The following is a 225,169-nucleotide window of genomic DNA, read 5'->3' as shown; positions in this document are numbered from 1 at the left end:
GTGATCCTGTCCGCAGCGATGTGGTCCGACTCGGGCGCGCAGGAGTGGTTCCCCTTCGTCCCTGGCCATGGTGCCTCGGAGCTCTGTACGGCGTGTTCAGGGAGAGCTGATGGGCGCCGCCGTCCTCTCATGCGTCTCCCGCCTGGCAGTGCAGGGGCGCTGCCAGGCGGGAGGCAGAGAGGTGGGGTGTCTGTCAGGTGTTGAGGGGGGACCAGGACCAGGTGCCGCCAAGCCTGACGTAGAGGCGTTTGTTGGTGGTGTCGACGGCGAGGGTTCCGTCTGCGGGGGGACGGGTGAAGGAGGCGTCGCTGACGGGGCCGGCGATCAGGCGCAGCGGGGGGTTGGGGTTGGTTCTTGGCGGGAATGCTGCCCTGGGCCTGGACCCCGACGTCGCCGTAGGAGTTCTCCACGCGGAAGTCGCCGGTGCTGGTCGCGTACCAGATGTGGGCGCCGGTGGGGGCAGTGCCGTACAGGCCTACGACGTTGCTCAGGACCGCGGTCGAGCCGGGGCCCGAGTAGAGCTCCACACCGGAGCTGACGGTGGCGACGGAGCCGTTGGCGATCAGGACGTCCTGCAGGGAGCTGGCTCGGGGCGCCCAGTTGATGATGGTCTGCGCCTTGGGGGTGTAGTCCTGGGCGAACTTGCCCGCGAAGGCGTAGATGTTACGGGCGTGGATGTGCTTGCACGAGGCGTCCACCTTGATGTGGGGTCCGCCCTGCATGTACGAACTCTCGAACTTGCAGTCCGTGATGTAGATGCCGTTGGGGTTCTGGCCCTTCACGACGCCTTCGGTGATCCACAGGGCGCCGGTTCCGAAGCCTTCCAGGCGGCAGCCGGTGAAGTGGATCTGGTTGTTGTTGTCCTCGCTGTAGCCCCAGCCGCTGGTGGCCGAGGCATTGCGCAGCCAGATATTGGGGTGGGCCTTGCTGTCGGCGGGGCCGGTGGATTTTTCGATGACGAGGTTGTAGAAGCGGGAGTCCCAGAACTCCACCGCGTCGATGCATATGTCGTAGTTGCTCGTCATGAAGACGTCGCGGAAGTAGCAGTTGTTGGCGTAGTACAGCTCAAGGAGTACACCGGTGCGGCCGTTGCCGTCGAAGCCGAGGTCCTGGATCGAGCAGTACCGGCGGTGCTTCTCGCCCTTGGAGTCGGTCCGGATGCCCGCTATGCGCAGGACGAGGCCCGGCGCTCCCTTCACCAGCGTCGCGGCCTTGCTGCCGGCGCCGACCAGGCGTACCCCGTCGCCGGTGATCGTCAGAGCGGGGCCGGTGGCCGTGGGCTTGACGATGTACCGGCCGGTGGGGAAGTAGACGGTTCCGCCTTTGACTGCCGCAGCATCGATGGCCGCCTGGATGGCCGCGGTGTCGTCTCCCGCGCTGTTCCCCACCGCGCCGTAGTCCTTGACGTTGAACCAGTCCAAGGGAGTGTCACCTTCGGCCGCAACGGCGGGGCTCGCGCTCATCCCGAGGGCGACGCCGGACAGTCCGGTGGCGGCTCCGGCGAACATGGCTCTGCGGCGCGAGATATCAGCACTCTTACTCAACGTGACGGCCCTTCGATGCGTTGTTCCCCCCGCGTGGCGGACGTCCGCCACGTCCGGGCCGGGAGTCACCACCACACGCGAACGATGGAAAGCGGATCGTAGCGATCAAGGAGACGCCCATCAAGAGGAGCCTGTGCCGGTGCGGGCGGGAGAGGGCGGGTGATGCGCTGGTCGACGACCCACATGAGGTCGTCCCGCCTGCTGCTTGGCCGATATCGAGGTCGAGCTCTTCGGCGAGTTCGCGGGCGAGGGCCGCTTCGAGATCCTCGCCGTGCTCGACGTTGCCGCCGGGCGGGGTGTAGTGGATGGAGCCGGGGCGATCGCGGCGGATGAGGGCGACGTCTTCGCCGCAGAACACCAGGCCCCCACCCTGATCCTGATCCGGCGGAACGGGACCGCGATGGTGGCTTCGGGTGTGCTGGTCAGGTCGGACAGTATCCAAGTCCGTGATCGACACACCCATATGACGTGGCGTCGGGCAGCCCAGCTCGTGTCGTCACGACTCGTCGCCGTGGAGGGCACGACCACGCCGAGCGGTCCGTCAACCGCCTCGGGAGACTCCGTACGGCAGGCGAGATCGGCTATCGGCGGGGGAGGCGGTGGCGGCGCTGTCGCCCAATGGCGAGCCGGGCACCGGTGCCCGAGGTGCCGAAGCACCGGGGCCAGGCGTACGGCCTCGGCTCCCACCGGCCCCCGCACATCGGCGGTGGACAGGGCCGGTGGGGCTCGGCGTCAGACCAGGGCGTCCTTCTTGACGGCGTCCACGAAGACGCCCCACGAGGCGGCCCGGAAAAGGAAAGTGCCGCCCTCACGGTCCTTGGAATCCCGCACGGCCATCACCGCCCCGCCCAACCGCGCACCCTCGACGCACTCGCCGCCCTGGCCGTTGCTGTAACTCGACGTGAACCAGTCGGCCCCGGTCAGCACGGCGTTGACGTTCATGAATCAATGCTCCTTGATCGCTTTGCTAATCATGCTGAGCGGCTGCTGTTCCGGCGATACGGTCTGGCCCGGCCGGGCCAGACGTCAGATCAGGGCGTCCTTCTTGACGGCGTCCACGAAGACGCCCCATGAGGCGGCCCGGAAAAGGAAAGTGCCGCCCTCACGGTCCTTGGAATCCCGCACGGCCATCACCGCCCCGCCCAACCGCGCACCCTCGACGCACTCGCCGCCCTGGTCGTTGCTGTAACTCGACGTGAACCAGTCGGCCCCGGTCAGCACGGCGTTGACGTTCATGAATCAATGCTCCTTGATCGCTTTGCTAATCATGCTGAGCGGCTGCTGTTCCGGCGATACGGTCTGGCCCGGCCGGGCCAGACGTCAGATCAGGGCGTCCTTCTTGACGGCGTCGACGAAGACGCCCCACGAGGCGGCCCGGAAAAGGAAAGTGCCGCCCTCACGGTCCTTGGAATCCCGCACGGCCATCACCACCCCGCCCAACCGCGCACCCTCGACGCACGCACCGCCCTGGTCGTTGCTGTAACTCGACGTGAACCATTCGGCCCCGGTCAGCACGGCGTTGACGTTCATGAATCAATGCTCCTTGATCGCTTTGCTAATCATGCTGAGGGACTCCTGTTTCCCCACAGCGAGAATCTGGAGGTCCGTGAACGCCTCCTCGTACACCCGCACGCTCCCCGGTCGCCTGGTGACGGACGCCCCGCCCAGGTTCTCCAGGTAGACGATCGGTTGCGCGTCCGCGAGGCGGAGCAAGGTGAAGGCGCCGTTCATGCCCGCATGCGCTCCGGCCTTGAAGGGCACGATCTGGAGGGTCACGGAGGGGTGAGACACCATTTCCGCCAAGTGCTCAAGCTGCGCCCGCATCACAGCCGCCCCTCCGACCTGCCGGTACAGCACGGCTTCATTGATGATCGACGCGGACTTGAGTGGAAGAGTGTCCCGGCGCACGGCTTCTTGTCGCGTCATACGGACCGCGACGACACGGTCGATCTCGTCGGGCGACAGGCCCTCGTGGGCTCGCTCATGGATGGCCCGGACGTACTCCTCGGTCTGCAGCAGCCCCGGAACGAACTCGGCCTGGTAGTCGTGCAGAGCATCGGCGGTCGCTTCGAGAGCGAGAAACGCCTTGAAGCTCGGAGGGATGGCCGGCCTGTACTCGGGCGACTGCCACCAGTCCTTCTTCGTCTTGGTCACCGCCGCATAACCGACCAGCACGGCCCGCGTCTCGTGGTCGGCCCCGTAGATCTCGCAGAGGGCCATGACGTCGGCGGGCTCGACCACCGCGTTGTCCCCCTGCTCCAGCCGCGTCAGCTTGGAAGGGCTGCACAACAAGGTGCGGACCACCTGCGTGGACGTGAGGTTCGCTCCCTGCCGCAGTCGCCGGAGCTCACGGCCTAACTGGAGGCGACAGAGGGCAGGAGTCGCAGCCTCTGCGTCCGTGATCATTTTCGGCCTCCCAGTACGTGTAACCCAGTGTGACGGAGTATGTCCCGCTCCCGCAAGGACGCTTCTGCTCTCCCGCAGAAGGCCCCGCCCGAAGTCGCCAACGCACCATTTCTGCACGGCACTTCACGTGAAAACTCGCTCGCAGAATCACGTCGGGGCGCTTCCAACGGTACTGGCTGCGATGCCACGATTACTACCAGTTGCTCATGGAGCGCGCGACGCAGTCGCGGAGCGCGAACCTCCAACTCGTGCGCACCCCCATGCCTTTGAAGGCCAGGAGCCCTCTCATGCCAGAAGTCACGGAAAGCCGACCGTCGAAGCCGCCCACGGAGAACGCCGTCCCGAGCGGGCCCGAACTGCCGCTCGACACCGAAGAAGCGGACCGGGCGGCGGACGGAGCCCTCGGCCTCAAGCTCGGGACGACCACCCGCACGGAGATCGACGACTACACGCGGCTGATCAGGGGGCAGGTCGCCCTCTTCGCCGCGGCCGTACGGGACGGCGGAGGTGTCGAGGCGCGCGGTTCGTGGCTGGAGGCCGATCAGTTGCTCGGCAACGGGCCCGCCGACGGCTGCCTCGTGTTCGCCGCCTGGTCGTACGTCCGCGACCTGGCCCGGCTGTTGCGCAGGCTCGTGGCCGAGCACCGCAAGCACCTGGCGGGCGACGGCGCAGCGCTTCCCGTCCGCACGCCCATGGCCTCGCTGAACAGGACCGCCCCCGACCGCCAGGCGCCCATGGTGCCGGTCGGCCCTATCGCCCAGGGGCCCGCCGTTCCGGCTTCCGACAGAAACGACCCGTAGTGCTGCTGCAATGCACCGCCGTGACTCCGCTCCCCGCCGGCGAAGCGCTCGTCGCCCTCCTCGGCATGCGAGGAGGGCCCGACGATGCGGTCGACCACCTCGCGGACATGGACTTCGTCCTCTGTGAGTTGGGCGAACACACCGACGAGACCGAGCACACCGCACACCTGTGGACCGCTGAGACGCAGCCTCCCCGTGGTCTGTGGTTCCTGTGGACCGGGAACGACGGCGGCCTCCGCGTCCATCACCGGTTCACCACCCTCCCCCTGTGCCCCGCCAGGCTCCACCACGTCAGGGAGGGCTACCGGCAGTGGTGCAGCCTCTTCGACGGCCACCCCGGCAACCACAGCTTCCACGTGAGGGACCCGCTCCAGGACCTGCTCCATGAGCGGACACAGCGCGAGGCCCGGCGGCGCACCTCCAGGGACGACCCGTCCGGCGGCGACCACGACGATCCCTGAGCGTGCAGACAATCGCGCCGATCACTTCCCGGTGATCCCGTGACCGGCCATCCCGCCGCGGTGTCCGCCCCGGGAACAACGGCTCGATGCGCCCCCTCCGCGTCAGCCGCCGCCACACGCGAACAACGTCCGGCGGCGGGGGCCGGAACGGCATGCACCACTCTCAGCCGGCCTGCCCGGTGCGGAGCCGCCGTACGTCCACCACGAGCGCGTGCACCGCGCCGAGGGAGGCCAGGGCTCCGAACACGAGCCACAGGACCGAGGCCCCGGAGCGGTACTCCCGAATGCCGAGAACAAGCAACAGGATGCCGGCGAAGACACCGAAGACCGAGATCAGAGCACTGATGCGATGAGTCGTCACACGTACATCCTCAACGACAACCTCGGCCGACGGAAGTGATCCGGACGAAGCGGCCGGGCAACCCAGCAGGAGACACCGTGGCCCTGGAGTCGGGCGCCGCGTAGGCCGGGGCCGGATCTGGACGGCCGCGCTCCGCAGGAGCCCCCGGCCCCCGGGCCGAGGCCGTGGCGGTCGCGCGGCCCGGCCGGGCCGGTCAGCCCCGGATCACGTCCCGCAGCGCCGTGTTCAGTTCGAGGACGTTCACGCGGGGCTCGCCCATGAAGCCCAGCAGGCGGCCGGTGGTGTGGTCCTCGACCAGGCGCTCGACCTGCCGGACGCCGAGGCCGTTGCGCTCGGCCACCCGGTGGACCTGGAGTGCGGCGTACGCGGGTGAGATGTGCGGGTCCAGGCCGGAGCCGGACGACGTGACGGCGTCGGGCGGGACGGCGGACGGCCGGACCTCGTACGTGGCGGTGGAGTTGTCCTTCACCACGGCGGCCTTCGCGTCCCTCACCCATCCGATCAGCTCCTCGTTGTCGCCGGAGCGGTTGGTCGCGCCCGAGAGGATCAGCGCGTACCGGGTGTTGACGCTGTTGGTCCCGAGGCCGTGGGAGGGACGCGGCTGGAACCACCGCAGGTCCGGAGCGGGCGATTCCTCTCCCTTCTCCGGCGGGAGGTCGTAGCGCTGGCCGATGAGGGACGAGCCCACGACCTGCCCGCTCGCGTCCTTGGTCTCCGAGCCGTCGGCCCGGTCGCGGAACAGCGTCCGGGCGACGCCGGTCACGGCGAGCGGGTAGATCACCCCGCACACGAGGGTGAGGGCGAGCAAGGCACGCAGGCCCGCCCCGAGGACGCGCGCGGTGCTGCTGACGGAGGTGTTGGTCATGGCGGATCAGCCGATTCCGGGGATGAGGGAGAGGAGCAGGTCGATGAGCTTGATGCCGATGAACGGGGCGACGATGCCGCCGAGTCCGTAGATGCCGAGGTTGCGACGGAGCATCCGGTCGGCGCTCGAAGGCCGGTAGCGGACGCCCTTCAGGGCAAGGGGGACCAGTGCGACGATGACGAGGGCGTTGAAGATGACCGCCGACAGGATCGCGGACTCGGGTGAGGTGAGCCCCATGACGTCGAGCCGCCCCAGCGACGGGTACGCCACCGCGAACATGGCGGGGATGACCGCGAAGTACTTCGCCACGTCGTTGGCGAGCGAGAACGTCGTCAACGCACCTCGGGTGATCAGGAGTTGCTTGCCGATCTCGACGATCTCGATCAGCTTGGTGGGGTCGGAGTCGAGGTCCACCATGTTCCCGGCCTCCTTGGCGGCCGAGGTCCCGGTGTTCATCGCCACGCCGACGTCCGCCTGGGCCAGCGCGGGTGCGTCGTTGGTGCCGTCGCCGGTCATCGCGACGAGCCTGCCGCCGGCCTGTTCCCGCTTGATGAGGGCCATCTTGTCCTCGGGGGTCGCCTCCGCCAGGAAGTCGTCGACGCCCGCCTCCTCGGCGATCGCCCTCGCGGTCAGCGGGTTGTCACCCGTGATCATCACCGTACGGATGCCCATGCGGCGCAGCTCGCCGAACCGTTCCCGCAGGCCCTCCTTCACCACGTCCTTGAGGTGGATGACGCCGAGGACCCGCGCGCCGTCGCCGTCCGCCGCGGCCACCAGCAGCGGGGTGCCGCCCGCCTGGGCGATGCGGTCCGCGGCCTCCCCCACGTCGTCGGGGACGCGGCCCCCTCGGTCCTTCACCCAGGCCACCACGGAGCCGGACGCGCCCTTGCGGACCGCGCGCCCGTCCAGGTCGACGCCCGACATCCGGGTCTGCGCGGTGAACGCCACCCAGGCGGCGCCCGCCGACTCCTCCGGGTCCCGTTCCCGCAGCCCGTACTCCTTCTGGGCCAGCACGACGATCGACCGGCCCTCGGGCGTCTCGTCGGCGAGCGAGGAGAGCTGGGCGGCGTCCGCGAGTTCGGCCACCGCCACCCCGTCGACAGGGACGAACTCGGCCGCCTGCCGGTTGCCGAGGGTGATGGTGCCGGTCTTGTCGAGGAGGAGGGTCGAGACGTCGCCCGCGGCCTCGACCGCGCGCCCGGACAGGGCGAGCACGTTGCGCTGGACGAGGCGGTCCATGCCCGCGATGCCGATCGCGGACAGCAGCGCGCCGATCGTGGTGGGGATCAGGCACACCAGCAGCGCGGTGAGCACGATCATCGAGGTCTGGTCGTCGGCCCCCGCGTAGATCGCGAAGGGCTTCAGGCTGACGACGGCGAGCAGGAAGACGATCGTGAGGGACGCCAGGAGGATGTTCAGGGCGATCTCGTTGGGCGTCTTCTGCCGGGAGGCGCCCTCCACCAGGCCGATCATGCGGTCGATGAAGGTCTCGCCCGGTTTCGTGGTGATCCTGATGACGATCCGGTCGGACAGCACCTTCGTCCCACCGGTCACCGCGCTGCGGTCGCCGCCGGACTCGCGGATGACCGGGGCGGATTCGCCGGTGATCGCGGACTCGTCGACGGAGGCGACGCCTTCGACCACGTCCCCGTCGCCGGGGATGACGTCACCGGCCTCGCAGACCACCAGGTCGCCGACGCGCAGGTCCGTTCCGGCGACCTGCTCCTCGGCGCGGTCCCCGGTACGGGTCCGCGGACGGGATTCCGGCGCGGCGCCACCGAGGACGCGGCGGGCGACGGTGTCGGTCCTGGCCTTGCGCAGCGTGTCGGCCTGGGCCTTGCCGCGTCCCTCCGCGACCGCCTCCGCCAGGTTGGCGAAGACCGTGGTCAGCCAGAGCCAGGCGGTGATCGCCCAGCCGAACCGGTCGGTCGGGTCGGTGAGCGCGAGCGCGGTGGTGACGACGGAGCCGATCAGGACGACGAACATCACCGGTGACGCGATCATCACGCGCGGGTCGAGCTTGCGCAGCGCGTCCGGGAACGACTTCACGAGCTGTCGCGGATCGAACAGTCCGCTGCCGGCCCTGGTGGAGTCCCCGGTGCCGCCGGCCGGCGGCAGGCCGCCGCCGGGTGCGCGGGTGGGGGTGGGGGTGGCGGTGCTCATGAGGCGAGCCCTTCGGCGAGCGGACCCAGCGCCAGGGCCGGGAAGTAGGTGAGTCCGGTGATGATGAGGATCGTGCCGCCGAGCAGTCCCGCGTAGAGGGGTTTGTCGGTGCGCAGCGTGCCCGCGGTCACGGGCACCGGGCGTTGCCCGGCGAGCGAGCCGGCCAGGGCGAGGACGAACGCCATCGGCAGGAACCGGCCGAGCAGCATCGCCATGCCGAGGGTGGTGTTGAACCACTGCGTGTCGGCGTTCAGCCCGGCGAAGGCGGAGCCGTTGTTGTTGGCGGCCGAGGTGTAGGCGTACAGGATCTCGGAGAAGCCGTGCGCGCCGGAGTTGGTCATCGAGTCGGCGGGGGTGGGCAGGGCCATGGCGGCGGCGGTGAAGCCGAGGACGAGCGCCGGGGTGACGAGGAGGTAGCAGGCGGCGAGTTTGATCTGCCGGGTGCCGATCTTCTTGCCGAGGTATTCGGGGGTGCGGCCGACCATCAGCCCGGCGATGAACACGGCGATGACCGCCATGATCAGCATGCCGTAGAGGCCGGAGCCGACGCCTCCGGGGGCGATTTCGCCGAGCTGCATGCCCAGCATCGTGATACCGCCGCCGAACCCCGTGTACGAGGAGTGGAAGGAATTCACCGCGCCGGTCGAGGTGAGGGTGGTCGCCACGGCGAAGAGCGACGATCCGGCGATGCCGAAGCGGCTCTCCTTGCCTTCCATCGCCCCGCCCGCGATCTCGAACGCGGGCCCTCGGTGGGCGAATTCGGTCCACATCATCAGCGCCGTGAAACCGAGCCAGATGACGGCCATCACGCCGAGGATCGCGTATCCCTGCTTGAGCGAACCGACCATCCGGCCGAAGGTCCGCGTCAACGCGAACGGAATCAGCAGAATGAGGAAGATCTCGAACAGGTTGGAGAGGGGGTTCGGATTCTCGAAGGGGTGGGCGGAGTTGGCGTTGAAATAGCCGCCGCCGTTGGTGCCCAGTTGCTTGATGGCCTCCTGAGAGGCGACCGCGCCGCCGTTCCATTCCTGCGTCCCGCCGTCGAACTGCCCGACGGAGTGGATTCCGGAGAAGTTCTGGATCACCCCGCAGGCGACCAGGACGACCGCGCCGATCACCGCGATGGGCAGCAGGACGCGTACGGTGCCGCGCACCAGATCGGCCCAGAAGTTGCCGAGTTCACCGGTACGGGAGCGGGCGAAGCCCCGTACGAGTGCCACCGCGACGGCCATGCCGACGGCGGCGGACAGGAAGTTCTGCACGGCCAGACCGCCGGTCTGCACGACGTGGCCCATGGCCTGTTCGCCGGAATAGGACTGCCAGTTGGTGTTGGCGACGAACGACGCGGCGGTGTTGAACGCCTGGTCCGGGTCGATGGAGGAGAAACCGAGAGAGCCGGGCAGCGAACCCTGTACCCGCTGCATCAGGTAGAGCAGGAGCACGCTCACCGCGGAGAAGGCGAGTACGGCGCGGAGATAGGCGGGCCAGCGCATCTCGGCGGCGGGATCGGCGCCGATGACGCGGTATATCCACGTCTCCGGCCGGTAATGCCGGTCGGAGGAGTAGACGCGGGCCAGGTGGTCGCCCAGCGGGCGGTAGGACAGGGCGAGCGCGGCCATCAGGGCGACGAGTTGGAGCAGGCCGGCGAGTTGGGGACTCATGTCCGTTCTCAGAACCTCTCCGGGAAGAGGAGGGCCAGGACGAGATATCCGAGCAGGGAAACGGCGACGACGAGCCCGATGACGTTCTCCACGGTCATGACGTGGTCACCCCACGGGCGACGAGAGCCACCAGCGCGAATATCGCGATCGTGGTGGCGACGAAGGCCAGATCGGCCATCGCGAACTCCTGGTGGATGCGAGGAAGGGAATCGGCCGTTGGGCCGACACGAGCAAACCTCGGCTTCCCCCGGAGGCTGAGCCGCCTTGACGGGGTCCATACGAACAGGGCGCCACCCTTGACGCCGGACTGACGCCGCTCTGACGCCGCTCTGACGCAGAGTCGGTGCCGCCGCACGGCGAGGCGGACGACGGGCCCCGCCGCACGGCTCCTTACGGCTTCAGCCCCCGTGGGCGCGCCTCGTCCCGGCCGCGCGTACCCGGGCCCGGTCGGCGCGCCTCAGGCCCGTCCGCGTACCTCAGCCCCGTGGGCGCGCCTCAGCTCCGGCCGCGCGAGCCCCGTCGGCGCGCCTCGGCTCCGGCCGCGCACCTCGGCCCCGGAGGCCGGATCCAGCCCGCCCGCCGGTCTCAGCCCCGTCCGCGTGCCCGGCGGGACATCACCGCGCGCAGGACCCGGCGGCCCTCCGTGGACAGGTCCAGCGCCTTGCGGAGGCCCGCCCCGCCGGCCGTCGTGCCGGATGTCTCCGCGAGGATCTCCAGAATGCGGGCCTGTCGGGCCAGCTCCCCCGCCACCAGGGGGCCCACAGGGGCCGGTTCACCGTTGCGGGCCGCCTTGAGCAGGTGCTCCTCGTCCGCCGGCGCGTCCCGGTCCGGAGCGTCGAACCGGCCGTGGACGCGGAGGACGACCAGCGAGCAGGCGTCGGCCCACTCCCGCAGCACGGGAGCGGCGAAGTCGGAGGGGGCGGCGGCCAGCATGGCTCGTACGAGCGTGGCGGGGTCGTCGGCGCCGGTGGTTTCCCCCGACACGCGCCCGGAGACGTCCGTGTCGGCGGTTTCCCCCGACGCGCGCCCGGAGACGTCCCCCGACGCACCCCCGGAGGCGTTGCCCAGCTCCGTCCGCACCGCCGTGAGCCGATTGGCCCAATCCCGCCCGTCCTCGCAGCCGGCCCAGAGCGGGCGCAGTGGCTCGGCCCCGACCCCCGCGAGCAGCGGCAGGCACCGGTCCAGGCAGGCCACCGCGGCGGCGGCCAGGGCGCGCTCGTCGGCTCGTTCGATCAGTTCCAGCAGACTCATCGACGTCTCCCTCGGTCTACCGGGTACTGCGCCGAATGGCCGAAAAGCGTCACTGCGGAGTGGGTGTCGCTCCACTGCGCGGGCCGCTGCCCGCCGACGGCGGGAGGGGGGCGTCCGAGGCCGCCGGGGCGGAGGCCCCGGAGCATGCGGCCCGTTCGACCTGCATCCGGGTGACGGCGCGGACGAAGAGGACGGCGAGGACGGCGGCGACGATGTCCAGCGCGTCGGAGGCCGCCACCAGACCTGCGGCCCGCACGATCTCCTCGGGCTCCTCGGCCCTCTCCCACATCCGCTCGGTGACGCGGGCGGCGAGCAGGCCGGCGACCCACGCACCCCACCAGAGGGTGAGCGGGGTCCTGGGCACCGTGCGCCACCCGGCGTCCGGCCCGGTCCGCGCACCGGCCTCCCACACCCCGCGCGCGACACGGTAGGGGAGCCAGAAGTTGGCGACCGGGACGAACCAGCCGCCCACCGCCCAGCCGGGGCCCATCCGCTGCACCCCGGCGTCGAAGACCTCGGCGTTCCGGCGGGTCCGGTGGAACCAGACGATGAAGACGACGGCCGTGGCCAGCAGCGCCGCGCCCTGGGCGACGGCGGCGGCGCCGTACAGCCGCTCGGCGGCCCGGCCCGCGCTGCCGTGGACGTCCGGGGAGCCGTCCGTGGCCAGGCGGTCCCAGAGGCCGCGCACGCGCAGTCCGGTGCCGATGGCGAACGCGTCGGCGGCGATGACCACCCCGAGGAGCACGGTCACGGCCCGCGCGAGGCCGACGGGCGAGCGCGGCCACGTGCCCACGCCCCATCCCCCCGGTCCGGTCGCCGGCCCGCCGGGCGGCGGGGGCCGGGTGTCCGAGCAGAAGGTGCACAGGCCGTCGTCGGTGACGGCCGTTCTGATACGGCAACGGATGCAGAGCACGGAGCAGTCCCCCCGGACGCGATGCGGGGTGCACGGTCGCGTGCCCTTCGCGGGAACGCGGCCGACGACACGGCGCAGCCCGGCGGTCGCCGGGCTGTCGGCCTCGCATCCTCGCAGGTGGGCGGGGAGAGGAACAGTGCGTTACGGGGCGGCCAAGTCTGCGCGACAGCCGGGGCGGGACGGGCGGGGGCGACCGCACCCCGCACGTCCACCACCCCCGACCCCCTCCCCCGGATCTCCACCAAAAGCCGCACAGATGAACAGATCACATGGGCTATTTTCGGTCAGGTCTAAACCACTGCCTCATCGTGCAGCGGTCCACCACGAACCGAAGGATCTTCACTGGTAGGGCACATTCTCAACGCAATGTGCGGTCCAGTCCCCCGCGCTCCGCATCTCCGGAGTGCGGACCCTCCCGGCAGTACTCCTGCGACACCCCGGCGACCTGTGCGGACATGTCCGTAAGTGAGCCAACCACGAGCGACCTTCTTCTGCCGTTATCACTCCGCGTGTAGACATGGCCGAGGCGGCCCCGACCCACCTGAGAGGCCGCCTCAGCCATGTTCTGGAGGAATTTTCAGCCATGTCCAGACCCACTCGCCGCCAGGCCCTCGGGGCCGCCACCGGTGCGGCCGCGAGCATCGCGCTCGTCGGCATGGTCTCCACGTCCACGGGCACCGTGTCGGCCGCGCCCAGGGACAAGAAGGCTCCCGCTCCGGGCGCCGCCGCAGGGCCCGCGCCCTTCGACGAGGTCTTCCAGGGGCGCCGCATCCAGGGCGCGCCCGCCGAGGCGCACGCCCACGCCCATGCCCACGCCGGGCACAGCGCCGTCTACCGGGTGTCGATCGACGGCCGCGACCTCCATGTGATGCAGCACGGAAAGAGCGGCTGGAGCAGCGCGATCAACCACTACGAGAGGTTCGCGACCCCGCTCGACGCCGCGCGCACCGCGGTCATCTCCCTCAAGGGCGCCTCCGTCGTCCCGTTCGACCCCACCGCCTGAGCCGGGAGCACCGACCATGACCGTACGCAAGAACCAGGCGAACCTCACGGCCTCCGAGAAGAAGGCCTTCGTCGACGCCGTCCTCGGGATGAAGCGCAAGGGCGTGTACGACGAGTTCGTCTCCACCCACCGCACCCGGTTCTCGATAGACATGAACACCGGCGTCTACGTGGCCCATTTCGGCCCGTCGTTCCTCCCCTGGCACCGCAAGTTCCTCATCGACTTCGAGCTCGAACTCCAGAAGTTCGACCCCTCGGTGTCGATCCCCTACTGGGACTGGACCACCGACAACACCGTCGCCTCCTCCCTCTGGGCGCCGGACTTCCTCGGTGGCACCGGCCGCCCCCTGGACGACCAGGTGATGGACGGCCCCTTCGCCTTCTCCACCGGCAACTGGAAGATCAGCGTCCAGGTCGACAGCCGCGAGTTCCTCGCCCGCAACCTCGGCTACCGCGTCTCCACGCTCCCGACGAAATCCGAGGTCGACTCCGCCCTCGCCATCCCCGTCTACGACTCCGCCCCGTTCCGCGACGGTTCGGCCGGTTTCCGCGCCACGCTGGAGGGCTCGTCCGGGTACATGAGCATGCACAACCGCGTGCACACCTGGGTCTGGGGCCAGATGGAGTCCAGCGTCTCCCCGAACGACCCGGTGTTCTGGCTGCACCACGCGTTCGTCGACAAGCTCTGGGCCGACTGGCAGGCGCTCCATCCGACCAGCGCCAAGTACCTCCCCGCCGGGGGCACGGCCGATGTGATCGACCTGAACGAGACCATGCCGCCGTTCCCCGCCACGACCCCCGCGGACATGCTGGACCACACCCCGTTCTACACCTACGCCTGACCGCTCGGCGGAAACGGTGCGCCGCCCCCGCCGTCACGTGACGGCGGGGGCGGCGGTTCGTCCGGCCCCGGGCCGGGGCCGCCGGTGTCACCCCGTGCTGCCGGTCCGCTTCGCCCGTTCCTGGAACTGCCCCCAGCTCAGCGAAGGCTTCCGCGGGTCCCACAGCTTCTGCGAGGTGGCCACCAGCGGCATCTCGATACCGTCGGCCACCTGCTCGGTGGTCTGGGCGTTCGCCAGGTCGCCCCAGACGGCGAACCGGCCGCCGAGGATCTGCTTCGAGTAGCGCTCGGCCACCGGCTCGGTGCCGCGCAGGACCAGCGGGGTCCACTGCTCGTAGATCCGCTTGCCGGTCGGGTAGGTGAAGTCGTTGGGCTCCCCGAGCACGTAGTAGAGGAACTCGTCGTTGAGGTTCAGCATCTTGTAGCCCGCGGCCAGGTACTCCTGCGGCGGGCGGGCCCCGATCTCCTTGCCTGTCCAGTACTCGATCTCGATGTTCTCGTCGGCCTTGACCTTCGTGCCCCGGAAGAGGCCGTCGTTCCACGCCTTGGCGGTCCGGCCCTTCGGGACGACGACGTCCGCGCGGTCGTTCAGCCAGCCGGTCGCCAGGTCCTCGATGGTGGCCCCGGAGCCGTACTTCTTCTCCGCAGCCCGCTGGAGCTGCGGGTAGGAGGCGGCCGGGTTCCGGACGGTCAGCGCCTGGTACTCGTCCGCGCCCAGGTGCCAGAAGCGGCCCGGAAAGAGTTCGGTGTACTCGTCGAGCAGTTCGTCGATGAGCTCGGCCGCGCCCGGTTCGGAGATGTCGATGGCCCCCTTCGACGGGACGCCCGCCGTGTTGCGCAGCTGGAGGTCGGGGTGGGCGGCCAGGACCGCGCCGAGGTGTCCGGGCGAGTCGATCTCGGGGACGACCTCGATGTGCCGGCTGTTGGCGAGGCCGACGATGCGGCGGACCTCGTCCTGGGTGAGGGCCTCGTCGGCGACCACCTCGGGGTGGGACTTCGACTCGATCCGGAACGCCTGGTCGTCGGAGAAGTGCAGGCCGAGCTGGTTGAGCTTGAGGTCGCCCATCTCGCGTATGCGGTCCTCGATCCACTCCGCGCTGTAGTGCTTGCGCGCGATGTCGAGGTTGAGCCCGCGCTGCGGCCGGTCCGGCCGGTCGTTGACGACGCCCTCGGGGACCGTGCCGTCCGCTTTCAGGGACTGCTTGAGCGTACGGGTGCCGTAGAAGACGCCCGACTCGTCGGGCCCGGTGATCCGCACCTTCCGGTCGCGCACGGTGAGCGTGTACGACTCGGCGGGGCCCGCTTTCGTGTCGCCGAGGGCCAGCTCGACGTCGCCCGCCTTCGCCGGCTCGGCGCCCCGGTAGCGGATCTTCAGCTCCTCGGCGAGCAGCCGCGCCTCGTCGGCGAGCACCTGGCTGCCCCGGGCGATGACGACACCGCTGCCCTTGCCGGGCTGCCAGCCGGGCCCGCGGGCCGCGGTGTGCTCGCGTACGGCGGGGATCGTGCTCGGCGTGCTGGACATCGGGTAGCTGCGGGAGGGCGACGGGGCGGCGGCCTCGGCGGAGGTGCCGGACGGCGACGCCGTATCGCCGGACGGACCACTGCCGGAGCCTTCCGGCCAGACGACGACGGTGAGGACGACGGCGGCCGCGGCCGTGACGGCCGCGCCGGTGACGAGGGCACCACGCGAGGGCGACATCGGAAGGATTCCTCCATTGTGGGGGTACTTGCAGCGGAAAAGAGTGAAGAAAAGAGGAAAGAGGTGAGCTGGGTGCAAGATTGGCATTTTTGTCCGGGACTCGCCCACCGAAGAGATCAGTGATGCGCTCAGGCCCCGGAGCGGCGCAGGTCACGCGTCCATCACCCGTTCCGAAACTCTCCCGTTCGGGTGATTCCTCTGTGACCTGCCGGGCGTCTCCCGGCCGATCTCGCTAGCGTTGCGGCACATTCGTCCCTCGCCCCGCCCCCTCCGCAGCACGCACTCCCGCCCCCGCGCAACGCCCTCCCCGCCCACGGAACGCGGCCCCACCCTCACCGAGGGCGCTCGCGCCCTCACGGATCACCTCCCCTCCGGGGGAACTCACTCCCCCGCCGGGCAACCTCGCCGCACCCGGGCCTGTCTTTCCAGGACGGAGGGTCCCTTGCGGGGCCACGGAGTCCCTGACGTCGTTCATCACGAGGAGCCCACGCTGTCCAGGTCCAGCGAGTCCCCCGCCGGCCTGCCGAAGCGATCCACGCCCGCGGCCGACCGGTCGGCCGTTCCCGTGCAGCCGCGCCGTCCGGCGCCGGGCGACAGCCCGGAACCGGAGCACGCCGGTGCGCCGCCGGCCGGTCATGCCGTCGGTCTGGCGCATTTCAACAGCCTCCCCTTCGCCGCGGCCGAGGCGGCCTTCCTGGAGTGCTGCGGCAGCCTGCGGTGGGCCCACCGCATGGCCGCCCATCGCCCCTACCCCGATCTCGACGCCCTACTGGCCGCGTCCGACGAGGCGGGCTACGACCTCGCGCCCGGCGACATCGCGGAGGCCCTGGCGGCCGAGCCGGCGCCCTGCCTGCACCACGACGCGCCCCGCGCCGCCCACCTGGCGCTGCGGGCCGCGCACGCGGCGTACGAGAGCCGGTTCGGCCACGCCTTCGTCATCTGCCTGGACTCCCACGCCCCCTCCCACCACGTGGACCAGGTACTGGCCGGGATCAGGGTCCGGCTGGCGCACGAGGTGGACGAGGAGCGGGCCGTGACCGCCGAGGAGCTGCGCCGACTCGCCCGGAGCCGGATCGTGGAGATGGTCGCCTCGGACCCGGCGCACTGAGAGCGGCGGGTCCACGGCCGCCGCCGGTCCCGCCCCCGGAACAGCCGCGCCGGGGCCCGCGGGACGTGCCGCGCTCTAGCCCGTACGTGCCTGTTTGCCTGCCGGATTGATCACACCGGAGGCCCCGGCGCGAACGAACCGACCATGCGTCGCTACGATGGCCGGGGCCGGTGGACCGTACCCGGCCGGGTCAGACCGACAGTCAAGCCGGCCGACCCCAATCCCCGCTCCCGGAGGGTTCTTCCGTGCCGGCTGGAACGCTGTACCGCGGCCGGGAAGGCATGTGGTCCTGGGTGGCTCATCGAGTCACCGGTGTCCTCATTTTCTTCTTCCTGTTCGTACATGTCCTGGACACCGCACTCGTCCGTGTGTCCCCCGAGGCGTACGACGACGTCGTTGCCACCTACAAGACGTGGCCCGTCGCGTTCCTCGAATACGGCCTGGTGGCCGCGATTCTCTTCCACGCGCTGAACGGTCTGCGGATCATCGCCGTGGACTTCTGGGCCAAGGGCCCGCGCCTCCAGAAGCAGATGCTCTGGACCGTGGTGGGCATCTGGATCGTGCTGATGGTCGGGGCCCTGTACCCCGTCCTCGGTCACGCCGTACGCGACGTCTTCGGGAGCTGAGGCCCATGTCCAGCGAGACTTCTTCCGCAGCCGCGATCGGCGACGTCGAGGGCGTGAGCCTCTACGACGTCGACCACCCGGCCCCGGTGATCGAGCCCCCGCGCAAGCGCACGGGCAAGACCCCCAAGGCTTCGCGCGGCAACTTCGAGATGTACGCCTGGCTCTTCATGCGCCTGTCGGGCATCGTCCTGGTCGTCCTCGTCATCGGCCACCTGCTGATCCAGCTGGTGCTCGACGGCGGCGTCTCCAAGATCGGCTTCGCCTTCGTGGCGGGCCGCTGGGCCTCGCCGTTCTGGCAGGTCTGGGACCTGCTGATGCTGTGGCTCGCCATGCTCCACGGCGCCAACGGCCTCCGTACGGTCATCAACGACTACGCCGAACGGGACAACACCCGCTTCTGGCTGAAGATGCTCCTGTACACCGCCACGGTGTTCACCGTCCTGCTGGGCACGCTGGTGATCTTCACCTTCGACCCGAACATCCGCTAGGCGCCGGGACAGAGGGACCAGAGGAAAACCATGCAGATCCACAAGTACGACACCGTCATCGTCGGCGCCGGCGGCGCCGGCATGCGCGCGGCCATCGAGGCCACCAAGCGCAGCCGTACCGCCGTGCTGACGAAGCTCTACCCCACCCGGTCCCACACGGGCGCGGCGCAGGGCGGCATGGCCGCAGCGCTCGCCAACGTGGAGGAGGACAACTGGGAGTGGCACACCTTCGACACGGTCAAGGGCGGTGACTACCTGGTCGACCAGGACGCCGCCGAGATCCTGGCGAAGGAAGCCATCGACGCCGTCCTCGACCTGGAGAAGATGGGCCTGCCGTTCAACCGGACGCCCGAGGGCCGCATCGACCAGCGCCGTTTCGGCGGTCACACCCGCAGCCACGGCGAGGCCCCGGTCCGCCGGTCCTGCTACGCCGCCGACCGCACCGGTCACATGATCCTCCAGACGCTGTACCAGAACTGCGTCAAGGAGGGCGTGGAGTTCTTCAACGAGTTCTACGTCCTGGACCAGCTCATCACCGAGGTCGACGGGGTCAAGAAGTCCGCGGGCGTCGTCGCGTACGAGCTGGCGACCGGCGAGATCCACGTCTTCCAGGCGAAGTCGGTCATCTACGCCTCCGGCGGCACCGGCAAGTTCTTCAAGGTGACGTCGAACGCCCACACCCTGACCGGTGACGGCCAGGCCGCCTGCTACCGGCGCGGCCTGCCGCTGGAGGACATGGAGTTCTTCCAGTTCCACCCGACGGGCATCTGGCGCATGGGCATCCTGCTGACGGAGGGCGCCCGCGGTGAGGGCGGCATCCTCCGCAACAAGGACGGCGAGCGCTTCATGGAGAAGTACGCGCCGGTCATGAAGGACCTCGCGTCCCGTGACGTCGTCTCACGCTCCATCTACACCGAGATCCGCGAGGGCCGCGGCTGCGGTCCGGCCGGCGACCACGTGTACCTGGACCTGACGCACCTGCCGCCGGAGCAGCTGGACGCCAAGCTGCCCGACATCACCGAGTTCGCGCGGACGTACCTCGGCATCGAGCCCTACACGGACCCGATCCCGATCCAGCCGACCGCGCACTACGCCATGGGCGGCATCCCGACCAACGTCGAGGGCGAGGTGCTGGCCGACAACACCACCGTCGTCCCCGGCCTGTACGCCGCCGGCGAGGTCGCCTGCGTCTCGGTGCACGGCGCCAACCGTCTGGGCACCAACTCGCTGCTCGACATCAACGTCTTCGGCAAGCGCTCCGGCATCGCGGCCGCCGAGTACGCGCAGAAGCACGACTTCGTCGAGCTGCCCGAGAACCCGGCCCAGCTCGTCGCCGACCAGGTGGAGCGGCTGCGCAACTCCACCGGCACCGAGCGCGTCGCGGCGCTGCGCCTGGAGCTCCAGGAGTGCATGGACGCCAACGTGATGGTGTTCCGCACCGAGCAGACGATCAAGACGGCGGTCGCCAAGATCGCCGAGCTGCGCGAGCGGTACCTGAACGTGTCCATCCAGGACAAGGGCAAGCGGTTCAACACCGACCTGCTGGAGGCCATCGAGCTGGGCAACCTGCTCGACCTGGCCGAGGTCATGGCGGTCTCCGCGCTCGCCCGCAAGGAGTCCCGCGGCGGTCACTACCGCGAGGACTTCCCGAACCGCGACGACGTCAACTTCATGCGCCACACCATGGCGTACCGCGAGGTGGCCGCCGACGGCGCCGAGTCGATCCGGCTCGACTACAAGCCGGTCGTGACGACCCGCTACCAGCCGATGGAGCGTAAGTACTGATGGCTACCCCGACCCTGGACAAGACCGACAAGGCCGAGGCCGGTTTCGCCGACTCGCCGTTCATCACCGCCACGTTCCGCATCCGCCGCTTCAACCCCGAGGTGTCGGACCAGGTCGAGTGGCAGGACTTCCAGATCGAGATCGACCCGAAGGAGCGTGTGCTCGACGCCCTTCACAAGATCAAGTGGGAGCTGGACGGCACCCTGACGTTCCGCCGTTCCTGCGCCCACGGCATCTGCGGTTCCGACGCGATGCGGATCAACGGCAAGAACAGGCTCGCCTGCAAGACGCTGATCAAGGACATCAACCCGGACAAGCCGATCACGGTCGAGGCCATCAAGGGCCTCACGGTCCTCAAGGACCTCGTGGTCGACATGGACCCGTTCTTCCAGGCGTACCGCGACGTCATGCCCTTCCTCGTCACCAAGGGGAACGAGCCGACCCGCGAGCGCCTGCAGTCCGCGGAGGACCGCGAGCGGTTCGACGACACCACCAAGTGCATCCTGTGCGCCGCGTGCACGTCCTCGTGCCCGGTGTTCTGGAACGACGGCCAGTACTTCGGCCCGGCGGCGATCGTCAACGCGCACCGATTCATCTTCGACTCGCGCGACGAGGCCGGCGAGCAGCGGCTGGAGATCCTCAACGACCGTGACGGCGTGTGGCGTTGCCGCACCACGTTCAACTGCACGGACGCCTGCCCGCGCGGCATCGAGGTCACCAAGGCGATCCAGGAGGTGAAGCGCGCGCTCATCACGCGTCGCTTCTGACCCTCCCGTAACACCGCTCACGTCGACCGGCCCCGCCCCCGCAGCTCGCCGCTGCCGGGGGCGGGGTCTGTTGCTGCACGGGGCCCGCGCGGGCGGTACGGTTCAGCGGAGCTGAAGACCGAAGAAAGAGAACGGGGATACGCGTGAGCGAGCCGAATCCGTCCGCGGGCGACGGGTACACCTGGGGTCCTCCCCAGCAGCCGGGCCACCAGCCCACCGTCGCGGACGGCCAGGCGTACGGCTATCCGGCCCCGGGCGCCGCTCCGGCCTACGGCTATCCGCAGGCGCTGCCGGAGTCCGCGGTCCAGCCCGGCCCCGGTTACGGGTACCCCCAGCACACCCCGCCCGCCCAGCCGACGATGCCCGGCCAGTACCTCCCGGTGCCGCAGGGGATGCCGGGCCAGGGCGGCGTCCCGGTGCTGTCGATCGGCGACATCACCGTCATGAACGACGCGATCGTCACCCCGTCCGGGTCGATGCCGCTCAAGGGCGCGGTCTGGACGGCCACGGACATGTCGCGCACCGAGGAGAAGATCCCGGCGCACGCGGTCGTGCTGGCGATCATCTTCGCCCTGTTCTGCCTGATCGGCCTGCTGTTCCTGCTGATGAAGGAGAAGCGGACCACCGGCTTCATCCAGGTCACCGTCACCAGCGGCGGCCGGCACCACTCCACGATGATCCCGGCCATGGGCCCGCACACCTTCCCCGCGGTGATGGGCCAGCTCAACTACGCCCGCTCCATGAGCGCCTGAGCCGTCCGGGCCCGTCCGCGGCGCGCTCCGGGCGGGCCGCCGGCGCCCGGCACCCTCCGGACGACCCTTGTAGCCCCCTTCTTGAACATGTTCAAGAAGGGGGCTACAGTCATGACCACGAAGCCTTTTGAACATGTTCAAGAGAGGGTGGGGCATGGATCTCACTGTGGTCGCGTACGTCGTCTACCTGCTCGTCAGCGTGGCTCTCACCGTCTGGGTCGCCCGTACCCTCAGCCGGAACGGGCGGGTCTTCCTCGCCGATGTGCTGCACGGGAACGAGAAGCTCGCCGAGGCCGTCAACCACCTGCTGGTGGTCGGCTTCTACCTGGTCAACCTCGGATTCGTCACGCTCTACCTCAAGAACGCCGACGGGGTGACCGACGCCCGCGAGCTGTTCGAGGCGCTCTCGGTGAAACTGGGCGTGGTTCTGCTGGTGCTCGGCGTGATGCACCTGGGCAACGTGTGGGTGCTGAGCCGGATCCGCCGCCGCAGCGCGCTGGAGCGCGAGCAGACCCCGCCGGTGCCGCCGCAGGGCTGGACTCCGCCGGGCGCCCCGGGCCCGTGGGCCGCCCCCGCGACCGGGCGGTGAGCCCGGTGACCGAGGCCCCGCCCCCGGCGTCGCCGGGCCCGGCTCCGTACCCCGGTCGGCCCGGCCCCGTCCGCCGGCTCACCGTGCTCCACGACGAGCGGTGCCCGCTCTGCGTCCACCTGGGGGGCTGGCTCCAGCGGCAGCGGCAGCTCGTCCCGCTCGACCTCGTCCCGGCCGGGTCGGCCCGGGCGCGGCGGCGGTTCCCGGAACTGGACCACGCGGCGACGCTCCGGGAGATCACCGTGGTCGGCGACGCGGGGCAGGTCTACCGGGAGGCCGCCGCCTGGATCGTCTGCCTGTGGGCGCTGGCGAAGTACCGCTCGCGCGCCCACTGGCTGACCACCCCGGCCGGCCGGCCCTTCGTCAGAGGCACCGTGCTGGCGGCCGCGCGCTACCGCTCGATGGCCGTGCCGCCCTGCGCCCCCGGAAGCACCGCGTGCGCCACCCCGCCGGGCTGGGCATGGAGCCCCCGATAACCTTGGGTCCGTGGTGAAGGAAGAGAAGAACGTGCAGGAGAACAAGCCGGCCAGGGCCGGGAAGAGCGAGCAGACCCGCACGCTGATTCTCGAAACGGCGCTCCGACTGTTCGCGGAGCGGGGATACGACCGGACGACCATGCGGGCCATCGCCCAGGAGGCGGGCGTCTCGGTCGGCAACGCCTACTACTACTTCGCCTCGAAGGAACACCTGGTCCAGGGCTTCTACGACCGGATCGCCGACGAGCACGCGACGGCGGTGCGGCCGGTGCTGGAGGGCGACGGGGACCTGACCGTACGCATCAGGGGCGTGCTGCTCGGCTGGCTGGACGTGGCGGAGCCGTACCACCGCTTCGCCGCCCAGTTCTTCAAGAACGCGGCCGACCCGGACAGCCCGCTCTCCCCGTTCTCCGGGGAGTCGTCCGCCGCGCGGGACGCGGCGATCTCCATCCACGAGCGGTGCATCGCCGGGGCCGACGTCACGAGCGATCCGCAACTGGCTCCGCTGCTGCCGCAGTTGATGTGGCTGATGCAGATGGGACTGGTGCTCTACTGGGTGTACGACCGCAGCGAGGGCGCCGAGCGCAGCCGCCGGCTGGTCGAGCGCACCGCGCCGATCGCCGCGCGAGCCATCGCGCTCTCCCGGTTCCGGGTGCTGCGCCCGCTGGTGCGGCAGGTCCACGGGCTGCTGGTGGAATTCCTTCCGGGTACGGCGACGGCCGGGGCGCAGGGCCCCGGCCGTCCCGCTGACTGACCCGGTCAGATCCAGCTGAGCTCCCACAGGCGCCAGGTGCCGGTGCCGTCGGAGAGGTACTGGGAGCCGGCGACGTCGGCCTTGGCGACGACGTAGTCCTTCTTCTGCCACAGCGGCAGCAGGGGGACGTCCTCGACGACCAGCGACTGCAGTTCCTTGAAGTCGCCGGAGGTGCGGCTGCGGTCGCTGAACTGCTGCGTGGCGGCGATCAGCTGGTCCATCTTCTTGCTGGAGTAGCCGCTGTGGAGGGCGTTCCCGGTGCCGACGAGCGGCTGGCTGAAGGTGTCGGGGTCGGGGAAGTCGGGGAACCAGCCGACGGTGTACATGTCGTACTTACCGGCGGCGTACTCCTTCTGGTACTTCGTCCACTCCACGGCCTTGGTGGTGACCTTGAAGAGGCCGTCCTTCTCCATCTGCCGGCGCAGCTCGGCGGTCTCCTTGGTGTACATGTCGCCCTCGCGGTAGGCGAAGAACACGGGGACCGGCGTCCGGACCCCGGCCTGCTCCAGGAGTCGCGCGGCGCGCTTGGGGTCGGAGGTGGGGTAGGTGTCGAAGAAGGGGGTGCTGTGCCCGATGTAGCCGGTGGGGATCAGCGAGTACAGCGGGTCCACGGTGCCCTGGTAGACGTTCCGCACCAGGGGGCCGCGGTCGAGGAGCGCGGCGACGGCCTGGCGGACCCTCGTGTCCTGGAAGGGCGAGCCCTTGCGGAGGTTGAAGACGACGTTGCGGATCTCGGCGCTGGCCGCCTCGGTCACCCGCAGGTCCGGGTCGTTCTGGTTCAGCTCGGCGAGCGTCTCGGAGGGGAGCTGGCGGTGGGCGATGTCCACGTCGCCGGCGTCCCACGACCTCTGGAGTGCCTCGGAGGTCTTGAAGTAGCGGACGTCGACCGCCTCGCCGGTCTTCTTGAGCGCGCCCCTGTACTTGAGGTTCGGCACCAGCTCGGCGCTCTTGTTGGGCTCGTACGACTTCAGGACGTACGGGCCGGAGCCGTCCGCCTGGCTGCCCTTGCGGAGCTTGTCCGCGGGGTACAGGGTCGGATCGACGATCGACCCGGCGCCGGTGGCGATCTTCTGCGGGAAGGTCGCGTCCCGCCCGGAGAGGTTGAACGTGATCGTCCGGCCCTCGGTCGTGACCGTGTCGAGCGTGGGGAAGAGACCCACGGGGCCGACGTCGGAGTTGATCTTGAAGATCCGGTCGAAGGAGTACTTGACGTCCTTGGCGGTGATCTTGCGACCGTTGGAGAAGGCCAGGTCGTCACGGAGCTTGCACTGGTACGTCTGGAGCTTCTGCCCGACGAACCCGCAGCTCTCGGCGGCGTCCGGCTCCGGCGTGACGGCGTTGGGCTTGAAGGTCATCAGCGACTGGTAGATGCTGCTGTAGATCGCCCAGGAGCCCGCGTCGTAGGCGCCGGCCGGGTCGAGCGTGGTGACGACGTCCGATGTCCCGACCGTGATCGGATCGGTCTTCCCCTCCCCGGACGGGAGCAGTTGCCAGGCACCGACGCCCGCTATGACCAATACCGCGAGAATCGCGAGAATCCGTACCCGGACCGACCGCATTGCCGTGCTCTCCCTTGCCAACCCCACCTCGGCGGTGGCGTCTCGGACGCGCACATCGCCGCATGTTCGGGCTTACCCAATCACACGATTTTCACATCTGGAAGAGTAAATGGGGCGCTCACAGCCTTTTGTTGGACACGATCGGGAAACTCTGTCCGAAAAGGCTGTTTCCTGCCTTCCACCTGCGGATATATGTAGCTGACGGTGACTCTGCGGTGTGGATTTCATGACGATCGGCCCGGAGGCCCCGAACCGTCACACCCGCAACGTCGCTACGCCTGAAGGGAAGCGAGCCGGACGACGGTGATGTCGGACGGGGCGCCCACCCGGACCGGCGGCCCCCAGGCACCCGCACCGCGCGAGACGAACAGCTGCGTGTCGCCGTACCGTTCGAGGCCGGCGACGGTCGGGTTGGCCAGCTCGGCGAGGACGTTGCCGGGCCAGAGCTGTCCTCCGTGGGTGTGACCGGAGAGCTGGAGGTCGACGCCGTGCTCGACGGCGTCGTGGATGACGACGGGCTGGTGCGCCATGAGGACGGCGGCGCGCCCCCGGTCCCGGTCGCCCAGCGCGCGGACGAAGTCGGGCCCCTGCCCCTCGGTCTCGCCCGCGATGTCGTTGACGCCGGCGAGGTCGAAGCCGTCGATCTCCACCCGTGCGTTCTCCAGCGGGACCAGGCCCAGTTCACGGACGTGATCGACCCACTGCGCCGCGCCGGAGAAGTACTCGTGGTTGCCGGTGACGAAGTAGCTGCCGTGCCGGGCCCGCAGGGCGGCCAGCGGTTCGGCGGCGGAGCCGAGGTCGGCGACGGACCCGTCGACGAGGTCCCCGACGACGGCGACGAGGTCCGGCGAGGTCGCGTTGATCGTGTCGACGATCCGGCGGGTGTGGGCACGGCCGAGGATCGGGCCGATGTGGATGTCGCTGACCACGGCGATCCGGAAGCCGTGGGCCGCGCGGGGCAGTCGGGCCAGCGGCACGGTGATCCGCTTGACGCTCGGCCCGCGCAGCACGCCGTACGCGCCGTACCCGACCGTGGCGAGCCCGGCGGCGGCCGCCGCGCCGCCGACGACCCGCGAGACGAAGAGGCGACGGGAGGGGCCGGGGCCGGGAAGGGGGACGGCCGGCCCCGCGCCGGGTTCCGCTTCCGGTTCCGCGACCGGCTCCGGTGCTGCCTGCACCACCGGGTCATCGGACTGGGGGGCGGTGGACGCGGGGACGTCCGGAGAGGTGTCGGCGGGGGCGCCCGGAGAGGCGTCGACGGAGGAGTTCGCAGAGGTGTCGGTGGAGACGTCCGCCGAGGTGGAGCCACCGGCCGAGCGGGACGGCACCAGTTCCCCGGTCCGGGGGCGGGGCGCGCCCGGCGCCTCGGCGGGCGTTCCTGCCCCGGCGGCGGGGGCCGTCCCGGAAACCGATGCGGTCGTTCCGGAAACCGATGCGGGGGTCGTTCCGGAAGCCGTTCCGCTTCGGGCCGAGCCCGTCCTCGCGTCGCGCCGGGCGAGGACCCGCAGCAGGACCGGGCGGACGGCCTCGCCCACGAACAGCGCCAGGGTCAGGTAGAGCAGGCAGGCCAGCCACAGGAAGCCCGGCCAGGCCAGCACCTGCTGGAGCAGGAAGGGGGCGCCCACCCGGCCGGAGGCCATGGCGCCGACGCTCAGGAGGGGCAGGACGAACGCCGCGACCGTGCCCACCCGGCGCAGTGTGCTGCCCGGCGCGGTGGTGTCACCGACGAAGCGCCGCCACAGGTACCGGTGCACGGCGCCGAGCAGCGCCAGCACCACGAGCGCCACCAGAGCGAAGACCACTGCTGCCATCCGAGCTTCCCCACGTTCCCGTCGTCATGCGCGCTTGACGCGCGAAGCCCGGACTCCGCGCAACCCGATCACGCCGACGGCCGTCCCCAGAAGAAAGGACGTGATGGCGAGCAGCAGGTGCACCCAGAAGTAGCCGGTCGGATCGCCCGCGTCGTCGAAGGCGAGGCCGCTTCCGTCCTGCCACAGATTTTTGACGAAAGTGATCCAGATGAACCAGCTCCACACCCCGAACGCGAGCAGGAACCAGGACACGCGGCGGCTGAGCTTCATGGGTCCAGTATCGCCGCCGCCGTCCGGCGACCCGCTCCGGGGTGGTGTCCGGACAGGGCCGTCCTGGCGTTCCCTGCGGCGGGTCAGCCGATCCGGGTCCGCATCCACGCCTCCGCCCTGTACGTTTCCGACCGTGCCTGCTCTGAAAAAGATCGTCCTCACGATCACATCCGCCGCTTTGTTGTCCTGTTTCGTCCTCAGTCCTGCTGCGGCAGCCGACAAGGACAAGAGCGACGACAAACAGCCCAAGCCGCCGAGCACGATGTCGAGCCTCGGCGGCGAGCAGCTCGGCAAGGCCGGCACCCAGGTCAATCTGGGGCCGGGCGCGCCGGTGCTGCCCAAGAAGCTGAGCGGACGGTCCTGGATCGTCGCGGACGCGGAGAGCGGGGACGTCCTCGCGGCGCACAACTCCCACTGGCGGCTGCCGCCCGCCTCCACGCTGAAGATGCTCTTCGCGGACACCGTCCTGCCGGCGCTCCAGCCCACCACCCTGACCCACAAGGTCTCGGAGAGCGAGCTGGCCGGGGTCGGTGAGGGCAGCAGCCTCGTCGGGATCAAGGAGGGCCACACCTACACGGTCCACGACCTGTGGCTGGGGGTGTTCCTGCGGTCGGGGAACGACGCGGTGCACGTCCTGTCGGAGATGTACGGCGGCGTCCAGAAGACGGTGGACGCGATGCAGGCGCACGCCGAGGAGCTCCAGGCCCTGGACACCGTGGTGGTCTCGCCGGACGGCTACGACGCGCCGCGCCAGGTCTCCAGCGCCTACGACCTGACGCTCATCGCCCGCAGCGGACTCCAGAAGAAGGACTTCCGCGAGTACGCGGCGACCGCGTCCGCCGACTTCCCCGGCGAGAAGAAGAAGGGCAAGAAGCGCGATTCCTTCGAGATCCAGAACACCAACCGGCTGATCACCGGGGACATCGGTGTGGACCCGTACCAGGGCATCGCGGGCGTCAAGAACGGCTACACCACCCACGCGGGCAACACCTTCACCGGCGTCGCGGAGCGCAACGGCAAGGTCCTGCTGGTCACGGTGATGAACCCGTCGGCGGAGGAGAGCCACGCCGTCTACAAGGAGGCCGCGCACCTGCTGGACTGGGGCTTCGCCGCCAGCGGCAAGGTGACCCCGGTCGGCCAGCTGGTGCCGCCGAAGTCCGTGGACACCGGCACCGGTTCCTCGACCGGCGGCAAGGGCGCGGCGCCCGCGGCCGGCACGGACCAGGGGCCGGGCGGCCGGGCGGAGGCCACGCACGCGTCGGCCTCGAACGGTTCCAGCGGGGTCGGGACCGCACTCGGGATCATCGGCGGTCTGCTGGCGGTCCTGGCCGCCGGGGTGTTCCTGGTCAACCGCCGCTGGCCGCTGACGGGGCGGGCCCGCCGCGCGGAGGCGGAGAGCCCGGAAACGGCGGAGAAGCCGGAGAAGGCGGGCAGGGCGGGGGCGCACGACGGCGAGGGCGGCGAGGCCGGGGCGGAGAGCGCGGGGGCGGCCACCTCGGCCGCCCCCGGCGACAAGTCCTGAGGACGTGCCCGGCGGCTCCGGAGGCCGCGCACCCTTCCTCGGCCCCGACCGGCCCCACGGGGTGATCAGAGGCGGGTGGAGCCGCCGCCGGAGGACTCGGCGGCGGCTCGCTCCGTGCCGGGCCCGCCGGGCTCCTCCTCCGCCTCCTCCTGCCCCACGCCTTCCTCCTCCTTGCTGCGGGTGGCCGTCCAGGCGGCGCAGAACAGCAGCAGCTTCGCCGCGAAGTTGATCCAGAGGAGCAGGGCGATCGGCACGCCGAACGCGCCGTACATGCTCTTGCTCGCGACGCCCTTCATGTAACTGCCGAGCAGCAGCTTGAGCAGTTCGAAACCGACCGCCCCGAGCAGGGCCGCGACCATCAGCCGCCGCTTCGGCGGCTCCACGCCCGGCAGCAGCGACAGCAGGTAGAGCAGCAGCAGGAAGCCGGCGGCGACCGCGACCACCAGCGCGGCCACCCGCAGCAGGACGCCGCCGGCCCCGTGCTCGGGGATGCCGATGAGATCGGCGGTCCAGCCGACCGCCGTCGTGCCGACGGTGGAGACCGCCAGGGTGACCAGGGCCGCGCCGCCGAGGCCGACCAGCAGCATCGCGTCCTTCACCTTGGCGACGACGGGGTTGGCGTCCTGGACGTCGTCCAGCTCCCAGACCGCCCGCAGGCACTCCCGCAGCGAGCCGACCCAGCCGACCCCGGTGAACAGCAGCAGGGCGCCGGCCACCAGACCGATCGTGCCCGCGTTGGCGATCAGCCCGTCGATGCCCAACTGGTCGGAGATGCCGGGCACCTGGTCGGCCAGCTCGTCCTTGATGGTGTCGATCTGCCGGTCGCTCAGGAGGGCGGCCGCGATCGCCGCGCCGACGGCGATCAGCGGGAAGAGCGCCAGGAAGCTGATGAAGGTGATCGCCGCCGCGAGCCTGGTCCAGTGGACCCGGTCGAGCCGCTCGTAGGAACGCCACGCGTGCGTCTCCATCAACCGGACCGCCAGGGGACCGATCACCGGGAGTTTCTTGAGCCAGTCCATGGCCTCACGCCTACCCTTCCGGGCCCGGAACACCAGCGGCCCGCCCCGGACTCTCCCGGACACGTCCGGCGGATATCCGCCACGCTCCGCTGACACACCCTCCGTCACCCGTTCCGGTGAGTGAATTCACCAATGCCGCAAAGGGGATTTCCTGGACGATACGGTCACCACCATGTCCGTCGACACGGTGTCCTTGACCGGCTGGGGCCGCACCGCCCCGACGACCGCCGTGCGGTTCCGCCCCCGTACGTACGAGGAGGCGGCCGCCGTCGTCCGCGGGCGCGGGCCACGGGGCGTCATCGCGCGGGGGCTGGGGCGGTCGCCCGGGGACGCGGCGCAGAACGCGGGCGGCTCGGTGCTCGATCTGACGGGCCTGGCCCGGATCGGCGGTGTCGACCCGGCCGCCGGGGTGGTGCGCTGCGACGCGGGGGTGAGCCTCGAACGGCTGCTGCGGGTGCTGCTGCCGCAGGGCTGGCTCCCGCCGGTCGTGCCCGCGACCGGCAGGCTGACGGTCGGCGGGGCGATCGCCTCCGACCTCCCCGGCCTCGACCACCGGCGGTCGGGGTCGTTCGCCCGGCAGGTGAGCGCCCTGGAGCTGCTGACCGCCGACGGCGAGGTGCGTACGGTGCTGCCGGGCACCGCCCTCTTCGACGCGACCGCGGGGGGCCTGGGGCTGACCGGGGTGATCCTGGGCGCCACGCTCCGGCTGCGGCGCGTCACCACGGGGCTGATGTCGGTCTCCACCGAGCGCGCCGGGGACCTGGACGAGGTGCTGGCCCGCTTCACGGCGGGCGGGGACGGGTTGCCGTACGCCTCCGCGTGGATCGACCTGATGGCCCGCGGCCGGGCGACGGGGCGCGGCATTCTCACCCGCGGGGAGCACGCGCCCCCTCATGTGCGCCCGGCGCACGCGGGGCGCACTCGGCGGTTTCCGCGCTCCGGAACGCCGTGGGGACGGCCCTCCTCCCCCGGCCTGCTCTCCGGCCTTCTCTCCGGTCTCCCACCGCTGCCGGACGGGCTGCTCGGACCGGGCCCGGCCGCCCTGTACAACGAGGTCCGCTATCGGGGCGCCCCCCGCGCGCGGGCCGGTGAGCTGCGCCCGGTGACCGCCTTCCTCCACACCGCCGACGCCTTCCCGGAGGCGAACCCGCTGTACGGCCGGGGCGGTACGGTGCGCTACCGGTTCACCGTCGGGGACGGCCAGGAGGAGACCCTGCACCGGGCGGTGCGCCGGATCGCCGCCCGGCGCAGTCCCGCCGTGCGGGCCGTGCTGGAACGGTTCGGGGCGGCGGACCCCGGCCTCCTGTCGTTCGCCGCGCCCGGCTGGTCCCTGGCCCTGGACCTTCCCGCCGCCCTGCCCGGCCTGGCCCGCTTCCTGGACGGCGTGGACGAGGAGGTGGCCGCCGCCGGGGGCCGGGTCTGCCTGGCGAAGGACTCCCGGATGCGACCGGAGACGGCGGCCGCGATGTACCCGAGGCTGGCGGAGTTCCGGGAGCTGCGGGCCCGGCTGGACCCGACGGGGGCGTTCCGCTCCGATCTCTCGCGCCGCCTCGGGCTGTGAACCGCTTCTTCCGCCCGCGTTTCCCTCTCCCTCTCTGACCAGGAGCTTTCCGTGAAGGATGCCTTCGGCGCCCCGCAGTCCCTGCTCGTCCTCGGCGGCACCTCCGAGATCGCCCTGGCCACCGCCCGCCGGCTGATCGCCCTGCGCACCCGCCGGGTCTGGCTGGCCGGGCGCCCCTCGCCGGCCCTGGAGTCGGCCGCCGCCGAGCTGCGGGGCCGGGGCGCGGACGTGCGGACCGTCGATTTCGACGCGCTGGACTCCGCCTCCCACGAGGTGGCCCTCGGAAAGGTCTTCGCGGAGGGCGACATCGACGTGGTGCTGATGGCGTTCGGGGTCCTCGGCGATCAGGCGCGGGACGAGGAGGAGCCGATGGCGGCGGTCCGCGTCGCCCAGACCAACTACACGGGGGCGGTCTCCGCCGGGCTGGTGTGCGCCGGCGCACTCCAGGCGCAGGGACACGGGTCGCTGGTGGTGCTGTCCTCGGTGGCCGGGGAGCGCGCCCGGCGCGCGGACTTCATCTACGGCTCCAGCAAGGCGGGGCTCGACGCGTTCGCCCAGGGGCTCGGGGACGCCCTCCAGGGGACCGGGGTGCAGGTGCTGGTCGTCCGGCCGGGCTTCGTCCGGACGCGGCACACGGCGGGGCGGCCGGAGCAGCCGTTCGCTACGGGCCCGGAGGAGGTCGCGGAGGCGGTCGTCACGGGGCTGCGGCGGCGCTCGGAGACCGTGTGGGTGCCCGGCTCGCTGCGGGTGGTGATGGCCGCGCTGCGGCACGTCCCGCGCCCGCTCTTCCGCCGGCTGCCGGTCTGAGCCGCCGGTCCGGCCCGCTGCCCCGCGCCACCGGCCCGAGCAGCCCGCCGACGCGGGCCGCCGGGCACGGTCCGGGCCGCCGGGCACGGTCCGGGCTCCGGGCTCCGGGCTCCGGGCTCCGGGAAAGAGTCCTGCCGGCCGCTCAGGGCCGCAGCGACGGGGCCGAGGACGGTGCCTCGATCGTGCAGCCGCCCTGGGCGGGTACGGCGGGCGCTCCGCCGCCTCCGCCGAACGGGAAGTCGCGGAGCTTGCGCCAGACGGCGTCCGGGCCCTGCTCGTACAGCGCGAAGGAACCGCAGGTCCAGGCCGCCTCGTAGTCGGCGAGCTCCTCGTAGGCGCGGTCCATGGCCTCCTCGGAGATGCCGTGGGCCACGGTGACGTGCGGGTGGTACGGGAACTGGAGCTCGCGCACCAGCGGCCCCGACGCGTCCCGCACCCGCTTCTGGAGCCAGGAGCAGGCCGAGGCCCCCGCGACGACCTGGACGAAGACGACCGGCGACAGCGGGCGGAAGGTGCCGGTGCCGGAGAGCCGCATCGGGAACGGGCGGCCGGCCGTGGCGATCGTGTCGAGGTGCGCCTCGATCGCCGGCAGGTCCGCCGCGTCCGCCTCCGTCGGCGGGAGCAGGGTGACGTGGGTGGGAATGCCGTAGGCGGCAGGGTCCCCGAAGCTCGCGCGGCGTTCCTGGAGCAGGCTGCCGTAGGGCTCCGGGACCGCGATCGAAACGCCGAGCGTTACGGTCCCCACGTCGTTCTCCTCCATCGTCGACGGTCGCTTTTCGGTCATGCCGTGCGGGCCGGGCGTCCGGCCCGCACGTTCCGCCGCAAGTGTGTCCCCTGCGGCCGTGATCTCGCCAGGGTCCTTGGACTCAGTGCTTGGCGGGCAGGAAGCCCATCCGGTCGTACGTCTGTGCCAGCGTCTCGGCGGCGACGGCCCTGGCCTTCTCCGCTCCCTTGGCCAGGATCGAGTCCAGCGTCTCCGGATCGTCCAGATATTCCTGGGTGCGGGCCCGGAAGGGAGTGACGAATTCCACCATGGCCTCGGCCACGTCGGTCTTCAGCGCGCCGTAGCCCTTGCCCTCGTACCTGCGTTCCAGGTCCTCGACCGGGCTGCCCGAGAGGGTGGAGAGGATGGTGAGCAGGTTGGAGACGCCCGGCTTCTTCTCGGCGTCGAACCGGATCACCGTGTCGGTGTCGGTGACCGCGCTCTTCACCTTCTTGGCGGTGACCTTCGGGTCGTCGAGGAGGTTGATGAGGCCCTTCGGCGTGGAGGCCGACTTGCTCATCTTCACCGCCGGGTCCTGGAGGTCGAAGATCTTCGCCGTCTCCTTGAGGATGTACGGCGCGGGGACGGTGAACGTCTGTCCGTACCGTCCGTTGAAACGGTCGGCGAGGTCGCGGGTCAGTTCGATGTGCTGGCGCTGGTCCTCGCCCACCGGGACCTGGTTCGCCTGGTAGAGCAGGATGTCCGCGACCTGGAGCACCGGGTAGGTGAAGAGGCCGACGGTGGCCCGGTCGGCGCCCTGCTTGGCGGACTTGTCCTTGAACTGCGTCATGCGCGACGCCTCGCCGAAGCCGGTGAGGCAGTTCATCACCCAGCCGAGCTGCGCGTGCTCGGGCACGTGGCTCTGGACGAAGAGCGTGCAGCGGTCCGGGTCCAGCCCGGCCGCGAGCAGCTGCGCCACGGCGAGCCGGGTGTTGGCCCGCAGCTCGGCGGGGTCCTGCGGGACCGTGATCGCGTGCAGGTCCACGACCATGTAGAAGGCGTCGTGGCTCTCCTGCAGCGCCACCCACTGGCGCACCGCGCCCAGGTAGTTGCCGAGGTGGAACGAGCCCGCGGTGGGCTGGATGCCGGAGAGCACGCGCGGGCGGACGGCCGCACCGGTGCGGCCCGGCTGCGGCTGGTCGGTGGGGAGGTCGGAGGCCATGGCCCCATTGTCTCAGGTGCGGGGGCGATCTCCGGCAGCCGGTGCGGGCGGAGCGGGCGCGCAGGCGCGGGAGCCCGGAGCACGGGAGCGCACGCCTGAGACGAACCGCACATTCCGTCCGCCCGCGTACGACGGCGGGCGCGCCGCGCCGGAGAGGTTTCCGGGCGCGTGATTCGACCGACGATAGACAGTGGGCACCACCCCGGCCCCCCGCCGCACGACGAACGGAGATCCCGTGTCGACCACGGAAACCGCCATCGCCTCCGCCGAGGCCCACAGTGCGCACAACTACCACCCGCTGCCGGTCGTCGTGGCCTCCGCCGAGGGCGCCTGGATGACCGACGTCGAGGGCCGCCGCTACCTCGACATGCTCGCCGGATACTCCGCGCTCAATTTCGGCCACGGCAACCGCCGTCTCATCGACGCGGCCAAGGCCCAGCTGGACCGCGTCACGCTGACGTCCCGCGCCTTCTTCCACGACCGGTTCGCCGACTTCTGCACGGAGCTGGCGGCGCTGTGCGGCATGGAGACGGTGCTGCCGATGAACACCGGGGCGGAGGCCGTGGAGACCGCGGTGAAGACCGCCCGCAAGTGGGGCTACCGGGTCAAGGGCGTACCGGACGGCATGGCCAAGATCATCGTGGCCTCGGACAACTTCCACGGCCGTACGACGACGATCGTCAGCTTCTCCACCGATCCGGAGGCGCGGGCCGACTTCGGTCCGTACACGCCCGGCTTCGAGATCGTGCCGTACGGGGATCTCACCGCGATGCGGGAGGCGATGACCGAGAACACCGTCGCGGTGCTGATCGAGCCGATCCAGGGCGAGGCGGGGGTGCTGGTGCCGCCGGCCGGCTATCTGCCCGGCGTGCGGGAGCTGACCCGCGAGCGGAACGTGCTGTTCATCGCGGACGAGATCCAGTCGGGTCTGGGGCGGACCGGGAAGACGTTCGCGCTGGACCACGAGGGCGTGGTGCCGGACATGTACGTGCTCGGCAAGGCGCTCGGCGGCGGGGTGGTGCCCGTCTCCGCCGTGGTCTCGTCGGCGGACGTGCTCGGCGTGTTCCGGCCCGGCGAGCACGGTTCGACGTTCGGGGGGAACCCGCTGGCCTGCGCGGTGGCGCTGGAGGTGATCGCGATGCTGCGGACCGGGGAGTACCAGGCGCACGCCGCCGAGCTGGGCGACCATCTGCACCGGGAGCTGGGCCTGTTGACGGGTGGCGGCGCGGTGGAGGCGGTGCGCGGCCGGGGGCTGTGGGCGGGGGTGGACATCGCTCCCGCGCTGGGAACGGGCCGGGAGATCTCGGAGAAGCTGATGGGGCGGGGCGTGCTGGTGAAGGACACCCACGGCTCGACGATCCGGATCGCGCCGCCGCTGGTGATCTCCAAGGAGGACCTGGACTGGGGCCTGGACCGGCTCCGGGCGGTGCTGGGGGCCTGACCCCGGTCACGGGTACGGGGCCCGCCGTCGCCGGTTCCCGTACCCGTATCCGTATCCGAGCGATTCCCCGTGCCTCAGAGGATGACGTGGGGCAGGAAGCGGGCGTACTCGTCCGTGACCGGGCCGGCCGACTCCCGGATGCCGAGGCCGGCCGCCTCGTTCTCGACGACCCACGCGCCGAGTACCACCCGGTTGCCGTCCACGTCGGGCAACGGGGCCAACTCCTGGTAGCAGCACGGCTCGTCGCGCAGGACGGGCGGGGAGCCGGGTCCGTGCAGATCGACCCCGGCGCCCTCCCGGCCGAGCAGCGGCTTGGACACGTACCCCGCTCCGTCCGGTCCGGCCAGCTCGCGCGGGCCGTCGAGGTAGGCGGGCAGCAGGTTCGGGTGGTCCGGATACAGCTCCCACAGGACCGCCAGCAGCGCCTTGTTGGAGAGGAGCATCTTCCAGGCGGGCTCGATCCAGCAGGTGGTGCCGGAACCGCCGCCGTTGTCCAGGGTGTCCAGCACCTGCGGTCCGAAGCGGTCCGTGGCCAGCCACTCCCAGGGGTAGAGCTTGAAGCAGCTGCGGATGAACCGCAGCCGGTCGTCGACGAACCGGCCCGAGAGCCGGTCCCAGCCGATCTCCTCGACGGAGAGCGCGTGCGTCTCCAGACCGGCCTGGTCGGCGGTCTCGCGCAGGTACGCGACCGTCATCAGGTCCTCGCCGAGCTCGTCGCCGTCGGAGTGGACGAAGTGCAGCGGGCCGGGCGGCAGCAGGGGCGCCTGCCGCTTCCAGGCGTCGACCAGCCGCTCGTGCAGGGAGTTCCACTGGTCGGCGCCGGGGAACCGGTCCTCCATCCAGAACCACTGCGCGCTCGCCGCCTCCACGAGCGAGGTCGGGGTGTCGGCGTTGTACTCCAGCATCTTCGCCGGGCCGCTCCCGTCGTACCGCAGATCGAACCGCCCGTACACGGAGGGCAGTTCGGCGCGGCGGCGCCAGGACTCGGTGATCAGGGCGGCCAGGCGCGGGTCGGTGATGCCGAGGTCGGCGAAGCGGTCCCGCTCGACAATGTGCGCTGCGGCGGCCAGGCACATCGTGTGCAGTTCCTCGACGACCTCCTCCAGCGCCTCGACCTCGGGCAGCGAGAAGACGTAGTAGGCGCTCTCGTCCCAGTACGGGCGCAGTGAATCGTCCGGGTAGCGGGTGAGCGGGTAGACGACCCCCTGCGACTCGACGGTCTCCTGCCAGCCGGGGCGCGGCTCGATCGTGCGGCGCTCCATCTCCCTCAGCCCCCGCCGGACTTGGAGCAGCCGAAGCCGCCGCGGTCCACCGCGGACTTGTCGAAGCTGCCGCCCTGCACCTTGCCGTCGCCGCCCTTGTTGCCGCCGTAGTAGTACGAACCGCTGCCGCCGCTGCGGCATGCGGAGCTGGGCAGGGTCTTCTGGGTGGTGCGGTCGGCGCAGCGCCTGTCCGGCTCCGAGCCGCAGGACGTGATCGTCAGGGCGAGCAGCCCCATGCCGCCGAGCACGACGGTGCTCGACCTCAGCCTTCGTCCGGCCATGTTCGGTTCTCCCCCGTGGTACGTGGTACATGGTTCGGGCCCGGCGCTCCTGGCTCGACCGGACCGGTTGTCAGACTAGTTCGACGTACGACCGGCTCGAAACCCGCGTTCTGGTGGGAGACCTACGGCAGCACCCGGCACAGGGCGTCCAGCGCGCCCGCCCAGGCGCTCTCCGACGGTGAGCCGTAGCCGATCACCAGGGCGTCGCGGCCCGCCGGGGCGTCCGGGTGGCGGTAGCGGGCGAGCCCCTCCAGCGCCAGGCCCTGGAAGGCCGCCGCCTGGATCACCGAACGCTCGGAGCCCGCCGGGAGTTCGAGGACCGCGTGGAGTCCGGCCGCGATCCCGCCGACCCGTACGCCCGGCGCGCGGTCGGCGAGCGCCGCGACGAGCTGGTCGCGCCGGCGGCGGTAGCGCAGCCGCATGGACCGCACATGGCGGTCGTACGCCCCCGAGGCGATGAACTCCGCGAGGGTGAGCTGGTCGGGGGTGCCGGTCGTCCGGTCGGCCGCGCCCTTCGCCGCCACCACCTCCGCCACCAGGCTCCGGGGCAGCACCATCCAGCCGAGCCGCAGCCCCGGCGCCAGCGACTTGCTGGCGGTGCCGAGGTGGACGACGCGTTCCGGATCGAGGCCCTGGAGCGCCCCCACCGGCTGCCGGTCGTACCGGAACTCGCCGTCGTAGTCGTCCTCCAGGATCAGCCCGCCGGTGGCCCGCGCCCAGTCGACGGCGTCGGCCCGCCGGTCCGGGTGCAGCGGTACGCCGGTGGGGAACTGGTGCGCCGGGGTGAGCAGGACCGCCCCGGCGCCGCGCAGGGCGCCCAGCTCGCCGGTCCGGGAGCCGTGCTCGTCCAGCGGCAGGCACGGGATGCGCAGACCGGCGTCGGTGAGCAGCTTCGTATGGAGGTCGAGGCCGTACGACTCGACGGCGACCTCCCGGACCCGGCGCGCGCGCAGCACCCGGCCCAGCAGCGCCAGCCCGTGCGCGAAGCCGGCGCAGACCACGATGCGCTCCGGGTCGGCGTACACCCCGCGCGCCCGCGCCAGGTACTCGGCCAGCACGGTGCGCAGTTCCACGCGGCCCTGCGGGTCACCGTAGCCGAAGGCGTCGTCGGGGGCGGCGGTGAGCGCCTTGCGGGCGGCCCGGAACCAGGCGGTGCGGGGGAAGCCGGACAGGTCGGGGGTGCCGGGCTTCAGGTCGTACCAGGCCCCGGACCGTACCGGCCGGGCGGGGACCGCCGCCGGGTCCGTGCGGCGCGGCGCGGACCGCGGGGCGACCCGGGTCCCCGAGCCCTGGCGGGCGGTGAGCCAGCCCTCGGCGACCAGTTCGGCGTAGGCGTCGGCCACCGTGTTGCGGGCGACTCCCAGGTCGGCGGCGAGCACGCGGGAGGACGGCAGCCGGGTGCCGGGGGCCAGGCGGCCGGTGCGCACCGCTTCCCGCAGCGCCTCCATCAGCCCGCTGCGCAGCCCCCGGCCGACCGGTTCCAGATGCAGGTCCGCGCCGAAAGTGGCCCAGGAATCCGTCATGCCGATGGACCATACCGGGGGGCCATCGAGGCCGTAGCGTCGTCCTCATGACCTCATCGCACACCCACCACCGCACCCCGGCCGACCTCGCCCCCGAGGAGCCGCAGCGGATCTCCGTCTCCCAGCTCCTCCCCGACGTCTACAAGGCGATGGTCCGGCTGGACATCGCCGCCCGCCAGGGGCTCGACCCCGTCCTGGTGGAGCTGGTGAAGATCCGGGCCTCGCAGCTCAACCAGTGCGCGTTCTGCCTGGACATGCACAGCAAGGACGCGCTCGCGGCGGGTGAGTCCGCCGAGCGGATCATCCAGCTCAGCGCCTGGCGGGAGTCGCGGCACTTCTACACCGGGAAGGAGCTGGCGGCGCTCGCGCTCACCGAGGCGGTCACCGTCCTCACGGACGGCTTCGTCCCGGACGAGGTGTACGCGGAGGCCGCCGAGCACTTCGAGGAGACCGAGCTGGCCCAGCTGATCGCGGCGATCACCGTGATCAACGCCTGGAACCGCTTCGGCGTCACCGGCCGGCTGACGCCGGGCCACTACACGCCGGGCGACTTCACGAGCTGACGGCTCCCGCGCCTGTCCGGCGTGGCCCTGCGGCCCGGCTCTGCGGAAGGAGCCGGGTCCGAAAGAGCGCGGGTCAGGCGGGGGAAGGGGCCGTCGTCCCGGTCTCCCGGCGCTGCTCCTCGTCGTTCCCGCGCACTCCGCCGCCCCCGGCCATCGTTCGGCCTCCCGGCAGGGCGGCCGGTGCCTCGGCCACCGCGACGCCGGACGCCGGGCTCCCGGTGAGGGCCCCGGCGGCGGCCAGGGCCCGCCGAGCAGGGCCGGCCGGCCCTGCTCGGCGGCTCCCGCCGTCTCGATCTCGTCCGCCACCGAGACCGGTTCCGCGTCGAGTATCTCCGTGGTGTCGGAGGCGGTGGACCGGGCGAGATCGGCGCGCAGTTCCCTTACGGCGCGCAGCAGTTCGGCCCAGGTCCGGGCGGCGGGGGCGGTGTGCTGGTGCTGGGTGACGGTGTTGTGGTCGCCTACGGGGAAGGCGCTGCCGGTCACCGAGCCGATGTGCGCGGTGCGCGGCGGGAACGGAGACGCCCCCGGCGGCGGATGCTGCCGGGGGCGCTCGGGGTGCCGCGTGCGCGGGTGCCGTGGCGATGACGGCTACGGCTCGGACGCGGCGGCCGGCCGGATGAGGCGGTGGATCAGATGAGGCCGAGTTCGCGGACCGCGTCGCGCTCCTCGGTGAGCTCCTTGGCCGAGGCGTCGATGCGCGCACGGGAGAACTCGTTGATGTCCAGGCCCTGGACGATCTCGTACGTACCGTTCTTCGTGGTGACCGGGAAGGAGGAGATGATGCCCTCCGGGACGCCGTAGGAGCCGTCCGACGGGATGCCCATCGAGGTCCAGTCGCCGGCGGCGGTGCCGTTGACCCAGGTGTGGACGTGGTCGATGGCGGCGTTGGCGGCGGAGGCGGCCGAGGACGCGCCACGGGCCTCGATGATCGCGGCGCCGCGCTTGGCGACGGTCGGGATGAAGGTGTCGGCCAGCCACGCCTCGTCGTCGATCAGCTCGGCCGCGTTCTTGCCGGCGATCTCCGCGTGGAAGATGTCCGGGTACTGGGTGGCCGAGTGGTTGCCCCAGATCGTCAGCTTCTTGATGTCGGAGACGGCGGCGCCGGTCTTGGCGGCCAGCTGCGAGATCGCGCGGTTGTGGTCCAGGCGGGTCATCGCGGTGAAGCGCTCGGCCGGTACGTCCGGGGCGGCGGCCTGCGCGATGAGCGCGTTGGTGTTGGCCGGGTTGCCGACGACGAGGACCTTGATGTCGTCCGCGGCGTTGTCGTTGATGGCCTTGCCCTGCGGCTTGAAGATGCCGCCGTTGGCGGCGAGCAGGTCGCCGCGCTCCATGCCCTTGGTGCGCGGGCGGGCGCCGACGAGGAGGGCGACGTTCGCACCGGCGAAGCCGACGTTCGGGTCGTCGGTGATCTCGATGCCCTTGAGCAGCGGGAAGGCGCAGTCGTCGAGCTCCATCGCGGTGCCCTCGGCGGCCTTGACGCCCTGCGGGATCTCCAGGAGGCGCAGGTTGACCGGCACGTCCGGGCCGAGCAGGTGGCCGGAGGCGATGCGGAAGAGCAGCGCGTAGCCGATCTGGCCGGCTGCGCCGGTCACGGTGACATTCACGGGAGTGCGGGTCATGGCGGTCTCCGTTTAGACAGCTGGCGGTGGGGGTCCCGGCCCCTGGTGCCGGACCCTGGTGCTGGACTCCCTCCGCGCCCCGACGAATCTTGACGTGAAGAGATATCCGGCGGCCAGGCTATCGGACCGGGGCGCACCGGGCCGCCCGCCCCCCTGTGGCACCGCGCACAACCGGTCACGCACCGCACGCGCTGTAGGCCCGGCGCACCTCGTTACGCGCCGCACGCGCCGTTCGCGCCGGGCACTCCGTCACGCGCCGCTCACGCGGGTACGCACCGCACATCCCGTACGGCGGTACGGGCCGCGCCCCGTACCGAGGCCGTGGGCCGCGCGCCCCGTGGCTACGGGACCGCGTGGCGCCGCACGGACGAACGTCGGCGTGCCCGACCCCGCCCCGGCGGGTCACCGTCCCGGATCGGTGCAGCCCTCCGTGCCGGAGGTGAGCGTCGCGCACGCCTTCGCGTCGGACGGCTTCTTCACCGCGATCATCGGCGTGTACGCGTCCGTGTCCCCCATGACCTCACCGTCCTGCGCGCCCTTGCCCGCGGTGATCTGCACGGTGTCACCGATCGCCGCCTCGGTGAGCCGGGCCCAGGCGGCGGAGCACACCTTGCTGTAGCGGACCTCGATCTTGCCGCCGCCGACCACGGCGGTGGCCACCGTGCGGGCGAACTCGCCGCCGCAGCCCATCTTTTCCGGGTCCTGCCCGGCGCAGTCCGCGCCGCTGCACTCGACGCCCACGGGCCGCTCGGGGGCGGCCGCGCTGGGGGTCTTCGACGGGGGCGGGGTGGCCTTGGCCGCGTCGTCGCCGCCCGGCGCGAGCAGGACCGCGCCGACCACGACGATCAGGGCGCCGACCGCGCCGACGACCAGCATGGGGCCCTTGCGGCGGGCACCGCCCGCGGCCTTCCGGCCCCTCCGGGAGGACGCCTCCGGCCTCGCTCGGCGGGCTCCCCGCTCGCCGCCGCGCTGCTGAGGCACGGACGGCGGGCGCGCCGGGTCGTGGCCGCCGTGGGCGTCGGGCGCGGGGAAGCCGTAGGCGTCGGCCCCGCGGCCGTCCGGCCGGTGGGCCGCGTCAGCGGGGTGGCCGACTGCGGAGGACCGGCCGGTCCGGCCGGAGCGGCCGCCCGTGGGAGCACCGGGAGCGGTCGTGCCGTGGTGGTCGAGCGCGGCCCGGGCCTGCGAGATCCGGATGGTCTCCATCGTCATGTCGTGACGCATCTCGGCCCGGCTCCAGGCCCGCTCCGCCAGCTCCCACATGGTCATGAGGTGGTGCTGCGGGGCGTCCGTCACCTCGGCGAGGGCCACGACGGCCCCGCGCGGGGCGAGCAGCCGCCCGTTGAGGTACCGCTCCCAGGACGTCTTGCTGTAACCGGTGCTGTCGGCCACCGCGTTGATGTTGAGCCCGCTGCGGTCGACGAGCCGGCGCAGCTGGCTGGTGAACTCCCTGATCTGCGGATCGAGCTCTTCGGGCAGAGCCTTCCAACGAGGCATGGTCTTTTCCCTTCCCCCCTCGTGTCCCCCCGGACGTGCTTGCTGTACCCCGCCGCGGCCGGCCTCCGCCCGCGCGGCCCCGGTCCGTCCGCTGCCCGGTTGTCCGGGACCGGCGGCGGACCACCCACGAGGATGCGCCGAACCAGGGTGTCAGTTCCTGACGAGGGGGCGCACAGAAGCATGCGGGAAGGGGAGCGTATCGCCACGCGCCGCGAACCCCGCGCCGGTCACCACCCGGTCACCGCTCCGCCGCTCGGTGCCGCTCCGTGCGCCGTGTCGGTGCGCCGTGCCAGTCTGCCATCGTTGCGCAACGATCACACCGTGCCGGAATGGTCACTTCCGTGCCACAGGCCACAGGGAGCGCTTGCTCCGGCCTTTCATGTCCATGACGCTGGAATCGGGACGGGGCACGGCAGCCCGTCCCGGCGTGTACCGGGGCTTCTTCCCCGGTCGCCCCGTTTCCGTCGTGGTGCCCGTCCCTCCTCGGGGGTAGGGACGGGCACCACGATCGACGCCTCGGGGCGGCCCGGCGGTGTGACGGCACCGCCTAGCGGATCGTGAAGCGGACCACGTCCTCCACGATCGGGACGTCCAGCCACGGGCCGGGCTGTGCGACCAGCGCGAGCAGCACGATCGCCGTGCCCATCAGCCCGTACGTGACCAGGTCGGTGAAGCGGGAACGCACCGCCAGCATCCCGACCGAGGGCACCGTCCAGCGCAGCACGGCGCCGGTGATCAGCGCGCAGCCGATGAGGACGGTCCCCACGCGGAACGCCTCCGCGAACGGGTCCAGCGCCACGATCAGCAGGCCCAGCCCCGCCGCGCCGAGCACGGTGAGCAGCGGCCACTGCCGGGCCGGGGCGGGCGCGTCGCCGGGCGCGGCCCGGCCGCCGCCCTCGGGCCGGGCGGTGTCCCGCGTGAACCGGGGGAACCGCCGAGACCGGGGCCGGGGGCCCGCGGCCGCCTCCTCGGCGGACCCGGCCGCGTCCTGCCCGTCCTGCCGGCCCGGCTCGTCCTGCCCGCCCGGTCCGTCCGCCGCCCGGCCCGCCGGGGCGGGGTCGGCCGGACTCGTACCAGCACCCATGGGGTCCCCCTCCGTGATCCGGCCGTCAGCCCGCGGCGGCGGTGTCGACGGCGTCGGCGGCGGCGCGCTCGGCCGCCTCGACCACGTTGACCAGCAGCTGGGCGCGCGTCATCGGGCCGACGCCGCCGGGGTTCGGGGCGACCCAGGCGGCCACCTCGCGGACCCCCGGATGCACGTCCCCGACGATCTTGCCGTTCTCGTCCCGGCTGACGCCGACGTCGAGGACGGCCGCGCCCGGCTTCACGTCCTCCGGCTTGATCAGGTGCTGGACCCCGGCGGCGGCGACGATGATGTCGGCCTGCCGAAGATGGGCGGAGAGGTCCCGCGTGCCGGTGTGGCACTGGGTGACCGTGGCGTTCTCCGTCCTACGGGTCAGCAGCAGCGGGATCGACCGGCCGATGGTGACACCGCGTCCGACGACCACGACGTGCGCCCCGTCGATCTCCACGCCGTGCGCGCGCAGCAGCTGGACGACGCCCTGCGGGGTGCAGGGCAGCGGGCCGGTCTCGTTGAGGACGAGACGGCCGAGGCTCATCGGGTGCAGTCCGTCGGCGTCCTTCGCCGGGTCCATCAGCTCCAGGATCCGGTTGGTGTCGATGCCCTTGGGCAGCGGCAGCTGGACGATGTAACCGGTGCACTCGGGGTTGGCGTTCAGCTCCCGGACGACGTCCTCGATCTCCTCCTGGGTGGCGGTGTCGGGGAGTTCGCGCTGGATGGAGCCGATGCCGACCTCGGCGCAGTCGCGGTGCTTGCCGTTGACGTACCACCGGCTGCCCGGGTCGTCCCCGACGAGCAGGGTTCCGAGGCCGGGGGTGATCCCCCGGGCCTTGAGGGCCGCCACACGGACGGTCAGATCGGACTTGATCGCGGCAGCGGTGGCCTTGCCATCGAGAATCTGGGCAGTCATGGCCCCCATCCTCGCGGATGACCCCGCCCGCGTACCAATTGCCGGTGCCGCCCCGTACCGGACGTTGCACTTGCACAACGTCCGGGGCCCTGGACTGGACAAACATATGTTCCGCTTATAACGATGAGGGTCGCGGTTGTACGGGGGGCGGGCCGCCGATCGATGTCCTTCCTCCGTGTGGCCATCTCGTCCCCACACGTCTGTTGAAGGAACACCCCTTATGAGCTTCGGCGACCCGAACAACCCGTACGGGCAGCAGCCCGGCCAGCCGCCCCAGGGCCCGCCGCAGGGACAGCCCGGTTACGGCTACCCCCAGCAGGCTCCGCAGGGTGTCCCGCCGCAGGGCTACGGCTATCCGCAGCAGCAGCCCGGTTACCCGCAGCAGCCGGGCCAGCCGTACGGCGGCGGCTACCCGCAGCAGCCCGGCTACGGCGGCGGCATGCCGGAGCTGGCGCACTGGGGCCTGCGCGCGGGCGGGCTCATCATCGACGGGCTCATCGTCTCCGTCCCGTACCTCGCCTTCGCCGGCATCGGCGCCGCCCTGGGCGACTCGGCCGGTGCCACGCTCGCCCTGCTCGGCTTCCTGGCGATGATCGGTCTCACCATCTGGCAGCTGTACCAGGAGGGCACCACCGGCCAGACGATCGGCAAGAAGGCCGTGGGCATCCGCCTGCTGCGCGAGGCCGACGGCCGTCCGCTCGGCTTCGGCATGGCCTTCGTGCGCCGCCTGGCCCACTTCCTGGACAGCATCGCCTGCTACATCGGCTGGCTGTGGCCGCTGTGGGACCAGAAGAAGCAGACGTTCGCGGACAAGGTCTGCTCGTCGGTCGTCGTCAAGGCCAACTGACGCTCCGCAGCACCGCACCGTACGAAGGCCGCGCCCGTTCACCGGGGGCGGCCTTCGCGCGTACGGGCCGCAGGCCGCGGTCAGTCGCTCCGTACGCCCGGAATCTCCGCCGGCTCCGGCGTCGTCCGCTCCATCACCACGAAGCTGCCGCCCCGGTGCTTGAGCCGGTAACGCGCCTCGGGGTGCAGTTGTTCGGCGTACGCCACCGGGTCCTGGATCGGGCGGGACCAGCCGAAGTCCAGGTTGATGGCGACGATGTCGGGCGCCGTGCCGGGGGCTCCGCCGATCCAGTAGACGGTGCGGTCGGAGGTGAGGTGGGCCATCAGCGTGATGTCCGTCTCGACCCGCGCTCCGACCGGGACGGCGTCGAGCGCCGCCCGCGCCGCCCGGCTGCGGACGTCGTCGGTGCGGTAGGTCTCCGGGCGCAGCAGGTCGCGCAGCGGCAGGTGCTGGGTCATCGCGACGGCGATCGCGGCCGCGACGGGCACGGCGACCTTCGCGTACGAGGCGAGCCAGGGCCGCTGCGAGTCGCGGCTGCGGCGGACGCCGTCGGCCAGCGCGAGGAAGAGCACCGGCATGAGGATCGCGCTGTAGTGCCAGACCATGCCCCAGTGGTTGCTGTCCTGGGAGAGCAGCCGCCAGCCGAGGGTGGGGACGATCAGCAGCGTCAGCGGGGAACGCAGTGCCATGAACGCGGTGATGCCGAGCAGGAAGACCAGCATCTCGACCTTGACGGAGGAGTTGAGGACGCCGAGGACGGAGTCCAGCATCGAGACGTCCTGCTCGCCGTTCTTGTCGATCTTCTGCCAGTAGTCGTAACGGCCGGCGCTGCTGGCGGCCGGGATGAGGACCGTGAGCGTGACGACGAAGGCGGTGACCCCGAACACGGCGAGCAACGCGCCCTGGAGGCGGCGGCCGTGCACGAAGAGCAGGAAGCCGACGACGGCGACGGTCGCGCCGAGGTCCTCCTTCACCAGGACCAGCGGGAGCGACCAGAGCAGGGCGGCCGTGTACCGCTCCAGGAGCAGGGCCCGGCAGACGAGGGCGAGCAGCGGCACGGCGAAGGCGATCTCGTGGAAGTCGGCCTTGACCGCTTCCTGGATGCCCCAGGAGAGCCCGTACGCGACGGTGACGCAGAGGCCGGAGCGCCCGCCGAGGAGCTGCTGGGCGGTGCGGCCGACGACGGCCGCGCCGAGCGCGAAGAGCGCGGCCTGGGCGAGGAGCAGGGCCGCGGCGGACGGCCAGATCCAGTACAGCGGGGCCAGCAGCGCCACGATCGGGGAGAAGTGGTCGCCGAGGATCAGATAGCCGGGGCCCTTGATGTCGACGACCGGGGCGTCGAACGCGGCGTACGCCCGCACCTCCTGCTCGAAGATCCCGAGATCCCAGGAGGGCGAGCCGAAGCGGGCCCACTGGAAGTACGCGTAGAGGAAGTAGAGCGTGCAGAGGATCGCGGCGGCGACGAGGTACGGACGCCACGAAACGTGCTCGGGGGCGGTCTCCGCCGTGCTCGGCGCGTCGCCCGCCGGGCGGCTGTCCGGCCCCGGCCCCTGGGCGGGCAGGCGGCCCGGCTCCGACCGGTCCGTTCCACTCTTGTTCAGCTCAAGCACGGTGACTGCCCCCGCTAGGGATTGCTACGGCCGTGTCATTAGAACAGAGCGGGGGGCGGGCCCCGTACGACGGAGACGGCGGCGGCCGCACCCCGCTGCGGGGTGCGGCCGCCGGGCGGCGCCGGAGCGATCAGTGGAAGAAGTGGCGGGTGCCCGTGAAGTACATGGTCACCCCGGCCTTCCGCGCGGCCTCGACGACCAGCTCGTCGCGGACGGAGCCGCCGGGCTGGACGACGGCCCTGACGCCGGCGGCCGTGAGGATCTCCAGGCCGTCCGGGAACGGGAAGAACGCGTCGGAGGCGGCGTACGAGCCGGCGGCCCGCTCCTCGCCCGCCCGCTCGACGGCGAGCTTCGCGGAGTCGACCCGGTTGACCTGACCCATGCCGACGCCGACCGACGCGCCGTCCTTGGCGAGGAGGATCGCGTTGGACTTGACCGCGCGGCACGCCTTCCAGGCGAAGGCCAGCTCGCGCAGCTGGTCCTCGGGGAGCGCGTCGCCGGTGGCGAGCGTCCAGTTCGCCGGGTCGTCGCCCTCGGCCTGGAGTCGGTCGGCGGCCTGGAGCAGCGCGCCGCCGTCGATCGGCTTGACCTCGAACGCCGCGGCCGGGGCGTCGGGGGCGCGCAGGACGCGGATGTTCTTCTTGCGGGCCAGCACCTCGACCGCGCCGTCCTCGTAGGCCGGGGCGACGATGACCTCGGTGAAGATCTCCGCGACCTGTTCGGCCAGTTCGACGGTCACCGGGCGGTTGACGGCGATGACTCCGCCGAACGCGGAGAGCGGGTCGCAGGCGTGGGCCTTGCGGTGGGCCTCCGCGACGTCGGCGCCGACCGCGATGCCGCACGGGTTGGCGTGCTTGATGATCGCCACGCACGGTTCGGCGTGGTCGTAGGCAGCGCGGCGGGCGGCGTCGGTGTCCGTGTAGTTGTTGTAGGACATCTCCTTGCCGTGCAGCTGCTCGGCCTCCGCGAGGCCGCCGTCGCCGGAGGTGTAGAGCGCGGCGGGCTGGTGCGGGTTCTCGCCGTAGCGCAGGACGTTCTTGCGGGCGAAGGTGTCGCCCAGGAACTCCGGGAGGCCCGAGTCGTCGGCGGCCGCGTAGTCGTCGGCGAACCAGGAGGCGACGGCCACGTCGTAGGCGGCGGTGTGCTGGAACGCCTCGGCGGCGAGCCGCTTGCGGGCGGTGAGGTCGAAGCCGCCGGCCTTGACCGCGGCCAGGACGTCCGCGTACCGCTCGGGGCTGGTGACGACGGCGACGGAGGGGTGGTTCTTGGCGGCGGCGCGGACCATCGAGGGGCCGCCGATGTCGATCTGCTCGACGCACTCGTCGTCGGAGGCGCCCGAGGCGACGGTCGCCTTGAAGGGGTAGAGGTTCACCACGACCAGGTCGAAGGGCTCGACGCCCAGTTCGGCCAGCTGGTCGCGGTGGGCGTCCAGCCGCAGGTCGGCGAGGATGCCGGCGTGGACGCGGGGGTGCAGCGTCTTGACCCGGCCGTCCAGGCACTCCGGGAAGCCGGTCAGCTCCTCGACCTTGGTGACCGGGACGCCGGCGGCGGCGATCCTCCCGGCGGTGGAGCCGGTGGAGACGAGTTCGACGCCCGCCTCGTGCAGACCGCGGGCGAGGTCTTCGAGCCCCGTCTTGTCGTAGACGCTGACCAGGGCGCGGCGGATGGGCTTATTCACCGACATGACCGAGATGAACCTTTCGTCCCTCAATGCGATGGCCGTCACGGGCGATCCGCCCCACGGCCTCGACGAGCAGCGAGCGCTCGACTTCCTTGATGCGTTCATGGAGGGCGGCTTCGCCCTCCGGGGTGTCCTCCTCGGTCACCTCGACCACGCCCTGCGCGATGATCGGACCGGTGTCGACGCCGTCGTCGACGAAGTGGACGGTGCAGCCCGTGACCTTGACGCCGTACGCGAGCGCGTCGCGCACCCCGTGGGCGCCGGGGAAGCTGGGCAGCAGGGCGGGGTGGGTGTTGACGGTCCGCCCGCCGAAGGCGGCGAGGAACGCCGGGCCCACGATCTTCATGAACCCCGCGGAGACCACGAGATCCGGCCGGTGCTCGGCGACCAGCGCGGTGAGCGCCTGGTCCCACGCGGCACGCGACGCGTGGTCCTTGACCTTGCACACGAAGGTGGGGATTCCGGCCCGTTCGGCGCGCTCCACACCGCCGGTCCCGTCCCGGTCCGCGCCGACCGCGACGATCCGCGCCCCGTACGCCGGGTCGTCGCCGATGGCGTCCAGGAGCGCCTGGAGGTTCGTACCGGAGCCGGAGACCAGCACGACCAGGCGGGCAGGAGGGGCGGAGGGGGGCGGGGAGGCCACGTCGGGGCCCTTTCTCACGTGATGACCGCGCGCTGACGCAGGTGGCGGGGGTACGGGGACGCTCTTTGTAGGGTCGTACGAGAGAATCGCTTCGCCCGATACGGGGAACCCTACGAACGGGCCGACCGCCAGCAACGATACCGGCACACCCGACAGCCCCCACGGGACGGGGGCGTGACCGGGAGGTAGCGTCAGGGGACAGCGAACCGTCCAGCGGGCGGACGAACCGTTCCGCATCCGGACGAACCGTCCGGCGGGCGCACATGACGAGATGGGGAAGACGTTCACCACATGCCGGACCGACGCCGTCGCACCGCCTTCCGCCTTCCCCGGCCCGAGCGGCCCGCTCCGCTGATGCGGGAGCGCTCTTCCTCCTCGCCGGACTCTTCCTCCTCGCCGGACTCCTCCTCTCCGGGCTCGTCCGGCCCGTCCTCCGGCGAGGGCCCGCAGAACGCGCGGGGCCCGCAGGACCCGCAGAGTCCGCAGAGTCCGCAGGAGGACAACCCGTTCGCACCGCCGCCCGCCGGCCGGCCCGACCAGCCGTGGCAGCCGCGCCGCCCCTACGCGTCGAGCGGCGCGGACGGCGCGGGCGGGAGCGAGGACTCCGCGGGGAACGGCTCCGGCGGCCACGGCTCCTCGGCAGGCAGTCCGTGGGGCAGCCGGTGGAGCGACAAGCAGCCCGGCCGGGGCAGCGGCGGCTTCGGCGGACGCCCCGGAGGGAACGGCTCCGGCGGACCCGGCGGCAAGGGCGGGAACGACCGCGGCGGTCCGGGCGCACTGCGCTGGGACCCCAAGGACCCCGCGCAGCGACGCGCCCGCTACGCGGTGCTCGGCGGCATGTGGGCCTTCTTCTTCGCCCTCTTCGACTTCCCGGAGATCGCCCTCCTGCTCGGCGCGCTGGCGACGTACTGGGCGATCAGCGCGCTGCGCACCCCGCTGAGGAACGCCTCCGGGGGAGGTGGCACGGGCACGGCCGACTCCGCTTCCGCCGCCGGAAGCGCGAGCGGGGACGGTACGGGGGCGGCGGGCGGCTCCGGTGCCGGCTCCGCGCCCGCCGGGCAGTCCGCCGAGCCGCGGGGCGTCGCCGCCAGGCAGCAGACCACGGCGGCCGTCAGCGGCCTGGTCACCGCTCTGCTGGCGCTCCTCATCGTGGCGACGACGTTCACCGTGCAGCTCGTCTACAGCGACTACTACACCTGCGTGAACGACGCCCTGACCAAGTCCGGCGCGGTGGCCTGCAACGATCAGTTGCCGAAGCCGCTGGAGCCGTTCTTCGGCGTCAAGGAGTAGTCCCCGCCCCGCCCTCCCCCGCCCCGCCGTCGTCCGCCTCCCCGGCGGGACGGTCCGTGGGCGCAGCGGAACGGTGGGCGGGCCCGTCGACGGGGCGGTCCGCGGAACGTCCCGCAAGGCGGGCCGCCGGCCCGTCCGGGGCGGGAGCGGCGGGGAAGTCGGCCATCAGCCCGCCGGACCCCCGCTTCAGAGAGGCCCACCGGGTCTCCCGCGCGTCCTCCTCGTGCCACGGGTCGGTCGGCAGGAAGTCGTACGGCTCGAAGCCCGCGCCGCCCTGCCGCGCCGCTGTTCCGGACGGCCCGCCGGAGCCCGCCTCGGGGGGCCTGCCGGGGGCCGGCACCGAGGAGGCGGCCGGACGCGCCGGACCGCCCGGCCCGGCCTCGGCGGAGCCGCCCTTCGCCCTGCCCCGCCCGCGCCACGGCGTCCACCGGCGGCGCGAACGCCCGACGCCTCCCGCCCCCTCCCCCGCCGCCGCACCCGCGAACCCGGTCGCGTCCTCACCCTCGACCCCGTGCGGGTCCCGCCGGTGCGCGGCCTCATCCCCGGCCGCCGGGGCCACCGGCGCTTCCGGTACGTCCCTGCGCCAGGCCCAGCCCGGAGTACGCAGCCGCCACAGGCGCAGCAGCAGAGCCGCCGGTACGCCGATGACGGCCGTCCAGGCGAGGGCCGCCGGCCCGGTCAGCCACCACACCGGGCCGAAAGCGCTCAGCTCCCCCGTGCCGAGCGGCCCCCCGGCCAACGCCGTGAGCAGCGCCGTTCCCGCGCCGCACCCGAGCGCGGCGAGCAGGGTCACGCGCGCCGTCTCGCGCGGTCCCCACGCCTGTGCGCGGGGCGCGTCCACCGGCGCGGCCCTGCGTACGGTGAACCAGGCGACCGCCAGCGCGGCCATCACCGGGACCGCGGCGGCCACCCAGTTCGGCCAGCCCCCCGGCCCCGGCTCCGGCACGGCCGCCAGCAGGGGGAAGCGGGGGGCCGCCGGGGTGCCGCCGAAACCGAGCGGTGTCGCAGTGGCTCCCGTACCGACCGCGAACCCGGGCCCGAGCCCGTACGCCGCTCCCCAGAGCGCGGCGTTCGGCACGAGCGCGGCGGCCAGCAGGAGGACGGCGAACCGCCCCGACCAGTCGCCCGCGAGCCCGAGGAACGCGTCCTGGGCCGCCGCCGCGTTCCGCCCGAGCGCCACGGCGACCAGCAGTGCCCCGCCACCGAGCAGCACCGCCAGGCCCACCGCCGCCGACCGGCACGCCGCCTCGGCCCGGTCCCGGAACAGCGTCCGTGCGGCGGCTTCCTGGAGGGCCAGGGGCGACCAGGACGGCAGAGGCCCGAGCGGCCGTCCGGCCGCCGTCCACACACCGGCCGCCGCCGCACCGGCCACCACCAGCACCACCGGGAACACCAGCGTGTCCGGGTCCGCGCGCAGCGCTCCGCCGCGCGCGTAGGCCGCCGCGCCCGCGACGACCAGCAGGTATCCGGCGGTCACCGCGCCGAACGCGCCCGCGCGCGACAGTCTGGACCGCCCCTCCTCCGGCTCCGCCGCATCGCGCGCCGCGCGGTGCGCCAGCCAGACCGGCCCCACCACGAGCAGCAGCGGCACCACGCCCACGGGGGCCGGAACGCCGCTCAGGGTGTCGGGGCGCACGACTCCGGCACCGTGCGCGAGCAGCCAGACCCCGGCGGCCACGCGCCATGCCCCGCCCGGTCCGCTGTCCGGGTGGGGGGAGCTGATCCAGACCACCGTGACCAGGACCGCCAGCGCCCCGAGGCCGAGTCCGGCGGCGACGGCTCCCCGTACCAGGGCGGAGGCCAGGGCCAGGGTGCGGTTCCGATCGGCCGTCACCAGCGGGCCGCGCTGCGTCATGTGGGTCACGCGGCCCATGCTGCCAACGACACGCGCTCAATGCGCGTAACGCGCGAAACAGCCTCTGTGTCGCTCAATATACGTTTATGTACTTTTTCTCCGCGTGCGATGGGGCCGGGGGTCGTCCATGACCCGGAGCACGACCGACGAGGGCGCCGCGGAGCCGCTGCCCTCGCCCAAGGAGCGTCGCCGGCTGCGCGAGACGAAAGCGCTGAGCGAGGAGCAGGTGGCGGCGGCCGTGGGGGTCACGCGCGCCACCGTGCGCTCCTGGGAGACGGGGCGCACGAGCCCGCGCGGCCGCAAGCGCGCGCTGTACGCCAAGATCATCGCCCCGGAGCCGGAGCCGGAGCCGGAGCCGAAGCCGAAGCCAGAGCCGGAGCCGGTGAAGGTGGCTGCGCCGGGGACGAAGGCGGCGGTGAAGACAGAGGCGGTGAAGACGGCGGCACCCCCGAAGCCGGTGACGGGGCCGGTCGCGGAGCCTCCCGTAGCGGCCCCGAAGCGGGGGGTGGGGCGCGGGGCGGAGCCTCCCCCGGAGGCCCCGAAGCCGGTGGCGGGACGTGTGGCGGCCCCCGGAGCCGTGAAAGCGAAGGCAACGGCTCCGGTCACGGCTGCGGCTCCGGCGGAAGAGGCGGCGGGGGCGGGCCCGGCCGCGGCGGCTCAGGCGGAAGCGGGGGCGGAGGCGGAGGAGAGCGCCGCCCCCGAGCCCCCCGACGCGCGGGACTTCGCGCCGGCCGACGCGTTCGACGAGCTGTACGCCCGGACCGCCCCCGGCCTCGTCCGGCAGACCTATCTCCTGACCCGACGCCGCGCGCTGGCCCGCGAGTCCGTGGAGCGCGCCTTCCAACTAGCCTGGCACCGCTGGCCCGAGGTGGCCGTCGACCGTGACCCGGCCGGCTGGGTGCGGGCCGCCGCGTACGAGTACGCGCTGTCCCCCTGGCACCGGATGCGCCGCGCGCACCGGTACACCGACGCCCCGCCCACGGAGCCGGTCGGGCGGGCGTTGTCCGACGCGCTGCTCGACCTGCCTCCGGCCTACCGGCGCACACTGCTCCTGTACGACGGGGTCGGCCTGGACCTTCCGGAGACCGCAGCCGAGACCGAGGCCAGCACCCCGGCTGCGGCGGGCCGCCTGATGACGGCCCGAGCCGCCCTCGCCGAGCGGCTTCCGGAGCTGGCCGGGGCGGGGTCGCCCGCCGAGCAGTCGGCCCTGCTGCACGACCGCCTCGGCGGTCTCGCCCGCGCCGAGGACGTCCCCGTACCGCGACCGGCCGACGCCGTGCGCGCCGGGGGAGAGAACAGAGCCAGGCTGTGGACCAGGGCCGCCGTCGCGGGCGTCGCGCTGCTCATGCTCGTGACCGGGCTCACCCTGCACACCGCGCCCACCCACTACGAGCAGCCGATCGCCCCCGCCGAACGGGTCGGGGGCGTACCGCCGCGCGGTGGCCCGCAGCAGCTCACCCCCCAGGACCTGGAGCTCCAGAAGTCGCTGCGCGAGCAGATGGCGCACGGGCCGGAGAGGCTGGTTCCGGAGCCTCGCTGAGCCGGGCGGCCGACGTACGCGAACGGCGCGGGCCCGCACCCCTGGAGGAAGGGGTGCGGGCCCGCGCCGTTCGAGCACGCCCGGGAACCGGGCCCGGGCTCAGGCGCCGAGGATCTCGCGCGCGAGCTTGGCGGTCTCGGTCGGCGTCTTGCCGACCTTGACGCCGGCGGCCTCGAGGGCCTCCTTCTTCGCCTGGGCGGTGCCCGAGGAGCCGGAGACGATGGCGCCGGCGTGGCCCATGGTCTTGCCCTCCGGGGCGGTGAAGCCCGCGACGTAGCCGACGACCGGCTTGGTGACGTTCGCCTTGATGAAGTCGGCGGCACGCTCCTCGGCGTCGCCGCCGATCTCGCCGATCATCACGATGAGGTCGGTCTCCGGGTCCGCCTCGAACGCCGCGAGGGCGTCGATGTGCGTGGTGCCGATGACCGGGTCGCCACCGATGCCGACGGCGGAGGAGAAGCCGATGTCACGCAGCTCGTACATCATCTGGTAGGTCAGCGTGCCGGACTTGGACACGAGACCGATGCGGCCGGGCTTGGTGATGTCGCCCGGAATGATGCCGGCGTTGGACTGGCCCGGCGTGATGAGACCGGGGCAGTTCGGGCCGATGATCCGGGTCTTGTTGCCCTTCTCGTTGGCGTACGCCCAGAAGGCGGCCGAGTCGTGAACGGCGATGCCCTCGGTGATGACGACCGCGAGCGGGATCTCGGCGTCGATCGCCTCGACGACGGCGGCCTTCGAGAAGGCCGGCGGGACGAAGAGGACGGACACGTTCGCGCCGGTCTTCTCCATCGCCTCCTTGACGGAGCCGAAGACCGGGACCTCGGTGCCGTCGAAGTCGACGGACGTACCGGCCTTGCGGGGGTTCACACCGCCGACGATGTTGGTGCCGTCGCCCAGCATGAGCTTGGTGTGCTTCATGCCCGTGGCGCCGGTCATCCCCTGGACGATGACCTTGCTGTCCTTGGTGAGGAAGATTGCCATGGTGTTGGAGTCCCTCGTCCCTTACTTCGCAGCCGCGGCGAGCTCGGCGGCCTTGTCGGCCGCGCCGTCCATGGTGTCCACGCGCTGAACGAGCGGGTGGTTGGCGTCGGAGAGGATCTTGCGACCCAGCTCCGCGTTGTTGCCGTCGAGACGCACGACCAGCGGCTTCTCGACCTTCTCGCCCTTGGACTCCAGGAGCGCGAGCGCCTGCACGATGCCGTTGGCGACCTCGTCACAGGCGGTGATGCCGCCGAAGACGTTGACGAAGACGGACTTGACGTCCGGGTCGCCGAGGATGATCTCCAGGCCGTTCGCCATGACCTCGGCGGAGGCGCCGCCACCGATGTCGAGGAAGTTGGCGGGCTTCACGTTGCCGTGGTTCTCACCGGCGTACGCGACGACGTCCAGGGTCGACATGACCAGGCCGGCGCCGTTGCCGATGATGCCGACCTCGCCGTCCAGCTTGACGTAGTTGAGGTTCTTGGCCTTGGCGGCAGCCTCGAGCGGGTCGGCTGCGTCCTTGTCCTCGAGGGCCTCGTGGTCCGGCTGACGGAAGTCGGCGTTCTCGTCGAGCGAGACCTTGCCGTCCAGCGCCAGGATGCGACCGTCCTTGGTCTTCACCAGCGGGTTGACCTCGACGAGGAGGGCGTCCTCGGCGACGAAGGTGTCCCACAGGGTCACCATGGCCTCGGCGACGCCCTCGGCCACGTCGGCCGGGAACTTCGCCAGGGCCACGATCTCGCGGGCCTTGGCGATGTCCACGCCGGAGTTGGAGTCGACCGGGACCTTCGCGAGGGCCTCGGGGGTCTTCTCCGCGACCTCCTCGATGTCCATGCCGCCCTGCACCGAGGCCATGGCCAGGAAGGTGCGGTTGGTGCGGTCGAGGAGGTACGAGACGTAGTACTCCGCCTCGATCTCCGGGGACAGCTCGGCGATCATCACCTTGTGGACCGTGTGGCCCTTGATGTCCATGCCGAGGATGTCGGTCGCCCGGGCGACCGCCTCGTCGGGGTCGGCCGCCAGCTTGACGCCGCCGGCCTTGCCGCGGCCGCCGACCTTCACCTGCGCCTTGACGACAGACTTGCCGCCCAGCTTCTCGGTCGCCTCGCGGGCTGCCTCAGGCGTGTCGATGACTTCACCGGCCAGCACCGGTACACCGTGCTTGGCGAAGAGGTCCCTCGCCTGGTACTCGAACAGGTCCACGCGCGTCCGTCCCTTTTAGTGGTATCGCGGTTCGTTCTTCTGCGTGGGCGTGCCGCGAAGGGCATCGTGACTGCTCTGTCACCAGGAAGGCGCACACGGTGTCCGAATACGCGGCATGTCCATCCGGCAGGTTATCCCCGTGCCCCGTGTGACCCTAAATCGCAGATCCCACCTGAGCGGTGATAACGGTCACAGAGGGTGTCGGACGGACGCGCCGCGAGGGCGGACCACGGCGCGGATTCCGGCTCCCCCGGACGCCGCCCGGACGCCTCGGCCCGGCGGCGTCCGGGCGGCGACGATCCCGTCGTGAGGCGCCCGCGAAGTCGTGAGGCACCTAGGAAAGGGTGTCCCGGTCCGGTAGGGGCAGGGGCCGCTTCTCGATCGCGGCGGCCATGACGTCCGGAAAAAGGTCCGGCGTACAGGCGAAGGCGGGCGTGCCGAGTGCGCCGAGCGCCGCGGCGTGCTCATGGTCGTACGCGGGCGTGCCCTCATCGGAGAGGGCCAGCAGCGTCACGAACTGCACGCCGGACGCCTTCATCGCGGCGACCCGCTTCAGCATCTGGTCGCGGATGCCTCCCTCGTAGAGATCGCTGATGAGGACGACGACGGTGTCGGCGGGCCGGGTGATTCGGGACTGGCAGTAGGCGAGCGCCCGGTTGATGTCGGTGCCGCCGCCGAGCTGGGTGCCGAAGAGGACGTCGACCGGGTCGTCGAGCTGGTCCGTGAGGTCGACGACCGCCGTGTCGAAGACGACGAGCCGGGTCGAGAGGGTGCGCATGGAGGCGAGCACCGCGCCGAAGACCGAGGCGTGGACGACCGAGGCGGCCATCGAGCCCGACTGGTCGATGCACAGGATGATGTCCTTCTTCACTGACCGGGCGGCACGGCCGTGGCCGATGAGGCGTTCCGGTACGACCGTGCCCGTCGCCGCCGCGCCGTCCCGGCCCGGAACGGTCAGGTAGTTCTTGAGGTTGGCCCGGATGGTGCGGTCCCAGTCGATGGCGCGGTGGCCCGGCCGGCTGATCCGCGCCGAACGGTCGAGGGCCCCGGACAGGGTGGCCCTGGTACGGCTCTCCCACCGCTTCTCCAGCTCCTCGACGACCTTCCGGACGACGGCGCGCGCGGTTTCCCTGGTCGTCTCCGGCATCGCCTTGCCGAGGGAGAGCAGGGTGCCGACGAGGTGGACGTCCGGTTCGACCGCCTCCAGCATCTCCGGCTCCAGGAGCAGGGCCGCCAGGCCGAGCCGGTCGATCGCGTCGCGCTGCATCACCTGGACGACGGAACCGGGGAAGTACGTCCGGATGTCACCGAGCCAGCGGGCCACGGAGGGCGCCGACGCGCCGAGTCCCGCCGCCCGGCCGCCGGAGCCCCGGCCGCCGGGCTTCGTGTCGGCGCCCCCGCCGTACAGCGCGTTCAACGCACCGTCCATCGCCGCGTCCTGGCCGGTGAGGGTGCGCCCCGTGCTCTCGGCGCTGTCCGCGCCGAGCACCATGCGCCACCGCCGCAGCCGTTCGGCGTCGGTCCCGCCCGGGGCCCGGGCCGCGGCCGCCGGGTGGGCCGTGGGGGTCGGCCGGGTCGTGGCCGTCCGCCGGACCGTCGGCGTCGGCCTGGTCGTGGGCATCGGTGGTTCCATCGTCTCCCCCGTCGGGTCGGTCGGGTCCGGGTACGCCCTCGTGGTCGTCGTCATCGCACCGCCTCCACGGGTTCGGCCGGGTGGCCGAGCAGCAGGCGCAGCACCGGTTCCACCGCGTCGGCCCTGGCCCGGTCGAGGCCGGGTCCGTAGCCTCCGGTGGGGCGGCCGGCGCCGTCCCGCCGGGCGCCCTCGGGGACGGGCCCGCGCCGGACCAGCTCGCCCAGGGTGCGCCGTACGCCCGGTTCGTACGCGGAGAACGTGCGGCGCAGCAGCGGCAGGACGTCCGTGAACCGGTCGGCCGGGATGCCGGCCAGCCAGGCGTCGACGAGGGCGAGCAGCCGCTCGTCGTGGACCAGCAGCATGCCGCCGCCCGACGCTCCGCCGACGAACCCCTCGACCCAGGCGGCGGCGTCTGCGGGCGGGGTGCCGGGGGAGAGGGCCCGGCCCATCAGCCGGCCGGCCTCGTCCTCCGCCAGCCTTCCCTCGTCCAGGAGCAGCCGGGCGGCCCGGCCCCGGATGACCCCGGCGACCGTGTCGCGGGCCGCCAGCTTGTGCAGCACGGCGTCCCAGCGCTCCCGGAGTCCCGCGACGGGGGCCGCGCCGGCCGCCAGCAGCCCGATCGCGCCGTGCACGGCCTCCACCCGGCGGCGCAGCGCCTCGGCCCCGTCCGCGTCGAGGCCGGCGCAGGCGGGCGGCAGGCCGACGCAGATCCGCTCGGCGATTCCGGCGGCGACCTCCGCGAGCGCCGCCGTGTCGGTGGAGCGCACATCTCCGTACCGCAGGGAGCGGGCCAGGGCGGGCAGCGCGTCCGCGAGGTGGCCGACGTCCGCGTCGAGCGCGGCCCGGTCGGCGAGGGCCTGCATCACGACGGGCAGCGCGTCGGGCAGATCAGCCAGGAGGCAGTGTTCGGCGAGGGCGGTGACGTCGGCCAGCGCTGTCGCCGCCCCGGCCCGGGACTCGGCCTTCGCGGTGGCGGCGGTGAGGACGGTGGTGCCCCACACGCCCGCCTCCGCGACCCGGACGGACAGCTCCGGTTCCCAGCTCAGCCGCCAGCTCTCCCGGAAGGTGCCGGTGCCGCCCCGCCCGGCGACCGGGTCGCCCCAGGGGACGTCGAGGAGGCGCAGCCGGTGCAGGAGGCGGCTGCGCGCGGCGTCGTTCTCCTTGCGCAGGTCGAGGTCGAGATCGCGTTCCGACGCCTCCGGCTTGAGCCTCAGCGTGCGCGCGCTGCGGGTCAGGTCCCGTTGCAGCGGGACGGCCGGGGCGGAGTCCGGGACCTCCCCGAGGGCGTCGCCGACGATCAGCCGGTCCCGGACGAGGGCGAGAGGGACATCGGACCCCTCGCACATGACGGCCCGCACGGCGTCGGTGGTCTCCCCCAGCCCGGCCAGCGGCCGTCCCCGGAGGGCGGCGAGGGTCTCCGCGAGCCGGACGGCCTCGATGACGTGGGCGGTGGAGACGGGCCGGTCCTCCTCGCGCAGCAGTCCGGCGACCTTGGTCATCCAGCGCTCGACCGGCCGGTCCGCGGCCGCGAAGAGGTGCCCGTACCAGCCGGGCGCGTCGATCCCGGCCCCGTAACCGCTGTGCCGGGCGAGGCGGCGGTGGGTCCACGGCACCCAGGTCAGGTCCGTCCTGACCTTGGGGAGTCCCTTCAGCAGGGCGCGGTCGGCGGCGAGGGTGGTGCGGGCGGCGAGGGCGGGCACGTGCCAGGCGCCGCAGACGACGGCGACGGCGTCCCCGAACTCCTTGCGTGCGGTACGCAGGTGGATCCGCATGTACGCCTCGCGCACGGCGTCGTGGGGCTGCCCGCCGTCGCCGTACGCCTCGCGGAGAGCGCTCATGGCCTCCTCCAGCGCGGCGAACGGCGCGAGCGCGCCGCTCGGGTCGCTCCCGTCCGCCGCTCCTCCGTCGTGACCGGGGGCGGAGCGGTTGCCGGAGCCGTTGCCGCCGACCGGGGAGCGGTGTTCGACGACGTCTTCCCACCAGCGCTCGGGATCGTCGTACCCGGCGGTCTCGGCGAGCACCCGGATCGGGTCCACGACCGGTGTGACCTCGTCCTCGGGCGACTCCCCCGGTGCCGGGCCGTCCTCGGCTCCGGGTGCGGGGGCCCGGGGCGCGGGCGCCGTGAGCGCGAGGGAGTTCGCGGCGGGGAGGTCGATGAAACGGACCGGGACCTCGTGGTCGAGGGCCCAGCGGATGGCCACCCACTCGGGCGAGAACGCGGCCATCGGCCAGAAGGAGGCGCGCCCCGGATCGTCCACGGCGTGCGCGAGGAGGGCGACGGGCGGCCGCATCGCCGGGTCGGCGGCCAGGGGCAGCAGCGCGTCGCCCTCGGGCGGCCCCTCGATGAGGACGGCGGCGGGGCGGGCCGCCGCGAGCGCGGCGAGGACCGCTCGGGCCGAGCCGGGACCGTGGTGCCGCACCCCCAGGAGCCACGGCCCGGCGGGGACCGCGGACGCGGCCGGTCCGGCGGGCGGGACGGACGCGGCCGGTCCGGCGAACGAGGCGGACGTGGCCGGTCCTGCGGGCGTCGTCATGCGGATACCTCGCGGCAGGCGCGGTAGAAGTCCTTCCAGCCGTCCCGCTCGCGGACCACCGTCTCCAGGTACTCCTGCCAGACCACCCGGTCCGCCGCCGGGTCCCGGACGACCGCGCCGAGGATGCCGGCCGCGACGTCGCCGGGGCGCAGCACGCCGTCGCCGAAGTGGGCGGCGAGTGCGAGGCCGCTCGTGACGACGGAGATCGCCTCGGCGGTGGAGAGCGTGCCGGAGGGGGACTTGAGCTTGGTGCGCCCGTCGGCGGTCATCCCGTCGCGCAGCTCGCGGAAGACCGTCACCACGCGGCGGATCTCGGCCAGGCCCTCCGGCGCGGCCGGGAGGTCGAGCGCCCGGCCGATCTGGTCGACGCGCCGGGACACGATGCCGACCTCGTCGTCCGGCGTCGCGGGCAGGGGCAGCACGACGGTGTTGAACCGGCGGCGCAGCGCGCTGGACAGCTCGTTGACGCCCCGGTCCCGGTCGTTGGCCGTGGCGATGAGGTTGAACCCCCGGACGGCCTGCACCTCCTGGCCCAGCTCGGGGACGGGGAGGGTCTTCTCGGACAGGATCGTGATCAGGGAGTCCTGCACGTCGGCGGGGATACGGGTCAGCTCCTCGACCCGTGCCGTCATGCCCTCGGACATGGCCCGCATCAGCGGACTGGGCACCAGGGCGTCGCGGCTGGGGCCGTGGGCGAGGAGCTGCGCGTAGTTCCACCCGTAGCGGACGGCTTCCTCGGGGGTCCCCGCGGTGCCCTGCACGAGCAGCGTCGAGTCACCGCTGACGGCGGCGGCGAGGTGCTCGGACACCCAGGTCTTGGCCGTGCCGGGGACGCCGAGCAGGAGCAGCGCCCGGTCGGTGGCGAGCGTGGTCACGGCCACCTCGATCAGCCGGCGCGGACCCACGTACTTGGGGGTGATCACCGTCCCGTCCGGCAGGACCCCGCCCTGCAGATAGGTGGCGACGGCCCACGGCGACATCCGCCAACGAGCGGGCCTGGGGCGGTCGTCGGCAGCCACGAGCGCCGTGAGCTCGTCGGCGAACGCGTCCTCGGCGTGCGGACGCAGCACCGCCGCCCCGGCCTCCGGCGCGGCGCTCGCGGTGGCCTCGGCGCTCGCGGCGGTCCCGGTCGCGGCCCCCGGCGCGGCCGAGGCGGTCGGGTTGGTCGGGGTGGTCGGGGTGGTTGCGGGCACGGTCATGGATCCCCCTCCAGATCGGTCGACCCGATGTGGTTCCACCGTGCACCATGGCACTGACAACGGGCCCAGACCGCAGGTCGGAGCCCGTTCACCTCCACCGGGAACCGTCCAGGACGGTCCGGTCGAGCCCGCTGATCCGGTCGGCCCGGACGGTTCGGACGGTCCGGCCCCGCCCGGACAGGACGGACGCCCCGGTCGGGGCCGGACCGCCGGGTCAGCCCACGATCGGCGACACGGCGACGCAGCCGCCCGCCGAGAGGACGCCCTCCCCCTTCGCCTCCTTGATCACCTTGCCCTTGTAGGTGATGGTGCAGGCGATGTCGGTGCCGCCCGCGTCCACGGCCAGCGGCATGACGGCGGGCGGCATGATGCCGCGCAGCTTGACGGTCTTCTTCCACGGCAGCTTCGGCGCCTCGACGGTCTCCAGCTCGGGCTCCATGGCCTCGCCGCCGCCCCCGTGGTACGAGATCTCGTCGACGCTCGTGCCGGTGACCTCGTACGTCACCTCGTAGGTCTCGTCCACGGTCTCGTCGACCGCCTTGTTGACCGCCTTGTCCACCGACTCGGCCGAACAGGCGCCGAGTCCGAGCACGAGGACGGAGACCGCGAGGGCGCGGGTGACACGGGTGGTGCGGTTCATCTGGGATCCCCCCTGGATCGGTCCGCCCGGATCCGTTCCGTAGGCGGAGACCGCAGAGAAACGCACCGGGGGAGCGAAGTCAAATCGCCCGCGGGGAGAGCCTTCGCAGGTGGGAGGGGATTGTCAGTGCCGCCCCCTACCGTCGGGGACATGCAGCTATCTCACGGGGGAGAGACCTCGCCCACCGGCGGACCGGTGGCGCGCTGGTCGGTGGATCAGGTGCTGGCCCTGGCGCCTGACGCGGCATCACGCACGGCGGGTACGCGGCTCGGCGCGGCCGGCCCCTGGTCCGGCACGGGCTGCGACGGGACGGGGGCGGTGTGGGGCCTGTGCGAGGGGAGCGGGAACACGCCGTACCGGACGGTGGTCGATCTCACCGGCCCGGCGTACCACTGCACGTGCCCCAGCCGGAAGTTCCCGTGCAAGCACGCCTTGGGGCTGTTGCTGCTGCGGGCGTCGGACGAGGCCGCGTTCCGGCGGGGGGAGGTGGCCGACTGGGCGGCGGCGTGGATCGAGGGCCGGCGCACCCGCACGGCGGAGAGGGGCCGGTCCTCGGGGGGCGCCGGCACCACGCGGGGCCCGGCCGATCCCGCCGCCGCCAGGAAGCGGGCGGAGCGCCGCGCCGAGCGCGTCACGGACGGGGCGCGGGAGTTGGAGCAGCGCCTGTCCGACCTGCTGCGCGGCGGCCTCGCCGCGACCGAACGCTCGGGTTACGGCCTGTGGGAGGAGACCGCCGCCCGCATGGTCGACGCCCAGGCTCCCGGTCTCGCCGCCCGCGTGCGGGAGTTGGGAGCGATCACCGGGTCCGGCCCCGGCTGGCCGGTCCGGCTGCTGGAGGAGTGCGGCCTGCTCCATCTGCTGGACACGGCCTGGCTCGGCCGGGAGCGGCTGCCGGAGCCGCTGGCCGCCACCGTGCGGACGAGAGTGGGGCTCCCCGTGTCCGCCGAAGGCCCTCCGGTCCGGGACCACTGGTCGATCCTCGCGCAGTACGACATCCCGGACGGCAAGATCGTCGCCCGGCGGATCTGGCTGTACGGGCGGGAATCGGGCCGCACCGCCCTGCTGCTCTCGTTCGGCGCGGCAGGGCGTCCCCCGGCGTACGCGCTGCCGGTGGGCACGGCGATCGACGCCGAGCTGACGCCGTATCCGGGTGGCGGGCAGCTCCGCGCGGAGCTGGGCGAGCAGTTCGGGGCGGTGGCCCCGGCCGCTCCCCCGCCGGGGATCGCCCCGGCGGACGCACCCGCGGTCTACGGGCACGCCCTGCGGGAGGACCCCTGGCTGGACGCCTGCCCGGTCACCCTGCGCGACGTCATACCCGTGCCGTCCAGGGACGGTTGGCAGATGGCGGACGCCCACGCCGATACCGCGCTGCCGATCGCCCCGGCGGCGCTGTCCCGGCCGGGGCTGTGGAAGCTCGTCGCCCTGTCCGGAGGCGGGCCCGTCACGGTGTTCGGCGAGGTCGGCCACCGGGGCTTCGACCCGTTCGCGGCCTGGGAACCGGGCGAGCCGGAGGAGGGGAAGGAGAGGCCCGCCGCAGTCGGGCCGGTGGTCCAGCTGATCTGACCCGGCGCGGCGGCCGAGGCCGCCGCCCCCACCCGTGCGGCACCCGCCGGGACCCGGCATCCGATTCCGGCACACGTCAGCCCCGGTCCACCCGCACGCCAGACCCTCGACCTCCGTTCCGGCCCACGGCATCCGGCCCGGCCCGCCAACCTGTTCGCCGCCTCCGTCCGCTGATCCTCCGACATCCGCACATCCCTGCCACGGGAGGGGAAAGATGCCTCGCGCGACCAGCCCCGCAGTCACCGACACCACCGCTGACACCACCGGCACCACCACGGCCGCCCCCGGACCGGTGCCCGTCCCCACCTCCGATTCCGGCCACAACTCCGGACCCTGCCCCGGTCCCGGTCCCGGTCCCGATACTGTCGGTCCGCTTCCCTGGGAGGAGTTGGTCACCTCGGCGCTCCTGGGCACCGACCGCCGTCCTCCGGCGGCTCGCCGCGGCGGCACCGTACCGGCCGATGCTCCGGCGGCCCTGCTGGACGCCGTCGCGCTGCACACCGTGCGGCGGCGGGCCGGTCTGCGGCCCACCGTGCCGCAGACCCGGCCCGATCCCGCCCCCGCGGACCCGCGCCCCGTGCTTCCCGAGGCCGCGCGACACCGTCTGGCCCATCTGCTGGCCGACCGGGACGCGCCCTCGGCCGGCGGGCGGCGCGGCACCGCGCCGCCGATCTCACGGAGCTGATACCGCAGTGGCTGACCACTGCCAACCGGATGGGCTTCCGTGCCCCGGCGGCGCTGCTGCCGCCGCTGCTGGACGCCGCCCGCGCGCGTACGGACCTGCGCCCGCAGGCACTCGCGTTCGCCGGGCCGCGCGGGCTGTGGCTGGCCGGCCTCAACCCCGACTGGAAGTTCGCCCTGCGCGGCTCGTCGGGCGGCGGACGCCACCCCGACCTCAGGGACCCGGACGCGGTGGCGCGGCAGTGGGAGGAGGGGCTGTTCGCGGAGCGGGTCGCGCTGCTCGACGCCGTACGGGCGCGGGACCCGGCCGCCGGGCTCGCCCTGCTCGCCACCACCTGGGCGACCGAACGGGCCGAGGACCGGCTGATGTTCCTGGACTCCCTGCGGTCGGGGCTCGGGAGCGCCGACGAACCGTTCCTGGAACAGGCCCTGGCCGACCGCAGCCGCAACGTCCGCGCCACCGCCGCCGAGCTGCTGTCAGCCCTGCCGTCGTCGGCGCTCGCCGGACGGATGGCGGCCCGCGCGCTGTCCTGCGTCCATCCGGACCGTACGGGGGACACCGCGTCCATCGCCGTGGAGGCCCCGCACGAGTGCGACGCGGGCATGCAGCGCGACGGGGTCGCCGCGGTCCCGCCGACCGGCAGGGGTGAACGATCGTGGTGGCTCGGCCAGTTGGTGGAGGCGACCCCGCTCGGCGTATGGGAGGAGCGGTTCGGCGGGCGTCCCGCCGAGGAGATCGTGGCCCTGCCCGTCGCGGACGACTGGGCCGGTGAGCTGCACGCCGCGTGGTGCCGGGCGGCGGTACGGCAGCGGAACCCGCGGTGGTCCCGCGCCCTGCTGGGGCACGCCTCGGCTCCCCCGGCGAGCAGCCCCGGAACGGCCTCGATCGCCGAGCGGTCGAAGCTCCTCGCAATTTTGGACGAGCACGAACGCGCCTGCTGGGTGGCCGCGTTCATCGCCGCGCACGGCCTCTCGGAGGCGTTCCAGCTGCTCGGGGTGTGCACGGTCCCCTGGGCCGGACCGCTCGGGCGTGCCGTGGTCGACGCGCTCGACATCGCGCGGGACGCCGGGAGTTATCCGTGGAGCTTCAGCGGGGTGATGGGCCTCGCCGAACGCTGTCTGGACCCGGCGGAGGCCGACCGGCTGGAGGTCCTGACGGCCAGGCAGGACGAGGGTGAGGGAGCGTCACCGGGAGCGGGCGGCTACTGGTCGGAAGCCTTCCAGCGGCTGGTCTCCACCCTCCGCCTGCGCGCCACGATGGAGGCGGAGCTGCTGACGAGGTGACGGAGGGCAGGCCGGGGACACGGGCCGGGGGACGCGGGCCGGAGGGACGCGGGCCGGAGGGACGCGGGCTCTTCCCCACGCCCCGGCCCCGCTCCCCGTCCTCGCCCTCACCCTCGCGCGATCGGCGGACCTGCCGCGCCGGCCCGGCTCAGGTCTGGGCGGTCTGGCGGACGTTGGCGTTGACCCAGGTGACGATCTCGGTCGTCGTCGCCCCCGGCGTGAACAGCTCGGCGACGCCCAGTTCCTTCAGCGGGGCGATGTCGTCCTCCGGGATGATCCCGCCGCCGAAGACCTTGATGTCCTCCGCCTCACGGGCCTTCAGCAGCTCGATCACCTTGGCGAACAGCGTGTTGTGCGCCCCGGAGAGGATGGAGAGGCCGATGGCGTCGGCATCCTCCTGGATCGCCGTGTCGACGATCTGCTCGGGCGTCTGGTGGAGCCCCGTGTAGATCACCTCCATGCCCGCGTCCCGCAACGCCCGCGCGATGACTTTGGCCCCGCGGTCGTGGCCGTCGAGCCCCGGCTTGGCCACCACCACACGGATCGGACCGGTCACACCCATCACTGCCTCCACCTGGTCTCCCGCGCCTGAAGGGACGGGGATGTGAACGAACGTTATCCACAGCATCTCGCAAGGCGCAGTTTCGCGGCAGGCGGGGAGGGGGAAATCACACGTGGGACATGTTCGCCAGGCGTCGTCCCCCGCATCACGCGACCCTCCGGCCGCGCGGGGGCAGGCAGGGGACATCCCCGCGGGAGCCGCTACGAGGACGCCGTACCACCGCGCCGCCAGCCGCACGGCACGGCGGTACGGCCCCGTCGCCGCCCGGGTCCCCCCACCGGCCGGCGGACCTCGCACCGGCACCCACGGCTGTACGGGAGGGGCCGCCACTCCCCCGTACCGCCCGCCTGCACCAGGAGGTCGGCCGTGAAGCTCCCCCCACCCCTCTCCCCCGGCTCCCTCCCCTTACCGCTGCGTCTCCCCCGGCCGTCGTCCGCGCTGCTCGCCGCCACCGCCCTGGAGCTGACCGTCCTCGCCGGTCATCTGCTCGCCTATCCCTTCGGCCTCACCCCCGAGCGCCCCGAGGTCCCGGAGGTCCCCGAGCGCCCCGAACACCCTCGTCAGCACGAGGACGGCCCCCACACGACCACGGCCCTGCCGGTCACCACCACCGCCGCGCCGCCCGTCGTCCTGCTGCACGGCTTCCTCGACAACCGCTCCGTCTTCCTCGTCCTGCGCCGCGCCCTGACCCGGCACGGCGCCCCCCGGCCGACGTCGCTCAACTACTCGCCGCTGACCCGCGACGTCCGCGCCGCCGCCGCCGTGCTCGGCCGCCAGGTGGAGGCCGTCTGCACGCGCACCGGGCACGACCGGGTCGACATCGTCGGACACAGCCTCGGCGGCCTGATCGCCCGGTACTACGTCCAACGGCTGGGCGGGGACCACCGGGTGCGCACCCTGGTCACGCTCGGCACACCGCACGGCGGCACCGCCGTCGCCCCCGGAGCGGGACTTCACCCCATCGTGCGGCAGATGCGCGGCGGGTCCTCCGTGATCGAGGAGCTGCGCCGCCCCGCCCCCGGCTGCCGGACCCGGTTCGTCAGCTTCTGGGCCGAGTTGGACCAGGTGATGGTGCCCGCCGGGACGGCGTGCGTCGACCACCCCGATCTCGACGCGGTGAACGTGCGCGTCACCGGCATCGGGCACCTCGCCCTGCCCGTGCACCCGGCGGTCGCCGCCGCGGTCCGTGGGGCTCTCGAGGCACGGGAGCCGGGGGAGGACGACGTTCCGGTGACCGGGGCGACCTCTGCGGCCTGAAATAGAACACCCGTCGAACGTAGGACCAAGGCTGCGTCTGCCGTCCTCCAAAAGACGCTCGATTGCCCGTTTCCTGCGGACGTAAAACCTGTCGAAGATTGTCGTCCTCACATACCGCCGGGTACAGTCGCGGCCACTGCTTCCCCCTGGGGCACCCATGACCGGGACCCAGAACAGTCCTGCTGCCGAGGCGAGAGAGAAGTTGGTGAACGACCAGCACCCCCCCGCCGGGCATGTCGGGTACGACGGCCGATCGACCGGCAGCTTCGACACCGACCCGCTCTTCGGTTCCCTCTCCGGGGACCCGCAAACCGGCTACGCCGCGGACCGGTCCGCGGCCGGTGACGGCGCCTACGGCGCCGGTTACGCCACCACCTACGCGACCGGGCAGCCCGACCACAGCGGCCCGTACGACGCCTCCGCCTGGAACACCGGCGCCCAGCAGACGCTCACCTACGACGACGGCTACGCGGCCCCGGCCCCGCAGGTCCCGCAGCAGTGGGACCCCACCGGTAACTGGCAGCAGACCGCCGACCAGGACCCGACCGGCTCGTGGCCGACCGCCGAGACCGGCGCGTTCCCCACCACCGGCTGCACGGACGCCTCGTACGGCACGGACGCCTCGTACGGCACGGATTCCGCGTATCCCTCGGAGGCGTACGGCGCCGGGGCCTACGGGGCGGACGCCTACGACACCGGCACGTACCCGGCCGACACGGCCTACGCGACCGGCGGCGCGTACGGGACGGACGCCTACGACACCGGGGCGTACCCGGCCGGCGCGTACGGCACGGCGGCCGTCGCCGCCGACACCGGCACGTACGCCACCACCGCCTTCGCCACCGGCACGTTCGCGCCGGGCGCTCAGGACACCGGCACGTACGACACCGGCGTGTACACCGCCTACGGCACGACCGCGTACGACACCGGCGCCTACGACGCGACCGCCTGGAACTCCGGCGCCACGCCCGAGAGCACCGCGTACGAACCCGAACTGACGTCGGACCCTGCGTACGAACAGCGGTCGGCCGACGGGACGACGCCCGAGGGCCCGGCCGAGCCGGATCGTACGACCGACGACTCCGGGACCGACCTGTCCTCCACCGCCGGGTTCGCCGTCCTCGCGGAGGAGGACGCACCGGACGCCGAGCACGCGTTCACGCCGGACGCCGCGCCGGAGCCGGACGCCGGGGACGGCCTCCCCGCCCCGCACTCCCCGAACCGCACCGGCGTGCGCACCCCCGCCCCGCGCAGCCGCGCTCGCCGCCGCAGCCCCGCCAAGCGTTCCGCGCTGCTGACCGTCGCGGTGCCCTCCGCCTGCGTGATGAGCGTCGCCGGCATCGCGGCCGCCTCGGTCGGCGGGCTGCCCGGCGACGACAAGCCGGAGGAGAAGACCGCGTCGATGGCGATCGCGGACCCCACCTCGGCCGAGGTGGTCGCCGCGAACAGCCGCCTGGACAGCCAGCTGGAGCAGCTCTCCGAGGGCAGCGACGACTTCCGCGAGCGCGCGAGCCGCACCCAGGAGCGCATCGACCTGCGCGAGCGGCAGGCGGCGGAGAAGAAGAAGCGCGAGGAGGAGGCGGCCCGCCGCGAGGCGCTGCGCCCCAAGTTCGTCCTCCCGGTCAAGCAGCACGGGCTGAGCGCCTACTACGGCCAGGCGGGCATCAACTGGATGTCCGCGCACACGGGCATCGACTTCCCCGTCTCGTACGGCACTCCGGTCATGGCCGCCACCGACGGCACCGTGCAGACCCGGTGGAACAGCGCGTACGGGAACATGGCGATCGTGACCGCGGCCGACGGCACGGAGACCTGGTACTGCCACCTCAGCAGCACCCGGATCCGTTCGGGCCCGGTGAAGGCCGGTGACGTCATCGGATACGCGGGCGACTCGGGCAACTCCACCGGCGCGCATCTGCACTTCGAGGTCCGGCCCGGCGGCGGCGCGTCGATCGACCCGCTGGTGTGGCTGCGCGGCAAGGGCCTCAACCCGACCTGACGGGCGCGGCCGGAACAGTACGTGGACGGAGGGGGAGGGCCGAGGCCCTCCCCCTCCGTCCGTTCCCGGCCTACAGCTTCTCGACCGGCGCGTACCGCAGGAGCAGCTTCTTCGGGCGCTCGTCGCCGAAGTCGACCGTCGCCTTGGCCTGGTCGCCGTGGCCCTCGACGGCCGTCACCGTGCCCAGGCCGAACTGGTCGTGCGTGACCCGGTCCCCGACCGCCAGGGCGACCGTGGGCTTCTCCGCCCCGCGCCGGGTGGCGAAGCCCGAGGGGCCGGAGCGGGAGCGCGAGGAGGAGAGCGAGGACGTGATGCCGGAGGTGGGTCCGGCGGGGGCCGCCATCGGCCCCTTGCGCCGCCAGTCCAGGTGCTGTTCCGGGATCTCCTCCAGGAACCGCGAGGGCGGGTTGTACGAGGGCTGGCCCCAGGCGCTGCGCATGGCGGCGCGGGTCAGGTAGAGCCGTTCGCGGGCGCGGGTGATGCCGACGTAGGCGAGGCGGCGCTCCTCCTCCAGCTCCTTGGTCTGGCCGAGGGCCCGCATGTGCGGGAAGACGCCGTCCTCCAGACCGGTGAGGAAGACGACCGGGAACTCCAGGCCCTTCGCGGTGTGCAGCGTCATCAGCGTGATGACGCCGGAGCCGTCCTCGTCCTCGTCGGGGATCTGGTCGGAGTCCGCGACGAGGGCGACCTTCTCCAGGAACTCCGCGAGGGTGCCCGCGCCTTCCTCGTCGCCGCGCTCCTGCTCGAACTCCAGGGCGACGGCGGCGAGTTCCTGGAGGTTCTCGATGCGCGTCTCGTCCTGGGGGTCGGTGGAGGACTGGAGCTCCGCCAGATAGCCCGTGCGCTCCAGGACGGCTTCCAGCACGACGGCGGGCCCGGCGCCGGACTCGACGATCGTGCGCAGCTCCTCCATCAGCGTGTTGAAGCGCTTGACGGCGTTGGACGAGCGGGCGGCCATGCCGTACGCCTCGTCCACCCGGCGCAGGGCCTGCGGGAAGGAGATCTTCTCGCGCATCGACAGGGCGTCGATCATGGCCTCCGCGCGGTCCCCGATGCCGCGCTTGGGGACGTTGAGGATGCGGCGGAGCGGGACGGTGTCCTCCGGGTTGGCGAGGACGCGCAGGTAGGCCAGGACGTCCCGGACCTCCTTGCGCTCGTAGAAGCGCACGCCGCCGACGACCTTGTAGGGCAGGCCGACACGGATGAGGATCTCCTCGAAGACACGCGACTGGGCGTTGGTGCGGTAGAAGACCGCGACGTCGCCCGCCTTGGCGTCGCCCGCGTCGGTGAGCCGGTCGATCTCGTCCGCGACGAACTGGGCCTCGTCGTGCTCGGTGTCCGCGACGTACCCGGTGATGCGGGCGCCGGAGCCGGCGTTGGTCCAGAGGTTCTTGGGGCGGCGGCTCTCGTTGCGCTCGATGACGGCGTTGGCGGCGGAGAGGATCGTCTGCGTGGAGCGGTAGTTCTGCTCCAGCAGGATCGTCGTGGCGCTCGGGTAGTCCTCCTCGAACTGGAGGATGTTGCGGATGGTCGCGCCCCGGAAGGCGTAGATCGACTGGTCCGCGTCACCGACCACGCACAGCTCGGCGGGGGCGTCGTGCTCCCCGGCCGGGCCGACCAGCTCCCGTACCAGCGTGTACTGGGCGTGGTTCGTGTCCTGGTACTCGTCGACGAGAACGTGGCGGAAGCGGCGGCGGTAGTGCTCCGCGACGTCCGGGAACGCCTGGAGGAGGTGGACCGTCGTCATGATGATGTCGTCGAAGTCCAGGGCGTTCGCCTCGCGCAGGCGGGCCTGGTAGAGCGCGTACGCCTGGGCGAGGGTCTTCTCGAAACCGTCCGCCGCCTGCCCGGCGAAGGTCTCCTCGTCGATGAGCTCGTTCTTGAGGTTGGAGACCTTGGCGGTGAAGGACTTCGGCGGGTAGCGCTTGGGGTCCAGGTCCAGATCGCGGCAGACCAGGGCCATCAGGCGCTTGGAGTCGGCGGCGTCGTAGATCGAGAACGATGAGGTGAAGCCGAGCTTCTTCGACTCGCGGCGCAGGATGCGGACGCACGCGCTGTGGAAGGTCATGACCCACATCGCGTTGGCGCGCGGGCCGACGAGCTGCTCGACGCGCTCCTTCATCTCGCCGGCGGCCTTGTTGGTGAAGGTGATGGCGAGGATCTGACCGGGGTGGGTGCCGCGCTCGGCCAGCAGGTGGGCGATGCGGTGGGTGAGCACCCGGGTCTTGCCGGAGCCGGCCCCGGCGACGATGAGCAGCGGGGACCCGGCGTGCACGACGGCGGCGCGCTGCTCGGTGTTCAGCCCGTCGAGCAGCGCGGCGGAGTCGATCGCCGGGCGCGGGTGGCCGTCCCGGTAATAGCCGTCCCGCGGCGGCGGGGGCGCGTCGTGGACGCCCTCGAAGAGTCCCTCCGGCACCGCTTCGGGCGCGTGGTCCTCGGGGGGCGGCGGGGGGCCGTCCTCCGCGGGCTGGAGGCCGGTCAGGAAACTGTCGTCAAAGAGGCTGCTCATCGCCATCCGAGTCTAGGCGGACGCACCGACAACCTTCCGCCGAAGCCGCCGAGCGGACGTCCGGGACCGGACGCACGGAGAGCGGACGCGCACGTTCCGTGAGGGAGTGCCCGGTGGGAGGGGGTGCGGGACCTCCGTTCCGGGCAGGTCACGAAAATGTATCGGGCATATCGCTCATCGTCCTTCCCAGCGGCGGGGCGCTTTGGCTAGCGTGCTCGCTCAGGTGATCCGTACCTCCCTGGGGCGAACCGCGCCCGACGGCCACCTCTGCCGAATCCGTTCTGCCGACCCGGCCGTCCGGAACCGGGGACCCACACGCAGAACCGGGGTGAATCGGTCCGTGCCCTCGCATGCGGACCGTAGGACAGCCTTCCGTTCCGTCCGAACCCGACAGCTAACCCGGTAGGCGGTCCACGGAAGGAGATGCCGGTCTTGGCATCGCATCGCAAGCCGCGTACGAAGGTGCGCACCACCCCCGCCGTCGGGCTGACGACGGCCGCGCTGGCCTCCGTGACGCTGCTCTCCACGCAGAGCGCCACGGCCGCCCCCGCCGAGCCGAAGCCCGCGATCGAGGAGGTCCGGAAGAAGGTCGACGCCCTGTACCGGCAGGCGGGTGCCGCGACCCAGGAGTACAACCGGGCCAAGGCCGCCTCCGGGACGCAGCAGAAGAAGGTCGACGCGCTGCTCTCCGACGTGGCGAAGCGGACCGAGAAGATCAACGAGGCCCGCCGGGCGCTGGGGTCCTACGCGGCGGCCCAGTACCGCAGCGGCGGCATCGCGCCCACGGCGACGTTCTTCCTGGCGGACGACCCGCAGGGGTACTTCGACCAGAGCCGGCTGATGGACCGGGCGACGGAGCGGCAGCAGAAGGCCGTGAGCGAGTTCCGTACGCAGCAGGCGTCGGCGGCGAAGAAGCGCGCGGAGGCGGTGAAGAGCCTGGAGACCCTCACCGAGACGCAGGCCACGCTCGCCTCCAGCAAGAAGGCCGTGCAGAGCAAGCTCACTGAGGCGCGCGGCCTGCTGTCCCGGCTGACGGCCGAGGAGAAGGCGCGGCTGGCGGAGCTGGAGCGCAAGAAGGAGGCCGAGGCCAGGGAGAAGGCGGCGCGGCTGGCCGCCCGGCAGGCCGCCGAGGCGAAGGAGCGGGCCGCGGCCGAGGAGAAGGCCCGCGAGGAGGCCGCGGAGGAGTCCGGCGGCACCTCGGGCGGCGGCACGGGTACGGGGACCGGCTCCGGTTCCGGCACGGGCAGCGGCTACGCCGCCAAGGCGGAGAAGGTGCTGGCCTTCGCCCGCGCCCAGATCGGGAAGCCGTACGTATGGGGGGCGACCGGCCCGTCGTCGTACGACTGCTCGGGGCTGACGCAGGCGGCCTGGCGGGAGGCGGGGGTGACGCTGCCCCGGACCACCTGGGACCAGGTCGAGTTCGGCACCCGCGTGGCCACGGCCGATCTGCAACCGGGTGACCTGGTCTTCTTCTACGACGACATCAGCCACGTCGGGATCTACAAGGGCGAGGGGATGATGATCCACGCTCCGAAGCCGGGTGCGAACGTGCGCGAGGAGTCGATCTACTCCATGCCGATCTACGGGAGCGTGCGGCCCGCGTGACACCGGGGCGGGGGCGGTCCGTGACCGGCCGCCCCCGGCGTGTCGCGTCCGGTCTCAGGTCCGGACCGCGTCCGGTCTCAGGTCCGGACCGTGGCGAGTCTCAGGTCCAGACCGTGGCGAGGAAGATGTTGACCACGGTCAGCCCGCCGACCGCCATGAACGCGCCCTTGTCCACCTTCTCCTCGTCGCGCTTGACGTAGACCAGGGCGAGGATCACGACCAGCAGTGCCAGCTTGATGCCGATCTTGACGTTGTTGACGGCCTGGTCGTCGGCCTGGTTGAGGCCGACCAGGGCGATGCCGGTGATCAGCATGGTCAGCGCACCGTGGAGCATCGCGGGGGTGAACCGGGCGGTCCCGGCGCCCACGGCCTTCATCTGGGTCAGGAAGCCGCCCAGCAGGGAGGCGATGCCGATGATGTGGAGGGCGACGACAACGTTGATGAGTACGTCCATGGCTCCGGAGCCTAGCCATGGCCAAAGTTTTACCTTGCAGTGGGGCAAGCCTTCCTTGCGCACTTCCTCCGCTATCGACCGGCTTGACCCGGTACGGGGTCACATCGGCGATCATCGGCGAGCGGCGAAACGTCACTTCAGGGCAATAGCTGTCATGGCACCTCTTTTCCCTGCGCCGGGATTAGCGTCCTTCCCGGACCCGCCGCTCCCCGGCGGGCAGCCGAGAGGAAGGATGCCGCCCCCGTGGCAGCGCACCGCAGGTCAGCCCATCGAAAACCCAAGCAGCGCCCCCTCACCGGCTCTGCTGCCCGCACCGCCGCCACCCTGGCGCTCGCCGGGGCCGCCACCGCCGGCTCGGTCACGCCTGCGGGCGCGGCCCCCGCCGAACCGGCCCCCACCGCCTCCCAGGTCCGGGCGAAGGTGGACCGGCTGTACCACGACGCCGAGGTCGCCACGGAGCGGTACAACGGGGCGAAGGAGAAGGCGGACGCCGCCACCCGCGCCGTGGACGCCCTGGCCGACGAGGCGGCCCGCCGCACCGGCCGCCTCAACACCGCCCGGCACGCCCTGGGATCGCTGGCCACCGCGCAGTACCGCTCCGGCACCCTCGCCCCGGCCCTGCAACTGGCGCTCTCCTCCGACCCCGACGCCTACCTGGAACGCGCCTCCTCCCTCGACCGGGCGGGCGTCCGGCAGAACGGGCTGCTGCGGAGCATCAAGCGGCAGGTCTCCCAGATCACCCGGGTCAAGGCCCGCGCCGACCGGGAGAGCGAGCGCCTGGCCGCCCGCCGTGCCGAACTGCGTGAGCACCGCACCGCGATCCGCACCAAACTGGCCGACGCCCGGAAGCTGCTGGACACCCTGACCGCCGAGCAGCGCGCCGCCTACGAACGCTCCGCCGACGCCCGGCACGGCGGCGGCCCCGCCCACGCCGACCGTTCCGCCGACCGCGGCGGCCCGGTCGCCGCCCCGAACTCCCGTGCGGGGCAGGCCATCGCCTTCGCACACGGCGCGATCGGCAAACCGTACGTCTGGGGCGCGACCGGCCCGAACGCCTTCGACTGCTCCGGCCTGACCCAGGCGGCATGGAAGGCGGCCGGCGTCAGCCTGCCGCGCACCACCTACACCCAGATCAACGCCGGGCAGCGCGTCCCGCGCTCCCAACTGGCCCCCGGCGACCTGGTCTTCTTCTACTCCGGGATCAGCCATGTCGGCCTCTACATCGGCGGCGGCCAGATGATCCACGCCCCGCGCCCCGGAGCGCCGGTCCGGATCGCGCCCGTCGATGACATGCCTTTCGCGGGAGCGACCCGCGTGGCATAGTCCGCCGCGCAGGTCCCGACCTCCCGCCGAAGGAACTCCCGTATGATGCCGGCGAACGCCGTCCAGGACTACGCCCGTGCGCTCGCGCTGCGCTCCCCGTCCTCCTACCGGGTGGGCCCGTTCACCGTCCGGCACGACCCCGGATGGGAGCTGAAGTACGCCAACTACGCCATCCCCGACCGGGGCGCGGAACCCACGGTGGACGACGTGGCGGCGCTGGTCGACGCGTTCGGAAAGCACGGGCGGCTCCCCCGCCTGGAGTTCCTGCCGGCCTGGGCCCCGGCCGTCGAACCGGCCCTGCTGGCCGCCGGCTTCACCGTGGAGAACCGGGCCCCGCTGCTCGCCTGCGCCCCTGACGACCTCCGGACGCCGAACCCGGTCGACGGCCTCCGCATCGCCACGCCGGTCACCGGGGCGGAGTTCACCGACGCCGCCCGCGTCCAGCACCAGGGCTTCGGCGGTGAGGGCGAGCCCGAAGCCGGTATGGCCCAGTGGCTGCGCGACGCGGCCGCCGGGGACGGGGTGGCCGCCCTGGCCGTCCTCGACGGCGCGCCCGCCGGGGCCGGGGGCTGCTCGCCCGCGATCGACGGGCTGAGCGAACTGGCCGGGCTCGCCGTCGCCGCCCGCTTCCGCCGCCGGGGCATCGGGGCGGCGCTCTCCGCCTGGCTGACGCAACGGGCCTTCGACCAGGGCTGCCGGACGGTCTGGCTGGAACCGGGCGGCCCGGACGTCGAACGCGTCTACGCGGGCATCGGCTACCGCCGGATCGGGGAGAAGCTCAACATCTCGCTGGTCCCGGAGCCGGGGCCCGCCTGAGCCCCGGAGCCGGTCGCGGGCCCACCTCGGACTCCGGAACGGAGCGCGGGCCCACCTCGGACTCCGGAACGGAGCGCGGGCCCGCCGGAGACCGCGTCCGGCGCGCCCGGCTCAGACCAGCCGGCGGGCCGTCGCCCAACGCGTCAGCTCGTGCCGGTTGGAGAGCTGGAGCTTCCTCAGCACCGCCGAGACGTGCGACTCGACCGTCTTCACCGAGATGAACAGCTGCTTGGCGATCTCCTTGTACGCGTAGCCGCGCGCGATCAGCCGCAGCACCTCGCGCTCGCGCTGGGTGAGGCGGTCCAGGTCCTCGTCGACCGGCGGGGCGTCCGTGGAGGCGAAGGCGTCCAGCACGAACCCGGCCAGGCGGGGCGAGAAGACCGCGTCGCCCTCCTGGACCCGGAAGATCGAGTCGACCAGGTCGGTGCCGGTGATCGTCTTGGTGACATAGCCGCGTGCCCCGCCCCGGATGACGCCGATGACGTCCTCGGCCGCATCCGACACGGAGAGCGCGAGGAAGCGGACCGGGTCCTCGACCGTGCCCATCAGCGGGGCGCAGCGGCGCAGCACCTCGACGCCGCCACCGCCCGGCAGATGGACGTCGAGGAGGACGACCTCGGGGCGGGTCGCCGTGATGACGGTGACCGCCTGGTCGACGTCGGCGGCCTCGCCGACCACCTCGACGCCGGTCTCCTCGGTGCGGCCGATCTCCGCCTGCACCCCGGTGCGGAACATCCGGTGGTCGTCGACGAGCACGACCCGTACCCGTCGCTCCGGGCCCCCGGTGGCTTCGGTGTTCTCGGTCATTCGCTCGCCCTCTCCATCTCCAGCTCGACCTCGGTGCCCCCGCCGGGCACCGAACGCAGCCGGGCGGTCCCGCCGTTGCGCTGCATCCGGCCGATGATTGATTCTCGTACGCCCATGCGGTCGGCGGGAACCTCGTCCAGGTCGAAACCCGGACCCCGGTCCCGTACGGACACGAAGACCGTGCGCCCCTCGACCTCCGCGAAGACCTGCACCGCCCCGCCCTCGCCACCGTACTTGGCGGCGTTGACCATCGCCTCGCGCGCGGCCTGGAGCTGGGCGGCCAGCTTCTCGTCGAGGGGGCAGTCCCCGACCACGACGACCTCCAGGGGCACGCCGTGCTTGTCCTCGACCTCGGCGGCCGCCCGCTTGACCGCCTCGGCCAGGGTCGCCGGCTCCTCGTCCTCGTCCTTGCCGGTTCCCTCCGGGTTGTAGAGCCAGTTGCGCAGTTCGCGCTCCTGGGCGCGGGCGAGGCGCCGGACCTCGCCGCCGTCGTCGGCGTTGCGCTGGATCAGGGTGAGGGTGTGCAGAACCGAGTCGTGGACATGGGCGGCGACCTCGGCCCGCTCCTGGGCGCGGATGCGCATCAGGCGCTCCTCGGAGAGGTCCTGGGTCATCCGGACCAGATAGGGGCCGGCGAGCAGGAAGATGCCGGTCAGCACGGCGATGGCGGCGGTGAGCAGATTGCCGAGCTGGGCGGCCGAGCCGCGGACGACGAGGAAGACCGCGAGTCCGAGGCCGACCAGGGCGACCCCGGCGAGCCCGCGGGCCAGGTGGAGCAGCTTGCGGTTGCGGCCGACCTCCATCCAGCGGGCACGGCGGGCGTTGTCCGCCTGTCGCCAGACCAGCACGGAGCCCGCGCCGATCAGGAGGGTGGGCCAGATGTAGCGGCCGGTCTCGCCGCCCATGTCGACGTTGACGAAGTACGCGACGGCCCCGACCGCCAGGGCGACCAGTGCGAAGACCTGCCCCTTGTCCGGCTTGCGGAGCTTGCGGCGGCCTTCCGGGGAGGTCTCGAACACGGAGCGGGTCGGCTCGACGCCGCCGACGCCCAGCGGGACGACGATCCAGAACACCGCGTAGAGCAGGGCGCCGAGGCCGTCGGTGACGAACAGGCCGAGAAAGACGAGCCGCACCCAGGCGACCGGCAGCCCGAGGTGTCCGGCGAGCCCGCGCGCGACGCCGCCGAGCAGCCGTCCGTCGGCGCTGCGGTAGAGCTTGCGCGGCGCGGCGTCCTCCGGGTCGGCGGCGAGGGAGCTGGCGGCTCGGGCGGTGGCGGCTGGCATACCCCGATCGTCACACGCGCGGGCTCGGGGCGGCATCAGGGACGGCCCCCGAAGTGACCCTGATGCTGTCCCCCGCACCCGGCCTGACGGCAGCCCCCGTGCCCTCTCGTCCGGCGCGTGCGCCCGCCTGTTCTCTCGTCCGGCGCGTGCGCCCCGCCGCACTGTCCTCCGACGCGTGCGCCCGGCGGCCCCGCGTCCGGCGCCCCGTCCGATGCCCACGCGCCCAGCCCGTCCGGCGTGTTCGCCTCGGCCTCCCGGCCCGCGGTTCCGGCCCCTCAGGGGCGCGGGCGGGCAATATCAGGGACCGTCCAGGGTCGGAGAGGGTCCCGGCGGCCGGTCCGGCCCGTCACCATGGAGGCATGACCGCTCCCTCCGACGCCGCTCCCGGCGCCGCGCCCCCCGAAGCGCCGAAGCCGACGCTGCGGCGCACCCCGCGCCAGAAGGTCGTCGCCGGGGTGTGCGGCGGGCTGGGACGGTACTGCGACGTGGACCCGGTGATCTTCCGGATCGTGCTCGGCGTCCTGTCGGTGACCGGGGGGATCGGCCTGATCTTCTACGGATTCGCCTGGCTGCTGCTGCCCGCCGAGGGCGAGGACCAGAACGAGGCGCGCAAGCTGCTGTCGGGCCGGGTCGACGGGGCGGCGCTGGTGGCCCTGCTGCTGGCGCTGATCGGCTGCGGGCTCTTCCTCTCGATGCTGCACAACCGGGGCATGCTGTCGTTCGCCGCGCTGCTGGCGGTGGCCGTCGTCGGCTTCTTCGTGTGGACGCGGTCCCCCGGGTCGTCGGCGGCCGAGGACCCGGCGGCCCCGCCCGGAGCCCCTGCCGCCCCCGGCGGCCCCGCGCACACCGGGGGGCTCGGCGCCCCCCCGGAGGTGAAGGCTCCGCCGACACCGGGCAGTCCGTCGTGGTGGCGGGACCCCATCGTCAAGGACGGCACGACCGGGCCGGGGAGCTCGGGCTATCTGTGGGGTCCGCCGGACACGGACGCCGGGGCTGCGCACGCCGGACTGAAGGCGGGACGGCCCAGCCCCGACGCCCCCTTCCGGACGCCGCAGTCGTCGTCCGTTCCGCGCGGACCGCGCTCCATCGGCGGCCCGGTCTTCCTGGCGGCGCTGGTGGCGGCCGGTCTGGGCACCGGGCTGAGCTGGGACCGGCAGCCGCTGGGCACCGCCCTGCAGATCGGTCTGGCCGCCGCCCTCGCCGTCTTCGGGCTCGGTCTGCTGATCGCCTCGGTGCTGGGGCGGACCGGCTTCGGCACGGTCTTCATGGCGATGGTCACGGCAGGTCTGCTGGCGGGCGCTTCGGCGCTGCCGAAGGACATCGACACCTCGTGGGGCCGGCGGGACTGGCGGCCGACCTCGGTGAGCGCGGTGCGACAGCACTACGAGTTGAGCACGGGCGACGCGCGGCTGGACCTGTCCGGGTTGAAGGTCCCGAAGGGCGAGACCGTGCGTACCGGTCTCGATGTGGCGGCGGGCCGGGCGGCCGTGGTCGTCCCGGAGAACGTCACGGTGAAGGTCCGGACCGAGGCGCGTCTCGGGGAGGTCCGGCTGGAGGACGGGCCGCGGCTCCGGCTGCGGACCGGTGACGGCAGGGCGACCGACCGCACGCTGCCGCCGCCGCGCGGCGCACGACCGGCCGGAACGATCGAGCTGACGGTGGAAGTGGGCATCGGACAGGTGGAGGTCAGCCGTGCCGCGTCATGAGTTCCGGCCCGGCCGCGCGGTGGCGGGCCTGGTGATGCTGGGTCTGGCCGGTGGCTACGCGGCCGACGCCGCAGGGGCCTGGGACGCCCCGTGGACGTTCTTCCTGCCGCTGTTCCTCGGCGGGCTCTGGCTGGCCGCGGCGGTGACCTGGATCGCCTACAGGGTCCGGCGCCGGCGTGAGGCGAGGAAGGCGTCGGCGGAGAACACGGTCGCGCCCGCCAGCACCAGCGGCAGCCACGCCATCAGATAGGGCAGGTCGTTGCCGTAGTAGTACGGGGTGGCCTGCCAGCTCACCGTCAGCCAGAGGCTCAGCGAGATCAGCGCGCCGCCGGCCGCCGCCGTCCGGGCCCAGAGGCCGACGAGGGTGCCGAGACCGACGAGGAGTTCGCCGACCGCGATGGCGTAACCGAAACCCTCGGGGCTCTTGAGCGCCAGATCGACGAGGGCGGGGATCGCGGAGGAGTCCCGCACCCCGCGCATCAGCTCGCCGATGGACCCGGTGCCGTCCGCGGCCAGGAAGGCGCTGTCGGTGAGCTTGTCGAGCCCCGCGTAGACGAAGGTGACGCCGAGGAAGATCCGCAACGGCAGCAGGGCGTACGTCGCCGCCCGCTCCTTCAGCGTCCTGCGCTCACCCAGACCGTACGATCCGCCGCCGTAACCGTTCATCGCCACCGCCCTGCTTCCCGAAGTCCCGTCGTCCCGACCATACGTACGCCCTCCGGGGCATCGCTCACCAGGGGCCGGACACGATCGGCCCATGGGCACGACGAACGGAGGCCGGCCGGGGCAGGACGGGGCACGACCGCAGAAGCCGTCCGGCGGGCGGGCGGCCGCGACCGGGCGGCGGCCGCGGTCAGTCGGTGACGTCGATCGGGACGCGCTCCGTCTCCACCCCGGCGGCGGTGATGACCTGGACGTCCACGGTGCCCGGCTCGACCTCGACCGGAACGGGCACGGTGAGGACGGTGTCGGTCGGGTTGGCGAAACCTCCGGCGACCGGGACCAGCGGGACGTGGACGTGGACGGTCCCTATCCGGACGACGAGCCGGGCCAGCCGGTCGGGGGTGCCCGCGCCGGGCGGTACGAAGCCCGCGCCCCGGATCTCGATGTCGTCGCCGGTCCGGATCGGGGCGTCCAGGTCCCCGGCCTCCCGCGCCCGTACGACGGAGAGCACGACCGGCCGGCCGCCCTCCGCGTACTTCCCGGCGAAGTAGGTCGCCGCCGAGACCGCGACCAGCAGCGCGAGCCCCCACGGCAGATCCGGCACCTGCTCCGGGCGGCGGGCCAGGCGGACCGCGGCGAAGAGCACGGCGACGGCGCTGACCAGCACGTACTGCACATCGGTGAACGACCCGCGCCCGGAGTCGTCGGTGAGCAGGTCGGCGGCGCGGGGCCGGTCCGCGCGCAGCTTCTGGAGCCGGCGGCCCAGCACCCGTACGGTCACCACGCGGCGCACCACGACGGCGACCGCGCACACCAGCGCCAGCACGGCCACGACCCCGGCGGAGCGCACGAGGTCGAGGCCCTCGATCAACGCGTCCCGCTCGTCCGGGTCCGAGGCCCCGGCCAGTTGGAGGGCGAGGACGAGGACGGCGAAGACGACGAGCAGCACCCAGGCGGCGGCGACCGTCCGGGAGGTGGAGAGCCGGTTGTCCTCACCGATCAGCGGGGCGAGGAGGCCGCCCCGGCCGCGGTGGTGACGGGCGGCGGCGGTGAGCGGGACGGCCGTGAGCAGGGCGGCGAGGAGCGCGGCGGTGCGCGCGGTGGACCAGCCGGCCCCGACCGCGGTGACGCAGGTCCCGACGAGGAGCGCCCCGACCGCGCCCCAGACGGTGAACAGGGTGGCCCGCCACACCTGGTGGAGCCAGGCGTCCCCGGCCTCCCGCGCCCGCTCGGCGACGGTGCGGGCGGACCCGGTCAGCTCGTCGGAGACCCACTGCCGGGACGCGGAGGGCGACTGGGCGACCCCTGCGGGCAGCCCGTTGCCGGCCGCCAGCTCGTCGCGCTTGGCCAGGAACGCGGCGACCGCGCGCCGATGCCCGCGCCGCGCCCCGTGCGGGCAGTCGCCGCACGTACAGCCGCCACCGTGCGTGCCGTTCGCCTGTGCTTCGTCCAACGCCACGGAGGATTACGCCCTTTCCCGCCCCGTACAGCCAACTCACCTGCGATATCAGTGAATTGTGCCGTACCGGGCAGGTCGGCAGTGCATCGGGGCGGGCCGGGGGCGGGTGTCGTCAAAACGTTCGACTGATCCGCTGCCACAGGGGCTGGTAGTTGATCCAGGCCACCAGGTCGCTGCCGAGCTGGTCACGGGTGGTGAGGGCGTCCTGGTGCGAGATCAGCACGGGTTTCCCGGCGGCCCGCGCCAGCAGCTGCACCTGGCAGGCGCGCTCCAGGGTGAGGAACCACCAGGCTGCCGCGTCCACCGAGTCCCCGACGGTCAGCAGCCCGTGGTTCCGCAGGATCATCGCCTTGTGCGGCCCGAGCACGGCGGCGAGGCGACGCCCCTCCTCCTCGTCCACGATCACGCCCGTGTACGCGTCGTACAGCGCGTGGTCCTCGTAGAAGGCGCAGGACTCCTGGGTGATCGGCTCGATCGGCTCCCCCAGCGCGGCCAGCGCCCGGCCGTGCGTGGAGTGGGTGTGCGCGACGGCCACGGCGTCCGGGCGGGCCCGGTGCACCGCCGCGTGCACGGCGAACGCGGCCTGGTTGACGTGGAAACGGCCCCGGACCACCTGCCCGCCGCCGTTGACGAGGATCAGGTCCTGCGGCGCGATGTCGGCGAAGGGGGCGCCGAACGGGTTGACCCAGAAGCAGTCGGCCAGCTCGGGGTCGCGGACGGTGATGTGCCCGGAGACCCCGTCCTCGTACCCGAGCTGTCCGAACAGCCGCAGTGCGCCCGCCAGCCGCTCCCTGCGGTACGCGCGTTCCTCGTCCGGCGAGGCGTGCACGGGCGGCATCGTGAAGTGGAGCTGTTCGACGGGGATCGGGGCGGGGGCGGGCACGGCGACGTGCTCGGACATGGCGGCTCCTCGTCTTCACGGGACGTACGACCGGAAATTACCGCCGGGCGGGGGACGGTGAAAAGGGGCGCCGTCGCACGGGGTCAGGTGGAGAGCACCAGACGCCGTCGCACGGGGTCAGGTGGAGAGCACCAGATAGGCGAGGGTGAAGGAGGAGCGGTAGCCGCCGTAGTAGCCGGTGCGGCGGGCGTCCACCTCGGCCGTCACCTCGGCGTGCAGCGGGTGGTCCGGGTGCTCCAGGGCCCAGCGCTGGCCGCGTCCGATCGGGCCCTCGGACTCGAAGAGGTCCCATTCGCGTTCGTCCGCGACGGTGACCTGGAGCGCGCGCAGCCCGACGGACTCCGCCAGCCGGATCAGCTCCAGCAGCGAGCCGTAGTCCCCCGGCGCGGCCCCGAGGCCCGCCAGCGCGGCGGGGGTCGGCTCCCGCTGCCAGACGCCCTCTCCGAACAGCACCCGTCCGCCGGGCCGTACGGCGGCGGCGAGCGCGGCGAGCGCGTTCCCGGTCGACTCACGGGCCGTTTCGCCGGGCCAGGCGTGCGAGGAGCCGATGGAGACGGCGAGGTCGTAACCGCCCTCGGCCCACTCGGCGGCGGGCGTCTCGTGGAACCGCACCCGCTCGGCGAATCCCCGCTCCTGTGCGAGCCGCCGTCCGCGCGCCACGGCGGCCGGGTCGGTCTCGACGCCGTCCCCGGCGGACCCGGGCGCGGCCTCCACGAGCCGCATCAGCAGCTCGCCCCAGCCGGAGCCGAGATCGACGATCCGGCCGCCGGGGGCGGGGTCGCAGGCGGCGATCAGCCGCGCGGCGTGCTCCTCGGAGAGCGGGGTGTTCCAGACCAGGCGGTCGTTGCCGGCGGCGGACAGGAGGGCACGGACTTCTTCGGCGGACATGGTGCAGGAGCCTGGCACGGAGGCGGGGGCGGTGCCAGTGGATTAGGGACGGCCCCGGCGGTAGATGTCGCCGAGGTCCACATCGATCGGGAAGGGAACGGACAGACGCATCTTCTGGTGGTGGATGCCGGTGGGCGTGTCCGGCCTGATGCTCATCTCCCGGTCGACATCCAGATCCGCGGGGACGTGGGCGAGGAGGGCGGATTCCAGGAGCCACATGGCTCGCGTGGGGAACTTCCGCTGCGGACTCATGCGATACGCCGATGCCGCCGCTCAAACGAATGAGCGACGGCATCGGCGTTGACCCGAAGAGCCTCGGAGCGCAGGCGGAGGCGCTCAGGGCGCGGGAGGGGTCACTCCCACTCGATCGTCCCCGGCGGCTTGCTCGTCACGTCGAGCACGACGCGGTTGACGTCCGCGACCTCGTTGGTGATGCGGGTGGAGATCTTGGCCAGCGTCTCGTAGGGCAGGCGCGACCAGTCGGCCGTCATGGCGTCCTCGGAGGAGACCGGGCGCAGCACGATCGGGTGGCCGTAGGTGCGGCCGTCGCCCTGGACGCCGACCGAGCGGACGTCCGCGAGGAGGACCACCGGGCACTGCCAGATGTCGCGGTCCAGGCCGGCCGCCGTCAGCTCCTCGCGGGCGATGGCGTCGGCCTCGCGGAGCAGGTCCAGGCGCTCCTTGGTGACCTCGCCGACGATGCGGATGCCGAGGCCGGGTCCGGGGAACGGCTGGCGCTGGACGATCTCCTCGGGGAGGCCCAGCTCCTGGCCGACCATGCGGACCTCGTCCTTGAACAGCTGGCGCAGCGGCTCGACGAGCTGGAACTCGATGTCGTCGGGGAGACCGCCGACGTTGTGGTGGGACTTGATGTTGGCGGTGCCGGTGCCGCCACCGGACTCCACCACGTCCGGGTAGAGCGTGCCCTGGACGAGGAAGGCGACCTCGGGGCCCTCCTCCTGGAGGATCTCCAGCTGGGCCTGCTCGAAGACGCGGATGAACTCGCGGCCGATGATCTTCCGCTTCTGCTCCGGGTCGGAGACCCCGGCCAGGGCGTCGAGGAAGCGCTTCTCCGCGTCGACCACCTTCAGCTTCGCGCCGGTCGCGGCGACGAAGTCCTTCTCGACCTGCTCGGTCTCGCCCTTGCGCATCAGTCCGTGGTCGACGTAGACGCAGGTCAGCTGGGAGCCGATGGCCTTCTGGACGAGGGCCGCGGCGACCGCGGAGTCCACGCCGCCGGAGAGGCCGCAGATGGCGCGCTTGTCGCCGACCTGCTCGCGGATGAGGGCGACCTGCTCCTCGACCACGTTGGTGGTGGTCCAGTTCGGCTCGATGCCCGCGCCGCGGTAGAGGAAGTGCTCCAGGACCTGCTGGCCGTGGGTCGAGTGCATGACCTCCGGGTGGTACTGGACGCCGTACAGCTTCTTCTCGTCGTTCTCGAAGGCGGCGACCGGGACCACGTCGGTGGAGGCGGTGACCGTGAAACCCTCGGGCGCCGCCGAGCAGGCGTCGCCGTGCGACATCCACACCGGCTGCTCGGTGGGCGTGCCCTCGAAGAGCGTCGAGCCCGCCTTCGTGACGTGCAGCGGGGTACGGCCGTACTCGCGGGCCCCGTTGTCGTCGACCGTGCCGCCGAGCACGGTGGCCATCAGCTGGAAGCCGTAGCACATGCCGAAGACCGGGACGCCGGCCTCGAACAGCGAGCGGTCCAGGGACGGCGCGCCCTCCGCGTACACCGACGAGGGGCCGCCGGAGAGGATGATCGCGCGGGGGTTCCTGGCCAGCATCTCCGCCACCGGCATGGTGGACGGGACGATCTCGCTGTAGACCCGGGCCTCACGGACGCGGCGGGCGATGAGCTGGGCGTACTGCGCGCCGAAGTCGACGACGAGGACCACGTCGGCCGTGGCGTCGGGGGCGGCGGGGGGTGCTGCTGGCACGGGGCGGCCTTCCGGCGGTGGTGAAGGGGGGGGTCGGTTCCTCCGATTCTACCGGCCGCGCGTGAACCCTCCGCCGGACCGGTGGTCCCGTTCCACCGCCGCGCAGCCACCCTCCGCCGGACCGGCGGTCCCGCGCCCGGCCGGGGAGCGTCTCATGATGCGGGCCGCGTTTTGCCGGGCCCGGCGGCGCGGGGCCATACTGGGCCCCATGCGTCAGCACACGACCTTCGTCTTTACCTATGGCATCCGGCCCGCCGGCTGCCATGGTCGTGCTGCTTGAGCAACTGACGAGCACCCTTCCAGGCGCCCCGGGCCGACAGGTCCGGGGCGTTCTGCGTGTCCGGGCCCGTTCGCCCCGGAGGCCGCCGCCGACCGTCGGCCCACCGACCCACCGGGAGACACCTCATGAGCAGCAGCACCACCACCGCCGTCACCCCCGCCGAGCTGACCGGCGCCCACACCGACGAGGCCGCCGCCCTGATCGGAGGGGCGCGGGAGCGCATCGACGCCCTCGACGACCGGATCATCGGCCTCGTCCAGGAACGGATGGCCGTGTCGGCGGTGATCCAGGAGGCGCGGATCACCTCGGGCGGCCGCCGCGTCAACCTCTCGCGCGAGACCGCCGTGCTCGCGCACTACCGGGACGCGCTGGGCCGGCCGGGCACCGCGCTGGCGATGACGCTCCTGGAGCTGTGCCGCGGCCGGGTGTGAGGGCCTGTCCCGCGTTCCTCCCGCACCGGGACCCCCGCGCGGCCTCGTGCGGGCCCCCGCCGGGCCTCACCCCAGGGGCCCGGCGGGGCTCTCGCCGGGCGCTCGCCGGGCCCCTCCGGGGGGAACGGTTCTCCGCTTGGCGGGCGGGGGGCGTAACTGCGTTCGGGAGCCATCTCACCCGTACGGCGCGTGACCGGGAGCGCGGTGCCTTCGTTGTTCCCGGTGTCCGTGCCAACCAGGGGCGGCGTCGATAGGAAGAACCACGCGTGGCTCCGCCGGGACGTGTGACGTACTGCAGGTGCGTCGTGGGACCACATCCCGGCGTATGTGACCGGTCCGCAGGGGACAGCAGCCCGGTCACCCCCTGTGCGGCCGATTCCGGGGACGCCCGGGATCGGCCGCATCGGAACGTCTCCGGGCGGAGGTCCGCTCCCTCCTCCGCCACCGCCCTCGGGGCCCGCCGCCGGCCCCTGCCTCCGCCGCTCTTCCGGTCCGGAGTCGGCCGAGGCTCCGGTCCGCCCCCCCCTTCCGGTCCCTCCCTTTCCGGTCCGATGCGGGCCGATACGGGCCGATGCTCGCGGGCATCCCCGGACGCAGCGGACTGTCAGGCGTGCCGGCCGGCTCGTCGTCGTGCCGCCGCCACCAGCGTCAGGCCCGTCACCAGCGACACCGCCGCCGCACCCGAGACGGTCAGGGCGACCGATCCCGTCGAGGCGAGGCCGCCCCCGGTGCCGGAGCCGCCCGCCGCGCTGCCGCCCGAGGTGCTGGACGTCGGGGGTCCGGAGGCCGTGGGCGGGCCCCCGCCCGGGCTCGGGGCCGGCGGAGTGGACGGACCGCCCGGTCCGCCGCCGCCCGTGCCGCCGGAGCCGGAGCCGCCGCCCTCGGGGTTGAGAACGAGCCTCGCGGTGTTGTTCGCGGGGGCCGGGTCGAACGGAAGCGCCGGATTCCCCGGCGAGGCGCCCCGGACGGTGATCTCGCCCTCCGCCCCGGCCAGGACCTCGTCGATCCGCAGCTCGAACGACAGGTCCAGGCCCTCGCCGTCGCGCACGGTCGTCGAGGTCGGGCAGAGGTAGCGCGGCGCGGGGCCCGTCCGGTCCTCGCGGTACCCGCCGTCCGCCGTCACCGCGCGGCAGCGGTCCGGCTTCGCCACGACCGACGCGCCGCGGGGCACCGTGACGTCGACGACGGCGACGTTCTCGCCGGAGCGGAGGCGGCCGATCCACGCCGGGCCCTCGTTGCGGAACCCGAGGGCGGCCGTGACGGTGGAGCCGCGCGCCCCGGACACCCGGTCGCCGTACGCGGCGAAGTCGGCCGTGTTCTCCGTACGGAAGTCGGCCTCGCGCTGGTTGTCGTGCGGGGTGAGGTCGGTGTTCCGGACGGCCGCGCGCTTCTTCGCGTCCCGCACCGGGACCGCCTTCAGCACGTCGCCGTCACCGTGTTCCCCGTGGGCTGCGGGACCGGCGGCGGCGCCCTCCTCGACGCGGTAGAGAAAGGTGTCGTGGAAGGCGCGGTCGGTGGCTTCGATGGTCAGCGGGGTCGCCAGGGTGTACGTCGCACCCGCCTCGAACGCGCCCTCCACGGAGCAGCGCGCCGTGGTCCAGCCGAAGTCCGGCAGGTCCGGGTCGTCCTCGGAGTAGCGGCAGTTGGCGTAGCGCTGCGGAATGTCCAGGCCGCGGGTGTACCGCAGGGTGAGCAGCACGCCGTCGGCGTCCCTGGTGCCGCGGTTGGCGAAGGTGATCGGCGCCTGCTGGCGGTCGCCCGGCGTCAGCTCCGTACGGAACGGCAGCTCCTCCATCACGAGGTCGGGGCCGCCGACCGTGACCCGTGTGGTGAACGGTGTGAAGGCGGCGCCCTCCGCCTCGCCGGTCACCGTGATCGTGCCGCTGTCACCGGCCTCGCTGCCGGTGGCGGCCGTGACGAGGAGGTCGGCGGCGGGCTGCGCCCCCGGCCGGACGCCCCGGCCCGCGCAGACCGCCGTCGCCCCGGTGACCTCGCACTCCGGTCCCGTACCGCCGGCGAACGCCACCTCGGCGACACCCGCGACACCGCTGAGGTCGAAGGTGAGCGTGAACGCCCCCTCGAAGCCGCTCCCCTCCCCGGTGGACGGGTCGTCGAGGGTGATCCCGACCGTGGACGGCTCCGGCCGGCCGTCGGCGCGATAGGGGTGCAGGCCGGTCTCCGGGGGGCCGCCGAGCGTGAACACCGGGAGGCCGGCGGCGTGCGCGGGAGCCGTCGCCCCGGCGAACGGGGCCACGGCCAGCAGGCCTGCGGCGGCGAGGGAGCCCGCCGCGCGGTGCAGCGCGGCCCTCGGGGACAGACGTGTCATCGAAACCTCTGGTACTCGGCGGGGACCTGCTGCCGGGCAGCGGCTGTGCGGCAGCCGCGGTGACGACGGCAGGGGACGCGGTACGGGTTCGACCGCGAGGCTCCCCGAACGGTTGCCCGGAGGAAGATCACGGATCGGGCACGGACCACGGACCGGGGACGGGGTCCTGCCCCGGCCCCCGGCCGGGCACGCGCCTGCGACCGGCCGGGCTCACGGATTGGGCACGGGGGTGTTCCCGACGCCCTTCACGTCCTTCCCGGCCTCCGCCGTCCCCTTCGGCGGCACCACCGGGATGCCCAGGAACGGCAGCTTCAGCGCACCGAACGCCTCCTTCGGTACGACGGGCGTACGCGGGGCGACGGGGGCGAGCCGCTCGTACGCCTCCCCCTGCTCCGGGCGCGGGTCCGCCTCGCCCTTGTTGGGCCAGAGGGACATCGCGCGCTCGGCCTGGGCGGTGATCGTCAGCGAGGGGTTGACGCCGAGGTTGGCGGAGATGGCGGAGCCGTCGACCACGCTGATGCCGGGGTGGCCGTAGAGGCGGTGGTACGGGTCGATGACGCCCTCCTCCGCGCTCGCGCCGATCGGGCAGCCGCCGAGGAAGTGGGCGGTGAGCGGGGTGCCCATCAGCTCACCGATGTTGGACCCGGCGAAGCCGTTGATCTCCTCGGCGAGCAGGGTGGCGCTGCGGGTGGCGTCCGGGATCTGGACCGGGTTGGGCGCGCCGTGGCCCTGGCGGGCGGTGAGCAGGCCCTTCCCGATGCCGCCCGGTTTGCGGTACGTGGTCAGGGAGTTGTCGAGCGACTGCATGACGAGCCCGATGATGGTGCGCTCGGACCAGCGGCGGTTGGAGAGCGAACGGACCGCGAGGGTGGGGTGCTTGGCCATGTTGCCGAGCCAGCCGAGGACCCGGCGGCCGCCGTAGGGCACCTGGAGGATCGTCAGCGAGCCCATGGCGTTGGAGCCCTTGCCGTAGCGGACGGGTTCGATGTGGGTGTTCTCGTCGGGGTGGATCGAGGAGGTGATCGCTACGCCACGGGTGAAGTCCGCCTTGGCGATGCCGTGCTTCTTGCGGTACCGGCGGTCGCTGGTCTGCGCGCCCACCAGGCCCTCGGAGTTGGTCCGGGTCAGCTCGCCGAGCTTCGCGGAGATCCCGGGCAGCAGTCCCCGGTCCTTCATGGTGTGCAGCAGGGTCTGGGTGCCGTACGTTCCGGCGGCGATGACGACCTTGCGGGCGCGCAGCTTGGTGGGCCTGGCCCTGCGGCGGCGGTCGGTGGGGACGGTCAGGACGCGGTAGCCGCCCCGCGCGTCGTCGGTGACCGCGACGACGGAGGTCATCGGGTGGATGACCGCTCCGGCCTGCTCCGCGAGGTGGAGGTAGTTCTCGTTCAGCGTGTTCTTCGCACCGTGGCGGCAGCCCGTCATGCACTCGCCGCACTCGGTGCAGGCCGTGCGGTCGGGGCCCGCGCCGCCGAAGTACGGGTCGGGGACGGTGTCGCCGGCCTTGGCCTTCGCGGTTCCGTCGGCGTCCTTGCCGTCACCGAAGAAGACGCCGACCGGGGTCAGGTGGAAGGTGTCCCCGACGCCCATGGTCTCCGCGACGGCCTTGAGGTGGACGTCGGAGGGGGTCACCGTCGGGTTGAGGCGGACCCCCAGCATCCGGCGGGCCTGGTCGTAGTACGGCTTGAGCTCGTCCTGCCAGTCGGTGATCGAGGCCCACTGGCGGTCCTCGAAGAACGGGGCGGGCGGCACGTACAGGGTGTTGGCGTAGTTGAGCGATCCGCCGCCGACGCCGGCCCCGGCGAGCACCATGACGTTGCCGAGGAGGTGGATGCGCTGGAGGCCGAAGAGGCCGAGGGCGGGGGCCCAGAGGTAGTTCTTGATGTCCCAGGAGTTCTTGGGGAGCGTGTCGCGGGTGAAGCGGCGGCCCGCCTCCAGGACGCCGACGCGGTAGCCCTTCTCGGTCAGCCGGAGGGCCGTCACCGCGCCGCCGAAGCCCGAACCGACGACCAGCACGTCGTAGTCGTACGCGGCGTCGTCGTCGGCCGGGACATGGATCACGGCCTGCTTCTGGGCAGGGCTGACCTGGGACATGGCACTCCTCGGAACGGAATCGGTACGAAAAGGGCGGACGGTGCGGCGGCCGGGGGCGGGCCCGGCACCCCGGGAAGGGCCGGCCGGGGCTCGCCACGACGCCGGGAAGCGGCCGGGGCCGCCGCGCCCCCGGAGGCGCGGCGGGCTCCGGGATCAGCGCAGTCGGAACGCCTTCATCGCCTTGAGGCTGCGGGTCATGAACGCGGCGTACTTCTCGTCGTCCATCCCGAAGGCGGGCGCGAGCGGGATCAGCCGCTGCTGGGCGACGGTCTGGGCCTCGGTGTACTTGAGGATGCCCTCGGAGCCGTGCCGCCTGCCGAGGCCGGAGTCCTTCATGCCGCCCATCGGGGACTGGACGCTGCCGTAGGCGGGGGCGTACCCCTCGTTGATGTTGACGGTGCCGGTGCGCAGCCGGGCGGCGACCTCGTGGCCGCGCCGGGAGTCGGTGGTCCAGACGCTGGAGTTGAGTCCGTACGGGGTGGCGTTGGCCAGCTCGATCACCTCGTCCTCGTCGCTGAAGCGGTAGATCGAGACGACCGGCCCGAAGGTCTCCTCGGTGCAGACGGCCATCGGGGCCTCCACCCCGTCGAGGATGGTGGGCTCGTAGAACAGCGGGCCGATGTCGGGGCGGGCGACGCCGCCGGCGACGAGGGTCGCGCCCTTCTCGACGGCCTCCTCGACATGCCGGGCGACCGTCTCCAGCTGGCGTTCGCCGACGAGCGAGCCCATGTCGGCCCCGTACGCGAGGGAGCTGCCGAGCCGCATGGCGCGGGTCCGGGCGGCGAACCGGCGTACGAAGTCGTCGGCGACCGACTCGTGGACGTACAGCCGCTCGATGGAGATGCAGAGCTGTCCGGCGGAGGAGAAGCAGGCGCGGACGGCCCCGGCGGCGGCCTTCTCCACGTCGGCGTCCTCCAGGACGAGCATGGCGTTCTTGCCGCCGAGCTCCAGGGAGACGCCGACCAGCCGGGAGGCGGCGCCGACGGCGACCTCGCGGCCGGTACGGGTGGAGCCGGTGAAGGATACGTAGTCGGCGCGGCTGACGACCTCGGGGCCGACGACCGGACCCTCGCCGAGGACGATCTGGAAGACCTCGGCGGGCAGCCCGGCCTCGATCAGCAGGTCACGGGCCCACAGGGCGGTGAGCGCGGTCTCCGTGTCCGGCTTCATCACGACGGCGTTGCCGGAGACGAACGCGGGCAGCGCGTCGCCCACGGACAGCTCCAGCGGGTAGTTCCAGGGGGCGATCTGGCCGACGACCCCGCGCGGCTGGCGCAGTTCGGTGACCTTGGTGAGGGTCGGGACGACACCCGTGTGGCGGCGGGGCTTGAGGTAGGCGGCGGCCCTGCGCCCGTAGTGGCGGGCGGCGACGGCGACGGCCTGCACCTCCTCGTGGGCGTGCAGGCGGGCCTTGCCGGTCTCCAGCTGGATGAGGTCGAGTACCTCGGACTGGCGGCTGAGGACGAGGTCGTGGAAGCGCAGAAGGATCGCGGCCCGCTGCCGCACGGGGACGGCGGCCCAGACGGGCTGGGCGGCACGGGCCCGGTCGAAGGCGGTGGCGACGTCCTCGGGGGTGGACTCGGGCAGGTCGGCCAGCTTCTCCCCGGTGAACGGGGTGTGGTTGGCCGTACGGCCCGACCCGACGACACCGCGGGTCAGCTGGGCGATCACCTCGGGGGTGACCACGTCGGCGGCCGTGCGCACGCCGGCGGGGGCGACCGCCACGGGGTTCGTACCGAGAGGGGCGTCAGGGGCCTGCGAGTCCGTCATGAGGCCGAGAGTATGTCCAGCCGGAGCCTTTGGGTACCCGTGGGTAACAGTTTTTCACAGGACCCGCCACCGCCGCCCGACACCCCTCTCGACCGAGCCAGTGATCGCTGGCGACATAACCGCTGATCAGTGGCGTCGCGCGCCGACCGCCGGGCAGCGGTCGGCGCGCGACGCTCAGGAGCCGTGAATTTTCAGCCCGTCGACGACCTCGTCGAAGATCGCGTCGCCGTCCTTCGCCGCCTGCCCCTTCGCGGGCATCCGCACCCGCACGTGCCAGTAGGGGTCGCTCTTCTTCTCGCCGGGGATCAGCAGCTCCCGGAAGCGGTGGCGGAGCGGGTCGTCGTCGGACGAGTCGTACGGGACGTACACGGTGTCCATCTCGATCGCCTTCCGCCCCTGGTGCGTGGTTTCCTCGGTGGTGACGGAGGCTTCCTTCATCTGCGTGGAGTCCGCCCCGCCCTTCTCGTAGTAGGTCTTGCGGGCCACCGGGTCGGCTCCGGGGTTGTCGTCCATGTCGTCGGGGTCGTTCTTCGGTGCGCGGTGCCAGAAGTCGATCTCGAAGACGCCGCTGGGGTCCGTGTACCAGACCACTTCGCCGCTGTCGTCCTGGACCCGCTTGTACTCCTCCGGCACCGCCACGTCCGCCGACAGGACCTCGTTCTCCGGCCGGACCTGCCAGCCCTCCGGCGGCCCGTCGCCCGCGAACGGGTTCAGCAGGATCAGCAGGAGCGCGACCACCACGGCGAGCGCCCCGCCGCCGAGGGCGAACTGCGCGGGACGGTTGCGGTGCAGCACCGGCGGCACCCACTTGCCGCCGCCCGCGACCGCGGTGGGAGCCGCGTACGGGGAGGTGGCCGGGGCGGGGGCCACGAGCTGCTGGAGCGTCCGGCGGACCTCGGCGGCCGGCGGGCGCGCGGCGGGGTCCTTGCGGAGCAGCTGCATCACGAGCGTGCCGAACGCGCCGGTGCCGCGGGCGGGCGTCTGCGGTTCGGCGGACAGCACGGCCTGGAGGGTGGCCGGGGTGTGCGAGCGGCGGTACGGGGACATGCCCTCGACCGCCGCGTACAGCACGACGCCCAGCGACCACAGGTCCGACTCCGGTCCGGGGCGCTGCCCGAGGACCCGTTCCGGGGAGATGTACTCGGGCGAGCCGATGAACGCGCCGGTCTCGGTGAGCCGCTGCTCGCCCTCGACCTGGGCGATCCCGAAGTCGGTGAGGACGACCCGGTCGCCGGTGCCGAGCATGACGTTGTCCGGCTTGACGTCCCGGTGCAGGATGCCCATCGCGTGGGCGGCCGTCAGCGCGTCGAGGACCGCGAGGCCGATCCTGGCCGCCTCGCGGGCGTCCAGAGTGCCTTCCTGGAGGCGGTCGCCGAGCGACGGCCCGCGCACCAGCTCCATGACGATCCACGGCTTACCGTCCTCGATCACCACGTCGTGGACGGTGACGACGGAGGGGTGGTCGATCCGCGCGGCGGTCCGCGCCTCGCGCCGCATGCGCTCGTACACGGTGGAGTGCTCGCGCTCGCCCAGGTGCTCCGGTACGCGCGGCTCCTTGACGGCGACCTCGCGGTCGACGACCTCGTCGTGCGCCCGCCACACGGTGCCCATGCCGCCGTGCCCGAGCCGGGCGAGCAGCCGGTAGCGCCCGCCGATCAGCCGGTTCGCCGCGCTGTCCGGGGCACTCGCCGCGACGGTCGGGGAGGGAATGTGCGCCGGGGGCGCGGAGTGCGGTGCGCCGAATCCGCCCGGAGCGTGCGGCGGCTGGAGTCCGTAGCTGGTGGGCTCGTCGGCCCGTCCCCCGTGATCTGTCATGCGCACCATCCTGGATCACCGGCCGGGTCCGGCACCACCGGGTACGGCCGGCAGGTGCGAAGCCGTGACCGTACAGCAACCCCGGCACGGCGTCGGCGGCCGGGCCGCCGCGCTGCCGCCGGCCGGCGTGGCGCGACGCGGGATCACCGCCGGGTCGCGCGGGGCGGGATCACCGCCGGGCTTCGGGGGCCCGCCAACTGCGCAGCATGACGTCGAACTTCGCGCGGCTGACCTCCCAGCCGTCCTGCGGAGCGGTCAGATACAGGGCGTACTCGGGGCCGCCGGGCCCGCCGTAGTACATCTGGTCGATGCCGTGCCGGGGCCCCGCGTGATCCTTGGTCTCGTTCCAGGTGAACTCCCAGAGCGCGCCGGGGCGGTCGCGGAAGGTGTTCTCCTCCATCCCGATCCGCTGGTAGCCCGGCAGCCGCTCGGAGAGCTGCTCCTCCATGCTCTGCATGTGCAGATACGGGTGGTCGAAGTCCGGGTCCGGATCGACGCTGATGCGGATGCGGTGGGCCCCGCCGTCCGGGGTGTAGTCGATCTGGCCGTCCTGGACCTGCCGCGTCCAGCCGTCGGGCACGAGCAGGCTGAAGCCCGCCGGGTCGTCCACCCGGTGCCAGCCCTCGGGTATCTCCGGTGTCCCCTGCGCGGGGGCGGTCCCTTCCGGGGTGGTGCCGGGGGCGGACGGCGGACCGCTCGCGGCGGTGCCGCCGGGGGTGCCGGGGGTGCCGGGGCTGCCCGGCCCTTCCCCGTACTTCATGGCGATCAGCCCGGCCCCGCCACCGAGGACGGCCGCGGCGACGACCACGACGAGCACCGTCCGCCAGCGGGAGCCGGACCGCCGGGTCGCCGGGGGCGGGACGGGGCCGGTGACCGGGGACGTCCGCTCCGGGCCGGGGGCGTCGGGCTGCGCGGTCGCCGCGGACGTCGCTCCCGGCAGCCGGGCGGTGGCCCCGTCGGAGCCGGGCGGGTCGGCCGGGGCGTCGGCGGTGTGCGGGCCGGCCGGGGCCGCGGAGCCGTGCGGGCCCCGGTAGCCGTAGCGGGACTCCTCCGGGTAGCGCTGGGTGGGCACGTGCGCCTGCGCGGACCGGGGCTCGCGGCCCTCCATGGCGTCCAGCAGCATCTGCTCGGTCTGCGCGGCGGTGGGCCGCTCGTCCGGGTCCTTGCGGAGCAGGGCGGTGATCACGGGGCCGAGCGGACCGGCGTTGACCGGAGCGGGCGGCTCCTCGGTGACGACGGCCTGCATGGTGGAGATCGGGGACGTGCGCCGGAACGGGGAGGTCCCCTCGACCGCCGTGTACAGCGTGGCGCCCAGCGACCAGAGGTCGGAGGCCGGTCCGGGATCGCCGCCGCGTACCCGTTCCGGGGCCAGGTAGTCGATGGAGCCGACCAGTTCCCCGGTCCGGGTGATGGTGGAGTCGCCCTCGATCGCGGCGATCCCGAAGTCGGTGAGGAGCACCTGTCCGTCGCGGGCCAGCAGGACGTTGCCCGGCTTGACGTCGCGGTGCAGCACCCCGGCGCTGTGGGCGGCGCGCAGGGCGCTCAGCACGTGCAGTCCGATGCGGGCCGCCTCGCGCGGGGCGACCTCGCCGCTCTCCTTGGCGGCGTCGGCGAGCGAGGGCCCGTCGACGTACTGCATGACGATCCAGGGGCGTTGGTCGTACTCGATCACGTCGTGGACGGTGACGACTCCGGGGTGCGTGATGCGCGCCGCCGCCCGCGCCTCCTTCTGGGTCCGCGCGTGCAGGACGAGCCGGTCCGCCTCGGCGACGTACAGCCCGGCGGTCAACTCCTTGACGGCGACCGTGCGGTGCAGCACCTCGTCATGGGCCCGCCAGACCTTGCCCATACCGCCCCGGCCGAGCACGTCGCCCAGCCGGTAGCGCCCCGCCAGCACCGGTCCCGCGTCCGTGCCCTGTGATCGATCCACGTGAAGCCCCCGCCCCGTTCCTCGAATGGCCACATTACGGAGGCGGGACGCGCGGGCGGAACGGGGGATCGCTCACGAGACCGCACTGTGATGGTTGTCGCTGTCGCACAACCCCCGTGCCGCGCCGGCTGCGGTGACGTGAGGTCAGCCGGTGACCCGGTAGGAGGCGACGGCCTGTTCGTAGACCGCGGTGACCTTGTCCCGGTCGTTCACGGGGCCGATGACCTGGATGACGTGGTAACGGCCGTCGACGATCATCGCCAGGTTCCGGACGTACACCTCGCGCCCGCTGTTCTCCTGCCAGGTGAACTGCCCCTCGGCCATGGCCTGCCGCCCGACGTCCACCCGGCGCACCCCGGACGAGGAGGACCAGCTGGAGTCCCGGAACGGCTGGAGCTCGGGCTCCTTGTCCCGCTGGTAGTCCAGCGGATCGCCGCCACCCGACGTCACCGTGTCCCGGCCGGGCACGACGAGCAGGGTGAACCCGTCGCTCCCGTACCGGATCTGACGGTCCGCGTTGGCGGGGCTGCGCTGCCAGTCCTTCGGCACGCCGATCTCGAAGCCCTCCGCGTCCTTGCGGAGCGCATAGCCGGCGGGCAGCGCGACGGCCGACCCGCTCGTCTGCGGCTGCTGCGAGCCGGTGTCGGCGGAGCCGTCCCCGGATGCGGACGGGCGGGGCCCGCCCGAGGCGGCCGGCGGGGCGGCGGAGCCGGAGGGGGCGGGCGCACCGCCGTCCTCGGAGGCGTCCTGCTTCGGCAGGAACATCACGGCGTACGCGACGGCCGCAGCCATCAGCAGCAGGATCAGGACGAGCAGCAGTCGGCCCAGGTTGCGCGGGGACGACGACCGCTCGCCCCGGCGCGGCGGCTCCCGCAGCACCCGTGGCCCCTTGGGCGTACGCGGCGCGCGGGCCGGACGCTCCTCCTCCCAGGTGCCCACGGTCATGGGCGCGGACCGGTCGGGCGGCGGCAGCGACTCCTGGCGGTCGATGCGGTCGAACTCCTGAGCGGGCGCGCGGCGCTTGCCCTGGCGGTGCCGCCCATGGGCCGCGCCGCCGCCGAACCGGCCCCGGCGCCGGCGGACCAGTTCGCCACGGCGGCGGACGACGGGGAGCCGGGTGGCGTCCAGTGCGGGCAGCGGTACGACGTCGGCGCCCGCCTCCGGCTCGGGCGCGGAGCGCACCAGGGAGCGGAGCCAGCCGCTCAGCTCCTCGACGTCCGGCCGCTCGGTGGGGTCCTGGCGCAGCAGCGACTCGACGACGGGCCGCAGCGGACCGCACTCCTCCGCGAAGGCGGGCGGCTCGCCGCACACCATCTGGACCAGTTCGGCCGCGTTCTCCTCGGGGTAGGGGGCGTGGCCCTGGACGGCCCGGTAGAGCAGCGCGCCGAGCGCCCACAGGTCGGTGGAGGGCCCGATCGGCGGCGCGAGCTGCCAGTTCTCGTGGACCGGGCCCGCCTGCTCGGGAGCCCAGCGCTCGGTGACGGCCCCGACGACGGCTATCCGCGCCTGGCGGGCCCGTTCGGCGGCGAGAGGGGTGGCGGGACCCCGGTGGACGGCGGGTTCACGGCCGCCCACGACGGCGTCCTCCCGGTCGCGGTGGGCGTTCCGCCCGGCCGGGACGGGGACGGTGCGGGGCGGCTCCTTCGGGATGTGACCCGGCAGTCCGGGCCGCCGGGAGTCGGCGCGCAGCGCGTCCTCGCCCGAGCCGCCGGCCGGGACGGGCCGCCCGGCGCCGGGGCCGTCGTCCCAGGTCCCGGCGAGGTGGACGCGCCGGCCGGGCGGCCGGGGGCCCTCTCCGTCGTCCTCGTCCTCATCGTCGTCGTAGGACTCCTCGACGGGGCTGCCCCAGGGAGCGGACAGCGGCCGGGGGGCCACGGGGGCGTCGGAGGCGGAAGCGCCGGGGGCGGGACGGCGCTGAAGGGGGAGGACATCGGGGGCGGGGCCGGAGTCGGGCGTGGGGCCGGTGCCTTCGCCGGTGTCCACACCGGAGCCGGGGCCCTCGCCGGAGCCGGGGCGGGCGCCGACGCCCGGGCCGGTCCGTGCGGCGGCCGGGGTTCCCGGCGCGTCCGGGGCGCCCGGCGCGGCGGAACGCGCTCCGCGCCCCTGCGGGTGCGGGGTCTTCGTCAGGTCGGCCGGGGCAGCCGGATCGGCCGGGGCGCGGTCGGCCTCCGACCGGTCCTCGGCGACCCGGGCGGCGGCGCGCGCGCCCGCGCGGTAGGCGGCGATGGCTCCGGCGCGGGCGGCCCGCAGCTGGGCGGCGCTCGACGCACCCGGCTCGGCCGGCGGCACGGCGGTGTACGGGACGGCGGGCGCGGCGGGGCGCGGAACGATCTGCTGCCCGGCGTCCGGCGGTGAGGAGCGGCGGGGCTCCCCGGCGTCGTACGCCTCCGAGGCGGCCCCTGGCTGGGGACCCGGCGCGGGCGCGGGCGCGGCGTCCCGGTCCGACGGCTCTGCACCCGGCGGCAGCCCGTACCGGTCGCCCTCCCCCTCGTCGCGGCCGTACCCCTGATGGTCCCGGTCGTCACCGCGCGGCGCGTACCCGTGCGGCAGCGGCGGAACCGGGAGCCCTCCGCTCACCCGGCCGTCACGGCCCTCACCGCGGCCGTGCCCGGCATACCCGGCGGACCCCCGAACGTCCTCGTCGTCCAGAACGTCGGCGTACCGCGCGCCCCCGCCGTCCGCGTAGTCCGGAGCGTCCTCGTATCCCTGAGCGTCCTCGTACTCCCGGACGTCCTCGACGCCCTCGTACGGCGCATGGCCCTCGGGCGCGCCGCTCCTGCCCGGCGGGAGCGAACGGGCGTCGTCGGACTCCCCCGGCGGGGCGGGCTCGGGGGCCGGGATGCCGTACGTCGTCGGGTCGTCCACCGGATCGGCGTCCGGGAGGGGCGCGGGGGCGTAGCCGCAGAGCGCTTCCTCGGCGGCGCCCACCGCGAGGCCGGTGAGCATGACGCGGCCGTCGTCGCAGACCAGGACCGTGCGCACGGTGATGTTGCGGTGGGTCCAGCCGTGGGCGTGCAGCACGCGCAGGGCGGTGAGCACGTCGGAGCCGATCTCCGCGGCCCGGTAGGGGTTGAGGGGGCGCTCGGCGAGGAGGGCGGCGAGCGGGCGGGCCGCGACGAGCTCGCTCACGATCCACAGCGAACCCGCCTCGGCGAACACGTCGTAGACCTGGTCGAGCCGGGGGTGGTCGGGCACCTGGGCGGCGGCCTGCGCGGCCTCGATGGCCCGCCGGACGGCGGGGTCCGTACTGCGGCGGACCGCCCGCCCGGCGGCACGCCCGGATGCCGAGGGCCGGCCGTCCTCGTCGAGCACCTCGGCGTCCACGACCTCCGGCAACGGCACCTGGCGGACCAGGACTTCCTGCCCGCTGTACGTGTCGAACGCCCGCGTCTCCGCCAGTTCGTACCCGTCGGACGGGGGCAGCGGAAGGCGGTAACGGTCGGCGAGCACCCGACCCGCGTAGTCGTCCACGTCGCCTCCCCAGAGCGCGCTGTTCCCCCGGCCGGCACAGCCGTACGTATCCGTCGGTCACGGCCGGGGCGGCGGGTGGCTGACCCACCGCACCGGCTGCGTACGGTCCCCCGCCTCTTACGATACGTGGCAACGCGGGCGGACGGGCCGGGTCGCGCCAACCCGGCCCGAACAAACGTCTGCCCGCCGCCCCTTCAGGGCGGTCAGCCGGTCAGCCGGTGGGGGCGAACGTGCCGAACGCCGTGTCGCGGAGCGTCGTGCACTCCTTGCCGTCCCACTCGTCGATCTTGCAGCTGATCATGATCGAGTAGCCGCGCTTGGCGTCCACCTTGAAGCCGCGGTTGAGCACCCGGACCCGGACGCCGTTGTGGCTGCGCTCGAACGTCCAGTCCGCGACGGTCGGATAGCCGTTGTACTCGACCTTCTTTATGCTGCCGTGCTTGTAGCCGTCGCTGAGGACCTTGGCGCTGCCGACCGCCCCGCGCCAGGCGGCCGCCGCGTCGTCCCTGGGCGAGCTGTTGAAGTCGATCTGGACACGGGGGAAGCTGCCCTGCCGGACGTTGTAGATGCCGCCGGAGTTGCTGCCCGCGATGCCGGTGCGCCTGAAGTCCGCGGGCATCGCCATGGTGAAGTGGAACCGGCTGTCGGTGACCTCCTTGTAGCCCGCGGGCAGGGTGCCGTCCTGGCCCGGCCCCTTCCCCTTCCCGCCGTCGGGGTCGCCGGTCTTCGGGTCGTCGGAGGCGTCGCCCGACGGATCGGCGGAGGCCCGGCCGTCGTCCTTGCCCTGGCCCTCCTTCTGCCCGTCGCCCTTCTCCCCTGCCGAACCGCCGCCCGTGTCAGCGCCCTTGCCGCCGGCGCCGTCCGTCGAGGCTCCGGCCGACGCGGCGGTGTCGCCCTTGCCGCCCTCGTCCGCGCGGCCGCCGCCCAGGGCGAGCGCGAGGACGGCGCCGAGGATGGCGAGGGCGACCACGGCCGCGATGATCACGAGGGTGCGGCGGGGCACCACGTCGGTGATCGAGGCGCGGGTGGAGGCAGGGCCGTACGGCGGGCGCTGTCCCGGTACGGACGGGCTCGCCGCGGCTGTGGACGCGGCGGAGGAGGCCGCCGCCTTCTTCGCCGTCGCCGGGCCGGACGCCGTGGCCGTCGCGGACTTCGCACCGGTGGCGGAAGCCGCGGGCGGCGTCGGAGGCTTGGGCGGAACGGCGGGCGAGCCGGTGGCGGCGGCCGGGGTCCCGCCGGACGCCGCGGCGGCTCCCGCCGCGACCGCCGGGGTCTTCGCGTTGCGCACGGAGCGCAGGGCTCCGCGCAGCCGGTCGCGCGTCCCCTCGCCGGTCTCGCCGGCTCCGGTGGCCTGCTTCGGCGCCTTCGCCGCCTTGGGCTTCGGCGTCCGCTTCACGAGGGGGTCGGCGGCGGGGGCCGGCGGGACGGCCATGATCCGGGTCGAGTCCGCCGGGTCCTGCGCGGTGGTGTCGGGGGCGTTGATGACGGCGTTGAGCAGCGCCCGCGCCCCGGCGTCGTCGAGCCGCTGCTCGGGGTCCCGCTCCAGCAGCCCGTAGATGACCTCGGTGAGCGGACCGGCGTTCTTCGGCGGGTCGAGCGGCTCGGTCATCACGGCCGTCAGGGTGGCGATGGCCGACCCCTTGTCGTACGGCGGGCAGCCCTCGACGCTCGCGTACAGCAGGCCGCCGAGCGACCACAGGTCGGCGGGTGGGCCGGGCTTGTGGCCGCGCGCCCGCTCCGGCGAGATGTAGGAGGGGGCGCCGACGAGCATGCCGGTCGAGGTGACCGAGGGGTCGCCCTCGACCTGGGCGATGCCGAAGTCGGTGAGCACGACGCGCCCGTCCTCGGCGATCAGCACGTTGGACGGCTTCACGTCGCGGTGCAGGATGCCCTCGCGGTGCGCGGAGCGCAGCACGTCGAGGATGGCGAGCCCGACCTCGGCGGCGCGCTTCGGCGACAGCGTGCCGTCCTCGCGGATCGCCTCGGCGAGCGACTTGCCCTCGATCAGCTCCATGACGATCCACGGGCGGTCGTCCTCGTCGACCACGTCGTAGACGGTCACCGCGCTGTTGTTGCGGATGCGCGCGATCGCCTTGGCCTCGCGCAGGGTGCGCGTGATCAGGCGGCGCTTCTCGTCCTCGTCGATCGCCGAGGGGAACCGCAGCTCCTTCACCGCGACCGTGCGGCCGAGCGTCTCGTCGTCGGCGCGCCAGACCGTCCCCATGCCGCCCCGGCCGAGCACCTCACCGAGCCGGTAGCGCCCCGCGAGGAGACGACCGTCCTTGTCCCGTTGGGGCTCCCGTGCCTGCTCCGCCTCCGACATGCGTCCCCTCTGCGATCAACCCGCCCTGGCAGAGCGTTCATTGTCCCTCACGCCGGGACCGGTCCTGGTGCCGGGTCCGGGGTCCGCCGCGACGCGGCCCCACGAGGGAATCCCCCACAGCCTGCTACCAACCGGGCCTCCCCGTCCAGGCCGGGCCGGGCCGATGCCTCCGCTTCACCGGTCCGGTGAAGCGGGGGCGGTCCGGGGCCGACGCCCCGGTGAATCCCAACTGACCGACGGTCACCGGCCGGTGACCACCCGTCCGGCGGACGGCCGGCCGTCCGACCGCCCGCGCCCTCACGTCCGGGCCGGCCCGCCCTACCGGCGGCGGCACCCGTCCGGATCACGCCGTCCGACCGCCCACGGCCTCACGTCCGGGTCGCCCGCCCGCCGCCGGGGGCCTCGCGTGCGGATCAGCCGTTCCCGACCACCGACGGCCTCGCGTCCGGGTCAGCCCGGCGCGATGTCCGGTGCGCCGAGCCGGGCCGCGTCCGCCGTGAGGTCGTCCGGCTGCCGCTGCGATTCGCGCTCGGCCTCCACCCGCTTCTCGTAGTGCTCGACCTCCCGGTCGATCCGCTCCTGGTCCCAGCCCAGCACCGGGGCCATCAGCTCCGCGCAGAGGCGGGCGCTGCGGGTGCCCCGGTCGAAGGTCTCGATGGAGATCCGGGTGCGCCGGGTCAGCACGTCGTCGAGGTGGCGGGCCCCTTCGTGGGAGGCCGCGTAGACGATCTCGGCGCGCAGGTAGTCGTCGGCCGCGGGCAGCGGTTCGCCCAGGGCGGGGTCCGCGAGAATCAGTTCCAGAATCTGCTCGGTCATTGAGCCGTACCGGTTGAGCAGATGCTCCACGCGGGCGACGTGGAGCCCGGTCCGGTCCGCGATCCGGGCGCGCGCGTTCCACAGGGCCCGGTACCCCTCGGCGCCGACGAGCGGGGTGTCCTCGGTGACGCAGGCGGCGACCCGCTGGTCGAGGCCGTGCACCGCCTCGTCCACCGCGTCCTTGGCCATGACCCGGTATGTCGTGTACTTGCCGCCCGCCACGACGACCAGGCCGGGGGCCGGGTGGGCCACCGTGTGCTCGCGGGACAGCTTGCTGGTGGCGTCCGACTCGCCGGCCAGCAGCGGCCGCAGCCCGGCATAGACGCCCTCGACGTCGTCCCTGGTCAGCGGGGTGTTGAGGACGGTGTTGACGTGCTCCAGGAGATAGTCGATATCGGCGCTGGAGGCGGCCGGATGGGCCTTGTCCAGGTCCCAGTCGGTGTCCGTGGTGCCGATGATCCAGTGGCGGCCCCAGGGGATGACGAAGAGGACGGACTTCTCGGTGCGCAGGATGAGACCGGTCGAGGAGTGGATGCGGTCCTTGGGGACGACCAGGTGGATGCCCTTGGAGGCGCGGACGTGGAACAGTCCGCGCTCCCCGATGAGCCCCTGGGTGTCGTCGGTCCACACGCCGGTGGCGTTGACCACCTGCTTGGCCCGGATCTCGTACTCCCGGCCGCCCTCGGCGTCCCGTACGAGCGCGCCCACGACCCGCTCGCCCTCCCGCAGGAAGCCCGTGACCCGCGCCCGGTTCGCCACGTGGGCCCCGTAGGAGGCGGCGGTGCGCACCAGCTCGGTGACGAAGCGGGCGTCGTCCATCTGGGCGTCGTAGTACTGGAGGGCGCCGACCAGGGCGTCCTTGCGCAGGGCGGGGGCCACCTGGAGGGCGCGCTTGCGGGAGAGGTGGCGGTGGACGGGCAGTCCGCGCCCGTGGCCGGAGGAGACCGACATCGCGTCGTACAGCGCGACGCCGGAGCCGGCGTAGAGCCGCTCCCAGCCCTTGTGCTGCAAGGGGTAGAGGAAGGGCACGGGCTTCACCAGGTGCGGGGCGAGCCGCTCCAGGAGAAGGCCGCGCTCCTTGAGGGCCTCGCGGACCAGGGCGAAGTCGAGCATCTCCAGATAGCGCAGGCCGCCGTGGATCAGCTTGCTCGACCTGCTGGAGGTGCCGGACGCCCAGTCGCGCGCCTCGACCAGCCCGGTCGTCAGCCCTCTGGTGGCGGCGTCCAGCGCCGTGCCCGCGCCGACCACGCCCGCCCCCACGACCAGCACGTCCAGTTCGCGCGCGGCCATGGCGGCGAGCGCTTCGACGCGCTCGACGGGTCCCAGTGTCGCTGTCCTCACTGCTGCCTCCCGGTGGATCGGGGTGGTCGGACACGGGAGTGCCACCCGGCCGAGGGGCCGGCCGCCGTGTCCACCCCTCGATTCTGTCCGCGCTCCGCGACTTCAGCCACCGCCTGTGGACAACACCCCGACGACAGGAAGCCCCTAATGCGACATATAGGTCATATTTACGCCTAGTCTGACATAGCGCTGTCCACAGCAGTTGCGATCTTCGTACTCCGCCGTTACGGGGGCTCCTCCTATGCCAGCAGACCTCGCCGTCATCGGACTCGGTCACCTCGGCCTGCCCCTCGCCCAGGCCGCCGTGACCGCAGGAATCGACACCGTCGGCTACGACCCCGATCCCCGCCCCTACGCGGAGCTGCGGGCGGGCCGCACGCCCGTGGAGGGCACCCTCACCGCGTCCGAGGTCCGCCGCATGCTCTCCGGCGGCTTCCGGCCCACCACCGACGCCGCCGAACTGGGCCGGGTCCGCACCGCCGTGATCTGCTCCCCCACCCCGCTCGGCCCCGACCGCACCCTCGACCTCACCGCCCTCGGCGACGCCGCCCGCGCGCTCGCGGCCCGGCTGCGCCCGCACACCACCGTGCTGCTGGAGTCCGCCGTTCCGCCCGGCACCACCGAGACCTTCCTGCGCCCGCTGCTCGAAGAGGGCTCCGGGCTCGTCGCCGGACGCGACTTCCACCTCGCCTGCTCCCCCGGCCGGCTCGACCCCGGCAACCGCACCCACACCCTGGCCAACACGCCCAAGGTCATCGGCGGCCTCACCTCCGCCTGCACCGAGTCGGCAGCCGCCTTCTACGGGCGGCTCACCGACAAGGTCGTCCGGGCGCGGGGGCCGCGCGAGGCGGAGATGACGAAGGTGCTGGAAACCAACTTCCGGCACGTCAACATCGCACTGGTCAACGAGATGGCGGTGCTCTGCCACGACCTCGGCGTGGACCTCTGGGACGTCATCCGGTGCGCCGAGACCAAACCGTTCGGCTTCCAGCCCTTCCGTCCGGGACCCGGCGTCGGCGGCCATGGCGTCCCGGTGGACCCGGGCAGCCTGCCCAGCAGCCCCCGCCCCGGACACCCGCTGCGGATGGTCTCGCTGGCGCAGGAGATCAACGACCGCATGCCCAGCTACGTCATCCGGCGCTGCGCCACCCTCCTGAACGAGCACGGCAAGTCCGTCCGGGGCGCGCGCGTCCTGCTGCTCGGCGTCACCTACAAGCCGGACTCCGCCGACCAGGAGGCCGCGCCGGCCCGCGAGATCGCCACCCGGCTGATGGACATGGGCGCGCAGATCGGCTACCACGACCCGCACGTCCTGGACTGGCGGGTGCGCGAACGCCCCGTCCCGCGCGCCGACTCGCTGTACGAGGCGGCCGCCGCGGCCGACCTGACCGTCCTGCTCCAGCAGCACCGCACCTACGACCTCCAGGGCCTCGCGGTGAAGGCCCAACTCCTCCTGGACACCAGGGGCGCAACCCCCGCGGGGGCCGCCCACCGGCTGTAGCCGCTCCCTCGGCGCGCACCTCCCTCCCGGCGGCTGACGGGCCGTCCGCCCGGCCGTTACGGTCCGCCCACCGAGACGTGACGGGCCGTCGAAAGATAGTCAGTGACCGGATCAAGGGGGTGCTGCTACTCTGCGGCGTCACAGAGCGCACACACGTGCGATCCCGCACTCGCGTGCGCCGTCGTCCCAGGGGGAGCCCCACCGTGAGTCAGCCCGTGCAGCCGCCGAACCAGCCCCAGCAGCCCTACGGTCAGCCGGTCGACGGCAACCCGTACGCGGGCGGTCCGGGTCAGGGCGCCCCCTCCGCACCGACCGGCAACCCGTACGGCCAGCAGCCCGCGGCCCCGACCGGCAACCCGTTCGCGGGCCAGCAGCCCGGCCAGGGGGCCCCGTTCGGCGGCGCGCCGTTCACCCCGCCGCCCCCGGCCCGCGACAACCTTCTGCTCGGCATCGGCGTCGCGTTCGGCGTGGCGATCCTGGCGGGCATCCTGTACGGCGTGATCGCGGGCTCCATCGAGCGCGAGGTCGGCTACGCGGCGGTCGGCGTCGGCTTCCTGGTCGGATTCGCGGCGAGCAAGGTCGGCGGGTCCAACCCGGCGATCGTCGCCGCCTCGGCCGTCTTCTCGGTCGGCGCGGTCTACCTCGGCCAGCTCGTCGGCATCTCGATGGTCCTCGCCGACCTGGCGCAGATCCCGTTCTCCGAGGTCGTCGGCGACCACTTCGACACCGTGACGAAGGCGTGGTCGGAAGAGGCCGACTTCATGACGTACCTCTTCCTCGCCCTCGGCGCGATCGCCGCCGTCGGTGGCGCGAAGAAGGCCGGCTGACACCGGCGGCAGCACGGCGAAGGGCCCGGACCGATCCCCTCGGGGACGGTCCGGGCCCTTCGCGCACGTACGGGTGGTACGGGACGGGTCAGCGGCTGTGCTGCGAGTCCGCCACCGTCACCTCGACGCGCTGGAACTCCTTGAGGTCGCTGTAGCCGGTGGTGGCCATCGCGCGGCGCAGGGCGCCGAAGATGTTCATCGAGCCGTCCGGGGAGTGCGAGGGGCCGGTGAGGACCTCCTCCGTCGTCCCGACCGAGCCGAGGTCCACCAGCTTGCCGCGCGGCACGTCCTCGTGGACGGCCTCCATGCCCCAGTGACGGCCACGGCCCGGCGCGTCGGTGGCGCGGGCCAGCGGGGAGCCCATCATCACGGCGTCCGCACCGCAGGCGATGGCCTTCGGCAGGTCGCCGGACCAGCCGACGCCGCCGTCCGCGATGACGTGCACGTACCGGCCGCCGGACTCGTCCATGTAGTCGCGGCGGGCGCCGGCCACGTCCGCGACGGCGGTGGCCATCGGGACCTGGATGCCGAAGACGTTGCGCGTGGTGTGCGCCGCGCCGCCACCGAAGCCGACGAGGACACCGGCCGCGCCGGTCCGCATCAGGTGCAGGGCGGCGGTGTACGTGGCGCAGCCGCCGACGATGACCGGGACGTCCAGCTCGTAGATGAACTGCTTCAGGTTGAGCGGCTCGGCCGCCCCGGAGACGTGCTCGGCGGAGACCGTCGTGCCGCGGATGACGAAGATGTCGACGCCCGCGTCCACGACCGCCTTGGAGAACTGGGCGGTGCGCTGCGGGGAGAGCGCGGCGGCGGTGACGACGCCGGAGTCGCGCACCTCCTTGATGCGCTGCCCGATCAGCTCCTCCTGGATGGGGGCGGCGTAGATCTCCTGGAGCCGGCGGGTGGCGGACTCGGCCGGCATCTCCGCGATCTCGTCCAGCAGCGGCTGCGGGTCGGCGTGGCGGGTCCACAGACCCTCCAGGTTCAGCACGCCGAGACCGCCGAGCTCACCGATCCGGATGGCGGTCTGCGGGGAGACCACGGAGTCCATCGGAGCGGCCAGGAACGGCAGCTCGAAGCGGTAGGCGTCGATCTGCCAGGCGATCGAGACCTCCTTCGGGTCGCGGGTGCGGCGACTCGGAACGACGGCGATGTCGTCGAACGCGTAAGCCCGGCGGCCGCGCTTGCCGCGCCCGATCTCGATCTCAGTCACGATGTGTGGCCTTTCCCTCTACGTCTGCGCTGACCAGTATCCCCGACATGCCCCGAGGGGCGGTACCGGGAACTCCGGTACCGCCCCTCACCTGCGGCGACGCGTTACTTCTTGCTGTAGTTCGGTGCCTCGACCGTCATCTGGATGTCGTGCGGGTGGCTCTCCTTGAGGCCCGCCGAGGTGATCCGGACGAAGCGGCCCTTGCTCTCCATCTCGTCGACCGTCGCTGCGCCGACGTAGCCCATGGTCTGGCGCAGGCCGCCGACGAGCTGGTGGAGGACGTTGGCCAGCGGGCCGCGGTAGGGGACCTGGCCCTCGATGCCCTCGGGGACGAGCTTGTCGTCCGAGGCCACCTCGGCCTGGAAGTAGCGGTCCTTGGAGTACGACCGGCCCTGCCCGCGGGACTGCATCGCACCCAGCGAACCCATGCCGCGGTACGACTTGAACTGCTTGCCGTTGATGAACATCAGCTCGCCCGGCGACTCCTCGCAGCCGGCGAGCAGGCTGCCCAGCATGACGCTGTCGGCGCCGGCGGCCAGCGCCTTGCCGATGTCACCGCTGTACTGGAGGCCGCCGTCACCGATCACCGGGACGCCCGCGGCGCGCGCGGCGAGCGCGGCCTCGTAGATCGCGGTGACCTGCGGGACGCCGATGCCGGCGACCACGCGGGTGGTACAGATCGAGCCGGGGCCCACACCGACCTTGACGCCGTCGACACCGGCGTCGATCAGCGCCTGCGCGCCGTCGCGGGTGGCGACGTTGCCGCCGATGACGTCGACGCCGACGCTCGACTTGATCTTCGCCATCCAGTCGAGGGCGTTGCGGTTGTGGCCGTGCGAGGTGTCGACGATGAGGAAGTCCACCCCGGCGGAGGCGAGCGCCTGCGCGCGGTCCAGCGCCTCGGGACTGGCGCCGACGGCCGCGCCGACCAGCAGCCGGCCCTCGGCGTCCTTGGCGGCGTTCGGGTACTGCTCGGCCTTCTTGAAGTCCTTGACCGTGATGAGACCCTTGAGGATGCCCGCCTCGTCGACCAGCGGCAGCTTCTCGATCTTGTGGCGGCGCAGCAGCTCCATGGCCTCGACGCCGGAGATGCCGACCTTGCCGGTGACCAGCGGCATCGGCGTCATGACCTCGCGCACCTGACGCGTACGGTCCGACTCGAAGGCCATGTCCCGGTTGGTGACGATGCCGAGGAGCTTGCCCGCGGCGTCGGTGACCGGAACGCCGCTGATGCGGAACTTCGCGCAGAGCGCGTCCGCCTCGCCGAGCGTGGCGTCGGGGTGCACGGTGATCGGGTCGGTGACCATGCCGGACTCGGACCGCTTGACCAGGTCGACCTGGTTGACCTGGTCCTCGATGGAGAGGTTGCGGTGCAGCACGCCGACGCCGCCCTGCCGGGCCATGGCGATGGCCATCCGGGCCTCGGTCACCTTGTCCATGGCGGCGGACAGCAGGGGGATGTTCACCCGTACGTTGCGCGAGATGAGCGAAGAGGTGTCCACAGCGTTGGGCAGGACCTCGGACGCGCCGGGCAACAGCAGCACGTCGTCGTAGGTCAGCCCGAGCGTCGCGAATTTCTCGGGCACTCCGTCGACGTTTGCAGTCATGACACCTTCCCCAAATGGCCTTGATCGGTGCGGATGTCCATGCTAACGGCCCGAGGAGGTGTCTCATTCCACGAGCAAGATCACTTGGCCGTTCTGTAGCTTCGCACCAGGTGGGTCCCGACGCGGGTCGGCCGCACGGGAGAAGCGCGCCGACGAGCGCCCGTCCCCCGCCCGGCGGGCCCGCCCTACTGCTCGGCGAGCGCCCGGAGTCTGCTGAGCGCACGGTGCTGGGCGACCCGGACCGCGCCCGGCGACATCCCGAGCATCCGCCCGGTCTCCTCGGCGGTGAGGCCGACCGCGACCCGCAGGACCAGCAGCTCGCGCTGGCTCTCCGGGAGGTTGGCCAGGAGTTTCTTGGCCCAGGCGGCGTCGCTGCTGAGCAGGGCGCGCTCCTCCGGGCCGAGGGAGTCGTCGGGCCGCTCCGGCATCTCGTCGGAAGGGACGGCGGTCGAACCGGGGTGGCGCATCGCGGCGCGCTGGAGGTCGGCGACCTTGTGGCCGGCGATCGCGAAGACGAAGGCTTCGAAGGGCCTGCCGGTGTCCTTGTAGCGCGGCAGTGCCATCAGCACCGCGACGCAGACCTCCTGGGCCAGGTCCTCCACGAAGTGACGGGCGTCACCGGGGAGGCGGTTGAGCCGGGAGCGGCAGTAGCGCAGCGCGAGGGGGTGGACGTGGGCCAGCAGATCGTGGGTGGCCTGCGCGTCGCCGTCGACGGCCCGGTGCACGAGGGCACCGATCACCGTGGTTTCGTCGTCGCGCATCGGACCATGGTGCCCTGATGCCGCCCGGTCCGCGCCACCGCGTCCCGAGTTGTGCACCGAAGCGTTATGAGCGGGTGCGCCGGATGTCATGTCCTGCGCCCTCCCCTTCCGCTCGACCGAATCGTTCCCGAGGAACTCCACGACTCAAGGATGCGTCATCGGCCGGGAAGCGTCACATGGCGCCTGAGCGGGCGCCCTCATGCGGGGTGCGGACCGGCGCGGCCCGCTCCGTGACCCCGCCCGCGGAACGGCGGACGGGGCGCGGTCCGGGCCTGCCCTCAGCGGACCAGGCCCCAGCGGAACCCGAGGGCCACCGCGTGGGCTCGGTCCGAGGCGCCGAGCTTCTTGAACAGGCGCCGGGCGTGGGTCTTGACGGTGTCCTCGGAGAGGAACAGCTCCCGGCCGATCTCCGCGTTGGAGCGGCCGTGGCTCATGCCTTCGAGCACCTGGATCTCCCGCGCGGTGAGGGTGGGTGCCGCCCCCATCTCGGCGGACCGCAGCCGGCGCGGGGCGAGCCGCCACGTCGGGTCGGCCAGCGCCTGGGTGACCGTGGCCCGCAGCTCGGCGCGCGAGGCGTCCTTGTGCAGATAGCCGCGGGCCCCGGCGGCGACCGCCAGTGCGACACCGTCCAGGTCCTCGGCGACGGTCAGCATGATGATCCGGGCGCCGGGGTCGGCGGAGAGCAGCCGCCGGACCGTCTCCACACCTCCCAGACCGGGCATGCGTACGTCCATCAGAATCAGGTCCGAACGATCGGCGCCCCAGCGGCGGAGGACTTCCTCGCCGTTGGCGGCCGTCGTCACGCGCTCGACGCCGGGCACGGTGGCCACCGCGCGACGGAGCGCTTCTCGGGCGAGCGGGGAGTCGTCGCAGACGAGGACGGATGTCATGACCGTCCTCCGCAGCTGATGCGCGTCACCTTGAGCCTCCAGGCTGAATCAAGTCGTCACCTGTGCGGTCGACCCCCTCGGACATGTGCCCGAGCCGGATATCCGTCAACCGCATCCGTTCCCTTAACGACGGTCACTCGAAAGAGTTACGGGTCGGGCGGCCGAGTTCGGCACTCTACGTGAGGGCCCGTATACGGAGGCGAACGGCGCGGGTGATTCACCCATCAACTTGATCTTCACCCTCCGGCATGCCCTATTTGGCAGCTTTTCTTCCCTTTCGAGGGTGTCTGTGGCTAGATTCGCAATCAGTCATATTTACATCTACTAACACCGTAGATGTACGGTCGAGACTTCGGTCACACCGATCACCGACGGTCCGCACAGCACGGCCGTCGATCCCAGCCGGTCGAGGATGCCGCTTCCGACGCAGCACAGCTCCGAGGGGACAAGCAATGGCAGATTTCTCCCGCCTTCCCGGACCCAACGCAGACCTGTGGGACTGGCAGCTGCTCGCCGCCTGCCGTGGCGTGGACAGTTCCCTGTTCTTCCACCCGGAGGGCGAGCGCGGCGCGGCGCGCAGCGCTCGGGAGACCTCCGCCAAGGAGGTGTGCATGCGCTGCCCGGTACGGGCCGAGTGCGCCGCGCACGCCCTGGCCGTACGGGAGCCCTACGGCGTGTGGGGCGGCCTGACCGAGGACGAGCGCGAGGAGCTGATGGGCCGGGCCAGGACCCGGCTGATCACCGCCGGCGCCGGGAGCCCCGCCTCCCCGGATTCCGGCGCCCCCTGACGCCCGTACGCGTCACCTGAACGCAGAAACGTTTTTCCGGGCACCCCCGGCCACCCGGCCCGCGCCCGGTCGCGGTGACGCCGGGCGACGCGGCCCCACGCGGTCTCAGCGGGCGGCCGTCCGCGCGAGCCGGTCCAGCGTGGCCGCCACCGCCGGGACCCTGGCCAGGTCCGGCAGGGTCAGCGCGACGATCTCCCGCTCGATCGCGGGCTCGACCGGCACGGCCCTGGCCCCCTTGGGGCGTACCGACTCGACGGCCAGCTCCGGCAGCACCGCCACGCCGAGCCCGGCCCCGACGAGGCCCATCACCGCCGGGTAGTCGTCGGTGGCGAAGTCGATGCGGGGGGCGAACCCGGCCTCCTCGCAGACCTCGACGAGCTGACGCCGGCAGCGCGGACAGCCCGCGATCCACGCCTCCCCCGCCAGCTCCCCGATGGAGACGCTCGCCGCCTCCGCCAGCCGGTGCCCCTCCGGCAGGAGGCCGATCAGCCGGTCGGTGAGCAGCGGCCGGACCACCAGGTCGTCCCATTCGCCGCCGCCCGCCCCGTAGCGGAACGCCAGCGCGATGTCGCAGTCGCCCTCGCGCAGCAGGTCCACCGAGCGCGGCGGCTCGGCCTCGACGAGAGAGACCCGCGTGCCGGGGTGCTCGGCGCGCAGCGCGGCCAGCGCCCCCGGAACCAGGGTGGAGCTGCCGCTGGGGAAGGAGACCAGGCGGACCCGTCCGGCCCGCAGCCCGGCGATGGCGGCGACCTCCTCCTCGGCGGCGGTCAGCCCGGCGAGGATGCCGGAGGCGTGCCGTACCAGCGCCTCGCCTGCCTGGGTGAGGCGCATCTCGCGTCCGGTACGGATCAGCAGCGTGGTGCCGGCCGACGCCTCCAGGGCCTTCATCTGCTGGCTGACGGCGGGCTGGGTGCAGCCGAGTTCGCGGGCGGCGGCGGAGAACGAGCCGGTGGCGGACACGGCGCGCAGGACACGGAGGTGGCGGGCTTCGATCACCACTCCAGCATAAGGAACGCTTGGGGAAGAAGCCCATTCATATCGGATGACTTGGGGTGTACGCGGCGGCTAGCGTGAGCGCATGAAGCTGCTGACCGTGAACACCGGCCGCCCCCGCCTCTCCCCCCACACCGACGGCCCGGAGGGCCTGACCGGGATCGACAAGCGACCGGCGGAAGGCCCGGTCGAGGTGCGCGATCCGGGGCCCAAGGGGGCCGGCGGGAGCGGTCTCGCCGGGGACACCGTGTGCGACCTGCGCCATCACGGCGGCAGCGACCAGGCGGTGTACGCGTACGCCCGCGAGGACCTGGACGCCTGGGAGCGGGAGCTGGGCGGCCGGACCCTGGCCAACGGGGTGTTCGGCGAGAACTTCACGACCCTGGGCGTGGACGTCAGCGGCGCGCTGATCGGCGAGCGCTGGCGGGTGGGGACGGACCTCGTGCTGGAGGTGACCTCGGGGCGCATCCCGTGCCGGACCTTCGCCGGGCACCTCGGCGAGCGGGGATGGGTCCGGCGGTTCACCCGGCACGGCGTCACCGGCGCGTATCTGCGGGTGATCGAACCGGGGACCGTCCGGGCCGGGGACCCCGTCGAGATCGTGCACCGGCCGGACCACGGGGTCACCGCCGCCCTGCAGTTCCGGGCCGTGACGACCGAGCGCACCCTGCTGCCCGCCCTGCTGGCCGCCGGGGAGGCGCTGCACCCCGAGGCGCTGCGCAAGGCGCGGGAGTACGCCGGGCGGCAGAGCTGAGGGAGCGGCGGCCCGGGCCCGTACGAGGCCGCCGGCACCGTCGGCCGGTGACGCGAGGTCACCCCCGCTGGAGGCCCGGCGTGTTGGCCGGGAACTGGATCGGCGCACGGCGCGTCCCCCACCAGTGACCCGCGCCCGATCATCAGATGTCGAGCCGAGTGGCACGTCTCAGGGAGAAGACCATGCCCGACGCGCAGCAGCCCTGGTACGAACCAGGCGCGCCGCAGCAGCCCGTTCCCGGTAATCCGTACGTCTCGGGGCCCGGTGCGCCGCAGGCGTACGACCCGCCGCCTCCGGGCGGTGCGGGCTACGGGCCACCGACGCCTCCCCCGCCCCCGCCGCCGGGCCGCCGGTTCGGCCGGGGCCCGGTCGTCGCCGCGGTCGTCGCGCTGGTGCTCGTGGTCGTGGCGGGCGGGGTGTACGCCGCCACCGACTGGGGACGGAGCGAGCCCGCGAAGCCCGTGGCGAAGAAGTCGCCCGGCCCCACCGCCTCGGCGTCGCCGTCCTCCGCTCCCCCGGCCGGCGGCCCGGAGCTGAGCCACATCCCGACGACGAAGGAGGTCGCCGCCGCGCGGAAGCCGGGCGAGGCGGCGGCGTGGATCGCCGACGACAGGACCGACATTCCCAAGCAGATCAACAAGGTCCACGACCTGTGGATCGTCGGCGACACCGCCGTCCAGGCCCTGTACCGGAAGGTCACGGCCTACCGGCTCTCGGACGGCGCCGAGGTCTGGAGCCTGACCCTGCCCTCCGCCGTCTGCGAGACACCGGCCAACCCGACGCCCGACGGCAAGGTCGTGGTCTTCCGTCACGAGCGGCCGGACAACGAGCGCGGCAACCGGTGCAATCAGATGCAGATGATCGATCTGAAGACCGGGAAGCAGGGGTGGCAGAAGAAACTCGACGAGCCCGGTGACGAGGACAGTACGTTCATCGTCTACAGCGCCATCAGCGGCGACGTGCTCTCCGTCGCCCAGGGCATGGTGGCCACCACCTACCGGATGAGCGACGGGGGCAAGCTCTACGAGATTCCCCGCGAGAACAAGGGGAAGTGCGTCCCTGATGACGTGGCGGGCGGCGCCTCCCGGCTCCTGGTGAGCTCCGAGTGCATGGTCGCCGTCGAGCGGGGCACGAACTACGGCCAGGTGCGCGAGCTCGACCCCCGTACCGGCAAGGTTCTGTGGCGCTACCGGACCGAGGCCGGCTGGAGGTTCGGCAGTCTGATCTCCATGGACCCGGTCGTCTTCACCGTCTTCAACGACAAGAACACCGCGTCCGACTGGCGGATCACGGTCCTGGATCCCGGAGGCAAGCACCGCGTCACCTTCGACGCCCGCGGCAAGGGCTTCGAGGAGTGCGCCGGCACCGGGTCCGGCGGGGACATCCAGCCCTGCCGGGGCGCGTCGGTCGGCAAGGGCCTCATCATGTTGGGCGGTCAGGACCAGGCCGGGGCGTACGACGTCAAGACCGGGAAGTTCCTGTGGGGGATCAAGGACAACCGGATGCGGAGGCTCTATCCCCTGCGCGCGGAGGCCGGCAACGCGATGCTCATCTATGAGGCGGCCGGACCGAGCACTCCCGGCCGGACCTTCCTGATGGGTCCGCGCGGCGCCGGTACGGAGACGAACATCGTGAAGCATCCGGCGGCGACCGCCCGGTGGGAGTACGAGATGTCCATGGGCCACACCGCCTACGTCGACGGCCGGCTCGTGCTGACGCCGACGCACGTCAGCGGCGACGAGAACCGGAAACCGGTCCGCGAGGCCCGCATGCTGTCCTTCGCCGCCGGGACACCCTGACCCGTACTGGGGGATCTCCCCCGGCCCGGTCGTAGGGGCCGGGCCGGGGGTGGTTCAGGGCTCTGCCCCATGCCGGTCCCCTCCCCCGCCCGGAATGCTGAGGAGCATGGAGACCAACGGGGGAAGACGGCGGCTGAAACGCGTACTCATCACGCTGGCGGTGGTGGTGGGCGTGTTCGGGGCGGCGGTGGGCGGCTCGTTCGCCTGGCTGTGGACGAGCGCCGACGTCAGCACGGTGGGCACGGTCCGGTTCGGCACCGAGCTGGCGGTGCCGCCGCTCGCGCGCTCGACGGTGGACGAGGACGGCACGCGCGTCTTCGATCTGCGGATGCGGGCCGGGAGCACGGAGTTCCGGAAGGGGGTGGCGACCCCGACGTGGGGGTTCGACGGCGACCATCTGGGCCCCACGCTGCGGGCGAAGCGCGGTGAGCGGGTGAAGGTCCGGGTGCGCAACACGCTCGACGAGGCGTCCAGCGTGCACTGGCACGGGATGCACCTGCCCGCCGCCATGGACGGCGGACCGCACCAGACGGTGGCGGCGGGCTCCACGTGGACCCCGCACTGGAAGGTCGACCAGCCGGCCGCGACGCTCTGGTACCACCCGCACCCGCACGGGGCGACGGAGCGTCATGTGCAGCGGGGCCTGGCCGGGATGTTCCTGCTCGACGACGAGAACACCGACCGGCTGAAGCTGCCGAAGACGTACGGGGTGGACGACCTGCCGGTGATGGTGCAGGACGTCACCTTCGACGGGGCGAGGTTCGACCACGGGCACCGGTTCCTGGCCAACACCGGCTTCCTGGGCGAGCGGACGATGGTGAACGGCACGCTCGACCCGTACGCGGAGGTCCGCGACGAGCGCGTACGGCTGCGCCTGCTGAACGCCTCGACCGCCCGGATCTACACCTTCGGGTTCTCCGACAGCCGCGCGTTCGCCCTGGTGGGGACGGACGGCGGACTGGTGCCGGCGCCTGCCTCGATGGACCGGGTGCAGCTCTCGCCGGGGGAGCGGGCGGAGGTCGTCGTGACGATGCGGCCGGGTGAGCGGACGGTGCTGCGCAGCTATCCGTGGCGGCACGGCACCGGCTGGGAGCGCCGGTTCGACGGGGGCGACGACTCCTTCGACGTCCTCCAGCTGCGGGCGGCCGACCGGCTGCGCCCCTCCCCCGCGGTGCCGGCCCGGCTGGCGGCGGACCGGGGGCTGGAACTGCCGGAGGCCGGGGACTCGGTGCGCGGCCGCCACTTCGAACTGCGCCGGTCGGGGATCAACGGGCGGCCGATGGTGATGGACCGGATCGACGAGACGGTCACGCGGGGGACGACGGAGGTGTGGACGCTGCGCAACGGCGGCGACATGACCCACAACTTCCATGTGCACGATGTGCAGTTCCGGGTGCTGGACGTGGACGGCAAGCGGCCGGAGCCGGCGCTGCGGGGCCGCAAGGACACGGTGGCGGTGCCGATGGGTTCGACGGTGCGGATCGCGCTGCGGTTCGACGGCCCGCCCGATCCGGACATCCCGTACATGTACCACTGCCATCTGCTGTCCCACGAGGACGACGGGATGATGGGCCAGTTCGTGGTGGTGGAGCGGGGGCAGCGGGCGGGTGCGCCGCCCCGGCACGCGGGGCACTAACGTGCCGCGTATGACGACTGCACTGATCACGGGCGCGACGGCGGGCATCGGGGCCGCGTTCGCGCGGCGGCTCGCGGCCCAGGGGCACAACCTGGTGCTGGTGGCGCGCGACACCGAGCGGCTGCGCGACCAGGCCACCGAACTGCACGACCGGCACGGCATCGAGGCCGAGGTGCTGAGCGCCGACCTGTCCACGGACGGCGGTATCGAGGCGGTCGAGAAGCGGCTCGCGGAACGCAGACACCCGGTCGATCTGCTGGTCAACAACGCGGGCTTCGGCAACAAGGGGCGCTTCCTGGAGGTGTCCATGGCCGATGAGCTGACGATGCTGAAGGTGCACTGCGAGGCGGTGCTGCGGCTGACCTCGGCGGCGGTCGCCGGGATGAGGGAGCGGGGCCGGGGCGGGGTCGTCAACGTGGCGTCCGTCGCGGCGTTCGTGCCGCGCGGTACGTACGGGGCGTCCAAGTCCTGGGTGGTGCAGTTCACCCAGGGCGCGGCGCGGGACCTGGCCGGTTCCGGGGTGCGGCTGATGGCCCTGTGCCCCGGATTCGTCCGTACGGAGTTCCACGAGCGGGCCGGGATGGGCACGGACAACATCCCGAGCTGGATGTGGCTCGACGCGGACAAGCTGGTGGCCTCGGCGCTGGAGGACCTGACGCGGGGGAAGACCGTGTCGATCCCGGACCCTCGCTACAAGGCGCTGATGGGGCTGGTGAAGGTCGCGCCCCGCGGTCTGCTCGGCGGGGTCACCTCACGGACGGGTCGCACGTACGGCCCCCAGTAGCCGCCGTACCCGCCGGCACCGGCCCGGCGCCTTGACGCACCGAGGCCCGGTGCCCCCGCGACGGGGGCACCGGGCCTCGGATGTACCGGACGGCCTGCCGAACGGTACGGGCCGTACTAGTGGGAGTGGCCGTGGCCGCCGTGACCGGCGTCGCCCTCTTCCTCGGCCGGCTTCTCGACGACCAGGGTCTCGGTCGTGAGCAGCAGCGACGCGATGGACGCGGCGTTCTCCAGGGCGGAGCGGGTGACCTTGACCGGGTCGATGACGCCGGCCTTGACCAGGTCGCCGTACTCGCCGGTGGCGGCGTTGAAGCCCTGGCCCTTGTCGAGTTCGGCGACCTTGGAGGTGATGACGTAACCCTCCAGGCCGGCGTTCTCGGCGATCCAGCGCAGCGGCTCGACGGCGGCGCGGCGGACGACCGCGACACCGGTGGCCTCGTCGCCGGTCTTGCCGAGGTTGCCCTCCAGGACCTTCACGGCGTGGACGAGGGAGGAGCCACCGCCGGAGACGATGCCCTCCTCGACCGCGGCGCGGGTGGCGGAGATGGCGTCCTCGAGGCGGTGCTTCTTCTCCTTGAGCTCCACCTCGGTGGCGGCGCCGACGCGGATGACGCACACGCCGCCGGCCAGCTTCGCAAGGCGCTCCTGGAGCTTCTCGCGGTCCCAGTCGGAGTCCGTGGACTCGATCTCGGCCTTGATCTGGTTGACGCGGCCCTTGACGTCCTCGGCGTTGCCGCCGCCGTCGACGATGGTCGTGTCGTCCTTGGAGACGGTGACGCGGCGGGCGGTGCCGAGCACGTCCAGACCGGCCTGGTCGAGCTTGAGACCGACCTCTTCGGCGATGACGGTCGCACCCGTGAGGGTGGCGATGTCGCCGAGCATGGCCTTGCGGCGGTCACCGAAGCCCGGCGCCTTCACCGCGACGGCGTTGAACGTGCCGCGGATCTTGTTGACGACGAGGGTGGAGAGCGCCTCGCCCTCGACGTCCTCGGCGATGATCAGGAGCGGCTTGGAGGCACCGGCCTGGATGACCTTCTCCAGGAGCGGGAGCAGCTCCTGGATGGAGCCGATCTTGCCCTGGTGGATCAGGATGTACGGGTCGTCGAGGACGGCCTCCATACGCTCCTGGTCGGTCACCATGTACGGGGACAGGTAGCCCTTGTCGAAGGCCATGCCCTCGGTGAACTCCAGGTCCAGACCGAAGGTGTTGGACTCCTCGACGGTGATGACACCGTCCTTGCCGACCTTGTCCATCGCGTCCGCGATGAGCTCGCCGACCTGCGGATCCTGCGCGGAGAGCGCGGCCACGGCGGCGATGTCGGCCTTGTCGTCGATCGGACGGGCGGTCGCGAGGAGCTCCTCGGACACGGCCTTGACGGCGGCGTCGATGCCCTTCTTCAGGGCGGCCGGGGAGGCGCCGGCGGCGACGTTGCGCAGGCCCTCGCGGACGAGCGCCTGGGCCAGGACGGTCGCGGTGGTGGTGCCGTCACCCGCTACGTCGTTGGTCTTGGTCGCCACCTCCTTGACGAGCTGGGCGCCCAGGTTCTCGTACGGGTCGTCGAGCTCGACCTCGCGCGCGATGGTGACACCGTCGTTGGTGATGGTGGGGGCACCGAACTTCTTGTCGATGACGACGTTGCGGCCCTTGGGGCCGATCGTCACCTTGACCGTGTCGGCAAGCTTGTTGACGCCGCGCTCAAGGGCGCGACGGGCGTCCTCGTCGAACTTCAGAATCTTCGCCATGGGCTGTACTTCCCTCTCGAACGAACTGCGCCCCTCGCCACCCGGCTAGTCAGTCGCTGGGGGCCAGGGGCGCAGAACACAAGCAAACGTGGGTGAATTACTTCTCGATGATCGCGAGGACGTCGCGGGCCGAGAGGACGAGGTACTCCTCGCCGTTGTACTTCACCTCGGTGCCGCCGTACTTGCTGTACAGGACGACGTCGCCGGTCTTGACGTCGAGCGGAAGCCGCTCGCCGTTCTCGAAGCGGCCCGGGCCCACGGCGAGGACGACGCCCTCCTGGGGCTTCTCCTTCGCGGTGTCCGGAATGACCAGGCCGGAAGCCGTGGTCTGCTCGGCGTCGAGCGGCTGGACCACAATGCGGTCCTCGAGCGGCTTGATCGCAACCTTGGAGCTGGTGGTCGACACGATCCGGTCTCCCCCTTCGGAGATCTCACGGGGTTTAACAGTCAGTGGGAGGCGATCGGACCGATCCGTCGTCGCGGGTGCCGGACCTGCCCTGTCGCACAAGGTGGTGCTGGCACTCTCCAGGGGGGAGTGCCAGACCCGAGACTATGACCGCGATTAGCACTCGGTCAAGCGGAGTGCCAATTCACCACCCGCGCGCCGCCCCGATGGGGTCGATCGGATCGGGGCCGCCGGGTCGGCCGGGTCCCGTCGGATCTCCCCCGCCGTCTCGATCGGGGCTCCATCGGGTCACCGTCCGGACAACGCGGGGATGGAGCGCCGGGTTCCGTACGACGGTGCCGGGATGACGCATCACGAGAGCCGCCTGCCCGGAAGGCCGGACGCGAGAGCCGCGTCGCGGTCGTCGCCGTCCTCGGGCTGCGCGGACCCGCTGGCGGGGTTGCTGATGGTGGTCGCGGAGGTGGCGCTCGCCGCCCTCCTGGCGATCTGGTTCGGCCTGCGGCACTGGGCAGGGGCGGCCGGACCCCCCGCCACCGCGCCGGCCACGGACGGGACCCCCACCGTGGTGGTGTCCGTCTTCGCGGCAGCGGCCGCCCTCGCCGCCGTGGCCCTGCTGCGCGCCCGGTGGCACTGGGCCGGCGGGATGCAGGTGGTGGTCGCCCTGGCGCTGGGGGCGGCGGCACTCGCCTCCCTGGTCGAGGGATCCGGCCAGGAGCCTCCCGCCCCCGCCCCCTCCTACCGCTCACCGCCCTGTCTCAGCGGGGGCGACAGCGACGAATGCGCGCGCAGCGGGGGCTGAGCGCGCATTCGGGGCCGAAGGCGGGGCCGGTCGGGGACCGGCGGGTCAGACGTAGTCCTCCAGCTTCGCCACCGCGTACCCCTTGTCCGTGACGGTCTTCATGACCTGGCGGATCATGTCGGGCATCGAGCCCTTCCAGTCCTCCTCGCCCCGGAAGTGGGTGAGGATGATGTCGCCGGGGTGCAGGTCCCGGTCCCACTCGCGCCACTCCATGCGGTCCGGGAACGCCTCGGAGGCCCACAGGGGTACGGCGGTGATCCCGCAGGACTTGGCGGCGACGAGGGTGTCGCGGTTGTAGTTGCCGTACGGCGGGCGGAAGAGGGTGGGCCGCTTCCCGTAGTGCTTGAGGATCTTCTCCTGCTGGCCGCAGATCTCCCGCTTCTGCTCGGCGGCGGAGAGGCCGGGCAGATAGCGGTGGTTGAGGGTGTGGTTGCTGAGGGTCACCCCGCGCCGCTGCATCTTCTCGAAGTAGCCGTAGTCGTCGTTGGTGACGTAGTCGCTGAGGAACGCGCTGTACGGAATGTCCAGTTCGGTCATCATCCGCAGCAGCTCGGGGTCCTTCTCGGCACCGTCGTCCATCGTCAGGAAGACGATCTTCTCCTTGGTCGGGACGGTGGTGAAGACGGGCGGCAGCCCCGCGTCGTCCCGGACCTCGAACCCCTGGCGGGTGGTGATGCGCGGCTTCACCGCCGGCGGCTCGGGGGCCGCGAGCGGGGTCCTGGCGAGCCCCCATCTCTTCGCGGCGAGGGCCCGTGCGGCCTGCTTCTTCGCGGTCTTCTCCGCGTACGTCTCCGGGGCGCGGGCGGGGCCGGCCTGCGGGGCGGCCTCGCCCTGCTGACCGGTGGCGGACTTCACGGGCCCGCCGCCGGCCGCGCTCCCACCCCCGCCTCCGCCCTTCTCCGGTGCCGCCGCACATCCGGAGGCGACGGCGGCGGCCAGCAGGGCCGCCAGCACGACGACGCCCTTTCTGTGCCACTTCATGGCTGATTTTTCGTTTTGTCGTACTAGCTGCATGGCGCCGCATCCTGCCAGCCGTCGGCGTGCGGGCCCTCCCGACACCGCGAGCACCCCTGCCCGGTCCCCCGGCCGGCCCACACCGGCGTACCGGCGCACCGGCATACCGGCGCACCGCCCACAATGGGCCGGGTGAACGCTTCGACCTCCTCCGCCTCGGCCGACGACCCCGCCCGCGCCGCCTTCGCCGCGCTGCGCACCCCCGAGGGCGAGCAGCTGCTGGCCGGGCTGCGCGACCACGACCCCGCCGACGAACTGGCCACCGCGACCCGGCTGCGCCGCACGTACCCGGCGGAGCTGGTGTCGGCGGCGCTGGGCCAGGCGCGGCTGCGGCAGCGGGCGGCGGCGAAGTTCGGGGCCGAGGACGCGTACCGGATGTTCTTCACGCCCAACGGGGTCGAGCAGGCCACCCGCACCTCGGTCGCCGCCCACCGCGCGGCCCGGTTCGCCGGGCTCGGCGTGCGGAGCGTGGCGGATCTGTGCTGCGGCATCGGCGGGGACGCGATCGAGCTGGCCCGCGCAGGGATCTCCGTGCTCGCCGTGGACCGCGATCCGCTGACCGCCGAGGTGGCCCGCGCCAACGCGGCGGCGCTGGGCCTGGACGGGCTGATCGAGGTGCGGTGCGCCGATGTCACGGAGATCGACACCTCCCCGTACGACGCGGTCTTCGTGGACCCGGCCCGGCGCGGGGGCCGGGGCAGGATCTTCGACCCGGAGGCGTACTCGCCGCCGCTGTCCTGGGCGACTGCCGCCGCGCTGCGGGCCCCGAGGGCGGCCCTGAAGATCGCTCCGGGCGTCCCGCACGAGGCGATCGGCCCGGAGGCGGAGGCGGAGTGGATCTCGGTCGGCGGGGACGTCAAGGAGGCGGTGCTCTGGTACGGGGAGGGCTTCGCGCCCGGCACGTTCCGGGCCACCCTGCTGCCGTCCGGCGCGACCCTGTCCGCCCCGGCCCCGCTGCCGGCCCCGCCGGTGGGCCCGGTCGGGCGCTACCTGTACGAGCCGGACGGCGCGGTGATCCGGGCGCACCTGGTCGCCGACATCGTGGAGCGGTGCGGCGGGCGGCTGGTGGACGAGACGATCGCGTACGTCACGAGCGACGAGCCGTACTCCTCCCCGTACGTGTCCGGGTACGAGATCACCGATCAACTGCCCTTCAACATGAAGAAGTTGAAGGCGCTGCTACGGGAGCGGGAGGTCGGCGTGCTGACCGTCAAGAAGCGCGGCTCGGCGGTCGAGCCGGAGGAGCTGCGCCGCCGGATGAAGCTCGCGGGCCCGAACGCGGCGACGGTCTTCCTGACCCGCGTGGCGGGCGCGCCGACGATGCTGGTCGGCCACCCGCTGAACTGAGCCGCACGGCGGGCGAGGGTGGGTCGCCCGCCGACGGCTCAGCGGCGGCCGGTGCCGCCGCGCTCCGGATCGGGCGCGCCCACGGACCCACCGGCCCGAGCCGGGTCGGGTGGGCGTACGGACCCACCGGCCCGAGCCGCCGGAAGCCGCCCGGCCCCACTGCCGGTGCCGGTGCCGGTCCCTGCACCGGCTTCCGGCCCGGAGGCGGCCCCCGCGCCCGTTCCCGTACCGCTCCCCCGCAGGGCGCCCAGCACCCAGCGGCGGTGCGCCAGGGCGGTCACCGCGCCCGTCAGCGCGGTCAGCCAGGCGATCATGCCGACGCCCATGACCAGGACGACCAGCCCGTACGTGTCCCGGCCCGGCCTGGCGCTCGCCGGGCCGATGACGCAGAGGGCGAGCCCCGCCGCTCCGAGGGCGAACGACAGCAGCAGCCAGGTGAGGCTCATGCCGGGCATCCGCAGCCGCCGGTCGCGCTCCGGATCGCGGTCCAGCGCGCCCCAGGAGGCCAGCAGCACACGGACCTTCCGGTCCCGGAGGGCGCCGACCCAGAAGAAGACGGCGGCCGGGACGAAGACGGCGGCGCCGAGGACCAGACTGACGCTTCCGCCGACGACACTGGTGAAGTCGACCAGGTCGAGGGCCTGTTCGAACATGATGATCCCGGAGCCCACCAGGCTCCAGCCGATCGCGGCGAGCGCCGCCCACATCCCCAGCAGCCCGAGCCGCCCCGGCCCCACGTGCAGCCTCACCAACTCGCCCAGGATCACGGCCCGGTCGGCGAGCATCGCCTCGCGGTCGGGCCAGGACCGGATCTCGACGGGCGGCGGAGGCGGCGGGAGCGGGGCGCGGCGTGACATGCGCGGAACATTACCGAGCCGGGCCGGTCCACCGCCGAGGACGGCTCAGGCGTCGCGCAGGGCCTGGATGTCCAGCTTGGTCATGGCGAGCATCGCCTTCATGGTCCGGTCGGCCTTCGCCGGGTCCGGGTCGGCCAGCAGGCGCGGCAGTTCGTTCGGCACGATCTGCCAGGACACCCCGTAGCGGTCCTTGAGCCAGCCGCACTGCCCCGTCTCGCCGCCCTCGGAGAGCGCGTCCCAGAACCGGTCCACCTCGGCCTGGTCGGCGCAGTCCACGGAGAGCGAGATGGCCTCGGTGAACGGGAACTGGGGACCGCCGTTGAGCCCCATGTAGTCCTGGCCCGCGAGCCGGAAGTCGACGGTGAGCACGGAGCCCGTCTCGCCGGGGCCGGACTCCCCGTAGGAGGTGGTGCCCAGGATCCGGGAGTCACCGCCGAAGATCGTGACGTAGTGCTCGGCGGCCTCCAGGGCCTGGCCGTCGTACCAGAGACAGGGGGTGATCTTCTGCATGGTCTTCTCCTCGTCGAGCGGCCCGCTCGGGCAGCCTGTACGTCCGGGCCGGGCGGCCGGGACGTCCGGAAGGTAGACCGGACCGGCCGCCCGAACTCATCGGACCCGCCCCGGCCCGCGCGTCCACACCCGTACGGCCCCGGAGGGAGCCGGTACCGGCGGGCAGCGGTCCGGACGACGACGGAGCGTCCCCCTCAGTCCACCGCCTCGAAGCGCCAGCGGTGCACCGGGCGGGTGATCAGGGCGGCGTCGGGCTCGGGGAGTTCGGGCAGGTCGTCGCCGTACGCGGCATCCCGCCACCACGTCATCACCAGCACGCGGTCCCGGGGGGCGCGCAGCAGCTCGCTGCGGTACGGCGTGCGGGCCAGGCCGGCGGAGCGGGCCCGCACCCACTCCAGGAGTTCGCCGCCACGGCCCTCGGCGGCGCGGGCCTCCCACATGAGGACGATGGTCGCGGCGCTCATGAGTACAGGTTGTCCTTGCTGATCTCGTGCACGTGATCGTGGTCGTGGGAGTGTCCGTGGCCGTGCGTGGTCCCCGGCACGTGCGGCTCCGTGACCGGAAGCGAGGAGTCGGCGGACAGCTCCAGGTCGGAGGGGAGCCGGTTGCGGGCGACCATCTCCGCGCCGAGCGCCGCGACCATCGCGCCGTTGTCGGTGCAGAGCTTGGGGCGCGGCACCCGCAGCCGGATGCCGGCGCGTTCGCAGCGCTCCTCGGCCAGGGCGCGCAGCCGGGAGTTGGCCGCGACGCCGCCGCCGATCATCAGGTGGTCGACGCCCTCGTCCTTGCAGGCCCGGACCGCCTTGCGGGTCAGCACGTCCACCACGGCCTCCTGGAAGGACGCCGCCACATCCCGTACGGGCACCTCCTCGCCCGCCGCGCGCTTCGCCTCGATCCAGCGGGCGACGGAGGTCTTGAGCCCGGAGAAGGAGAAGTCGTACGGGGCGTCGCGCGGGCCGGTCAGACCACGCGGGAACGCGATCGCCGCCGGGTCGCCCTCCTTGGCGAGCCGGTCGATGACCGGGCCGCCGGGGAAGCCGAGGTTCAGCACACGGGCGATCTTGTCGAACGCCTCGCCCGCCGCGTCGTCGATGGTCGCGCCGAGCGGGCGGACGTCGCTGGTGATGTCGGGGGCCAGCAGGAGCGAGGAGTGGCCGCCGCTGACCAGCAGCGCCATCGTCGGCTCGGGCAGCGGCCCGTGCTCCAGCTGGTCGACGCAGATGTGCGAGGCGAGGTGGTTGACCCCGTAGAGCGGCTTGCCGAGCGCGTACGCGTACGCCTTCGCGGCCGAGACGCCGACGAGCAGCGCGCCGGCGAGGCCGGGGCCGGAGGTGACGGCGATCCCGTCGAGGTCGCGGGCGCTGACGCCCGCCTCCTTCAGGGCCCGCTCGATGGTGGGGACCATCGCCTCCAGATGGGCCCGCGAGGCGATCTCCGGGACGACGCCGCCGAAGCGGGCGTGGGCGTCGACGCTGGAGGCGACGGCGTCCGCGAGCAGGGTCGTGCCGCGCACGATGCCCACACCGGTCTCGTCGCAGGAGGTCTCGATGCCGAGTACGAGGGGTTCGTCGGCAGCCATCATTCAGTCCCGGTCCCTGGTGCGTTGTCCGTCGCGTGTTCGTGCATGGTGAGGCGCATGACCAGGGCGTCGATGTTCCCCGGCTGGTAGTAGCCGCGCCGGAAGCCGATCGGTTCGAAGCCGAAGCGCTCGTACAACTTCTGCGCGCGGGCGTTGTCGACCCGGACCTCCAGGAGGACGGTGGCGCACTCGAAGTCGGTGGCGGCCTTCAGCAGGTCGGTGAGGAGTTCGGAGCCGAGGCCGGTGCCCCAGGCGTCCCGGCTGACCGCGATCGTCTGGACGTCGGCCAGGTCACCGAGGGCGGCGAGCCCGGCGTATCCGACGATCCGGCCGGTGACGGGGTCCTCGGCGACGACGTAGTGGCGGGTGGCGCCGGGGCCCCGCGCGTGGGCCAGCTCGGACCAGAACATGCCGGGCGACCAGGCGTCGTCCGGGAACAGCGCGTGTTCGAGGTCGAGCACCGGTGCGATGTCCCACCAGCGCATCTCGCGCAGTACGGCGGCGGTGGCGGCGCTCACGTGGGGGTGACCACCTTGTAGTTCTTCGGGACCTGGGCGTCGGGCCTGCGCAGGTAGAGCGGGCGGGGCTCCAGCAGCTCCTGCCCGGCGGCGAGCCGTTCGGCGGCGAGCGCGGCGAGCGCCCCGGCGGCCACGTGCTCGGGGCCGCGCGCGTCCGGGAAGGCGTCCGGGTAGAGCGCCGCGCCCGCGCCGACCACCGGGAGCCCGGCGAGCGCGTCGGCGATGTCGGCGGGACGGTCCACGGCGGGCTCGCCCACGCGGGTGCGGCCGTCCTCGTACCGCGCCCAGTAGACCTCCTTGCGGCGGGCGTCCGTCGCCACGGCGAAGGGCCCCTCCAGGCCCTCCTGTCCGGCGGCGTACGCGAGGCCGTCCAGGGTGCACAGCCCGTGGACCGGGACGGAGAGGGCGGAGCCGAAGGTGGCGGCGGTGACCAGGCCGACCCGCAGCCCGGTGTACGGGCCGGGGCCGACGCCCACGACCACGTCCGTCACGGCGTCGAGCTTCGTCCCGGCCTCCGCGAGGACCCGGTCGACGGCGGGCAGCAGCAGCTCCCCGTGCCTGCGGGCGTCGACCTGCCCCGAGGAGGCGATGACGGACGTGCCGTCGTGGAGGGCGACGGTGACGGCGGGCGTGGCGGTATCCATGGCGAGCAAGAGCACGCAAACAGCCTACGGCTCCGCCGACGGCGTTACGGCGTCCGTACGGCGTCCCGGCCCCCATCCGTGCTGCTGCTACCGTCACCGGGTATCCGACGGGTACGACGTAAACGCTTGTACGACATGCGGCAGAGGGCCGTCGAAAGGGGATGCACGGTGGCAAGGAGCAGCTCGGGAATCGTGGCCGGGCTCACCGCGGCGGCGGTCGCCGCGGTCGCCTTCCTCGCCTACCAGGCCGCGGCGAACGCCCCCGCCTCGGTGGCCTCCACGGCCGGCCCGAAGGCGTCCGTCTCGGCCTCGGCCGAGCCCACCGCGAAGCCGAAGCCCCCGGCCGACCCGCTGGCGGTCCCGGCGGCGTCCGGGACGGGCGAGCGGGTCGTGTACGCGCTGAAGGACCGCCGGGTGTGGCTGGTGGACGAGAACGGCAAGGCGCTCCGCACCTTCACCGTGATGCCCAGTCCCGTCGGCCCGCCACCCGGCGTCCACCAGGTCACCTCCCGCTCGGGCACGGTCCGGGGCTCGGACGGCGTCCCGATCGAGCACGTGGTCCGCTTCGCCGACGTGGACGAGGTGGCGATCGGTTTCAGCGCGGCGCAGGACGGTTCGATGGCCAGCCCGGATCCGACGTCGAAGACCGGCGGTGTCCGGATGAAGCGTGAGGACGGCGACGCGATGTGGAGCTTTGCGACGGTCGGCGCGAAGGTCGTCGTCGTCCCGTAGCCGTACCCGTGGTCGCCGCCGCGGCCCGCACGTTCCGTGGGGCTCCCCGGCGCCCGCGCGAAGCCCCCGTGGACCCGGTCCACGGGGGCTTCGCGCGTCACGCGGCCCGCGGCCGGGCGGTCTCCGGGGGGACGCCCGCCCCGTCGCGGGCGGACGCCCGTGCCGTTCCGGTGGGCGGGGTGGAGATGGCGGTGGCCGCCGCGCACGAGGCGAGCAGGTCCTTCATCGACAGGGTGGACGGAGTCGGTCGCGGCTGCGGTCGCGCTGCGCGCTCGGGCGTCGGCATGGATGCCTCCTTGATGCTCCGGTGGAGGGCACGTGGTTAGGTAAGCCTAACCACGCCTCGTACCCATGTGACCACGACCACGGGCCCACGCGCAACAATTTACCGACGCCCTGTCGGGAAGGCTACTCCCGGGACCTCACGCCAGCTCCGCCCGCAGCCCCGCCCACCGCGCCCCGATGCCGACCAGGGTGACGTCGCGCCGCTCGTCGTCGGTGTCGCCGGTGGCGCGGTCGATGAGGACCCGCAGCCGGTCGTCGGACAGCTCCTCGACCTTGCCGTCGCCCCATTCCACGACCACCACCGACTCCGGCAGCGACACGTCGAGGTCCAGGTCCTCCATCTCGTCGAGCCCGCCGCCGAGGCGGTACGCGTCGACGTGGACGAGGGCGGGGCCCCCGGACAGGGAGGGGTGGACGCGGGCGATGACGAACGTCGGCGAGGTGACCGCGCCGCGCACGCCCAGGCCCTCGCCGAGGCCCCGTGTCAGCGTCGTCTTCCCCGCGCCCAGCTCGCCCGTGAGCATCACCAGGTCGCCGGGTCCGAGCAGGCGGGCGAGGCGGCGGCCCAGCTCCTGCATCTGTTCGGGGGACGTGACGGTGAGCGTCACGCTGACGGCTTCCGGTACGGCCCCGGCGGGCGCGGCGGCATCGCCGGAAGCGGCCGTCGCGTTCGGCTCGGGAGCGGTCGTCGCGGCGGACTCGGCAGCCGCCGTCGCGTTCGGCTCGGGAGCGGTTGTGGGTTCGGGAGCGGTGGTCCCGGCGGGGTCCGGAGCGGTCTCAGCGGCCGGGCTGGTGTGCGGTGCTTCCATGTCCGCCAACGTTAGCGGCCGGCACCGTGCCGCTGCGGACGAGCAGGTCGGCCAGCCGGTCGGTGACGGTCTCCGGGTGCTCCAGCATCACCAGGTGACCGGCGTCCGGCACGATCACCAGCTCGGCGTCGGGCAGGACGTCCGCGATGGCCTCGCTGTGCGAGCTGGGCGTGACGAGGTCCTTGTCCCCGGCCAGGATCAGCACGGGCACGTCCCGGAACACGGGCAGCGCCCCGCTCTTGTCGTGCTCGGTGAAGGCCGGGTAGAACTCGGCGACCACGTCGATCGGGGTGGACTCGATCAGCCGCTCCGCGAACCGGGCGACCGCCGGGTCCACGTCCCGCGAGCTGAACGAGTACCGCTTGATCAGCCCGGCGAAGAGGTCCGCGGTGGCCCGCCGCCCCTTCTCCACCAGTTCCGCCTGCGAACCGAGCGCTTTCAGCACTCCGGGCAGCACCCGGCGCACGGCGTTGACGCCCGCCACCGGCAGCCCGAAGCTCACCTCGGCGAGCCTGCCGCTGGAGGTGCCGACCAGGGCGACGGCGGCGACCCGGTCGCGGATCAGCTCCGGATATCGGTCGGCCAGCGCCATCATCGTCATGCCGCCCATGGAGTGGCCGACCAGCACCAGCGGGCCCTCGGGGGCCGCCGCGTCGATGACCGCCTTCAGATCGCGGCCGAGCTGGTCGATGCCGACCGGCACCCCGTCCGCCTGGGACCGGCCCCGCCCGGAGCGGCCGTGGCTGCGCTGGTCCCAGTAGACGGCGCGGACGAGGCCCCGCAGGGCGGCGCGCTGGAAGTGCCAGGAGTCCTGGCCGAGGCAGTAGCCGTGGCTGAAGACGACGGTGACCGGGGCGGGGGTCCGGCGCCCGAAGAGCCTGCGGCGACGGTTTCCGGAGGCTCCGGCCCCCTCCCGGGCGGCGGGCGCGTCGGCCTCCACCTCGTCGATCTCGTAGTACAGCTCGGTGCCGTCGTCGGCGACGGCCCGGCCGGGGGTGCCGCGCAGCGAGCCGTACGGCCCGGTGGCGTCCAGCGCGAGGCGGGCCTTCTTCCGCATGCCGCGCCCGACGGTCAGCCGCTCGACGGCGACCCCGGCGGCGGCGCCCGCGGCCAGCACTCCTATCGCTGCCCCGGCGATCCCGGCCCGCCGCCAGCCGCCCGGACCCGCCGCGTTCGCGGCCTGCGCGGTCGCGGCCACCACGGCTTCCGCCCTGCTCTCGCTCACCGCGCCACGCCCTCGGTCGCCCCGGTCGCCCGGAACGGGGCGACCGTTCGGGGCGGAACGCCCGGCCCGGCCGCCTCGTGCACGTACACCCTCGGCACGCGGGCCCCGATGCGGGTGACGATCTCGTACGCGATGGTGTCGGCGGCCTCCGCCCAGTCCTGTGCGGTCGGCTCCCCCCGGTCGCCCGGTCCGAACAGCACCGCTTCCGCGCCCGCCTCGGGCCGGTCGCCGTCGAGGTCGACGACGAACTGGTCCATGGCGACGCGGCCCGCGACCGTGCGCACCTTCCCGCCGATCAGGACGGGGCCCCGGCCCGACGCGTGGCGCGGGACGCCGTCCGCGTAGCCGACCGGGACCAGGCCGAGGGTCGTCCCGGCGGGCGTCGTGTAGTGGTGGCCGTAGCTGACGCCGTGGCCGGCGGGGGCGTCCTTGACCAGGGCGACGGAGGCGGCGAGCGTCATCACCGGGCGCAGCCCGAAGTCGGCGGGGACGCCCAGCTCGGGGGCGGGCGAGATGCCGTACATGGCGATGCCGGTCCGGACGAGGTCGAAGTGGGCCTCGGGGACCGTGAGCGTGGCCGGGGAGTTGGCGATGTGCCGCACCTCGGGCTCCACGCCCTCCTTCTCCGCGTACGCCACCATCGCGCGGAAGACGTCGAGCTGGGCGGCGATCGAGGGGTGGCCGGGCTCGTCGGCGCAGGCGAAGTGGGACCAGAGTCCGGTGATCCGGACGTGTCCGGCCCGCTCGGCGGCCAGCGCCTCGGTGACCAGCTCCGGCCAGTCGGCGGGCTGGCAGCCGTTCCGGCCGAGCCCGGTGTCGGCCTTGAGCTGGACACGGGCCGCGCGGCCCGCCGCTCCGGCTGCCGCGACGGCCTCGCGCAGCGCCCACATACCGCTGACCGACACGTCGATGTCGGCGTCGATCGCCTCGCGCCAGGGCCCGCCCGGCGTCCACAGCCAGCACATGATCCGGCCGTCGAGCCCGGCCGCGCGCAGGGCGAACGCCTCCTGCGGGGTGGCGGTGCCGAGCCAGGCCGCCCCGGCCTCCCGCGCGGCCCTGGCACAGGGCACCGCCCCGTGCCCGTATCCGTCGGACTTCACCACGGCCATGAGCTGCGCCCCGGCCGCCCGCTCGCGCAGGACACGCACGTTGGCGCGCAGCGCGGCGAGGTCGATCTCGGCACGGGCTCTCAGGGACGCTGTCTCGTTCATCGCGCCCAGTCTCTCAGAGGCGTCGGCGGCCTCTCGGGCAGCGCACGCCGATATCCGGGCCTATGTACGTTTCATCACATGCTTCAGGTGGTCGAGCAGGACCGGGACATGGCTGTCGGGGACGTCCTTGGCCGCGGTGACGAGCGTGACCGGGCCGCCCTTGCGCACCAGGTCCACGAGCCGGCCGACCGCCTCCGCGTGCGTCGCGTCGTCCAGTTCGGCGCGGTAGCGCTCGACGAACGCGTCGTGCCGGTCCTCACGGTCGTGGTGGTACCAGGAGCGCAGCTCGTCCGAGGGCGTGACGTCCTTCAGCCACAGGTCGATGTCGGCCCGCTCCTTGGAGACGCCGCGGGGCCAGAGCCGGTCCACCAGCACCCGCGTGCCGTCGTCGTCCTCGACGGGGTCGTACGCCCTGCGCACGCGTACGGGGTCGCTGCCACGCGCCATGTCGCGTACGGGGTCGCTGCCACGCGCCATGTCCGGCCGCCCTTCCTCGCCCGCCCCGCCGCGTCCCTGCGGGCCTTCCACTCTCCCTCCGGTTCAGCCCGCCCGCACGTCGCGCCAGGCGGCCGGGATGCCGGCCGCGACGTCCTGCGCGGAGACCGGGGCCCCGTCCGAGCCGTGCCGGGCGGCGAGCCCGTGCAGGTACGCGCCCACGGACGCGGCGTCGCGCGGGGCGAGGCCGGCCGCGAGCAGGGACCCCGTCAGCCCGGAGAGCACATCGCCGCTGCCCGCCGTGGCCAGCCAGGAGGTACCGGTCGGGTTGACCCGTACGGGGGTGTCGCGGGCCTCCGCGATCAGGGTCGTGGAGCCCTTGAGCAGCACGGTGGCGCGGTAGCGGGCGGCCAGTTCGCGGACGGCGGCGAGCCGCCCGCTCTCGACCTCGTCGCGGGCCGCGCCGAGGAGGGCGGCGGCCTCGCCCGCGTGCGGGGTGAGGACGGTGGGGGCGGTCCGGGTCCGCACGGTCTCCGTGTCCAGCAGGTGCAGCCCGTCCGCGTCGACCAGGACGGGGACGTCGGCGGCCAGCACGTCGGCGACGGCCGCCGCCGCGTCCCTGCCGTCACCGAGGCCGGGCCCGACCACCCACGCCTGTACGCGCCCCGCCTGCGAGGGCGGTCCGGCGTGCACCAGCGTCTCGGGGAACCGGGCGATCACCGCGTCCGCGCCCGGTCCGACGTACCGCACCGCGCCGGCGCCTCCGTGCAGCGCGCCCGCGACCGCGAGGACGGCCGCGCCCGGATAGCGCTCGGACCCGGCGACGACGCCGACGACCCCGCGCCGGTACTTGTCGCTCTCCGCGCCGGGCACCGGCAGGAGCGCCGCCACGTCCGCGTACTGGAGCGCCTCCAGGTCCGGCGGCTCGGGCAGCTCCGGGCCGATCCCGATGTCCACCAGCCGCAGGGCCCCGGCGTGTTCGGCGGCCGGATCGATGAGGAGGCCGGGCTTGTAGGTGCCGAAGGTGACGGTCGCGTCGGCGCGGACCGCGTCGCCGTGCACCTCCCCGGTGTCGGCCTCCACCCCGCTCGGCAGGTCCACGGAGAGCACCGGGGTGCGGTCGCGGGTCACGGTGTGCAGCAGTTCGGCGGCGTCCGGCCGCAGCCCCCCGCGCCCGCCGATCCCGGTGATGCCGTCCACGACGAGGTCGAGCACCCCGAGCCCGTCCGGCCCGTCCACGACCTGTCCCCCTGCCGCCAGCAGCGCGGGCGAGGCCGCCGGGGTGGGCCCGGTCGGGGGCGAGCAGCAGGGCCCGGACGCCCGCGCCCCGGCGGGCGAGGCGGGCGCCCGCGTGAAGCGCGTCGCCGCCGTTGTCGCCGCTGCCGACGAGGAGCAGGACCCGTGCCCCGTACACCCGGCCGTTGCGCCGCAGCAGATCGCCGCAGGCCACGGCGAGCCCGGCGGCGGCGCGCTGCATCAGCGCGCCCTCCGGCAGACGCTGCATGAGGGCGGCCTCGGCGGCCCGTACGGTCTCCACGCTGTAGGCACGTCGCATGGGTCCCACCCTCCGCGATCACGCGGGCGGACGCCAGCCTCACGGCGCGTGGCGGCCGGGTCGGTCACCCCGCCGCGCCCCCGGCGGGCCTTCCCGGACGCACCGCGCCACCACCACGAGAGCCCGCCCGGACTCACCCCGCACCGCACGACGGGACCCGCCCCGGACTCACCCCACACCCCACACGACGGGACCCGCCGGGAACGCACCGCACCGCGCCGCGCACACCCCGGAGGGCCCGCCCCGGCGCTCACCCCTCCGCGATGACCACCGCCGACGCCACCCCCGCGTCATGGCTGAGCGAGACGTGCCAGCCGCGTACGCCCAGTTCGGCGGCGCGGGCGGCGACCGTGCCGGTCACCCGCAGCCGGGGCCGCCCGCTCTCCTCGACCCAGACCTCGGCGTCGCTCCACAGCAGTCCGCCCGGCGCGCCGAGCGCCTTGGCCAGCGCCTCCTTCGCCGCGAACCGGGCGGCGAGCGAGGCGACCCCGCGCCGCTCGCCGCTCGGCAGCGTCAGTTCACCGGCGACGAAGAGCCGGTCGGCCAACTGGGGCGTACGCTCCAGCGCCGCCCCGAACCGCTCGATCTCGGCCACGTCGATTCCGACTCCGATGATCACGAACCCACCCTCGCCATCCCCATCACGCGGGGCACGCGCCCCGGCTCACTCCACGGTCACGGACTTCGCCAGATTGCGCGGCTGGTCCACCTCGTTGCCACGGGCCGTCGCGAGCTCGCAGGCGAAGACCTGGAGCGGCACGGTGGCGACCAGCGGCTGGAGCAGCGTAGGCGTTGCGGGGACGGTGATGAGGTGGTCGGCGTAGGGGACGACGGCCTCGTCGCCCTCCTCGGCGACGACGATGGTGCGCGCGCCCCGCGCCCGGATCTCCTGGATGTTGGAGACGATCTTGTCGTGGAGGACCGAACGCCCGCGCGGTGAGGGGACGATGACGACGACGGGCAGCCCTTCCTCGATGAGCGCGATCGGCCCGTGCTTCAGCTCGCCGGCCGCGAAGCCCTCGGCGTGCATGTAGGCGAGTTCCTTGAGCTTGAGCGCGCCTTCGAGGGCGACCGGATAGCCGACGTGCCGCCCGACGAACAGGACGGTGTCGTGGTGGGCGAGGGACCGGGCCAGCTCCCGTACGGGCTCCATCGTCTCCAGGACGCGGTCCACCTCGCGGGGCACGTCCGCGAGCTGGCGCACCACCGTGCGGATCTCGTCGCCCCACTTGGTGCCGCGCACCTGGCCGAGGTAGAGCGCGACGAGGTAGCAGGCGACGAGCTGGGTGAGGAACGCCTTGGTGGAGGCGACGGCGACCTCGGGCCCGGCGTGGGTGTAGAGGACGGCGTCGGATTCGCGGGGGATGGTCGAACCGTTGGTGTTGCAGATGGCGAGGACCTTCGCGCCCTGTTCGCGGGCGTGCCGCACGGCCATCAGGGTGTCCATGGTCTCGCCGGACTGGGAGATGGCGACGACCAGGGTGCGCTGGTCGAGGATCGGGTCGCGGTAGCGGAACTCGCTGGCCAGCTCGGTCTCGCAGGGCAGCCGGGTCCAGTGCTCGATGGCGTACTTGGCGATCATCCCGGCGTGGAACGCGGTGCCGCAGGCGACGATGACGACCTTGTCGACCTCCCGCAGCTCGGTGGCCGGGATGCGCACCTCGTCGAGGTGGAGCAGCCCCTCGCCGTCGACCCGGCCGAGGAGGGTGTCGGCGACGGCTCGGGGCTGGTCGGCGATCTCCTTGAGCATGAAGGAGCCGTAGCCGCCCTTCTCGGCGGCGGAGGCGTCCCAGTCCACGTGGTACGCGCGGACCTCCGCGAGCTGTCCGTCGAACCCGGTGACGACGACACCCTCGCGGCTCAGCTCGACGACCTGGTCCTGGCCCAGCTCGATCGCGTCGCGGGTGTGCGCGATGAAGGCGGCGACGTCGGAGGCGAGGAACCACTCGTCCTGTCCGACGCCCACGACGAGCGGGGAGTTGCGCCGGGCGCCGACCACCACGTCCGGCTGGTCCGCGTGCACGGCGACGAGGGTGAAGGCCCCCTCCAGCCGGCGGCACACCTGCCGCATCGCGTCCGCCAGGTCCCCGCCCGCCGAGAACGCCTCGGCCAGGAGGTGGGCGACGACCTCGGTGTCCGTCTCGGACTCCAGGGCGTGGCCGCGCCCGGTCAGCTCGCGGCGCAGGGCCGCGAAGTTCTCGATGATCCCGTTGTGCACGACGGCGACCCGGCCCGCGTTGTCCAGATGCGGGTGGGCGTTGACGTCGGTGGGCGCGCCGTGCGTGGCCCACCGGGTGTGCCCGATGCCGGTACGCCCGGCCGGCAGCGGCCGGTCACCCAGCTCCTTCTCCAGATTGACGAGCTTGCCCGCCTTCTTCGCGGCGGCGAGCCCACCGTCCGCGAGCACGGCGACGCCCGCCGAGTCGTAGCCCCGGTATTCGAGGCGCTTGAGTCCCGCGACGACGACGTCCTGCGCCGACTGTCCACCGACATAACCCACGATTCCGCACATATCGTCACCCTAAGGCCGGAAGTGACTCGCGGGAGGAATGCGGGAGAATGTCGGTGCCTGCGGTGCTTCGCAGGTGTTTCAGCGGACGCGTCGCGCAGGGCAGGGAGGCCGAGCCCGTCGGTCAGGCCCATCGGTACGGACGACGAGGCCCCGGATCGGGCGGCACTCCTCGGCCGCCACCTCGATCGTGCGCGCACCCGGGGTGCGGTCGAGGACGCCGAGCGGCGGCACCGGGCGGAGAAGGACGCGGCAGCCGGCGAGCACGGCATCCACGACGTGACCTGAGCCCGGTACGGGTACGGCCTCCGGCAGGCGCACGGCCCGGCTCCGGTGCGGGCCCGTTCGGGTCCCGCACCGGAGCGGCGTCGGGCTCGCCCGGTCAGAAACAGTGGATCGGCCGGCCAGGAGCAGCGGCTCACACCGTCACGAGCAGTGGCTCACCCGGTCGGGGGCAGCGGGCTCGCCCCGTCAGGAGCAGTACTGCGCCTCCTTGCCGATGGACCGGTACATGCAGTCCGCGTTCTCGATCAGTTGCAGCACCGCGTCCCGGTTGCGGGAGGTCTCGCGCTCGATGACCTCGTCGGGCGGGTAGAAGCCGCCGCCGGTGGACGAGCGCGGGTACATCTCGAAGGTGTAGCCGAAGATCTTCTGCGATCCCCACAGCCAGTCGTCGATCGATCCGTCGGTGATGTACAGGTCGCTGGACTGTTCGGCGGTGTACCCGTTGCTCGCCGCCATCTTCTTGCCGACCGCCGCGAAGGCGTTGCGGTCGTCGGCGGTCATGCCGGGGGCGGTGTCGTTGTACGTGTAGCCGAAGGGCCACAGCACCAGTTCGCTGTACGTGTGGAAGTCGATGGCCGCCGTGATCTGCTGCTTCCCGCCGATGACCCGGCTGCGCACGAAGTCGGCCACGATCCTCGTCTCGGGCGCGGACTCGGCGGCCGTGCCCCGGTACGTCTCCGAGGAGGGGCTGGAGGAGGAGCCGCCGCAGCAGCCCCACTTGTAGGCCCAGTTGCGGTTGAGGTCGGTGCCGACCGCGGTGGAGCCGGAGTTGGGCTGCCGGTTCTTGCGCCAGCTGCGGTACGAGCCCGAGGCGATGTCGTACTCGCCGCCGTCCGGGTTCATGTCCGGCACGATCCACAGCTCGCGGCCGTCGACCGCCTGCTTGATCCGGGAGTCGGAGCCGTAGCCCTGGCCCAGCTCGCGCAGCAGGTAGAGCGCCATCTCGACCGTCAGGTGCTCACGGGCGTGCTGGTGGGCGGTGAACAGGACCTCGGGCTCGGCCTCGTCGGTGGCGACGTTGTCGCTGACCTTGACCGCGATGACGTCCCGGCCCTGGTACGTCTTGCCGATGACGCGCTTGCTCATGATCGAGGGGTTCGCCGCGATGCGGGCGTCGATCGCCGCGTTCATCTCGGCGTAGTTGTGGTAGCGGGAGTCGGCGGGCGGGAAGTCGAGCACGCCCACGCCGTCCGCCGCGTGCGGCTCGGCGACGGGCGCGGGCAGGGCCTCCAGGGTGTGGCCGCGCGCCCGGAGCTTGCGGGCCTGGGCCGCGTCCGCGGTGATCACGACGCCGTGGTCGTGGACCTCGTCGATCGAGACACCCGCGCGGGCGATGTCGGTGCGGGCGGCGGGGGTGGTGCGTCCGGGTATCTCGTACTGGAGTGTCCGTTCGTCCGCCGCGACGGCCGCGTCGGGGGCCGAGGGCCCGGCGGTCGCCACGGTGGTGGCGGGAGCGGCGAGGCCGAGGGCGAGCAGGACGGCGAGGGCGGCGGTGCGGCGGGACTTCGCCGGCCGGGTTCTCGGCCGGATCGTCCGTGGAGTGACGAGTCGCATGCTGGCATCTCCTGGGTCCGTCGGGGTGGGGGGTGGAGCTGTGCGACGGACCCAGAGTCCTGCGATGTCATGGTCAGGTCAAGGCAACCATTCCGGCCACGGCCCCTCCCGCGCACCGCCGTCGCCGTTCGGCGCTGCGCACGCGTCGGCCGGAGCTGTACGAGAACGGTGGCGGCCGTACGGGAGCGGGTGGCGGCCGTACGAGAACAGGTGACGGCCGTACGAGAACAGGGGGCAGCCGTACGGAAGCGGGCGGCGGCCGTACGAGAACAGGTGACGGTCTCTCCGGGCCGGGCGGCTCGTACACTCACGAAATGGAGGACCACACGGCCACCGGGATCAGCGCCCGTCCGGCGCCCGCCCTGCGGCCGTACGTCGACACGTACGTGGGCTTCGACCTCCGCGGGCTCCCGGCGGGGGTGCACTGCGGTCCGCCGAGCCGCGCGCTCACCGCGGTGATCAGCCTGTCGGACCCTGTGGAGTTGGCGGCGGGTGTTGACGACGGGTCACCGGTGACCCGGTTCGGCAGCGTGGCCGGCGGTCTGATGTGCCGGTCCGTCGCGCTGCACCACGACGGACGCCAGCACGGTGTTCAGGTGGCGCTGACTCCGCTCGGGGCGCGGGCCGTCTACGGAATACCCGCCGCCGAGCTCGCCCACCGGCTGGTCCCCCTCGGCCAACTCCTCGGAGCACTCGGCGTCGAGCTGGTCGAGCGGCTCCGGTCGGCCACGACCTGGGCGGCGCGGTTCGCCGTGCTGGACGAACTGCTCCTGCGCGCCGTCGGCCGTGGCACCTGCGACGACCCCGTGCGCCGGGTGCGCCCCGAGGTGGCCGAGGCGTTGCGCCGCCTCGTCGCGGCGCGCGGCCCGCGTCCAGGTCGGTGAGCTCGCCACGGACCTCGGCTGGAGCCGCCGGTACCTCACCGACCGGTTTCGCGGTGAGGTGGGCCTGTCGCCGAAGACCTTCGCCCGCGTCCTGCGCTTCGAGCACGCGCACGACCTGGCGGCGGCGCGGGACCCGCTCCCCTGGGGCACGGTGGCGACCGTCTCCGGCTACGCCGACCAGGCCCATCTCGTGCGGGACTGGCGCGAGTTCACGGGCCGGTCACCGACGGCCTGGCGTCGTGGCGAAGTCCTGCTCGGAGCCGGGTGACCGCTGCCCGCCCCCGTCCTCCCGCCGCGGCGGCTTCTCCTCCTCCCTTCCCTTTTCTTCAAGACCGGCCGAGCGCCGTCGTGGACGATCCTCGGCATGAGACTCGTCAACGACGAACGCCGAGCCATGGACCTGCGGTCCACCCCCGTCCACCTCGGGCTGGGATCGAGAGCGAAACCCGTCGAGGGCTTCTCCTGGGCCCCGGAGGTGCTCCGGGCCTACAGCGACGCGGTCGCGGCGGACGGCGCCGAGGGCCGGATGGTGATGATCTTCGACGGCGAGGGGCCCGGCGATCATGGGGAGAGCCACCCTGGCGGCGACGAGCTGGTCGTCTGCCTCAGCGGGTCCGTGACGGTCACCCGCGAGGTGGACGGGGTGCCCGACCGCGTGCCGCTCGGACCGGGCGAGGCCGTCATCAACCCGGCCGGGGTGTGGCACGTGGTCGACATGGAGGGCCCGTCGTCCCTCCTGTCCGTCACCGCGACCCTCGGCACCGACCACCGACCCCGGACCGACACCCGTCCCCGGACCGACACCAGCGCGACCGGACACGCCGGGACGCCCGGCCCGGAGGAAACGCCGTGACGACACGCGTCGCGTGCCTCGGCGACAGCCTCACCCGCGCCCAGTTCAGCGTCGACTACCTGGACCTTCTCGCCCGACGCCACCCGCCCGGCGACCTGCGCCTTGCCCGTTTCGGTACCAACGGCGACTTCGCCTACAACCTCCTGCGGCGCCTCGACGCCGTCGTCACGAACCCGCCCGATGTGATCACCGTGCTGATCGGGACCAACGACGCCCGAGCGAGCCTCGCCGACTACCCCGTCGAGCAGGCCATGAAGCGCAAGCAGCTCCCTGAACGCCCGTCGGCGGGCTGGTTCCAGCAGTGCCTGGACGCCGTCGTCACACGGCTGCGCACGGAGACCGACGCGACCATCGGCCTGCTGTCGCTGCCGGTGCTCGGCCAACAACCCGACGGAGCAGCGGCCCGCGCATCGCAGACGTACAGCCGGATGATCTCCGAGGTCGCCGCCGCCCACCCGGTGGCCTACCTTCCGCTCCACGAACGCCAGATCGAGGAACTGCGCCGAGCGGACCCACCACCGGTCCCCTACCGGGAGGCGACGCCCGCAGCGGTCATCGGCGTCCTCGTCCAGCACGCGGTGCTGCGCCGCAGCCTCGACACGATCTCCCGGCGGCGGGGGCTCGTGCTCACGACCGACCACATCCACCAGAACAGCCGCGGCGCCACCCTGATCGCCGAGGTCATCGACGCCGGTCTGCTCGCCCACAGCGGGTAGCCGGTTCCGGCACCCGGCCGGATCGGATGCCGTCCACCGGACGGCGGCGGCTTCCGGTCCGGCCGGCCACCGCGTACGCCGCGACCGGTGTGCGCGACGGCCGTACGCCACACCCGGTGCGCGCAACGGTCGTGCGGCGCGGCGGACGGCCTCTCCGCGGGCGGCCATCCGCCCGCCCGCCGCCTCTCCCCTCTCCCCTCTCCCGACCGTCCGCCCGTCAGCCGTCCGTCGGTCCGCCCAGCTTGCGGCGCAGCGCGGCCCGCTCCGGCTCGGTGCCCGCGAGCTCCAGCGCCGCCCGGTACGCGGCAGCGGCCTCCCCATCCCGTCCCAGTCGGCTCAGCAGGTCCCCGCGCGCCACCGCGTACGGCGGGTACGCCCGCAGCCTCGGCTCCCCCGCCAACGCGTCCAGCAGCGCGAGCCCGGCCCCCGGACCGTCCCGCATCGCCACCGCCACGGCGCGGTTCACCTCCACCACGGGGGACGGCGTGAGGGTGAGCAGCACGTCGTACAGGGCCACGATCTGCGGCCAGTCCGTGGACGCCACGTCCTCCGCCTCGTCGTGCAGGGCGGCGATGGCGGCCTGCACCCCGTAGGGTCCGGTCGGACCCCCGGTCAGCGCCTGGACCACCAGAGCGCGGCCCTCCTCGATCATCGGCCGGTCCCACCGCCCCCGGTCCTGGTCCTCCAGGAGCACCGGCTCGCCCTGCGGGCCCGTCCGCGCGTCGCGCCGGGCGTGGACGAGGAGCAGCAGCGCGAGGAGCCCGGCGCTCTCCCGCTCGGCCGGCAGCAGGCGGTGCAGTATCCGGGCCAGCCGGATCGCTTCCTCGGCCAGGTCCAGCCGCTGGAGCCGAGGGCCCGAGCTGGCCGCGTACCCCTCGGTGAAGAGCGAGTAGACGACCTGGAGGACGCCGGGCAGCCGCTCGGGCAGTTCGTCGGGGCCGGGCACCCGGAAGGGGATGCGCGCCTCGCGGATCTTCTTCTTCGCCCGCACGATGCGCTGGGCCATGGTCGGCGTCGGCACGAGGAAGGCGCGGGCCACCTCCGGTGTGGTGAGCCCGGCCAGGCAGCGCAGGGTCAGCGCGGCCCGGTCCTCGGCGGCGAGGGCGGGGTGGGTGCAGGTGAAGAACAACTGAAGCCGGTCGTCGGGCAGTTCCCCGGCCCCGGCCGGGGCGTCGGCAGCCGGGGCGACGGCCTCGGCCCGTTCCGCGTCGGCCTGGAGGACGGCGAGCCGCGCCGCGTACGCCTGGTCGCGCCGCAACCGGTCCACCGCCCGACGCCGGGCGGTCGTCAGCAGCCAGGCGCCGGGGCGGGCGGGGACACCCTCGGCGGGCCAGTGCCGCAGGGCCGCCTCGATCGCCTCGGAGGCCACCTCCTCGGCGAGGTCGAGATCCCCGAACCGGCGTACGAGGGAGGCGAGCAGCAGCCCGCGCTCCTCCCGGAACACCGCTTCGACGGCGAGCCGGGCGTCCCCCGCCGGGGCGTTCTCCCCCGCTCCCCGCCCCTCCTCCGACGGCACGCCCTCACCCGCCACCGCCGTCAGGCCCCGAAGTCGGCCACCGGCCGGACGACGACCGCGCCACCGTCGCGCGAGCCGGGGCAGCGCGCGGCCCAGTCGAGGGCGGCGTCGAGGTCGGGAACGTCGATCACGAGGAACCCGCCCAGCAGCTCCCGCGTCTCGGCGAACGGCCCGTCCGTCACGGTCCGCTCCCCCGTCGGCGAGACGCGCACGGTGGTCGCGGTCACCAGATCGGCCAGCGACTCCCCGGAGACATGAATCCCGGCGTCGCGGACGGCCTTGTCGTAAGCCATCCAGTCCTCGACGGTGCACTGGGGCGCGCCGCCCTGCTCGTCGACGGCCCCGCTGTGGATCAGCAGCATGTACTTCATGGTCGGCTCCTGTCGCCTGTGTGTTCCGAGCCCCTCGGGGCTGCCCTACATCATGACGACGAACGGGACCGGCACGGATCGACAGGCCCGCCGGAAAAACCGGAAAAAGTTGTCGCCGCTTTCAGGCGCTCAGCCCCAGGCGTTCGGCGCGGCCCCCGCCGAACCGGACCTCGGCGCACTCCCCGCACCACCCCGGCACCGCCGACCGGAAGGCCCGGTCGCAGTCGTCGCAGGTCTGGAGCGGGACGACGGGCGCCGGGGCGGGCAGCGGCGGCGGGAGGAGCGCGATGAGCCGGTGCCGCAGCAGCTTGGCCGGGTGCCGGAGGGGTACGGGCGGGTCGTCGGTGAGCGCCGCCCGGACGGCGTCCGGGCGCATCCCGCGCTCCAGCCAGGCCGCGACGGCGGGGGCGAGCCGCTCGACGTCCGCCTCGGAGAGGACGAACTGGGGTGCGGAGGCGCGGAGCCCGGCGAGCAGCCGGGCGGCCTCCCCGGACAACGCGGCGCTGGGCGCGGACGGGCGGGGCAGCGGCGGGGGCGGCGGCTTGGGCGCGGTGGGCAACGGCACGAGCCGCCGAGCGGGCTCCGGTACGGGGGCGGCCTCCCGTACGGGCGCGGCCTCCGGCTCGACCACCGCGCCGGGGGCAGTCACCGTCGCAGACACGGCCGCAGTCGGCGCACACGCGGTCGGCGCGGACGCGGCCGCAGTCGGCGCACACGCGGTCGGCGCAGACACGGTCACAGTCGCCATCGGGGTCGCAGTCGGCGCAGTCGCGGGCGCAGTCGCCCTCGGAGTCACAGTCGTCCCGGTCGCAGTCGTCGCAGACGCAGTCACCGTCGCCCCCGCGCCTTCGACCCGCCGTACGGGCCCGGCCGTCGTCGCCCGCCGGGCCGCCGCCGGATGGTTGTACGACTCCGTGCGCGTGGCCATCCGCCCGCCCCGCGCCCGCTCCCGGATGCGCCGCAGGAACCCGTGCCGTTCCAACTCCCGCAGCGCGGCGGCGATACGCGCCTCGCTCTCCGGGAAGATCGCGGCGAGCGCCTTGACCCCGACGCGCCACCCGGCGGGAACCGACTGGATGTAGGTGCCGAGGCCGATGGCCAGCAGGGACAGGGCCCGGTGCTGGGCGAGCCGGTTGGAGATGATCGTGTAACCGTCGGTGAGCCGGATGTTGACGTGGACGACACCGGAGGACGGGGCGCGCGGGGGCACGCTAACCTGCTGGGTATCCATCGGGAAGCTCCTACTTCCTTGGTGGTCAGGCCTTCGGCCGGGATGCCAGTCCCGGCCGGGGGCCGTCTCATGTCTGGGGTGGTGGTCAGCGTGAGCATATGCCCGCCAACAGGGCCAAAAGCCAGCCCGATCAGCACACTTCACCCGCGCGAGTGATGACGCCTCGCGCCCGCTGACGCGGGACCCGCAGGGGTCCCCACAGAGGGTGGGGTGGGGTGATTTCTCCAGTGATCACAGACAAGTACTCAAAAGCTTTTACGTCGTGGGTCACCGGCGACCTCTCCCGCACCACCGGATCGTGACTGTCACGATCCGGTGAGCGCCACCTCGGCCCAGACCGTCTTGCGCGGGAACGGCCCGTGCTCCGTACCCCATCGCACCGACAACGCCTCGACGAGCAACAGGCCGCGCCCGCCCTCGGACTCGGCGTCGGGGTCCCGCTTCTCCGGAAGACAGTCCCCCAGGGTGTCAACGGCCTCGATCCGCAACACGTCGCCGTACACGCCCAGCAGAATCCGGAAGTCGCGGTCCGGGACGCACCCGTGCAGCGCCGCGTTGGCCGCCAGCTCGCCGACGACGAGGCTCGCGTTCTCCAGCGGCAGACCCCAGGAGCGGAGCTGCTCGGCGGCGAGCAGCCGGGCGAGCCGGGCGCCCCGGCGGGTGGCGGAGAACTGGACGGCGAACTGTCCGGCCCGCGCCCTCGGTTGGGTGATTTCTTGGTTCATGTCACTCAGAGTGTCCGGACATACCTACTCTGAGAAGCATCGGCGCGGGTACGGACCGTCACTGTCCCTGGTGTGTACAGGCCTGTCCCCGTACGTACGGGGCCCGCCGCGCGGGCGCACGGGATGGAGGCGGGAGCGGCAGATGATCGACGGAACCGAAGAGGACCGGGAGTTCGGCCTGGAGGATGACTCCGGCGCGGTCATCGCGGCTGTGGGGCGGCAGATCAAGCTGTGGCGCGAGTCGGCCGGGCTACGCGCCGCAGAACTGGGCACGGCCATCGGGTACAGCGAGAACCTGGTCTTCAAGGTCGAGGGCGGGAGGCGCATCCCGAAGCCGGAGTTCCTGGACAGGACGGACGCCGCCGTGGGCGCGAACGGCAAGATCTCCGCGATGAAGAAGGACGTGGAGGAGGCGCGGTATCCGAGGAAGGTCCGCGACCTGGCGAAACTGGAGGCGGAGGCGGTCGAGATCGGCGCGTACGCGGGTGAGGTGATCCACGGGCTGCTCCAGACCGAGGAGTACGCACGCGCCCTGTACGCACAGCGTCGGCCGGCGTACGCCGAGGACGACATCGAACGCCTGGTGGCCGCACGGATGGCCCGGCAGGTGGTCTTCGACTGCCGCCCCGCCCCGCTGCTGACCTTCGTCCAGGAAGAGGCGACGCTCCGGAGGCGCATCGGAGGCAGAATGGTCCTGCGCCGCCAGCTCGAACACTTGCTTGACTTGAGCCAGTTGCGGCATGTCGAGATCCAGGTCATGCCGATGGAGGCGGAGGAGCATGCAGGTCTGGGCGGTTCGCACGAGGTGATTAAGCTCAAGGACGGAAAGGCCGTCGGGCACAACGAGGTTCAGCTGATCAGCGGGCTGATCACCGATCCGAGGCAGGTGCAGATCCTGGAGATGCGCTACAACCTCATCCGGTCGCAGGGCCTCACGCCCCGGCTGTCGCGGGAATTCATCGAGAAACTGCTGGGAGAGACATGAGCACCCCCGAGCTGACCTGGTTCAAGAGCAGCTACAGCACCAACGACGGCCCGCAGTGCGTCGAGGTCGCCACCGCCCCCACCACCATCCACGTACGCGACTCCAAGCAACTCCCCACCGGCGGACCCCACCTCGGCTTCACTCCCACCGCCTGGGCCGACTTCATCACGTACGCCGCGCAGAACTGAAGCCATCCGGGAGAGACATGAGCGCCCCTGAGCTGACCTGGTTCAAGAGCAGCTACAGCACCAACGACGGCCCGGCGTGCGTCGAGGTCGCCACCGCCCCCACCACCATCCACGTACGCGACTCCAAGCAACTCCCCACCGGCGGACCCCACCTCGGCTTCACCCCCGCCGCCTGGGCCGACTTCATCACGTACGCCGCGCAGAACTGAAGCCATCCGGGAGAGACATGAGCGCCCCTGAGCTGACCTGGTTCAAGAGCAGCTACAGCACCAACGACGGCCCCGACTGCGTCGAGGTCGCCACCGCCCCCACCACCGTCCACGTACGCGACTCCAAGCAGCTCCCCACCGGCGGACCCCACCTCGGCTTCACCCCCGCCGCCTGGAGCGACTTCGTCACGTACGCGTCGGAGGTCTGACCGTGCCCATACCGCCGAAGGTCCAGGTCAAGGACTTCGACCACCTCGTCCTCAACGTCGGGGACGTCGAGCGGGCCCTTGAGTTCTACTGCGGGCCGCTGGGCCTGGAGCCGGTCCGGGTGGAGGAGTGGCGGGCGGGGAAGGTCCCGTTCCCCTCGGTCCGGGTCAGCCCGACGACGATCATCGACCTGCTCGACCGGCCGCGCGGCGAGTCGAACGTGGACCACATCTGCCTCGTCGTCGAACCGCTCGACTGGCAGGAGGTCATCGACTCCGGAGTGTTCACGGTGAAGGAGGGGCCCGTCCCCCGCTTCGGAGCCCAGGGATCGGCGACGTCGGTCTACGTACTCGACCCGGACGGCAACACCGTCGAACTGCGCTGGTACCCGCAGGACGCCTGAGAGCGAGCAGAACGCCGGAGAGCCGGGCCGGGCCCACCGTGGGCCCGGCCCGTGTCCGTCTTCGCCCTCGCCCCCCGCTCGGCTCGGCGGGCGGGAGGACCGGGCGCTGGGCACGCTGCGCTCCCTGCGACCGGGCCGCGCCTGACCTTCCGGGGGCGAACGGGCGGGCAGACTCCACGGCGGAGTCCGCCCGTGAACCTTTCCCGCCGCTGCGGACAACAGGGGTGACAGCCACACCGACCGACGCACCCTGGAGGCGCAGTGCCCGGACCACCTCCGGCCCTCCCCGAGGCGGCACACGACGCGGGCGACGGCAGGAACGACGCCGACGTCATCGCCCAGTCCCTCGACGAACCCGAACTCTTCGCCGGGCTGTACGACCGGCACGCCCCGGACATCCACCGCTACGCCGCCCGCCGCCTCGGGGAGGGCGCGGCGGACGACATCACGGCGGAGACGTTCCTCATCGCCTTCCGCACCCGCGACCGCTACGACACGGCCCACCGGATGGCCCGGCCGTGGCTGTACGGCATCGCCGCCAACCTGATCGGCAAGCACCGCCGTACCGAGGTCCGCGCGCTGAAGGCGCTGGCCAGGACCGGTCACGACCCGGTCGCCGCGTCCTGGAGCGACCGCTCGGACGACCGGCTGGCCGTCCAGGCCCCCCTGGCCGGGGCGCTGGCCGCGCTGTCCCCCGGCGACCGGCACGTCCTGCTGCTCGTCGCCTGGGCGGACCTCGGCTACCAGGAGGTGGCGGACGCGCTGCGGATACCGCTGGGCACTGTCAGGTCCCGGCTGAACCGGGCCCGCCGCAAGGTCCGCGCGTCCCTGAGCACCGACCCCGCGTTCACCTCGGCCGAACAGGAGCTGAACCCGTCATGGACGAACTGACCCAGCTGCGGGAGTTGCGCGCCGACGTCCCCGTACCCGACCGCGCCGCCCTCGCCCCCGGCCGCGCACTCCTGACCGACGCCATCGCCGGCAGGAGCCGCCGTACCCGCAGGCTGCGGTCCGACTGGCGGATCGCCTCGCTCGGCGCGGTCGCGGCGATCACCACGGCGGCGCTGTTGCTCCCCCAGGTCCTCGACACCTCCTCCCCCCGGCCCTCGGCCCCGGCGACCGTGGCGGGCGACCTCGACCTGTCCGGCCCGGCCGCCACCCTGGGGCGGGCCGCCGACTTCCTGGAGCAGCAGGAGGCCCCGCCGGAGCCCCGGCCGGACCAGTGGATCTACCTGCGGGAGAAGAACCCCGAGCAGGAGAAGCACTGGGCGCGGATGCCCGCCGAGATCAAGGAGCTGATGGGCGGGGAGGGCTACAGCCCCGACTCCTGGGTCCCGTACGACGACGAGGCCGCCGAGAACGACCCGTCCGACACCGACCACCGCACCGCACGCGAGTCGTACCGGTTCGCCGCCGATCTGCCGGAGGACCCCGAGGCGCTCCTCACGAAGGTGCGGAAGGCCTTCCCCTCCGGTGACGGCGAGAACGAGGAACGCGAGGACGAGGCCCAGCACAACTTCCGGGCCCTCTCCGTCCTGATCGAGTCCTACCCGCTCCCGCCGGACGCTCTGGCCCGGATCTACCGGGCGATGGCGACGGTCGAGGGCGTCGAGGTGACCGACCACCTGATCCGGGACGCCGCCGGCCGCCAGGTCATCGCGGTGACCCGCGCGTACGACGTCAACAGCCGGCGCGAGCTGCTCATCGACCCGGTGGACTACAGCTACGCGGGCAAACGCGACGTCGTCACCAGGACCCACGAGGTCCCCGGCCCGGAGGGCCTCGCACCCACGGTCCGCAAGCGCGGCGACCTCCTGCTGAACATCGCGCGGACCGAGGCGGCGGTCGTCGACGCCAAGGGCCGGAAGCCCTGACCGTACGGCGCACCAGCTCGGGCGTGGGCCCGGTGTCCGGCACAGGGGCCCGGTGTCCGGCACAGGGGGAGCGGACACCGGCCCCACGGCCGCCCCCGGCCCCACCCGTCCGGGCCACCGTCGCGCGAACCCGTGGTTCCGAGGCTCGGCCCCGCCACCCACGTGACCGACCCCACCCCCCGCCGCGTTAAAACTCCCGTAACAATGAAGGGTGATCACATCGCCCGCACGGAGCTCCCACCGTCGCACCGAGCACGCGCCGACCCCGTACGTCGACCTCTCGCGCGACGAGTGGAGCGCGCTGCGGAACAAGACCCCGCTGCCGCTGACCGCCGACGAGGTGGAGCGGCTGCGGGGGCTCGGGGACGTCATCGACCTCGACGAGGTGCGGGACGTCTACCTGCCGCTCTCCCGGCTGCTCAACCTCTACGTCCAGGCGACCTCCGGGCTGCGCGGCGCGTTGAACACCTTCCTCGGGGACGCCGGCAACGGGCACGGGGCACAGCGCGGCACCCCGTTCGTCATAGGGGTCGCGGGCAGTGTCGCCGTGGGCAAGTCCACCTCCGCCCGTATCCTCCAGGCGCTGCTGGCCCGCTGGCCGGAGCACCCGAGCGTGGAGCTGGTGACCACGGACGGGTTCCTGCTGCCGATGAAGGAGCTCCAGGCGCGCGGGCTGACCTCCCGCAAAGGGTTCCCGGAGTCCTACGACCGGCGCGCCCTGACCCGTTTCGTCGCGGACATCAAGGCGGGCAAGGACGAGGTGACCGCCCCCGTCTACTCGCACCTGATCTACGACATCGTCCCCGGCGAGCGGCTCACCGTGCGCCGCCCCGACATCCTCATCGTCGAGGGCCTCAACGTCCTCCAGCCCGCCCTGCCCGGCAGCGACGGGCGCACCCGCGTCGGGCTGGCCGACTACTTCGACTTCAGCGTGTACGTGGACGCGCGCGCCGAGGACATCGAGACCTGGTACCTGAACCGCTTCCGCAAGCTGCGCGCCACGGCGTTCCAGGACCCGTCCTCGTACTTCCGCAAGTACACCCAGGTCTCCGAGGAGGAGGCGCTGGACTACGCGCGCACCATGTGGCGGACCATCAACAAGCCGAATCTGCTGGAGAACGTGGCACCGACGCGCGGCCGTGCCACTCTGGTGCTCCGCAAGGGGGCGGACCACAAGGTCCGGAAGCTGTCCCTGCGCAAGCTCTGACCGATCCGCTCCCCGGGAGGGCAGCCCACGTGCTGCATCTGCGTCTGATCGTGCCGGCCGACACCACCGACGAGGTCGTCGATCTGCTGTCCTCCACCGTCGGCACCGCCCATCTGGTGGTTCTGCCCGGTGCCGCCCGCTCGCCCTCCGGTGACGTGGTGATGTGCGACGTGGCGCGGGAGGCGGGCGACGAGCTGATCGGTGCGCTGCGTCGGCTCGGTATCGACCGGTCCGGGTCGATCACCATGGAGAACATGGAGCTGACGCTCTCCGACCACGCCGACAGGGCCGAGCACGAGGCGCCCGGCGACGGGGCCGACGCGGTGCTGTGGGAGGAGCTGACGGAGGCGACGCACGAGGAGTCGACGTTCTCCGTCACCTATGTCTCCTTCCTCGCCCTCGCCACCATGCTCGCCGCCTGCGGTGTGATGCTCGACAACGCGGTCCTGATCGTGGGCGCGATGGCCGTGGGCCCCGAGTTCGGGCCGCTGGCCGGGATCTCCACGGCCCTCGTGCAGCGTGCGCCCCGGCTGGTGGCGCGCTCGCTGTGGGCGCTGGTCGGCGGATTCGCCGCGGCGATGCTCGTGACGGCCGGTTTCGCCTGGCTGATGGACGCCTTCGGCCTGTTCGAGCGTTCCATGATCGACGAGGAACGGCCGAACACCGGCTTCATCTGGCACCCGGACTGGATGTCGTTCGTGGTGGCGTTCCTGGCGGGCATCGCCGGGACGCTCTCGCTCACCTCGGCCAAGTCCGGGGCGCTGATCGGGGTGGCGATCTCGGTGACGACGGTCCCGGCCGCCGCCAACGCGGCCGTCGCGTTCAGCTACTCCGACTACCAGCAGACCGTGGGCTCCGGTCAGCAGCTCCTCGCCAACCTCGGTGGGATCGTCCTCGCGGGCACGCTGACGCTCCTGCTCCAGAAGGGCCTGGGGAGGGTCCGGCGCGCGCAGAAGCCCCCGGCGAGCACGCCAGGGGCTTCGGTGGGCGGCTGAGCCGCGCGGTCGGTCGCCGGTGAGTCCGGGGCGGGCTCAGCCCAGCGCGGACTTCACCACATCGGCCAGCCGGCCCGCGACGGCCCGCGCCTGCTCGATGTCGGCGGCCTCCACCATGACCCGCACCAGCGGCTCCGTACCCGACTGGCGCAGCAGGACGCGCCCGGTCTCACCGAGCTCCCGCTCCGCGTCGACGACGGCCGCGGCCAGCTCGGCGGAGGTGTTCACCCGCGTCTTGTCGACGTCGGGGACGTTGATGAGCACCTGCGGCAGGCGCTGCATGACCCCGGCCAGCTCGGCGAGGCTCCGGCCGGTGGCGGCGACGCGGGCCGCCAGCATCAGCCCGGTCAGCGTGCCGTCGCCGGTCGTGGCGTGGTCCAGGACGATGACGTGTCCGGACTGCTCGCCGCCGAGCGCGTAGCCCTCGGCCTTCATCGACTCCAGGACGTACCGGTCGCCGACCGCCGTCTGGACCAGCTGGATGCCCTCGCGCTCCATGGCCAGCTTGAAGCCGAGGTTCGACATCACGGTGCCGACGACGGTCTGCTTGCGCAGCTGGCCGGCGTCCCGCATGGCGAGGGCCAGGACGGCGAGGATCTGGTCGCCGTCGACCTCCTCGCCCGCCGCGTCCACGGCGAGGCAGCGGTCGGCGTCCCCGTCGTGGGCGATGCCGAGGTCCGCCCCGTGCTCGACGACGGCGGCGCGCAGCAGGTCCAGATGGGTGGAGCCGCAGCCGTCGTTGATGTTCAGACCGTCCGGGTCCGCACCGATCGTGACGACCTCGGCACCGGCCCGCGCGAACGCCTCGGGCGAGACCCGTGCGGCGGCGCCGTGTGCCTCGTCCAGGACGACCTTGAGGCCGTCGAGCCGGTTGGGCAGGACGCCGATGAGGTGGGCGACGTACCGGTCGAAGCCCTCCGTGTAGTCGGTGACCCGGCCGACGCCGGCGCCGGTCGGGCGGTCCCACGGCTCACCGGTGCGGTGCTGCTCGTAGACCGTCTCGATCCGGTCCTCCAGCTCGTCGGCGAGCTTGTGGCCGCCGCGCGCGAAGAACTTGACGCCGTTGTCCGGCATCGCGTTGTGGCTGGCCGAGAGCATCACGCCGATGTCCGCGCCGAGCGCTCCGGTGAGGTACGCGACGGCGGGCGTCGGCAGTACGCCCACCCGCAGCACGTCCACACCCGCGCTGGCCAGGCCCGCCACGACGGCGGCCTCCAGGAACTCTCCGGATGCCCGTGGATCACGTCCGACCACGGCCGTCGGGCGATGGCCTGCGAAGGTGCCCGCCTCGGCGAGTACATGCGCCGCCGCGACCGAGAGGCCGAGCGCGAGCTCGGCCGTCAGATCGGCGTTGGCGACACCGCGTACCCCGTCCGTACCGAAGAGTCGTCCCACTGGTGTCCTCCGAAGTGCTCCGAAACCACAAACCACTACTGCACAGCACGCACGCTGAGCAACCAAACAACGAAATCCGATGAAAACCCGCAAAAAGGCACATCGGGAGCCAGGGAATGACCGTCCCCGAGATGCACGACGGCGGCGACCACCGGACCACGACCCGTCCGGACGGGTCCGGGCGGGTCCGGACCCGCCACTCGGACCCGCCCGTATCCATCCGGTCCGATGAACGCCTTATGCCGTTATACGCCCGCGAGCGTCGATAAACGAACGCCCCGGCAGCACGGTGTGTGCCGCCGGGGCGAACGTGGCAGTCGAGCAGGCGATATTTAGCGCTTGCTGTACTGCGGGGCCTTACGGGCCTTCTTGAGACCGGCCTTCTTGCGCTCGACCGCACGGTCGTCGCGGGAGAGGAAGCCGGCCTTCTTCAGCGTGGCGCGGTTGTTGTCCACGTCCGCCTCGTTCAGCGCGCGGGCCACACCGAGGCGCAGGGCACCGGCCTGACCGGAGACGCCGCCACCCGAGATGCGGGCGATGACGTCGTAGCGGCCGTCGAGCTCGAGCACCTTGAAGGGCTCGTTGACTTCCTGCTGGTGCACCTTGTTGGGGAAGTAGTCCTCAAGGGTGCGACCGTTGATCTTCCACTTGCCGGTGCCCGGAACGATCCGGACACGGGCGATGGCGTTCTTGCGACGGCCCAGGCCGGCGGCGGGCTGCGGGTCACCGAAGCGGCCCGCGAGGGACTCGCTGGTGTACTCGCCCTCGACCGGAACCTCGGACTCGAACGTGGTCACCTCGGCGAAGGTCTCCTCGCCATCGGTGCCCACCGTGTCGTCGGTGGTCGTCTCAACAGTGGTCTCGGCCACGATTCTCCTCAGATCTTTCTGTACGTCTTAGGGGGTGGCCGGAACTACTGCGCGACCTGGGTGATCTCGAACGGGACCGGCTGCTGCGCAGCGTGCGGGTGCTGGTCGCCCGCGTAGACCTTGAGCTTCGAGAGCATCTGGCGGCCCAGGGTGTTCTTGGGGATCATGCCCTTGATGGCCTTCTCGACGGCCTTCTCGGGGTTCTTCGCGAGCAGCTCGTCGTAGCGCACCGAACGGAGACCGCCCGGGAAGCCCGAGTGGCGGTACGCCATCTTCTGGGTCTTCTTGTTGCCGGACAGGTGCACCTTGTCGGCGTTGATGATGATGACGAAGTCGCCCATGTCCATGTGGGGGGCGTAGATCGCCTTGTGCTTGCCGCGGAGGAGGTTCGCCGCCGTGGTGGCCAGACGACCCAGGACGATGTCCTGAGCGTCGATGATGTGCCACTGGCGAGTGACATCGCCGGGCTTGGGGCTGTACGTACGCACTTCGTAGCCTTCGCTTCTTCAGTGGATGAGGTCCAGAAACATGGCACCCCTGAAGCGATCATGCAGCTGGGGCTCACAATGCCGGGAAACGATGCCCGTATGCGAGCCACTGGTAACTGCTCCAGAGAACCTACGTATGGGCCCATCGCGCCATGACAGCGCAGCCGATACGCATAACAAACCAGAAGACTACCGGTCGGCCCCCACGGGGGTCAAAACGCCCCCGGCCGCACCACCCCGGCCCGGTCGGCCGTCGGGGCGAGCTTTCCGCCCCGAACGCCGACCGCCCGAGGTCACCGCACGCGGTCCACCCGCCGCTCGTCCCACACCGGCTCCGCCGTCTCCCGGACCACGCCGTCCGAGCCGAAGACCAGATACCGGTCGAAGGACTTTGCGAACCACCGGTCGTGCGTGACCGCCATCACCGTGCCGTCGTACACCTCAAGACCGTCCTGCAACGCCTCCGCCGACTCCAGGTCCAGGTTGTCCGTCGGCTCGTCCAGCAGCAGCGCCGTCGTCCCGGCCAGCTCCAGCAGCAGGATCTGGAACCGCGCCTGCTGCCCACCGGAGAGCCGCTCGAACGCCTGGTCCCCCTGCCGCTCCAGCTCGTACCGCCGCAGCACCGACATCGCCGCGCCCCGGTCCTTGGCGTGCTCGGTCCAGAGGATGTCCACCAGCGTCCTGCCCAGCAGCTCCGGGTGCGCGTGGGTCTGCGCGAAGTGCCCCGGCACGACCCGCGCCCCGAGCTTCCACTCCCCCGTGTGCGCCACCGGCTCCCCCGCCAGCAGCCGCAGGAAGTGCGACTTGCCGGACCCGTTGGAGCCGAGGACCGCGACCCGCTCCCCGTAGAAGATCTCCAGGTCGAACGGTTTCATCAGCCCGGTCAGCTCCAGGCCCTTGCAGGTCACCGCCCGGACCCCGGTCCGCCCGCCGCGCAGCCGCATCCTGATGTCCTGCTCGCGCGGCGGCTCCGGGGGCGGTCCGGCCTCCTCGAACTTCTTGAAGCGGGTCTGCATCGCGTGGTAGCGGTTGGCCATGTCGGGGCTGTTCGCCGCCTGCTGCCGCATCCGCAGGACGAGCGCCTTCAGCCGGGCGTGCTCCTCCTGCCAGCGCCGCAGCAGCTCCTCGAACCGTGCGAACCGCTCCTTGCGCGCCTCGTGGTACGTGGCGAAGCTCCCGCCGTGCACCCACACGTCGCTGCCCGCCGCGCTCGGCTCGACGCTGACGATCTTCTCGGCGGCGCGCGACAGCAGCTCCCGGTCGTGGGAGACGAAGAGGACCGTCTTGCGGGTCTCCTTCAGCTTCTCCTCCAGCCACCGCTTCCCCGGCACGTCCAGATAGTTGTCCGGCTCGTCCAGCAGCAGGACCTCGTCGGGCCCGCGCAGCAGCGCCTCCAGCACCAGCCGCTTCTGCTCACCGCCGCTGAGGGTGCGGACCTCGCGCCACTGCGCCTTCTCGTACGGGACGCCGAGCGCGGCCATGGTGCACATGTCCCACACGGTCTCGGCCTCGTACCCGCGCGCCTCCGCCCAGTCGCTCAGCGCCTGCGCGTACGCCATCTGCGCGGCCTCGTCGTCGACGGTGAGGATCTTCTCCTCCGCCGCGTCGACCGCCTTCGCCGCCTCCCGGATGCGCGGCTGCGCCACCGACACCAGCAGGTCCCGCACGGTCCGCTCGTCCCGCACCGAACCCACGAACTGCGGCATCACCCCGAGCCCGCCGCTCACCGACACCGTGCCGCCGTGCGGCTGGAGCTCGCCGGCGAGCAGCCGCAGCAGGGTCGTCTTGCCCGCCCCGTTCGCGCCGACGAGGGCGACGACCGCGCCGTCGGCCACCCGGAACGAGGCGTCGCCGAGCAGCACCCGCCCGTCCGGAAGGTAGTACTCCAGATGCCCCGCTTCGAGATATCCCATACAGAGCATTGTCACGGTCCGCGAACGGATGACCCAACCGGTTTACGTCTCCCTCTAAACTGCGCGCATGAGCTTTGGGCAAGGGGGGGCCTCCTGGGGGCCCGGGGGCGGCGGGACTCCGGACTGGGCGGCGCTGGCGGAGCGGTCCGCGGCGCGGGCCCGGCGGAAGAAACTTCTGATGATCGGCGGCGGCGTGCTGGCCACCGTGGCGATCGGCGCGATCGTGACCACCGCCGTGGTCACGTCGAACGGCGGCGGCACGGGCAAGGCCGACAAGAACGCGAGCCGGCTGCCCGCCCCCGCCGAGCTCCCCGCGGAAAGCTCCGCGCCCGCGCCGTCCTTCTCCTCGGTCGCGCCGCCGCCCCCGCCGGACCCCAAGGAGTACATATCCAGCGCCGAGAAGGACAAGGCGCCCGTCACCGTCGAGGGGTTCTTCCCCGGCAGGAAGCTCACCATGGGCGACCGCGTCCACCTCAAGGGCGCGACGAGCAGCTCCGCGAAGTGCGCCACGGGCACCCAGGGTGCGCTGGGAGCGGTCCTCACGAACAACGGCTGCACCCAGCTCCTCCGCGCCACCTACCGCAGGGACGGGGTGGCCATGACGATCGGCGTCGCCGTCTTCGCCACGGAGGCCCGCGCGAAGAAGGCCGTCGACCAGGCGTCGGGCGGACTCGCCTCCCTCAGCGGCGGGGGCGTCGGCACCTTCTGCCGCGGCGGCACGGTCTGCCTGCGGACCTCCAACTCCTACGGCCGCTACGCCTACTTCACCATCGGCGGCTTCGAGAACGGCAAGCGCGTCACCACCGCCGACAAGAACGTCTACGCCGTCAACAAGGACCTGACGGACTTCACGTTCCGCCAGATCCACCGCCGGGGCCAGCTCCAGGCGTCCCGGGCCGCCGCCGACCCCAACAGCTGACCCGACAGCGCCGAGCCTCCGGCCGAACTCCCGCACATCCGCACGGGAGTCCAGGCCCACCGGCCGGCGCAGCCCCGCTCAGCAGCAGCCCGCCCCCGGCAACGTCCGTACGTTCCGGGCCTCCACGGCCCGAGCCGCCAGCAACGCGTCCGCCGGGTACGCCACTTCCTCCAGCGTCAGCCCGTGCGGGCGCACCACGTGCACGCCGGGGTCGCGCACCTTCGCCGCCAGCACCTCGGCGGGCCAGGAGGCCGGCCGCCGCCCGTCGCCGACGAACAGCGCCGCCCCGATCAGGGCCCGCACCATGTTGTGGCAGAACGCGTCCGCCTGCACGGTCGCGGTGAGGACCCCGGAGTCCGGGTCCCGGACCCAGCTCAGCTTCTGGAGCGTCCGGATGGTCGTCGCGCCCTCGCGCTTCTTGCAGTACGCGGCGAAGTCGTGCTCCCCCACCATCGGCGCCGCCGCCTCGTTCATCGCGTCCACGTCCAACGGCCGGTCGTGCCACAGGACATGGCCGCGCGTCAGCGGATCGACACCGCCCGGCCGGTCGCCGACACGGTAGGCGTAGCGCCGCCACAGCGCGGAGAAGCGGGCGTTGAACCCGGCCGGAGCGGGGGCCGCCCGCCAGATCCGTACGTCCTGCGGCAGCCGCCCCGCGAGCCGCCGCAGGAGCTTCTCCTCGTGCTCGGCCCAGACCGCCTCCGGCAGGTCCACATGGGCGACCTGACCACGCGCGTGCACCCCGGCGTCCGTGCGGCCCGCCACCGTCAGGTCGTACGTCACGGCCGAGCGGGTCACGGTCCGCAGCGCGTCCTCGATCTCCCCCTGCACCGTCCGCCGACTGGTCTGCTTCGCCCAGCCGGAGAAGTCCTTGCCGTCGTACGACAGGTCCAGCCGTACCCGTACGAAACCGGGCTCAGCCTCGTCACTCACCGCGTCTCCCTCTCCTCACCCTGATCAAGCGAAACGGGCCCGCACCGCCCCGAAGGGTGATGCGGGCCCGTCCCGTGGTCCGTCTCAGAACGCTCAGGCGTCCTTGGACTCCGCGTCGTCGGCCGGCTTGGCGTCCTCGGCGGACTCGGCCGCGGGGGCCTCGTCCTTCTTGAGGGCGTCTTCCTTGACCGCGCGCTTCGTGGCGGCCTCGGCCTCACCGGTGGCCTGCTGGGCCACGGTCAGCGCCTCGACGAGCTCGATCACGGCCATCGGGGCGTTGTCGCCGCGACGGTTGCCGATCTTGGTGATACGGGTGTAACCACCGGGGCGGTTCTCGTACCGGGGAGCGATCTCGGTGAAGAGCGTGTGGACGATGCTCTTGTCCGTGATCGTCTGGAGCACCAGGCGACGGTTGTGGATGTCGCCCTTCTTCGCCTTGGTGACGAGGCGCTCGGCGACGGGGCGCAGGCGGCGGGCCTTGGCCTCCGTCGTCGTGATGCGACCGTGCTCGAAGAGCGACTTCGCCAGGTTGGCGAGGAGCAGCTTCTCGTGCGCGGCGCTGCCGCCCAGACGGGCACCCTTGGCGGGACGCGGCATGGTGATTCTCCTTGTGTGCTGCACCGGCCGTATCAGGTACCGGTGTCAGTTCCCGTGCGGCGGACGCCTCACGGAAGTCGTACGGGTGGTGCTCAGTACTGCTCGGTCTCCACGAAACCGGCGTCCGCGTCGTCGTCCGCGCCGAAGGCGTCGGCGGCGGCGGTCGGGTCGAAGCCGGGAGGCGAGTCCTTGAGCGCGAGGCCCATACCGGCCAGCTTCGCCTTGACCTCGTCGATCGACTTCGCGCCGAAGTTGCGGATGTCGAGCAGGTCCGCCTCGGAACGGGCCACGAGCTCACCCACGGAGTGGATGCCCTCGCGCTTGAGGCAGTTGTACGAACGGACGGTGAGCTCCAGCTCCTCGATCGGCAGAGCCAGATCGGCGGCGAGAGCGGCGTCCGTCGGGGACGGGCCCATGTCGATGCCCTCGGCGTCGATGTTGAGCTCGCGCGCCAGACCGAACAGCTCGACCAGGGTCTTGCCGGCCGACGCCATGGCGTCGCGGGGACGCATGGCCTGCTTGGTCTCGACATCGACGATCAGCTTGTCGAAGTCGGTGCGCTGCTCGACACGGGTCGCCTCGACCTTGTACGTGACCTTGAGCACCGGCGAGTAGATGGAGTCGACCGGGATGCGGCCGATCTCCTGGCCGACCTGCTTGTTCTGGACGGCGGAGACGTAACCGCGACCGCGCTCGACGGTCAGCTCCATCTCCAGCTTGCCCTTGCCGTTGAGCGTGGCGAGAACGAGGTCGGGGTTGTGCACCTCGACACCGGCCGGGGGCGCGATGTCGGCGGCGGTGACCAGACCCGGACCCTGCTTGCGCAGGTACATCACGACCGGCTCGTCGTGCTCCGAGGAGACGACCAGCTGCTTGATGTTGAGGATGAGGTCGGTGACGTCCTCCTTGACGCCCGGCACGGTGGTGAACTCGTGCAGAACGCCGTCGATCCGGATGCTGGTGACAGCGGCGCCGGGGATCGAGGAGAGGAGGGTGCGGCGGAGGGAGTTGCCGAGGGTGTAACCGAAGCCCGGCTCCAGCGGCTCGATCACGAACCGGGAGCGGAACTCGTCGACGACCTCTTCGGTCAGCGACGGACGCTGAGCGATAAGCATGCGGTGATCCTTCGATCGTGGGCACCCACTATTTGATGCCCGACAGATGTAACAAGGGTACGGGCGGTACGCCCCGTATAGGGTGTACCGCCCGGACCCGGCGCTCCTGACGCACGGCCGTCACCGGCCGTAGCGGGTCAGACGCGGCGACGCTTCGGCGGACGGCAGCCGTTGTGCGGCGTCGGGGTGACGTCCTGGATCGAGCCGACCTCGAGGCCGGTGGCCTGGAGGGAGCGGATCGCGGTCTCACGGCCGGAGCCGGGACCCTTGACGAAGACGTCGACCTTGCGCATGCCGTGCTCCTGCGCGCGGCGGGCGGCCGACTCGGCGGCCATCTGCGCGGCGAAGGGGGTGGACTTGCGCGAGCCCTTGAAGCCGACGTGGCCGGCGGAGGCCCAGGAGATCACGTTGCCCGAGGGGTCCGTGATCGAGACGATGGTGTTGTTGAACGTGCTCTTGATGTGCGCGTGGCCGTGAGCGACGTTCTTCTTTTCCTTGCGACGCACCTTCTTGGCTGCGCCCTGACGACCCTTGGGGGGCATGTCTTGACTCCAGATGGAGAGGGGAGGTGATCGGTCCTACAGCGAAGACCGCTGGTTGCTGCGGGTTCCGGAGAGCCGGAGGTCCGCAGTGCGTCCGCTGAGGACTACTTCTTGCCCGGCTTCTTCTTACCGGCGATGGCGCGACGCGGGCCCTTGCGGGTACGCGCGTTCGTGCTGGTGCGCTGACCGTGGACCGGCAGACCGCGGCGGTGACGAATGCCCTGGTAGCAGCCGATCTCGATCTTGCGGCGGATGTCGCCCTGGACCTCGCGGCGGAGGTCACCCTCGGTGCGGAGGTTGGCGTCCACGTACTCGCGGATCTTGACGAGGTCTTCCTCGGCAAGGTCGCGGACGCGGGTGTCCGGGTTCACGCCGGTGCTGGCGAGGATCTCCTTGGACCGGGTGCGCCCGATGCCGAAGACGTAGGTGAGGGCAACCTCCACGCGCTTTTCGCGCGGGATGTCAACACCTGAAACGCGTGCCATTCAATGGCTCCAGTTGTCATATCGGGGGTCTTCCGCAGTACCGCTCCCGACCGCCGACCGCTCCCGAGGAGCAGTGGTACGCCCGGGTCCCCGGCCCCCGCCGGAGGTGTCGTCAGCCGTGGCTTGGACGGGCACTGCGTATGTACGTATTACGTGCGTCGCGCGAAGAACTGCGAGATGCAGGCGGTCGTGCGTCAGCCCTGGCGCTGCTTGTGGCGCAGGTTGTCGCAGATGACCATGACCCGGCCGTGGCGGCGGATCACCTTGCACTTGTCGCAGATCTTCTTGACGCTCGGCTTGACCTTCATGGGATGTCAGGTTCTCCGGGTCAGGTGCCATCACCCGCCGAAACGGGGTGCCGGCAAGATCTACTTGTAGCGGTAGACGATCCGGCCGCGCGTGAGGTCGTACGGAGAGAGCTCCACCACAACACGGTCATCGGGGAGGATACGGATGTAGTGCATCCGCATCTTGCCGCTGATGTGCGCCAGGACCTTGTGACCGTTCTGGAGCTCCACCTTGAACATTGCGTTCGGGAGGGACTCGATCACGGTGCCCTCAATCTCGATGGCACCTTGCTTCTTGGCCACGCTTCGCCTTTCGAATCGGCTACCTTGATCGGCTCTCGCGTATCGCGTGTGCAACATGCGGGCACACGGATGCACCAGAGCCGACGAGTCAGTCTACGTCAGCGGACTCCAAAAGACGAATCCGTCAAGTTTGCCCACCACCGGTGATCCTTAGACCTGCCGGAAGGGTTGTATCGGCCCGGCGGTCAGCCGAGCGGGTCCGGCGCCGCCTCGATCCCGTACTCCGCGAGCTTCGCCTTCCCGCAGTCCGGGGCGGTCAGGACCAGCGGGCCCTGCTCGGTCAGCGCGATGGAGTGCTCCCAGTGCGAGGACCAGGTGCCGTCCGTCGTGATGACCGTCCAGTCGTCGGCCAGCGTCTCCGTGCGGGCCGTCCCGAGCGAGACCATCGGCTCGATCGCCAGGCAGACGCCCGGAACCAGCTTGATGCCCTTGCCGCGCTTGCGGGAGACGTAGTTCAGCAGGTGCGGGTCCATGTGCATCTCGGTGCCGATGCCGTGGCCGCCGAAGTCCTCGATGATCCCGTACTTGCCGGTCGCCGGGCGGGGCTGGCGCCGGATGTAGGTCTCGATCGCACGGGAGATGTCCACGAGGCGGTTGTTCACCTTCATCGCGGCGATCCCGGCCCACATCGACTCCTCGGTGACGCGGGAGAGCTCGATCAGCTCCGGCGCGTGACCGGTGCCCACGAAGGCCGTGTACGCGGCGTCGCCGTGCCAGCCGTCGACGATCGCGCCGGCGTCGATGGAGATGATGTCGCCGTCCTTGAGGACCGTCTTCTCGTCCGGGATGCCGTGGACGACCACCTCGTTGACCGAGGTGCAGATGGTCGCGGGGAACCCGCCGTACCCGAGGAAGTTCGACTTCGCGCCGTGGTCCGCGATCACCTTGCGGGCGACCTGGTCCAGGTCGTGCGTGGTGGCCCCCGGCACGGCCGCCTCACGGGTGGCGGCGTGAATGGCGGCGACCACCAGCCCCGCCTCGCGCATCTTCGCGATCTGCTCGGGGGTCTTGATCTGCACCATTGCTCGGCGCCTCTCTGCATCGACGGTGACGGGTACGGCTCGGCGTGTTCAACGATACGGGCGCAAGCAGTCGGCCGCGGCGCCCAGAGGCGCCGCGGCCGGCTTGCACAGCGGGTGGTGCGGGTGAGGCTCAGCCCTCGGTCGAGGACTTCAGCGCCTCCATGGCGCGGGAGGTCACGTCGGCGACCTCGCCCAGCGCGGAGATGGTCACCACCAGGCCCTGGGCCCGGTAGTAGTCGATGATCGGCTCGGTCTGCGTGTGGTAGACCTCCAGCCGCGTACGGACCGTCTCCTCGCTGTCGTCGTGACGCTGGTACAGCTCGCCGCCGCAGGTGTCGCAGACGCCCTCGGTCTTCGGCGGGCTGTACGACAGGTGGAAGACGTGCGAGCTGTCCTTGCGGCAGACGCGGCGACCCGCGATCCGCTTCACGACCTCTTCCTCGGGGACCTCCAGATCGAGGACCGCGTCCAGCTTCACGCCCTCGTCCTTGAGCATCACGTCAAGGGCTTCGGCCTGGCCCACGTTCCGCGGGAAGCCGTCCAGCAGGAAGCCGTTCACGGCGTCCGCCTGGGACATGCGGTCCTTGGCCATCCCGATGGTGACCTCGTCCGGCACCAGCTGCCCCGCGTCGATGTAGGCGCGGGCCTGCACGCCAAGGTCGGTGCCCTGGCTCATGTTGGCGCGGAACAGGTCGCCCGTGGAGATGTGCGGAATCGACAGGTTCTTGGCAAGGTACGCAGCCTGCGTTCCCTTGCCGGCACCCGGAGGCCCGACGAGGACGATTCGCATCAGCGGAGGAACCCTTCGTAATTGCGCTGCTGGAGCTGACTCTCGATCTGCTTCACGGTTTCCAGACCCACACCCACGATGATGAGGATGCTCGTCCCGCCGAACGGGAAGTTCTGGTTAGCTCCGCCGAAGCCTGCCAACGCCATCGTCGGCACCAGAGCGATCAGGCCCAGATACAGCGAGCCCGGCCAAGTGATCCTGTTGAGCACGTAGCTCAGATACTCGGCAGTAGGTCGGCCTGCCCGGATACCCGGGATGAAGCCACCATACTTCTTCATGTTGTCGGCGACTTCGTCGGGGTTGAACGAAATGGCGACGTAGAAGAAGGCGAAGAACACGATGAGGACGAAGTACGTCGCGATGTAGTACGGATGCGTGCCGGTCACGAAGTTGTCCGTGATCCAGGTCGCCCAGCCCGCGGTGGAGCCGGAGAACTGCACGATCAGCGCCGGAATGTAGAGCAGCGACGAAGCGAAGATGACGGGAATCACACCCGCCTGGTTCACCTTGAGCGGGATGTACGTGGACGTACCGCCGTAGGAACGGCGCCCGATCATGCGCTTCGCGTACTGCACCGGGATGCGGCGCTGGGCCTGCTCGACGAAGACGACGAGGCCGACCATCACGAAGCCGATCAGGATGACCGTGCCGAACTCGATCCAGCCGTCGGCCAGCTTGCCGCTCTCCTTGATCGCCCACAGGGCGCCCGGGAACGTGGCGGCGATCGAGATGAACATGAGGATCGACATGCCGTTGCCGATGCCGCGGTCGGTGATCAGCTCACCGAGCCACATGACGGCGGCCGTACCGGCGGTCATCGTGATGACCATGATGACCGTGGTGAAGATCGACTTGTCCGGGACGATCTGGCTGCCCACGGAGCAGTTCTGGAAGAGCGCGCCGCTGCGCGCGGTGGCGACGAGGCCGGTGCCCTGGAGGATGGCCAGCGCGACCGTCAGATAACGCGTGTACTGCGTGATCTTCGCCGTGCCGGACTGCCCCTCCTTCTTCAGGGCTTCCAGGCGCGGGATCACGACGGTCAGCAGCTGGAGAATGATGCTGGCCGTGATGTACGGCATGATGCCGAGCGCGAAGATGGTGATCTGCAGCAGAGCGCCACCGCTGAACATCTGCATCAGACCGAGGAGACCACCCGAGTCGGCCTGGTCGATGCACTGCTGCACCTTCGAGTAGTCCACACCCGGGGCCGGGACGTGCGCCCCGAGCCGGTACAGCACGATGATGCCGAGCGTGAAGAGCAGCTTCTTGCGCAGGTCGGGCGTCTTGAACGCTCGGGCGAACGCGGTGAACACGGTGCCTCCTGCGACCCCCGCGCTATGCGTCAGAGGCGACGGGTCTGGATGGGTCTGGATGGGTTCGGATACAAGGCAGCCCTACATCGTAAGGAGGCCACAAAAGATGAACGGCGCTACCCTACCCGGCGCGGGACTGGGCAGGAAACACGCACCGCACGCCGGTGCACCGCCCGCCCGCCCGATCACGCCGTGAAAGACCGGTCAAGCCGCACGATTTGGGACGGGTACGTCCCCTCCGCTCCCCCACCGCCGTCGCGGTGGACACCTCTTCAACCTTTCCCGAGCCTTTACGGTTCCCGTACAGCGCCCCGAACACGAAAAAACCCGGCCGGCCACCTCCGAGGAGGCGGCCGACCGGGCTCAGTTCTGTCCCGTGGCTCAGACGAGCTCGGTGACCGTACCGCCGGCGGCGGTGATCTTCTCCTTGGCGGAGCCGGAGACGGCGTCAACCGAAACCTGCAGTGCCACGGAGATCTCGCCCTGTCCGAGGACCTTGACGAGGTGGTTGTTGCGCACAGCGCCCTTGGCGACCAGGTCGGCCACCGTGACCTCTCCACCCTCGGGGTAGAGCGTCGCGAGCTTGTCCAGGTTCACGACCTGGTACTCCGTGCGGAACGGGTTCTTGAAGCCCTTGAGCTTCGGGAGACGCATGTGGAGGGGCATCTGGCCACCCTCGAAGCGCTCCGGAACCTGGTAACGGGCCTTCGTACCCTTGGTACCACGGCCTGCGGTCTTACCCTTGGACGCCTCACCACGACCCACACGGGTCTTGGCGGTCTTGGCGCCCGGGGCAGGCCGGAGGTTGTGGGCCTTCAGCGGGCTGTTCTCCGCCATGTCAGTCAACCTCCTCAACCGTCACGAGGTGGCGGACGGTGTGCACCATTCCGCGGAACTCGGGGCGGTCCTCCTTGACAACCGAGTCGTTCAGGCGCTTGAGCCCGAGCGAACGCAGGGTGTCGCGGTGGTTCTGCTTGCTGCCGATGTACGACTTGGTCTGAGTGATCTTGAGGCGAGCCATTACGCACCCGCTCCCGCACGTGCACGCAGCAGAGCCGCGGGGGCGACGTCCTCGAGGGGCAGACCGCGGCGGGCCGCGATCTCCTCGGGACGCTGCAGGCCCTTCAGGGCCTCCACGGTCGCGTGAACGATGTTGATCGCGTTGGACGAGCCAAGCGACTTCGACAGGATGTCGTGAACGCCGGCGCACTCGAGCACGGCGCGCACCGGACCACCGGCGATGACACCGGTACCGGGGGAAGCCGGCTTGAGCAGGACGACGCCCGCAGCCTTCTCGCCCGTGATCGGGTGAGGGATGGTGCCCTGGATGCGCGGGACCTTGAAGAAGTTCTTCTTGGCCTCTTCGACACCCTTGGCGATGGCCGCGGGAACTTCCTTGGCCTTGCCGTATCCGACACCGACGGTGCCGTCACCATCGCCCACCACGACAAGCGCGGTGAAGCTGAAGCGACGACCACCCTTCACAACCTTGGCGACGCGGTTGATCGCGACGACGCGCTCGACGTACGCGGTCTTCTCGGCGGCTGCGCCACCGTCGCGGCCCTTCCGGTCCCGCCGCTCGCCGCCACCGGCACCGCTTCCGCGGCGCTGGGGTCCAGCCATGGGAATTACCTCTCTCTGTTACGTCCGCTGTGCGTAGGAACCGGGGCTTAGAACTTCAGCCCGGCTTCACGGGCGGCGTCAGCCAGAGCGGCAATCCGCCCGGCGTACTGGTTACCACCGCGGTCAAACACGACGGTCTCGACGCCTGCGGCCTTGGCACGCTCGGCGACCAGGGCGCCGACCTGCTTGGCCTGGGCGCTCTTGTCACCCTCGCCACCACGGATCGAGGTGTCCAGGGTCGACGCCGACGCGAGCGTGTGGCCCGCGATGTCGTCGATGACCTGGGCCACGATGTGGCGGTTGGAACGCGTCACGACCAGACGGGGACGCTCCGGCGAACCCGACAGGTGCTTGCGGACGCGGATGTGGCGCCGCTTGCGAGCAGCGCGCTTGTACGCGTCGCCCTTGGCGATCTTCACACCGTATGCCATGGCTACTTACCAGCCTTTCCGACCTTGCGGCGGATGACCTCGCCCGCGTACTTGACGCCCTTGGCCTTGTACGGGTCGGGCTTCCGCAGCTTGCGGATGTTGGCGGCTACCTCGCCGACCTTCTGCTTGTCGATGCCCTCGACGCTGAGCTTCGTGGGCGACTCGACCTTGAAGGTGATGCCCTCCGGCGCCTCGATGAGGACCGGGTGGCTGTAGCCCAGGGCGAACTCCAGGTTGGAGCCCTTTGCCTGGACGCGGTAACCGACACCGCTGATCTCGAGCGCCTTGGAGTAACCCGCGGTCACGCCGGTGATCATGTTCGCCACCAGCGTGCGGGACAGGCCGTGGAGGGCCTTGTTCTGACGCTCGTCGTTCGGGCGGGTGACGTTGAGAACGCCGTCCTCACCCTTGGAGACCTCGATCGGCGCGGCGACGGTGTGCGTGAGGGAACCCTTGGGGCCCTTCACCGCGACCGTACGGCCATCGATGGTGACGTCCACACCGGCGGGAACCTGGATGGGGAGCTTGCCGATTCGCGACATGAGCTTTCCTTCCTTTCCCGACTACCAGACGTAGGCGAGGACTTCCCCACCTACGCCCTTCTTGCCTGCCTGCTGGCCGGTCAGGAGACCGTGGGACGTGGAGATGATCGCCACGCCCAGGCCGCCGAGGACCTTCGGCAGGTTGGTGGACTTTGCGTATACACGCAGACCCGGCTTCGAGATCCGCTTGATGCCGGCGATCGAGCGCTCGCGGTTCGGGCCGAACTTCAGCTCGAGGACGAGGTTCTTGCCGACCTCGGCGTCCTCGACCTTCCAGCCGGTGATGAAGCCCTCCTGCTGGAGGATCTCCGCGATGTGCGACTTGATCTTGCTGTGCGGCATCACGACGGAGTCGTGGTACGCCGAGTTCGCGTTACGCAGACGCGTGAGCATGTCTGCGATGGGATCAGTCATGGTCATGAATTGGCCTTCGGCCTCTCTCGCCGGGGTTTCCTGTATGCGCCATCCCTCTCCCCACTCACTGGCGGGACGGGTGCGGTGCGGGGACCTACGGCGTAGTAAGTCGGTCTTGGGCGGCAGGCGCCCAACCCTTCAAGCCTACGGCATGAAAGGCGGGGCTCCTGCCGACCAGATGCTTACCGAGAGTCTCCGGGAACTTCCAACGCCCAGGGGGCGAAGGAGAGTTACCAGGAGCTCTTGGTCACGCCCGGCAGCTCGCCACGGTGAGCCATCTCACGAAGGCACACGCGGCACAGGCCGAACTTGCGGTAGACGGAGTGGGGCCGGCCGCAGCGCTGGCAGCGGGTGTACCCGCGAACGCCGAACTTCGGCTTACGGGCGGCCTTAGCGATCAGAGCCTTCTTCGCCACGGTCAGTTCTCCTTGAACGGGAAGCCGAGGTGACGAAGCAGGGCACGACCCTCGTCGTCGTTGGTCGCCGTGGTGACCACGGTGATGTCCATGCCCCGGACCCGGTCGATCTTGTCCTGGTCGATCTCGTGGAACATGACCTGCTCCGTGAGACCGAAGGTGTAGTTGCCACGGCCGTCGAACTGCTTCGGCGACAGGCCACGGAAGTCACGGATACGCGGCAGCGCGAGCGACAGCGTACGGTCCAGGAACTCCCACATCCGGTCACCGCGGAGGGTGACGTGGCAGCCGATCGGCTGGCCCTCGCGCAGCTTGAACTGCGCGATGGACTTGCGGGCCTTGGTGATGGCCGGCTTCTGACCGGTGATCGTGGTGAGGTCGCGGACGGCCCCGTCGATCAGCTTGGAGTCGCGGGCGGCGTCGCCCACACCCATGTTGACCACGATCTTGACCAGACCGGGAACCTGCATGACGTTCTCGTACGAGAACTCCTCACGCAGCTTGCCGGCGATTTCCTCGCGGTAGCGCGTCTTGAGACGCGGCGCAGTGGTGGCAGTCATCAGATGTCCTCACCGGTCCGCTTGGCAACGCGGATCTTGTTGCCCTCGTCGTCAAAGCGGTAGCCGACGCGGGTGACAACCTTGTTGCCGTCCTTCTCCACGACCAGCTGAACGTTGCTGACGTGGATCGGAGCCTCGGTGGTCACAATGCCACCCGTCTGCGAACCGCGAGCCGTCTGACCGGCCTTGGTGTGCTTCTTGACCCGGTTGACACCCTCGACGAGGACGCGGTCCTGAGCGGGGTAGGCCACGATGACCTTGCCCTGCTTGCCCTTGTCCTTACCGGTGATGACCTGGACCAGGTCGCCCTTCTTGATCTTCATGCTTACAGCACCTCCGGCGCGAGCGAGATGATCTTCATGAACTTCTTCTCGCGCAGCTCCCGGCCCACGGGGCCGAAGATGCGGGTGCCGCGGGGGTCGCCGTCGTTCTTCAGAATGACGGCGGCGTTCTCGTCGAAGCGGATGTACGAGCCATCCTGACGACGACGCTCCTTGACGGTGCGAACGATGACGGCCTTGACGACGTCACCCTTCTTCACGTTGCCACCGGGGATCGCGTCCTTGACGGTGGCGACGATGACGTCACCGATACCCGCGTAGCGGCGACCCGAGCCACCGAGAACACGAATGGTGAGAATTTCCTTCGCACCCGTGTTGTCGGCGACGCGCAGTCGCGACTCCTGCTGGATCACGTCTATCTCCTGATCGTCTGCCGGTTCCCGGCGGGGTGCTCCGTAAGTGACTTACGGAGCACCCTCACCGAGCCTGGCGGAACTGACCTGAGGGAAACCCCTCAGGAATTACTTGGCCTTCTCGAGGATCTCGACGATGCGCCAGCGCTTCGAGGCGGACAGCGGACGCGTCTCCATGATGAGGACGCGGTCGCCGACGCCGGCGGAGTTCTGCTCGTCGTGGGCCTTGAGCTTGTTCGTACGGCGGATGACCTTGCCGTACAGGGCGTGCTTCACACGGTCCTCGACAGCGACGACGACGGTCTTGTCCATCTTGTCGCTGACGACCAGACCCTCACGGGTCTTGCGGAAACCGCGCTCGGTGTTCGTCTCAGTCACAGTCTTCTCGCTCATCAGGCGCTCTCCACCGTCTCGATGCCCAGCTCGCGCTCACGCATCAGGGTGTAGATCCGGGCGATGTCCTTACGGACGGACTTGAGCCGGCCGTGGTTCTCGAGCTGGCCCGTCGCCGCCTGGAAGCGGAGGTTGAACAGCTCTTCCTTGGCTTCGCGGAGCTTGTTGAGGAGCTCCTCGTCGCCCAGCTCGCGCAGCTCGGACGCCTTGGTACCGGCCGACATCACGACTCACCTGCCTCGCGCCGAACGATCCGGCACTTCATCGGAAGCTTGTGAGCAGCGCGGGTGAGCGCCTCACGAGCAATCTTCTCGTTCGGGTAGGACAGCTCGAACATCACCCGACCGGGCTTGACGTTCGCGATCCACCACTCGGGAGAACCCTTACCGGAACCCATGCGGGTCTCGGCGGGCTTCTTCGTCAGGGGACGGTCCGGGTAGATGTTGATCCAGACCTTGCCGCCACGCTTGATGTGACGGGTCATCGCGATACGAGCGGACTCGATCTGACGGTTCGTCACGTACGCCGGGGTCAGCGCCTGGATGCCGTACTCGCCGAACGCAACCTGCGTGCCACCCTTGGACATACCGCTGCGCTTCGGGTGGTGCTGCTTGCGGTGCTTGACCCTACGGGGGATCAGCATTTCGGTCAGGCCTCCGTTCCGGTGCTCTCAGCAGCCGGAGCAGCGGCGGCGTCGGCCTTGGGGGCCTCGGCTGCCGGCGACTGCTGCGGCTTACGGCCGCGACCGCCACGCTCGCCACCACGGCCACCGCGGCCGGCCGGGCGGTCAGCGCCGCCACGAGCCGGACGGTTACCGGCGCGGGCCGCGGCGTTCTCGGCGCGAACCTCGGCGATGTTCTTGACGTCGCCCTTGTAGATCCAGACCTTCACGCCGATACGGCCGAAGGTCGTCTTGGCCTCGAAGAAGCCGTAGTCGACGTTCGCGCGGAGCGTGTGCAGGGGCACACGGCCCTCGCGGTAGAACTCCGAGCGGGACATCTCGGCGCCGCCGAGGCGACCGCCGCACTGGATCTTGATGCCCTTGGCGCCGGCCTTCATCGAGGACTGCATGCTCTTGCGCATGGCCCGACGGAAGGAGACGCGGGAGGAGAGCTGCTCGGCGACGGCCTGGGCCACCAGCTGAGCGTCCACCTCGGGGTTCTTGACCTCGAGGATGTTCAGCTGGACCTGCTTGCCGGTCAGCTTCTCCAGCTCGCCACGGATGCGGTCGGCCTCGGCGCCACGGCGACCGATGACGATGCCCGGGCGGGCGGTGTGGATGTCAACGCGGACGCGGTCGCGGGTGCGCTCGATCTCGACCTTCGAGATGCCGGCCCGCTCCATGCCCTTCGTCATCATGCGACGAATGGCGACGTCTTCCTTGACGTAGTCCTTGTACAGCTTGTCGGCGTACCAGCGGGACTTGAAGTCCGTGGTGATGCCGAGCCGGAACCCGTGCGGGTTTACCTTCTGGCCCATTACCGGGTTCCTTCCTTGCTGCTGACGACCACGGTGATGTGGCTGGTCCGCTTACGGATCCGGTAGGCACGGCCCTGGGCACGCGGACGGAACCGCTTCAGGGTCGGACCCTCGTCCACGTACGCCTCGCTGATGACCAGCGAAGAGGCGTCGGTGTGGTCGTAGTTGTGTGCGGCGTTGGCAATGGCGCTGTCCAGCACCTTGCCGACCGGCACGCTCGCGGCCTGCGGGGCGAAACGCAGGACCGCCTGAGCCTCCGTGGCATCCATGCCACGGATGAGGTCCACCACGCGGCGGGCCTTCATGGGCGTGACGCGGATGTACCGCGCCTGGGCCCTGGCTTCCATGGTTGTCCCTTCGGTGTAAGTCATAGTCGTTTCCACCCCGCGCTAGCGGCGCTTCGACTTCCGGTCGTCCTTGACGTGGCCGCGGAAGGTGCGAGTCGGCGAGAACTCGCCGAGCTTGTGGCCGACCATCGACTCGGTGACGAACACCGGGACGTGGATCTTGCCGTTGTGCACCGCGATGGTGTGACCCAGCATGGCCGGGACGATCATCGAGCGACGGGACCAGGTCTTGATGACGTTCTTGGTGCCTGCCTCGTTCTGTACGTCCACCTTCTTGATGAGGTGGCCGTCGACGAAGGGCCCCTTCTTGAGACTGCGCGGCATCTAAACCCGCTCCTAGCGCTTCTTGTTCGTCTTGCGGCGGCGGACGATGTACTTGTTGCTCGCCTTCTTGGGAGAACGCGTACGACCCTCCTTCTGACCCCACGGCGAGACCGGGTGGCGTCCACCGGAGGTCTTGCCTTCACCACCACCGTGCGGGTGGTCAACCGGGTTCATCGCGACACCGCGGACGGTCGGGCGAACGCCCTTCCAGCGCATGCGGCCGGCCTTGCCCCAGTTGATGTTCGACTGCTCGGCGTTGCCGACCTCGCCGATCGTCGCGCGGCAGCGCGCGTCGACCAGACGGATCTCGCCGGACGGCATACGAAGGTGGGCCATGGTGCCCTCCTTCGCCAGCAGCTGCACGGAGGTACCCGCGGAACGGGCGAACTTCGCGCCGCCGCCGGGCCGCAGCTCGATGGCGTGGATGGTCGTACCGACCGGGATGTTGCGCAGCGCCAGGTTGTTGCCGGGCTTGATGTCGGCGGTCGGACCGTTCTCGACACGGTCACCCTGCGACAGGCCACGGGGAGCGACGATGTAACGCTTCTCGCCGTCCGCGTAGTGCAGCAGCGCGATGCGCGCGGTGCGGTTCGGGTCGTACTCGATGTGCGCGACCTTGGCCGGCACGCCGTCCTTGTCGTGACGACGGAAGTCGATCACGCGGTAGGCGCGCTTGTGGCCACCACCCTGGTGGCGAACGGTCACACGACCGGCGTTGTTACGGCCGCCCTTGTTGTGCAGAGGGCGGACCAGCGACTTCTCCGGCGTGGACCGCGTGATCTCGACAAAGTCGGCGACGCTGGAGCCACGACGGCCCGGGGTCGTCGGCTTGTACTTGCGGATACCCATTTCTCAGTCCTCGTCCGATTCCGGACGACTCGACCTCACTAGGAGGTCGGGCCGCCGAAGATGTCGATACGGTCGCCCTCGGCGAGGGTCACGATGGCGCGCTTCGTGTCGGAGCGCTTGCCGAAGCCGGTCTTGGTGCGCTTGCGCTTACCCTGCCGGTTGATCGTGTTGACCCCGGTGACCTTGACCGAGAAGACCGCTTCCACGGCCTGCTTGATCTGGGTCTTGTTGGAGCCGGGCGCGACGATGAACGTGTACTTGTTCTCGTCGAGCAGCGCGTAGCTCTTCTCGGAGACCACGGGCTTGACGAGAACGTCACGCGGGTCCGAGTACGTCTTGCTGGTAACGGTCGCCTCACTCATCAGGCGGCGCTCCCTTCGGTCTCAGCGGTCTGGGGGCCAGACACGAAGGACTCGAGGGCGGCCTGGGTGAAGACCACGTCGTCAGAGACGATCACGTCGTACGTGTTGAGCTGGCCCGGCTCCAGGATGTGCACCTGGGGCAGGTTGCGCGCGGACAGCCACGCGGCCTCGTCGGAGCGCTCGACGACCAGGAGCACGTTGGCGCGCTCCGAGATCTTGCCGAGCAGCGTCTTGGCGGCCTTGGTGGAGATCTCGCTCTCGACCACGCCGGTGACGACGTGGATGCGGGAGTGACGGGCCCGGTCGGAGAGGGCACCGCGCAGAGCGGCGGCCTTCATCTTCTTCGGGGTCCGCTGCGAGTAGTCACGCGGCTGCGGGCCGTGGACGACGCCACCGCCGGCGAACTGCGGGGCGCGGGTCGAGCCCTGACGGGCGCGGCCGGTGCCCTTCTGGCGGTACGGCTTCTTGCCACCGCCGCGGACTTCACCGCGGGTCTTGGTCTTGTGCGTGCCCTGTCGGGCAGCCGCCAGCTGAGCGACGACGACCTGGTGGATCAGCGGAACGCTGGTCTTCGCGTCGAAGATCTCCGCGGGGAGCTCGACGGTACCGGCCTTGTCGCCTGCCGGCGAAAGGATGTCAATGGTGCTCATTACCTCAAGCCCCCTTGGCCGCGGTACGGACCAGGACGAGGCCGCCGTTCGGACCGGGGACCGCGCCCTTGATGAGGAGCAGACCCTTCTCCGCGTCAACCGCGTGGATGGTCAGGTTCTGGGTGGTGACACGCTCGTTGCCCATGCGACCCGCCATGCGCATGCCCTTGAAGACACGGCCGGGGGTGGCACAGCCACCGATGGAGCCCGGCATGCGGTGCACACGGTGGGCACCGTGGGACGCGTTGCCGCCCTTGAAGTTGTGACGCTTCATGACACCGGCGAAGCCCTTGCCCTTGCTCTTGCCCGTGACGTCGACCTTGACGCCGGACTCGAACACAGCGGCGGTGACCTCCTGGCCCAGCGTGTACTCGCCGGCGTCAGGGGTGCGGAGCTCGACCAGGTGGCGGCGCGGGGTGACGTCGGCCTTGGCGAAGTGACCCTTGAGGGGCTTGTTCACCTTGCGCGGGTCGATCTCGCCGAAGGCGATCTGGACCGCTTCGTAGCCGTCGTTGTCGTTCGTGCGCACCTGCGTCACGACGCACGGACCGGCCTTGACGACGGTCACCGGGACGACCCGGTTGTTCTCGTCCCAGACCTGGGTCATACCGAGCTTCTCGCCCAGGACGCCCTTGATGTTCTTGCTCATCTCGGCCCGTCCCCTCAGAGCTTGATCTCGATGTCGACGCCGGCCGGGAGGTCGAGGCGCATCAGCGAGTCAACCGTCTTCGGCGTGGGGTCGAGGATGTCGATGAGCCGCTTGTGCGTGCGCATCTCGAAGTGCTCGCGAGAGTCCTTGTACTTGTGCGGCGACTTGATGACGCAGTACACGTTCTTCTCAGTGGGCAGCGGCACCGGGCCCGCGACCGACGCACCAGTGCGGGTCACCGTCTCGACGATCTTCTTCGCCGAGGAGTCGATGACCTCGTGGTCGTAGGCCTTGAGCCGGATGCGGATCTTCTGTCCCGCCATGGCTACTAGTAGTCCTGTCTCTCTGTTTAACGCTCTGGAACCCAGGGGTTCTCCGGACTCCGCCTCCGACCCACGCGGTCGGGCGTGTCGCATCCCCTCTACGAAAATCTCCCGCCAGGGAGATCCCAACCAAGGGGGTGCGGGCCCGAGGACCGCGGAACCGGGGGTGGAACACCCACCGGGTGCCTGGCCGGCGCCCTGCATTGCTTCCCGGAAGATTCCCGTACGTCCGGCCCTGGGGGCCGACGAGTACTGTGGGACTCGCTTCCGGTCCTCCCGGCGGGAGGCGCGCAGCATTGACACTCAACCGAGCAACCTGGTCAGTGTGCCATACGGGGCGCGGGCCTGGCCAATCGAGCCGGGAATACTACCCCGAGCGGGCGTCGGCTCAAACGCGGGCGCGCATCCGGCGGCACCGGAACCCCCACCGGCCGGCCTGACGGGCCGGCCGGCAACCGGCCATGCCGGTGATCACATCCTACGACCGGACGTCCGCCCCGGCGGCGGCCTCGCCCGCGCCGGGGCGAACCGCGCCCGTTCCCCCCGCGGAGCGGAACGACGCCAAGGACCCACCGCGGGTGCGCGACGCCACACCCCGGCCGGGGCAACCCGCCCGCCCCGAACTCCGTCTCCTCCCCCGCAGGCCTGCGGCCCGACCCGCCGCCACCCTGCGGGACGAGACGAGTGGGACGCAGGACAGGGCGGCCGTTCGCCCGCTGCGGGGGAAGCGGGAGCGGACGGAGTGCGCGGCGTGGTGGATCGACCTGTCCTGGCCCGGATACGCGTGCCCCGGCGCGCCCTGCTCCTCGCGGCCACCGCGACCGCCGCCACCGCCGGATGCGCCGTACCGGCCCCCCGGCGTCGCGGCCCGGTGGCCGACCCCGCGCCCGGTCTGGCCATAGCGACCACCCGGCGGGCCCTGGTCCTACAGGTGCTGGCCCACCCGGACGACGATCTGTACTTCATGAACCCGGACACCCGCGAGGCCCTCGACGCGGGGACCCCGGTGGTCTGCGTGTACCTGACCGCCGGCGAGGCGGACGGCGTCAACAAGGTCCCCGGCGCCCCGCGCCCGGCCCCCGACCGGGCCGCGTACTCCTCCGCCCGGCACCAGGGGCTGCGCCAGGCGTACGCCGAGCTGCTCGGCCTGGACCGGTTCACGCCCTGGCAGAGGTCGGTGACCGCGCTGGACGGCGGCCACCGGGCCGAGCTGAACGTGCTGACCGACGGGGTACGCAGGGTCGAGCTGGTCTTCCTCAACACCGCGATGCACACCGGGCGCGGCCGCCTCGGGCTGCCCAGCCTCTGGCGGGACCGGCGGCTGGTGCTGCGTACGGTCGTCGCGGACGGCTCCCCGCTGGAGAGGGCCGGCTCGTACACGTACGACGGCCTCGTCGACGTGCTCGTCGGTCTGCTGGAGCAGTACCGGCCGACCGTCGTGCACACCCTCGACCCGGACCCGGACCTCCAGTTCAGCAGCGAGCACGAGCGCCGCCGGGACAGCGAGCAGCGCGGGTACTCCGACCACGCCGACCACACCGCCGCCGGCGGTTTCGCCTGGGCGGCCCTGATCCGCTGGGTGGCGCGGACCACGGCGGCCGGGGAGCCGGTGCCCGGATTCGCCGTCGCCTCCTTCCGGGGCTACTACAACCGGCACTGGCCCAAGAACCTGCCGCCCGAGGTGCTGGAGCGCAAGGCGGCCCACCTCGTCCCGTACGGCGGCGCGCCCGACTGGCGGTGCGGCAACCCCTCCGGCTGCGGCGACTACAACGTGGGCGGCGACCGGCCGCTGACCAACCGGAAGGGCTGGGTGCGCTCCACCCACCACCGCCATCCCGGCCCCCGCGCCCGGGTCGTCACCGGGACGGACGGCCGGCTCACCGTCTACGGGGTGCTGGGGCTGCGCGCGGTCCGGTGGCGCGAGAGCGCACCCGGCAGCGGCCTGTTCGACGCCGCGGACGACCTCGGCGGCGGTCCGCTCGCCCCGGTGCTGGGCGCGGCGACGGCGGACGGGCGGCACCTGCTGTTCGGGCTGCGGTTCGCGGCGCTCGGCGGGCACGGCTCGGCCGACGAGCGCGAGATCGTGCTGCTGGAGCAGGTCGCGGCGGGCGGCCCCTTCCGCGCCTGGCAAGGGCTCGGCAACCCCGCCGCCGGCGCCGACCACGGGCGGCGGATCGGCGTGCCCGTCGCCGTGGCGGCCCCGGACGGCCGCGTCCACCTCTTCGTGCGGAACGCGGAGAAGGGGCTGAGCACGCGGGTGCGCGACGCGGGGAGCGGGCGCTGGAGCGCATGGCGCGACCTGGGCGGCGGCGAGGTGCAGGACGGGCTGACCGCGGTCGTGGACACGGCGGGACGCGTCCACGTGTACGCGGCCGGGCACCATGCCGTGCACCACTGGACCCAGGACGCACCGGACGCCGACGTCACCGCCCGTACCCAGCTCACGGACGCTCCCACACCGGCGCACGCCCCCGGCGCGCTCCCCGCCCCGGACGGGTCCGTGGAGCTGTACTTCCGGCCCGCCGCGCGACCGGGGCTCGCCGTCGTACGGTCCGCCGCCGGTCCCGCGCCCCGCTTCGGGGGGTATGGTCCGGTGACCGCCGCCGCCACGCCGGGCGGCCCGGTCCTGCTGGGCCGAACCCCGGAAGGCCGCGTTCGGCTCCGTACCGCCGGGAGCACCGCCGTACGGTCGCGGGGACCGGTCGCCCTGGACGGCGTCGCGCTCCACGTCGGCGGGGACGGACGGCCGGTCGTCGTCGGGTTCGGGGCGGACGCCGCCCCCTGGGTGTGGCGGCCCCAGCAGTCGGCGCAACGCCCAACTGCCGCCCCATAGCGGCGCGTTATGCCCAAACGTTAGTACCACTGCCTCGTCGCGCTCCGGCACCCTGTTGCCCACCATCCCCCACGGACACGCACACCCCGGCGTGTCGCGCGAAACGAGGCATCATGCGTATATCCCGGCTCGTGCCCGCCGCCGCCGCCGCGGCGGCCTGCGTCCTCGCCCTCTTCGCACCGTCCGCGTCGGCCGCCCCGGAACCCCCGCTCCAGGACGCCCCGCCGCCCACCACCCAGATCATCGGCGGCGGCTACGCCCAGAACGCCCCGTGGGCCGCCCGCCTCTTCTCGAACGGCAGGGAGACCTGTTCGGCGACGATCATCGCGCCGACCTGGATCCTCACCGCCAAGCACTGCGTCACCGGCGGCGGCCTGTCGTTCCGCATCGGCAGCCTCGACCAGCACAGCGGCGGCGTGGTCGCCAACGGCGCCCAGACCTACACCCACAGCTCGGACCTGGCACTGGTGCGTCTGGACCGTTCCGTGCAGGCGACCTACTCCCGGCTCGGCTCGCCCGGCTCCGTGAGCGTCGGCCAGAGCGTCCAGGTCTGGGGCTGGGGCGCCACCTCGCAGTGCGGCTCCGAGGCCACCTGCCAGTCCCGCTACCTGAAGGTCGCCAATGTGACGGTCACCGGCGGTTGCGGTGACGCGTACGGCGGCTCGGCGATCTGCGCCCGGCGCGGCAACGGCATCACCGCGGGCGGCGACTCCGGCGGCCCGATGACCGCGAACGGCATCCAGGTCGGCGTCGCCTCCACCAGCGACCGGCAGACCACGACCGCGTACACGAACGTCACCGCGTACCGGTCCTGGATCCAGTCGATCGCCGGCGTCTGACCGACGCCCCGGACCGGGACGGCGGACACCTGACCGGCCCGCCGTCCCTCTCAACCGTAGGGCCCCCTCACCTCACCGCCCTGAGGTACCGGGGCCCTACACCCATGTCCGGCCCGCGCGCCGGCCCGGCGGAATCCCGGCGCCCCGGCCGCGCCTCGCCCGTAGCGCACGACGGCCTCCCACGGCCCGGACACGGCGAAGGGCCCCGCACCTCCGAGGAGATGCGGGGCCCTTCTTGCGACTCAGTGAGCCACCAGGTCCAAGGACCAAGCAGAAACTACTTGATGATCTTGGTGACCTGGCCGGCGCCCACGGTCCGGCCACCCTCACGGATGGCGAACTTCAGGCCCTCTTCCATGGCGACCGGCTGGATCAGCGCGACGTCCATGAGGGTGTTGTCACCCGGCATGACCATCTCGGTGCCCTCGGGAAGGGTCACAACGCCCGTCACGTCCGTGGTACGGAAGTAGAACTGCGGGCGGTAGTTGTTGAAGAACGGGGTGTGACGGCCACCCTCGTCCTTCGACAGGATGTAGGACTGCGCCTGGAACTCGGTGTGCGGCGTGACCGAGCCGGGCTTGATGATGACCTGGCCGCGCTCGACGTCCTCGCGCTTGATGCCACGGAGGAGCAGACCGACGTTCTCACCGGCCTGGCCCTCGTCGAGCAGCTTGCGGAACATCTCGATGCCGGTGACCGTGGTGGTGGTCTTCTCGGTCTTGATACCGACGATGTCGACGGTCTCGTTGACCTTCAGGACACCACGCTCGATGCGGCCGGTGACGACCGTACCGCGACCGGTGATCGTGAAGACGTCCTCGATCGGCATGAGGAACGGCTTCTCGACGTCACGCTCGGGCTGCGGGATGGACTCGTCGACGGCGGCCATCAGGTTCAGGACCGACTGGCCCCACTCCTTGTCGCCCTCGAGCGCCTTGAGCGCCGAGACCTTGACGACCGGAACGTCGTCGCCCGGGAACTCGTACTCGGAGAGGAGCTCACGGACCTCGAGCTCGACGAGCTCCAGGATCTCCTCGTCGTCCACCATGTCGGCCTTGTTCAGGGCGACGACGATGTACGGAACGCCGACCTGGCGGGCCAGGAGCACGTGCTCCTTGGTCTGCGGCATCGGGCCGTCGGTGGCGGCGACCACGAGGATGGCGCCGTCCATCTGCGCGGCACCGGTGATCATGTTCTTGATGTAGTCGGCGTGACCCGGGCAGTCGACGTGCGCGTAGTGACGCGACTCCGTCTGGTACTCGACGTGCGCGATGGAGATGGTGATACCGCGCTGGCGCTCTTCGGGAGCCTTGTCGATCTGGTCGAAGGCCGAGGCCTCGTTCAGGTCCGGGTACGCGTCGTGCAGCACCTTGGTAATGGCGGCCGTGAGGGTCGTCTTACCGTGGTCGATGTGACCGATGGTGCCGATGTTGACGTGGGGCTTAGTCCGCTCGAACTTTGCCTTCGCCACTGGGGTCCTCCTGAGTGGTTCTGTACGCCTTGCTTCATCGGCGCCAGGTGATCTTTGCTGGGGTGCCGGCGCCGGGGGCATCCGGCACAGTGCTCGCGCGCTGTGCCGCATGCCCACCAGGCTCCGGTGACAAGCCTAAAGCGTGAGCTCGGGAGAGTTACTCGCCCTTGGCCTTCGCGATGATCTCCTCGGCGACGTTCCGCGGAACCTCGGCGTAGGAGTCGAACTGCATCGAGTAGCTTGCGCGACCCGAGGTCTTGCTGCGGAGGTCTCCGACGTAGCCGAACATCTCCGAGAGGGGCACGAGGCCCTTCACGACGCGAGCGCCGCTGCGCTCCTCCATGGCCTGGATCTGGCCACGGCGGGAGTTGAGGTCGCCGATCACATCGCCCATGTAGTCCTCGGGCGTGGTGACCTCGACGGCCATCATCGGCTCCAGGAGCACGGGAGAGGCCTTGCGGGCACCCTCCTTGAACGCCTGGGAACCGGCGATCTTGAAGGCGAGCTCCGAGGAGTCGACCTCGTGGTAACCACCGTCGAGAAGGGTGACGCGGACGCCGACCATCTCGTAACCGGCCAGGATGCCGAACTGCATGGCTTCCTGAGCACCCGCGTCCACCGAGGGGATGTACTCACGGGGGATGCGGCCACCGGTGACCTTGTTGACGAACTCGTAGGAGGCGTCGCCACCCTCGATGGGCTCGAGGGCGATCTGCACCTTCGCGAACTGGCCGGTACCACCAGTCTGCTTCTTGTGCGTGTAGTCGATGCGCTCGACGGCCTTGCGGATCGTCTCGCGGTACGCGACCTGGGGCTTGCCGACGTTCGCCTCGACGCGGAACTCGCGCTTCATGCGGTCGACGAGCACCTCGAGGTGGAGCTCGCCCATACCACCGATGATGGTCTGGCCGGTCTCCTCGTCGGAGTGCACCTGGAAGGAGGGGTCCTCCTCCGAGAGACGCTGGATGGCGACACCCAGCTTCTCCTGGTCACCCTTGGACTTGGGCTCGATGGCGACCTGGATGACCGGCGCCGGGAAGTCCATGGACTCCAGGATGACCGGGTTCTTGTCGTCGCACAGCGTCTCACCGGTGGTGGTCTGCTTGAGGCCCATGACGGCGATGATGTCGCCCGCGCCCACCGACTGGATCTCCTCACGCTTGTTCGCGTGCATGCGGTAGATCTTGCCGATGCGCTCCTTCTTGCCCTTGACGGAGTTCAGCACCGCGGTGCCGGCCTCCAGGCGACCGGAGTAGATCCGGACGAAGGTGAGCTTGCCGAGGTGCGGGTCGCTCGCGATCTTGAACGCCAGGCCGGAGAACGGCTCGTCGTCCGAGGGCTTGCGCTTCACGACGGTCTCGGGGTCCTTGACGTCGTGGCCCTCGATGGCCTCGACGTCCAGGGGGGAGGGCAGGTAGCGGACGACCGCGTCGAGCAGGGGCTGAACACCCTTGTTCTTGAACGCGGTGCCACAGAACACCGGGGTGACGGTGACGGAGTCGGCGCCACCCTTCGACGCCAGGGTGATGCGGCGGATCGCCTCGTGCAGCTGCTCCTGGGTGGGCTCGTTGCCCTCCAGGTACAGCTCCATCATGGCGTCGTCGTTCTCGGCCACGGCCTCCAGGAGCTTCCCGCGCCACTCGGCGGCGGACTCCTTGAGGTTGTCCGGGATCTCGACGATGTTGTACATCTCGCCCTTGGCGGCCTCTTCGGGGTACACGAAGGCCTTCATCGACACCAGGTCGACGACGCCCGTGAAGTCCGCTTCGGCACCGATGGGGAGCTGCATGACGATCGGGGTCGCGCCGAGGCGGTCCACGATCATGTCGACGCAGCGGAAGAAGTCCGCACCGGTCCGGTCGAGCTTGTTGACGAAGCAGATACGCGGAACGCCGTAGCGGTCCGCCTGACGCCAAACGGTCTCGGACTGCGGCTCGACGCCCGCGACACCGTCGAACACGGTGACGGCGCCGTCGAGGACGCGGAGCGAACGCTCCACCTCGACGGTGAAGTCGACGTGACCGGGGGTGTCGATGATGTTGATGGTGTGGTCAACATTGTCGAGCGGCCAGTGGCAGGTCGTCGCGGCGGACGTGATCGTGATGCCGCGCTCCTGCTCCTGCTCCATCCAGTCCATCGTGGCAGCGCCGTCGTGGACTTCACCGATCTTGTAGCTCACACCGGTGTAGAAGAGGATCCGCTCAGTGGTGGTCGTCTTGCCCGCGTCGATGTGGGCCATGATCCCGATGTTGCGGACCTTGGCCAGGTCAAGCGAAGTGGTGGCCATATGGCTCAGTCTTCTCTCGGTCTCGATGGGGTAGCGACTACCAGCGGTAGTGCGCGAAGGCCTTGTTGGACTCGGCCATCTTGTGGGTGTCCTCACGCTTCTTGACCGAAGCGCCGAGGCCGTTGGAGGCGTCCAGCAGTTCGTTCATGAGGCGCTCGGTCATGGTCTTCTCGCGGCGGGCGCGGGAGTAGCCGACGAGCCAGCGCAGGGCGAGGGTGGAGGCGCGACCGGGCTTGACCTCGATCGGCACCTGGTAGGTGGCGCCACCGACACGGCGGGACTTGACCTCGAGCGAGGGCTTGACGTTCTCAAGCGCGCGCTTCAGCGTGATGACCGGGTCGTTGCCGGTCTTCTCGCGGAGGCCTTCCATGGCGCCGTACACGATCCGCTCGGCGGTGGAACGCTTGCCGTCGAGGAGGATCTTGTTGATCAGCGAGGTGACAAGAGGAGAGCTGTAGACCGGGTCGATGATGACCGGGCGCTTCGGGGCGGGGCCCTTACGAGGCATTCTTACTTCTCCTTCTTGGCGCCGTAGCGGCTGCGGGCCTGCTTGCGGTTCTTGACACCCTGGGTGTCGAGCGAGCCGCGGATGATCTTGTAACGAACACCCGGCAGGTCCTTCACACGGCCACCACGCACGAGCACGATGGAGTGCTCCTGCAGGTTGTGTCCCTCACCCGGGATGTAGGCCGTGACCTCGATACCGGAGGTCAGACGCACACGCGCGACCTTACGGAGGGCCGAGTTCGGCTTCTTCGGGGTGGTCGTGAACACACGCGTGCAGACACCGCGACGCTGGGGCGAACCCTCGAGCGCGGGCGTCTTGTTCTTTTCGACCTTGTCCTGCCGGCCCTTCCGGACCAGCTGCTGGATCGTAGGCACTACTTCTCCGGTTTCTGTGTGCCGTTCGTGAAACTAACCTGGAACATCACCGACCCACGCGGTCGGGTGTGTCGAATACTGCGGACTACCGCCCGAGGGGCGAAAAGGCGCAGATTGCGGTGGCCACTGACGGACTCGGGAGCGGTTGATGACACGCACACGAGCCCAGGCACACCCCAGGCACAAGGCTTGAGCGTACCTACCTCACGGAGCTGGGTCAAAACAAATGCTGTCCGGCCCTCGGCCGGAGCCCGCGGCGGGGAAGCGGGCCGGTCCGACGGCAGCCGTCCTCCGGCCTCGCAGGGCCCCGACACCGGACGCTGCGCGGCCGGAGGACGGCTGCCGGGTCTCCTGCCCCCCACTGCGCACAGGACGGCGCAGAAGAGGCTGTACCGGGCCGGCCCGCCCCCGCGCGGAGGGTCTACGGCGACCGGACGGCTCCAGGACCGTACACGCCTGAGGGCGAGCACCCCGGAACGTTCCGGGGTGCTCGCCCTCAGGCTTTCAAGCGGCTCGCCTACTGGTTGTACGGACCGTAGTCGTAGTCCTCCAGCGGAACGGCCTGGCCGGAGCCGGTGCCGAACGGCGAGTAGTCGATGTCGTCGTAGCCGACGGCCGAGTACATGGCGGCCTTGGCCTCCTCGGTCGGCTCGACCCGGATGTTGCGGTAGCGGGACAGACCCGTACCGGCCGGGATGAGCTTACCGATGATGACGTTCTCCTTGAGGCCGATCAGGGAGTCCGACTTGGCGTTGATCGCCGCGTCGGTGAGGACCCTGGTCGTCTCCTGGAAGGACGCCGCCGACAGCCACGACTCGGTGGCGAGCGAGGCCTTGGTGATACCCATCAGCTGCGGACGGCCGGAGGCGGGGTGACCGCCCTCGGTGACCACACGACGGTTCTCGGTCTCGAACTTCGACCGCTCGACCAGCTCGCCCGGAAGCAGCTCCGCGTCGCCGGACTCGATGATCGTCACGCGGCGGAGCATCTGCCGGATGATGATCTCGATGTGCTTGTCGTGGATCGACACGCCCTGCGAGTTGTAGACCTTCTGGACTTCGCCGACCAGGTGGACCTGGACCGCACGCTGGCCGAGGATGCGCAGCACGTCGTGCGGGTTGGTGGCACCCACGGTGAGCTTCTGGCCCACCTCGACCGGGTCGCCCTCGCCCACGAGCAGACGGGCGCGCTTCGAGATCGGGAACGCCGTCTCGTCGCTGCCGTCGTCCGGGGTGACGACGATCTTCTTGGTCTTCTCGGTCTCCTCGATCCGCACGCGGCCCTTGGCCTCGGAGATCGGGGCGACACCCTTCGGCGTACGGGCCTCGAAGAGCTCGACGACACGGGGCAGACCCTGGGTGATGTCGTCACCGGCCACACCACCGGTGTGGAAGGTACGCATCGTCAGCTGGGTACCGGGCTCACCGATGGACTGGGCGGCGATGATGCCGACCGCCTCACCGATGTCGACCAGCTTGCCGGTGGCGAGCGAGCGTCCGTAGCAGAAGGCACAGGTGCCGACCGCGGACTCACAGGTCAGGACCGAGCGGGTCTTGACCTCCTCGACGCCGGCGCCCACCAGGGCGTCGATCAGGACGTCACCGAGGTCGACGTTGGCAGGCGCGATGACCTTGCCGTCCACCACGACGTCCTCGGCGAGCATGCGGGCGTAGACCGAGGTCTCGACGTCGTCCGTCTTGCGGAGCACGCCGTCGGCGCCCTTGACCGCGATCTTCAGCTTCAGGCCGCGGTCGGTGCCGCAGTCCTCCTCGCGGATGATCACGTCCTGCGAGACGTCCACCAGACGACGGGTCAGGTAACCCGAGTCGGCGGTACGCAGGGCGGTGTCCGCCAGACCCTTACGGGCACCGTGCGTGGAGATGAAGTACTCCAGAACGGTGAGGCCCTCACGGAAGGACGCCTTGATCGGACGCGGGATGGTCTCGTTCTTCGCGTTCGACACCAGACCACGCATACCGGCGATCTGCCGCATCTGCATCATGTTTCCTCGGGCACCCGAGTCAACCATCATGAAGATGGGGTTCGTCTTGGGGAAGTTCGCGTTCATCGCCTCGGCGACCTCGTTGGTCGCCTTGGTCCAGATCGCGATGAGCTCCTGCGTGCGCTCGTCCTTGGTGATCAGACCGCGCTCGTACTGCTTCTGGACCTTCTCGTCCTGCTCCTCGTAGCCCTTGACGATGGCCTTCTTGGCCTCGGGCACGACGACGTCGGAGATGGCCACGGTGACGCCCGAACGGGTCGCCCAGTGGAAGCCGGCCGCCTTCAGGTTGTCGAGCGTCGCCGCCACGATGACCTTGGGGTAGCGCTCGGCCAGGTCGTTGACGATCTCGGAGAGCTGCTTCTTGCCCACCGAGTAGTCGACGAACGGGTAGTCCTCGGGCAGCAGCTCGTTGAAGAGCGCGCGGCCCAGGGTGGTCCGCAGCCGGAAGGAGTCGCCGGGCTGGTACTCCGGCTCGCCCTCCTCGGCGACCGGCGGCACCCAGCCACGCGGCGGCATGGTGCCGACCGGGAAGCGGATGTCGACCTTCGCCTGGAGCGACAGCTCGCGGGCGTCGAAGGCCATGGTGGCCTCGGCCGTGGAGCCGAACGCGCGGTCCGTGCCCTTGACGTTGCGGCCCTCGTCGTCCGTGGTGAGGAAGAAGAGGCCCAGCACCATGTCCTGGGTCGGCATGGTGACCGGACGGCCGTCGGCCGGCTTCAGGATGTTGTTCGAGGACAGCATCAGGATGCGGGCCTCGGCCTGCGCCTCCGCGGAGAGCGGCAGGTGCACGGCCATCTGGTCACCGTCGAAGTCCGCGTTGAACGCGGTGCAGACGAGCGGGTGGATCTGGATGGCCTTGCCCTCGACCAGCTGCGGCTCGAAGGCCTGGATGCCGAGGCGGTGCAGGGTGGGCGCACGGTTCAGCAGCACCGGGTGCTCGGCGATGACCTCTTCGAGGACGTCGTACACGACGGTGCGGCCACGCTCGACCATGCGCTTGGCCGACTTGATGTTCTGCGCGTGGTTCAGGTCCACCAGGCGCTTCATCACGAACGGCTTGAACAGCTCCAGCGCCATCGCCTTCGGCAGACCGCACTGGTGCAGCTTGAGCTGCGGACCGACGACGATCACGGAACGCGCGGAGTAGTCCACGCGCTTGCCGAGGAGGTTCTGACGGAAGCGGCCCTGCTTGCCCTTGAGCATGTCGCTCAGGGACTTCAGGGGACGGTTGCCGGGACCGGTGACCGGGCGACCGCGGCGGCCGTTGTCGAACAGCGCGTCGACGGCCTCCTGGAGCATGCGCTTCTCGTTGTTCACGATGATCTCGGGCGCACCGAGGTCGAGAAGGCGCTTCAGGCGGTTGTTGCGGTTGATCACGCGGCGGTACAGGTCGTTCAGGTCGGAGGTCGCGAAGCGGCCACCGTCCAGCTGCACCATCGGACGCAGGTCCGGCGGGATGACCGGCACGCAGTCGAGCACCATGCCCTTGGGCTTGTTGCTGGTCTGGAGGAACGCGGAGACGACCTTGAGGCGCTTGAGCGCACGGGTCTTCTTCTGGCCCTTGCCGGTGCGGATGATCTCGCGGAGGCGCTCGGCCTCCTCGTCGAGGTCGAAGGACTCCAGGCGCTTCTGCAGCGCCGCAGCGCCCATGCAGCCGTCGAAGTACGTGCCGAAGCGGTCACGCAGCTCGCGGTAGAGCAGCTCGTCGCCCTCCAGGTCCTGGACCTTGAGGTTCTTGAAGCGGCTCCACACCTCGTCGAGGCGGTCGATCTCGCGCTGCGCACGGTCGCGCAGCTGCTTCATCTCGCGCTCGGCGCCCTCGCGCACCTTGCGGCGCACGTCGGCCTTGGCGCCCTCGGCCTCCAGCTCGGCCAGGTCGGTCTCGAGCTTCTTGGCGCGGGCTTCGAGGTCGGCGTCGCGCCGGTTCTCGGTCTGCTGGCGCTCGACGGAGACGTGGGCCTCCAGCGAGGGCAGGTCGCGAGTACGACGCTCCTCGTCCACGTACGTGATCATGTACGCGGCGAAGTAGATGACCTTCTCGAGGTCCTTCGGAGCGAGGTCCAGCAGGTAGCCGAGGCGCGAGGGAACGCCCTTGAAGTACCAGATGTGAGTGACGGGAGCGGCAAGCTCGATGTGGCCCATCCGCTCACGACGCACCTTGGCGCGAGTGACCTCGACGCCGCAGCGCTCGCAGATGATGCCCTTGAAGCGGACACGCTTGTACTTGCCGCAGTAGCACTCCCAGTCCCGCGTCGGACCGAAGATCTTCTCGCAGAAGAGTCCGTCCTTCTCGGGCTTGAGCGTGCGGTAGTTGATGGTCTCCGGCTTCTTGACTTCGCCGTGCGACCAGGTCCGGATGTCGTCCGCGGTGGCAAGGCCGATCCGCAGCTCGTCGAAGAAGTTGACGTCGAGCACTTGTCGTCAATCCCTCTTTCGGGGTCTCGTCTCAATCAATGGTCTGAACGGGTCCGGGGAGGGCCGGCCGCCTCGGAGCGAGGCGGCCGGCCGGCCCGTCAGACCTCTTCGACGCTGCTCGGCTCGCGCCGGGACAGGTCGATACCGAGCTCCTCCGCCGCACGGAAGACGTCCTCGTCCGTGTCGCGCATCTCGATGGACATGCCGTCCGAGGACAGCACCTCCACGTTGAGGCAGAGCGACTGCATTTCCTTGATGAGCACCTTGAAGGACTCGGGAATGCCGGGCTCGGGGATGTTTTCGCCCTTGACGATGGCCTCGTAGACCTTCACGCGGCCGGTCACGTCGTCGGACTTGATCGTCAGGAGCTCCTGGAGGGCGTATGCGGCGCCGTAAGCCTCAAGGGCCCACACCTCCATCTCACCGAAGCGCTGACCACCGAACTGCGCCTTACCACCCAGCGGCTGCTGGGTGATCATCGAGTACGGGCCGGTCGAACGCGCGTGGAGCTTGTCGTCGACCAGGTGGTGCAGCTTGAGGATGTACATGAACCCGACCGAGACCGGGTCCGGGAACGGCTCGCCGGAGCGGCCGTCGTAGAGCTGGGCCTTGCCGGAGGGCTGGACCAGGCGGTCGCCGTCGCGGTTGGGGATCGTGGCCTGGAAGAGGCCGGTGATCTCGTCCTCGCGCGCACCGTCGAAGACGGGCGTGGCGACGTTGGTGCCGGGGGCGACCTGGTCGGCGCCGATGGCCTGCAGGCGCTGGGCCCACTCGTCACCGAGGCCGGAGACGTCCCAGCCGCGGCTGGCGAGCCAGCCGAGGTGGATCTCCAGGACCTGTCCCGGGTTCATTCGGGACGGGACACCCAGCGGGTTGAGGATGATGTCGACCGGGGTGCCGTCCTCCAGGAACGGCATGTCCTCGATCGGCAGGATCTTGGAGATGACGCCCTTGTTGCCGTGACGGCCGGCGAGCTTGTCACCGTCGGTGATCTTGCGCTTCTGCGCGACGTAGACGCGGACCAGCTGGTTCACGCCCGGCGGCAGCTCGTCGCCCTCTTCGCGGTCGAAGACGCGGACGCCGATGACCTTGCCGATCTCACCGTGCGGCACCTTCAGCGAGGTGTCGCGCACCTCGCGCGCCTTCTCACCGAAGATCGCGCGGAGCAGGCGCTCCTCGGGGGTCAGCTCGGTCTCGCCCTTGGGCGTGACCTTGCCGACGAGGATGTCGCCGGCGACGACCTCGGCACCGATGCGGATGATGCCGCGCTCGTCGAGGTCGGCGAGGACCTCCTCGGAGACGTTCGGGATGTCCCGCGTGATCTCCTCGGGCCCGAGCTTGGTGTCACGGGCGTCAACCTCGTGCTCCTCGATGTGGATCGAGGAGAGGACGTCGTCCTGCACGAGGCGCTGCGACAGGATGATCGCGTCCTCGTAGTTGTGACCCTCCCACGGCATGAACGCCACGAGCAGGTTCTTGCCGAGGGCCATCTCACCGTTCTCGGTGGCCGGTCCGTCGGCGAGCACCTGGTCGGCCACGATCCGGTCGCCCTCGGAGACGACGACCTTCTGGTTGACCGAGGTGCCCTGGTTGGAGCGCATGAACTTGGCGATGCGGTACGTGGTGTACGTGCCGTCGTCGTTCGTGACGGTGATGTAGTCCGCGGAGACCTCCTGGACCACACCGTCCTTCTCGGCCTTGAGCACGTCGCCGGCGTCGGTGGCGCAGCGGTACTCCATGCCGGTGCCGACGAGCGGGGCCTCCGACTTGATCAGCGGTACCGCCTGGCGCATCATGTTCGCGCCCATGAGGGCACGGTTGGCGTCGTCGTGCTCCAGGAAGGGGATCATCGCGGTGGCGACGGACACCATCTGGCGCGGCGAGACGTCCATGTAGTCGACGTCCGTGCCGGGCACGTAGTCGACCTCTCCGCCGCGACGGCGGACCAGGACGCGCGGCTCGGTGAAGCGCAGCTCGTCGCTGAGGGTCGCGTTCGCCTGGGCGATGACGAAGCGGTCCTCCTCGTCGGCGGTGATGTAGTCGACGTCGTCGGTGACCTGGCCGTCGACGACCTTGCGGTACGGCGTCTCGATGAAGCCGAACGCGTTGACGCGGCCGTACGAGGCGAGCGAACCGATCAGACCGATGTTCGGGCCTTCGGGGGTCTCGATCGGGCACATGCGTCCGTAGTGGGACGGGTGCACGTCTCGGACCTCGAAGCCGGCCCGCTCACGGGAGAGACCACCCGGACCGAGCGCCGACAGGCGGCGCTTGTGGGTGAGACCCGACAGCGGGTTGTTCTGGTCCATGAACTGCGACAGCTGGCTGGTGCCGAAGAACTCCTTGATGGAGGCGACGACCGGCCGGATGTTGATCAGGGTCTGCGGCGTGATCGCCTCGACGTCCTGGGTGGTCATGCGCTCGCGCACCACGCGCTCCATCCGCGCCAGGCCCGTACGGACCTGGTTCTGGATGAGCTCGCCGACGTTGCGCAGACGGCGGTTGCCGAAGTGGTCGATGTCGTCGGTCTCGACGACGATCTCCCGGCCGGACTCGCCGATCGTCTCGGTCTCACCGGCGTGCAGCTTGACCAGGTACTTGATGGTCGCGATGACGTCGTCGGTGGTGAGCACCCCGGCGTCCAGCGGCTCATCGGCGCCGAGCTTCTTGTTCACCTTGTAGCGGCCGACCTTGGCGAGGTCGTAGCGCTTCGGGTTGAAGTAGAGGTTCTCGAGCAGCGTCTGAGCGGCCTCACGCGTCGGCGGCTCGCCCGGACGCAGCTTGCGGTAGATGTCGAGCAGCGCGTCGTCCTGGCCCTGGGTGTGGTCCTTCTCCAGGGTGGCGCGCATGGACTCGTACTCGCCGAACTCCTCCAGGATCTGCTCGGTGGTCCAGCCGAGAGCCTTGAGGAGGACGGTGACGGACTGCTTGCGCTTGCGGTCGATGCGGACACCGACCATGTCGCGCTTGTCGATCTCCATCTCCAGCCAGGCGCCCCGCGAGGGGATGATCTTGGCGGAGAAGATGTCCTTGTCGGACGTCTTGTCGATGGAGGAGTCGAAGTAGACACCCGGCGAGCGGACCAGCTGCGACACGACGACACGCTCGGTGCCGTTGATGACGAAGGTGCCCTTGTTGGTCATGAGCGGGAAGTCGCCCATGAAGACCGTCTGGGACTTGATCTCGCCGGTCTCGTTGTTGGTGAACTCGGCCGTGACGAAGAGCGGCGCGGCGAACGTGAAGTCGCGCTCCTTGCACTCGTCGATCGAGTTCTTCGGGGGCTCGAAGCGGTGGTCGCGGAACGTAAGCGACATCGACCCGGAGAAGTCCTCGATCGGAGAGATCTCCTCGAAGATCTCCTCCAGGCCGGACTTGGTGGGGACGTCTTGTCCACTGTCCAGAGCAGCCTCGACGCGAGCCTTCCAGGCGGCATTGCCGAGGAGCCAGTCAAAGCTCTCGGTCTGCAGCGCGAGGAGGTTCGGAACCTCGAGGGGCTCCTTGATCTTTGCAAAAGAGATGCGCAGCGGGGCGGTGCTGGCACCGTTGTTCGTATTCGCGGTCGAGGCGTTGCGCGAGGCGGCCAAGAGGGGGTCCTTCCGAGGGCTCGGACTCACTACGCGCGTACCGGTCCCACCCTGGACACATAGACAAACCGTTCCGAATCGGTCGCAAACGACCAGGTCGGAGAGGGTCGGTCATCGGTGCTTCAGCGTGGGCATGCCCCTGGTGACGGGCAGGAGGCAGCTAACAGGCAGCGCAAAGGGTCAGTGTAGCCAAGCGGCACACTGATGTCCAGTCGGGGTTCTCAGAGACCCACGTTGCTCTCAACAGCTGTTCTCAACACCTATGTCTAGCCCTGACCCACGCGCGGGGTGCGCGCTTCTTTACTTCCCTCTTCACTCACGATCCATGCCTCGGATGCGGATCGAAGTGAGGACGCGTCCTGAGAATTGCGCGCCGCGTCCGGTTCGTCAAGGCCCGCCGGTCCGATCGGCCCCGCCAGGAGTCTTCACCGGCCACCCCCGGAAGGCCCGCGAGACCCCCGCCAGGCGTCCGCGAGAGGCGCACGGCGAAGATCACCCTACTCGTCGTCGGCGGAAGAGCAAGGCAGCCGCCACGGGCACGCCGAAGGGCGACCACCCGGATGGGTGATCGCCCTTGGTGCGGGCACCTGACGTGCCCGGGGAGCCCGGAGGGCTCCCGAGGTGTTACTTGACCTCGACGGAAGCGCCGGCGGCCTTGAGGGACTCGGCAGCCTTCTCGGCGGCCTCCTTGGCGACCTTCTCGAGGACCGGCTTCGGGGTGCCGTCGACGAGGTCCTTGGCCTCCTTCAGACCCAGCGAGGTCAGCTCACGCACGACCTTGATGACCTGGATCTTCTTCTCGCCGGCGCCGGTGAGGATGACGTCGAACTCGTCCTTCTCCTCGACGGCCTCGGCGGTGGCACCCGGGCCGGCCGGACCGGCGACGGCGACGGCCGCGGCGGCGGTGACGTCGAACTTCTCCTCGAAGGCCTTCACGAACTCGGAGAGCTCGATGAGGGTCATCTCCTCGAACTGCGCGAGCAGGTCTTCCTGGGACAGCTTCGCCATGACAGGCGTCCTTCCACTATTCGGCAGGTGCCGGATGTATATGTCGGCGGGCGTACGTGGAGCCCGCTGGACCGCTGAGCGTGATTACTCGGCGGCCTCGGCGGGAGCCGGAGTACCGGCACCGCCCTGCTCTTCCTTCTTGGCGCGAAGAGCTTCCGCGGTGCGGACGAACTTGGAGGGCAGGGCCTGGAAGACCTGCGCCGCCTGCGTCTGCTTGCCCTTGAAAGCACCGGCCAGCTTGGAGAGCAGAACCTCGCGGGACTCGAGGTCCGCGAGCTTCTTGATCTCATCGGCGGACAGCGCCTTACCGTCAAGGACACCGCCCTTGATGATGAGGTTGGGGTTGTCCTTGGCGAAGTCACGAAGACCCTTCGCCGACTCCACCGGGTCACCGGTGACGAAGGCAACCGCCGTCGGACCCGTGAACAGGTCGTCCAGCGCATTGATCCCGGCCTCGTTGGCCGCAATCTTGGTCAGCGTGTTCTTCACCACGGCGTACTGGGCGTTCTCACCGAGCGAACGGCGCAGCTCCTTGAGCTGTGCCACGGTGAGACCCCGGTACTCGGTCAGCACGGCGGCGTTCGAGCTGCGGAACTGGTCCGTCAGCTCGGCTACCGCGGCAGCCTTGTCGGGCCTTGCCATGAGCGTCGGCCTCCTTCCGGGTGATGAGGACCGCTCAGAAGGGGCCGGAAAAGACGAAACGCCCCAGCACAAGTGCCAGGGCGCAGCTCGACCGGACAGAGTCCGGGAGCGTTCCACAGTCACCTGCGCAGGTCGTCCGGTCTAGCGGAACCTTCGGTCACCGTCCCTCTGTCGAGGCACAGTGACGACCAGCGGTCTTTGGCTTCTTGATGAGCGTACGCGACCGGACGGGCGACGGGCAAATCCATGCCCGTTCGCCCCTCGCGGGAGGTGTCAGGAGGCGGCGCCGGGGGTAGAGCCCTGCTTCAGCAGCTCCGTGAAGTCCACAGTGTCCGACGCCGCCGGCTTGTCGACGGAGACCTCGGTGCCGTAGTCGCTGTAGAAGAGCGTCGAGTTGAACGTGCCGGTCTTCATCTCACCGCGCTCGCTCTTCTTCACCAGCAGGTCGCTCTCGTCGACCCAGATGTCGACGGTCTGGGTGGTCACCCCGGCCAGCGCGAGCTGCTCCTTGAACTCGGCGAGCTGCTTCTCGTCCAGGTCGCTGTTCTTCGCGTTCAGCTCGGCCACGTCGACCGTGCCGGAGTAGTGCGTCGCGGAGACCCCGCGGACGTCCTCCTGACCGACCTTCTTCACCTCGCCGGAGGCCAGGAGCGCCTTCACGCCCTGCTCGGGGGTGCTGGTGCGGATCTGGTCCTGCATGACGTCCCCGGAGGCCCCGCCCAGCTCGGCGAGGTCCTTGTAGGAGTACTGGATCCAGCTCTTGCCGCCGGTCCTGGCCGCCATGCCGGCGCCCATGTTGGCGTAGTACTCGTCCTTGAAGTAGCGCGCCTGCACCGAACCGTCGCCGCCGGCCTTCTTGAGCGCCTCGCCCATGGCGCCGCCGGTATACGTGATGGTCATCTCACCGGAGAGGCCGTCGGCCCAGTCGACGGCTCCGGACTGCTTCATCGAGACGGTGCTGCCCATCTCGACGGTGCCCTCGACCTTCGCGGAATGGGCGCTGCCGGTCTTCTGCCGCACCTGCTTCAGCGCGGCCACGGGGCTCGCCTTGCCCACCGCGGAGCCCGCCTCGCCCTTGCCGGGTCCGTCGGAGCCCTCCGAGCCGCTGCAGGCGGTCATCGACGTCAGCGCCGCCGCGACGGCCAGAGCCGTGCCCATCCGTCGTGCCGTGCTCGTCCTCATGCTGTCCGTCCACCCCTCGTATCGGCTTCGTCCCCCGCACCACAGTGGCACAGGGCACTGACAGGCAGAGGGTGTCCTCCGGAGCCGCGCGGAAACCGTCCTCCGGAGCCGTCCGGATACGAGGACGGGCCCCGCACCTCGAAAGGTTGCGGGGCCCGTTCACACAGAGCACGCGTACGACGCGGCTACCGGGTGAGCACGGTGGCTCAGACGGCGGCCGGGTCCTCCTCGACGAGGAGGTTGCGGGTGCGGTTGGCGTCCAGCGGGATGCCGGGGCCCATCGTGGTCGTCAGAGCGGCCTTCTTGATATAGCGGCCCTTGGCGGCGGACGGCTTCAGACGGAGGACTTCCTCCAGCGCCGCTGCGTAGTTCTCCACCAGCTTGGTCTCGTCGAACGAGACCTTGCCGATGATGAAGTGCAGGTTCGAGTGCTTGTCGACGCGGAACTCGATCTTTCCGCCCTTGATGTCGGTGACAGCCTTGGCGACATCGGGGGTGACGGTGCCGGTCTTCGGGTTCGGCATCAGACCACGCGGACCGAGCACGCGGCCGAGGCGGCCGACCTTGCCCATGAGGTCCGGGGTGGCGACGACGGCGTCGAAGTCCAGACGGCCCTTGGCCACCTCGTCGATGAGCTCGTCGGAGCCGACGATGTCGGCTCCGGCGGCTTCCGCGGCCGCAGCACGGTCACCGGTCGCGAAGACCAGGACCCGGGCGGTCTTGCCGGTGCCGTGCGGGAGGTTCACGGTGCCGCGGACCATCTGGTCGGCCTTGCGCGGGTCGACGCCCAGGCGGAAGGCGACCTCGACGGTGCCGTCGAACTTCGTGGTGGCGGTGTCCTTGGCGATACGGACGGCCTCGAGCGGGGCGTACAGGCGCTCCCGGTCGATCTTGGCGTCCGCAGCGCGGAGGTTCTTGCTGCGCTTCACTTCTACTCCTGAGGTGTCAGAGTGTGGAGTCGTGGTGCGGACCAGCGCTTGGTCCTACCACTGGGGGCTACGGGGCTGAATCAGCCTTCGACCGTGATGCCCATGGAACGGGCGGTGCCGGCAATGATCTTCGACGCGGCGTCGAGGTCATTGGCGTTCAGGTCGGGGAGCTTCGTCGTGGCGATCTCGCGGACCTGGTCGGCCGTCAGCTTGGCGACCTTGGTCTTGTGCGGCTCGCCGGAGCCCTTGTCCACACCCGCGGCCTTGAGGATCAGCTTGGCGGCCGGCGGAGTCTTCGTGACGAAGGTGAAGGAGCGGTCCTCGTAGACCGTGATCTCCACCGGCACGACCATGCCACGCTGCGACTCGGTCGCGGCGTTGTAGGCCTTGCAGAACTCCATGATGTTGACGCCGTGCTGACCGAGCGCGGGGCCGACCGGCGGGGCCGGGTTCGCCGCACCGGCGTTGATCTGGAGCTTGATAAGCCCCGTGACCTTCTTCTTCTTGGGAGGCATTGCTCTCTCCGGGTCCTAGTGAGAGTGTTTCGCCGCCATTCCGGTCATCCGGATGGAGGCATACCGCACAACGATAACGGGTATAGCTGTGCGACCAAAAACCCAGCAGGTCAGAGCGGCCGCGAAGCCCCTCTGACCTGCTGGGTAGGCATGTGTCCAGATACCGGCGGGAAGCGCTAGTTCTTCTGGATCTGGTCGAAGCTGAGCTCGACCGGGGTCTCGCGGCCGAAGATCTCGACGAGGCCCTTGACCTTCTTCGAGTCGGCGTTGATCTCGTTGATCGTGGCCTGCAGCGTGGCGAACGGGCCGTCCGTGACGGTGACCGAGTCGCCGACCTCGAAGTCCAGCACCTGGACCTCGACCTTGCGGGCCGGAGCCGGCTTGCCCTCGGCCTCGGCGGCCTCGCGGGCGGCCTTCTCCTCGGCCTCCGGGGCGAGCATCTTGACGATCTCGTCCAGGGTCAGCGGGTACGGGTCGTAGGCGTTGCCCACGAAGCCGGTGACGCCCGGCGTGTTCCGCACGACGCCCCAGGACTCGTTCGTCAGGTCCATGCGCACCAGCACGTAGCCGGGGAGCTTGTTCTGCCGGACGTTCTTGCGCTCGCCGTTCTTGATCTGGACGATTTCCTCTTCAGGCACCTCGGCCTGATAGATGAACTCCTCCACGTTCAGCGAGACGGCGCGCTGCTCCAGGTTGGCCTTCACACGCTTCTCGTAACCGGCGTACGTGTGGATGACGTACCACTCGCCGGGGAGGGTGCGCAGCTCCTCGCGCAGGGCGGTGACGGGGTCGACCTGCTCGGCCTCCTCGGCGGCGGCCTCGGCGATCTCGTCCTCGGCCTCATCGGCGACGATCTCGTCCTCGGCGGCCTCGACGGCGGCGTCCTCGTCGGACTCCTCCGTCTCGACGGTGACCGCGGCCTCCTCGGCGGGCTCACCGGCGGCGAGGTCGGCGGCCTCGGCCTGGTCCGGGTCCACGGAGTCAGCAGCCTCAACGATGTCGAGCTCGTCCTTGGCGGACTCGAAGGCGCCAGCCTCGGGCTCGACGGCGTCGTTCAGGTTCGGGTCAGACACGATGGCTGCTTCTTCCTGGATACAAAGGGTGGAACATGCGAAAGGGACGCCGGGTGCGACGCCCTCCGCGTGATCAGCCGAAGACGTACTTGATGACCCGGGCGAAGCCCGTGTCGAGAACGGTAACAAGACCGATCATGACGACGACGAACACGATCACCACGGACGTGTACGTCGTGAGCTGGCTACGCGTCGGCCAGACGACCTTACGGAGTTCGGCGACGATCTGGCGGTAGAACAGCGCGAGTCGGCCCAGAGGGCCCTTCTTTCCGCGCTTGCCGCCCTTCCGGGTCTTCTTCTTCGACTCGGGAGCCTCATCATCGGCATCAGGCATGTCGATGGAGCCCACGGCGTCCGTCACGCTACTCACCTGATTCCGGGTCGTGGCCGTGCCGCGCCCGGTGGAGCCGCACGGCTGTGCAATGAAGTACGTACATGCGCACACATCCTGGCGAAGGAGTGTGTAGCAGGGCCGGAGGGACTTGAACCCCCAACCGCTGGTTTTGGAGACCAGTGCTCTACCAATTGAGCTACGACCCTTTGGTGGTTTCCACCAACCTACCGCATCTTTCCCGGTGACCGGGAGCGGGACGGTGTGGCTGGTGAAGGCCAACGACAGGTGAGTGTACGTGCTCGGGGCCGCCGCGTCGAACAGATCATTCCCGACCGGTCCTGTCCGGATGCTGTCCGAGTCCTGTCCGGTCCCTGAAACCCCTGTGCCCACGGCTTTCACGGTCTGGGAGCATGGGGCGCATGAGCGCTGCAACTTCACCGTCCGAGCGCCGGGTTTCGGCCCGCATCGGTGCGATCTCCGAGTCCGCGACCCTCGCCGTCGACGCCAAGGCCAAGGCCCTCAAGGCCGCCGGGCGTCCGGTGATCGGCTTCGGGGCCGGCGAGCCCGACTTCCCGACTCCCGACTACATCGTCGAGGCCGCGGTCGAGGCGTGCCGCAACCCGAAGTACCACCGCTACACCCCGGCCGGCGGGCTCCCCGAGCTCAAGGCCGCCATCGCCGAGAAGACGCTGCGCGACTCCGGCTACGAGGTCGACCCCAGTCAGATCCTGGTGACCAACGGCGGCAAGCAGGCCATCTACGAGGCGTTCGCCGCGATCCTCGACCCGGGCGACGAGGTCATCGTCCCCGCCCCGTACTGGACCACCTACCCCGAGTCGATCCGCCTCGCCGGCGGTGTCCCGGTGGAGGTCGTCGCCGACGAGACCACCGGCTACCGGGTCTCCGTCGAGCAGCTGGAGGCGGCGCGCACCGAGAAGACCAAGGTCGTCCTGTTCGTCTCGCCGTCCAACCCGACCGGCGCCGTCTACAGCGAGGCCGACGCCGAGGCGATCGGTCGCTGGGCCGTCGAGCACGGGCTGTGGGTCATGACCGACGAGATCTACGAGCACCTCGTCTACGGCGACGCGACCTTCACCTCGCTCCCGGCGATCGTCCCCGAGCTGCGCGACAAGTGCGTCGTCGTCAACGGCGTCGCCAAGACGTACGCGATGACGGGCTGGCGGGTGGGCTGGATCATCGGCCCCAAGGACGTCGTCAAGGCCGCGACCAACCTCCAGTCGCACGCCACCTCGAACGTCTCCAACGTGGCCCAGGCCGCCGCGCTCGCGGCCGTCTCCGGCTCGCTGGACGCCGTCGCCGAGATGCGTACCGCCTTCGACCGCCGCCGCGGGCTCATCGTGCGGATGCTCAACGAGATCGACGGTGTGTTCTGCCCGGAGCCCGAGGGCGCGTTCTACGCCTACCCGGCGGTGAAGGAGCTGCTCGGCAAGGAGATCCGCGGCAAGCGGCCGGCCACCACGGTCGAGCTGGCCGCGCTGATCCTGGACGAGGCCGAGGTCGCCGTCGTCCCCGGTGAGGCGTTCGGCACGCCCGGCTACCTGCGCCTTTCCTACGCGCTGGGCGACGACGACCTGATCGAGGGCGTCTCGCGGATCCAGAAGCTGCTGGGCGAGGCCAAGGACTGACCGTCCCGCACACCGCGTACCAGAAGCGCCCCCGGCCGCCGGAGACCTCCACCGGCCGGGGGCGCTTTTTTTGTTCGAGCCACCCCCTGGAGGGGAAAGCGGCTACCGCTCCGGGCCACCCGTGCGGCAGGATCTTCCGATGGAGCGTGATGTACGTCTGTTGCCCAAGGCCCACCTGCACCTGCACTTCACCGGGTCGATGCGGCCCACCACCCTGCTCGAACTCGCCGACAAGTACGGGGTCCACCTCCCCGACGCCCTGACCGGAGGCGAGCCGCCGAAACTGCGGGCGACCGACGAGCGCGGCTGGTTCCGTTTCCAGCGCCTCTACGACATCGCCCGGTCCTGCCTGCGGTCCCCCGAGGACATTCAGCGCCTGGTGCGCGAGAGCGCCCGGGAGGACGTCGCGGACGGCTCCGGCTGGCTGGAGATCCAGGTCGACCCCACCTCGTACGCGCCGCTGCTCGGAGGGCTGATCCCGGCCATCGAGATCATCCTCGACGCGGTGGACAGCGCCTCCCGCGACACCGGTCTGGACATGCGCGTGGTGATCGCCGCGAACCGGATGAAGCACCCGCTGGACGCCCGCACCCTGGCCCGGCTCGCCGTGCGGTACGCGGACCGGGGCGTCGTCGGCTTCGGCCTCTCCAACGACGAACGGCGCGGCATGGCGCGCGACTTCGACCGGGCCTTCGCCATCGCCCGCGAGGGCGGTCTGCTGGCGGCCCCGCACGGCGGTGAGCTGTCGGGCCCCTCCAGCGTGCGCGACTGCCTCGACGACCTGGACGCGTCCCGCATCGGCCACGGCGTCCGGGCCGCCGAGGACCCCCGGCTGCTGCGCAGGCTCGCCGAGTCGGGGGTCACCTGCGAGGTCTGCCCGTCGTCCAACGTGGCGCTCGGCGTCTACGAGAAGCCCGCCGACGTCCCGCTGCGCACGCTGTTCGACGCGGGGGTGCCGATGGCGCTGGGGGCGGACGACCCGCTCCTGTTCGGTTCGCGGCTGGCCGCCCAGTACGACCTGGCCCGCCGCCACCACGGCTTCACCGACGAGGAGCTGGCCGAGCTGGCCCGCCAGTCGGTGCGCGGCTCGGCCGCGCCCGTGGACGTACGGGAGAAGATGCTGTCCGGGATCGACGACTGGCTGGCTAGCTGACCCCGGACGGCCGCGGGCCGATCCCGCCCAGCAGCGTGGCCGCGAGGGAGGCGGCGAAGTCGTCCAGGGACTGCGGCGGTTCGCCGCCGGGGAGCGCGGCGTAGGCGAAGGCCCGCTGTGCGCAGGCTCCCAGCAGCAGGGAGGCGGCGGCATAGGTGTCCGCGCCGGCCCGGAGGCGGCCCGCGCGCTGCTCGGCGCGCAGATAGGCGTCGAGCTGCTGGATCGGCAGGTGGGGCCCGGCCTCCAGCCCTCCCACGCTCTGCTCGTGGCGGCGCTTGAGCTGGGGCTCGGCATACAGGGAGGCGGCCATGGGGAAGGTCTGCTCGTAGAAGAGGGCGGCCCGCCGGGCGATCTCGGTGATGTTGCCCTCGACGCTGCCCTCGCCCGCGGTCAGTTCGCCCAGGAGGCCGATGAGACGGGGCAGCCGCTCCGCGAGCACGGCGACGAACAGCTCCTCCTTGCCGGAGAAGTGTTTGTAGAGCGCCGCCTCCGAACAGCCGGCCGCGCGGGCGATCTCCTTGGTGGTGGTCCGGGCGAGGCCGATGGAGAGCATCAGCTCGTGCGCCGCGTCGAGGATCCGGACGCGGGCGGGCTTCTGGTCCATGCGCGCTCCAACAGGCCGTGACCCGGACTTCTTGACGGCCGGACCGGGGCCACTCATTCTAGGGGTGAGTGAATACTTACTCACCTGAGGGGCGTGCGATGAGGATCACCGTGTTCGGGGCGACCGGCGGTATCGGGCGGCAGATCGTGGGGCAGGCGCTCGCGGCGGGGAGCGAGGTGACGGCCGTGGTCCGCGACCCGGACCGGCTCCCGAAGGAGCTGGACCGCGGCGCGCTGCACGGTGTCGTCCGGCTGGACGACACCGCGGCCGTCCGTGCGGCGGTGGCGGGGCGGGACGCCGTGTTCTCGGGGCTGGGCGCGCGCGGCCGGAAGGCGGACGGCGTCGCCGAACGGCTGACCGGGCGCATCGTGTCGGCGATGGAGGCCGAGGGCGTACGGCGGCTGCTGGTGGTCAGCGCGGTGCCGGTCGGGCCGGAGCCGGCGGACGATCCGCTGATCGACCGGTTGGCGCGCAGGGCGATCGGGGCGGTCCTGGCGGACCTGTACGCCGATCTCGCCCGGATGGAAGCGATGCTGGCCGCCGGCGCGACGGACTGGACCGCGGTGCGCCCGCCGAAGCTGACCGACGGGCCGCGTACGGGTGTCTACCGGCGGGTGGTGGGGGGCACGCCGCGCAGCAGCCGGTCCATCTCCCGCGCCGACGCGGCCCACGCCATGCTGGCGATGGCCGACGATCCGGCGACGGTGAGGCAGGGCGTGGGCATCGCGTACTGACCACGGACGTCCGCGCGCCCTGCGTCCGACGGGTGCGCGCGGGGCCCTGGCCCCGGACGGCGGACCGGGCCCTAGAGGCTGACGCCGACCGTCACCGGCTCGTTGACCAGCGTGACGCCGAAGGCCGCGTGCACCCCGGCGACGACCTCGCGGGCCAGGGCGAGCAGGTCCTCGGTGGTGGCCGCGCCCCGGTTGGTGAGGGCGAGGGTGTGCTTGGTGGAGATCCGGGCGGGGCCGTCGCCGTACCCCTTGGTGAATCCGGCCCGGTCGATCAGCCAGGCCGCCGAGGTCTTCGTACGGCCGCCCTCGGCGGGGAACGCCGGCGGCGTCACCTCAGGGCCGAGGTGGTCGCGGACCCGTCCGAGGAAGTCCTGGAAGGCGGCCGGTTCGAGGATCGGGTTGGTGAAGAAGGACCCCGCGGACCAGGTGTCGTGGTCCTCCGGGTCCAGCACCATGCCCTTGCCCGCACGGAGCTTCAGCACGGTTTCCCTGGCCGCCGACGCGGGAACGCGCTCGCCCTGCTCGACGCCCATAGCCCTGGCCGTTTCGGGGTACTTGAGAGGCGCGGAGAGCCCGTTCGCCTCTTCCAGCTCGAATCGGACACGCAGCACCACGAAGCGGTCGGGTTCGGCCTTGAAGCGACTGTGACGGTACGAGAACGCGCACTCCGCGTTGGGGATCGTCACGGTCTCCCGGGTGCGCCGGTCGTAGGCGACGACCTCCGTGATGGTGGAGGACACCTCCTGCCCGTACGCGCCGACGTTCTGGATGGGGGTCGCGCCCGCCGAGCCGGGGATGCCGGCCAGGCACTCGATGCCCGCGAGGCCCGCCTCGACGGTCCGGGCGACGGCGTCGGTCCACACCTCGCCGGCCGCCAGCTCCAGGGACGTGCCCGCGAGGTCGAAGCCCTTGGTGGCGATGCGCAGCGCGGTGCCGTCGAAGCCCTTGTCCCCGATGACCAGGTTGGAGCCGCCGCCGATCACCAGCAGCGGGGTGCCGCTCGCGTCGGCCTCGCGCACGGCGGCGATCACCTCGGCGTCGGTCGTGGCGGTCAGCAGCCGGGTGGCGGGGCCGCCGAGCCGGAAGGTGGTCAGGGGGGCGAGGGGGGCGTCGTGGAGTTCCTGCACGGGGACAAGAGTACGGTCCGCGCCCCCGCCGCTCGTGCGGGGCCACGGACCGTACGGCGGGGTCCGGGGGCTCAGCCGGCCACCACCCGCGGCTTCCGCTCCTCCGGTTCCCGCCGCTCCTGCTCCTCCTGCTGCCGCCGAATGAACACCAGGACCCGGACCGGACGCACACACGGGAGGGGCGCCCCTCCGCGAACGAATCCGCGGGAGGAGCGCCCCTCGTCCCTGTCTGCGCGCCGGTACGCCTCAGGCGAGCCGGACCACGGCGCGGGACATCCCCAGCACCTTCTTGCCGTCGCACATGGCGACCAGGTCCACCCGGACCAGGTTGTCGTCCAGCTTCGCCGCGACCTTGCCGCTGACCTCGATCGTCGTGCCCTTGTCGTCGTTGGGCACGACGACCGGCTTGGTGAAGCGCACCCCGTAGTCGACGACCGCACCCGGATCGCCCGCCCAGTCCGTGACCACCCGGACCGCCTCGGCCATCGTGAACATGCCGTGCGCGATCACGTCCGGCAGCCCGACCTCGCGGGCGAACTTCTCGTTCCAGTGGATGGGGTTGAAGTCGCCCGAGGCGCCCGCGTACTGCACGAGCGTGGCCCGTGTCACCGGGAACGACTGCGCCGGCAGCTCCGTGCCGACCTCGACCGACCCGTACGAGATCTTCGCCGTCATCACGCCTCCTCGGCGGCGCGCGCCACCAGCTTCGTGAGCGCCGTGACCACCAGCTCACCGGCCTCGTCGTACACATCCCCGCGGATGTCGAGGACGTCGTTGCCCGCGAGCGACTTGATGCCCTCGATCGTCGAGGTGACCGTCAGCCGGTCCCCCGCCCGCACCGGACGCACGTAGGAGAACTTCTGGTCCCCGTGGACCACCCGGCTGTAGTCCAGGCCCAGCTGCGGGTCCTGCACCACGGCTCCGGCGGCCCGGTACGTGATCGAGAACACGAACGTGGGCGGCGCGATCACATCGGCGTACCCGAGCGCGCGGGCGGCCTCCGCGTCGACGTACGCCGGATTGGCGTCGCCCACCGCCTCGGCGAACTCGCGGATCTTCTCCCGGCCGACCTCGTACGCCGGAGTGGGCGGATAGGTCCGCCCCACGAAGGACTGGTCGAGCGCCATGAGCTCGCTACCTCCTGATGGAACCTGGTGAAAGACGAATACGGGCGCTCCCCGTGCGGGGGCGGCCCCATACAACGACACGAGGCCGCCCCCAGTGGGGACGGCCTCGTGTACGAGCCTGATTCAGCGCGTTTCGCGGTGCGCGGTGTGCGAGTTGCAGCGCGGGCAGTGCTTCTTCATCTCAAGACGGTCCGGGTTGTTACGCCGGTTCTTCTTGGTGATGTAGTTCCGCTCCTTGCACTCCACGCAGGCCAGCGTGATCTTCGGGCGGACGTCGGTGGCAGCCACGTGAGTGCTCCTTGGACGGACGATGAACGGATGAACGCATAAAAGGGTAGCCGATCGAAGGACCGACCCAACCATCGGCTACCGTTAGTAGCGGTGACCGGACTTGAACCGGTGACACAGCGATTATGAGCCGCTTGCTCTACCGACTGAGCTACACCGCTTTGATGACTGAGTCCCCCCGCCGAAGCGGGGTTTCCCGATCACCAGAGCCCCAATGCGGAATCGAACCGCAGACCTTCTCCTTACCATGGAGACGCTCTACCGACTGAGCTATTGGGGCGAGCGATGAAGACATTACACGGTCTCGGGCCGGTTGCCCAAATCCGTTTGTCGCCCACGATCCGACCCTCCGTCCGGGAGCGTCCACACCCCCTGATCAGGGCTTGATCCAGGTCGAACGCGCCTGCGGAACGGGCCCGGCCGGCGGCCGGAACGGGCGCACCGGTACGACTATTCCGCTCCTCCCGGAAGCCGTCCCCGCGCCCGCCTAGGGTGTGGTCACTCCGTGTGATCTGTCCCCTCCCCAGGAGCGCGATGCCTGACAGCCAGCCACGGCGGCCCGACGACAACGTGCCCGACAGCGCCGACGCGGCCACCCCCGCCGAATCCCCCGCCCTGGTCCTCGGCGGCGCCCGGCTCGTCGACGGCCGAACCGTCGACGTACGCCTCAGCGGCAGCCGGATCGAGGCCGTCGGCACCGCGGGCAGCCTCACCGCGCGCGGCCCCCGCATCGACCTCCGCGGCTACCTCCTGCTCCCGGCCCCGGCCGAGGCCCACGCCCACAGCGACACCGCCCTCACCGCGGACAGCGCGGCCCCCGACAGCGCGGGGCCCGCCTCCCATCGCACCGAGGACATCCAGCGCCGCGCCACCGAGGCCGCCCTCCTCCAGCTCGGCCACGGGGCCACCGCCCTGCGCACCCACGTCCGCGTCGGGGACGTCCGGGGGCTCGCCCCGCTCGAAGCCGTCCTGCAGGCCCGCCGGGCCCTGCGCGGCCTCGCCGACGTCCTGCCGGTCGCGGTCCCCCGGCTCCTCACCGGCATCGCCGGGGCGGACAGCCTCGCCATGCTCAGGGACGCGGTGAAGATGGGCGCGGCCGTCGTCGGCGGCTGTCCCGACCTCGACCCGGATCCCACGGGCTACACCGAGGCCGTCCTGGAGATCGCCGCCGAGCACGGCTGCCCGGTGGACCTGCACACCGACGGCGACGACCCCGCCCGGCTGGCCCGGCTCGCCTCCATGGCCGCCGGTCTGCGCCCCGGCGTCGTCCTCGGCCCCTGCGCCGGGCTGGCCCACCTGCCCCTGGACGCCGCGACCCGCGTCGCCGACCGGCTGGCCGCCGCCGGGATCACCGTGGTCTGCCTGCCCCAGGGCGGCTGTGCCGGCTCGGAGCGCCGTACCACCACCCCCGTACGGTTGCTGCGCTCGGCCGGCGTACACGTGGCGGCGGGCAGCGGGGCGCTGCGGGACACGGCCAACCCCGTGGGCCGGGGTGACCCGCTGGAGGCGGCGTACCTCCTCGCCTCGCAGGCGGGGCTGCGCGCCGAGCAGGCGTACGACCTGGTCTCCACGACCGCTCGTGAGGCCCTCGGCCTGCCCGCCGTGCGCGTCGAGGCGGGCTTCCCGGCCGAACTCCTCGCCGTACGCGGCGAACGGCTCTCCGCGGCTCTCTCCCTCGGCTACAGCCGCGTCGTGGTCCACCGGGGGCGGATCGTCGCCCGGACCAGCGCCGTGCGCGAGTACTGCGACTCCGACACCGACGCCGCCGCGGGGGCGGGCGGACTGCCGCGCCAGGGCCGGCCGGACTCCGGCGCCGGGCCGAGGAACTGAGCACGGCCCCGCCCTCGGGCGTACGGTCGGTGGTATGCGCATTGTCATCGCAGGTGGACACGGACAGATCGCACTGCGGCTGGAGCGGCTGCTCGCCGCCCGCGGGGATGAAGCCGTAGGGATCATCCGCAACCCCCAACAGAGCCAGGACCTGACCGACGCCGGCGCCGAACCCGCTGTGCTGGACCTCGAATCGGCCACTGTGGAACAGGTCGCGGAGGTGCTGCGCGGCGCGGACGCGGCCGTCTTCGCGGCGGGCGCGGGGCCGAACAGCGGCACCGCACGCAAGGACACCGTCGACCGCGGCTCGGCCGTGCTGTTCGCCGACGCGGCCGAGGCGGCGGGCGTGCGCCGCTTCCTCGTCGTCTCCTCCATGGGCGCCGACCCCGACCACGCGGGCGACGAGGTCTTCGACGTGTACCTGCGGGCCAAGGGCTCCGCCGACGCCGCTGTACGCGCCCGTACCGCACTGGACTGGACGATCCTGCGCCCCGGCATGCTGACGAACGACGCGGGCACCGGCCAGATCCTCCTGGCCGCCTCGACGGGCCGCGGCCCGATCCCCCGCGACGACGTGGCGGCCACGCTGCTGGAGCTGCTGGACACCCCGGCCACGGCGGGCCTCACCCTGGAGGCGATCTCCGGGAACAAGCCGGTGACGGTGGCCGTGAAGGACGTCGCGGGCAACTGACCGGAGCCGGGGGCGCTTCGCGGGCGGTGGGCCGCCCGCGACCCCTCGGGCCCCCGGACAACGAAGAAGCCCCCGACCAGAAGGACTGGTCGGGGGCTTCGTTCGCGTGGCGGCGCCAGGGTTCGAACCTGGGTAGGCTGAGCCGGCAGATTTACAGTCTGCTCCCTTTGGCCACTCGGGCACACCGCCTCGAACGACGCGTCGGATCTCGTGCTGATCTCCTTGGCGACGACGTAAACGATACCTGATGGTCAGGGGTGCTCCGCCACCTCATTGATCGGCGGCTGCCGGGGGTGGCGGTGGCTAGGCTTGCGCTCGTATCCCCCGCACATACGACGCAAGGAGCCACACGTCATGGCCGACTCCAGTTTCGACATCGTCTCGAAGGTCGAGCGGCAGGAGGTCGACAACGCCCTCAACCAGGCCGCCAAGGAGATCTCCCAGCGCTACGACTTCAAGGGCACGGGCGCCTCGATCTCGTGGTCGGGCGAGAAGATCCTGATGGAGGCGAACGGCGAGGAGCGCGTCAAGGCCATCCTCGACATCTTCCAGTCCAAGCTGGTCAAGCGCGGCATCTCGCTGAAGTCGCTGGACGCCGGTGAGCCGCAGCTCTCCGGCAAGGAGTACAAGATCTTCGCCTCCATCGAGGAGGGCATCTCCCAGGAGAACGCCAAGAAGGTGGCGAAGACGATCCGCGACGAGGGCCCGAAGGGTGTCAAGGCGCAGGTCCAGGGCGATGAGCTGCGGGTCAGCTCGAAGAGCCGGGACGACCTCCAGGCCGTTCAGGCGCTGCTGAAGGGCAAGGACTTCGAGTTCGCGATCCAGTTCGTGAACTACCGGTAGGCACGGCAGCCGGCTGCTGGAATCCGCAGCACGGCCGGTGTCCGCCGGACACACCCCAGGGGCACACCGCCGAGGCCGACCTCGACGGCGTGCCTCTTCGTGTTCCCGGCCGCGTTACGGGCCGAGGCGCGGGTGCCATGTCCGAATACCGCCGGTAGCGGTCCGGTGGGCGGGCGCACACTGGGCGGTACGGACCGGGGAAGTGAGCAGGCGATGACGACGACGGTGTACGCGCGGGTGGAGAGCCCGCTGGGCGAGTTGCTGCTGGTCGGTGAGGTGCCGGACGCGACGGCGGTGGACGGGCCCGCGGAGGGCGGTCCCCCCGTGGACGGGGCGGCCGTGGGTGTGTCGCCGGTGGGCGGGGCGGGTACGGCCGTGGCCGGTGCGGTCCGGCTGCTTTCCTTGTCGGTGCCCGGCCAGAAGGGCGGTGCGGTCGTCCAGGACGGCTGGGGCCACGCCCCCGAGGCGTTCGCGGAGGTCGTCCGGCAGTTGGAGGCGTACTTCGCGGGGCGGTCGCAGCGGTTCGACGTGCCGGTGGCCGAGGGCGTGGGCACGGAATTCCAGCGGCGCGTCTGGGCGGCGCTGGAGACGATCCCGTACGGGAGCACGGTGTCGTACGGAGAGATCGCCGCGCGGGTCGGAGCCTCGGGCGCGGGGGTCCGGGCGGTGGGAACGGCGATCGGGCGCAACCCGCTGCTGGTCGTGCGGCCGTGCCACCGGGTGATCGGGGCGGACGGGGCGCTGCGGGGATACGCGGGCGGGCTGGAGCGCAAGAAGCTGCTGCTGGGGATCGAAGGCGGGCGGGCGGAACCGTGACGCCCCCACTCCCGCCGCGTTCCGACGGCCCGTCCCCGGACAGGCCGTTCCCCGACGGTCGTGCGCCCGACAGGCCGTTCCCCGACGGCCCTCCCCCGGACAAGTCGTACTCCGACGGTCGTGCGCCGGACAAGCCGTACTCCGACGGTCCTGAGTCGAGCGGCCCGCCGCCCCTTGGCGGCGGGTCAGCTGGCGGCCCTTCCCTCGACGGGCTGTTCCGGCGGCCGCGGCAGGTGGTCGCGCCGGGGGCCGTCCATGTGCCGGAGTGGCTGGCGCAGGAGCGGCGGGCGGAGCTGGTGGCGGCGTGCCGTCGGTGGGCTCGGGGGCCGGTCCCGTTGCGGCACACGATGCTGCCGGGCGGTGGGGTGATGTCGGTGCGGACGGTGTGCCTGGGGTGGCACTGGCAGCCGTACCGGTACGCGCGTACGGCTGACGACGTGAACGGCGCCCGTGTGGCCCCGTTCCCGGACTGGCTGGGTGATCTGGGGCGGGCGGCGGTGGCCGAGGCCTACGGGGACGAGGAGGCGGCACGGGCGTATGCGCCGGACACCGCGTTGATCAACTTCTATGACGCCACCGCGCGGATGGGCATGCACCAGGACAAGGAGGAGCGGTCGGGCGCTCCTGTGGTGTCGTTGAGCATCGGGGCAAGGTGCGTGTTCCGCTTCGGGAACGCGGAGGGGCGCGGCCGTCCGTACACGGATGTCGAGCTGGGGTCCGGGGATCTCTTCGTGTTCGGCGGGCCGTCGCGGTTCGCGTTCCACGGGGTGCCGAAGGTGTACGCGGGAACGGCCGACCCGGCAGCGGGGCTGCGGGCCGGCCGGTTGAACCTGACGCTGCGGGAGACCGGGATGGCGGCCTGACGTCCTTCTCCGGCACGGGCGGCAGGCGCGGGTGTGCGCTCGACGTCTGCGGGTGCCACCGGCCGGCCCTGTGGCCCGCGGCGGGCTCGCCGTCAGCGGCGGTCGCGGGAGTGGCCGAACAGCAGCCGGTAGGCGATCAGCAGGACCAGGGAGCCGGCGATGGCGGCGATCCAGGTCGCGGTGTCGTAGAAGTCGTTGCTGATGGGCCGGTCCAGGAACCGGCTGGAGAGCCAGCCGCCGACGAAGGCCCCGGCGACCCCGATGAGGGTGGTGCCGATGATGCCTCCCGGGTCGCGCCCCGGAAGCAGGATCTTGGCTATGAGTCCGGCGAGCAGGCCGAGAACGATCCAACTGATGATGCCCATGTCGTTGCGCCTACCCCTCGCTTGTGTCTTGGTCTCCAAGACGCGGCGGGCAGGTGTTCGGTTGCTCGGGGGCTGCCGAAGCCGGGGCGTGAGGGTCCGTCGGGTCCGGCTAGCGGGTGGCGAAGGGCTGGTCGGTGGGGACGATCTCCTTGCCGAAGGGCATGAGGGAGACGGGGATCAGCTTGAAGTTGGCGATGCCCAGGGGGATGCCGATGATCGTGATGCACAGCGCGATGCCGGTGGTGATGTGGCCGAGGGCGAGCCACCAGCCGGCGAGGATCAGCCAGAGGACGTTGCCCACGCAGGAGGGTGAGCCGGCGTCCCGGCGGTCGACGACGGTGTGGCCGAACGGCCAGAGGGCGTAGACGCCGATCCGGAAGGCGGCGAGCCCGAAGGGTATGCCGATGATGGTGATGCAGAGCAGCACGCCCGCCAGCAGGTAGCCGAGGAACATCCAGAATCCGCAGAGGATCAGCCAGATGATGTTCAGGATGGTTTTCATGGACGGTGACCTGCCATCTGTTCTAGTCGGGCGATGCGCTCGGCCATCGGCGGATGGGTGGAGAACATCTTCGCCATGCCCGGTCCGGGACGGAAAGGGTTCGCGATCATCATGTGGCTCGCGGTCTCGATCTTCGGCTCGGGGGGCAGCGGGAGCTGTTTCGTCCCGGCGTCGAGCTTGCGCAGGGCGCTGGCGAGGGCCAGCGGGTCACCGGTGAGCTGGGCCCCGGAGGCGTCGGCCTCGTACTCGCGGGAACGGCTGACGGCGAGCTGGATGATGGAGGCGGCGAGCGGCCCCAGGATCATGATCAGGAGCATGCCGAAGAGGCCGGGCCCCTCGTCGTCGTTGGAGCGGCCCACCGGGATGAGCCAGGCGAAGTTGACCAGGAACATCACGACGGAGGCCAGGGCCCCGGCCACGGACGAGATGAGGATGTCCCGGTTGTAGACATGGCTCAGCTCGTGGCCGAGGACGCCGCGCAGCTCCCGTTCGTCGAGGATCTGGAGGATGCCCTCGGTGCAGCAGACGGCGGCGTTGCGCGGGTTGCGGCCGGTGGCGAACGCGTTGGGCGCCTGCGTCGGGGAGATGTAGAGGCGCGGCATCGGCTGGCGGGCCTCGGTGGAGAGCTCGCGGACGATCCGGTAGAGCTGCGGCGCTTCGAACTCGCTCACGGGGCGGGCGCGCATGGCCCGCAGGGCGAGCTTGTCGCTGTTCCAGTAGGCGTACGCGTTGGTGCCGACGGCTACCAGAAGCGCGACGACGAGTCCCGTACGGCCGAAGAAACTGCCGATGAGGATGATGAGTGCGGACAGTCCCCCGAGGAGTACGGCGGTCTTCAGCCCGTTGTGCCGGCGGTGCACGGTACGCCCTCCAAGTGGTGCAGCAGGGGAACCCTTTGCGTGGTGGTGCTCCACTCCCCAGTGGAGCCTCCTGTACCGGTCAACGCCAGGCGAGAGGAGCTAGTTCCCTTGTGCGTGCGGCCGGAGGGCGGGGCCGTGCCGCGTGTTCGCGCTGATCGGGCCCCCGGCCCCGTACGAAGGGGCGCTGGGCCGTACGGGTGGCGGAGGGCGTCGGGGTGGGGACGGGAGGGTGCGGCGGAGCAGTGCCGCCTCGGGGGTACGGGGCGTGCGGTGTCGGCCTGCGGTCAGTGCTGCTGGGCGGGGAGCTTGGCGAGGGCGAGCGCCTCGGGGTCGGGCTCGACCTCACTGGTGCAGTGGCCGCAGCGGGAGGCGACGGAGGGGATCTCGCTGAAGCAGCGCGGGCAGTCGCGGAGGGCGGCCTTGATGTCGGGGGCCTCTTCCTTGGCGAAGCGGTTCTGCACCTTGGCCATGGGGACCACGACGCAGAAGTAGAGGACCGCGGCGGTGATCAGGAAGGCGATGGCGGCGCTGACGAAGAGGCCGAACGGGAACTTCACGCCGTCGACGGTGAAGGTGGCCTTGCTGAAGTCTCCGGTGCCGCGGGTGGCCAGACCGATCAGCGGGGTGATGAAGGCGTTGCTGAACCCCGTGACGACGGCGGTGAAGGCGGCCCCGATGGCGAGACCGATCGCCATCGAGATGACGTTCCCGCGCAGGATGAAGTCCTTGAACCCGTTCAACACTGCTCTCTCTCCTCTTGATCCTGATGCGTTCACGCCGAATACGTGACGTATGCAGCCAAGACCATGCCCTGTGGCGGGGGCGTCGGGCAAACCGATCTTTCGGGCGCGGGAGGGCTCAGAAAAGACTGACCGCGGCGAAGCGCAGGACCATCTGCGGGGCACCGGAGAGCAGGATTCCGGTGGCGGCCGTGAGGGCGATCGTGGTGGTGAGGGGGGTGGGGGCGTGGAATCGGCGCGCTGGGGCGACGGCCGGCTTCCCGGTGTCCGGCCCGGCCGCTTCCGGGGTTCCGTCCGGTGCGCGGAAGAGGACCGCGGTCCACTGAAGGTAGTAATACAGAGCGATCACCACGTTGACGGCCATGACGACGGCGAGCCAGCCGAGGCCCGCGTCGACCGCGGCCGAGAAGACGGTCACCTTGGCGAAGAGCCCGATGATGCCGGGCGGCAGTCCGGCCAGGCAGAGCAGGAAGAACCCGAGCGCCAGGGCGGCCGCCGGGCGGGTGGCGTACAGGCCCCGGTAGTCGGAGAGCCGGTGGCCGGGGTGCGTACGGGAGACGAGCGCGGCCACCGCGAACGCGCCCAGGTTCACGACGGCGTACATGAGGGCGTACGCCACGGTGGAGCCGATCTGTTCGTCGCTGGAGTACGCGGCGGCGGCGATCGGGACGAGCAGGTAGCCGGCCTGGGCGACGGAGGACCAGGCGAGGAGCCTGACGGCGCTGCGGGCGCGGTCGGCTCGCTGGCGGACGGCCGCGACGTTGCCGACGGTCATGGTGAGCGCGGCGAGGACGGCGAGGGCGGGCCCCCAGACGTCGGCGTAGGAGGGGAAGGCGATGACGGTCACCAGGATGAGGCCCGAGAACCCGACGGCCTTTCCGACGACGGAGAGGTACGCGGCGATCGGGAGGGGCGCGCCCACGTAGGTGTCGGGGACCCAGAAGTGGAAGGGCGCGGCGGCCGTCTTGAAGGCGAAGCCGACGAGGGTGAGAGCCACGCCGGTCTTGGCGAGGGTGTCGAGCACCGGGGGCACGTCGTCGAGGCGGGCGGCGACCTCGGTGAGGTGCAGGGTGCCGGTGGAGGCGTACACGAAGCTGACGCCGAGCAGCATGACGGCGGTTGCGACGACGGAGGAGAGGAAGAACTTCAGCGCGGCCTCGGAGGAGCGCCGGTCGCCGCGTTTGATGCCGACGAGGGCGAAGGCGGGCAGGGAGGCGACTTCGAGGGCGACGACGAGAGTGGCGAGGTCACGTGCGGCGGGCAGGAGGGCGGCCCCGGCGGCGGAGGCCAGGAGCAGGAACCAGTACTCCCCCGCCGGCAGCGTGCGGGTGTCGTCGAGTGAGAGCAGGACGGTGAGGAACGCGCCGCCGAGGACGAGGGCCTGGATGACGACGGTGAAGTGGTCGACGGTGTAGCTGCACGCCTGGGTGCCGGTGGTGACGCAGAAGGTGGACCGGTCGCCGGAGCGCAGGGGGATCAGGAGCGCCAGGGCGGCGGCGAGGGCGGTGAGGGCTCCGTAGCCGAGGAGCCGTTTGCGGGGCGCGGGCAGGAACAGGTCGGCGACGAGGACGAGCAGGGCGGCCGCCGCGGTGAGGGTGGGCGGCGCGATGGCGAGCCAGTCGATGGACTGGACGAGGCTGGGGGCGTCGGCTGCGGCGAGGCTTCCGGCGGTTGCGCCGAGGCTGGAGGTGTCGGCCACGGCGAGGCTTCCGGCGGTTGCGCCGATGTCGGGCGTGCCGGGTGCCTGCGCGAGGAGAGTGCCGGCGGTGGCACCGGGGTCCACGATCACGACTTGCCTCCCGAGAGGAGCTGCTGCACGGCCGGGTCGGTGAGGCCGAGGAGGACGGCGGGCCAGAGTCCGGCGAGGACGGTGAGCGCGACGAGCGGGGTCCAGGTGGCGGCTTCGTACGGCTGGATGTCGGCCGGCTGCGCGGTGGTGGCGGAAGCAGGGACGGTCGCGGCCCGCGGCGTGGCCCCGGCCGGTGCGGTGTCCGGGGCGTCCGGCGCTGCTGGGGCGGCCGGGGCCAGGGCGCCGGGTGTCCGTCGGGAGTGGGGTGTGTGCTCCCCCATGCAGACGCGGCGGACCACGATGAGCATGTACGCGGCGGTGAGCAGCGTGCCGAACGCCCCGACGGCCATGAAGGTGCGGAACGCGGGACGGCTGAGCCCTTCCGCCGGGCTGTACGCGCCGAACAGGGTGAGCATCTCGCCCCAGAAACCGGCCAGTCCGGGCAGGCCGAGCGAGGCGATGGCGGCGAAGGCGAGCAGGGCGCCGAGGCGGGGCGCGCGGCCGTAGAGGGCGGCCCCGGTCGCTCCGGCGAGGGTGTCCAGGTCGGCGGTGCCGTAACGGTCCTTGACCGCACCGACCAGGAAGAACAGCAGGCCGGTGATGAGTCCGTGCGCGATGTTGGCGAACAGGGCGCCGTTGACTCCGGTGGGGGTCATGGTGGCGATGCCGAGCAGGACGAAGCCCATGTGGCCGACCGACGAGTAGGCGATGAGCCGCTTGAGGTCGCCCCGGGCGCCGGTACGGGCCAGGGCCAGGCAGGCGAGGGAGCCGTAGACGATGCCGACGACGGCGAACGCGGCGAGGTAGGGCGCGAACGTCCGCATGCCGTCCGGCGCGGCGGGGAGCAGGATGCGGACGAACCCGTACGTTCCCATCTTGAGCAGGACGCCCGCGAGGAGCACCGAGCCGACCGTGGGGGCGGCGGTGTGGGCGTCCGGGAGCCAGCTGTGCAGGGGCCACATCGGGGTCTTCACGGCGAGGCCGAGACCGATCGCGAGCACGGCGATGACCTGCACGGATGTGGTGAGGCCCCGGCCGTTGTCAGTGGCGAGTGCCACCATGTCGAAGGTGCCGCTCCTCAGTCCGATGAGGAGGAGGCCCAGCAGCATGACGACCGAGCCGAGCAGCGTGTAGAGGATGAACTTCCAGGCGGCCGCCTGCCGCCGGTCGCCGCCCCAGCGGGCGATGAGGAAGTACATCGGGATGAGGACCATCTCGAAGGCGAGGAAGAAGAGCAGCAGGTCGAGGACGGCGAAGGTGGCGAGGGTGCCGGACTCCAGCACGAGGACGAGGGCGACGAACGCCTTCGGTGAAGGGCCTGCGGGGGGCTTGAAGTAGCTGTACAGCGCGCAGAGGAAGGTCAGCAGCGCGGTCAGGACCAGGAGGGGGAGCGAGATGCCGTCGATGCCGAGGTGGATGCGGACGTCGAGCGCCGGGATCCAGCTGATGTCGGTGGTGGCCTGCATCGTGGCGGGGTGGCCGTGGTCGAAGCCGGCGACCAGGACGATCGCCGCGATGAGGACGGCCCCGGTGACGGTCACGCCGTGGCGGAGCACGGCCTGGTCGGGGCTCGTGCCCTTCAGGCCGGGCGGGGCGGGGAGCAGGGCCGCGGCGGCCCCGAGGAGCGGGGCCACGACGATGAACGCCAGAAGGAACTGCATCACGGACGGGCTGATATCGATCACGGTCACGACCCCGCGTTGACGTTGGCGAAGACGACGGCGGCGATCGCCAGGACGAGGGACCCGGCGAGCAGGGCGCTGACGTAGGTCTGCACGTTGCCGGTCTGGGCCCGGCGGACGGCGGCTCCCAGGAAGCGGGTGACGGCGCCCGTTCCGTTGACGTAGGTGTCGACGACCTCGCGGTCCAGGAAGCGGACGAGGCGGGCGGCACCCTGGACGGGCCGGACGAACAGTGCCGAGTACAGCGCGTCGAGGTGGAATCCGGTGGCCGCGGGGCGGTGGAGGGGCCCGAGGAGGAGCCTGCCGGGGTCGGCCGGGTCGGGAGCGGCCCCGATGGTGCCGTAGACAGCGGTGTGGGACGTCATGGCCTCGGCTTCGACGAGGGCGGGCTCCGCGCCGGGGTGCGCGGCGACGGCGCCGATGGGGGTGCGGGCGGCGAGGGCCGTGGTGTGCCGCCACGCGCCGTAGGTGACGAGACCGCCGACGAGCGTGACACCGGTGGACAGGACGGCGGTGGTGAGGGACGGCGTGAGGCCGTGTCCGTCGAACCAGTCGCCGAGCAGGCCGGCGGTGAGGCCGAAGCCGATGGTGGGGACGGCCAGGATCCACAGGACGGAGGTCATGGCGAGGGGCTGCTTGCCGTGGTCGGGGGCTTCGGCCCCGCGGCCCCGGAAGGCGAGGAGCCAGAGGCGTACGGCGTAGGCGGCGGTCAGGACGGCGGCGAGGAGTCCGGCGACCAGGATCGTCCAGCCCGCGGCGGCCGGGGCGACGGTCCGGTCTCCCAGCGCGGTGTGCTCGGCGGCGACGAGGACGGCTTCCTTGGAGAAGAAGCCGGCGAACGGCGGGATGGCGGCCAGGGCGAGGAGGGCGACGGTCATCGTCCAGTAGGCGTCCGGGATGCGACGGGCGAGGCCGCTCATCCGGGACATGGCGGCCAGCGAGTTGGTGCCGGCGGCGTGGATGACGACGCCCGCGGCGAGGAAGAGGACGGCTTTGAACGCACCGTGCGAGATCAGGTGGAAGACGGCCGCGCCCCGGTCGCCGACCGCGAGGGCGCCCGACATGTAGCCGAGCTGGCCGATGGTCGAGTAGGCGAGGACGCGTTTGATGTCGTCCTGGGCGAGGGCGGCGAGCCCGGACCCGATCATCGTGACGGCGGCCATCACGGCGAGGACGAGGAGCGCCGCGCCGGAGGCCGCGAAGACGGGCAGCAGGCGGGCCGTGAAGTAGATGCCGGCGGCGACCATCGTCGCCGCGTGGATGAGCGCGGAGACGGGGGTGGGGCCGGCCATCGCGTCGGGGAGCCAGGTGTGCAGGGGGAACTGGGCCGACTTGCCCGCGACGCCGGCGAGGAGCAGCAGGGCGATGACGGTGGGGTGGTCGAGTCCGCCGTTGCCGACCGCCGCGAGGATCTTGGTGATGCGGAAGCTGCCGGTGTCGGCGGCGAGCGCGAACAGACCGATCAGGAAGGGGACGTCGCCGAGCTTGGTGACCAGGAACGCCTTGAGGGAGGCGGCGCGGGCCTCGGGCGTCTCCCAGTAGTGGCCGACGAGGAAGTACGAGCAGATGCCCATGATCTCCCAGCCGACCAGGAGAACCATCAGGTCGCCGGAGTAGACGACCAGGAGCATCGCGGCGGTGAAGAGGGAGACGAGGGCGGCGTAGGAGGGGTAGCGGGCGTCGTCGCGGAGATACGCCGTGGAGTAGAGCTGCACACAGGCGGCGACCACGGTGACGAGCACGGCGACCAGGACGGCGAAGCCGTCGAGGTGCAGCGCCAGGTCGATGGGGACCGAGCCGGTGGGCGTGAGCTGGGTCGCGGCGTCGAGGGCCCGGCCGCCGCCCTGGCGGGCGGCGACGACCACGGCGAGTACGGCGGAGGCGAGGACCGGGAGGATCGCCAGCGGGCGGACGAATCCGGGCGCGGTACGGCCGACGGCGAGCCCGGCGAGGGCCCCGAGGAACGGGAGGAGGGGGACGAGGGCGGCGAGGGTCGTGGTGGTCACGCGGTGGCCTCTGCCTTCTTCGTCTTCCCGGTGCTCCCGCCCGCCCGGTCGGGGGGTGTTGCGGCGTCCCGGGGCTCTGCGTCACGGGCCCCGGCCGTCTCGGGGAGGGTTTCGGCGGCGTCGGTCTCGGCGGTGTCGCGGAGCCGGTCGATGTCGGAGGTGCCCCGGTTGCGGTGGACGGCCAGGACGATCGCAAGGCCGATACCGATCTCGGCGGCGGCGATGGCGATGGTGAAGAGGGTGAGTGCCTGGCCGGAGTGGAGGGTGTCGCGGAGCCAGACGTCGAAGGCGACGAGGTTGAGGTTGACGGCGTTGAGCATCAGCTCGACGGACATCAGGACCAGGATCGCGTTGCGGCGGGCGAGGACGCCGTACAGGCCGACGCAGAAGAGGAGGGCGGCGAGCACGGCGGGATAGGCGAGGTGCATCAGCTCTGCTCCTCCTGCTGACCGGGTGCGCCGGAGGGACGGGGCGTGCGAGCACGGGATGCGCCGGGCGTGCGGGAGGGGCGGGGGCGGGCTGAGGTGTCCGCGCCGGTACCGGCGGCGGTGTTCATGCCCGTGCGTGTGCGTGCGCGTGTGTTGGTACCTGTGCGGGCGCGTGTGCCGGTGTCCGTGTCGCGTTTGCGGGACAGCACGATCGCGCCGACGAGGGCGGCGAGCAGCAGGACGGAGAGCGCCTCGAAGGGCAGGACCCAGTTGCGGAACAGGAAGGCGCCGGTGACCTCGGTGGAGCCTTGGGCCGGCCCGTCGAGCTCGATCCACGTGGTGCGGAAGGCATCGGCCACGACCCAGACGAGGGCCACCGCTGCGGCGGCGGCCACCCCGAGGGCGACCCAGCGGTTGCCCGAGTCGGCGTCCGGGGAGCGGCCGACGGGGGCCCGCGTGAGCATCAGCCCGAACAGGAGGAGGACGACGATGGAACCGACGTAGATCAGTACCTGCACCCAGGCGATGAACTCCGCGGTGAGCAGCAGGTACTCGACGGCCAGCCCGCCGAGCGCGACGACGAGCCAGAGGGCCGCGTGCACCAGTTGCTTCGTCGTGACGGTGATGACGGCTGCGCCGAGGGTCACGAGGCCGACGAGGAGGAACGCGATCTCGACACCGGACGGGGAGAGGAAGCCGGGGTGGTCGCCTGCGGCCGCGGCGGCGAGCACACCGGCGTCGGCGGTGGCGGTGGCGGTGGCGGTGGCGGTGAGCAGCGTCACGAGGTTCCTCCTCCCTTCTCGTCCGTCTGCTGCTTCTGCCGCTGTTCCTCAGCGATCTGGGCGGCGAGCCTGTCCGCGGTCTTGCGGGCGGCGGCGTACTCCTTCGGTTCCTCGGCGGCGGCGTCGAGTGCGGGCGGCTCCGGCACGGTCCACATCCACTCGCGGAGCTTGTCGCGCTCGTGGGTGAGTTCGTGGATGTCCGTCTCCGCGTACTCGAACTCGGGCGACCAGAACAGGGCGTCGAAGGGGCACACCTCGATGCAGATACCGCAGTACATGCAGAGGGAGAAGTCGATGGCGAAGCGGTCGAGGACGTTCCGGCTGCGCTCGCGGCCACCGGGGGCGGCGGGCGGGGAGGTCTCCTTGTGGGAGTCGATGTAGATACACCAGTCGGGGCACTCACGGGCGCAGAGCATGCAGACCGTGCAGTTCTCCTCGAACAGCCCGATGACGCCACGGGAGCGGGGCGGGAGTTCGGGCTGGGTGTCCGGGTACTGCGCGGTGACGGTCTTCTTCGTCATCGTGCGCAGGGTGACGGCGAGACCTTTGGCCAGGCCGGATCCGGGGAGCGGGGGCATCAGTTGATCGCCACCTTCACGATGCCGGTCAGCGCGATCTGCGCGAGGGCGAGCGGGACGAGGACGGTCCAGGCGAGCTTCTGCAACTGGTCCTCCCGCAGACGCGGGTAGCTGACGCGCAGCCAGATGACCACGAAGGCGAGGACGGCGGTCTTGAGCAGGGTCCAGAGCCAGCCGAGCCCGTCGGCGCCGAACGGGCCGTGCCAGCCGCCGAGGAAGAGGACGGCGGTCAGGGCGCACAGGACGACGATGCCCGCGTACTCGGCGAGGAGGAACAGGGCGAAGCGCAGACCGGTGTACTCGGTGTACGCGCCGAAGATGATCTCGGAGTCGGCCACCGGCATGTCGAACGGGGGGCGCTGGAGTTCGGCGAGACCGGCCACGAAGAAGACCAGCGCGCCGACGATCTGCCAGGGCAGCCACCACCACTGGAAGCCGTCGAGGATGCCGGTGAGCGAGACCGTACCGGCGGCCATGGCCACGGAGGCGGCGGCCAGGAGCATCGGCAGCTCGTACGAGAGGAGTTGTGCGGCGGTACGGAGGCCGCCGAGGAGGGAGAACTTGTTGGCGGAGGCCCAGCCGCCCATGAGCGACCCGAGCACGCCGATGCCCATGACGGCGAGTACGAAGAAGATGCCCGCGTCCACGGCCTGGCCCACCGCGCCGTCGCCGGGTCCGACGGGGATGACCGCGAGGACGAGCAGGTACGGGAGCAGGGCGACGGCGGGGGCGAGCTGGAAGACGCGGCGGTCGGCGGCGGCCGGGACCACGTCCTCCTTCTGCGCGAACTTCACGCCGTCGGCGACGAGCTGGGCCCAGCCGTGGAAGCCACCCGCGTACATGGGGCCGAGCCGGCCCTGCATGTGGGCCATCACCTTGTGTTCCGTCTGGCCCACGAGGAGGGGGGCGACCAGGAACACGACGAAGACGATGGCCAGACGGAGGGCGACGTCCAGAACGTCGTTCACTCGGGATCGCCTCCGGCGGGGTGGTCTCGGTCGGGATGTTCCGGTGCACGGCGCTCCGGTTCGGGCTGCGCCGGGGAGGGTTGCTCCGGTGCACGGCGCTCCGGTTCGGGCTGCGCCGGGGAGGGTTGCTCCGGTGCACGGCGCTCCGGTTCGGGCTGCGCCGGGGAGGGTTGCTCCGGTGCGCGGTGTTCCGGTTCGGGCTCCGCCGGAGAGGGTTGCTCCGGTGCGCCGTGTTCCGGTGCGGGCTGTGGGGTGGGCCGGCCCGGTTCGGGCTGTGCGGGGGCGGGCTCGTCGAACGCCGGTCGGGCGTCGTGCCACGGGGCGTCCGTGCTGCGCACCCGGCGCGCGGGCCGCGTGGCCCCACCGGGCGCGTCCGGCGAAGACTTCGGCGCGCCATCGGGCGCGTCCGGCGCCGAACGCTGACTGGCCGAACCGCCCGAGGCCGACCGGGAACGCCGGGCAGGTGCGGTCGGTGCCTCCGCCGGGCCGCCGGTGGGGCGCTGCCGGCCGGCCGAGCCCTCGGATGCCGACCGGGAACGGCGGGCAGGGCCTGCCGGGGGCGGCGTCGAGGAATCATGGCCCACGTTCTGGCTGGCCGAACCCTCCGAAGCCGACCGGGAACGGCGCGGTCGGGGCGCCGGGGCCGCTTCCGGCGTCGCGGGGACCTCGGTGCCGGTCTCCGGGCTCGTCTCGCCACCGGTCGCCGCAGGGGGCCCCGCGGTAGGGGCCGTCCGCGCCTCCGTACCGGTCTCCGTACGCGACTCCGCGCCCGTCGCCGTGGGGCGTTGGGCCGCCGATCCCTCGCTCGCGCTGCGGGTGCGGCGGGGCGGGCGGTCGGCCGCTGTGCGGGCGGCGCGGGCCGGGCGGGGGGCGGCCGGGGGAAGCTGCCCCTTCAAGGGGCCCCATTCGTTCGGGTCGGGGACACCGGGCGGGAGCATCGCGCGACGCTTGGGCCCGGTGTGGCCGTCCGCCGGCTCCCCCGGTTCCTTCGCCCCCGGCCATGCCTTGGCGACGCGCGCGGCCAGGACGAAGTCCTTGCGCAGCGGGTGGCCCTCGAAGCCCTCCGGCAGGAGCAGCGGTACGAGATGGGGGTGGCCGTCGAAGGCGACGCCGAACATCTCGTGCGTCTCGCGCTCGTGCCACGCGGCACCGGCGTACACATCGACCGCGCTGGGCAGGACGGCCGCGTCGTGCGGCACGGTCGTCCGTACCATCAGCCGCCGTACCGTCCCCGTGCCCAGGGCCGCGACGTGGACGCAGACGCGGAAGCCGACGCCCGGCTCGTCCACGGCGCTGAGCCAGTCGAAGTAGGTGCATCCGAGTTCGTCGCGGGCGGTCCGCAGCGCGGTGAGCCAGGCCGCGGCGGGAACGTCGACGGTCAGCAGGTCGTACGCCGACTCCGCCGTGGACCCGTCGCCGAACACATCGGTGACCGCGTCCGGCAGCCGGTCGTACGCACCACCCGCCTCAGCCGCACCGCCCACCTCAGCCGCCTCGTCCGCCGGTGCCGTGCGCCGGTCCGAGTCGCTCATCGCGGCCCCTCCTCGTCCGGCGTCTCGTCCGGTGCCTTGTCCAGCGACTCGTCCGGCTTCCGGTTCGGGCTCGGGTTCGGCTTCGGGTGCCCGACGGGCGCGTCCGGTGTCGCATCGACGACAGCCGTGTCGGTGGTGCCGGTGAGGTCGGTCGGCGGCATCGGCGCGGCGACCAGGTCGCTGCGCAGGGCCGCGGTGGACGGGCCGCCACCGGGTGTTCCGGGGGCGTACCGCTCGGCGAGCGATTCGCGCGCGATCTTCTCCTGAAGCTTGAGGATGCCCTGGAGCAACGCCTCGGGCCGGGGCGGGCAGCCGGGTACGTAGACGTCGACCGGGATGATCTGGTCGACCCCCTTGGTCACGGAGTACGAGTCCCAGTAGGGGCCGCCGCAGTTGGAGCAGGCGCCGAAGGAGATGACGTACTTGGGTTCGGGCATCTGCTCGTAGAGCCGCTTCACGGCCGGGGCCATCTTGTCCGTCACTGTGCCGGACACGATCATGAGGTCGGCCTGGCGGGGGCCCGGTGCGAACGGGATCACGCCGAGCCGGATGAAGTCGTGGCGCGCCATGGACGCGGCGATGAACTCGATCGCGCAGCAGGCGAGTCCGAAGTTGAAGACCCAGAGGCTGTAGCGGCGGCCCCAGTTGAGGACGACCTTCATCGGCTCCGGTGCGAGCCGGGAGAGCACGCCGAGGCGCTTGGGCTCGGGGAGCAGAACCGCGTCGGACGGCGACGCGGCGGAGGGCGGCGTCGCGGGCACGGGCTCCTGCGACGCGGGGGCCGGTCGGTTCGTCAGGCCCATGCGAGGACGTCCTTCTTCCATGCGTAGAGCAGTCCTACGGCGAGGAAGCCGAGGAAGATGAACATTTCGACCAGGGTCGTCGCCCCGTATCCGGGTGCCGCGAACACCGTGGCCCACGGGAACAGGAAGATGGAGTCGACGGCGAAGATCACGTACAGGAACGCGTAGACGTAGTAGCGGACCTGGGTGTGCGCCCACCCCTCGCCGACCGGGTCGACACCGCACTCGTAGGTGAGCAGCTTCTCCGGGGTGGGGACGACGGGGCGCAGCAGCCGTCCGGCGCCGAAGGCCACGGCGACGAACAGGACACCCACCACGGCGAGCAGGCCGATGACGGAGTAGCTCCGGAAGTACTCCGAGGCGGCGACGGCGGTGAACCCGTCCGCCATGCCGGTCACGTCCGTAACGTCGGCCACGTCCGCCCTCACTCCCTCGTCGTCCGCGTCTGTCCCGCGTACCCGTCTTGTCCCGCGTACCCGTGCTGTCCCACGTACCTGTTCTGTACGGACGGGAGTCTAGGGCCTGCTAAACGGGGCGTAAGCAGCCGCGTCGGGCATCGGGTGGGGTTATCCCTACTTCACCCCCACCCATGAGCCCCATGGTGTGCGCGGGTACGGCCCGGCAGGCTGTGGGTATGACCATGAGCCCTTCTCCGCCGGACCCCGTCCGGTTGCCACCCGCTCGCTTCGCCCTCGACCGGTGGACCTGGCGCGAGGTCGCGTATCTGCTCGCCGATCTCCCGGTGGCCGTCGTCGGGTTCGTGTACACGATCCTCGTGGTCGGCGTCGGCGCCGGGCTTTCCGTCACCGTGGTCGGTCTGCCGCTGCTGGTCGGCGGGCTCCAGGGCGGCCGGCTGCTGGGCCGGCTGGAGCGGCGGCGGGCGCGGTGGATGCTCGGCGTACGGGTGGAGGAGCCGAGTCCGCTGGGGCGCGGCCACCGGGGGCAGGGGGCGTTCGCCCGGCTGTGGGCGGGGCTGAAGGACCCGGTGGGCTGGCGCGCGTTGCTGTACGGGTTCGTCCGACTGCCGTGGGGGGTGCTGACGTTCGCGGTGACGCTGGTCGGCCTGCTCGTCCTGTGGCCGGTGCTGCCGTTCATCGCGCGGGGGCTGGCGACGGTGGACCGGGCGATGGTGCGCGGGCTGCTGTCGCCGTCGGACGAGTTGGAGCGGCGCATCGCCGAGTTGGAGTCGGACCGGGGCGTGGTCGTGGACACCGCAGCCGCCGACCTGCGACGGATCGAGCGCGACCTGCACGACGGGGCCCAGGCCCGCCTGGTCGCCCTCGCCATGGGGCTCGGGCTGGCGAAGGAGAAGCTGGCCGACGACCCCGAGGCCGCGGCCCGCATGGTGGACGAGGCGCACGGCGAGATCAAGGCCACTCTCCAGGAGTTGCGCGACCTCGCCCGCGGCATCCACCCCGCCGTCCTCACCGACCGGGGCCTGGACGCCGCACTCTCCTCCATAGCCTCCCGCTGCACCGTGCCGGTCACGGTGTCGGTGGGGCTGCGGGAGCGTCCGGCGGAGGCTATCGAGGGCATCGCGTACTTCACCGTCTCGGAGCTCCTCCAGAACATCAGCAAACACAGCGCCGCGCGGTCGGCCTCCGTCGAGGTGTGGCGTGCGGAGGACCGGCTGATGCTCCAGGTCACGGACGACGGCAGGGGCGGCGCCCGGCTGGACGGCGGCGGCACGGGGCTGGCGGGGCTCGCGGAGCGCCTGGACGCGGTCGACGGGGTGCTCGTCCTGGACTCGCCGGAGGGCGGGCCCACGACCGTCACCGCCGAGCTGCCCTGGCGCGCCCGGATCTCCGGACGCCCGCTCACGGGGCCCTCCGGCCGCAGGACCTCCTGACTGCCTGAGCGCCGAGGGTGGGGAAAACCCCCGGTCGGATACGGAGAAGGGCCTCATGGTGCGGAAGGCCGCCGGCCAGCACCCTTGAGGAAGAACGCTGAACAGCCACACGCACAGCCCACTGAGAGACTGAGACAGAGACGGAACGGACGGGACTCATGGCCACGGCATACGGACCGGACACGCGGGACCGGGAGCATCTGGGTTCCGGCACCGGCTTCGGGGCGAAGCCCCCGGCAACGCACTTCCTCCCCGCGCCGCTGCGTGCGCCCCTGGAGGCCCGTACCTGGCGCGAGCTCCTCTACACGCTGCTGAGCTTCCCGCTCAGCACGGTGATGTTCTCCTTCGCGGTCACCATGGTGTCGATGAGCGCGGGCCTGCTGGTCGCCTTCGTCGGGATACCGGTCCTCGCGGCCGGGCTCGCCGTCTGCCGGGGCTTCGGGGTGCTGGAGCGGCACCGGGCGCGCGGCCTGCTGGGGGTGGAGGTGGCGGCCCCGGAGCGGGTGCGGGGGAAGACCGGCGGCCCGATGTCCTGGATGGGCGCGATCCTCAAGAGCGGGGTGTCCTGGCGGCATCTGCTGTACACGCTGCTGCAATTCCCGTGGTCCACGTTCACGTTCGTCGTCGCGGTCACGCTCTGGTCGACCGGTCTGACGGCGCTGACGTACCCGCTGTGGTTCTGGCTGTTCCCGGTGTTCGGGGGGCAGGGCGGCGTCCAGCTGTACGGGGACAGCGCTCACCGGGAGTATCTGGACTCGCCCTTCGAGCTGGCGATGGTCGGGGGTGTCGGGCTGGTGCTGGTGATGGCTACGCCGTGGATCGTGCGCGGGCTGTTGTCGGTGGACCGGCTGATGGTGACCGGTCTGCTGGGCCCGTCCCGGTTGGCCACGCGAGTCTCCGAGCTGGAGTCGGACCGGGGCGTGGTCGTGGACACCGCAGCCGCCGACCTGCGACGGATCGAGCGCGACCTGCACGACGGGGCCCAGGCCCGCCTGGTCGCCCTCGCCATGGATCTGGGGCTGGCGAAGGAGAAGCTGGCCGACGACCCCGAGGCCGCGGCCCGCATGGTGGACGAGGCGCACGGCGAGGTGAAGGTGGCCCTCCAGGAACTGCGCGACCTCGCTCGCGGCATCCACCCCGCCGTCCTCACCGACCGGGGCCTGGACGCCGCACTCTCCTCCATAGCCTCCCGCTGCACCGTGCCGGTGCAGGTCGAGGTGGACCTGGACGCGCGGCCGGCGCAGGCCATCGAGGGCATCGCGTACTTCACCGTCTCGGAGCTCCTCCAGAACATCAGCAAGCACGCCCGGGCGACCCGAGCCACGGTCGACGTGTGGCGGACGGCCCACCGGCTGATGCTCCAGGTCACGGACGACGGCCGGGGCGGGGCGTCGCCGGAGGCGGGCGGCGGCCTGGCCGGACTGGCGGAGCGGCTGGACGCGGTGGACGGTGTCCTCGTGATCGACTCCCCGGCCGGCGGCCCGACGACGGTCACGGCCGAGCTGCCCTGGCGAGGCTGACCCCCGTTCGGTAGAGGCTGACTCGCGCTCGGTATACGTACGCCCTGCTGTGCCCGGCCCTCCCCCGGTCCGGGCACAGCAGGGCGTACGACCGTGGGTGTCCGAAGTGCGGGGCCGAGGGCGGCCCGGGCGAGCGGCCGGGGCAGCTGGGGCGCGGGGGCGTACGACGCTGACGCGCCGCCGTGGGTGACCGAGGTGCGGGGCCGAGGGCGGCCGGGGCGAGCGGCCGGGGCAGCCGGGGCGCGGGGACGTACAGCGGCTGGGGCGCGCCGCCGTGGGTGGCCGGGGCGCGGGAGTTATCCACAGGCTCGGCCAACCGTCCCCCTGTCCTGGGATGCTTGGGCGGTCGGGGCGTGGTGCGCGGTGGTCGGGCGTGGCGCGTACGGGTCGCGGGGAGCGCGGCATATTCGGAACAGTGGGGGCTCGCAGTCGTGGAGAACGTGGAGAACAGGGTGCGTGTGGTCATCGCCGAGGACTCGGTTCTGCTCCGGGAGGGACTCACCCGTCTGCTCACCGATCTCGGGCACGACGTCGTCGCCGGGGTCGCGGACGCGGAGGCGCTGCTCAAGAAGGTGGCGGAGCTCGACGCGCAGCAGGAGCTTCCCGATGTGGTGGTCGCCGATGTGCGGATGCCGCCGACGCACACCGACGAGGGGGTGCGCGCGGCGGTGCGGCTGCGGAAGAACTATCCGGGCGTCGGGGTGCTGGTCCTCTCGCAGTACGTGGAGGAGCGGTATGCCACCGAGTTGCTGGCGGGCAGCAGCAACGGGGTGGGCTATCTGTTGAAGGACCGGGTGGCCGAGGTCCGTGAGTTCGTGGACGCCGTCGTCCGGGTGGCGCGGGGCGGGACGGCGCTGGACCCGGAAGTGGTGGCGCAGTTGCTGGGCCGCAGCCGTAAGCAGGACGTACTGGCCGGTCTGACGCCGCGCGAGCGGGAGGTCCTCGGTCTGATGGCCGAGGGCCGGACGAACTCGGCCATCGCCCGACAGCTCGTGGTGAGCGACGGGGCGGTCGAGAAGCACGTGAGCAACATCTTCCTGAAGCTGGGGCTCTCGCCCAGCGACGGGGACCACCGGCGCGTCCTCGCCGTACTGACCTATCTGAACAGCTGAACACCTGAAGGCCCGAACAGCATGGCCCTACCCCCTACCCCCTACCCCCTACCTCCTGCCCTCTCCCCCTGCCGGATGTCGGCGGGCAGGGCACGAACCCCGGAAGGCGCGAGCCGAGGTCGCGTCGGGCGCGCCGGACGGCGCCAGGGAGGTGCGGCGGCGCTCCGGGGGCGTTCCGGGAGCGCTTCGGGGGCACCGTACGGGTCCTGGGGTGTCCGCCGTTCGCCGCACGGGCACCCCTTGGGCGAGGGGACCCGAGGGCACGCCGAAGGGGCGGAGTCCACGAGGGTGACGGGAGAAGAGTCGGGAGGGGAAGGGGGGAGAAAGGGGGAGGGAGGCGGTAGGGCCTAGGGCCAAAGACGCAGGGAGCGGCTCCTTCCGTCGGGCGCTCAGGAGCTTGCACAAGGCGCCGAACCCCTGGGAAAGGGTGTCTCAAAACAGCGTCCACCATATGATCGGTTCCTGGGAGGCAACCTACGCGGACGTAGGGTGGCCTCGGGGATCGCCGGCTGGCCGGACGGTTCCGAACAGCCGCCCCAAGGGAGGTCCAGTTCAGTGACGAGCCAGGTCAGTAGCGCGGCGGAGAAGGCCGATGGGGCCAACGACGCCGTCCTCGGGGGCCAGCGAGCCCCCCTGTCAGGTACGACGGGCACCATGGGCGGCGACGGGAAGGAAGTCCGCCGCCTGGACCGGGTGATCATCCGCTTCGCGGGTGACTCGGGTGACGGAATGCAGCTCACGGGTGACCGGTTCACGTCGGAGACGGCGTCGTTCGGCAACGATCTGTCCACCCTGCCGAACTTCCCCGCCGAGATCCGCGCCCCCGCAGGCACCCTGCCGGGCGTCTCCTCCTTCCAGCTCCATTTCGCGGACCACGACATCCTCACGCCCGGTGACGCACCGAACGTGCTGGTCGCGATGAACCCCGCCGCGCTCAAGGCGAACATCGCGGATGTGCCGCGCGGTGCCGAGGTCATCGTGAACACGGACGAGTTCACGAAGCGGCCGATGGCGAAGGTCGGCTATGCGACCAGTCCGCTGGAGGACGGGTCGCTGGAGGCG

215 protein-coding genes, 4 tRNA genes, 4 pseudogenes and 1 riboswitch (2 of these 224 running past the window's edge) are annotated in these 225,169 nt (G+C 71.7%); of the genes and pseudogenes, 69 read left to right on the top strand and 154 right to left on the bottom strand.

What is annotated here, in order from left to right; genetic code table 11:
• Positions 1 to 204, top strand: partial view of a glycosyltransferase gene (locus QFZ71_RS19200; protein ID WP_373465129.1) — the final stretch only. 1,191 nt of this gene lie to the left of the window's left edge; only the last 204 of its 1,395 coding nucleotides appear in the window; its start codon lies beyond the left edge, outside the window; the stop codon is at positions 202 to 204.
• Between the two features lie 941 nt (positions 205 to 1,145).
• Here QFZ71_RS19200 and QFZ71_RS30475 read toward each other — a convergent pair.
• The 6 genes and pseudogenes from QFZ71_RS30475 to QFZ71_RS19170 form a co-directional block, all read right to left on the bottom strand.
• Positions 1,146 to 1,463 (bottom strand): annotated as a pseudogene (locus QFZ71_RS30475) (glycosyl hydrolase family 28-related protein); the annotation flags it as partial.
• 73 nt (positions 1,464 to 1,536) lie between these two features.
• Positions 1,537 to 2,007, bottom strand: coding sequence for an NUDIX hydrolase (locus QFZ71_RS19190; protein WP_307669414.1), 471 nt, complete (start codon positions 2,005 to 2,007; stop codon positions 1,537 to 1,539).
• A 269-nt stretch (positions 2,008 to 2,276) separates the two neighbouring features.
• The gene (locus tag QFZ71_RS19185; RefSeq protein ID WP_307669413.1) at positions 2,277 to 2,486 is read right to left on the bottom strand and encodes a DUF397 domain-containing protein; all 210 of its coding nucleotides are present in this window, start codon (positions 2,484 to 2,486) and stop codon (positions 2,277 to 2,279) included.
• Positions 2,487 to 2,570: 84 nt separating this feature from the next.
• Positions 2,571 to 2,780: a DUF397 domain-containing protein gene (locus tag QFZ71_RS19180; protein ID WP_307669412.1), complete on the bottom strand. Its 210-nt coding sequence runs from the start codon at positions 2,778 to 2,780 to the stop codon at positions 2,571 to 2,573.
• Positions 2,781 to 2,864: 84 nt separating this feature from the next.
• Complete coding sequence (locus QFZ71_RS19175) at positions 2,865 to 3,074, bottom strand: DUF397 domain-containing protein (RefSeq protein WP_307669411.1); 210 nt, start codon at positions 3,072 to 3,074, stop codon at positions 2,865 to 2,867.
• A 3-nt stretch (positions 3,075 to 3,077) separates the two neighbouring features.
• On the bottom strand, positions 3,078 to 3,950 hold the full coding sequence (locus tag QFZ71_RS19170; protein WP_307669410.1) for a helix-turn-helix transcriptional regulator: 873 nt from the start codon (positions 3,948 to 3,950) through the stop codon (positions 3,078 to 3,080).
• A gap of 287 nt (positions 3,951 to 4,237) precedes the next feature.
• Here QFZ71_RS19170 and QFZ71_RS19165 point away from each other — a divergent pair, with 287 nt between their 5' ends.
• Both QFZ71_RS19165 and QFZ71_RS19160 read left to right on the top strand, forming a co-directional pair.
• A complete protein-coding gene (locus tag QFZ71_RS19165; RefSeq protein WP_307669409.1) occupies positions 4,238 to 4,750 on the top strand; it encodes a hypothetical protein in 513 nt (170 codons plus the stop codon).
• A 20-nt stretch (positions 4,751 to 4,770) separates the two neighbouring features.
• Positions 4,771 to 5,211 carry a hypothetical protein gene (locus tag QFZ71_RS19160; RefSeq protein WP_307669408.1) on the top strand — a complete coding sequence of 147 codons (441 nt, stop codon included), beginning with the start codon at positions 4,771 to 4,773 and terminating at the stop codon, positions 5,209 to 5,211.
• Between the two features lie 163 nt (positions 5,212 to 5,374).
• On the opposite strand, the gene QFZ71_RS19155 is transcribed toward QFZ71_RS19160, so the two are convergent.
• From QFZ71_RS19155 to QFZ71_RS19125, 7 genes are all read right to left on the bottom strand, one after another.
• Positions 5,375 to 5,572, bottom strand: a complete 198-nt coding sequence (locus QFZ71_RS19155; RefSeq protein WP_307669407.1) for a hypothetical protein — start codon at positions 5,570 to 5,572, stop codon at positions 5,375 to 5,377.
• Between the two features lie 193 nt (positions 5,573 to 5,765).
• The gene (locus QFZ71_RS19150) at positions 5,766 to 6,437 is read right to left on the bottom strand and encodes a potassium-transporting ATPase subunit C (RefSeq protein WP_307669406.1); all 672 of its coding nucleotides are present in this window, start codon (positions 6,435 to 6,437) and stop codon (positions 5,766 to 5,768) included.
• Between the two features lie 6 nt (positions 6,438 to 6,443).
• A complete protein-coding gene (gene kdpB / locus QFZ71_RS19145; protein WP_307669405.1) occupies positions 6,444 to 8,600 on the bottom strand; it encodes a potassium-transporting ATPase subunit KdpB in 2,157 nt (718 codons plus the stop codon).
• Positions 8,597 to 10,261, bottom strand: a complete 1,665-nt coding sequence (gene kdpA / locus QFZ71_RS19140; RefSeq protein ID WP_307669404.1) for a potassium-transporting ATPase subunit KdpA — start codon at positions 10,259 to 10,261, stop codon at positions 8,597 to 8,599. The genes kdpB and kdpA overlap by 4 nt, the downstream gene beginning before the upstream one ends.
• 8 nt (positions 10,262 to 10,269) lie before the next feature.
• Positions 10,270 to 10,359 (bottom strand): K(+)-transporting ATPase subunit F, encoded by a 90-nt coding sequence (gene kdpF, locus QFZ71_RS19135; RefSeq protein ID WP_307669403.1) that lies wholly within the window; start codon positions 10,357 to 10,359, stop codon positions 10,270 to 10,272.
• A gap of 487 nt (positions 10,360 to 10,846) precedes the next feature.
• Positions 10,847 to 11,512, bottom strand: coding sequence for a hypothetical protein (locus tag QFZ71_RS19130; protein ID WP_307669402.1), 666 nt, complete (start codon positions 11,510 to 11,512; stop codon positions 10,847 to 10,849).
• A 49-nt stretch (positions 11,513 to 11,561) separates the two neighbouring features.
• A complete protein-coding gene (locus QFZ71_RS19125) occupies positions 11,562 to 12,425 on the bottom strand; it encodes a DUF4328 domain-containing protein (protein ID WP_307669401.1) in 864 nt (287 codons plus the stop codon).
• A gap of 583 nt (positions 12,426 to 13,008) precedes the next feature.
• On the opposite strand from QFZ71_RS19125, the gene QFZ71_RS19120 reads away from it, so the two are divergent.
• The gene (locus QFZ71_RS19120; protein WP_307669400.1) at positions 13,009 to 13,428 is read left to right on the top strand and encodes a tyrosinase cofactor; all 420 of its coding nucleotides are present in this window, start codon (positions 13,009 to 13,011) and stop codon (positions 13,426 to 13,428) included.
• A gap of 16 nt (positions 13,429 to 13,444) precedes the next feature.
• Complete coding sequence (locus QFZ71_RS19115; protein ID WP_307669399.1) at positions 13,445 to 14,269, top strand: tyrosinase family protein; 825 nt, start codon at positions 13,445 to 13,447, stop codon at positions 14,267 to 14,269.
• A gap of 87 nt (positions 14,270 to 14,356) precedes the next feature.
• On the opposite strand, the gene QFZ71_RS19110 is transcribed toward QFZ71_RS19115, so the two are convergent.
• Positions 14,357 to 15,967 (bottom strand): family 20 glycosylhydrolase, encoded by a 1,611-nt coding sequence (locus QFZ71_RS19110; RefSeq protein ID WP_307669398.1) that lies wholly within the window; start codon positions 15,965 to 15,967, stop codon positions 14,357 to 14,359.
• Between the two features lie 565 nt (positions 15,968 to 16,532).
• On the opposite strand from QFZ71_RS19110, the gene QFZ71_RS19105 reads away from it, so the two are divergent.
• From QFZ71_RS19105 to QFZ71_RS19065, 9 genes are all read left to right on the top strand, one after another.
• Positions 16,533 to 17,075 (top strand): 2-oxo-4-hydroxy-4-carboxy-5-ureidoimidazoline decarboxylase, encoded by a 543-nt coding sequence (locus tag QFZ71_RS19105; RefSeq protein ID WP_307669397.1) that lies wholly within the window; start codon positions 16,533 to 16,535, stop codon positions 17,073 to 17,075.
• A 245-nt stretch (positions 17,076 to 17,320) separates the two neighbouring features.
• Complete coding sequence (sdhC, locus tag QFZ71_RS19100; RefSeq protein ID WP_307669396.1) at positions 17,321 to 17,701, top strand: succinate dehydrogenase, cytochrome b556 subunit; 381 nt, start codon at positions 17,321 to 17,323, stop codon at positions 17,699 to 17,701.
• A 5-nt stretch (positions 17,702 to 17,706) separates the two neighbouring features.
• Positions 17,707 to 18,189, top strand: coding sequence for a succinate dehydrogenase hydrophobic membrane anchor subunit (locus tag QFZ71_RS19095; protein ID WP_307669395.1), 483 nt, complete (start codon positions 17,707 to 17,709; stop codon positions 18,187 to 18,189).
• Between the two features lie 30 nt (positions 18,190 to 18,219).
• Positions 18,220 to 19,974, top strand: a complete 1,755-nt coding sequence (sdhA, locus tag QFZ71_RS19090; protein WP_307669394.1) for a succinate dehydrogenase flavoprotein subunit — start codon at positions 18,220 to 18,222, stop codon at positions 19,972 to 19,974.
• Positions 19,974 to 20,741: a succinate dehydrogenase iron-sulfur subunit gene (locus tag QFZ71_RS19085; RefSeq protein ID WP_307669393.1), complete on the top strand. Its 768-nt coding sequence runs from the start codon at positions 19,974 to 19,976 to the stop codon at positions 20,739 to 20,741. Before sdhA ends, QFZ71_RS19085 begins: the two co-directional genes overlap by 1 nt.
• Before the next feature lie 143 nt (positions 20,742 to 20,884).
• Positions 20,885 to 21,493, top strand: a complete 609-nt coding sequence (locus QFZ71_RS19080; RefSeq protein WP_307669392.1) for a hypothetical protein — start codon at positions 20,885 to 20,887, stop codon at positions 21,491 to 21,493.
• Positions 21,494 to 21,647: 154 nt separating this feature from the next.
• A complete protein-coding gene (locus QFZ71_RS19075; RefSeq protein ID WP_307669391.1) occupies positions 21,648 to 22,082 on the top strand; it encodes a hypothetical protein in 435 nt (144 codons plus the stop codon).
• A gap of 5 nt (positions 22,083 to 22,087) precedes the next feature.
• Positions 22,088 to 22,558: a thiol-disulfide oxidoreductase DCC family protein gene (locus QFZ71_RS19070; RefSeq protein WP_307669390.1), complete on the top strand. Its 471-nt coding sequence runs from the start codon at positions 22,088 to 22,090 to the stop codon at positions 22,556 to 22,558.
• Positions 22,559 to 22,568: 10 nt separating this feature from the next.
• Positions 22,569 to 23,312 (top strand): TetR family transcriptional regulator, encoded by a 744-nt coding sequence (locus QFZ71_RS19065; protein WP_307669389.1) that lies wholly within the window; start codon positions 22,569 to 22,571, stop codon positions 23,310 to 23,312.
• Positions 23,313 to 23,317: 5 nt separating this feature from the next.
• Here QFZ71_RS19065 and QFZ71_RS19060 read toward each other — a convergent pair whose 3' ends face one another.
• The 3 genes from QFZ71_RS19060 to QFZ71_RS19050 form a co-directional block, all read right to left on the bottom strand.
• Entirely contained in the window at positions 23,318 to 24,871 is a 1,554-nt protein-coding gene (locus QFZ71_RS19060) for an ABC transporter substrate-binding protein (protein ID WP_307669388.1), read from the bottom strand.
• A gap of 272 nt (positions 24,872 to 25,143) precedes the next feature.
• Positions 25,144 to 26,682 carry a metallophosphoesterase gene (locus QFZ71_RS19055; protein ID WP_307669387.1) on the bottom strand — a complete coding sequence of 513 codons (1,539 nt, stop codon included), beginning with the start codon at positions 26,680 to 26,682 and terminating at the stop codon, positions 25,144 to 25,146.
• A 24-nt stretch (positions 26,683 to 26,706) separates the two neighbouring features.
• Complete coding sequence (locus QFZ71_RS19050) at positions 26,707 to 26,952, bottom strand: SCO4848 family membrane protein (RefSeq protein WP_307669386.1); 246 nt, start codon at positions 26,950 to 26,952, stop codon at positions 26,707 to 26,709.
• Positions 26,953 to 27,085: 133 nt separating this feature from the next.
• Between QFZ71_RS19050 and QFZ71_RS19045 the strand changes: the two genes are divergently transcribed.
• A complete protein-coding gene (locus QFZ71_RS19045) occupies positions 27,086 to 28,474 on the top strand; it encodes a D-alanyl-D-alanine carboxypeptidase family protein (protein WP_307669385.1) in 1,389 nt (462 codons plus the stop codon).
• A gap of 65 nt (positions 28,475 to 28,539) precedes the next feature.
• Here QFZ71_RS19045 and QFZ71_RS19040 read toward each other — a convergent pair whose 3' ends face one another.
• Positions 28,540 to 29,493 carry a YihY/virulence factor BrkB family protein gene (locus QFZ71_RS19040; protein WP_307669384.1) on the bottom strand — a complete coding sequence of 318 codons (954 nt, stop codon included), beginning with the start codon at positions 29,491 to 29,493 and terminating at the stop codon, positions 28,540 to 28,542.
• 172 nt (positions 29,494 to 29,665) lie between these two features.
• On the opposite strand from QFZ71_RS19040, the gene QFZ71_RS19035 reads away from it, so the two are divergent.
• The gene (locus QFZ71_RS19035; protein ID WP_307669383.1) at positions 29,666 to 31,054 is read left to right on the top strand and encodes an FAD-binding oxidoreductase; all 1,389 of its coding nucleotides are present in this window, start codon (positions 29,666 to 29,668) and stop codon (positions 31,052 to 31,054) included.
• Positions 31,055 to 31,105: 51 nt separating this feature from the next.
• Positions 31,106 to 31,861, top strand: coding sequence for a decaprenylphospho-beta-D-erythro-pentofuranosid-2-ulose 2-reductase (locus QFZ71_RS19030; RefSeq protein ID WP_307669382.1), 756 nt, complete (start codon positions 31,106 to 31,108; stop codon positions 31,859 to 31,861).
• A gap of 142 nt (positions 31,862 to 32,003) precedes the next feature.
• On the opposite strand, the gene QFZ71_RS19025 is transcribed toward QFZ71_RS19030, so the two are convergent.
• The gene (locus tag QFZ71_RS19025) at positions 32,004 to 32,606 is read right to left on the bottom strand and encodes a 2'-5' RNA ligase family protein (RefSeq protein ID WP_307669381.1); all 603 of its coding nucleotides are present in this window, start codon (positions 32,604 to 32,606) and stop codon (positions 32,004 to 32,006) included.
• 121 nt (positions 32,607 to 32,727) lie between these two features.
• A complete protein-coding gene (gene trpS / locus QFZ71_RS19020; protein ID WP_307669380.1) occupies positions 32,728 to 33,786 on the bottom strand; it encodes a tryptophan--tRNA ligase in 1,059 nt (352 codons plus the stop codon).
• Positions 33,787 to 34,021: 235 nt separating this feature from the next.
• On the opposite strand from trpS, the gene rocD reads away from it, so the two are divergent.
• Entirely contained in the window at positions 34,022 to 35,227 is a 1,206-nt protein-coding gene (rocD, locus tag QFZ71_RS19015) for an ornithine--oxo-acid transaminase (protein ID WP_307669379.1), read from the top strand.
• Positions 35,228 to 35,301: 74 nt separating this feature from the next.
• On the opposite strand, the gene QFZ71_RS19010 is transcribed toward rocD, so the two are convergent.
• From QFZ71_RS19010 to QFZ71_RS19000, 3 genes are all read right to left on the bottom strand, one after another.
• Complete coding sequence (locus QFZ71_RS19010; RefSeq protein ID WP_307669378.1) at positions 35,302 to 36,489, bottom strand: glutathionylspermidine synthase family protein; 1,188 nt, start codon at positions 36,487 to 36,489, stop codon at positions 35,302 to 35,304.
• 5 nt (positions 36,490 to 36,494) lie between these two features.
• Positions 36,495 to 36,770, bottom strand: coding sequence for a hypothetical protein (locus QFZ71_RS19005; RefSeq protein WP_307669377.1), 276 nt, complete (start codon positions 36,768 to 36,770; stop codon positions 36,495 to 36,497).
• 122 nt (positions 36,771 to 36,892) lie between these two features.
• Positions 36,893 to 38,293, bottom strand: a complete 1,401-nt coding sequence (locus tag QFZ71_RS19000) for a PLP-dependent aminotransferase family protein (RefSeq protein WP_307669376.1) — start codon at positions 38,291 to 38,293, stop codon at positions 36,893 to 36,895.
• A gap of 47 nt (positions 38,294 to 38,340) precedes the next feature.
• Between QFZ71_RS19000 and QFZ71_RS18995 the strand changes: the two genes are divergently transcribed.
• Positions 38,341 to 38,856 carry a carboxymuconolactone decarboxylase family protein gene (locus QFZ71_RS18995; RefSeq protein ID WP_307669375.1) on the top strand — a complete coding sequence of 172 codons (516 nt, stop codon included), beginning with the start codon at positions 38,341 to 38,343 and terminating at the stop codon, positions 38,854 to 38,856.
• Between the two features lie 629 nt (positions 38,857 to 39,485).
• Here the strand turns inward: QFZ71_RS18995 and QFZ71_RS18990 are convergent.
• The 4 genes from QFZ71_RS18990 to QFZ71_RS18975 form a co-directional block, all read right to left on the bottom strand.
• Positions 39,486 to 40,475: a malate dehydrogenase gene (locus QFZ71_RS18990; RefSeq protein WP_307669374.1), complete on the bottom strand. Its 990-nt coding sequence runs from the start codon at positions 40,473 to 40,475 to the stop codon at positions 39,486 to 39,488.
• 402 nt (positions 40,476 to 40,877) lie between these two features.
• Complete coding sequence (locus tag QFZ71_RS18985; RefSeq protein ID WP_307669373.1) at positions 40,878 to 41,969, bottom strand: XRE family transcriptional regulator; 1,092 nt, start codon at positions 41,967 to 41,969, stop codon at positions 40,878 to 40,880.
• A 547-nt stretch (positions 41,970 to 42,516) separates the two neighbouring features.
• The gene (locus QFZ71_RS18980) at positions 42,517 to 43,053 is read right to left on the bottom strand and encodes a DUF3017 domain-containing protein (RefSeq protein ID WP_307669372.1); all 537 of its coding nucleotides are present in this window, start codon (positions 43,051 to 43,053) and stop codon (positions 42,517 to 42,519) included.
• Positions 43,054 to 43,078: 25 nt separating this feature from the next.
• A complete protein-coding gene (locus tag QFZ71_RS18975; protein WP_307669371.1) occupies positions 43,079 to 43,960 on the bottom strand; it encodes a bifunctional methylenetetrahydrofolate dehydrogenase/methenyltetrahydrofolate cyclohydrolase in 882 nt (293 codons plus the stop codon).
• Between the two features lie 220 nt (positions 43,961 to 44,180).
• Here QFZ71_RS18975 and QFZ71_RS18970 point away from each other — a divergent pair, with 220 nt between their 5' ends.
• On the top strand, positions 44,181 to 44,807 hold the full coding sequence (locus QFZ71_RS18970) for an RDD family protein (RefSeq protein WP_307669370.1): 627 nt from the start codon (positions 44,181 to 44,183) through the stop codon (positions 44,805 to 44,807).
• Positions 44,808 to 44,887: 80 nt separating this feature from the next.
• On the opposite strand, the gene QFZ71_RS18965 is transcribed toward QFZ71_RS18970, so the two are convergent.
• The 3 genes from QFZ71_RS18965 to purN form a co-directional block, all read right to left on the bottom strand.
• On the bottom strand, positions 44,888 to 46,417 hold the full coding sequence (locus QFZ71_RS18965) for a DUF2079 domain-containing protein (RefSeq protein ID WP_307669369.1): 1,530 nt from the start codon (positions 46,415 to 46,417) through the stop codon (positions 44,888 to 44,890).
• A 130-nt stretch (positions 46,418 to 46,547) separates the two neighbouring features.
• The gene (gene purH, locus QFZ71_RS18960) at positions 46,548 to 48,101 is read right to left on the bottom strand and encodes a bifunctional phosphoribosylaminoimidazolecarboxamide formyltransferase/IMP cyclohydrolase (RefSeq protein ID WP_307669368.1); all 1,554 of its coding nucleotides are present in this window, start codon (positions 48,099 to 48,101) and stop codon (positions 46,548 to 46,550) included.
• Positions 48,088 to 48,741 carry a phosphoribosylglycinamide formyltransferase gene (purN, locus tag QFZ71_RS18955; protein WP_307669367.1) on the bottom strand — a complete coding sequence of 218 codons (654 nt, stop codon included), beginning with the start codon at positions 48,739 to 48,741 and terminating at the stop codon, positions 48,088 to 48,090. The genes purH and purN overlap by 14 nt, the downstream gene beginning before the upstream one ends.
• 291 nt (positions 48,742 to 49,032) lie before the next feature.
• Here purN and QFZ71_RS18950 point away from each other — a divergent pair, with 291 nt between their 5' ends.
• Positions 49,033 to 50,031: a hypothetical protein gene (locus tag QFZ71_RS18950; protein ID WP_307669366.1), complete on the top strand. Its 999-nt coding sequence runs from the start codon at positions 49,033 to 49,035 to the stop codon at positions 50,029 to 50,031.
• On the opposite strand, the gene QFZ71_RS18945 is transcribed toward QFZ71_RS18950, so the two are convergent.
• A complete protein-coding gene (locus QFZ71_RS18945; RefSeq protein ID WP_307671511.1) occupies positions 50,021 to 51,886 on the bottom strand; it encodes a DUF6350 family protein in 1,866 nt (621 codons plus the stop codon). The two genes, QFZ71_RS18950 and QFZ71_RS18945, sit on opposite strands and share 11 nt — an antisense overlap.
• Positions 51,887 to 52,013: 127 nt before the next feature.
• On the opposite strand from QFZ71_RS18945, the gene QFZ71_RS18940 reads away from it, so the two are divergent.
• Positions 52,014 to 53,426 (top strand): helix-turn-helix domain-containing protein, encoded by a 1,413-nt coding sequence (locus QFZ71_RS18940; protein WP_307669365.1) that lies wholly within the window; start codon positions 52,014 to 52,016, stop codon positions 53,424 to 53,426.
• Between the two features lie 99 nt (positions 53,427 to 53,525).
• Here QFZ71_RS18940 and sucD read toward each other — a convergent pair whose 3' ends face one another.
• From sucD to QFZ71_RS18910, 6 genes are all read right to left on the bottom strand, one after another.
• Positions 53,526 to 54,410, bottom strand: a complete 885-nt coding sequence (sucD, locus tag QFZ71_RS18935; protein WP_030112708.1) for a succinate--CoA ligase subunit alpha — start codon at positions 54,408 to 54,410, stop codon at positions 53,526 to 53,528.
• A gap of 21 nt (positions 54,411 to 54,431) precedes the next feature.
• Entirely contained in the window at positions 54,432 to 55,613 is a 1,182-nt protein-coding gene (gene sucC, locus QFZ71_RS18930; RefSeq protein ID WP_307669364.1) for an ADP-forming succinate--CoA ligase subunit beta, read from the bottom strand.
• Positions 55,614 to 55,947: 334 nt separating this feature from the next.
• Positions 55,948 to 57,300: a VWA domain-containing protein gene (locus tag QFZ71_RS18925; RefSeq protein WP_307669363.1), complete on the bottom strand. Its 1,353-nt coding sequence runs from the start codon at positions 57,298 to 57,300 to the stop codon at positions 55,948 to 55,950.
• Positions 57,297 to 59,780: a DUF5682 family protein gene (locus tag QFZ71_RS18920; protein ID WP_307669362.1), complete on the bottom strand. Its 2,484-nt coding sequence runs from the start codon at positions 59,778 to 59,780 to the stop codon at positions 57,297 to 57,299. The genes QFZ71_RS18925 and QFZ71_RS18920 overlap by 4 nt, the downstream gene beginning before the upstream one ends.
• Complete coding sequence (locus tag QFZ71_RS18915) at positions 59,777 to 60,979, bottom strand: AAA family ATPase (protein ID WP_307669361.1); 1,203 nt, start codon at positions 60,977 to 60,979, stop codon at positions 59,777 to 59,779. Before QFZ71_RS18915 ends, QFZ71_RS18920 begins: the two co-directional genes overlap by 4 nt.
• Before the next feature lie 214 nt (positions 60,980 to 61,193).
• Positions 61,194 to 61,619: an MmpS family transport accessory protein gene (locus tag QFZ71_RS18910; RefSeq protein WP_307669360.1), complete on the bottom strand. Its 426-nt coding sequence runs from the start codon at positions 61,617 to 61,619 to the stop codon at positions 61,194 to 61,196.
• A 150-nt stretch (positions 61,620 to 61,769) separates the two neighbouring features.
• Here QFZ71_RS18910 and QFZ71_RS18905 point away from each other — a divergent pair, with 150 nt between their 5' ends.
• Both QFZ71_RS18905 and QFZ71_RS18900 read left to right on the top strand, forming a co-directional pair.
• Positions 61,770 to 63,182, top strand: a complete 1,413-nt coding sequence (locus QFZ71_RS18905; RefSeq protein ID WP_307669359.1) for an SWIM zinc finger family protein — start codon at positions 61,770 to 61,772, stop codon at positions 63,180 to 63,182.
• A gap of 214 nt (positions 63,183 to 63,396) precedes the next feature.
• Positions 63,397 to 65,147 (top strand): annotated as a pseudogene (locus QFZ71_RS18900) (DUF5691 domain-containing protein).
• A 148-nt stretch (positions 65,148 to 65,295) separates the two neighbouring features.
• On the opposite strand, the gene QFZ71_RS18895 reads toward QFZ71_RS18900, so the two are convergent.
• A complete protein-coding gene (locus QFZ71_RS18895; RefSeq protein ID WP_307669358.1) occupies positions 65,296 to 65,709 on the bottom strand; it encodes a cobalamin B12-binding domain-containing protein in 414 nt (137 codons plus the stop codon).
• Positions 65,710 to 66,075: 366 nt separating this feature from the next.
• Here QFZ71_RS18895 and QFZ71_RS18890 point away from each other — a divergent pair, with 366 nt between their 5' ends.
• Positions 66,076 to 66,966, top strand: a complete 891-nt coding sequence (locus tag QFZ71_RS18890) for an alpha/beta fold hydrolase (RefSeq protein ID WP_307669357.1) — start codon at positions 66,076 to 66,078, stop codon at positions 66,964 to 66,966.
• Positions 66,967 to 67,171: 205 nt separating this feature from the next.
• The gene (locus QFZ71_RS18885) at positions 67,172 to 68,965 is read left to right on the top strand and encodes a peptidoglycan DD-metalloendopeptidase family protein (RefSeq protein WP_307671510.1); all 1,794 of its coding nucleotides are present in this window, start codon (positions 67,172 to 67,174) and stop codon (positions 68,963 to 68,965) included.
• Positions 68,966 to 69,035: 70 nt separating this feature from the next.
• Here the strand turns inward: QFZ71_RS18885 and pcrA are convergent, their stop codons facing one another.
• Positions 69,036 to 71,474 (bottom strand): DNA helicase PcrA, encoded by a 2,439-nt coding sequence (gene pcrA, locus QFZ71_RS18880; RefSeq protein ID WP_307669356.1) that lies wholly within the window; start codon positions 71,472 to 71,474, stop codon positions 69,036 to 69,038.
• 258 nt (positions 71,475 to 71,732) lie between these two features.
• Positions 71,733 to 71,899: riboswitch (cyclic di-AMP (ydaO/yuaA leader) on the top strand.
• Between pcrA and QFZ71_RS18875 the strand changes: the two genes are divergently transcribed.
• Positions 71,898 to 73,079, top strand: a complete 1,182-nt coding sequence (locus tag QFZ71_RS18875) for a C40 family peptidase (RefSeq protein WP_307669355.1) — start codon at positions 71,898 to 71,900, stop codon at positions 73,077 to 73,079. (Overlaps the previous riboswitch by 2 nt.)
• Before the next feature lie 100 nt (positions 73,080 to 73,179).
• Here the strand turns inward: QFZ71_RS18875 and QFZ71_RS18870 are convergent, their stop codons facing one another.
• Positions 73,180 to 73,533 (bottom strand): hypothetical protein, encoded by a 354-nt coding sequence (locus QFZ71_RS18870; RefSeq protein ID WP_307669354.1) that lies wholly within the window; start codon positions 73,531 to 73,533, stop codon positions 73,180 to 73,182.
• 243 nt (positions 73,534 to 73,776) lie between these two features.
• Between QFZ71_RS18870 and QFZ71_RS18865 the strand changes: the two genes are divergently transcribed.
• Together QFZ71_RS18865 and QFZ71_RS18860 are read left to right on the top strand one after the other, a co-directional pair.
• Positions 73,777 to 74,856: a C40 family peptidase gene (locus tag QFZ71_RS18865; protein WP_307669353.1), complete on the top strand. Its 1,080-nt coding sequence runs from the start codon at positions 73,777 to 73,779 to the stop codon at positions 74,854 to 74,856.
• Between the two features lie 42 nt (positions 74,857 to 74,898).
• On the top strand, positions 74,899 to 75,672 hold the full coding sequence (locus QFZ71_RS18860) for a GNAT family N-acetyltransferase (RefSeq protein ID WP_307669352.1): 774 nt from the start codon (positions 74,899 to 74,901) through the stop codon (positions 75,670 to 75,672).
• A 111-nt stretch (positions 75,673 to 75,783) separates the two neighbouring features.
• Here QFZ71_RS18860 and QFZ71_RS18855 read toward each other — a convergent pair whose 3' ends face one another.
• Together QFZ71_RS18855 and QFZ71_RS18850 are read right to left on the bottom strand one after the other, a co-directional pair.
• Positions 75,784 to 76,479, bottom strand: a complete 696-nt coding sequence (locus QFZ71_RS18855) for a response regulator transcription factor (RefSeq protein WP_307669351.1) — start codon at positions 76,477 to 76,479, stop codon at positions 75,784 to 75,786.
• Positions 76,476 to 77,762, bottom strand: coding sequence for an ATP-binding protein (locus QFZ71_RS18850; RefSeq protein ID WP_307669350.1), 1,287 nt, complete (start codon positions 77,760 to 77,762; stop codon positions 76,476 to 76,478). The genes QFZ71_RS18855 and QFZ71_RS18850 overlap by 4 nt, the downstream gene beginning before the upstream one ends.
• A gap of 359 nt (positions 77,763 to 78,121) precedes the next feature.
• On the opposite strand from QFZ71_RS18850, the gene QFZ71_RS18845 reads away from it, so the two are divergent.
• Together QFZ71_RS18845 and QFZ71_RS18840 are read left to right on the top strand one after the other, a co-directional pair.
• A complete protein-coding gene (locus tag QFZ71_RS18845) occupies positions 78,122 to 79,468 on the top strand; it encodes a PspC domain-containing protein (protein ID WP_307669349.1) in 1,347 nt (448 codons plus the stop codon).
• Positions 79,455 to 79,718, top strand: a complete 264-nt coding sequence (locus tag QFZ71_RS18840) for a hypothetical protein (protein WP_307669348.1) — start codon at positions 79,455 to 79,457, stop codon at positions 79,716 to 79,718. Before QFZ71_RS18845 ends, QFZ71_RS18840 begins: the two co-directional genes overlap by 14 nt.
• Here QFZ71_RS18840 and QFZ71_RS18835 read toward each other — a convergent pair.
• The 6 genes from QFZ71_RS18835 to guaA form a co-directional block, all read right to left on the bottom strand.
• Positions 79,625 to 80,134, bottom strand: coding sequence for a DoxX family protein (locus QFZ71_RS18835; protein WP_307669347.1), 510 nt, complete (start codon positions 80,132 to 80,134; stop codon positions 79,625 to 79,627). The genes QFZ71_RS18840 and QFZ71_RS18835 overlap by 94 nt on opposite strands.
• Positions 80,135 to 80,321: 187 nt before the next feature.
• Complete coding sequence (locus QFZ71_RS18830) at positions 80,322 to 81,590, bottom strand: hypothetical protein (RefSeq protein ID WP_307669346.1); 1,269 nt, start codon at positions 81,588 to 81,590, stop codon at positions 80,322 to 80,324.
• A gap of 112 nt (positions 81,591 to 81,702) precedes the next feature.
• Entirely contained in the window at positions 81,703 to 82,491 is a 789-nt protein-coding gene (locus QFZ71_RS18825) for a class II aldolase/adducin family protein (RefSeq protein WP_307669345.1), read from the bottom strand.
• 117 nt (positions 82,492 to 82,608) lie between these two features.
• Complete coding sequence (locus QFZ71_RS18820; protein ID WP_307669344.1) at positions 82,609 to 83,379, bottom strand: cyclopropane-fatty-acyl-phospholipid synthase family protein; 771 nt, start codon at positions 83,377 to 83,379, stop codon at positions 82,609 to 82,611.
• A gap of 42 nt (positions 83,380 to 83,421) precedes the next feature.
• Positions 83,422 to 83,631, bottom strand: a complete 210-nt coding sequence (locus tag QFZ71_RS18815; protein ID WP_307669343.1) for a hypothetical protein — start codon at positions 83,629 to 83,631, stop codon at positions 83,422 to 83,424.
• Between the two features lie 101 nt (positions 83,632 to 83,732).
• Positions 83,733 to 85,319 (bottom strand): glutamine-hydrolyzing GMP synthase, encoded by a 1,587-nt coding sequence (gene guaA, locus QFZ71_RS18810; RefSeq protein ID WP_307669342.1) that lies wholly within the window; start codon positions 85,317 to 85,319, stop codon positions 83,733 to 83,735.
• A 405-nt stretch (positions 85,320 to 85,724) separates the two neighbouring features.
• Between guaA and QFZ71_RS18805 the strand changes: the two genes are divergently transcribed.
• A complete protein-coding gene (locus tag QFZ71_RS18805; protein ID WP_307669341.1) occupies positions 85,725 to 86,030 on the top strand; it encodes a chorismate mutase in 306 nt (101 codons plus the stop codon).
• Between the two features lie 604 nt (positions 86,031 to 86,634).
• Here the strand turns inward: QFZ71_RS18805 and QFZ71_RS18800 are convergent.
• The 8 genes from QFZ71_RS18800 to QFZ71_RS18765 all read right to left on the bottom strand — a co-directional run bounded on the left by QFZ71_RS18800 (position 86,635) and on the right by QFZ71_RS18765 (position 103,913).
• On the bottom strand, positions 86,635 to 88,356 hold the full coding sequence (locus tag QFZ71_RS18800; RefSeq protein ID WP_307669340.1) for a peptidase: 1,722 nt from the start codon (positions 88,354 to 88,356) through the stop codon (positions 86,635 to 86,637).
• Between the two features lie 210 nt (positions 88,357 to 88,566).
• Entirely contained in the window at positions 88,567 to 90,447 is a 1,881-nt protein-coding gene (locus QFZ71_RS18795; RefSeq protein ID WP_307669339.1) for a GMC family oxidoreductase, read from the bottom strand.
• A gap of 153 nt (positions 90,448 to 90,600) precedes the next feature.
• Positions 90,601 to 92,217, bottom strand: coding sequence for a succinic semialdehyde dehydrogenase (locus QFZ71_RS18790; protein WP_307669338.1), 1,617 nt, complete (start codon positions 92,215 to 92,217; stop codon positions 90,601 to 90,603).
• Between the two features lie 174 nt (positions 92,218 to 92,391).
• Entirely contained in the window at positions 92,392 to 94,032 is a 1,641-nt protein-coding gene (locus QFZ71_RS18785; protein WP_307669337.1) for a serine/threonine-protein kinase, read from the bottom strand.
• Positions 94,033 to 94,201: 169 nt separating this feature from the next.
• On the bottom strand, positions 94,202 to 95,962 hold the full coding sequence (locus QFZ71_RS18780; RefSeq protein WP_307669336.1) for a serine/threonine-protein kinase: 1,761 nt from the start codon (positions 95,960 to 95,962) through the stop codon (positions 94,202 to 94,204).
• A gap of 144 nt (positions 95,963 to 96,106) precedes the next feature.
• Positions 96,107 to 99,433 (bottom strand): protein kinase, encoded by a 3,327-nt coding sequence (locus tag QFZ71_RS18775; RefSeq protein WP_307669335.1) that lies wholly within the window; start codon positions 99,431 to 99,433, stop codon positions 96,107 to 96,109.
• Positions 99,434 to 99,644: 211 nt separating this feature from the next.
• Positions 99,645 to 101,756 (bottom strand): serine/threonine-protein kinase, encoded by a 2,112-nt coding sequence (locus QFZ71_RS18770; protein ID WP_307669334.1) that lies wholly within the window; start codon positions 101,754 to 101,756, stop codon positions 99,645 to 99,647.
• A 450-nt stretch (positions 101,757 to 102,206) separates the two neighbouring features.
• Positions 102,207 to 103,913, bottom strand: coding sequence for a glycerol-3-phosphate dehydrogenase/oxidase (locus tag QFZ71_RS18765; RefSeq protein WP_307669333.1), 1,707 nt, complete (start codon positions 103,911 to 103,913; stop codon positions 102,207 to 102,209).
• A gap of 241 nt (positions 103,914 to 104,154) precedes the next feature.
• Between QFZ71_RS18765 and QFZ71_RS18760 the strand changes: the two genes are divergently transcribed.
• On the top strand, positions 104,155 to 105,414 hold the full coding sequence (locus QFZ71_RS18760; protein WP_307669332.1) for a nucleotide sugar dehydrogenase: 1,260 nt from the start codon (positions 104,155 to 104,157) through the stop codon (positions 105,412 to 105,414).
• A 203-nt stretch (positions 105,415 to 105,617) separates the two neighbouring features.
• Positions 105,618 to 106,241, top strand: coding sequence for a hypothetical protein (locus QFZ71_RS18755; RefSeq protein ID WP_307669331.1), 624 nt, complete (start codon positions 105,618 to 105,620; stop codon positions 106,239 to 106,241).
• A gap of 88 nt (positions 106,242 to 106,329) precedes the next feature.
• Here the strand turns inward: QFZ71_RS18755 and QFZ71_RS18750 are convergent, their stop codons facing one another.
• From QFZ71_RS18750 to QFZ71_RS18735, 4 genes are all read right to left on the bottom strand, one after another.
• Positions 106,330 to 107,454, bottom strand: a complete 1,125-nt coding sequence (locus QFZ71_RS18750; protein ID WP_307669330.1) for a GuaB3 family IMP dehydrogenase-related protein — start codon at positions 107,452 to 107,454, stop codon at positions 106,330 to 106,332.
• A 104-nt stretch (positions 107,455 to 107,558) separates the two neighbouring features.
• Positions 107,559 to 109,061, bottom strand: a complete 1,503-nt coding sequence (guaB, locus tag QFZ71_RS18745; protein WP_307669329.1) for an IMP dehydrogenase — start codon at positions 109,059 to 109,061, stop codon at positions 107,559 to 107,561.
• A 185-nt stretch (positions 109,062 to 109,246) separates the two neighbouring features.
• Positions 109,247 to 109,822 carry a sigma-70 family RNA polymerase sigma factor gene (locus tag QFZ71_RS18740; RefSeq protein ID WP_006126954.1) on the bottom strand — a complete coding sequence of 192 codons (576 nt, stop codon included), beginning with the start codon at positions 109,820 to 109,822 and terminating at the stop codon, positions 109,247 to 109,249.
• A 278-nt stretch (positions 109,823 to 110,100) separates the two neighbouring features.
• Positions 110,101 to 110,712, bottom strand: a complete 612-nt coding sequence (locus QFZ71_RS18735; protein ID WP_003948568.1) for a response regulator transcription factor — start codon at positions 110,710 to 110,712, stop codon at positions 110,101 to 110,103.
• 452 nt (positions 110,713 to 111,164) lie between these two features.
• Between QFZ71_RS18735 and QFZ71_RS18730 the strand changes: the two genes are divergently transcribed.
• Positions 111,165 to 111,500, top strand: coding sequence for a WhiB family transcriptional regulator (locus QFZ71_RS18730; RefSeq protein ID WP_307669328.1), 336 nt, complete (start codon positions 111,165 to 111,167; stop codon positions 111,498 to 111,500).
• Between the two features lie 105 nt (positions 111,501 to 111,605).
• Here the strand turns inward: QFZ71_RS18730 and QFZ71_RS18725 are convergent, their stop codons facing one another.
• A complete protein-coding gene (locus QFZ71_RS18725) occupies positions 111,606 to 112,496 on the bottom strand; it encodes a LysR family transcriptional regulator (protein WP_307669327.1) in 891 nt (296 codons plus the stop codon).
• An 82-nt stretch (positions 112,497 to 112,578) separates the two neighbouring features.
• Between QFZ71_RS18725 and QFZ71_RS18720 the strand changes: the two genes are divergently transcribed.
• The 4 genes from QFZ71_RS18720 to QFZ71_RS18705 all read left to right on the top strand — a co-directional run bounded on the left by QFZ71_RS18720 (position 112,579) and on the right by QFZ71_RS18705 (position 117,466).
• Positions 112,579 to 113,247 (top strand): MOSC domain-containing protein, encoded by a 669-nt coding sequence (locus tag QFZ71_RS18720; protein ID WP_307669326.1) that lies wholly within the window; start codon positions 112,579 to 112,581, stop codon positions 113,245 to 113,247.
• A gap of 182 nt (positions 113,248 to 113,429) precedes the next feature.
• Positions 113,430 to 115,046, top strand: a complete 1,617-nt coding sequence (locus QFZ71_RS18715) for a PQQ-binding-like beta-propeller repeat protein (RefSeq protein WP_307669325.1) — start codon at positions 113,430 to 113,432, stop codon at positions 115,044 to 115,046.
• 106 nt (positions 115,047 to 115,152) lie between these two features.
• The gene (locus tag QFZ71_RS18710; RefSeq protein WP_307669324.1) at positions 115,153 to 116,682 is read left to right on the top strand and encodes a multicopper oxidase family protein; all 1,530 of its coding nucleotides are present in this window, start codon (positions 115,153 to 115,155) and stop codon (positions 116,680 to 116,682) included.
• A gap of 10 nt (positions 116,683 to 116,692) precedes the next feature.
• Positions 116,693 to 117,466: an SDR family oxidoreductase gene (locus tag QFZ71_RS18705; protein ID WP_307669323.1), complete on the top strand. Its 774-nt coding sequence runs from the start codon at positions 116,693 to 116,695 to the stop codon at positions 117,464 to 117,466.
• A 116-nt stretch (positions 117,467 to 117,582) separates the two neighbouring features.
• Here the strand turns inward: QFZ71_RS18705 and groL are convergent, their stop codons facing one another.
• Together groL and groES are read right to left on the bottom strand one after the other, a co-directional pair.
• Positions 117,583 to 119,208 carry a chaperonin GroEL gene (gene groL, locus QFZ71_RS18700; RefSeq protein ID WP_307669322.1) on the bottom strand — a complete coding sequence of 542 codons (1,626 nt, stop codon included), beginning with the start codon at positions 119,206 to 119,208 and terminating at the stop codon, positions 117,583 to 117,585.
• Between the two features lie 97 nt (positions 119,209 to 119,305).
• Positions 119,306 to 119,614 (bottom strand): co-chaperone GroES, encoded by a 309-nt coding sequence (groES, locus tag QFZ71_RS18695; RefSeq protein WP_028439209.1) that lies wholly within the window; start codon positions 119,612 to 119,614, stop codon positions 119,306 to 119,308.
• Between the two features lie 343 nt (positions 119,615 to 119,957).
• Between groES and QFZ71_RS18690 the strand changes: the two genes are divergently transcribed.
• On the top strand, positions 119,958 to 120,413 hold the full coding sequence (locus tag QFZ71_RS18690) for a DUF6234 family protein (protein ID WP_307669321.1): 456 nt from the start codon (positions 119,958 to 119,960) through the stop codon (positions 120,411 to 120,413).
• Between the two features lie 45 nt (positions 120,414 to 120,458).
• Here QFZ71_RS18690 and QFZ71_RS18685 read toward each other — a convergent pair whose 3' ends face one another.
• Positions 120,459 to 121,394, bottom strand: a complete 936-nt coding sequence (locus QFZ71_RS18685; RefSeq protein WP_307669320.1) for a polysaccharide deacetylase family protein — start codon at positions 121,392 to 121,394, stop codon at positions 120,459 to 120,461.
• Between the two features lie 156 nt (positions 121,395 to 121,550).
• Between QFZ71_RS18685 and QFZ71_RS18680 the strand changes: the two genes are divergently transcribed.
• Positions 121,551 to 122,774, top strand: a complete 1,224-nt coding sequence (locus QFZ71_RS18680; RefSeq protein ID WP_307669319.1) for a class I SAM-dependent methyltransferase — start codon at positions 121,551 to 121,553, stop codon at positions 122,772 to 122,774.
• Between the two features lie 38 nt (positions 122,775 to 122,812).
• Here QFZ71_RS18680 and QFZ71_RS18675 read toward each other — a convergent pair whose 3' ends face one another.
• The 6 genes from QFZ71_RS18675 to tsaB form a co-directional block, all read right to left on the bottom strand.
• On the bottom strand, positions 122,813 to 123,631 hold the full coding sequence (locus QFZ71_RS18675) for a hypothetical protein (RefSeq protein ID WP_307669318.1): 819 nt from the start codon (positions 123,629 to 123,631) through the stop codon (positions 122,813 to 122,815).
• Positions 123,632 to 123,676: 45 nt separating this feature from the next.
• Positions 123,677 to 124,141, bottom strand: coding sequence for a VOC family protein (locus QFZ71_RS18670; protein ID WP_307669317.1), 465 nt, complete (start codon positions 124,139 to 124,141; stop codon positions 123,677 to 123,679).
• 194 nt (positions 124,142 to 124,335) lie between these two features.
• Positions 124,336 to 124,605, bottom strand: a complete 270-nt coding sequence (locus tag QFZ71_RS18665) for a hypothetical protein (RefSeq protein WP_307669316.1) — start codon at positions 124,603 to 124,605, stop codon at positions 124,336 to 124,338.
• Positions 124,602 to 125,720: a tRNA (adenosine(37)-N6)-threonylcarbamoyltransferase complex transferase subunit TsaD gene (gene tsaD, locus QFZ71_RS18660; protein ID WP_307671509.1), complete on the bottom strand. Its 1,119-nt coding sequence runs from the start codon at positions 125,718 to 125,720 to the stop codon at positions 124,602 to 124,604. The genes QFZ71_RS18665 and tsaD overlap by 4 nt, the downstream gene beginning before the upstream one ends.
• Complete coding sequence (gene rimI / locus QFZ71_RS18655) at positions 125,720 to 126,238, bottom strand: ribosomal protein S18-alanine N-acetyltransferase (RefSeq protein ID WP_307669315.1); 519 nt, start codon at positions 126,236 to 126,238, stop codon at positions 125,720 to 125,722. Before rimI ends, tsaD begins: the two co-directional genes overlap by 1 nt.
• Complete coding sequence (gene tsaB, locus QFZ71_RS18650; RefSeq protein ID WP_307671508.1) at positions 126,235 to 126,882, bottom strand: tRNA (adenosine(37)-N6)-threonylcarbamoyltransferase complex dimerization subunit type 1 TsaB; 648 nt, start codon at positions 126,880 to 126,882, stop codon at positions 126,235 to 126,237. Before tsaB ends, rimI begins: the two co-directional genes overlap by 4 nt.
• Before the next feature lie 135 nt (positions 126,883 to 127,017).
• On the opposite strand from tsaB, the gene QFZ71_RS18645 reads away from it, so the two are divergent.
• On the top strand, positions 127,018 to 127,614 hold the full coding sequence (locus QFZ71_RS18645) for a hypothetical protein (protein ID WP_307669314.1): 597 nt from the start codon (positions 127,018 to 127,020) through the stop codon (positions 127,612 to 127,614).
• Positions 127,615 to 127,711: 97 nt separating this feature from the next.
• Here the strand turns inward: QFZ71_RS18645 and QFZ71_RS18640 are convergent, their stop codons facing one another.
• The 9 genes and pseudogenes from QFZ71_RS18640 to QFZ71_RS18600 form a co-directional block, all read right to left on the bottom strand.
• Positions 127,712 to 127,900 carry a hypothetical protein gene (locus QFZ71_RS18640; RefSeq protein WP_307669313.1) on the bottom strand — a complete coding sequence of 63 codons (189 nt, stop codon included), beginning with the start codon at positions 127,898 to 127,900 and terminating at the stop codon, positions 127,712 to 127,714.
• 136 nt (positions 127,901 to 128,036) lie between these two features.
• Positions 128,037 to 128,708, bottom strand: coding sequence for a tRNA (adenosine(37)-N6)-threonylcarbamoyltransferase complex ATPase subunit type 1 TsaE (gene tsaE / locus QFZ71_RS18635; RefSeq protein WP_307669312.1), 672 nt, complete (start codon positions 128,706 to 128,708; stop codon positions 128,037 to 128,039).
• On the bottom strand, positions 128,677 to 129,933 hold the full coding sequence (locus tag QFZ71_RS18630; RefSeq protein ID WP_307669311.1) for an alpha/beta fold hydrolase: 1,257 nt from the start codon (positions 129,931 to 129,933) through the stop codon (positions 128,677 to 128,679). Before QFZ71_RS18630 ends, tsaE begins: the two co-directional genes overlap by 32 nt.
• Entirely contained in the window at positions 129,930 to 131,144 is a 1,215-nt protein-coding gene (alr, locus tag QFZ71_RS18625; protein WP_307669310.1) for an alanine racemase, read from the bottom strand. The genes QFZ71_RS18630 and alr overlap by 4 nt, the downstream gene beginning before the upstream one ends.
• A 60-nt stretch (positions 131,145 to 131,204) precedes the next feature.
• Positions 131,205 to 131,591 (bottom strand): DUF488 domain-containing protein, encoded by a 387-nt coding sequence (locus QFZ71_RS18620; protein ID WP_307671507.1) that lies wholly within the window; start codon positions 131,589 to 131,591, stop codon positions 131,205 to 131,207.
• A gap of 93 nt (positions 131,592 to 131,684) precedes the next feature.
• A pseudogene (locus tag QFZ71_RS18615) lies at positions 131,685 to 133,134 on the bottom strand (NAD(P)H-hydrate dehydratase).
• A gap of 250 nt (positions 133,135 to 133,384) precedes the next feature.
• Positions 133,385 to 133,753 carry a holo-ACP synthase gene (locus QFZ71_RS18610; protein ID WP_307669309.1) on the bottom strand — a complete coding sequence of 123 codons (369 nt, stop codon included), beginning with the start codon at positions 133,751 to 133,753 and terminating at the stop codon, positions 133,385 to 133,387.
• A gap of 45 nt (positions 133,754 to 133,798) precedes the next feature.
• Entirely contained in the window at positions 133,799 to 135,646 is a 1,848-nt protein-coding gene (glmS, locus tag QFZ71_RS18605) for a glutamine--fructose-6-phosphate transaminase (isomerizing) (RefSeq protein ID WP_307669308.1), read from the bottom strand.
• A gap of 468 nt (positions 135,647 to 136,114) precedes the next feature.
• Positions 136,115 to 137,482 (bottom strand): M14 family metallopeptidase, encoded by a 1,368-nt coding sequence (locus QFZ71_RS18600; RefSeq protein ID WP_307669307.1) that lies wholly within the window; start codon positions 137,480 to 137,482, stop codon positions 136,115 to 136,117.
• 314 nt (positions 137,483 to 137,796) lie between these two features.
• Here QFZ71_RS18600 and QFZ71_RS18595 point away from each other — a divergent pair.
• The 3 genes and pseudogenes from QFZ71_RS18595 to QFZ71_RS18585 all read left to right on the top strand — a co-directional run bounded on the left by QFZ71_RS18595 (position 137,797) and on the right by QFZ71_RS18585 (position 139,935).
• Positions 137,797 to 138,634, top strand: a pseudogene (locus tag QFZ71_RS18595) (helix-turn-helix domain-containing protein).
• Between the two features lie 96 nt (positions 138,635 to 138,730).
• Positions 138,731 to 139,219, top strand: coding sequence for a cupin domain-containing protein (locus tag QFZ71_RS18590; protein WP_307669306.1), 489 nt, complete (start codon positions 138,731 to 138,733; stop codon positions 139,217 to 139,219).
• On the top strand, positions 139,216 to 139,935 hold the full coding sequence (locus tag QFZ71_RS18585; protein ID WP_307669305.1) for a GDSL-type esterase/lipase family protein: 720 nt from the start codon (positions 139,216 to 139,218) through the stop codon (positions 139,933 to 139,935). The genes QFZ71_RS18590 and QFZ71_RS18585 overlap by 4 nt, the downstream gene beginning before the upstream one ends.
• Positions 139,936 to 140,152: 217 nt before the next feature.
• On the opposite strand, the gene QFZ71_RS18580 is transcribed toward QFZ71_RS18585, so the two are convergent.
• From QFZ71_RS18580 to QFZ71_RS18565, 4 genes are all read right to left on the bottom strand, one after another.
• Positions 140,153 to 141,451, bottom strand: coding sequence for an RNA polymerase sigma factor (locus QFZ71_RS18580; protein ID WP_307669304.1), 1,299 nt, complete (start codon positions 141,449 to 141,451; stop codon positions 140,153 to 140,155).
• Positions 141,452 to 141,471: 20 nt separating this feature from the next.
• Positions 141,472 to 141,822, bottom strand: coding sequence for a YciI family protein (locus QFZ71_RS18575; protein WP_030798833.1), 351 nt, complete (start codon positions 141,820 to 141,822; stop codon positions 141,472 to 141,474).
• A gap of 121 nt (positions 141,823 to 141,943) precedes the next feature.
• On the bottom strand, positions 141,944 to 143,053 hold the full coding sequence (locus tag QFZ71_RS18570; RefSeq protein ID WP_307669303.1) for a hypothetical protein: 1,110 nt from the start codon (positions 143,051 to 143,053) through the stop codon (positions 141,944 to 141,946).
• Positions 143,054 to 143,358: 305 nt separating this feature from the next.
• Positions 143,359 to 143,778, bottom strand: a complete 420-nt coding sequence (locus QFZ71_RS18565; protein WP_307669302.1) for an ATP-binding protein — start codon at positions 143,776 to 143,778, stop codon at positions 143,359 to 143,361.
• Positions 143,779 to 143,920: 142 nt separating this feature from the next.
• Between QFZ71_RS18565 and QFZ71_RS18560 the strand changes: the two genes are divergently transcribed.
• The 9 genes from QFZ71_RS18560 to QFZ71_RS18520 all read left to right on the top strand — a co-directional run bounded on the left by QFZ71_RS18560 (position 143,921) and on the right by QFZ71_RS18520 (position 149,846).
• Positions 143,921 to 144,763 (top strand): helix-turn-helix transcriptional regulator, encoded by an 843-nt coding sequence (locus QFZ71_RS18560; RefSeq protein ID WP_307669301.1) that lies wholly within the window; start codon positions 143,921 to 143,923, stop codon positions 144,761 to 144,763.
• On the top strand, positions 144,760 to 144,951 hold the full coding sequence (locus tag QFZ71_RS18555; RefSeq protein WP_307669300.1) for a DUF397 domain-containing protein: 192 nt from the start codon (positions 144,760 to 144,762) through the stop codon (positions 144,949 to 144,951). The genes QFZ71_RS18560 and QFZ71_RS18555 overlap by 4 nt, the downstream gene beginning before the upstream one ends.
• A gap of 17 nt (positions 144,952 to 144,968) precedes the next feature.
• The gene (locus QFZ71_RS18550) at positions 144,969 to 145,160 is read left to right on the top strand and encodes a DUF397 domain-containing protein (protein WP_307669299.1); all 192 of its coding nucleotides are present in this window, start codon (positions 144,969 to 144,971) and stop codon (positions 145,158 to 145,160) included.
• Between the two features lie 17 nt (positions 145,161 to 145,177).
• Positions 145,178 to 145,369, top strand: a complete 192-nt coding sequence (locus tag QFZ71_RS18545; RefSeq protein WP_307669298.1) for a DUF397 domain-containing protein — start codon at positions 145,178 to 145,180, stop codon at positions 145,367 to 145,369.
• A 2-nt stretch (positions 145,370 to 145,371) separates the two neighbouring features.
• Entirely contained in the window at positions 145,372 to 145,770 is a 399-nt protein-coding gene (locus tag QFZ71_RS18540) for a VOC family protein (protein WP_307669297.1), read from the top strand.
• A gap of 261 nt (positions 145,771 to 146,031) precedes the next feature.
• Complete coding sequence (locus tag QFZ71_RS18535; protein WP_307669296.1) at positions 146,032 to 146,661, top strand: RNA polymerase sigma factor; 630 nt, start codon at positions 146,032 to 146,034, stop codon at positions 146,659 to 146,661.
• Positions 146,649 to 147,644, top strand: a complete 996-nt coding sequence (locus tag QFZ71_RS18530; protein WP_307669295.1) for a CU044_5270 family protein — start codon at positions 146,649 to 146,651, stop codon at positions 147,642 to 147,644. The genes QFZ71_RS18535 and QFZ71_RS18530 overlap by 13 nt, the downstream gene beginning before the upstream one ends.
• A 211-nt stretch (positions 147,645 to 147,855) precedes the next feature.
• Positions 147,856 to 148,851, top strand: coding sequence for a type I pantothenate kinase (coaA, locus tag QFZ71_RS18525; protein WP_307669294.1), 996 nt, complete (start codon positions 147,856 to 147,858; stop codon positions 148,849 to 148,851).
• 29 nt (positions 148,852 to 148,880) lie between these two features.
• Positions 148,881 to 149,846: a DUF389 domain-containing protein gene (locus QFZ71_RS18520; RefSeq protein WP_307669293.1), complete on the top strand. Its 966-nt coding sequence runs from the start codon at positions 148,881 to 148,883 to the stop codon at positions 149,844 to 149,846.
• Positions 149,847 to 149,882: 36 nt separating this feature from the next.
• Here QFZ71_RS18520 and glmM read toward each other — a convergent pair whose 3' ends face one another.
• The 4 genes from glmM to QFZ71_RS18500 all read right to left on the bottom strand — a co-directional run bounded on the left by glmM (position 149,883) and on the right by QFZ71_RS18500 (position 154,511).
• Positions 149,883 to 151,241, bottom strand: a complete 1,359-nt coding sequence (glmM, locus tag QFZ71_RS18515; RefSeq protein WP_307669292.1) for a phosphoglucosamine mutase — start codon at positions 151,239 to 151,241, stop codon at positions 149,883 to 149,885.
• 332 nt (positions 151,242 to 151,573) lie between these two features.
• Positions 151,574 to 152,110 carry a 30S ribosomal protein S9 gene (gene rpsI / locus QFZ71_RS18510; protein WP_373465128.1) on the bottom strand — a complete coding sequence of 179 codons (537 nt, stop codon included), beginning with the start codon at positions 152,108 to 152,110 and terminating at the stop codon, positions 151,574 to 151,576.
• Positions 152,111 to 152,154: 44 nt separating this feature from the next.
• Positions 152,155 to 152,598 carry a 50S ribosomal protein L13 gene (gene rplM / locus QFZ71_RS18505; RefSeq protein ID WP_003966932.1) on the bottom strand — a complete coding sequence of 148 codons (444 nt, stop codon included), beginning with the start codon at positions 152,596 to 152,598 and terminating at the stop codon, positions 152,155 to 152,157.
• A 293-nt stretch (positions 152,599 to 152,891) separates the two neighbouring features.
• Positions 152,892 to 154,511 carry an ABC-F family ATP-binding cassette domain-containing protein gene (locus tag QFZ71_RS18500; protein ID WP_307669291.1) on the bottom strand — a complete coding sequence of 540 codons (1,620 nt, stop codon included), beginning with the start codon at positions 154,509 to 154,511 and terminating at the stop codon, positions 152,892 to 152,894.
• A 67-nt stretch (positions 154,512 to 154,578) separates the two neighbouring features.
• Here QFZ71_RS18500 and QFZ71_RS18495 point away from each other — a divergent pair, with 67 nt between their 5' ends.
• Positions 154,579 to 155,430, top strand: a complete 852-nt coding sequence (locus QFZ71_RS18495; protein WP_307669290.1) for a hypothetical protein — start codon at positions 154,579 to 154,581, stop codon at positions 155,428 to 155,430.
• 78 nt (positions 155,431 to 155,508) lie between these two features.
• On the opposite strand, the gene truA is transcribed toward QFZ71_RS18495, so the two are convergent.
• The 31 genes from truA to rpsJ all read right to left on the bottom strand — a co-directional run bounded on the left by truA (position 155,509) and on the right by rpsJ (position 172,873).
• Positions 155,509 to 156,363 carry a tRNA pseudouridine(38-40) synthase TruA gene (truA, locus tag QFZ71_RS18490; RefSeq protein WP_307669289.1) on the bottom strand — a complete coding sequence of 285 codons (855 nt, stop codon included), beginning with the start codon at positions 156,361 to 156,363 and terminating at the stop codon, positions 155,509 to 155,511.
• A 93-nt stretch (positions 156,364 to 156,456) separates the two neighbouring features.
• Positions 156,457 to 156,960, bottom strand: coding sequence for a 50S ribosomal protein L17 (gene rplQ, locus QFZ71_RS18485; RefSeq protein WP_307669288.1), 504 nt, complete (start codon positions 156,958 to 156,960; stop codon positions 156,457 to 156,459).
• Positions 156,961 to 157,052: 92 nt separating this feature from the next.
• Complete coding sequence (locus tag QFZ71_RS18480) at positions 157,053 to 158,075, bottom strand: DNA-directed RNA polymerase subunit alpha (protein WP_003966937.1); 1,023 nt, start codon at positions 158,073 to 158,075, stop codon at positions 157,053 to 157,055.
• Between the two features lie 137 nt (positions 158,076 to 158,212).
• Positions 158,213 to 158,617: a 30S ribosomal protein S11 gene (rpsK, locus tag QFZ71_RS18475; RefSeq protein WP_003956432.1), complete on the bottom strand. Its 405-nt coding sequence runs from the start codon at positions 158,615 to 158,617 to the stop codon at positions 158,213 to 158,215.
• Positions 158,618 to 158,721: 104 nt separating this feature from the next.
• Positions 158,722 to 159,102, bottom strand: a complete 381-nt coding sequence (gene rpsM / locus QFZ71_RS18470) for a 30S ribosomal protein S13 (protein WP_307669287.1) — start codon at positions 159,100 to 159,102, stop codon at positions 158,722 to 158,724.
• A gap of 194 nt (positions 159,103 to 159,296) precedes the next feature.
• Positions 159,297 to 159,410 carry a 50S ribosomal protein L36 gene (rpmJ, locus tag QFZ71_RS18465; protein ID WP_003956441.1) on the bottom strand — a complete coding sequence of 38 codons (114 nt, stop codon included), beginning with the start codon at positions 159,408 to 159,410 and terminating at the stop codon, positions 159,297 to 159,299.
• A gap of 60 nt (positions 159,411 to 159,470) precedes the next feature.
• A complete protein-coding gene (gene infA / locus QFZ71_RS18460; protein WP_003956442.1) occupies positions 159,471 to 159,692 on the bottom strand; it encodes a translation initiation factor IF-1 in 222 nt (73 codons plus the stop codon).
• Between the two features lie 185 nt (positions 159,693 to 159,877).
• Entirely contained in the window at positions 159,878 to 160,714 is an 837-nt protein-coding gene (map, locus tag QFZ71_RS18455) for a type I methionyl aminopeptidase (RefSeq protein WP_307669286.1), read from the bottom strand.
• 130 nt (positions 160,715 to 160,844) lie between these two features.
• Positions 160,845 to 161,504 (bottom strand): adenylate kinase, encoded by a 660-nt coding sequence (locus QFZ71_RS18450; protein ID WP_307669285.1) that lies wholly within the window; start codon positions 161,502 to 161,504, stop codon positions 160,845 to 160,847.
• Positions 161,504 to 162,817, bottom strand: coding sequence for a preprotein translocase subunit SecY (secY, locus tag QFZ71_RS18445; protein ID WP_307669284.1), 1,314 nt, complete (start codon positions 162,815 to 162,817; stop codon positions 161,504 to 161,506). Before secY ends, QFZ71_RS18450 begins: the two co-directional genes overlap by 1 nt.
• 381 nt (positions 162,818 to 163,198) lie before the next feature.
• Positions 163,199 to 163,654, bottom strand: a complete 456-nt coding sequence (gene rplO, locus QFZ71_RS18440; RefSeq protein WP_003966942.1) for a 50S ribosomal protein L15 — start codon at positions 163,652 to 163,654, stop codon at positions 163,199 to 163,201.
• 1 nt (position 163,655) lies between these two features.
• Positions 163,656 to 163,838, bottom strand: coding sequence for a 50S ribosomal protein L30 (gene rpmD, locus QFZ71_RS18435; RefSeq protein ID WP_003966943.1), 183 nt, complete (start codon positions 163,836 to 163,838; stop codon positions 163,656 to 163,658).
• On the bottom strand, positions 163,838 to 164,440 hold the full coding sequence (gene rpsE / locus QFZ71_RS18430) for a 30S ribosomal protein S5 (RefSeq protein ID WP_006126891.1): 603 nt from the start codon (positions 164,438 to 164,440) through the stop codon (positions 163,838 to 163,840). Before rpsE ends, rpmD begins: the two co-directional genes overlap by 1 nt.
• A gap of 47 nt (positions 164,441 to 164,487) precedes the next feature.
• Complete coding sequence (gene rplR / locus QFZ71_RS18425) at positions 164,488 to 164,871, bottom strand: 50S ribosomal protein L18 (RefSeq protein WP_228993329.1); 384 nt, start codon at positions 164,869 to 164,871, stop codon at positions 164,488 to 164,490.
• Positions 164,872 to 164,873: 2 nt separating this feature from the next.
• Positions 164,874 to 165,413, bottom strand: coding sequence for a 50S ribosomal protein L6 (gene rplF, locus QFZ71_RS18420; protein WP_307669283.1), 540 nt, complete (start codon positions 165,411 to 165,413; stop codon positions 164,874 to 164,876).
• Between the two features lie 21 nt (positions 165,414 to 165,434).
• Positions 165,435 to 165,833: a 30S ribosomal protein S8 gene (gene rpsH, locus QFZ71_RS18415; RefSeq protein WP_003966947.1), complete on the bottom strand. Its 399-nt coding sequence runs from the start codon at positions 165,831 to 165,833 to the stop codon at positions 165,435 to 165,437.
• A gap of 224 nt (positions 165,834 to 166,057) precedes the next feature.
• Entirely contained in the window at positions 166,058 to 166,243 is a 186-nt protein-coding gene (locus QFZ71_RS18410; protein WP_003948630.1) for a type Z 30S ribosomal protein S14, read from the bottom strand.
• A 2-nt stretch (positions 166,244 to 166,245) separates the two neighbouring features.
• A complete protein-coding gene (gene rplE / locus QFZ71_RS18405) occupies positions 166,246 to 166,803 on the bottom strand; it encodes a 50S ribosomal protein L5 (protein WP_307669282.1) in 558 nt (185 codons plus the stop codon).
• Positions 166,803 to 167,126, bottom strand: coding sequence for a 50S ribosomal protein L24 (gene rplX / locus QFZ71_RS18400; RefSeq protein ID WP_003966949.1), 324 nt, complete (start codon positions 167,124 to 167,126; stop codon positions 166,803 to 166,805). The genes rplE and rplX overlap by 1 nt, the downstream gene beginning before the upstream one ends.
• A gap of 2 nt (positions 167,127 to 167,128) precedes the next feature.
• Positions 167,129 to 167,497, bottom strand: a complete 369-nt coding sequence (gene rplN, locus QFZ71_RS18395) for a 50S ribosomal protein L14 (protein WP_003966950.1) — start codon at positions 167,495 to 167,497, stop codon at positions 167,129 to 167,131.
• A 108-nt stretch (positions 167,498 to 167,605) separates the two neighbouring features.
• On the bottom strand, positions 167,606 to 167,890 hold the full coding sequence (gene rpsQ, locus QFZ71_RS18390; RefSeq protein WP_018490820.1) for a 30S ribosomal protein S17: 285 nt from the start codon (positions 167,888 to 167,890) through the stop codon (positions 167,606 to 167,608).
• On the bottom strand, positions 167,890 to 168,114 hold the full coding sequence (gene rpmC, locus QFZ71_RS18385) for a 50S ribosomal protein L29 (protein WP_003966952.1): 225 nt from the start codon (positions 168,112 to 168,114) through the stop codon (positions 167,890 to 167,892). Before rpmC ends, rpsQ begins: the two co-directional genes overlap by 1 nt.
• On the bottom strand, positions 168,114 to 168,533 hold the full coding sequence (gene rplP / locus QFZ71_RS18380) for a 50S ribosomal protein L16 (protein ID WP_003966953.1): 420 nt from the start codon (positions 168,531 to 168,533) through the stop codon (positions 168,114 to 168,116). Before rplP ends, rpmC begins: the two co-directional genes overlap by 1 nt.
• Positions 168,534 to 168,538: 5 nt before the next feature.
• The gene (gene rpsC, locus QFZ71_RS18375; protein ID WP_003966954.1) at positions 168,539 to 169,369 is read right to left on the bottom strand and encodes a 30S ribosomal protein S3; all 831 of its coding nucleotides are present in this window, start codon (positions 169,367 to 169,369) and stop codon (positions 168,539 to 168,541) included.
• On the bottom strand, positions 169,369 to 169,716 hold the full coding sequence (gene rplV, locus QFZ71_RS18370) for a 50S ribosomal protein L22 (RefSeq protein ID WP_004571827.1): 348 nt from the start codon (positions 169,714 to 169,716) through the stop codon (positions 169,369 to 169,371). Before rplV ends, rpsC begins: the two co-directional genes overlap by 1 nt.
• Before the next feature lie 42 nt (positions 169,717 to 169,758).
• A complete protein-coding gene (rpsS, locus tag QFZ71_RS18365; protein WP_003966956.1) occupies positions 169,759 to 170,040 on the bottom strand; it encodes a 30S ribosomal protein S19 in 282 nt (93 codons plus the stop codon).
• 12 nt (positions 170,041 to 170,052) lie between these two features.
• Positions 170,053 to 170,889 carry a 50S ribosomal protein L2 gene (gene rplB / locus QFZ71_RS18360; RefSeq protein ID WP_307669281.1) on the bottom strand — a complete coding sequence of 279 codons (837 nt, stop codon included), beginning with the start codon at positions 170,887 to 170,889 and terminating at the stop codon, positions 170,053 to 170,055.
• A gap of 38 nt (positions 170,890 to 170,927) precedes the next feature.
• Positions 170,928 to 171,251, bottom strand: a complete 324-nt coding sequence (gene rplW, locus QFZ71_RS18355; RefSeq protein WP_007446738.1) for a 50S ribosomal protein L23 — start codon at positions 171,249 to 171,251, stop codon at positions 170,928 to 170,930.
• Positions 171,251 to 171,901, bottom strand: a complete 651-nt coding sequence (gene rplD / locus QFZ71_RS18350; protein WP_307669280.1) for a 50S ribosomal protein L4 — start codon at positions 171,899 to 171,901, stop codon at positions 171,251 to 171,253. The genes rplW and rplD overlap by 1 nt, the downstream gene beginning before the upstream one ends.
• A 4-nt stretch (positions 171,902 to 171,905) precedes the next feature.
• Positions 171,906 to 172,550 (bottom strand): 50S ribosomal protein L3, encoded by a 645-nt coding sequence (gene rplC / locus QFZ71_RS18345; RefSeq protein WP_307669279.1) that lies wholly within the window; start codon positions 172,548 to 172,550, stop codon positions 171,906 to 171,908.
• A gap of 14 nt (positions 172,551 to 172,564) precedes the next feature.
• On the bottom strand, positions 172,565 to 172,873 hold the full coding sequence (gene rpsJ, locus QFZ71_RS18340) for a 30S ribosomal protein S10 (protein WP_003948644.1): 309 nt from the start codon (positions 172,871 to 172,873) through the stop codon (positions 172,565 to 172,567).
• Positions 172,874 to 173,657: 784 nt separating this feature from the next.
• Here rpsJ and QFZ71_RS18335 point away from each other — a divergent pair.
• Both QFZ71_RS18335 and QFZ71_RS18330 read left to right on the top strand, forming a co-directional pair.
• Positions 173,658 to 175,706: a PIG-L family deacetylase gene (locus QFZ71_RS18335; RefSeq protein ID WP_307671506.1), complete on the top strand. Its 2,049-nt coding sequence runs from the start codon at positions 173,658 to 173,660 to the stop codon at positions 175,704 to 175,706.
• 113 nt (positions 175,707 to 175,819) lie between these two features.
• A complete protein-coding gene (locus QFZ71_RS18330) occupies positions 175,820 to 176,545 on the top strand; it encodes a trypsin-like serine protease (protein ID WP_307669278.1) in 726 nt (241 codons plus the stop codon).
• 277 nt (positions 176,546 to 176,822) lie between these two features.
• On the opposite strand, the gene tuf is transcribed toward QFZ71_RS18330, so the two are convergent.
• From tuf to QFZ71_RS18260, 14 genes are all read right to left on the bottom strand, one after another.
• Entirely contained in the window at positions 176,823 to 178,016 is a 1,194-nt protein-coding gene (gene tuf / locus QFZ71_RS18325) for an elongation factor Tu (protein ID WP_018490814.1), read from the bottom strand.
• 157 nt (positions 178,017 to 178,173) lie between these two features.
• The gene (gene fusA, locus QFZ71_RS18320; protein WP_307669277.1) at positions 178,174 to 180,303 is read right to left on the bottom strand and encodes an elongation factor G; all 2,130 of its coding nucleotides are present in this window, start codon (positions 180,301 to 180,303) and stop codon (positions 178,174 to 178,176) included.
• A gap of 37 nt (positions 180,304 to 180,340) precedes the next feature.
• A complete protein-coding gene (gene rpsG, locus QFZ71_RS18315) occupies positions 180,341 to 180,811 on the bottom strand; it encodes a 30S ribosomal protein S7 (RefSeq protein WP_003966970.1) in 471 nt (156 codons plus the stop codon).
• A gap of 2 nt (positions 180,812 to 180,813) precedes the next feature.
• Positions 180,814 to 181,185 carry a 30S ribosomal protein S12 gene (gene rpsL / locus QFZ71_RS18310; RefSeq protein ID WP_003948652.1) on the bottom strand — a complete coding sequence of 124 codons (372 nt, stop codon included), beginning with the start codon at positions 181,183 to 181,185 and terminating at the stop codon, positions 180,814 to 180,816.
• A 517-nt stretch (positions 181,186 to 181,702) separates the two neighbouring features.
• On the bottom strand, positions 181,703 to 185,602 hold the full coding sequence (locus QFZ71_RS18305) for a DNA-directed RNA polymerase subunit beta' (protein ID WP_307669276.1): 3,900 nt from the start codon (positions 185,600 to 185,602) through the stop codon (positions 181,703 to 181,705).
• A gap of 98 nt (positions 185,603 to 185,700) precedes the next feature.
• Positions 185,701 to 189,186 (bottom strand): DNA-directed RNA polymerase subunit beta, encoded by a 3,486-nt coding sequence (rpoB, locus tag QFZ71_RS18300; protein ID WP_307669275.1) that lies wholly within the window; start codon positions 189,184 to 189,186, stop codon positions 185,701 to 185,703.
• Positions 189,187 to 189,810: 624 nt separating this feature from the next.
• Entirely contained in the window at positions 189,811 to 190,194 is a 384-nt protein-coding gene (gene rplL, locus QFZ71_RS18295; RefSeq protein ID WP_307669274.1) for a 50S ribosomal protein L7/L12, read from the bottom strand.
• Positions 190,195 to 190,278: 84 nt separating this feature from the next.
• Complete coding sequence (gene rplJ / locus QFZ71_RS18290) at positions 190,279 to 190,836, bottom strand: 50S ribosomal protein L10 (protein ID WP_189518472.1); 558 nt, start codon at positions 190,834 to 190,836, stop codon at positions 190,279 to 190,281.
• 273 nt (positions 190,837 to 191,109) lie between these two features.
• Positions 191,110 to 192,018, bottom strand: coding sequence for a hypothetical protein (locus tag QFZ71_RS18285; protein ID WP_307669273.1), 909 nt, complete (start codon positions 192,016 to 192,018; stop codon positions 191,110 to 191,112).
• A gap of 206 nt (positions 192,019 to 192,224) precedes the next feature.
• Entirely contained in the window at positions 192,225 to 192,947 is a 723-nt protein-coding gene (gene rplA, locus QFZ71_RS18280; RefSeq protein ID WP_307669272.1) for a 50S ribosomal protein L1, read from the bottom strand.
• Between the two features lie 80 nt (positions 192,948 to 193,027).
• Positions 193,028 to 193,462, bottom strand: coding sequence for a 50S ribosomal protein L11 (rplK, locus tag QFZ71_RS18275; RefSeq protein WP_014154605.1), 435 nt, complete (start codon positions 193,460 to 193,462; stop codon positions 193,028 to 193,030).
• Positions 193,463 to 193,638: 176 nt separating this feature from the next.
• Positions 193,639 to 194,535, bottom strand: a complete 897-nt coding sequence (nusG, locus tag QFZ71_RS18270) for a transcription termination/antitermination protein NusG (protein WP_307669271.1) — start codon at positions 194,533 to 194,535, stop codon at positions 193,639 to 193,641.
• Positions 194,536 to 194,608: 73 nt separating this feature from the next.
• Positions 194,609 to 194,896: a preprotein translocase subunit SecE gene (secE, locus tag QFZ71_RS18265; protein ID WP_307669270.1), complete on the bottom strand. Its 288-nt coding sequence runs from the start codon at positions 194,894 to 194,896 to the stop codon at positions 194,609 to 194,611.
• Positions 194,897 to 195,002: 106 nt separating this feature from the next.
• Positions 195,003 to 195,075, bottom strand: a tRNA-Trp gene (locus QFZ71_RS18260).
• A gap of 213 nt (positions 195,076 to 195,288) precedes the next feature.
• Here QFZ71_RS18260 and QFZ71_RS18255 point away from each other — a divergent pair.
• On the top strand, positions 195,289 to 196,515 hold the full coding sequence (locus QFZ71_RS18255; protein WP_307669269.1) for a pyridoxal phosphate-dependent aminotransferase: 1,227 nt from the start codon (positions 195,289 to 195,291) through the stop codon (positions 196,513 to 196,515).
• Between the two features lie 139 nt (positions 196,516 to 196,654).
• Positions 196,655 to 197,668, top strand: a complete 1,014-nt coding sequence (locus QFZ71_RS18250) for an adenosine deaminase (protein WP_307669268.1) — start codon at positions 196,655 to 196,657, stop codon at positions 197,666 to 197,668.
• On the opposite strand, the gene QFZ71_RS18245 is transcribed toward QFZ71_RS18250, so the two are convergent.
• Positions 197,661 to 198,272 carry a TetR/AcrR family transcriptional regulator gene (locus QFZ71_RS18245; protein WP_307669267.1) on the bottom strand — a complete coding sequence of 204 codons (612 nt, stop codon included), beginning with the start codon at positions 198,270 to 198,272 and terminating at the stop codon, positions 197,661 to 197,663. The genes QFZ71_RS18250 and QFZ71_RS18245 overlap by 8 nt on opposite strands.
• Positions 198,273 to 198,370: 98 nt before the next feature.
• On the opposite strand from QFZ71_RS18245, the gene QFZ71_RS18240 reads away from it, so the two are divergent.
• The gene (locus tag QFZ71_RS18240; protein ID WP_307669266.1) at positions 198,371 to 199,006 is read left to right on the top strand and encodes an NAD(P)-dependent oxidoreductase; all 636 of its coding nucleotides are present in this window, start codon (positions 198,371 to 198,373) and stop codon (positions 199,004 to 199,006) included.
• Between the two features lie 71 nt (positions 199,007 to 199,077).
• Here QFZ71_RS18240 and QFZ71_RS18235 read toward each other — a convergent pair whose 3' ends face one another.
• From QFZ71_RS18235 to QFZ71_RS18210, 6 genes are all read right to left on the bottom strand, one after another.
• Positions 199,078 to 200,133 carry a UDP-N-acetylmuramate dehydrogenase gene (locus tag QFZ71_RS18235; protein WP_307669265.1) on the bottom strand — a complete coding sequence of 352 codons (1,056 nt, stop codon included), beginning with the start codon at positions 200,131 to 200,133 and terminating at the stop codon, positions 199,078 to 199,080.
• A 246-nt stretch (positions 200,134 to 200,379) separates the two neighbouring features.
• Entirely contained in the window at positions 200,380 to 200,808 is a 429-nt protein-coding gene (locus QFZ71_RS18230) for a MaoC family dehydratase (protein WP_307669264.1), read from the bottom strand.
• Positions 200,808 to 201,260 carry a MaoC family dehydratase N-terminal domain-containing protein gene (locus tag QFZ71_RS18225; RefSeq protein WP_307669263.1) on the bottom strand — a complete coding sequence of 151 codons (453 nt, stop codon included), beginning with the start codon at positions 201,258 to 201,260 and terminating at the stop codon, positions 200,808 to 200,810. The genes QFZ71_RS18230 and QFZ71_RS18225 overlap by 1 nt, the downstream gene beginning before the upstream one ends.
• Before the next feature lie 123 nt (positions 201,261 to 201,383).
• Positions 201,384 to 201,548 (bottom strand): 50S ribosomal protein L33, encoded by a 165-nt coding sequence (rpmG, locus tag QFZ71_RS18220; RefSeq protein WP_003956487.1) that lies wholly within the window; start codon positions 201,546 to 201,548, stop codon positions 201,384 to 201,386.
• 88 nt (positions 201,549 to 201,636) lie between these two features.
• Positions 201,637 to 201,709: transfer RNA gene (locus tag QFZ71_RS18215), tRNA-Met, on the bottom strand.
• Between the two features lie 46 nt (positions 201,710 to 201,755).
• A tRNA-Thr gene (locus QFZ71_RS18210) sits at positions 201,756 to 201,828 on the bottom strand.
• Between the two features lie 254 nt (positions 201,829 to 202,082).
• On the opposite strand from QFZ71_RS18210, the gene QFZ71_RS18205 reads away from it, so the two are divergent.
• Positions 202,083 to 203,378 carry an amidohydrolase family protein gene (locus tag QFZ71_RS18205; protein ID WP_307669262.1) on the top strand — a complete coding sequence of 432 codons (1,296 nt, stop codon included), beginning with the start codon at positions 202,083 to 202,085 and terminating at the stop codon, positions 203,376 to 203,378.
• A gap of 34 nt (positions 203,379 to 203,412) precedes the next feature.
• A complete protein-coding gene (locus QFZ71_RS18200; RefSeq protein ID WP_307669261.1) occupies positions 203,413 to 204,069 on the top strand; it encodes an SDR family oxidoreductase in 657 nt (218 codons plus the stop codon).
• 107 nt (positions 204,070 to 204,176) lie between these two features.
• Here the strand turns inward: QFZ71_RS18200 and QFZ71_RS18195 are convergent.
• Positions 204,177 to 204,258, bottom strand: a tRNA-Tyr gene (locus tag QFZ71_RS18195).
• A gap of 165 nt (positions 204,259 to 204,423) precedes the next feature.
• Here QFZ71_RS18195 and QFZ71_RS18190 point away from each other — a divergent pair.
• The 3 genes from QFZ71_RS18190 to QFZ71_RS18180 all read left to right on the top strand — a co-directional run bounded on the left by QFZ71_RS18190 (position 204,424) and on the right by QFZ71_RS18180 (position 206,591).
• Positions 204,424 to 204,912, top strand: a complete 489-nt coding sequence (locus QFZ71_RS18190) for a YajQ family cyclic di-GMP-binding protein (protein WP_307669260.1) — start codon at positions 204,424 to 204,426, stop codon at positions 204,910 to 204,912.
• A gap of 213 nt (positions 204,913 to 205,125) precedes the next feature.
• Positions 205,126 to 205,728: a methylated-DNA--[protein]-cysteine S-methyltransferase gene (locus tag QFZ71_RS18185; protein ID WP_307669259.1), complete on the top strand. Its 603-nt coding sequence runs from the start codon at positions 205,126 to 205,128 to the stop codon at positions 205,726 to 205,728.
• Positions 205,729 to 205,961: 233 nt separating this feature from the next.
• Positions 205,962 to 206,591 (top strand): alpha-ketoglutarate-dependent dioxygenase AlkB, encoded by a 630-nt coding sequence (locus QFZ71_RS18180; RefSeq protein WP_307669258.1) that lies wholly within the window; start codon positions 205,962 to 205,964, stop codon positions 206,589 to 206,591.
• Positions 206,592 to 206,683: 92 nt separating this feature from the next.
• Here QFZ71_RS18180 and QFZ71_RS18175 read toward each other — a convergent pair whose 3' ends face one another.
• The 14 genes from QFZ71_RS18175 to QFZ71_RS18110 form a co-directional block, all read right to left on the bottom strand.
• Positions 206,684 to 206,956, bottom strand: coding sequence for a GlsB/YeaQ/YmgE family stress response membrane protein (locus QFZ71_RS18175; RefSeq protein ID WP_307669257.1), 273 nt, complete (start codon positions 206,954 to 206,956; stop codon positions 206,684 to 206,686).
• Between the two features lie 109 nt (positions 206,957 to 207,065).
• Positions 207,066 to 207,458: a YccF domain-containing protein gene (locus QFZ71_RS18170; RefSeq protein WP_307669256.1), complete on the bottom strand. Its 393-nt coding sequence runs from the start codon at positions 207,456 to 207,458 to the stop codon at positions 207,066 to 207,068.
• Positions 207,455 to 208,318, bottom strand: a complete 864-nt coding sequence (htpX, locus tag QFZ71_RS18165) for a zinc metalloprotease HtpX (RefSeq protein WP_307669255.1) — start codon at positions 208,316 to 208,318, stop codon at positions 207,455 to 207,457. Before htpX ends, QFZ71_RS18170 begins: the two co-directional genes overlap by 4 nt.
• Positions 208,319 to 208,602: 284 nt before the next feature.
• Entirely contained in the window at positions 208,603 to 209,061 is a 459-nt protein-coding gene (gene mscL / locus QFZ71_RS18160) for a large conductance mechanosensitive channel protein MscL (RefSeq protein ID WP_307669254.1), read from the bottom strand.
• 115 nt (positions 209,062 to 209,176) lie between these two features.
• Positions 209,177 to 210,757, bottom strand: a complete 1,581-nt coding sequence (locus tag QFZ71_RS18155; protein WP_307671505.1) for an NADH-quinone oxidoreductase subunit N — start codon at positions 210,755 to 210,757, stop codon at positions 209,177 to 209,179.
• A gap of 86 nt (positions 210,758 to 210,843) precedes the next feature.
• A complete protein-coding gene (locus QFZ71_RS18150) occupies positions 210,844 to 212,538 on the bottom strand; it encodes a NuoM family protein (protein WP_307669253.1) in 1,695 nt (564 codons plus the stop codon).
• On the bottom strand, positions 212,535 to 214,535 hold the full coding sequence (locus QFZ71_RS18145; protein WP_307669252.1) for an NADH-quinone oxidoreductase subunit L: 2,001 nt from the start codon (positions 214,533 to 214,535) through the stop codon (positions 212,535 to 212,537). The genes QFZ71_RS18150 and QFZ71_RS18145 overlap by 4 nt, the downstream gene beginning before the upstream one ends.
• The gene (gene nuoK, locus QFZ71_RS18140) at positions 214,532 to 214,963 is read right to left on the bottom strand and encodes an NADH-quinone oxidoreductase subunit NuoK (protein WP_307669251.1); all 432 of its coding nucleotides are present in this window, start codon (positions 214,961 to 214,963) and stop codon (positions 214,532 to 214,534) included. The genes QFZ71_RS18145 and nuoK overlap by 4 nt, the downstream gene beginning before the upstream one ends.
• Positions 214,963 to 215,739, bottom strand: a complete 777-nt coding sequence (locus QFZ71_RS18135; protein WP_373465200.1) for an NADH-quinone oxidoreductase subunit J — start codon at positions 215,737 to 215,739, stop codon at positions 214,963 to 214,965. The genes nuoK and QFZ71_RS18135 overlap by 1 nt, the downstream gene beginning before the upstream one ends.
• Positions 215,740 to 215,741: 2 nt before the next feature.
• Positions 215,742 to 216,323 carry an NADH-quinone oxidoreductase subunit I gene (locus QFZ71_RS18130; protein WP_307669250.1) on the bottom strand — a complete coding sequence of 194 codons (582 nt, stop codon included), beginning with the start codon at positions 216,321 to 216,323 and terminating at the stop codon, positions 215,742 to 215,744.
• The gene (locus QFZ71_RS18125; RefSeq protein WP_307669249.1) at positions 216,323 to 217,291 is read right to left on the bottom strand and encodes a complex I subunit 1 family protein; all 969 of its coding nucleotides are present in this window, start codon (positions 217,289 to 217,291) and stop codon (positions 216,323 to 216,325) included. The genes QFZ71_RS18130 and QFZ71_RS18125 overlap by 1 nt, the downstream gene beginning before the upstream one ends.
• Positions 217,288 to 218,823, bottom strand: a complete 1,536-nt coding sequence (locus tag QFZ71_RS18120) for an NADH-quinone oxidoreductase subunit C (protein ID WP_307669248.1) — start codon at positions 218,821 to 218,823, stop codon at positions 217,288 to 217,290. The genes QFZ71_RS18125 and QFZ71_RS18120 overlap by 4 nt, the downstream gene beginning before the upstream one ends.
• Positions 218,820 to 219,626, bottom strand: coding sequence for an NADH-quinone oxidoreductase subunit B (locus QFZ71_RS18115; RefSeq protein ID WP_307669247.1), 807 nt, complete (start codon positions 219,624 to 219,626; stop codon positions 218,820 to 218,822). The genes QFZ71_RS18120 and QFZ71_RS18115 overlap by 4 nt, the downstream gene beginning before the upstream one ends.
• Positions 219,617 to 220,015: an NADH-quinone oxidoreductase subunit A gene (locus tag QFZ71_RS18110; protein ID WP_307671503.1), complete on the bottom strand. Its 399-nt coding sequence runs from the start codon at positions 220,013 to 220,015 to the stop codon at positions 219,617 to 219,619. Before QFZ71_RS18110 ends, QFZ71_RS18115 begins: the two co-directional genes overlap by 10 nt.
• Positions 220,016 to 220,260: 245 nt before the next feature.
• Between QFZ71_RS18110 and QFZ71_RS18105 the strand changes: the two genes are divergently transcribed.
• From QFZ71_RS18105 to QFZ71_RS18090, 4 genes are all read left to right on the top strand, one after another.
• Entirely contained in the window at positions 220,261 to 221,475 is a 1,215-nt protein-coding gene (locus QFZ71_RS18105) for a sensor histidine kinase (RefSeq protein ID WP_307669246.1), read from the top strand.
• Between the two features lie 158 nt (positions 221,476 to 221,633).
• Entirely contained in the window at positions 221,634 to 222,995 is a 1,362-nt protein-coding gene (locus QFZ71_RS18100) for a sensor histidine kinase (protein ID WP_307669245.1), read from the top strand.
• Between the two features lie 452 nt (positions 222,996 to 223,447).
• Entirely contained in the window at positions 223,448 to 224,107 is a 660-nt protein-coding gene (locus QFZ71_RS18095) for a response regulator transcription factor (protein ID WP_307671502.1), read from the top strand.
• A 555-nt stretch (positions 224,108 to 224,662) separates the two neighbouring features.
• Positions 224,663 to 225,169: the beginning of a 2-oxoacid:acceptor oxidoreductase subunit alpha gene (locus QFZ71_RS18090; protein ID WP_307669244.1), read on the top strand. The gene runs 1,458 nt beyond the window's last position; the window shows 507 of its 1,965 coding nt (coding positions 1-507); its start codon is at positions 224,663 to 224,665; the stop codon falls past the right edge of the window.

This window comes from Streptomyces sp. V2I9 (genome assembly GCF_030817475.1).
Classification (GTDB): Bacteria; Actinomycetota; Actinomycetes; order Streptomycetales; family Streptomycetaceae; genus Streptomyces.
Note: the sequence above shows the minus strand (reverse complement) of the source record. Positions and strands in the feature narration are given on the sequence as shown.

Coding starts and splice junctions, on each gene's coding strand:
- QFZ71_RS19190 (WP_307669414.1), bottom strand. CDS start 2,007: ATGGGTGTGTCGATCACGGACTTGGATACTGTCCGACCTGACCAGCAC.
- QFZ71_RS19185 (WP_307669413.1), bottom strand. CDS start 2,486: ATGAACGTCAACGCCGTGCTGACCGGGGCCGACTGGTTCACGTCGAGT.
- QFZ71_RS19180 (WP_307669412.1), bottom strand. CDS start 2,780: ATGAACGTCAACGCCGTGCTGACCGGGGCCGACTGGTTCACGTCGAGT.
- QFZ71_RS19175 (WP_307669411.1), bottom strand. CDS start 3,074: ATGAACGTCAACGCCGTGCTGACCGGGGCCGAATGGTTCACGTCGAGT.
- QFZ71_RS19170 (WP_307669410.1), bottom strand. CDS start 3,950: ATGATCACGGACGCAGAGGCTGCGACTCCTGCCCTCTGTCGCCTCCAG.
- QFZ71_RS19165 (WP_307669409.1), top strand. CDS start 4,238: ATGCCAGAAGTCACGGAAAGCCGACCGTCGAAGCCGCCCACGGAGAAC.
- QFZ71_RS19150 (WP_307669406.1), bottom strand. CDS start 6,437: ATGACCAACACCTCCGTCAGCAGCACCGCGCGCGTCCTCGGGGCGGGC.
- kdpB (WP_307669405.1), bottom strand. CDS start 8,600: ATGAGCACCGCCACCCCCACCCCCACCCGCGCACCCGGCGGCGGCCTG.
- kdpA (WP_307669404.1), bottom strand. CDS start 10,261: ATGAGTCCCCAACTCGCCGGCCTGCTCCAACTCGTCGCCCTGATGGCC.
- kdpF (WP_307669403.1), bottom strand. CDS start 10,359: ATGACCGTGGAGAACGTCATCGGGCTCGTCGTCGCCGTTTCCCTGCTC.
- QFZ71_RS19130 (WP_307669402.1), bottom strand. CDS start 11,512: ATGAGTCTGCTGGAACTGATCGAACGAGCCGACGAGCGCGCCCTGGCC.
- QFZ71_RS19120 (WP_307669400.1), top strand. CDS start 13,009: ATGTCCAGACCCACTCGCCGCCAGGCCCTCGGGGCCGCCACCGGTGCG.
- QFZ71_RS19115 (WP_307669399.1), top strand. CDS start 13,445: ATGACCGTACGCAAGAACCAGGCGAACCTCACGGCCTCCGAGAAGAAG.
- QFZ71_RS19110 (WP_307669398.1), bottom strand. CDS start 15,967: ATGTCGCCCTCGCGTGGTGCCCTCGTCACCGGCGCGGCCGTCACGGCC.
- QFZ71_RS19095 (WP_307669395.1), top strand. CDS start 17,707: ATGTCCAGCGAGACTTCTTCCGCAGCCGCGATCGGCGACGTCGAGGGC.
- sdhA (WP_307669394.1), top strand. CDS start 18,220: ATGCAGATCCACAAGTACGACACCGTCATCGTCGGCGCCGGCGGCGCC.
- QFZ71_RS19085 (WP_307669393.1), top strand. CDS start 19,974: ATGGCTACCCCGACCCTGGACAAGACCGACAAGGCCGAGGCCGGTTTC.
- QFZ71_RS19075 (WP_307669391.1), top strand. CDS start 21,648: ATGGATCTCACTGTGGTCGCGTACGTCGTCTACCTGCTCGTCAGCGTG.
- QFZ71_RS19060 (WP_307669388.1), bottom strand. CDS start 24,871: ATGCGGTCGGTCCGGGTACGGATTCTCGCGATTCTCGCGGTATTGGTC.
- QFZ71_RS19055 (WP_307669387.1), bottom strand. CDS start 26,682: ATGGCAGCAGTGGTCTTCGCTCTGGTGGCGCTCGTGGTGCTGGCGCTG.
- QFZ71_RS19050 (WP_307669386.1), bottom strand. CDS start 26,952: ATGAAGCTCAGCCGCCGCGTGTCCTGGTTCCTGCTCGCGTTCGGGGTG.
- QFZ71_RS19040 (WP_307669384.1), bottom strand. CDS start 29,493: ATGGACTGGCTCAAGAAACTCCCGGTGATCGGTCCCCTGGCGGTCCGG.
- QFZ71_RS19035 (WP_307669383.1), top strand. CDS start 29,666: ATGTCCGTCGACACGGTGTCCTTGACCGGCTGGGGCCGCACCGCCCCG.
- trpS (WP_307669380.1), bottom strand. CDS start 33,786: ATGGCCTCCGACCTCCCCACCGACCAGCCGCAGCCGGGCCGCACCGGT.
- QFZ71_RS19010 (WP_307669378.1), bottom strand. CDS start 36,489: ATGGAGCGCCGCACGATCGAGCCGCGCCCCGGCTGGCAGGAGACCGTC.
- QFZ71_RS19005 (WP_307669377.1), bottom strand. CDS start 36,770: ATGGCCGGACGAAGGCTGAGGTCGAGCACCGTCGTGCTCGGCGGCATG.
- QFZ71_RS19000 (WP_307669376.1), bottom strand. CDS start 38,293: ATGACGGATTCCTGGGCCACTTTCGGCGCGGACCTGCATCTGGAACCG.
- QFZ71_RS18995 (WP_307669375.1), top strand. CDS start 38,341: ATGACCTCATCGCACACCCACCACCGCACCCCGGCCGACCTCGCCCCC.
- QFZ71_RS18990 (WP_307669374.1), bottom strand. CDS start 40,475: ATGACCCGCACTCCCGTGAATGTCACCGTGACCGGCGCAGCCGGCCAG.
- QFZ71_RS18985 (WP_307669373.1), bottom strand. CDS start 41,969: ATGCCTCGTTGGAAGGCTCTGCCCGAAGAGCTCGATCCGCAGATCAGG.
- QFZ71_RS18980 (WP_307669372.1), bottom strand. CDS start 43,053: ATGGGTGCTGGTACGAGTCCGGCCGACCCCGCCCCGGCGGGCCGGGCG.
- QFZ71_RS18975 (WP_307669371.1), bottom strand. CDS start 43,960: ATGACTGCCCAGATTCTCGATGGCAAGGCCACCGCTGCCGCGATCAAG.
- QFZ71_RS18970 (WP_307669370.1), top strand. CDS start 44,181: ATGAGCTTCGGCGACCCGAACAACCCGTACGGGCAGCAGCCCGGCCAG.
- purH (WP_307669368.1), bottom strand. CDS start 48,101: ATGTCGGTGAATAAGCCCATCCGCCGCGCCCTGGTCAGCGTCTACGAC.
- QFZ71_RS18950 (WP_307669366.1), top strand. CDS start 49,033: ATGCCGGACCGACGCCGTCGCACCGCCTTCCGCCTTCCCCGGCCCGAG.
- QFZ71_RS18945 (WP_307671511.1), bottom strand. CDS start 51,886: ATGACGCAGCGCGGCCCGCTGGTGACGGCCGATCGGAACCGCACCCTG.
- QFZ71_RS18940 (WP_307669365.1), top strand. CDS start 52,014: ATGACCCGGAGCACGACCGACGAGGGCGCCGCGGAGCCGCTGCCCTCG.
- sucD (WP_030112708.1), bottom strand. CDS start 54,410: ATGGCAATCTTCCTCACCAAGGACAGCAAGGTCATCGTCCAGGGGATG.
- QFZ71_RS18925 (WP_307669363.1), bottom strand. CDS start 57,300: ATGACGACGACCACGAGGGCGTACCCGGACCCGACCGACCCGACGGGG.
- QFZ71_RS18920 (WP_307669362.1), bottom strand. CDS start 59,780: ATGACGACGCCCGCAGGACCGGCCACGTCCGCCTCGTTCGCCGGACCG.
- QFZ71_RS18915 (WP_307669361.1), bottom strand. CDS start 60,979: ATGACCGTGCCCGCAACCACCCCGACCACCCCGACCAACCCGACCGCC.
- QFZ71_RS18910 (WP_307669360.1), bottom strand. CDS start 61,619: ATGAACCGCACCACCCGTGTCACCCGCGCCCTCGCGGTCTCCGTCCTC.
- QFZ71_RS18905 (WP_307669359.1), top strand. CDS start 61,770: ATGCAGCTATCTCACGGGGGAGAGACCTCGCCCACCGGCGGACCGGTG.
- QFZ71_RS18895 (WP_307669358.1), bottom strand. CDS start 65,709: ATGGGTGTGACCGGTCCGATCCGTGTGGTGGTGGCCAAGCCGGGGCTC.
- pcrA (WP_307669356.1), bottom strand. CDS start 71,474: ATGAGCAGCCTCTTTGACGACAGTTTCCTGACCGGCCTCCAGCCCGCG.
- QFZ71_RS18875 (WP_307669355.1), top strand. CDS start 71,898: ATGCCGGTCTTGGCATCGCATCGCAAGCCGCGTACGAAGGTGCGCACC.
- QFZ71_RS18870 (WP_307669354.1), bottom strand. CDS start 73,533: ATGGACGTACTCATCAACGTTGTCGTCGCCCTCCACATCATCGGCATC.
- QFZ71_RS18860 (WP_307669352.1), top strand. CDS start 74,899: ATGATGCCGGCGAACGCCGTCCAGGACTACGCCCGTGCGCTCGCGCTG.
- QFZ71_RS18855 (WP_307669351.1), bottom strand. CDS start 76,479: ATGACCGAGAACACCGAAGCCACCGGGGGCCCGGAGCGACGGGTACGG.
- QFZ71_RS18850 (WP_307669350.1), bottom strand. CDS start 77,762: ATGCCAGCCGCCACCGCCCGAGCCGCCAGCTCCCTCGCCGCCGACCCG.
- QFZ71_RS18845 (WP_307669349.1), top strand. CDS start 78,122: ATGACCGCTCCCTCCGACGCCGCTCCCGGCGCCGCGCCCCCCGAAGCG.
- QFZ71_RS18835 (WP_307669347.1), bottom strand. CDS start 80,134: ATGAACGGTTACGGCGGCGGATCGTACGGTCTGGGTGAGCGCAGGACG.
- QFZ71_RS18825 (WP_307669345.1), bottom strand. CDS start 82,491: ATGTCCGAGCACGTCGCCGTGCCCGCCCCCGCCCCGATCCCCGTCGAA.
- QFZ71_RS18820 (WP_307669344.1), bottom strand. CDS start 83,379: ATGTCCGCCGAAGAAGTCCGTGCCCTCCTGTCCGCCGCCGGCAACGAC.
- QFZ71_RS18815 (WP_307669343.1), bottom strand. CDS start 83,631: ATGAGTCCGCAGCGGAAGTTCCCCACGCGAGCCATGTGGCTCCTGGAA.
- QFZ71_RS18805 (WP_307669341.1), top strand. CDS start 85,725: ATGAGCAGCAGCACCACCACCGCCGTCACCCCCGCCGAGCTGACCGGC.
- QFZ71_RS18800 (WP_307669340.1), bottom strand. CDS start 88,356: ATGACACGTCTGTCCCCGAGGGCCGCGCTGCACCGCGCGGCGGGCTCC.
- QFZ71_RS18795 (WP_307669339.1), bottom strand. CDS start 90,447: ATGTCCCAGGTCAGCCCTGCCCAGAAGCAGGCCGTGATCCATGTCCCG.
- QFZ71_RS18790 (WP_307669338.1), bottom strand. CDS start 92,217: ATGACGGACTCGCAGGCCCCTGACGCCCCTCTCGGTACGAACCCCGTG.
- QFZ71_RS18785 (WP_307669337.1), bottom strand. CDS start 94,032: ATGACAGATCACGGGGGACGGGCCGACGAGCCCACCAGCTACGGACTC.
- QFZ71_RS18770 (WP_307669334.1), bottom strand. CDS start 101,756: ATGTCGGAGGCGGAGCAGGCACGGGAGCCCCAACGGGACAAGGACGGT.
- QFZ71_RS18760 (WP_307669332.1), top strand. CDS start 104,155: ATGCCAGCAGACCTCGCCGTCATCGGACTCGGTCACCTCGGCCTGCCC.
- guaB (WP_307669329.1), bottom strand. CDS start 109,061: ATGACTGCAAACGTCGACGGAGTGCCCGAGAAATTCGCGACGCTCGGG.
- QFZ71_RS18740 (WP_006126954.1), bottom strand. CDS start 109,822: ATGCGCGACGACGAAACCACGGTGATCGGTGCCCTCGTGCACCGGGCC.
- QFZ71_RS18735 (WP_003948568.1), bottom strand. CDS start 110,712: ATGACATCCGTCCTCGTCTGCGACGACTCCCCGCTCGCCCGAGAAGCG.
- QFZ71_RS18730 (WP_307669328.1), top strand. CDS start 111,165: ATGGCAGATTTCTCCCGCCTTCCCGGACCCAACGCAGACCTGTGGGAC.
- QFZ71_RS18720 (WP_307669326.1), top strand. CDS start 112,579: ATGAAGCTGCTGACCGTGAACACCGGCCGCCCCCGCCTCTCCCCCCAC.
- QFZ71_RS18715 (WP_307669325.1), top strand. CDS start 113,430: ATGCCCGACGCGCAGCAGCCCTGGTACGAACCAGGCGCGCCGCAGCAG.
- QFZ71_RS18710 (WP_307669324.1), top strand. CDS start 115,153: ATGGAGACCAACGGGGGAAGACGGCGGCTGAAACGCGTACTCATCACG.
- QFZ71_RS18705 (WP_307669323.1), top strand. CDS start 116,693: ATGACGACTGCACTGATCACGGGCGCGACGGCGGGCATCGGGGCCGCG.
- groL (WP_307669322.1), bottom strand. CDS start 119,208: ATGGCGAAGATTCTGAAGTTCGACGAGGACGCCCGTCGCGCCCTTGAG.
- QFZ71_RS18690 (WP_307669321.1), top strand. CDS start 119,958: ATGACGCATCACGAGAGCCGCCTGCCCGGAAGGCCGGACGCGAGAGCC.
- QFZ71_RS18685 (WP_307669320.1), bottom strand. CDS start 121,394: ATGAAGTGGCACAGAAAGGGCGTCGTCGTGCTGGCGGCCCTGCTGGCC.
- QFZ71_RS18680 (WP_307669319.1), top strand. CDS start 121,551: ATGGGCCGGGTGAACGCTTCGACCTCCTCCGCCTCGGCCGACGACCCC.
- QFZ71_RS18675 (WP_307669318.1), bottom strand. CDS start 123,631: ATGTCACGCCGCGCCCCGCTCCCGCCGCCTCCGCCGCCCGTCGAGATC.
- QFZ71_RS18670 (WP_307669317.1), bottom strand. CDS start 124,141: ATGCAGAAGATCACCCCCTGTCTCTGGTACGACGGCCAGGCCCTGGAG.
- QFZ71_RS18665 (WP_307669316.1), bottom strand. CDS start 124,605: ATGAGCGCCGCGACCATCGTCCTCATGTGGGAGGCCCGCGCCGCCGAG.
- tsaD (WP_307671509.1), bottom strand. CDS start 125,720: ATGGCTGCCGACGAACCCCTCGTACTCGGCATCGAGACCTCCTGCGAC.
- tsaB (WP_307671508.1), bottom strand. CDS start 126,882: ATGGATACCGCCACGCCCGCCGTCACCGTCGCCCTCCACGACGGCACG.
- QFZ71_RS18645 (WP_307669314.1), top strand. CDS start 127,018: ATGCGGCAGAGGGCCGTCGAAAGGGGATGCACGGTGGCAAGGAGCAGC.
- QFZ71_RS18640 (WP_307669313.1), bottom strand. CDS start 127,900: ATGCCGACGCCCGAGCGCGCAGCGCGACCGCAGCCGCGACCGACTCCG.
- tsaE (WP_307669312.1), bottom strand. CDS start 128,708: ATGGAAGCACCGCACACCAGCCCGGCCGCTGAGACCGCTCCGGACCCC.
- alr (WP_307669310.1), bottom strand. CDS start 131,144: ATGAACGAGACAGCGTCCCTGAGAGCCCGTGCCGAGATCGACCTCGCC.
- QFZ71_RS18620 (WP_307671507.1), bottom strand. CDS start 131,591: ATGGCGCGTGGCAGCGACCCCGTACGCGTGCGCAGGGCGTACGACCCC.
- glmS (WP_307669308.1), bottom strand. CDS start 135,646: ATGTGCGGAATCGTGGGTTATGTCGGTGGACAGTCGGCGCAGGACGTC.
- QFZ71_RS18600 (WP_307669307.1), bottom strand. CDS start 137,482: ATGCGACTCGTCACTCCACGGACGATCCGGCCGAGAACCCGGCCGGCG.
- QFZ71_RS18590 (WP_307669306.1), top strand. CDS start 138,731: ATGAGACTCGTCAACGACGAACGCCGAGCCATGGACCTGCGGTCCACC.
- QFZ71_RS18575 (WP_030798833.1), bottom strand. CDS start 141,822: ATGAAGTACATGCTGCTGATCCACAGCGGGGCCGTCGACGAGCAGGGC.
- QFZ71_RS18570 (WP_307669303.1), bottom strand. CDS start 143,053: ATGGATACCCAGCAGGTTAGCGTGCCCCCGCGCGCCCCGTCCTCCGGT.
- QFZ71_RS18565 (WP_307669302.1), bottom strand. CDS start 143,778: ATGAACCAAGAAATCACCCAACCGAGGGCGCGGGCCGGACAGTTCGCC.
- QFZ71_RS18560 (WP_307669301.1), top strand. CDS start 143,921: ATGATCGACGGAACCGAAGAGGACCGGGAGTTCGGCCTGGAGGATGAC.
- QFZ71_RS18555 (WP_307669300.1), top strand. CDS start 144,760: ATGAGCACCCCCGAGCTGACCTGGTTCAAGAGCAGCTACAGCACCAAC.
- QFZ71_RS18550 (WP_307669299.1), top strand. CDS start 144,969: ATGAGCGCCCCTGAGCTGACCTGGTTCAAGAGCAGCTACAGCACCAAC.
- QFZ71_RS18545 (WP_307669298.1), top strand. CDS start 145,178: ATGAGCGCCCCTGAGCTGACCTGGTTCAAGAGCAGCTACAGCACCAAC.
- QFZ71_RS18530 (WP_307669295.1), top strand. CDS start 146,649: ATGGACGAACTGACCCAGCTGCGGGAGTTGCGCGCCGACGTCCCCGTA.
- QFZ71_RS18500 (WP_307669291.1), bottom strand. CDS start 154,511: ATGGGATATCTCGAAGCGGGGCATCTGGAGTACTACCTTCCGGACGGG.
- QFZ71_RS18495 (WP_307669290.1), top strand. CDS start 154,579: ATGAGCTTTGGGCAAGGGGGGGCCTCCTGGGGGCCCGGGGGCGGCGGG.
- rplQ (WP_307669288.1), bottom strand. CDS start 156,960: ATGCCGCGTCCCGCCAAGGGTGCCCGTCTGGGCGGCAGCGCCGCGCAC.
- QFZ71_RS18480 (WP_003966937.1), bottom strand. CDS start 158,075: ATGCTTATCGCTCAGCGTCCGTCGCTGACCGAAGAGGTCGTCGACGAG.
- rpsK (WP_003956432.1), bottom strand. CDS start 158,617: ATGCCCCCCAAGGGTCGTCAGGGCGCAGCCAAGAAGGTGCGTCGCAAG.
- rpsM (WP_307669287.1), bottom strand. CDS start 159,102: ATGGCACGCGTTTCAGGTGTTGACATCCCGCGCGAAAAGCGCGTGGAG.
- rpmJ (WP_003956441.1), bottom strand. CDS start 159,410: ATGAAGGTCAAGCCGAGCGTCAAGAAGATCTGCGACAAGTGCAAGGTG.
- map (WP_307669286.1), bottom strand. CDS start 160,714: ATGGTGCAGATCAAGACCCCCGAGCAGATCGCGAAGATGCGCGAGGCG.
- QFZ71_RS18450 (WP_307669285.1), bottom strand. CDS start 161,504: ATGCGAATCGTCCTCGTCGGGCCTCCGGGTGCCGGCAAGGGAACGCAG.
- rplO (WP_003966942.1), bottom strand. CDS start 163,654: ATGGCGGAGAACAGCCCGCTGAAGGCCCACAACCTCCGGCCTGCCCCG.
- rpmD (WP_003966943.1), bottom strand. CDS start 163,838: ATGGCTCGCCTCAAGATCACTCAGACCAAGTCGTACATCGGCAGCAAG.
- rpsE (WP_006126891.1), bottom strand. CDS start 164,440: ATGGCTGGACCCCAGCGCCGCGGAAGCGGTGCCGGTGGCGGCGAGCGG.
- rplR (WP_228993329.1), bottom strand. CDS start 164,871: ATGGCATACGGTGTGAAGATCGCCAAGGGCGACGCGTACAAGCGCGCT.
- rplF (WP_307669283.1), bottom strand. CDS start 165,413: ATGTCGCGAATCGGCAAGCTCCCCATCCAGGTTCCCGCCGGTGTGGAC.
- rpsH (WP_003966947.1), bottom strand. CDS start 165,833: ATGACCATGACTGATCCCATCGCAGACATGCTCACGCGTCTGCGTAAC.
- rplE (WP_307669282.1), bottom strand. CDS start 166,803: ATGACTGCCACCACTGCGCCGCGTCTCAAGACGCGCTACCGCGAGGAA.
- rplX (WP_003966949.1), bottom strand. CDS start 167,126: ATGAAGATCAAGAAGGGCGACCTGGTCCAGGTCATCACCGGTAAGGAC.
- rpsQ (WP_018490820.1), bottom strand. CDS start 167,890: ATGAGCGAGAAGACTGTGACTGAGACGAACACCGAGCGCGGTTTCCGC.
- rpmC (WP_003966952.1), bottom strand. CDS start 168,114: ATGTCGGCCGGTACCAAGGCGTCCGAGCTGCGCGAGCTGGGCGACGAG.
- rplP (WP_003966953.1), bottom strand. CDS start 168,533: ATGCTGATCCCCCGTAGGGTCAAGCACCGCAAGCAGCACCACCCGAAG.
- rpsC (WP_003966954.1), bottom strand. CDS start 169,369: ATGGGCCAGAAGGTAAACCCGCACGGGTTCCGGCTCGGCATCACCACG.
- rplV (WP_004571827.1), bottom strand. CDS start 169,716: ATGGAAGCCAGGGCCCAGGCGCGGTACATCCGCGTCACGCCCATGAAG.
- rpsS (WP_003966956.1), bottom strand. CDS start 170,040: ATGCCGCGCAGTCTCAAGAAGGGGCCCTTCGTCGACGGCCACCTCATC.
- rplB (WP_307669281.1), bottom strand. CDS start 170,889: ATGGGTATCCGCAAGTACAAGCCGACGACCCCGGGCCGTCGTGGCTCC.
- rplW (WP_007446738.1), bottom strand. CDS start 171,251: ATGAGTGAGGCGACCGTTACCAGCAAGACGTACTCGGACCCGCGTGAC.
- rplD (WP_307669280.1), bottom strand. CDS start 171,901: ATGAGCACCATTGACATCCTTTCGCCGGCAGGCGACAAGGCCGGTACC.
- rplC (WP_307669279.1), bottom strand. CDS start 172,550: ATGAGCAAGAACATCAAGGGCGTCCTGGGCGAGAAGCTCGGTATGACC.
- rpsJ (WP_003948644.1), bottom strand. CDS start 172,873: ATGGCGGGACAGAAGATCCGCATCCGGCTCAAGGCCTACGACCACGAG.
- QFZ71_RS18330 (WP_307669278.1), top strand. CDS start 175,820: ATGCGTATATCCCGGCTCGTGCCCGCCGCCGCCGCCGCGGCGGCCTGC.
- fusA (WP_307669277.1), bottom strand. CDS start 180,303: ATGGCCACCACTTCGCTTGACCTGGCCAAGGTCCGCAACATCGGGATC.
- rpsG (WP_003966970.1), bottom strand. CDS start 180,811: ATGCCTCGTAAGGGCCCCGCCCCGAAGCGCCCGGTCATCATCGACCCG.
- rplL (WP_307669274.1), bottom strand. CDS start 190,194: ATGGCGAAGCTGTCCCAGGAAGACCTGCTCGCGCAGTTCGAGGAGATG.
- rplJ (WP_189518472.1), bottom strand. CDS start 190,836: ATGGCAAGGCCCGACAAGGCTGCCGCGGTAGCCGAGCTGACGGACCAG.
- QFZ71_RS18285 (WP_307669273.1), bottom strand. CDS start 192,018: ATGAGGACGAGCACGGCACGACGGATGGGCACGGCTCTGGCCGTCGCG.
- rplK (WP_014154605.1), bottom strand. CDS start 193,462: ATGCCTCCCAAGAAGAAGAAGGTCACGGGGCTTATCAAGCTCCAGATC.
- QFZ71_RS18255 (WP_307669269.1), top strand. CDS start 195,289: ATGAGCGCTGCAACTTCACCGTCCGAGCGCCGGGTTTCGGCCCGCATC.
- QFZ71_RS18250 (WP_307669268.1), top strand. CDS start 196,655: ATGGAGCGTGATGTACGTCTGTTGCCCAAGGCCCACCTGCACCTGCAC.
- QFZ71_RS18245 (WP_307669267.1), bottom strand. CDS start 198,272: ATGGACCAGAAGCCCGCCCGCGTCCGGATCCTCGACGCGGCGCACGAG.
- QFZ71_RS18240 (WP_307669266.1), top strand. CDS start 198,371: ATGAGGATCACCGTGTTCGGGGCGACCGGCGGTATCGGGCGGCAGATC.
- QFZ71_RS18230 (WP_307669264.1), bottom strand. CDS start 200,808: ATGACGGCGAAGATCTCGTACGGGTCGGTCGAGGTCGGCACGGAGCTG.
- QFZ71_RS18225 (WP_307669263.1), bottom strand. CDS start 201,260: ATGGCGCTCGACCAGTCCTTCGTGGGGCGGACCTATCCGCCCACTCCG.
- QFZ71_RS18205 (WP_307669262.1), top strand. CDS start 202,083: ATGCCTGACAGCCAGCCACGGCGGCCCGACGACAACGTGCCCGACAGC.
- QFZ71_RS18200 (WP_307669261.1), top strand. CDS start 203,413: ATGCGCATTGTCATCGCAGGTGGACACGGACAGATCGCACTGCGGCTG.
- QFZ71_RS18190 (WP_307669260.1), top strand. CDS start 204,424: ATGGCCGACTCCAGTTTCGACATCGTCTCGAAGGTCGAGCGGCAGGAG.
- QFZ71_RS18185 (WP_307669259.1), top strand. CDS start 205,126: ATGACGACGACGGTGTACGCGCGGGTGGAGAGCCCGCTGGGCGAGTTG.
- QFZ71_RS18175 (WP_307669257.1), bottom strand. CDS start 206,956: ATGGGCATCATCAGTTGGATCGTTCTCGGCCTGCTCGCCGGACTCATA.
- QFZ71_RS18170 (WP_307669256.1), bottom strand. CDS start 207,458: ATGAAAACCATCCTGAACATCATCTGGCTGATCCTCTGCGGATTCTGG.
- nuoK (WP_307669251.1), bottom strand. CDS start 214,963: ATGCACCTCGCCTATCCCGCCGTGCTCGCCGCCCTCCTCTTCTGCGTC.
- QFZ71_RS18130 (WP_307669250.1), bottom strand. CDS start 216,323: ATGCCCCCGCTCCCCGGATCCGGCCTGGCCAAAGGTCTCGCCGTCACC.
- QFZ71_RS18120 (WP_307669248.1), bottom strand. CDS start 218,823: ATGAGCGACTCGGACCGGCGCACGGCACCGGCGGACGAGGCGGCTGAG.
- QFZ71_RS18115 (WP_307669247.1), bottom strand. CDS start 219,626: ATGGGCCTGACGAACCGACCGGCCCCCGCGTCGCAGGAGCCCGTGCCC.
- QFZ71_RS18110 (WP_307671503.1), bottom strand. CDS start 220,015: ATGGCGGACGGGTTCACCGCCGTCGCCGCCTCGGAGTACTTCCGGAGC.
- QFZ71_RS18105 (WP_307669246.1), top strand. CDS start 220,261: ATGACCATGAGCCCTTCTCCGCCGGACCCCGTCCGGTTGCCACCCGCT.
- QFZ71_RS18100 (WP_307669245.1), top strand. CDS start 221,634: ATGGCCACGGCATACGGACCGGACACGCGGGACCGGGAGCATCTGGGT.